The organism is Longivirga aurantiaca (assembly GCF_042660085.1).
In the GTDB taxonomy this organism is placed as follows: Bacteria; Actinomycetota; Actinomycetes; order S36-B12; family CAIYMF01; genus Longivirga; species Longivirga aurantiaca.
Window position 1 is genome coordinate 391018 of record NZ_JBHSTI010000008.1, and the last position, 222590, is coordinate 613607.

The window sequence follows — 222590 nt, forward strand, 5'->3', positions numbered from 1 at the left end:
GTACGAGTAGGCGACGGCCGCGACGCTGCGCGGCACGGGCGCCAGTGCCGCGACATCCGGGAAGCCGTGGCGGAACCAGGCCGGTGTGGCGGGGAGCACCTCCTCCAGCGCCGGGACGTCGCGGCGCGGACCGGGCGGCAGGGGCAGCGTGAGGCCGGGCGGCGGCGGTGCGCTGAGCACGAGGACGGCGTTCTCGCGGGTGAAGCGCTCGGTCGCCCACTGCTGGAGCGCAGCGCCGTCGACGGTGGCGGTGGCGAACTCGTCGAACGACCAGAGCCCCGGCCCAGCGGGCCCGAACCGCCAGGAGAGCAGTGCCGACGAGGTGCCGTAGCCGCGCTTGCCCGCCTCGGTGTCGAGCACGCGGACCTCGGTCTCGAGCCGGTCGACCGGGAGTGAGCTGAGCCCGGTGCAGACACCGGTGAGGAAGCGCGCGACCTCCTCCGGCTCTCCCGAGGTGTCGAACGTGGTGACCGACGTCCGCACCGATCCGTTCTGGTAGTGCGGCCTCTGGCCCAGCGGGAACAGCGTCAGGTGCTCGACGAGGTGCGTGATGCCGTTCGTCGGCAGCGTCTCGTCGGCCTTGCCGACGCGGAACGTGAGGGTCGCGCGCAGCGGTCCCGGCTCGTCGGCGTGCACCACCCAGACGTCGTCGACCTTGGTCCAGGACACGCGCGCGCCGGTACCGGCTTCCCCCGTCACACGGACATTGTCGACCGCGAGTGTTCGACCTTGAGGCAGCGACGCGCTCGATTGCCTAGCCTCGCGGCATGGCCACGTGGGAGGACGTCGAGCGGATCGCGCTGTCGCTGCCGCTCGTGCACGAGAAGGACGCAGGCACCGGCTTCGAGGGCTGGCGCGTCTGGAAGATCGAGGGTGCCTCGGGCAGGCAGGTCGTGTGGGAGCGGCCGATGCGGCCGTCCGACCTGAAGGTGCTCGGCGACGCTGCGCCGACGAAGGAGAGCATCGCCGTGCGCGTGCCCGACTTCGAGACCAAGGCGCAGCGGATCGCTGAGATCGCTGCGTGCTTCGACATCCCGCACTTCGCGACGTACACCGGCCTGCTCGTGATCCTCGAGGACGTCGACGTGGCCGACCTGCAGGAGCTCGTGGAGGAGTCGTGGCTCGTCGTCGCGCCCAAGCGCGCCGCCAGGCAATGGCTCATCGACAGGAACCCCACCAGCTGACGCTGATCAATCCGTTGCTTCCCGGGTGCCGAAGCAACGGATTGATCAGCGTGAGCGAGGTGGGTGGGGTGGCCACTCGGCCGTCGGGCCACCGATCGCCAGGCGCGACGGACTAGCCTTTCAGCATGACCGAGACGCCGCAGGACCCTGTCGAGGCAGCCCTGCGGCTCCGGGCGTCCGACGCCGACCGGGAGAAGGTGGCAGGCCTCCTGCGCGACGCGTACGCCGAGGGCAGGCTCTCACCGGTCGAGCACGAGGAGCGCCTCGCCGAGGTGTACGCGGCCACGACGTACGCCGAGCTCGTGCCGGTGCTGCACGACCTCCCTGTGCCTCCGGGGGTCCTGACGCTGCCCGGCATGTCGAACGCCGTGGCGCTCACGCAGCCGGCGCAGGTCGCCGTCCCGGGGACTGGCCGGGGGCTGTCGGTCGACCCGGCCCGCGCCGATCAGGCCCAGGGTGTCGCGATCGCCGTGTGGAGCGGGGTCGAGCGCCGCGGAGCCTGGGTGGTGCCCGAGACGCAGGTCTGCGTCGCCGTCATGGGCGGCATCGAGCTCGACCTGTCCGAGGCGGTGCTGACCGCGCGCGAGACCACGTTCACCGTCTTCGCGCTCATGGGCGGAGTGGAGGTCGTCGTGCCCGAGGGCGTCGCCGTGCGCATGGACGCCGTCGGCTTCATGGGGGGCACCGCCGGGCCCGCGGACATCGCCCCGCCGGGAGCGCCCAGCATCCGCATCACCGGTCTCGCGGTCATGGGCGGCATCGAGGTGAAGCGCCCGAAGAACAAGGGCGCCAAGGCGATCTCAGGATCCTGAGCCGGACACGTCGGCTCAGAGCCTGACCACGATCTTGCCCACGTGCTGCTGCGCGACGAGGCGTCGGAACGCGTCGGGAACGTCGTCCAGATCCACCACGCTGTCGATCACCGGCGCCACCGCGCCTGATTCAAGCAGCGGGCGCAGGTAGGCGAGGTCCCGGCGGTCGTTCGCCCGCCACATCGGCATGTGCACGCGCCGGTCGCCCAGCGCGCTCAGCACCGAGCCTGTGGTCACCGCGCTGAGCATCGGACGCTTCTGGCCGCCGAGCACCGAGCAGACGCCGCCGCCTGCGAGCGCCCGGTGGTAGTCGCGCGCGCGGCGGTGCGCGGAGATCTCGACGATCGCGTCGTAGGCCCCCGGCGTGCTCGTGAAGTCCTCGGTGGCGTAGTCGACGACGCGGTGCGCCCCGAGCGCGCGCAGGGCGTCGAGCTTCCACGCCGCGTCGACGGCGGAGACGTGCGCCCCGGCGGCCACGGCGATCTGGACGGCGAAGGTGCCGACACCGCCCCCGGCACCGTTCACAGCGATGCGCTGCCCCGGTGCGAGGGGCTGGGCGGCGCGAAGCCCCGTGACCGCGAGCCCGGCGGCCTGCGGCACGGCGGCTGCCTGCTCGAGCGAGAGGCCCGCGGGGACGGCGCTCCACGCCGACGCCGGGGCCACGGCGTACTCCGCGAATGCGCCGAAGCCGTGGGGCGACAGGTCGGCCATGACCTCGTCGCCGGGGTCGATGCCCACGACGTCGGGCGCGACGGCATCCACCACGCCGGCCACGTCGGAGCCGAGCACCCGGTGCCGCGGTCGGAACGGTGCGATGGCGCGGTTGAGGGGCTCGCCCCGGAGGAGGTCGCGGTCCCAGTCGTTGATCGAGCTCGCGACCACGCGCACCCGGACCTCGCCGGGGCCCACTCCCGGCTGCTCGACGTCCTCGACGCGGAGCTCGTCGGGCGTGCCGTAGCGGTCGTAGACGAGGGCGCGCATCACGCTGAGCAGAGTCTCGTCATGCGGTCAGTCTGGCCGAGGCGGCGACGGTCGGGTGCCGTTTCCCGGCACGCCCGCCGTACGGCGACGGCTCAGTGCGAGTCGAAGTCGACGCTGGCGTAGGTGCGGAGCTTGGCGAAGGAGTGCTCGCTCTTCACCTCGCGGATCGTCCCGCTCTTGCTGCGCATGACGATCGAGTGCGTGGTCGGGTTGCCGCCCTTGAAGCGCACACCGTCCATGAGCTCTCCGTCGGTGATGCCGGTCGCGACGAAGAAGACGTTGTCGCCCGTCACGAGGTCGTCGGCGTGCAGCACCCGGTCGAGGTCGTGGCCGGCGTCGAGCGCGCGGCGGCGCTCGGCGTCGTCCTTCGGCCAGAGCTTGCCCTGGATGGCGCCGCCCATGCACTTGATCGCGCAGGCGGTGATGATGCCCTCCGGCGTGCCGCCGATGCCGAGCAGCAGGTCGATGCCGGTGCCCTCGCGCGCGGCCATGATCGCGCCGGCGACGTCGCCGTCGGAGATGAACTTGATGCGGGCGCCCGCCTCGCGGACCTCGCGCACGATGCCCTCGTGGCGGGGGCGGTCGAGGATCACGACGGTGAGGTCCTCGACGCTCTCCGACTTGGCCCTGGCGACCTTCTTTAGGTTGTCGAGGATCGGTGCCTCGATGTCGACGACGTCGGCAGCGGCCGGCCCGGTGACGAGCTTCTCCATGTAGAACACGGCGGACGGGTCGTACATCGTGTGGCGCTCGGACACCGCGAGGACGGCGATCGCGTTGGGCATGCCCTTCGCACACAGCGTCGTGCCGTCGATCGGGTCGACGGCGACGTCGACCTCCGCGCCCGTGCCGTCGCCCACGGCCTCGCCGTTGAACAGCATCGGGGCTTCGTCCTTCTCGCCCTCGCCGATGACCACGACGCCCTGCATCGACACCGACTGCACGAGCGCGCGCATCGCGTTGACCGCGGCGCCGTCGGACCCGTTCTTGTCGCCGCGCCCGACCCAGCGGGCGGCGGCCATGGCCGCGGCCTCGGTCACGCGGACGAGCTCCAGGGCAAGGTTGCGGTCAGGAGCCTCCGGGCTCCGGTGGACGTCGCTCATCGCATGCGCTCCCGAGATCGTCGTGTGCCCCGACCCTAGCCGCGGCATGTCCCGGTCCGGTGAGGTACGCCGAGTGCATCCCGTCACGCGGCCCGGGAGTCCTACTGTCTGCACGTGACGCACTACCGGGTGAGCGAGGCGGCAGCGCTGCTGGGTGTCAGCGACGACACCGTGCGGCGGTGGATCGACGCCGGTCGGCTCCCGGCCGTCCGCGACCACGCGGGCCGGTGGCAGCTCGTCGGTCGCGACCTCGCCGAGGTCGCCCAGGCCGAGGCCGTGCCGCCGGAGGTGCCCGGCATGCCGGCGTCGTCGTCGGGCAACCGGATGGCCGGCATCGTGACGCGGGTGGACCGCGACGGGCTGCTCGCCCGGGTGGAGATCCAGGCGGGGCCGTTCCGCGTCGTGAGCGTGATGGCGGCCGAGGTGGTGGACGAGCTCGGGCTCGAGCCGGGCTCCTTGGCCGTGGCCTCGGTGCCGTCGACACATGTGACCGTCGAGGTGCCCCGCCGCGGTTCGCGCGGATGACGGCGTACCTGACAATGGTCACGTGAGCGAGCAGTCCGAGGCGGCGACGGCGCCCGAGGTGCCGGTGCGGCCGGAGCCGGCCGACGACCCTGCTGCGGTTGCCGCAGACCGTGAGGCGCGGCAGAAGAAGAGGCTGCGCCAGACCGTCCGCGACATGGTGCTCTCGATGCTCGTCGTGACGGGCGTGGTCGTGTTCCTCGTCGCGCCGTGGAACTGGCGTACGCCGGACCCGGTCAAGGAGGTCGACGCAGCGCCGGTGATCGCGGGGGCCCGCGAGGCGTTCGACTGGCCGGTGCTCGCGCCGCTCGACCTGCCGGCCACCTGGCGGGCGACGAGCGCCCGCGTCGAGACTGCCGACGACGGCCAGCCCGTGGTCGTGCTCGGATGGGTGAGCCCGGCCACGGAGTACGTCGGCCTGCAGCAGTCGCCGACGAAGATCACCGACTTCGTGCCCGATGTGACGCTCAAGGGCGTCCAGCAGGACGACGTCGTCCTCGGCACCCTGACCTGGACGCGCTACGTCAACGCCGACGAGACCAGGCGCTCGCTGGCGCGCACCGACGCCGGCATCACCTACGTCGTGACCGGCACCGGTCCGTGGGACGAGATCGAGGGCTTCACCCGGACCCTGCGCGCCGGCTGACCGCCGTACGGACTCGAGCTGCTGCCCGGAGTGGGGCTTTGAGGCGCGCCATCACCCCACCGTGGGCAGTAACTCGCGGCGTCAGCTCTCGGCGGGCGGGGGAGTGCGGGCGGCGTCGAGGCGGGCGCGCGCGGAGTCGAGCCAGGTCTGGCAGATCGTCGCGAGCTCCTCGCCGCGCTCCCAGAGCGCGAGCGACTCCTCCAGCGTGGTGCCGCCGGCCTCGAGCCGGCGCACGACGTCGGCCAGCTCGTCCCGGGCCTCTTCGAACGACGGCGTGCTCTCGGCTGCGGTCATGACGCGAGCCTAGGACGCCGGCTCGCGGCGGGCGCGCAGCTCGCCCTCGGCCACCCGCACCCGCAGCAGCGCGCCGGCCGCGACGTCGTCGGCCACGCGGATCACGGCACCGGCCTCGTCCTGGACGACGGCGTACCCGCGCTCGAGGGTCGCGGCGGGCGAGAGGGCCCGCACCCGTGCCCGCACGTGCGTGATGTCGTCTCCGGCCCGGTCGAGGCGGTGCCCGAGGACGAGGCGGCTGCGGTCGACCAGGGCCGCCACCTCGTCGCCGCGACGTGTGACGAGCACCGAGGGGTCGGCGAGGACCGGCCGGGCCCGCGCGGAGGCGAGCCAGGTGGACGCCGCCTGCAGCTGGCCGCGCACCGCGCGGTCGGCTCGCTCGCGCAGGTCGCGCACCCGCCGGGCCTCCTCGGCCATGTCGGGCACGATCCGCTTGGCGGCGTCGGTGGGGGTCGAGGCGCGCCAGTCGGCCACGAGGTCGAGCAGCGGGGAGTCCTTCTCGTGGCCGATCGCCGAGACGACCGGCGTGAGGCAGGCGGCGACCGTGCGGACGAGGCCCTCGTCGGAGAACGGAAGGAGGTCCTCGACCGAGCCGCCGCCGCGCGTGACCACGATGACGTCGACCTCGGGCATCGCGTCGAGCTCGCGCACCGCGGCCGTCACCTCGCTGACGGCCTTCACGCCCTGCACCGCCACCTCGCGGATCTCGAACACGACGCCGGGCCAGCGGCGTCGGGCGTTCTCGACGACGTCGCGCTCGGCGTCGCTGGCACGACCGCACACGAGCCCCACGCGGCGGGGCAGGAACGGCAGCGGCCGCTTGCGGTCGGCGGCGAACAGGCCCTCGGCCGCGAGGAGGTTCTTGCGCGCCTCGAGCTGGGCGAGCAGCTCGCCGAGGCCGACGGCGCGGATCTCGGCCGCGCGGAAGGCGAGCGTGCCGCGGGCGACGTAGTACTCCGGCTTGGCGTGCAGGATCACGCGCTGGCCCTCGGCGAGCGGCGGCACGCACGCGTCGAGCACGCGCGGCGTCGCGGTGACGGTGATCGAGACGTTGGCCTCGGTGTCGCGCAGGGTCAGGAAGGCCAGGCCCGCACCAGGACGCCGGGTGAGCTGGGCGACCTGGCCCTCGAGCCACACCGCGCCGAGGCGGGCGACGTAGCCCTCGAGCGCCATCGCGATCGTGCGGACGGCGGCCGGACGCTCCGGCGAGGTGTCGAGGGCCACAGGCGGAGCCTAGGCCGCCGCACCCACGGAGTCCGCGAGCGGCTGCGCGGGGAGGCCGCCCGCGCGGAGCCGACCTACGATGGGCGGGTGACCGACTCCACGAGCGCCCCGACGTCCGACGCCGCCCCCGCGCGCAAGGTGCTGCTCGCAGCCCCCCGCGGCTACTGCGCGGGTGTCGACCGCGCCGTGATCACGGTGGAGAAGGCGCTCGAGCTCTACGGCGCCCCGGTATACGTCCGCAAGGAGATCGTCCACAACAAGCACGTGGTCGAGACCCTGCAGGCGCGCGGCGCGGTCTTCGTCGAGGAGACCGAGGAGGTGCCCGAGGGCTCGATCGTGGTCTTCAGCGCACATGGCGTCGCGCCGTCGGTGCACGAGGAGGCCGCCCAGCGGAACCTGCGCACGATCGACGCCACCTGCCCCCTCGTGACGAAGGTGCACCAGGAGGCCCGCCGGTTCGCCGACGAGGGCTACCGCATCCTGCTCATCGGCCACGAGGGCCACGAGGAGGTCGTGGGCACGTCGGGCGAGGCGCCCGAGGCCATCACGATCGTCGATGGACCGTCGCACGCGGACGACGTCGAGATCGCCGAGGGCGAGAAGGTCGTCTGGCTGTCGCAGACGACCCTGTCGGTCGACGAGACGATCGAGACCGTCGACCGCCTGCGCGCACGGCTGCCGATCCTCATGGACCCCCCCAGCGACGACATCTGCTACGCCACGCAGAACCGTCAGGTCGCCGTGAAGGACATCGCGTCGCGCTGCGACGTCCTGGTCGTGGTCGGCTCGGGCAACTCGTCGAACTCCGTGCGCCTGGTCGAGGTCGGGCTGGACGCCGGCGCCGCTGCGGCGTACCGCGTCGATGCGGCGAGCGAGCTGCAGGAGTCGTGGTTCGACGGCGCCGGGACGATCGGCGTGACGAGCGGCGCCTCGGTGCCGGAGATCCTCGTGGACGGCGTGCTCGAGTGGCTGGCCGCGCGCGGCTACGGCGACGTCGAGGAGGTGCACTCCGCGGAGGAGCACCTGCAGTTCGCGCTGCCGCCGGAGCTGCGCCGCGACCTCAAGGCCGCCGGCAAGAGCTGACCGATCGAGCGCCGGCACTCTCGTTCACGGGAAGGCGTGTCCGGCCCGTGCGGGCTCGAGGCGGCGTGGCGCGTCAGGCGTGGGACGTCGTCGCGCGCCGACGGCGCACGATCACGATGACGAGGCAGATCAGCGTGGTGCCGACGATCCACGGAGCGTTCTGCGCCAGCGTCTTGAGGATCATGTAGCCCTCGCGCACCACGAGCGATCCCGCGGGGTCGAGGGTGAGCTGGCCGGCGGTGAGGGTCGCGGCGAGGAACGCGAGCGGCGGGATGATGGCCGCGGCCCAGATGTCGGCCGGGCGCACGAGCAGCGCGCAGTAGACCGACGAGACCAGCAGCGCGATCCCGGTGATGATGCCGAGGCTGTCGTTGATGAGGGCGTCGGCGAACCCGACGAGGATCGTGCCCAGCATCACCACGACGACGACGCCGCTCCAGGTGAGGCCGCTGCCGCCCTGGGTGGCGGGCTGCTTCTGCGGGCGGGCCCGGGCAGCGGCGGCTGCTGCCGCGGCCTGCTCGGCCTCGCGCGCGGCCAGGTAGTCGGGGTCGATCGCCGGGATCGCGTCCATCGTGGCCGGGCCTTCGGCGCCGGACGAGCGGTAGAGACGACCGGTGACCGCCGGTGCGGCGGTGGTCACGACGGCGGGGACGTCGTCCATGGGCTCGGGCTCGCGGACCGGCGCGCGGGTCGGCGGCGGCGTCCAGCGCTCCTCGGCCTGCGCCTCGAACCCGGCCACGCCCGCGGGCGCCACGGGGACGTCAGGCTCGTCCTGGGCGGGCTCGTCGTCGGCCTCGGTCGATGCGGGCACCTGGTCGCCCACCACGGCTGCGATCTCGCCGGTGGTGGCGGGCACGCCGTCGTACGACGGGTCATGGTCGGGATCCGCGGCAGGGGCTGCGGCAGCGGCGGGCGCGGACTCGCCGGGCTCGGGATCGTCGAACAGGTCGCCGAAGGACGGCACTGCCGCCTCGGGACGTCCGTTCTCCGTGCTCACGATGTCCAACCGTACGGGACGTCACCGCCTGCGCCCGTCACGGCGGGCCCGGTGCCGTCGTGCGCGTCGTGGTCGGCGTCGAGGAGGTCCTGGACGCCGGGCATTCGGCGGGGCCCGGCCACGAGCTCCGGGGTGAGCCAGTCGGCGCCGTCGTCGGGGTCGTCGTCGAGGTCGGGGAGGCCGGTGAGGATCGGCATCTCGGGCGGTTCGGGCAGCCCGGCGAGCCGGCCCTCGGCGGAGGCGACGAGCTCGGGGGCAGTGAGGGGTCGCGCGGCCTGGGTGACCGGCGCGGGGGTGGGCAGACCGCCGTCCTCGGAGTCGGCGACCACGCCGAGCGTCGCGAGCCGGCGCGCCGTGACGAGCACGCGGCCCTCGAGCGACCCGACCGTGTCGTTGTAGGCGCCGACGGCGGAGTCGAGCTGGCGGCCGAGCTTGGCCATGTGCTTGCCGACCGTCGCGATGCGCGAGTGCAGCTCGACGGCGAGGTCGTGCACCTCGCGGGCGTTGCGCGTCGCCGACTCCTGGCGCCAGGTGTGCGCCACCGTGCGCAGCAGCGCGAGCAGGGTGGTCGGCGTCGCGAGGACGACGTCCTTGTCGAACGCCCGCTGCAGGAGGTCGGGCCGCTCGTCCAGGGCGGCTGACAGCAGGGGCTCGGACGGCAGGAACAGGATCACGAACGCGGGGGAGTCGTAGCGGCGCCAGTACTCCTTCGACCCGAGGGCGTCGACGTGCTTGACGAGGTCGGCGGCATGGCGGGCGAGCAGGGTGCGGCGGGCAGTGTCGTCGTCGGACTCGACCGCCTCGAGGTACGACGCCAGCGGCACCTTGGAGTCGACGACGACGTCGCGGCCGTCCGACAGGTGCACGACGAGGTCGGCGCGCAGCAGCGCGCCGGCGTCGTCGCGGCTGCTCGCCTGCTCCTCGAAGTGGACGTGGGGCAGCAGCCCGGACGACTCGACGATCCGCCTCAGCTGCATCTCGCCCCACTGGCCGCGGACGTCGGACCGCCGCAGCGCTGCGGCGAGCCGTCCGGTCTGCTCGCTCACCGCCGTCGCACCGAGGGCGGTGGCCTCGACCTGGCGACGGAGGTCGGCGTGCGCCGCGATGCGCTCGCGCTCGGAGCGGGCGAGGTCGATGCGCACGTCGCGCAGCGTCTCGGCGATGGGGGTGACGAGGGCGTCGACGGCCGCGCGCTCGGCGGCCAGGGACGCGCCGGAGGTGTCGTCGCGCTGGGCACGGGCGACGGCGAGGGCCACGGCCGCGCCCAGGGCGACGCCGACGACCAGGGCAACGAGCAGGGGAAGAAGCTCGGTCATGCCCCGACCGTCCCACCCACCCCCGACAGTCCGCGGGTTTGCGATGACGGCCCACGTTGTTCGGCTCTAGTGGATGAAGGCGACCTTCATCCACTAGAGCCGTACACACCGTCCCATCATGTGGGTGCAGGTGCCGCGCGCTTGACGTTGACGTGGCGTCAACGTCTAGCGTCGTGGGCATGAGCTGGTCGATCGTCGAGGTGGCGCGTCATGCGGGGGTGTCCTCGCGCACCCTGCGGCACTACGACGACATCGGGCTCGTGCCGCCCGCGTACGTCGGCAGCAACGGCTACCGCTACTACGAGCGCGAGCAGCTGCACCGGCTGCAGGAGGTGCTCGTGCTGCGCGAGCTGGGCCTGCCGCTCGACGCCGTGGCGCGCGTGCTCGACGGCACGCGCGACCGCGCCGCCGTCCTGCGCGAGCACCGCGCCGCGCTCCTCGTCGAGCGCGACCGGATAGCGCGCCTCGCCGACACCGTCGGCCGCACCATCGCCGAGATCGAAGGAGACGACACCATGACCCCGCTCACCCCGGAGGAGCTCTTCGACGGCTTCGACGCCGAGAAGCAGAAGGAGTACGAGGCCGAGCTCGTCGAGCGCTACGGCCCGCAGGCGCAGGAGAAGATCGACGAGTCGTGGAAGCGGGTGGGCGCGATGGGCAAGGCCGACGCCGACCGCATCCAGGCCGAGCTCGCGCAGCGCGACCAGGACTACGCAGCTCTCTTCGACGCCGGCGTCGACCCTTCCGACCCGCGCGTCCAGGAGGTCACCGCGGGCCACTACCGCTGGGTGTGCGAGTTCTGGACACCGAACGCGGAGACCTTCGCCGGCCTCGGCGATCTCTACGTCGACAGCCCGGAGTTCAAGGCGCGTTACGACGCCGTGCGACCCGGCCTCGCCGAATACGTCCGCGACGCCATGGCCGTCTACGCCGTCGAGACGCTCGCCTGAGTCCCACCGCCCGGGCCGGATCGCGCCGGTTGGTCACGATCGAGTCAGCGAAGCCCATGCCGTCAGGGCGAGTGCCACGATCGGAGTGCGCACCGACGACTGGGGGATGCGATGTCGGCGACCGAGCTCGGCACGGCCACCGATCCAACGCCGGCGAAGCGGCCGCTCGTGTGGCCGTGGGCGATCCTGTCCGCGATCGTGGTTGGGCTCCTGCTGCCGATCGCGGTCGGACTGCTGGACCTGCCCCGGTCATGGGAGATCCCGGTGATGCTGGCGTGCGCCGCCGTCGGCTTCGCCGTCCCGTACCTCCTGGCGCCCTACCCCGCCCTCCGCATCCGCCTGCTCGGTGTTGCCGTGCTGGCGTCCGCGGTGTGGGCGGCCTGGGCCTATCGCACGAACATGCACCGGTGGCGGCCGGACCTCGGTGACGACTACCTGCTGCCCTGGGGCGTGAGCAACACCCCCGCGGAGGCCGTCGCCGTGCAGCCCATCGCAGTTGGCCTGTGCGTCGTGCTGGCCGTCGTCGCGCTCGTGCGGCTGGGCCGCGGGCGCATCGAGCGCACGGGCTGGTGGACCGCTGTGCTGGCGATGGCGCTCCTCGTCTGCTGCAGCGCTGCGCTGCAGGTCCTGCTCAACCGCGCGTACACCGCATAGCGCGAGTCAGCCGGCCAGCAGGGCGAGGGACTCGTCGGCCCAGGCGATGGCGGCCCGGGCTGAGTGCTGGCCCGCAAGGACGGTGACGAGCCGGTAGCGCGCGTCCGGGTCGGCGGCGGTCTCCGCCTCGAGCCCGTGCCGGATCGCGTCGAGCGCAGCCAGCTGCGCGACCGCGCGGGATCGCGCCTCGGTCAGGATCGCCCGGCACTCCTCGACGCCGAGGAGCCCGCCGAAGAACAGCCGCAGCAGCGTGCCGTTGCGCGGGGGAGCGGCGGTGATCGGCTCGCGGAGCAGGTCGACCAGCCGCTCCCGCCCGGACGGCGTGAGCCGGAACGTGCTGCCCGAGGTCTTGCCGTCCGCGTCCCGGACGATGAGCGCCTCCGACTCGAGCCGCGCGAGCGTCGGGTAGATCTGGCCGAAGCTCTCGCTCCAGAAGTGGCCGAGCGTCTCGGTGATCGCGGCGCGGACGGCGTACCCGGACATCGGCTGCACCGACAGCGCCCCCAGGACGGCGAGCTCGGTGGTCTGCTGCCTCGACATGAGCCCAACATATCTGATAGATATGTCCCATGGTCACCGACACGCTGAGCACCGCACCCACCACCCGCACCGGCACGTGGGGCACGGCCTTCGCCGTGTTCGCCTGCGGGGTCGGCCTCTTCCAGGTGGCCCTCGCGGTCGGCGCCCCGTGGGGAGCGGCCGCGTGGGGCGGCGCGAACGCAGGCGTGCTGCCCACCGGCTTCCGCGTCGCCAGCGGCGTCTCGGCGCTCCTGTGGGCCGGGGTCGCGGCGGCCGCCGCCAGCCGCCTGCTCGGGCCGGTGGGACGCCGGCGGCTTCTGCTGGGCTCCGCGGCGTACCTCACGCTGGGCATCGCAATGAACGCGGCGTCGCCGTCGGGCATCGAGCGGGCCGTGTGGGTGCCGGGGACAGCGCTCGGCGCAGGCCTGGCATGGATGGCCTGGCGGGAGGCGCGAACCCGCTGACGTGCCCGGGAATGAACCGAGGAGCTCCTCAGTTGCATCGGTGACACTCGCGATATATCGTTAGTGCATCGAGAACAGACATCTGAGGAGATGACCATGAAGTTCCGTACCCCGCGCCACCCGGCGCACCTGAAGTTCCACCACCCTGGCCAGCACCCCGACGGCGCCGGGGGCTTTCCGTTCCCCGGAGGCCCCGGCTTCGGCCCGGGCTTCGGGCCGCGCGGCGGCCAGCGAGGCGGAGGCCGTCGTGGCCCCGGCCGCGGCCGCGCCCCCCGCGGTGACGTCCGCGCCGCCGTCCTCGTGCTCCTCGCCGAGGAGCCGATGCACGGCTACCAGCTCATGCAGGCGATCTCCGACCGCTCAGGGGGCCGCTGGACGCCCAGCCCCGGCGCGATCTATCCCGCGATCGCGCAGCTCGAGGATGAGGGCCTCGTTCTCGTCACGGCCGACTCCGGCCGAAAGGTGGCCGCGCTGACCGACGCCGGCCGCGAGGCCGTCGCCGCGGCGGAGACCACCGACCCGTTCGGCTCGTTCGACGCCGAGCCCGCAGGTCCTGACCTGCGCGCCCTGGTCGAGGGCATCGCCGGCGCCACCCGTCAGGTCTTCCGCACCGGCAGCCCGGCGCAGATCGAGGCAGCGGCCGCGATCCTCGCCGACACCCGCCGCGCGCTGTACCTCCTGCTCGCCGACGGCCCCGAGGCCGCCGCCCAGGGCGAGCCCACGGATGGCTGAGGTCCTCACGGCCGGGGCGTCGGTCAGCACCGAGGCCCCGGCCCCCGACCGCACCCGTCACTGATCGGTGCGACCCACGAGCAGCCCCGCACCCGCCCGTCGCACCGCGCGACGATGCGGGGCGGGGCGCTCGCGTTCCAGGGCACCGGCGCCGTGGTCCGGAGGGACCCCGCGCGGCGCCTAGACTCTCGGCCCGTGGCTCTCACCATCGGAATCGTCGGACTCCCCAACGTCGGGAAGTCGACGCTCTTCAACGCGCTGACCAAGAACGACGTGCTCGCGGCGAACTACCCGTTCGCGACGATCGAGCCCAACGTCGGGGTGGTCGGCGTCCCCGACCCACGGCTCGCGATCCTCGCGGGCATCTTCGGGTCGGAGCGGATCCTGCCCGCCAGCGTCTCGTTCGTCGACATCGCCGGCATCGTCAAGGGCGCGAGCGAGGGTGCGGGTCTCGGCAACAAGTTCCTCGCCAACATCCGCGAGTGCGACGCCAACTGCCAGGTGATCCGCGTGTTCACCGACTCCGACGTCGTCCACGTCGAGGGTCGCGTCGACCCCAAGGACGACATCGAGATCATCAACACCGAGCTGATCCTCGCCGACCTGCAGACGGTCGAGAAGGCGCTCCCCCGTCTGGAGAAGGAGGCGCGGCTCAACAAGGACCGCGTCGAGCTCCTCGAGACGGCCAAGAAGGCGTACGACGCCCTGTCGGCAGGCACGACGATCTTCGCCTCGGGGCTCGACCGCGACGTGCTGCGTGAGCTCTTCCTGCTCACCGCCAAGCCCTTCCTCTACGTCTTCAACGTCGACTCGGACGAGCTCACGAACGAGCCGCTGAAGGCCGAGCTCCGCGCGCTCGTCGCGCCGGCCGAGGCCGTGTTCCTCGACGCGAAGACCGAGAGCGACCTCACCGAGCTCGACGACGAGGAGGCCCTCGAGCTCCTGCAGTCGATCGGCCTCGAGGAGTCGGGCCTCACCACGCTCGCCCGCGTCGCGTTCGACACCCTCGGTCTGCAGACCTACCTCACGGCCGGCCCCAAGGAGTCGCGCGCGTGGACCATCCGCAAGGGCGACACCGCGCCGCAGGCTGCGGGCGTCATCCACACGGACTTCCAGAAGGGCTTCATCAAGGCCGAGGTCATCTCGTTCGACGACCTCGTCGCCTGCGGCTCGGTGGCCGAGGCTCGCGCCAAGGGCAAGGCCCGCATGGAGGGCAAGGACTACGTCATGCACGACGGCGACGTCGTGGAGTTCCGCTTCAACGTCTGAGCAGCCCGGTCGCCCGCGGCGATGTCCGCATCGACGCGGATGCACACGGACGAATCGGGGCGCATGGCGGTGCCGGTCGCGAGGTAGTGCCAGGGTGGGAGAGGGCTGTCGCGAAGGGTGGAGTGCGATGAACAAGGGCGTGAAGGCACTGGTGGGGATCGCGATCGTCGGTGGAGCCGTGGTCGGCGGGTACTTCCTGGTGCAGGCGGTGCTGGCTAAGAAGTCGGCCGTCGACGACGCGGTCGCCGCGATGCAGACCCAGCTCGACGAGCTCGACCCGGTCAGCCGCGCGGCCGCGGTCGCAAGGATCACCACTGACGAGGCGAAGAGCCTCCGGCACGCCAAGGCCTAGCGCTGCCCGCTGCGCTCGTCACGCCGGAGGCTCGTCCTCCTCGCGCAGCGAGGGGACGGCGCTCGGCATCGGTCTCGCGCCGTGCTTGTCGGCGTAGAACGCGCGCACCCGGTCCATGTCGGCGCGGACGTCGCCGCTCGGGCGGAACGACGGGCCGAGGCCGCAGGTGCGGGTGGGCTGGTCGACGTACCCGAGGACGAGGGGGACGTCGGCGTCCTGCGCGATCCGGTAGAAGCCGGACTTCCAGTGTCCCTGCCCGCCCTGGGTGCCCTCGGGAGCGATGACGAGAGAGAGCGGCTGGCCGCTGCGCGCGCGCTCGGTGAGGTCGGCGACGAGCGTGCCGGGGTTGGCGCGGTCGACGGCGATCCCTCCCAGCGAGCGCAGCAGTCCGCCGAACGGCGCTCGGAAGATCGACTTCTTCGCCAGGAAGCCCGGCTTCAGGTCGCTCGCCCAGGCAACGCCGAGCATGAGGGGGAGGTCGAGCCACGACGTGTGCGGGTACGCGACGAAGACCGACACCGGCTCCTGCGGTGGCTCCTCGCCCACGAGCCTGTACCGAAGCACGCGGAGCACCCCGCGACCCACAGTCCTGCGCATGCGGCCACGTCCCCTCGTCTGTCGGTGACCGGGACGCTACGGCACGGTGGACGTCGCCGCAGCGCGAGCATGATCGCCGAACGGCTCCGAGGTGAGACGGACCGGCACCGCCCTTCACCCGAACGGACGGGCTTCGCGACCGGCGGGCCCTAGCATCGGTGCATCGCAGCAGGTCCGCGGTCGTCGAGAGGGCAGCACCATGAGCGATCACGAGGCGGCACCGCAGACGCGTGGCGTCACGGTCGAGCTGCTGGCGTCCATCGACCTCGCACCGGAGATCGCGGGGCTCGACGGTTTCGAGCTCCGGACGCGCAAGGTGACGATGGAGCCCGGAGCCGTCTTCGGCCCCGTTCACGATCATGTCGGTCGGCCCGGCACCGTCTACGTGCTGCAAGGGACGATCACCGACCACAGGGACGGCGTCGCGACCGAGTACGGGCCGGGGCTCGGCTGGCCCGAGGACCGGAACACGCTGCACTGGCTGGAGAACCGAGGCGACGTCACGGCGATCGAGATCTCCGTGGACGTCATCGCCCGTACGTCGCCGCCAGCACTGTCCGAGGCCGCGGCGCAGTCCTAGCATCGGCGTACCCGAGCCGGAGGTGCGCGATGGATGCGGAGAGCCTGGCCGAGAAGGCCATCCGCGAGGCGATCGAGCGCGGTGAGTTCGACAACCTGCCCGGTGCCGGCAAGCCGTTGAAGCTCAGCAACTCCGGCGACCCCGAGTGGTGGCTGAAGAACCTCGTCGAGCGCGAGGGCGACGTGCCGCTCGGAGGTGCGGTGTCGCTGCGCCGCGAGGCCGACAGCTTCCCCGAGTCGCTCGCCGACATGCCGCACGAGCAGGCGGTCCGCGCGGTGCTCGAGGACTTCAACGCGCGGGTGACGGACGACTGGCGGCGGCCGCAGGTAGGCAAGGGCATCCCCGTCGTGGCCCGCAAGGTCGATGTCGACGCGATGGTCGAGCGGTGGAAGGCCATGAAGCGCCGCTGACGAAGCCGCACCCCATGCTGCCGGGCCGGCGCGGATACGGTGGGCGCGTGTCCGATGCCGAGGTCGCCGGTGGCGTGAAGTCGGTGGCGTCCGCGCTCGACGTGCTCGACTGCTTCGTGTCGGACGAGGAGCTCGGCGTCTCGGAGGTCGCCCGCCGGCTCGGCGTCGCCAAGAGCACCGCGCACCGCCTGCTGACCACGCTCGTCTCGCGCGGCTTCGTCGAGCAGGACGCCGCGAGCGGCAAGTACCGCCTCGGCATCCACCTGTTCGAGCTCGGGCAGCTCGTGCTGCAGCGCAACGAGCTCCGACGCCGCTCGACGACGCTGCTCGAGGAGCTGCGCGAGCTCAGCGGCTGGACGGTGCACCTGTCGATCGCGCAGGGCGCCGACACGCTCTTCCTCGAGCGGCTCCCGACCCTGCGGGGGATGAAGGTCATGCGCGAGTTCCGACGGCGCTGGCCGCTGCACGCGACGTCGTCGGGCAAGGCCATCTGTGCCTACGACCCCGAGGCGGCGGCCGCCCGGATCGAGGCGGGCTTCCCGGCCTTCACCCCGCGCACGATCACGGGCGAGAGGGCGTTCGCGGCCGAGCTCGCGCGGGTGCGCTCCCGCGGGTACGCGACCTCGCGCGAGGAGCTGATGGACGACCTCGCGTCGGTGGCCGCACCGGTGCTCGACCTGCACGGTGTCGCGATCGCGGCGATCTCGATCACCGGCTCGGTCTCCGAGCTCGCGGATGCCCGCGACCGCCAGGTGCGGCTCGTCACGGCGGCGGCGAAGCGGCTCTCGCAGGTGATGCTCACGCCGGACGGCGCGGCGCCGCACTGACGAGCGTTCCTCATCGCGGAACAACGCTCCGCAGCCGCCCGCACGGCGTCATAGCGTGCGGAGCGTCCTGGTCCGGCGCGGGTCCCACCCGCTGCCGCACCGCTGCAACCGGCAGCCGCAGGGCGACGTCGAGAGGGATCACCGCCATGGAGTTCTACGGCCACATCATCGACGGCGTCGAGGTCGAGTCGCTCGACGGCGCCCGCATGGACAGCATCGACCCGTACACCCGCGAGCCGTGGGCGACCGTCGCGCTCGGCGGCCGCGCCGACGCCGCCCGCGCCGTCGCAGCCGCGCGGAAGGCCTTCGACGAGGGCCCGTGGCCGCGGATGGGCTATGAGAAGCGCCAGACGCTGATGCACCGCCTGGCCGACCTCATGCTCGAGAACGCCGAGGCGCTCGCCCTCGCCGACACCCGCGACATGGGCAAGCCCATCGCCCAGGCCCGCCACGACGTCGCGCGCTCGGCCTGGAACTTCCGGTTCTTCGCCGACCACGCCCGCCTCACCGCCGGCGAGAACTACCCGATGGACAGCGGCCACCACGCCTACAGCCGCTTCGGTCCGGCCGGCGTCGTCTCGGCCATCGCGCCGTGGAACTTCCCGCTGATGCTCGAGACGTGGAAGGTCGCGCCCGCCCTCGCGTGGGGCAACACCGTCGTCCTCAAGCCGGCCGAGGACACCCCGGTGTCGGCCGTCATCCTCGGCCGTCTCGCGATCGAGGCGGGCTTCCCGCCGGGCGTGCTCAACGTCGTGCAGGGCTATGGCCCCGACTCCGCGGGTGCCGAGCTCACCGAGAACGTCGACGTCGACCGCATCACCTTCACCGGCGAGTCCGGAACCGGTCGCATCATCGGCGGCGTCGCCGCGAAGCGCCTCTGCCCGGTGAGCCTCGAGCTGGGCGGCAAGGGCGCCAACATCGTGTTCGCCGACGCCGACCTCGACAACGCGGTCGACTGGTCGGTCCAGGCGATCTTCCGCAACGCCGGCCAGGTGTGCCTCGCCGGCAGCCGGCTCTACGTGCAGCGCGAGGTGTACGACGAGTTCCTCGAGCGCTTCGTCGCCGCCGCCGAGGCCATGCAGATCGGAGATCCCCAGGACGACGCGACGCAGTTCGGCCCCCTGGCGAGCGAGGAGCACTGGACGAAGGTCAGCGGCTACCTCGGCGGCATCGAGGCGGACGGCGGCAAGGTGCTGACCGGTGGCCACGGCGAGGGCTGGTTCGTGCGCCCGACGATCGTGGTCGATGCGCCTGCCGACGCGCGGGTCTGCACCGAGGAGATCTTCGGCCCGGTCGTCGTCGTGCACCCGTTCGACACCGAGGCCGAGGCGGTCCGTCTCGCGAACGACACCCGGTACGGCCTGAACGCCATGCTCTTCACCGAGAACCTGAGCCGCGCGCACCGCGTCTCCGAGGCGCTCAAGGCCGGCACCGTGTGGGTGAACTGCTTCTTCATCCGCGACCTGCGCGCGCCGTTCGGCGGTGTCGGCGACTCCGGGGTCGGCCGCGAGGGCGGTGCCTTCAGCCGTGAGTTCTTCACCGAGCCGAAGGCCGTGGTCATGCAGATCTCGCCCGACCGCGGGTAGCCGCCAGCACCTGTCCGGGCATGGCAGAGGGCGCGCAGCCGTCGGCTGCGCGCCCTCTGGCGCCGAGGTCCCGTTCGGTCTACGAGGCGCTCTGCAGCGCCGGGCTGTTCTCGGCGAGCAGGCGCTCGATCCACTCGAGCAGGTTCAGGTGGTCGAACGGCTTGTTGAGGTAGAGGCTCGCGCCCGTCGTCCAGCCGGCCCATGTGGTGTCGTCGTCGCCGGCCGCCGTGAGCAGCACGACGGGCACGTCGCGCAGCAGGGCGTCGGAGCGGACCCGTACCAGCACGTCGATGCCGCTCATACCCGGCATCATGATGTCGAGCAGCACGAGATCGGGCCGCTGCGCGGCCATGGCCACGAGTGCGGATGGGCCGTCCTCGGCCTCTGCCACGTCGTAGTCCTCGAGCTCGAGGACGTCCCGGAGCAGGGATCGCACCGAGAACTCGTCGTCGACGATCAGGATCCTGCGCATCATGACTCCTAGGCGGTGCGGGCGAACGGGACGGACGGTGCGGACGCTGGTGCAGCCGCCATGGCCGTGGCTTCGGTGCGCGGCAGGCGGACGGTGAAGGTCGCGCCCTGGCCGGGCTGCGAGATGACGGTGAGGCTGCCGCCCATGGCGATGGCGAGCTCGCGGGCGATGTAGAGCCCGAGGCCGCTGCCGCTGGTGCGCATCGTCATCGAGTCCTCGACGCGGTAGAACCGCTCGAAGACGCGCTCGACATCGCCGGCGACCAGGCCGCAGCCCTGGTCGGTCACGGTCACGACGGCGTGCGTGTCGCCGAACTCCGACTCCGGCACGCGGACGGTGATCGGCGTGCCCTCGGGCGAGTACTTCATCGCGTTGGAGAGCAGGTTCGACAGGATCTGCACCGAGCGCACGGAGTCGCACCAGACCGGCACGGCGGTCTCGGGCTGCTCGACCACGAGCCGGCTCGCAATCGCCGGGAACGACTGTGTCGCGGCGGACACGATCGTGCGGAGGTCGTGGCCCTGCGGCGCGGTGGCGAGCTTGGAGCCGAGGGTGCCCGAGGCGCGCGAGGCCATGAGCAGGTCCTCGACGAGCCGGCCGAGGTGGTCGGCGCGGTCGGCGATGAGCTCGTACGCCGAACGCCGCTTCTCCGGGGTCATCGCGTCTCCGCGCGCGAGGAGGAGCTGCGCGTATCCCTTGATGGGCGTGATCGGCGTACGCAGCTCGTGCGAGATCGTCGCGACGAAGTCGCTCTTGAGCCGGTCCGCGCGGGCCTGCGACGTGACGTCGTGGACGGTCAGGATCGCGACCGGCTCGCCGTCCGCGTTGGCGCGGGCACGGACCACGGCGACGGCGATGTCGCGGGTCTCGCCGTCCGGGCGGGTGATGGTGAACGGCCTCGGCTCGGCTTCGGCCTGGCCCTGGCCCATCACGATGCCGTCGACGACGGCGGTCGCGATCACGGACGTGAGAGCGGTGGGGGCGTCGGCCATCGGGCCCATGGCGACGGACTCGGTGACGCCGGTGATGCGCGCGAGGGCCGGGCTCCACAGCCGGACGCGACCGGTGCCGGTCAGCACGGCGATGCCGTCGGAGGCGTTCTCGACGACGGCCTTGAGCTTGCTCGTCTCCTCGACGAGGGCGGCGTGACGCTCGGCGCTGCGGACGGCGCTGCAGAGGGAGGCGGCGACGGTGGTGAGCACGGCCTCGTCGGTCGCCTTGAGCGCCCACGGGTGCTTGGCGCCCGGCGTGTCGCCGAGGAGCAGGGCGCCGCGACGGCCGTCGCCGAGCTCGAGGCCGACCGACACGGCCGAGCCCCAGCCGTCGGGGAGGCGGGAGACCGGCACCGGCACGACGCCCTCGGATGCCGGGAAGGTGGAGGTGAGGTCGTCGTCGGCCGGCAGCAGCACCTGCACCGCGCCGGCGCCGAACGCGGCGCGGATGGCGTCCGACGCGTCGGCGAGCAGCTCGGGCACCGGGCGCTCGGCGGTGAGGATGCCGGAGAGCGTGACGAGCCAGCGGTTGCGCTCGCGCTCCTCCGCGCGCTGCGAGGTGGAGCGGTACGCGTACCAGAGGGCCATGGCCGGGAGCAGGGTGAACGGCAGGAGCCAGACCGACACGGGGACGATCGCGACGGCGACCGCACCCACGCCGATCGATCCGATGGTCATGAGGACCGACAGGCCCCAGACGTCGGCCGTGAAGGCGCGGAAGCTGATCCCCTCGGCGGCCTTGAGCACGGTGGCCAGGAGGAGGGTGTTGACGATCGTGAAGACCGTCATGGCCACGACGAGTGCGACGACGCCGCGGAACGAGAAGCGGTCGGCGCCGCCGGTGATGGCGAGGTAGGTGGTGACGGCCGCCACGGTCGAGGTCGCGTACGAGCCGAGGTTGAAGGCGACCTTCTTCGCCGGGATGCGCAGGGCAAGCTGCACGAGCGCGAGGCCGACGAGCGGTGCCACGACCGCCCACGCCGGGTCCAGCACGAGGATGCCGGCGACCGTGACGATCTCGAAGAACGTCAGATCCTCCTTGCCGCCCCCGTGCATCAGCGGCACCGAGACGATCTCGGACACGGCCGCGGCGAGGGCGAACGCCATGATCGCGAGCGGGGCGTGCACGTCCGAGAACCCGGTCGGCTCTGCGAGCGCCGGGATGACGAGGGCGGCGAGCCCGAGGCTCACCGCTCCCGCGATGCACACGGCGCCCACGACCGCAGGCACGTCGAGCCTGCGGCCGAGGGCGGTCGTGTTCGACATGTCAGACGTCCCACGCGTCCACGGACCAGCGGTGCGCGGACCAGCCGTCCACCGACCAGCGGTGCGCGGACCAGCGGTGCGCCGACCAGGCGTAGTCGCTCCAGCGGTGCGCCGACCAGCGGTGCGCCGACCAGGCCTGCTCGTTCCACGCATCGGAGGCCCAGTCGTTCGAGCTCCAGCGGTGGGCGACCCAGGCGAACGCCAGCCAGTCCTCGGTGGACCAGCGGTGCGCGTCCCAGGCCTCGGTGGACCAGCGGTGCGCGTCCCAGGCCTCGCTCGACCAGCGGTGCGCGCTCCAGTCCGAGCCGGACCAGCGGTGCGCTGCCCAGTCGGCGAAGGACCAGCGGTGCGCTGCCCAGTCGTCGGAGGACCAGCGGTGGGCGACGAACGCGTCGGTGGCCCAGTCGCGGGACTTCCACGACTCGGTCGACCAGCGGTGCGCCAGCGCCTCGATCGCCGCGAACTCCTCCTCGTCGGCGCCGGCGTTGGCCGACACGAGCGAGAGGGAGAACGCGGTGGCTGCCCAGCGGCGGGTCTGCTCGGAGAGCGTCGCCCAGATCGCTGCCACTGCCTCGAGGTCGCCTGCGGCCCAGGCGTCGGAGAACTGCTGCCAGGCGGCGGCGTCGTCCGGGCTGGGCCCGTACGAGTCGTCGGCCAGCCTCGCGATCGAGCCCTTGACCGTGACGATCCTGGCCGTGGGCGCGGCGGCGAGTGCAGCAGCCAGGTCGAGGGCGCCGTCACCGGCACCGTCGGCCTTCCTCAGGTTCTTCGGGTCGTACGCGGTCTTCGTGAGCAGCTTCTTCACGGTGTCCGGGGTGAGCGCGGAGCGCGTCCCGATGAGCACTGCCGCCGCGCCGGCCGTGATGGCCTCGCTCATCGACGTGCCGCTACCGGTGAAGTAGCCGTCCCCGACGCGCGAGGCGGGGTTCTCGACGTCGGCCGTGCTGCCCGCGGCGCGGGTGGACACGAGCGAGACGCCGGGAGCGACGAGGTCGGGCTTGCTGGCCCCGAACTCGGTCCCGCGTGCGGAGAAGGTGGCGACGGTGTCGTTACCGCGTGCCGAGGTGCCGTGCTCGTCGAGAGCGCCCACGGTGATGAGCGTGGGGTCGGCGCCGGGGCTGGTGACGGTTCCGTCGGCCGGGCCGTCGTTCCCTGCGGAGACGACGACCGTGAGGCCCTTGGCCCACAGCCGGTCGAGGGCCCGCGAGAGCGGGTCGGCCGACGGCGGCAGCGGGTCGCCGGTCGAGAGCGCGAGGCTCACGACGCGGACGGACGGGTCGGCCTTCGCGGCGTCGGCCACGGCCTGCAGGCCCGCGAGCACGCGGGAGAGCGAGGTCGAGCCGTCCGAGGTGGCGACCTGGACGTCGAGGATGCGGGCGCTGGGCGCGACGCCGGTGTAGGTGCCGCCCGAGGACGACCCGTCACCTGCGACCAGACCAGCCATGAACGTGCCGTGGCCCAGGCCGTCGCCAGCAGCTCCGCCGCTGACGTTGACGTGGGTGAGGCGCCCCGCGAGGTCGGCGACATCGGCGACGCCGGTGTCCACGACCGCGACGGTCACGCCGGAGCCGGTCGCCGTGCTGGGTGCGCCGATCGTGGCGCGATGGGTCGCGCCCCTCACGTCGCTCGCAGCCGTGGCGGTCGGTGCACCGGTCGTCTGCATCGGGACGTCGGCGACACGCACGGCCCCGTCCGGCGGGGTGACCCCGGCGGGCAGGGAGACGAGCAGCGCGTCGGCGACGTCGTAGACCGCGAGGACCTCGCCACCACGAGAGGTGACCCAGGCCGCTGCGGCATCGGGGGAGAGCGCCGATCCCTGCACGGAGAGCAGGGTGGGGGCGCCCGTGGCGGTCACCGCACTGGTTGCGGGAGCGCCGAGGGCGAAGGTCATCGCAGATGCTGCGAGGACTGCGCCGAGAGCGAGGCCGGAACGCTGTCCGACCCGGCCACGCATGAGCCGAGCTGCGGTGGTGCCACCGGCGGTGCCGGTGATCGTCACCCGCGACGTGCTGGCCATGTCGGCCTCCTGACAGAGGAACCCAGGGATGTATCGGCACACCGGCAGCCGACATTCATACGCCGTTGGGGTGACTGGCGGCCGCTCACCGATTCGTGCTCAGGGGCCCGTTGAAGAAGGTCATCGAACGCGGGGGCATGCGGTGCGCACCGCCTTCCGGGTGAGAAGCGGTCGCCCGCGGGCACGTTCGGTGAGGCTGCCCTGGGTGCGCCCGCAGGCATCTGGCGCACCGCGCACGGTTGGATGGGCGCATGCCCGACGAGCTGCCCCCGTGCCCCGAGTGCTCCAGCGCGTACACCTACGCGATGGGGGCGCTGCTCGTATGCCCCGAGTGCGCGCACGAGTGGTCGCCGTCCGGCGGATCCGAGGACGGCGGCGGCCGGGTGATCCGGGACGCCGTCGGCAACGTGCTCGCCGACGGTGACGACGTCACGATCGTGAAGGACCTCAAGGTCAAGGGTGCCGGCGGCGGATCGATCAAGGTCGGCACCAAGGTGCGCGGCATCCGTCTGATCGACGGCGTCGGCGACCACGACATCGACGCGAAGGTCGACGGCTTCGGCCCCATGCAGCTGAAGTCGAGCGTCGTGAAGAAGGTCTGATCGGCCGCTGCCCGCACGCGATCGCTCTCCGGGGCCACGGCCGCGCACTGCGACGTGACGTGGGGCGTCCCGCCTTCACGGGCCGCCCAGCTGTTCCCGGCCTTGGGTGGAGGAAGACGTGCGCTGCGGCGTCGCTCGCCCGTCCTCGGATCGAGGTGGTGGCCATGAGCCACACGACGCGAACCGCTGGGCCCCGGCGTGAACAGGTACAGCTCGCCGTAGGCGCCGTGCTCCTCGGCGCCGGCGTCGTCCTCCTCCTGCTCGGTCGCACGACCGCGGCGGACGTGCTCCTCCTGCTCGCGACGGCGCAGGGCTTCGTGCTCTCGCTGGTCGCGACCGTCCGCGCCGTACGGCACCGCCAGCTGAGCGTCGACGTCATCGCGCTGCTCGCTCTCGTCGGGGCCCTGGCCGTGGGCGAGCACCTCGCAGCAGCCGTCGTCGCGCTCATGCTCGCCACCGGGCAGCTGCTCTGGCGATCCCCTGGCCGCCGGGTGAATGCGGGCGCCGTCACCCGCCGGCGGCCGGTCGGCGGACATACGACGCGAGAGGCCGCCCGGCGGGTGCGCCGGACGGCCTCTCGTCGTGGGGGGGGGTCAGCCGACCGGCACCGGCGGGATGGTCGAGAGGCCGGCGGCGAAGCGTGCCTCGCTGACCTCCTCGTCGACCATGCGCCCGTTGAGGTAGTCGTCGTACGCCGCGAGGTCGAAGTGCCCGTGGCCGCAGAGCGCGGTGAGGATGACGGTCTCCTCGCCGGTCTCCTTCGCCTTGAGCGCCTCGCGGATCGCGACGGCGAGCGCGTGCGTCGGCTCGGGCGCGGGGACGATGCCCTCGGTGCGTGCGAACTGCACGGCGGCCGAGAAGCACTCGGTCTGCGGGATCGCCTGGGCCTCCATCATCCCGAGCTCGTACACGTGCGAGATGAGCGGCGACATGCCGTGGTAGCGCAGGCCGCCCGCGTGGATCGGGTCCGGGATGAAGTCGTGCCCGAGGGTGTGCATCTTCATGAGCGGCGTCATGCCGGCGCTGTCGCCGAAGTCGTACGCGTAGACGCCGTGCGTGAGCGACGGGCAGGACGCCGGCTCTGCGGCGATGATCCTGGGCGAGATCCGGCCCGCGAGCTTCTCGCGCAGGAACGGGAACGACAGGCCGCCGAAGTTGGAGCCGCCGCCGGTGCAGCCGACGATGTGGGTCGGGGTGTCGCCCGCCTTCGCCATCTGCAGCAGCGCCTCCTCGCCGATGATCGTCTGGTGCAGGAGCACGTGGTTGAGCACGCTGCCGAGCGCGTAGCGGGTGTCGGGGTCCGACGCCGCCACCTCGACGGCCTCGGAGATCGCGATGCCGAGCGAGCCCGAGAAGTTCGCCGGGTCCTCGAGGAACTTGCGACCCGCCGCGGTGAGGTTGGAGGGGGAGCGGTGAACGGTGCCGCCGAACGCCTCGATCATGAGACGGCGGTAGGGCTTGCTGTCGTACGACGAGCCCACCTGCCACACCTCGCACTCGAGGCCGTAGAGCGCGGCCGCGAACGACAGCGCGGTGCCCCACTGCCCGGCGCCGGTCTCCGTCGTGAGCTTCTTCACGCCGGCCTTCTTGTTGTAGTAGGCCTGCGGCACCGCGGTGTTCGGCTTGTGCGAGCCGGCCGGCGAGACGCCCTCGTACTTGTAGTAGATGCGTGCGGGGGTGCCGAGCGCCTCCTCGAGCCGGTGCGCGCGGAAGAGCGGAGACGGCCTCCACTGGCGGTACACGTCGAGGACGCCGCCCGGGATCTCGACGTACCTGTCCTGCGTGACCTCTTGCATGATGAGGTCCATCGGGAACAGGGGCGCGAAGTCCTCCGGGCCTGCGGGCTGCAGCGTTCCGGGGTGCAGGGCCGGCGGCGGCGGGGTCGGCAGATCGGCCACGAGGTTGTACCAGGTGGTCGGCATCTCGTCCTCGTCGAGCGTGTACTTGTGCCGGCGCACCGTGTCGTCCATCGACCTCACCCATCCACGTGTGCGGGGCGCTGGTCGCCCCGCGGTGAGGCCGAACCTAGTGCGAGTCGCGCGAGTGCGCCCGGCGGTTCGACGAGGTGTCCCTGGCTGTTCCGTCGTGGGGCGGCAGCACGATCCGTGCGACGCCGGAGTCGAGGTCGACGGTGCTGCGCGGAGGGGCGGCGTCGCCGTCCTCGTCGCGCTTGATCTCCAGGAACTCGTCGTGCTCCCGCTTGTGCCGGGTGGAGGGAGCGAGCGCGAGGCCGAGCACGTCGAAGCCCGCCGCCGCGACCTTCGGTCGGCCCTTCTCCCCGGTCCGTGCGTTGCGGCGTCGGGTGGCGACGACGTCGACCACCGCGACGACAATCAGCAGCACGACCAGCGCAGGCAGGGTCATGGCCCAGAGGTTCCCCATCAGGTCGCCCCCAGCCGCGCGAGCACCTCGTGGATCTGGTGCGCGAGCTCGACGTCGAGCTGCGTCGTCCCGCCCTCGCTGTGCGTCGACAGCGTGATCCGCAGCGTGCGCCACCGGATATCGATGTCGGGGTGGTGGTCCATGTGCTCGGCGAGCTGGGCGATCTCGTCGACCCCACGGATCGCGGTGAGGAAGTCGGGCAGCTCGTAGTCGCGGTGGAGCGCCGCGCCGTCGCCCACCCACCCCGGCAGGGCGGTCAGCTGGCGCGCGATCTCCTCGTCGTCGAGCAGCCTGGCCATGCCTCCACGGTCGCACCCGGGGACGCCCGAGTCCACCGTCGATCGCGTCAGTCCGCGTCTGGCAGAGTCGCGGCATGGACGACGCCCCCACCCACGTGACGGCCGACGGACGACGGGTGGTCGTGGCCGCTGCGATCGAGAGCCGCGGGCGCCTGCTCGCCGCTCGGCGCTCGCGCCCGGAGTCGCTCGCGGGGGGATGGGAGCTGCCGGGCGGCAAGGTGGAGCCCGGGGAGGACCCGGCCCGCGCGCTCGTTCGCGAGCTGCTCGAGGAGCTCGGCGTCGACATCGAGGTGGTCGGCGCGGTGCACGGCCCGGACGGCGGCGACTGGCCGCTCGACGACCGGTCGGTCCTGCGCGTGCTGCGTGCGCGGATCGACCGGGGCGATCCCGAGGCCGGCGTCGCCCACGACGAGGTGCGCTGGCTCGCGCCGCGCGAGCTCGGCTCGGTTCCCTGGCTCGAGCCCGATGTGGCCCCGGCCGCAGCCGCTGCCCTGCGGATCGACACGTGGGTCGACTTCCCCGCCGGCGCGCTCGAGGGCGAGGGTGTCGTGGTGCGCTCGGACGTCCAGGAGGACGGACGCGTCGCGGTCGTCGTCGACCGGACTCCGTTCCACCCCCTCGACCACAGCTGGCCCGACCAGCCGGGCGACACCGGCCTCGTCGCGGGAGCCCACGTCGTCGACTCCGTCATGGGCGCGATCGACGACGAGGGCGCGCTGCTGCTCGGCGACGCGGTCGGCGTACGCAGGGGGGACCCGAGCCGCACGTGGGTGGTGGCGCACCTGCTGGGGGCCGGCTCGGTCGCGCCCGGCGCCGGCGACGTGGTGCCGCTCGCGGTGGACCCGGCCCGGCGGGCGGCGTACTCCCGCGGGCACTCGGCCTGCCACCTCGCGGCGCTGGCGCTCAACGAGGCCAGCGCCCGGTTCTGGACCAAGGAGCCGCCGCGGCGCGACTCGCGCGGCTTCCCGTTCCTGGACCAGATCGCGATCCAGGTGTCGCGGATCGAGCCCGACGCGGCGTACGACGCCTACCGGTGCGGCAAGTCGCTGCGCAAGGCCGGCTTCGACTCGGCGTCGTTCCTCGAGGCGCTGGACGACGTCGCGGGGGAGGCCCACGTGCTGCTCGACGCCTGGGTGGCCACCGGCGCGGTGAGCCGGCTCGAGACCGACGGCGACCCCACGCTGTCGGCCCGGCGGCGCTGGGTCTGTGACGTGCCCGGAGGCCCCGCGGTGATCCCCTGCGGCGGCACGCACGTGTCCGACCTCTCAGCGCTCGGCACGGTCCGTGTCTCGTACGCCCCCACCCCCGACGGCTTCGAGCAACGCACCGACGTCACCCGATAAGGACAGAGCCAGCCCTCCAGGGGCGTCTTCCGCCCTTGTCCCAGCGCGTCGTCGTCGACCATTGGCCGGAGCTCGGCTGGGAGTCTCCGGACAGAATCGGCCCCTCACGGGCGTGTTGTGCCCTGAGCGGGGGACGTCGGGCGGTCGGGGGAGGGGCGGTTCGCCGGTAGACTGGGCGCGATTCCCCGTCTTCGACCCCGAGGTCACCCATGCCCACGCCCGGCCCTGCCGTCCGCCACGACCTGCGCAACGTCGCGATCATCGCGCACGTCGACCACGGCAAGACCACGCTCGTCGACGCCATGCTCTGGCAGTCGGGTGCGTTCACCGCCCACCAGGCCGACGAGGGCTCCGTGAAGGAGCGGGTCATGGACTCCATGGACCTCGAGCGCGAGAAGGGCATCACGATCCTCGCGAAGAACACGACGGTCCGGTACGTCGGACCCGGTTCTCCCGAGGGCGGCGTGCTCATCAACATCATCGACACCCCCGGTCACGCCGACTTCGGCGGCGAGGTCGAGCGCGGCCTCGAGATGGTCGACGCCGTGCTCCTGCTCGTCGACGCGAGCGAGGGCCCGCTGCCGCAGACCCGCTTCGTCCTGCGCAAGGCGCTGCAGAAGAACCTCCCCGTGATCCTGGTCGTCAACAAGGTCGACCGTCCCGACGCCCGTATCGCCGAGGTCGTCGACGAGACGTACGAGCTGTTCTTCGACCTCGACGCCACGGCCGAGCAGATCGAGTTCCCGGTCGTGTACGCCAGCGCCAAGGCCGGTCGCGCCTCGCTCAACCGTCCCGAGGACGGCGGCATGCCGGACAGCGAGAACCTCATCCCGCTGTTCACCACGATCCTCGACACCGTGCCGGCACCGCACTACGACCCCGAGATGCCGCTGCAGGCGCACGTCACCAACCTCGACTCCTCGCCGTACCTCGGCCGTCTCGCCCTGTGCCGCATCCACAACGGCACGCTGAAGAAGGGCCAGCAGGTCGCGTGGGCGCGGCACGACGGCACCATCACCCGCGCCAAGATCGCCGAGCTCCTCATCACCCAGGCTCTCGAGCGCGTCCCCGCCGAGTCGGCCGGCCCCGGCGAGATCGTCGCCATCGCGGGCATCGAGGAGATCACGATCGGCGAGACCCTCACCGACGTCGACGACCCGCGCCCCCTGCCGCTCATCACGGTCGACGAGCCGTCGATCTCCATGACGATCGGTATCAACACCTCGCCCCTCGCCGGCCAGAGCGGCAACAAGCTCACCGCCCGCCTGGTGAAGAACCGCCTCGAGGCCGAGCTCATCGGCAACGTGTCGATCCGCATGGTGCCGACCGAGCGCCCCGACACCTGGGAGGTCCAGGGCCGTGGCGAGCTCCAGCTCGCGATCCTCGTGGAGATCATGCGGCGCGAGGGCTTCGAGCTCACCGTGGGCAAGCCGCAGGTCGTCACCAAGCTCGTAGACGGCAAGGTGCACGAGCCGATGGAGGCCCTCACGGTCGACATCCCCGAGGACTACCTCGGCGTCGTCACCCAGCTCATGGCCCTGCGCAAGGGCCGCATGGAGCAGATGGTCAACCACGGCACCGGCTGGGTCCGCATGGAGTATGTCGTGCCCGCACGCGGCCTCATCGGCTTCCGCACGGAGTTCCTGACCGAGACCCGCGGCACCGGCCTGCTGCACCACGTGTTCCACAAGTACGAGCCGTGGCACGGCGAGCTCCGCACCCGCCCGACCGGCTCGCTCGTGGCCGACCGCCGCGGCCCCACCACCGGGTTCGCCCTGGCCAACCTCCAGGAGCGCGGCACGCTGTTCGTGGGCCCGGGCACCGAGGTCTATGAGGGCATGATCGTCGGCGAGAACTCGCGCCAGGACGACATGGACGTCAACCCGACCAAGGAGAAGAAGCTGACGAACATGCGTCAGTCCTCCAGCGACGTCCTGGTGCCCCTGATCCCGCACAAGCAGATGTCGATGGAGCAGGCGCTCGAGTTCTGCCGCGAGGACGAGTGCATGGAGGTCACGCCGGCCACCGTGCGCATCCGCAAGGTCGTCCTCGACCAGACCGAGCGCGGCCGCTCGGCCGCCCGCGCCAAGAAGGGCTGACCGGCCGGCCAGCCGACCCGCCGCACCGAGGAGCCCGCGACGCGACGTCGCGGGCTCCTCGCGTTCCCGCACGCGCGCCGACCTGCGGCGATACGGTGACGCCCGTCACATCGAGACCCGATTCCGGCCGAATCGTCACAGTCAGGTGCCGCGGGTATGTCGGAATGGTCCCGATCCGCCCCCCCGCGGTCACGATCCGGTCACGGGGGTGAGCGTGGCTTCATCCGTCCGTTGGGATGACATAGGTTTCCCGAGGTCCCGGGGTTGGGGGCGAGCCGGTGACCCCGGCAATCGTCCGTACGCCGATCTCGGGAACGACAGGTCTTCCCGGAACCAGACAGGAAGGCAACAGGTTCTCCATGACCGTGCCTCTCGACACCGAGCGCCGCGACGACGACGCGCCGGCGATCGCTGAAGCGACGCCCGAGATCGCCGGGCGCTCCCTCGGTGCCATCGCGTGGGGCCGTCTGCGCCAGGACAAGGTCGCCCTCGTGGGCGCCGGCATGATCATCTTCTTCATCCTGGTCGCCATCTTCGCGCCGCTGCTGTGCCGCATCTTCGACGTCGACCCGTTCTCGACCAATACCGACCAGCTCGACGACCTCGGATTCCCGAAGGGCCCGTGGGCCGGCGCCTCCTGGGAGCACCCGCTCGGCGTGGAGCCCCGACTCGGTCGCGACATCTTCGCCCGCATCGTCTACGGCGCCCGCTACTCGCTGATCATCGCGCTGCTCGCCACCGTGCTGACGGTCGTCCTCGGCGTCGTGTTCGGCATCCTCGCCGGCTTCCGCGGCGGGTGGCTCGACACGTTCATCAGCCGCGGCATGGACATCCTGCTCGCCTTCCCGGTGCTGCTCTTCTCGATCGGCGCCCTGGTGATCGTGAGCCTCACCGACTGGTACCGAGACAGCGTGCCGGCCCAGGTCGCCTTCCTGACCTTCGTGATCGGCTTCTTCGGCTGGCCGTACATCGGCCGCATCATCCGCGGCCAGGTGCTCTCGCTGCGGGAGAAGGAGTTCGTGGACGCCGCGCGCAGCATCGGCGCGCCGACCCGTCGCATCCTGTTCAAGGAGCTCCTGCCGAACCTGCTCCCGATCATCCTCGTCTACGCGACGCTGATCATCCCGACCAACATCCTGGCCGAGGCGGCGCTCTCGTTCCTGGGCGTCGGGCTCCAGCCGCCGACCCCCACCTGGGGCCAGATGCTGTCGAGCTCGGTGAGCTCGTTCCAGCTCGTGCCGTTCTACATGGCGGTCCCCGGCATGGCGATCTTCCTGTGCGTCCTCGCGTTCAACCTCTTCGGAGACGGGCTGCGCGACGCGTTCGACCCCAAGGGCACCCAGTGACCTTGATCCGGGCGGTCTGACCGCCCACCACATACTTTCCCGGCGGGAGGCCGGGGAGCCCGAGACCGTCATCCGACGGCCCCGGTGACCACCCTGAGGAGAAGGTGGATCTGTTCATGGCGAACACTCGACGCGCGACTGCGATCGCAGCTGTCGGCGCTGCCGCCGCGCTCGCCCTCGCAGCATGCGGTGGCGGCAGCGGCGGTGGCACCACGAGCGCCCCGGCCGCCAGCGGCTTCAACGCGGCTGCGACCGGCGTTGTCAACCCGTCCGATGTGACCGGTGGCACCCTGAAGATGGGCGCGACGTCCGACTGCGACTCGTACGACCCGGCTCGTACCTACTACGCGTACTGCTGGGACATCCAGCGGCTCTTCACGCGCTCGCTCATGGGCTTCGCGCCCCTGCCGGGCGCCGCGGGCACCGCTGTCGTCCCCGACCTCGCGACGGCCGCCGGTGAGGCGAACGCCGACAAGACCGAGTGGAAGTACACGCTCAAGGACGGCGTGAAGTGGGAGGACGGCAGCGCCATCACGTCGAAGGACGTGAAGTACGCGGTGCAGCGTCTCTTCGCGACCGACGTGATCAACGGTGGTCCGTCGTCGTACTTCACCAGCCTGCTCGACGACGGCACCTACAAGGGCCCCTACGCGGACCCGAACGGCGACCTCCCGTCGGTCACCACGCCTGACGACAAGACGATCATCTTCAAGCTCAACAAGCCCTTTGCGGACTTCAACTTCCTGATGGCGCTGCCCACGGCCGCTCCCGTCCCGGCGTCGAAGGACACCAAGGCCGACTACGGCAAGAAGCCGTTCTCGTCCGGCCCCTACAAGATCGACTCGTTCGAGGCCGGCAAGAGCACGACCTGGTCGCGCAACACCAACTGGGACAAGGCGACCGACGAGATCCGCAAGGCCCTCGTCGACAAGGTCGAGCTCACGATCATCGGTGACGCTGCCGACCTCGACAAGCGCCTGCTCGCCGGTGACCTCGACCTTCAGGCCGACGGTGGAATCCTCCCCGAGAGCCGCGCCCTCGTCCTCGCGGACGAGACCAAGAAGGCCAACGCCGACAACCCGGTGACCGGCTTCACCCGCTACATCGCAGTGATGCAGACGGTCGAGCCGCTCACCAACAAGGCGTGCCGCGAGGCGATCTTCTACGCCTTCAACAAGGCCGACTACCGCAAGGTCCGCGGCGGCGACACCGGTGGCGACCTCGCCAACACGATGACGCCCCCGCTCGTGCCGGGCTTCGACGAGACGTTCAACCCGTACCCCTCGGGTCCGGACGGCACGGGTGACCTCGAGCAGGCCAAGGCCAAGCTCGCGGAGTGCGGTCAGGCTGACGGCTTCTCGATCAACCTCGCGTACGTGAACCAGGGTCTCGGCCCGGACCTGTTCGCCTCGGTCCAGCAGAACCTCGGCCGCGTGGGCATCAAGGTCGGCGGCGCCGCGAACGACGGTTCGTCGTACTACTCGACGTGGATCGGCTCGCCGAAGAACGTCATCGACCAGAAGATCGGTATCGCGATCGCTGGTTGGGGCGCTGACTTCCCGACCGCCTACGGCTTCTGGCAGTCCATCGCCAACGGCAACGCGATCCTCGACGAGGGCAACTCGAACTACCCGTCGCTGAACGACCCCAAGGTCAACGACCTGCTCGACCAGTTGACCAAGGAGGGCGACAAGGCCAAGGCCGACGACCTCGCCAAGCAGCTCGACCAGCAGGTCATGGCGAACGCGGTGTACCTGCCGGTTCAGTTCGACAAGACCTTCTACTACCGCAACCCCCGCCTCACCAACATCTACCTCAACGGTGGCGTGGGTAACTACTACGACTACGTCAACGTCGGCACCGGCGGCAAGTGACGAAGTCCTAGCTAGCTGATCGCTCCACTTCAACACGCGGGTGTGGCCGGCGGGAGACAATCCCGTCGGCCACACCCTGCGGAGGGCACATGTTCCGGTACATCGTCCGACGGCTCCTCGGGGCCGTGGTCGTCGTGTTCATCGTCAGCCTCGTGACGTTCTTCCTGTTCCAGCTGGGACCGAAGATCACGGGCTCGAGCCCCGCGTACCTGTACGCGGGCAAGAACCCGACGCCGGAGATCATCGCCCAGATCGAGAAGGGCCTCGGTCTCGACCAGCCCCTGCTCGTGCAGTACGGCCAGTTCGTCAAGGGCATCGTGGTGGGCCGTGAGTACTCCGACGGCACCGTCGACGGCGTCCGCCCCTGCCCTGCCCCGTGCTTCGGCTACTCGTTCCGCTACCAGACCCCGGTCTGGGACCTGATCAAGGACCGCTTCCCCGTTACGGCGTCGTTGGCCGTCGGGGCCGCCATCCTCTGGCTGATCTTCGGCCTGTCGGTCGGCATCCTGTCCGCCCTGAAGAAGGGCACGATCACAGACAGGGTCGCGATGATCATCGCGCTCGCCGGCGTCTCGCTACCCGTCTACTTCACCGGGCTCGTGCTGCTGTACGTGTTCGTGTACGGCCCGATCCGGTTCCTGCCACCACCGTCGTACAAACCTCTCACCGAGGATCCGGTGGCGTGGCTGCAGTCGCTGATCCTGCCGTGGGTCGCCCTGGCGTTCCTGTACGCGGCGCTCTACGCCCGGCTCACGCGCGCCAACATGCTCGACACCATGTCCGAGGACTACATCCGGACCGCGGTGTCCAAGGGCCTGTCGCGCCGGAAGGTGATCAGCAAGCACGCGCTGCGTGCGGCGCTCACGCCCATCATCACGATCTTCGGCCTGGACCTCGGAGCACTGCTCGGTGGAGCGATCCTGACCGAGAAGGTGTTCAGCCTCCCAGGGCTGGGGTACCTGTCGATCGACGCGATCCAGAAACAGGATCTGCCCGTCATCATGGGTGTCACGATCGTCGCTGCGCTGTTCATCGTCGTCGCCAACATCGTCGTCGACGTCCTCTACGGCGTGGTCGACCCACGCGTGCGCCTGAGCTGACCAAGGAATCACCGTGACCCTCATTGCCGACTCCGCGGCCTCGGCCCCCTCGGGCCCCCCGAAGCACTTCCTCGAGGTCCGCGACCTGCGTGTCGCGTGGCCGACCGACGACGGCCTCGTCCGGTCGGTCGACGGCCTGTCGTTCTCGGTCGAGCGCGGCAAGACCCTCGGCATCGTGGGCGAGTCCGGCTCGGGCAAGTCCGTGACGTCCCAGGCCATCCTCGGCCTGCAGAAGGGCACCCGCGCCCAGGTGTCCGGCGAGATCTGGCTCGACGGCGAGGAGCTCGTCGCCAAGGACGCCGACGAGATGCGGTCGCTGCGCGGCAACAAGGTCGCGATGATCTTCCAGGACCCGCTCTCCTCGCTGCACCCGTTCTACCGGGTCGGCGAGCAGATCGTGGAGGCCTACCAAGTCCACAACAACGTCAGCAAGGACGTCGCGCGCAAGCGGGCGATCGAGATGCTCGACCGGGTGGGCATCCCCAACCCCGACCGGCGCGTCGACGACTACCCGCACCAGTTCTCCGGCGGCATGCGCCAGCGCGCGATGATCGCGATGGCGCTCGTGAACGACCCTCAGCTGCTCATCGCCGACGAGCCCACCACGGCGCTCGACGTGACGGTCCAGGCCCAGATCCTCGACCTCATGCGCGACCTGCAGAAGGAGTACAACTCCGCGATCATGATCATCACGCACGACCTCGGCGTCGTCGCCGAGATCGCCGATGACGTGGTCGTGATGTACGGCGGTCGCTGTGTCGAGCAGGGCTCGGTGCGCGACGTCTTCTACCGCCCGGAGATGCCGTACACGTGGGGCCTGCTCGGCTCGATGCCGCGCCTCGACCGCGACCGCAAGGGCCGCCTCGACCCGATCCCGGGCAACCCGCCGTCACTCATCAACCTGCCGAAGGGCTGCGTCTTCGCGCCCCGCTGCAAGCACCGCGACAAGGTCGCCGGCACCGCCTGCGCCACCGATCGCCCGGATCTGATCGAGACCGCACCCGGGCATGCCGTCCGCTGCCACATCGACGCCGAGGAGCGGCGCCGGACCTGGATCGAGGACATCAAGCCCTCGCTCTAGCCGCCCGTCCCGCTCCCACGCCGTACGAATGGAGACACCGTGACCGTCGCACCGAGCACCGAGTCGAGCCAGGCCCCCGGCCTGCGCGACGACGCCCTGCTCCAGGTCAGGGACCTCAAGAAGCACTTCCCGATCACCCAGGGCATCGTCTTCCAGCGCCAGGTGGGCGCCGTGCAGGCCGTCGACGGCATCACCTTCGACGTCGCCGAGCGCGAGACCCTGGGTGTCGTCGGCGAGTCCGGCTGCGGCAAGTCGACCGCCGGCCGCACGATCACCAAGCTGATCGAGCCGACGTCCGGGTCGATCGTGTTCAACGGCCACGACATCACGAACTACTCGGTGTCGCAGATGCGCAACATCCGCAGCGACGTCCAGATGATCTTCCAGGACCCGTACTCGTCGCTGAACCCGCGCCACACGATCGGCACCATCGTCGGTGCGCCGTTCCGGGTGCAGGGCACGGTCACCGACAAGGAGATCAAGCCCAAGGTCCAGGAGCTCCTCGAGCGCGTCGGCCTCAACCCCGAGCACTACAACCGCTACCCGCACGAGTTCTCCGGCGGCCAGCGCCAGCGCATCGGCGTCGCGCGGGCCATCGCCCTGCGCCCCAAGCTCATCGTCTGCGACGAGCCGGTCTCGGCGCTCGACGTGTCGATCCAGGCGCAGGTCGTCAACCTGCTCGAGGACCTGCAGACCGACTTCGGCATCGCCTACATCTTCGTGGCGCACGACCTCTCCGTGGTCCGGCACATCGCCGACCGCGTCGCGGTGATGTACCTCGGCAAGATCATGGAGCTTGCCGACCGCGACGTGCTCTACTCGACGCCGCTGCACCCGTACACCCACGCGCTCATGTCGGCCGTGCCGATCCCGGACCCCGACAACCAGAACCGGCGCGAGCGGATCCTGCTCACCGGCGACCTGCCGAGCCCGATCAACCCGCCCTCGGGCTGCGTGTTCCACACCCGCTGCTACAAGGCGCAGGAGCGCTGCAAGCTCGAGGTGCCGGAGTTCCGCGAGCTCTCCCCGGGGCACGCCATCGCGTGCCACTTCCCGGAGGCCAAGCCGGTGTTCGTGCACAGCGACGAGGTCATCCGCGGGCCGCAGCCCGACGAGGAGTCGGTCGCCCCCGTCGACGGGAACGACGACCTCGTGCACCGCGCGCACGAGACCGGCCGCACCAACATCCGCTAGTCACGACGAAGGGCCCCGACCAGATGGTCGGGGCCCTTCGTGCACCTCGGCTCAGTCGACGCCGAGGGAGCGCTTCAGGAAGTCGAGCTCGAGCAGCAGCTTGTTCTCGGCGACCTCCTCCTGCGGCGTCATGTGCGTGACGCCGGACAGCGGCAGCACCTGGTGCGGGCGACCCGCGACCGTGAGCGCCCCGGACAGCGCGAGCGTGTGGGCGACCACCACGTTGTCGTCGGTGAGCCCGTGGATGATCATGAGCGGCCTGGAGAGCCCGGGTGCGAGCGTCATCAGGCTGCCGGCGTCGTACGGCGCGGGGTCGACGGCCGGGTTGCCGAGGTAGCGCTCGCTGTACGTCGTGTCGTAGAGCCGCATGTCGGTCACGGGCGCACCGGCGACGGCGGCATGGAACACGTCCGGCCGCTTGAGCACTGCGAGCGCCGACAGGTAGCCGCCGAACGACCACCCGCGGATTCCGACGCGCGTGGTGTCGACGTCGTCAGGCCAGCAGGCGGCTACGGCCTCGAGCGCCGTCACCTGGTCTGCCAGGACGACGTCGGTGAGGTCGTGGTGCACGGCGCGGTCCCAGGCGGGACCGCGCCCCGGGGTGCCGCGGCCGTCGGCGACGACGACGCAGAAGCCCTGGTCGGCGAGCCACTGGTCCTCCCCGAACGACAGGCCGGACGCGAGCACCTCGGCGTGGTGCGGGCCGCCGTACGGGCTGAGGACCACCGGGAGCCGGCGGGAGCCGGGCTCGTGGTCGCTCGGCCACAGGACGGCGGTGACGATCGCGAGGTCGCCCGCGGCGATGACCTCGACCTTCGGGGTCACGGCCGGTACCTCGGCATGGGTCGTGACGGGGATCGCGCGGCCGCCCGAGCGCACCTCGTACGTGGTCGCGGTCGAGTCGAGCGTGCGGCCGACGAGGAGGTCGGTGCCGCCCGACGTGCGCCCGGCCCACCAGGCCTGGCCGTCGGCCACGACCGAGAGGGTGCCGTCCCACGCCACCTTCACGAGCGAGGACGAGAGCGGGTCGGGCGCGGTGGCCACCAGCACGCCGTCCGCGTCTACGTCGACGACCCCGCGCACCTGCACTCCTGCCGGCGTGAGCCAGCCATCACCGAGGTGCAGCCGGTAAGTGTCGCTGGCGCGGTCCGGGCGCAGCGTCAGGAGGCGGCCGTCCGGCGTCCAGCGGAACGCGCCGGGGGAGGCGTCGACCCACTGCTCGTCCGTGATCTCCGCGACGGTCCGCGTCTCCCCGGTCGCGACGTCGACGGCGAGCACGGCGAACGTCCGCTGGTCGCGCGTGGAGACGACCACGAGCGGGTCGCCGTACGACGTCCACGAGACGTCGACGAGGTACTCGAACGCGGCAGAGTCCCACCGGACGTCCGCGGACGACCCGTCGAGCCGCACGACGGCCAGCGACACGAGCGCGTTGGGCGTGCCTGCCGCGGGGTAGCGGTGCGGCCGCGGGCGCTGGTCGGGGTGCAGCGGGTCGGCGATCCACCACTCGTTCACCGGTGTCTCGTCGACGCGCTCGACCAGCACGGCGTCGGACGAGGGCGACCACCAGAAGCCGCGCGAGCGGTCGAGCTCCTCGGCTGCGGCGAAGTCGGCGAGGCCGCAGGTCTCGAGGGCGTGCGCCGGCTCGGCGAGAGCACGGTCGTCGGACCCGTCGGAGCGCACGAGCCGCAGCGACCGACCGGATACGTAGGCGACGTGCGCGCCGTCGGGCGACAGCCTCGGGTCGATCACCGGGCCGGGCACGTCGAGGGCGTGGATGTCGCCGTCGTCGAGCGATCCGCCGTACAGGCCGCCGGACAGCGCGAAGACCGCGTGCGTGACGGCGTCGTCGGTCGAGTAGCCGACGATGCCGGCGTTGCCCTCGCGCATCCGCTCGCGGCGCGCACGCTCCTCCACCGACAGCTCCTCGGCCCCCGAGTGCAGCATGGTCGGGTCGGCAGCCAGCCGCTCGACGCCGCTCTCGACGTCGAGCACCCAGAGCCTGCCGACGACGTCGGTGCCGGACGCCGAGCGCACGAACACGACGCGGCGGCCGTCGGGGGACAGGGTGAACAGGCGCGGCGCCCCGGCGCTGAAGCGGTGGGTGCGGGCGCTGTGCCGGGGGAACGACGACGTTGTCATGGCGGGAGTCTTTCACCGCCGACGCGTGCGCACCGACGGGGTTAGGCTCACCTCTCGTGACCTCTCCCGCAGCTGACCACCGCATGCTCCTCGTGCACGCTCACCCCGACGACGAGACGATCGGCACCGGCGCCACGATGGCGAAGTACGTCGACGCCGGCGCCCACGTCGCCCTCGTCACATGCACCCTCGGCGAGGAGGGCGAGATTCTTCTCGAGGAGCACGCGCACCGAGCCGCCGACCGCGACGACAGCCTCGGCGAGCACCGCAGGATCGAGCTCGCCGACGCCATGACGGCGCTCGGGGTGACCGACCACCGGCAGCTCGGTGGCGACGGCAGGTACCGCGACTCCGGGATGATGGGTCTTCCGGACAACGACGACCCCACGTGCTTCTGGCAGGCCGACCTGCTCACCGCGGCGTCGGACCTCGTCGCGGTGATCCGCGAGGTGCGCCCGCAGGTGCTCGTCACGTACGACGACTTCGGTGGCTACGGCCACCCCGACCACATCCAGGCGCACCGCGTCGCGATGTACGGCGCGATGCTCGCCGCAGCGCCGTCGTTCCGGCCGGACCTCGGCGAGGCCTGGGACATCGCGAAGATCTACTGGACGGCGTTCCCGAAGTCGATCGTGCGCGCAGGCATCGAGGCGCTGCGGGCTTCGGGCGAGACCACCGGCTTCGCGGCCATGGACCCCGACGACATGCCCTTCGCGTGCGACGACGCCCTCGTCACGACCACGATCGACGCCGAGGACTGGCTCGACCGGAAGATGGCGGCGATGGCTGCCCACGCCACCCAGATCAGCCTCGAGGACGGCTTCTTCGCGCTCTCGAACAACCTGGGCTCGCGCGCGTTCGGCCGGGAGTACTTCCGCCTCGTGAAGGGCCAGACGGGCCCGCTCGACGAGTCCGGCCACGAGACCGACCTGTTCGCCGGCATCTAGGCCGGCGAGGCGTCGGACGGGGGAGCGATGCGGGTCGGACCGTGGATGGCGGTGCCGCTGGGTGCGCTGCTGCTGGCCGCCTGCGGCACGTCGGGATCGCCGACCCCCACGTTCACCCCCGGCGATCCCCTTCCGGAGTCGAAGTTCGTGCCCGGCCCGAACGCCTCGTACATGGGCCTGGTCCTCACCGGCGAGCTCGTGCTCGGGCCTGACGGCTGCCTCCGTCTGGATCCCGTGCCGGCGAGCATGGCCAGCGGCGTCACCGACATCCTCTGGCCGGTCGGCACGACCCTCCGCATGCTCCCGTCCGGCCAGGGCGAGGTCGTCTGGCCCGACGGCACCGTCGTCGCGACCACGGGGGAGCAGTTCAGCGCCTCGGGCGGCTTCACCTCGCACAGGGCCGAGCCGCCGTGCATCGGCGACGGCGGTGCCTTCCAGCTCGAGGCGGTCCTGGAGCCCTAGCAGCACGCGCCGTCCGACCGCCCCGTTGCGCGATCCGAGAACTCGCGCACACGCTGCGTAGTGCTTCGGCCGTCCGGGGTACTCCACCCGGGTGAGTACGACGCCCGGCGTGCAGCGGATCGGGCCCTCGTCGCTCACGATGGGTGCACGCCCCCGGCACCGGGGGCGGTGACAGACAGGGGTCGTGCAGATGGCACAGCGGCGGACCGACTCGGCGGCCATGCTCAACGAGGCCGGAACGGGGAGCTTGGCTGCCCGCGACGGCGACGTGGGGGAGTCCCGGGAGCGCTCGCGCCGTCGACGCCTCTGGGGCCTGTTCGCCCTGCTGCTGCTGCCCGCCGCCTACCTGTGGAGCCGGATCTCCGCCGGCGACCCCTTCGACATCCTCTCGATCACCCTGCCGCAGATCGACGCGATGGTGCTCATCCCGGCCCTCTTCTTCATCACGCTCATCGCGATCCTCGTGGGCTCGACCGTCGGTGCCGGCCGCTCCCCGCACGTCACCTACCGCCCCGAGCAGATCGACACGCGCCTCGACGACGTCATCGGCATCGACGGCGTGAAGGAGGACGTGGTCCGCTCTCTCAACCTGTTCCTCGCGCACAAGGCGTTCGCGAGCGAGATGGGCGGCACCCCGCGCCGCGGCCTGCTCTTCGAGGGCCAGCCCGGCACCGGCAAGACCTACCTGGCCAAGGCCATGGCCCGCGAGGCCGGCGTCCCCTTCCTCTTCGTGTCTGCGACGTCCTTCCAGTCGATGTACTACGGCGCCACCGCGCGCAAGATCCGCTCGTACTTCAAGGCGCTGCGCAAGGCCGCTCGCCAGGAGGGCGGGGCGATCGGCTTCATCGAGGAGATCGACGCCATCGCCATGGCCCGCGGCGGCCTGTCCATGACGCCGATGCCCATGACGCGCTCGAACGCGGCCCTGTGCTGCGGCGGACTCGACGGGCTCCCCGGCCAGTACGCCGGCGCCGCGCAGTCGCTCTCGGTCGTCTCCGCCGCCGCCGGCGGCGGTGGCGCTGTCGTCCGCAACGCCTCGATGACGAGCGAGGGCGTGGGCGGCGTCGTCAACGAGCTGCTCGTGCAGATGCAGTCCTTCGACGACCCGACCGGCTTCCAGAAGCTGCAGTCGTGGCTCGTCGACAAGGTCAACCTCTTCCTCCCGGCGAACCGTCAGATGAAGCGGCCCGTGCCGCCCGTCACCAACGTGCTCGTCATCGCGGCGACCAACCGGGCCGACAACCTCGACCCCGCGCTGCTGCGCCCGGGCCGCTTCGACCGCCGCCTCTCGTTCGAGGCGCCGGGCAAGGCCGGCCGGCGCGAGCTCATCGACTTCTTCCTCTCGCGCAAGTCGCACGTGGCCGAGCTCGACACCGAGGAGGTGCGCGACAGCCTCGCCTCGGTGACCCAGGGCTACACCCCGGTCATGATCGAGCACCTCTTCGACGAGGGTCTCGTCAACGCGCTGCGCCGCGGCGAGCAGGCGATGAACCGCCAGGACGTCGAGCGCGCCCGCCTCGTCGAGGAGGTGGGCATGGGCCAGCCCGTGGCCTACACCGAGCACGAGCAGCGCCTCATCGCCACGCACGAGGCCGGCCACGCCGTCGCCGCCTGGCTCACCGCGCCTCAGCGCCGCCTCGAGGTGCTGACGATCATCAAGCGCAAGGACGCCCTGGGCATGCTGGCCCACGGCGACGCCGAGGACGTGTTCACGCGCTCGCGCTCGGAGATGACCGCGCTGATCCAGATCGCGATGGGCGGGCAGGCCGCCGAGGAGCTGTTCTTCGACGACGTCAGCACCGGGCCGTCGGGCGACCTGCTCTACGCCACCAACGTGGCGGCCCAGATGATCGGTGCGGCCGGCATGACCGACACGCTCATCTCGTACGCCGCCATCCAGGGCTCCGCGCTGAGCGACTCCAACCTGGTGGGCAAGGTGCTGCAGGACGCCGAGGGCCGCGCCCGCGTCGAGAAGCTGCTGCAGGACCAGAAGGCGTACACCCGCGCGCTGCTGAACGAGAACCGGCACCTGGTCGAGGCGCTCCGCGACGCTCTGGTCGAGCGGCACGAGCTGATCGGCCGCGAGATCACCGACATCCTCGAGCAGGCCAACGCTGCGCGGGCCGAGTCCGTCGTCGACGTCCGGACCGGTGCGGCGCGACCGGAGGCCGCGGTTACGCTCGAGGGGTGAGCCACTCTCGGGAGAACGCCAGCACGATCGTGCTGATGGGCTTCCTCGGGGTGCTGCTCGGTCTCGTCGGGTCGGTCGTGTCGGCCGCACGCGTGCAGGTCGGGTCCGTGACCGTGCCGTGGGGCGCCCTCCTGGCTGCCCTCACGCTCGCCGTGGCCGTCCGCGCCGTCGTCTGGTCGAGCCGCACGCGGCTCCAGGGCGCTGTGCTCCTCGGAGGCTGGGTCGTGGCCACCAGCGTCGTGCTCCTCGTCTCGCCCGGCGGCGACGTCCTGCTGCCCGGCGTCCCGCGCAGCTACGTGTACCTCGGCAGCGCCTTCGTCCTCGGGCTGGCGGCGCTGGTCTGGCGCCTCCCGGAGGGCCACGGCGACCTCATCGAGAGCGAGGCCGCCCTGGTGCCGGGCGACAGTGGCGCTGTCCTGCCCTCCGGAGACCTGCCCGAGCCTTCAGGGGAGGGCCCGGACGTCCGATGACGGACGTGTGAGCCTTCATCCGCCCGGCGGGTCGCCGACCTGGTTCGACGACGACGTCGAGGACCTCGACGCGGTTGCGACGCTCGAGCACGTACTGGTCAGGCTCGGTGCCGGCCGCTACGCCGTCGCCGCCCGGCACGTGGTGGAGGTCGTGCCCGTCCCCGGGCTCACGCGGGTTCCCGCTGCCCCCTCCTGGCTCCTCGGGGTCGCCAACTGGCGCGGTCACGTGCTCCCTGTCGCCGACCTGCGCCCGCTCCTCGGGGTGGCGCCCACGCCTCTCGCCTCGAGCGCCCGTGTCGTGGTCATCCGGTCCGACGACGTCGAGGTGGGGTTCGTGGCCGACCAGGTGCTCGGGCTGCTCGACGTGCCCGAGGACCACGACCCGGCCCCCGTCACGCTGGCGGCCGAAGCCTCGGACCTCGTGGTCGGCCTTGCGGACGACGGCTCGGTGACGGGCCCGGTCGCTCTCCTGGACGCCTCCGCCGTGCTCGGGCTCGCCCGCGCGCACCCATCTCGACCCCGTTGACCCCTTCAGGTGACGCCGTGGGTGCCGACACACACGTAGGGACCCGTGGGGGGTCTCGCGCGGCGTAGTGCGGGAGCAGTCGTGGAGTTCAGCAAGCGCATCGCGGTGATCGCGGGCGTCGCCACCTGGGGGTGCGTCGTCCTCGGTCTGGTCGCGGCCTACCTGACGCTGCAGTTCGTGCCCGGGGCACCGGTCGACCTGGTGCAGACCTGGGCCTGGACGGCGTTCGGAGCGGCCCTCGCCGGCCTCACGTCGTACCTCGCCTGGCGCGCGCACCGGTCAGGTGCCGTCCTCGAGCAGTCCCTCAAGGTCGGCCGTGTCCTGCTGGTCGCGAACGTCGTCTACATCACCGGCCTGGCCTGTGCGAGCGGCGGCCTGCTCGGGTCGGCCTCGGTCCTCCTGGCCGTCAACGTGCTGTTCGCCTCGTTGCTGTTCTCGCGCTGGACCCTGCCCCTCTTCGCGCTCCTCCTCTCGGCGAGCATCGCCGTCACCGGCACGATCACCGGCACCTGGACCGGGTCGGCGCTGCCGCTCGGCCTCATCGCGCTCGTGGCGCTGCCGGCGATGACCCTCATCGGAGGCCAGCTCATCGAGGCCGTCCTCGCCTTCGGCAGCAAGTCCTCGCGCGAGCGCAGCGAGCTCTCGGCCCGTGTCGACGCGCTGACCTCGCAGCTCGAGCGCGCTGCGGCCGGCGACCTGTCCGCGCGCATCGACGTCGCCGCGATGGCCGACGTCGACGACTCCGAGGTCGACACCGTCGCGGTGCTCTCGACGTCGGTCAACGAGGCGCTCGAGAACCTCGCCACACTGGTCGAGCAGGTGCGCAGCGGCGGCGAGCAGATCGCCGCGAGCGCCACCGAGCTGCTCGCGAACGCCGAGGAGCACGCCGCCAGCGCCACCCAGCAGTCGTCGGCCGTGGCCGAGACCACCTCGACCATCGAGGAGCTCGCCGCCACAGCCGCCCAGATCGCCGAGACGGCCGAGGCCGTCGCCCGCTACGCCGCCGAGACGCTCCGGCACGCCGAGCAGGGCCGGCAGGCCGTCGCGGCCTCGGTGCACTCGATGGACCAGATCGCCGACCGCGTGGACTCGATCGCGACGCGGGCCCTGTCGCTCGGCGAGAAGAGCCAGGAGATCGGCCGCATCCTCGAGGTGATCGACGACCTCGCCGACCAGACCAACCTGCTCGCGCTCAACGCCGCCATCGAGGCGGCACGGGCGGGCGAGCACGGCCGTGGCTTCGCGGTCGTGGCGACCGAGGTGCGCAAGCTCGCCGAGCGCTCGCAGGAGTCAGCCGGCCAGATCCAGGCGATCGTCGCGCAGATCCAGACCGAGACCCACGCGACCATCCTCGCGACCGAGGACGGCAGCAAGGAGGTCCACGCCGGCGCCGAGCTCGCTCGCGATGTCGTCGAGGCCCTCGAGCGCATCTCGGGCATGGTCGACGAGACCACGACCGCGGCCAAGGAGATCTCGATCGCGACCCAGCAGCAGCGCTCGGCGTCCGACCAGGTCGTGGCCGCGATGACCCAGGTGTCGGACGTGTCGCGTCAGTACGCCGTCGGCTCCAAGCAGTCCGCCGCAGCGGCGGCCCAGCTCACGATGCTGTCGGCTGAGCTGCGCGAGTCGATCCAGCGCTTCCGGGTGGCGTGAGGCTCACCCATGGCCTGGTCCGACAACCCGGAGCTCGCGGCGAGCTTCCGTCACGAGGCGGCGGAGCGCTCCGCGTCGCTGCGTGACGGGCTGCTCGCGCTCGAGGGCTCCGCGCAGCCGCGCCAGGCGGCGACCGCGCTCATGCGCGACGCCCACACCCTCAAGGGTTCCGCGACGATGTTCGGCGCCGCCGAGGTCGTCGAGCTCGCCCACCGCGCCGAGGACCTCCTCGCCCGTGTGCGCGACGGCCGGGTGGCCGTGCGCCGCGATGTCATCGACCTGCTGCTGCTCGCGACCGAGCTGCTGTCCCGCTGGCGCCCGGGCGAGGAGTGGGCCGTGCCCGCCGACGTCCGCGCCGACACGCTCGTCTCGCTCGACGCCGCCATCTCGGGCCGGGAGTCGGTCGAGGTGCCGCGGCTGCCCGCCGAGCCGTCGCCCGTCGCGGCCGAGGCTCCCGACGCCGCAGCGGAGGAGCTGCCGTCGGCGCACGCAGGCGGTCGCCTCGGCGACCAGGTGAGGGTGCCGACCCGCCGCGTCCACGGGCTGCTCGACGTCGTCGGGGAGGCCGAGCTCGACGTGCGCCGGGTCGAGCGCCATACCCGCGAGCTGAGCGACCTCCTGTCCGAGCACCAGGTGCTGGTGAAGCAGCTGCGCGCCGCCCTGCTCGCGGGCGGCTCGGTCGGCGAGCTCGGCGACCGCGTCACCGCGATGGTGGGGGTCGGCGACCGCCTGCACGCCACCACCCGCGACCTGCGCTCCCGGACCGAGGACGCCGGCAACCGCCTCGCCCGCGTCCGCGACGGCGCGATGGGTCTCGCGATGGTGCCGGTACGCCGCGTGGCCGCCGCCTTCCCCGCGCTCGTCCGCGAGGTGGCGGGTGCCTCCGGCAAGGATGTCGAGCTGGTGCTCGACGGGGCGGACGTCGAGCTCGACGTCCGCGTGCTCGACGGCGTCGCCGACGCCCTGCGCCACCTCGTGACCAACGCCGTCGACCACGGGTGCGAGACGCCCGACGGCCGTGCCGCCGCCGGCAAGCCGCGACGGGCCATCGTCACCCTGGCCGCCCGCACGGCGGGCTCCTCCGCCGTGGTCGAGGTGGCCGACGACGGCGCCGGTGTCGACGACGACCTGCTCCGCGAGATCGCGGTCCGCCGCGGCTACCTTCCCGAGGGCACCACGGCGTCGGGGTCGGTGCTGCACCAGGTGCTGTTCGAACCCGGCTTCTCCACGCGCGAGGACGTCACGACCACGTCCGGCCGCGGCGTCGGCCTCGACGTGGTGCGCTCCGCGGTGCAGGAGCTCGGCGGCACGATCGAGGTCGTCAGCACGCTCGGCCTCGGCACCCGGTTCATCCTCACGCTCCCCGTCACCCTCGGTGTGGCCCGCTGCCTGCTCGTCCGCTGCGGCACCGAGCGGTACGCCGTCCCCCTCGCCGGAGTGGTCGAGACCCTGTCGCTCGGCGACGTGGCCGTGCACGACGTGGCCGGCTCGCTCGTGATCTCGCGCGAGGACTCGGGCGCGACGATGCCGCTCGCCGACCTCGGCGAGGTGCTCGGCGTCGTGGGGGCCCGATCGCCGCGCGCGGTCGTCGTCGCCCGTCTGACCGGTGAGTCGGTCGCGTGGGCGGTCGACGAGGTGGAGTCCGAGCGCGAGGTCGTCGTGAAGAGCCTCGGCGACTTCCTGGGCCGGGTCCCGGGAGCGGCCGGCGCCACGATCGACGACGACGGCTCGGTGCTCCTGCTCGTCGACCTCCGCGAGCTGGCGCTGCGCTGGACCGGCTCTGCCTCGCTCGGCGCCGGCGTGCCCGAGCCGCTCGCCACCGAGACCTCCGGCGCCGCACCGCGCGAGCGCGACACCGCCGAGGGCCAGGGCCGGGCCCGGGTGCTCGTCGTCGAGGACTCCCTCGGCGTGCGCGAGCTCCAGCGGTCGATCCTCGAGGGCGCCGGGTACGACGTCGTCACGGCGGTCGACGGCCTCGACGGCGCGGCTCGGCTGCAGGGCGGACCGGTCGACCTCGTGCTCTCGGACGTCGAGATGCCGGGCATGGACGGCTTCACCCTCACGCGCACCATCCGCAAGACCCGCGGCTGGGAGAACGTCCCCGTCGTGATCATGACCTCGCGCGGCGACGACGCCGACAAGCGCGCCGGGCTCGACGCCGGCGCGGACGCCTACCTGCTGAAGCGGGAGTTCGACCAGCGCGCGCTGGTCGACACCGTGCGTCGGCTCGTGGGCCGGTGAGACCCATGACGGGTGCAGAGGCAAGGACAGAGGCGCGTGCGGCAGGGACCGCACGCCTCCGGAGCGCGACGACGGAAGAGGCGACGACATGACGTACGGGAAGCCCACGGCAGTGGTGGCGGACGACAGCCCCACCCTGCGTCGGATCGTGACCGGCGTGCTGCAGGACGCCGGCTTCGAGGTCGTCCTTGCCGAGGACGGCGTCGAGGCGGTGCAGGCGGTCTTCCGCACGATGCCCGACGTCGTGATCCTCGACGTCCAGATGCCGCGCGTGTCCGGCTACGTGGCCGCGCGGGTGCTGAAGGACGACTGGCAGACGGCGGACCTGCCCGTGCTCTTCCTCACCTCCCTGAACGCCGCGAGCGACCGCTACTGGGGCGCTCGCGCGGGTGCCGAGCGGTTCCTCACCAAGGACTTCGAGGCGCCCGAGCTGGTCGAGGCCGTCCGTGGCGCGATCCTGACCGCGGAGCGGGCCCGGGGCGGGCGGCAGTCGATCAAGGCCGACCCGCTCGAGCTGACCGACGACGACGTGCTGGCGCGGGTCTGCGACCTGTTGGACCGCAAGCTGTTCGAGGCGTCGGTGACGCAGGACGTCACGACCATCGCGGCCGACGTGCACGGGTTCGAGGAGACCGTGGCCGCCGTGCTGTCGGCGATGGAGGCGATCGTCGACTGCGACCTCGCCGCCGTGCTGCTGCTCGACCCGCACCGCGAGGCCCCGGACGCGACGTACGTGTCGGTGGCACGTGAGGTGACCGACCAGCAGTACCTCGAGATGCTCGAGGCGATCGCCGGTGCGGCCGAGCAGGCGACCGGTGTGCCGACCGCCGCGCACGAGCTGCTGCCGATGATCGCCGACCCGCACGGCCGTCTCGGCGCCGCGGACGCGGACACCGTCGAGAACCCCGGTCTCGCGACGTTCCTGTCGATGCCGCTGCGTGCGGGCGGGCGGCTGCTCGGTGTGCTGGCCCTGTCGAGCTCGTCGCCGAACGCCTTCGGGGAGTCGGCGCTCACCACGCTGCGCCTCGTCGCGCCGCCTGCGGCCGTCGTGATCGACCACGCCCGCCTGTCCGGCGTACGGGTCTAGTCCGCCTCCCGCCGGGCTTCGACCCGCCCACAGGGTTAGGGTCGCCTTATGGGCGCTGCGGAGATCGGGATGGGAGCCGTCCGCGCGGCGGAGTTCCGCACGGTCATGAGCCGGTTCGCCACCGGTGTCACCGTGGTGACCTGCGTGCAGGAGGGGTTCGACCACGCGATGACGGCGAACGCGTTCGCCTCGGTGTCGCTCGACCCCGCGCTCGTGCTGGTCTGCGTGGAGGACGACTCCCGGTTCCACGAGGCCGTGCTCCATGCCGGGGCGTGGAACGTGAACGTGCTCGAGGAGGGCCAGCGCGGGCGCGCCTCCTGGTTCGCCACCAGCGGCCGGCCCCTCGTGGGGCAGTTCGACACGACCCCCACCCGGCGCTCCGCCGAGACGGGTGCGCTGCTCCTCGACGGCTGCCTCGCCACGCTCGAGTGCGTGACCGAGTCGGTGCACCGTGCCGGCGACCACGACATCCTCATCGGCCGAGTGCTGGGCATGGAGCTCGCCCGGCCCGAGGGGCGGCCGCTGCTCTACTTCGCGAGCTCCTACGGCACGCTCGGTGATCCCGCCGCGCGATGAGGCCTCCCGAGGCGCTCGTCCGCGTGCGCAGGGTGACGACCCGGTGACTCCGTACCGCAGTCCGGACGGAACCGTCCCGCTGGGCGGCGCGTCGCACGTAACGGACGACCGAGCACACCCTCCGAGCCTTTACCCTGGTACCACCCCGTCGCGTCCCCCGCGACCCTCCCGGACGCCGCGGTCCGCGGCTCGGTCGAGGTCGGGACGACGACGCCGACCCTCCTGGACTCACCTGTGACTGCCACGCCCGACACCACCTCGCCCGACCAGACCGCGCCGGACCCTGCGTCCCGCGGCTGGCAGCGACCCCTGTTGTGGGTGGGTATCGCGGTGCTGCTGCTCGGGGCGTTCTACGCCGCCCTGGTCGCCTCCAGCGGCGACGGCCTGCCCCGTGGGGCGAAGGTCCTCGGTGTGGACGTCGGCGGCCTCTCCGAGGCCGAGGCGGCCGCGAAGCTCGACGCCGAGCTCGGGCCGGCGGCGACCGACCCCGTCAACGCCACCATCGGCGAGGACTCGGTCAGCATCGTGCCCGCGGACGCCGGCCTCAGCTTCGACGCCGAGGCCACGGTCGACGGCTACGCCGGCCGTATCTGGAACCCCGTCACGCTGATCCTGCAGTTCACCGGCGGCCCGACGCTGGCGCCGGTCATCGGTGTCGACCAGGCCGCGCTCGAGGCCACGGTGAAGCAGCTCGCGATCGACAGCGACACCGCGCCGGTCGAGCCGAGCATCGAGGTGCGCGGGTCCGACGCCGTCCTCATCAACGGCATCAACGGCCGTGCGATGGACCAGCCGGCGGCCGTCCAGGCGCTGGCATCGGCGTACCTCGTGTCGACCCAGACCGTCGACCTCCCCGAGATCGAGACCACCCCGTCGGTGCCCCAGGACAAGGCCGACGCGGCGCTGGTCGTCGCGAAGGCTGCGATCTCCGGGCCCGTGACCGTGAAGGCCGGCAAGGTGACGGCGGACATCCCCGCCGAGGCGATCGGCCGCGCCCTCGCATTCACCCCGGAGAACGGCGAGCTGGTCGGCTCGCTCGACGGCGCGATCCTGCGCACCTCGATCGAGGACGACCTCGCGCCGGTCGAGAAGCCCGGCCGTGACGCCACCTGGGATGTCTCGAGCGGCAAGCCCGTCATCGTGCCGTCCAAGGTCGGCAGGGGCATCAACCCGGACGACCTCGCGGTCGCGGTCGCCGGTGTCATGGGCCAGACCTCCGCCGCAGCCCGCGTCGTGACGCCGGAGCTCGGGACGATCCAGCCGAAGCTCACCACCGAGCAGGCCGAGAAGCTCGGTGTGGTGGAGAAGCTGGGCTCGTTCACGCAGAACTTCCCGTACGCCGCCTACCGCGTGCAGAACATCGGCACCGCCGCCCGTTACATCAACGGGACCCTGCTCAAGCCCGGCGAGGTGTTCTCCCTGAACAAGATCATCAAGGAGCGCACGGTCGCCAACGGCTACACCAAGGGCTTCGTGATCGGCCCGGGCGGCGTGTTCAAGGAGGACCAGGGCGGCGGCGTCTCGGCGTCGGCCACCACGGCCTGGTCCGCGGCGTTCTACTCCGGTCTCGAGCGCGTCTACACCCAGGCGCACTCGATCTGGATCCCGCGCTACCGCGCGGGCCTCGAGGCCACGGTGGCCTGGGGCGCGTTCGATATGAAGTTCAGGAACGACACCAAGAACGGCGTCTTCATCACGACCGTGATGACGAACACCTCGATGACCATGACCCTCTGGGGCACCAAGGTCTACGACGACATCCGGGCCGTCTCGAGCGCGAAGCGCAACACCGTGCCGTTCGACACGCTGTACGACCCGTCGCCGACCTGCAACGCGCAGGGCGGCCAGGTCGGCTTCACGATCGACGTGTTCCGGGTCTTCATCAAGGACGGCAAGGAGGTCAAGCGGGAGAAGATCACCACCCGCTACCGCCCCTCGCCGACGGTCATCTGCGGCACCGACCCCAAGGACGAGCCGACCCCGTCGCCCTCGCCCTCGGGATCGAGCACGAAGTCCCCCTCGCCCAAGCCGTCGTCCACCAAGTCCCCGTCGCCGTCAGCGACCTGACGCCGCACCGCCCCTCCTCCGGGTGAGCGGGCTCCTGAGCGTCCCAGCGTCGCGCGCGCCTCGGAGGTGCCGACGTCGCGCGCTCAACGGTGACGCCAGGTATGCGCTCGCAGGCTCTTGCGTCATTGTCGTGCGCGGAGCGTGACCGTCCAGGAGACTGCGCAGACGGCTCGTGGGGGGATCCCCGGCCCCGTACACCGGAGGACTACGTGCCGCTCGCCTTCTCGCCGTCCTGGGACGGTTCGTTCGCACGACGCACCGGCGCCGTTGCTGCTGCCGGCCTGGCGCTCGCCACCCTGCCCGTGCTGGGAGCGGATGCCGCCACCGTGAACGAAGGCAGCCGCGATACGTCCTTCAGCAGCGACGCTGTGGCGGAGATCCCGCGGAGCTCGATCTCGTCCGCCGAGTTCGGCTCCGATGTGGACGTGCAGGCGGACGGTCGGGCGGTGGTGGTGGGGTCGGCGAGCACCACCAGCGGCCAGCGCGGCGTGGTGTACCGGCTGACGACCTCGGGCGCTCGCGACACGACGTTCTCCGGCGACGGGCGACTGCTCGTGTCGGCCGCTGGCGCGGCCCTCAACCTGACGGCCGTCGCGGTGATGGCTGATGGACGGATCGTCGTCGCGGGTCAGACGGTCGACGCCGACTCGGCGTTCGTGGTCGTGCGGTTGACCACCGACGGGGGGCTCGACAAGACGTTCGACACCGATGGCGTGGCCATCTTCAACCCGACGGCCCCAGGATCGGACGCGCCGATCGGTGTGGCGGTGCGTGCCGACGGGAGGGTGCTCGTCGCTGGCCGGACCCCGACCGGCGCGATCCTCGTGCGGTTCTCGAGCGCGGGCGTGCTCGACACCGGCTTCGCCAACGGGTTCACCTACGAGACCGTCACCAACCTCACCAACCCGCTCGGGATGACGGTCGACCCCTCGGGGCGCGCCGTGATCGTGGGCTCCGTCGGCACCCCCGCGGCCAACCAGGACGCGTCGATCGCTCGGTTCACCGCCGAGGGCGTGCTCGACACCACCTTCGACGTCGACGGCACCAGGGTCCTCGTCGCGTCCGTCGGTGCCGCCGACTCACTGTTCGGTGTGGGCATCGATCCGTTCGGCCGGATCGTCGCGGGTGGACGGGCCAGCATCGGAGGCGTGCGGCGCGTGCTGGGCGTGCGCCTCCTGGACTCGGGGGCCAACGACCCGTCCTGGGCAGGCGGCGCATTCGCCACGCCGGAGCTGCCTGTCGGCGCGGGCGCGCCTCCCATTGACGCGTTGGTCCAGTCCGTCGCCCTGACGCGCGACGGGCGGCCGCTGCTCTCGATCGAGGACGGCGGCCTCCGCGCGCTCGTCGTCCGCTTGACGTCCGCAGGCGCCCTCGACACGACCTTCGGGCAGACCGGTACAGACGGTCTCGCGTCCGCCTCCTTCCCGAACCCCGGGGGAGGCGTCCAGCCGCTGCTGGTCGAGGGGATGGATGTCGGGCGCGACGGTCGGATCACCGTCGCAGGAACGATCGACTACGCGGGGGCGGCAGGCACGCGGATGATGGCGGCCCGTCTGCTGGGTGACCGCACGCCGCCGTCCGCGGCGGCCATGGTGGCCGTGCCGACCATCAGCGTGCTGGGCACGCGGACCATCGGCTGGACCGCAGGTGACGACAACACCGGCGTGGCGTCGTACGACGTGCTCTACAGCGCGGCCACGGCGACGTCGGGTTCATTCGGTGCGCTCACCACCTGGAAGTCGCGGACGCCGTCGAAGACGGGCTCGTTCACCGGCGCGCCGGGGGTCACTTATTGCTTCAGGGCACGCGCGTACGACCGCGCAGCCAACGAGGGCGCCGCAGGTGGTCGCAGCTGCTTGGCGTTCCCGGTCGACGACCGCGCACTGACGCGTAGCGGCTCGTGGTCCGCCAGCACCAGCAGCGCCGACTACCGCGGCACCACCCTGCGCTCCACGACGCTCGGCTCGTCGCTCAGCCTCGCGGGGGCCGACTACCGCCGCCTGGCCCTGGTGGCCACCACCTGCGCCGCGTGTGGCTCGGTGAAGGTCTACCGCGGGAGCACGCTGCTCACGACGATCTCGTTGGTCTCGGCCACGACCAAGCACCGCGTGGTCATCCCCATCTCGGGCTCCTCGACGATCCGCTCGGGGACGATCACGGTGCGCCAGGCGTCGAGCGGCAAGGCCGTCATCATCGACGGACTCGTCGTCGCACTCCTCTGAGCCGGCTGCCGCTCGGGCGGCCATCGCAGGCCGGTCGGTGCCGCGCCTCCTTGCCCAGCGGGGCCCATGACTACGTCAGGGTGGCGTGGAAGCGCAGGCGGACGTAGTCGGCGGACCAGCCGTCCGGGGTGAGCAGGCCGAGCGTGCGGGCGTGGCCGTCGACGGCTGCCTCGAACTCGGCCCGGCGCTCGGCAGGGACGTCCTGCACGAGGCGTGCGCCGAACATCGCGGCCCAGCCGGCCGTGGTGACGCCGTCGGCGAGCGGTGTCGGTCGGTCGATCAGCGCGATGCTGCGCACGGTGAAGCCGTGGCGCTCGAGGCGCGCGGCCTGGTCGCCGGGCGAGGGGAAGGTCCAGCTGCTCGGCAGGTCCGGATCGAGGCCGACCGCGGCGCGCCCGGCGCGGATCGCCTCGGTCGTGCGCGCGACGTTCCTGAGGCCGCCCATCTCGACCGCGAGCCGCCCGCCGGGGCGCAGCACCTGCGCGATGCCGTCGATGACGTCGTCCTGGCGCGGCATCCAGTGCAGCGCCGCGTTCGACAGCACCGCGTCGAACGCCCCGCCCGAGGCCGCACGCAGCGCGTCGGAGTCCTGGGCGTCGACCTGCGCGAACCGCACCTCGGGATGCTCGGCCCGGGCGATCTCGAGCATCGCGGCGTCGCTGTCGACGCCCACCACGTCCGCTCCGAGGGCCGCGAGGGCCGCGGCCTGATGCCCTGTGCCGCACCCGATGTCGAGGATCCGCTCACCGGGCTGCGCGGCGAGGACGTCGAGGAGCACGTCGCCGTACGCCGTCACGAACGAGAAGTCGGAGTCGTACGCCGTCGCGTCCCACTGCTGCGCTGCCATGGAGCGATCCTGGCGCAGCGTCCGTCATTCGGGACAGATCGTTTCGAATGCTGAGACGAATCGGGACGCGACCCGGCGTCGGATGCCGCCTCAGTTGAGGCGGGCGCGGGCCTGGCGGGCGACGCGTCGGGCGTGCTCGGCCTCGAGCGGCATCGGGCCCTCGACGGTCTCGGCGTAGTCCTCGAGGACGCGCGACGCCTCGGCGTACCGGCCGACGCTGATGAGCGCCTCGCCGTGCTCGCGGCGCAGACCGAGGTCGTGGCGGGGGAGCAGCAGCGCGAGCTCGACCGCCCACAGCCGGTGCCAGGCGCGCTCGGGCGTGGTCGCCCAGGCGCGGATGTTGGTGAGGACACGGTCGAGGGTGTCGATGGGGTCGTGGGGCCGCAGGTGCTCGGGCTTCAGCGACCGGCCGGTGCGCTCGGCGATCGACCGCGCGGTGTCGTACGGCAGGAGCCGCCCGCCGGCGAACGGGTCGACGAGCACGCGGTTGCCGTCGGGGTCGCCGACGCCGACGACGAAGTGGCCGGGGAGCCCCACGCCGTACGCCGGGACGTCGACCCGACGGGCGACCTCGGTCCAGACGCTCGACAGCAGGATCGGCAGCCCGCGCCGGTGCCGCAGCACGTCGGTGAGCAGGCTCGACTCGAGCCGCGCGTAGTCGGCCGACTCGCCGGAGAAGCCTCCGAGGGCCGCGCGCAGGCGCTGGTCGTCACGGCCGTCGTCGGGCACGCTCTCGGCGAGCGAGTCGAGATCGGCGACGCCGTGGGCCAGCAGCGCCTCGAGCGTCTCGCCGGACACGTCGTCGGGCAGCGCCTCGGCCGAGATGAGCAGCAGCGCCAGGTCGAGGCGCACGTCGGCCGGGTCACCCGCAGCACCGCCGAGCCGGACGACGTCGGCGAAGCGCTCGCGCGAGGCAGCACTCATGTGCCGATCGTGACCCACGCCGCCCGGATCGGCACGTCACGGCCCCCGGCGTGTCCCACCCCGCACGCCGAGACTGATCGATCCGTTGCTTCCGGGCCCGAGAAACGACGGATCGATCAGTCTCAGCGGAGGGGCGTCAGCGGGAGGAGATCGGTCCGGGGGAGCGGTAGACGTACGTGTGGTGCAGCACGAGGCCGAGCCGCGCGTAGAGGGCGATCGCGGGCTCGTTGGCGGCCATCACCTGCAGGTACGTCGACGGCGCTCCTACGGCTGCCGCCCAGCGCCCGAGCTCGCCCATGACCGCGGTGCCCAGCCCGCGTCGGCGCGCGTGCTCGGCGACCGCCACGCTCGTGACGCCGGCCCAGCGCCCAGCGGGGGACGACGCCGTGCTCGCCCGGCCGGCGGCGAGGAGGCCGCCGTCGGTGCCGCGCAGCGCCACGAACACGCGCTCGGCGGGCGCGGCGAGGATCCGTGCCAGCCCCTCCGGGTCGAGGGAGGGCTCGACGAGGGCCAGCAGCTCCGGCGACGGGTCCGCCGAGAGCTCGGCCCCGACCCCGTCGGGCACCGGCCCGCAGGCAGCCACGAGGTCGGCGGTCGGCACCGTGCGCAGCGTCGTACGGCGGGCCGGCGTCCAGCCGAGGCGCTCGAGGTCGTCGTCCCAGAGGCTGGGCTCGGGCAGCTGCAGGATCGCCGGCAGGCTGCGCTCGGCGTACCAGGCCGACACGTGCGCCAGAGCGTCCTCGAGCGGTACCCCGGGGTCTCCGACCACCCGGACGGAGTTGGCGCGGCCGGTGAGGCCGCCCGAGGCGCGCAGCTCCCACTCTCCGAGGGAGGCCGTCTCGAACGGCGGCCAGCCCGCCTGCGCCACCCGCTGCATCGCGGTGGCCGACAGCTCGGGGGTCACGACCTTGGCCGCCACCACGTCCCGCGCGGCCACGGCGACGACCTCGCCCGTACGCCGCTCCACGCGCAGCACGCCGTCGGCCCAGGAGCGCAGGACGCCGACCACGTCGGTCAGCTGCGAGCCGTCGATGCGGTGCCGGACGGTGACGCGTCGGCCGACGTCGGAGGGGCTGATCCGGACGGCGAGGAGGGCCGCCGGGCGCCCGCCGGCCGTCCGGACCTGCTCGTCGCGGGACGACATGCTGCGACCCCTTCGTAGACATGGTTCGGTGGGTCGGGATACTAGGCGGCAGGCCCCGCCGCTACCGTGGCCAGCACCGTTCGTCGTCAGCACGTGGATCGGAAGGATCCGGAACACATGACCTACGTCATCGCGCAGCCCTGCGTCGACCTCAAGGACAAGGCGTGCGTCGAGGAGTGCCCCGTCGACTGCATCTACGAGGGCGACCGGATGCTCTACATCCACCCCGACGAGTGCGTCGACTGCGGCGCCTGTGAGCCCGTCTGCCCCGTGGAGGCGATCTTCTACGAGGACGACGTCCCGGCGCAGTGGAAGGACTACACCGCGGCCAACGCGGAGTTCTTCGACGACCTCGGCTCGCCCGGCGGCGCCGCCAAGCACGGCCTGATCGCCAAGGACGCCGCGATCGTCTCGGCGCTCGAGCCGCAGGAGCACGAGGGCCACTGAGCCCCGTTCCACCCCCTCGCACGTCCGACGCGCCGTCGCCCCCGCGGGTGACGGCGCGTCGTGCGTCCCCCGTCGTACGTGAGGATCCGCATGACCCGCCTGGCCGACCGGCTGCCCGACTTCCCGTGGGACAGGCTCGCGCCGTACGGCGAGGTCGCGCGCTCGCACCCCGGCGGCATCGTCAACCTGTCGGTGGGCACGCCGGTCGACCCGGTGCCGGCCGTCGTGCAGGAGGCCCTCGCCGCGGCCACCGACTGGCCCGGCTACCCCACCAACTGGGGCACCCCGGCGCTGCGCGACGCGATCTGCCGCTGGGCGGGCCGGACGCTGCACGCCGACCTCGACCACGCCAACGTGCTGCCGACCGTCGGCTCCAAGGAGCTCGTGTCGCTGCTGCCGCTGCTGCTCGGGTTGGGGGCCGACGACACCGTCGTGATCCCGGAGATCGCGTACCCGACGTACGACATCGGCGCCCGCATCTCGGGGAGCCGGATCGTGGTGTCGGACTCGACCCTCGCGCTCGGGCCGGAGCGCGTGTCGCTGGTGTGGCTCAACACGCCCAGCAACCCGACCGGCCGGGTGCTCGGCGTCGAGCATCTTGCGAAGGTCGTGGAGTGGGCGCGCTCGCGGGGCGCGGTCGTGGCGAGCGACGAGTGCTACTTCGAGCTCGGGTGGGACGCCGAGCCCGTGTCGATCCTCGACCCGCGTGTCAACGGCGGTTCGCTCGAGGGCGTGCTCGCCGTGCATTCGCTGTCGAAGCGGTCGAACCTCGCCGGCTACCGCGAGGGCTTCGTGCTCGGCGACCCGGCGATCGTGGGCTCGCTGCTCGAGGCTCGCAAGCACATGGGCCTCATGGTGCCGGGGCCGGTGCAGGACGCCTCGATCGCGGCGCTGGACGACGACGTCCACGTGGCCGAGCAGCGGGCCCGGTACGGCGCCCGGCGCCTGCGGCTTCGGCGCGCGCTGGAGTCGGCGGGGTTCACGATCGAGCACTCCGAGGCCGGCCTCTACCTCTGGTCGACGCGCGGCGAGAACTGCTGGGACACCGTCCGCTGGCTGTCCGAGCGGGGCATCCTGGTCGCGCCCGGCGAGTTCTACGGCGCCGCGGGGCACCTGTTCGTGCGCATCGCGCTCACCGAGACCGACGAGCGCATCGACGCCGCCGTCGAGCGGCTCGCGATCTAGCCGAGCCGGGTCGCCCGTCCGCCGTACGAGGCGTGTGCGCAGGGTCACGGAGACTCACGGGAGGGGGCTCCGTAGAGTGCGGGCAACGGACGCGCTCACGAGGCGCACCCGCTGACTCTCCCGACGTGCAGGAGGACCGATGTCCGACGTGACCCTCGCCTATCCGGGCGGCGAGCTGCCGCTCGCGCGGATCTCGGCGACCGACGGCAACGACGGCCTCGACATCTCGAAGCTGATGAGCACCACGGGTGCGGTCGCGCTCGACGGCGGGTTCCTCAACACCGCGTCGTGCTCGTCGGCCATCACGTTCATCGACGGCGACGAGGGGATCCTGCGCTACCGCGGCTACCCGATCGAGCAGCTCGCGGCGCAGTCGACGTTCTCCGAGGTGTCGTACCTGCTCATCTACGGCCACCTGCCCTCGGCCATCGAGCTCTCCGACTTCGAGAACAACGTGAAGCGGCACACGATGCTGCACGAGGACCTGCGCCGGTTCTTCGACGGCTTCCCGCGCGACGCGCACCCGATGCCGGTGCTGTCGTCGGCGGTGTCGGCGCTGTCGACGTTCTACCAGGACTCGCTCGACCCGTTCGACAAGGAGCAGGTCGAGATCTCCACGATCCGCCTGCTCGCCAAGGTGCCGACGATCGCGGCGTACGCCTACAAGAAGTCTGTGGGCCAGCCCTACCTGTACCCCGACAACAAGCTGTCGCTCAACGACAACTTCCTGCGCATGACCTTCGGCGTGCCGGCCGAGGACTACGAGGTCGACCCGGTCCTGGCCAAGGCCCTCGACCTGCTGCTGATCCTGCACGCGGATCACGAGCAGAACTGCTCGACGTCCACCGTGCGCCTCGTCGGCTCGTCGCACGCGAACCTGTTCGCCTCGGTGTCGGCCGGCATCAACGCGCTGTTCGGCCCGCTGCACGGCGGCGCCAACCAGGCGGTGCTCGAGATGCTGACGAATATCCACCGCAGCGGCGGCGGCGTGAACACCTTCATCCGCCAGGTGAAGAACCGCGAGGACGGCGTGAAGCTCATGGGTTTCGGGCACCGCGTGTACAAGAACTACGACCCGCGCGCGACGATCATCAAGAACGCCGCGCACGAGGTGTTCGAGACGCTCGGCATCAACGACCCGCTGCTCGACATCGCGCTGCGCCTCGAGGAGGTCGCGCTCGCCGACGACTTCTTCATCTCGCGCAAGCTCTACCCGAACGTCGACTTCTACACGGGCCTCATCTACAAGGCGATGGGCTTCCCGACGCGCATGTTCACCGTGATGTTCGCGCTCGGCCGCCTGCCGGGCTGGATCGCCCAGTGGCGCGAGATGATCGAGGACCCCACCACCAAGATCGGCCGCCCCCGTCAGGTCTACGTCGGCGAGCCCCAGCGCTCCTACATCCCCCTCGACGCCCGCTGACCTTCACGTGTGTGCCCTGAGGGTCGATCACGGCAGTTCAACCGCACTTCTTGACCCGAACTCGGTCGCGTTCGCGCGCCCTGCCGTGATGAGGGGGTACGCCGTACCCGTGTCGGGGCCGGCGTGACCGGGGGCAGCCTCACTGTCCCCCGGGCTCCAAGATCACGAGGAGGGGTCGTCGGGCGTGGTTCAACTGCCCTGATCGACCCAAGGGGCAGAAATGGTCAGTCGTTGGCGTGCAGGTGCTCGTTGAGGGAGCCCCAGGCGCCGGAGCGCTGCCGGGCCTCGAGCGCGCCGGTCACGCTGTTGCGCCAGAACTGCAGCCCGTGCGCGCCGGAGAGGTCCTTGCCCTTGGCCACCGTGCCGTCGGGCAGCGTGATCTTCGACCCGCCCGTGACGTAGCAGCCGGCCTCGACCACGCAGTCGTCGCCGAGCGAGATGCCGACTCCGGCGTTCGCGCCGACGAGGCAGCGCTCGCCGATCGTGACCACCTCCGTGCCGCCGCCGGACAGGGTGCCCATGATCGACGCGCCGCCGCCGACGTCCGACCCGTCGCCGACGACGACGCCCGCCGAGATGCGGCCCTCGACCATCGACGCGCCGAGCGTGCCGGCGTTGAAGTTCACGAACCCCTCGTGCATCACGGTGGTGCCGCTCGCGAGGTGCGCGCCGAGGCGCACGCGGTCGGCGTCGGCGATGCGGACGCCGGACGGCACGACGTAGTCGACCATCCGCGGGAACTTGTCGACGCCGAACACCGTGAGGTAGCCGCCGCCGCGGCGTACGGACACCTGCACCTGGTTCAGGCGGTCGATCGCCACCGGGCCGAGCGAGGTCCACGCGACGTTGGTGAGCAGCCCGAAGACGCCGTCGAGCGAGATCGTGCGCGGCTGCACCAGGCGGTGCGAGAGCAGGTGCAGGCGCAGCCATGCATCGGCCGCGTCGACCGGTGCGACCGACAGGTCGGCGATCGTGGTCGTCAGCGTGACCGTGCGGGTGCCGCGGACGTCGTCCACGCGCGTCACGTCGCCGAGCCCGGCCACGTCCGTCGGCGTCGCCGACAGCGCCGGGGCCGGGTACCAGACGTCGAGCAGCGTGTCGCCGGCGTAGGTCGCGAGGCCGACGGCGGAGGCGGGGGAGGAGAGCAGCGTCATGCGGGCCAACCTACCGAGCGGGCACGCGACCACGCGGCCACGCGGCCAGGCGTCGCCAGGCGTCGGCGTTCCGCGAGGAGCTGTGGACTGCACTGCGTCCGTGACGGGCGCGGTCCGTCCTCGGAGGGTGGAATCACGCCGGGCGGGCTGGTTCCTGCTGGTGTCGTTAGGCTCTGCGGGTGACCGATGGACCCGTGCTCGACCTGCACGCCGACCTCGCCGACCTGCTGCAGTCGCTGATCGACGTCCCGAGCGAGTCGCGCGAGGAGCAGGCGCTCGCGGACGCCGTCGAGCGGGCGCTGTCGGCCTACCCCCACCTGGTCCTGACCCGCGTCGGCCACACGATCGTGGCCCGCACCGACCTCGGCCGCGCCGAGCGCGTGGTGATCGGAGGCCACCTCGACACCGTGCCGGCCAACCACAACCTGCCGTCCGAGCGCCGCGACGTCGACGGCGAGGACCGCGTGTACGGACTCGGCGCGTGCGACATGAAGGGCGGCGTCGCCGTCGCCCTGCAGCTCGCCGCGACGCTCGCCGAGCCCACGCGCGACGTCACCTGGGTCTTCTACGAGGCCGAGGAGATCGACTCGCAGTTCAACGGCCTGCGCATCCTGGCCGAGTCGCACCCCGACCTGCTCGCGGGCGACTTCGCCGTCCTGATGGAGCCGAGCAACGCCGTGGTCGAGGCGGGCTGCCAGGGCACGATGCGCGCCGAGGTGCGCACCACGGGAACCCGCTCGCACAGCGCCCGCAGCTGGATGGGCCACAACGCGATCCACGATGCCGGCGACGTGCTGCGCCGCCTCGCGGCGTACGAGCCTCGGCAGGTCGAGATCGACGGCCTGGTCTACCGCGAGGGCCTCAACGCGGTCGGCATCAGCGGCGGCGTGGCGGGCAACGTCATCCCCGACGAGTGCGTCGTCGCGGTCAACTACCGCTTCGCGCCCACGCGTTCGAGCGCGGAGGCCGAGGCGCACGTGCGCGAGGTGTTCGCGGGGTACGACGTCGCCGTGATCGACACCGTCGACGGCGCCCTGCCCGGCCTCGCCCACCCGGCTGCCGCCGCGTTCGTGGCGGCTGTCGGCGGCGCGCCGAGCCCGAAGTTCGGATGGACCGACGTCGCCCGGTTCACCGCCCTCGGCGTCCCCGCGGTGAACTTCGGCCCGGGCGACCCGTCGATCGCGCACAGCCAGGGCGAGCACTGCCCGGTCGGGGACCTCGCGACCGTTGCGCGCGGCCTGCGCGCCTGGCTCACCGCCTAGCCGTACGCGGAAGGCGCGGGCTCTCCGAGTGGCGAGGCTCAGGGCGCGGTGACGAAGAGCGCGGCGTTGGCCCGCACGTTCTCCTGGTCGGTCCAGTACCCGGGGTCGGTCGAGACGAGCCGCCAGCCGGCCGTCGGCGAGGCCGACGACAGCGGCGGAAGGTACGCAGCGACCGTGACGGCTGGGTCCTGGCCCTCGATCGCCTTCACGTCGGCGGTGGTGTCCTGGAAGAGCAGGTCGGTGGCGAGGGTCTCGCCGAGGACGGCGTCCGCCACCTCGTAGTCGCTCACCCAGTAGTCGCGGCCGTCGTACCGGACGATCACCCCGGACTTCGAGCTGTCGATGCCCGGCGATCCGCTGCCGAACCATCCGCTCGAGACGCCGAGAGCCGCCACGACGCCCACGATGACGGCGACGAGCGCGCCCACGGTCCACCCGCGCTGCTTGGTCATGCCGCCACCCCACCCGAGTCGGTCCCCGCGGCGGTGTGACGCAGGCCTCACGCGCGCGGTTCCGTCGGTCCAGCCCGGGATGCCGCCCCGGCTGGGGGCGTGCGAGGCTCGCACCGTGAGCTTCAACCGGCGCAACCCCGACGACCCGCAGCCGAGGCCCTGGAACCCGTGGCTGCTCGGCGGCTGCATCGTCAGCGGCCTCGGGGCGTTCCTCCTGACCTTCCTGCTGCCGAACGAGCTCTTCGCGCCCGGCAACGAAGGCGTCGTCACGGTGACCGCGATGGTCTACATGGTCGGCTTCATCGCGCTCGTCGGCCTCTGCATCACCCTGGGCTACTGGGCCTCCCGGCAGCGCAACCGCCGCTAGGGCACGAGCCCGTCCACGAACTCCACGCTCGCGGCACTGATCTGCGCCCGGGCGTCGTCGTGGCTGATAGTGGGTGTCCCGTCACCGGGTTGCGGCCCGTAGTCGCCGAAGTACGCGTGCACGGCACCCTCGATCACGGTGAACGTCGCGGTCGGCGGCAGGTTCGCCCGCGACGCGTCGATGTCGGAGGGGGTCGCGAGCCCGTCGAGGCTCCCCGACACCGACAGCACCGACGAGCCGAGGGTGTCGCTCATGTCGGACGCGGGGTACGACGCGTAGAGCAGCAGCCCGGCCGCCACGCCGAGCCCGTCGGCGGTGCTCGACTCCGCCTCGATGGCGGCCACGGTGCCGCCGAGGGAGTGGCCGGCCACCACCCAGCGCTGCACCTCGGGGTACGCCGAGCGCGCCGAGTCGAAGGCGCCGAGCGCGAGGAACGCGATCGAGAGCGGCTGCTTCACGATCACGACCCGATGGCCCGCCTCGGCCAGGGGGCGCAGCACCGCGGCGTACGCCCGGGCCTCGACCTTCGCGCCGGGCTGGAACAGGACCCCGACCTCGTCGGAGCCCGAGACCGGCGTCAGCACGATGTCGGTCATCGACTCGGTCACGGTGACGGTCGCATCGCTCTGCAGGGCGGCCAGCGCCGGCTCGACCGCGCTGAACGGCCGCAGCCACCACATCGCGGCGACCCACAGGACGCCCAGCACGGGCGCGGCCACGCGGAGGAACCGCCGGAACCCACCTCGCTCGCGGGGTTCGCCGAGGGAGCGCACGAGGCTCACGACCGCGACGACGACCGTCAGCGCCAGGAGCACGGCGTACGCCGGGTGCCCGTGCACGACCGCCGGCCACGCCGTCAGGCACGCCCAGGCCACGACGGCGAGCGCCACCGCCGCCACACCCCGCGAGAACCAGACCATGTGCCCCTCACCCCCACCGCAGCCGTGTGCTGCGAGCCCGACGCTAGCGCCGCGTGCCGGCGCCGTACGCCCGGGCACGGCGCGAGGGGCGGCCCGCCGGAGCGGACCGACCCTCGGCGACCAGGTCGTGCACGTGGTGCTGGGCCCGGGTCAGGCCGCGGCGCCGCGCCGCAGCTGACCGGCCACGGCGACGGTGCGCTGGGCCAGGTGGTCGAGAGCGGCGAACTCCTCGTCGGCCGGGGCGGCAGCACCGTTGAACGAGACGTGCGAGACGCCGTAGGGGTTGCCGTCGTTGAACTTCACGGCCGGGTCGGTGTAGCCCGGGGGCACGATGATGCCGCCGAAGTGGTAGACCGAGTTGTAGAGCGCGAGCAGCGTCGTCTCCTGGCCTCCGCGCTTGGTGCCGGTCGAGACGAACCCGGCGTACACCTTGTTGGCGAGCTTGCCCTGGGCCCAGAGGCCGCCGAGGCTGTCGAGGTACTGCTTGAGCTGCGCGGCGAGGTTGCCGAAGCGGGTGGGCGTGCCGAAGAGCACGACGTCGGCCCAGTCGATGTCGTCGGCGGTCGCGACCGGGATGTCGGCGGTGGCGGCAGCGTGGGCGGCCCAGGCCTCGTTGGAGGCGATGGCCTCGGCGGGCGCGAGCTCGGCGACCTTGACCAGGCGCACCTCGGCGCCGGCCTTCTCCGCGGCCTGTGCGGCGCGGGCGGCCATGGTGTGCACCGATCCGGTGGACGAGTAGTAGATGACGGCGACCTTGACGGCGTCGGACATGGGGAGCCTCCAGAGCAGTTAGTTGAGCGTTCAACGTCTGCAAGTAGTTGAACACACAACAATTTGGTCTGCAACCCGGCGTCCGCTGATCGGGAGGGAGTTCACGCGGTGTTCACGGCGGGGCGACGCACGGACGGGCCCGGGGTGGCCCGCGGCGGCGCAGGACGGGTTAGCGTCCTCGGGTGAGCTTCCCCCTGCTGCCCGACGGCACCGCGCACCCGCCCACCCGCACCAAGGGCCCGGTGACCCTGCGCCGGTCGCAGGTGCCGCCGACGACGACCGACCAGCGCCTCCTCGACTCCCCCGGGGAGAGCGACTGGGTCCACACCGACCCGTGGCGAGTCCTGCGCATCCAGGCCGAGTTCGTCGAGGGCTTCGGCGCGCTCGCCGGGCTGGGTGCGGCGGTCAGCATCTTCGGCTCGGCGCGCACCAAGCCTGAGGACCCGGCGTACCAGCAGGCGCACGACGTCGCGGCCAAGCTGGTCGACGCCGGCTTCGCGGTGATCACGGGCGGCGGCCCGGGCGTCATGGAGGCGGCCAACAAGGGTGCGTACGACGCAGGCGGCACGTCGGTCGGGCTCGGCATCGAGCTGCCGTTCGAGCAGGGCATGAACGCGTACGTCGACCTCGGCGTGAACTTCCGCTACTTCTTCGCGCGCAAGACGATGTTCGTGAAGTACGCGCAGGCCTTCGTGGTGTTCCCCGGCGGCTTCGGCACCCTCGACGAGCTCTTCGAGTCGCTCACGCTCGTGCAGACGCGGAAGGTGACGTCGTTCCCCGTCGTCCTCGTGGGCACCAGCTACTGGGGCGGCCTGGTCGACTGGATCCGCGGCACGATGCTCGAGACCGGCCGGATCTCGCCGCAGGACTTCGACCTCGTCCACCTCACCGACGATCTCGACGAGGTGGTCCGCATCATCCTTGCCGCGCAAGAGGTCCATGGCCGCGCGGGCAACGGCGCCCATCACGTCGAGCCCCCTGTGGAGGCCTGAGATGCCCTCGGTCGCAGTGTTCTGCGCGTCCAGCGAAGACATCGACGAGCGGTACAAGGTGCTGGCCGCGGAGGTGGGCTTCGCGCTCGCCCGTCGCGGCTGGACCCTCGTCAGCGGCGGCGGCTCGGTGAGCTCGATGGGTGCCGTGGCGCGTGCTGCGCGCGCGGGCGGCGCGCACACCATCGGCATCATCCCCCGCGCACTGGTCGAGATGGAGGTCGCCGACCACGGCGCCGACGAGCTCGTCGTCACCGACGACATGCGTGAGCGCAAGGCCGAGATGGACCGTCGTGCCGACGCGTTCCTGACCCTGCCGGGCGGCATCGGCACGCTCGAGGAGCTGCTCGAGATCTGGGTCGCCCGCTCGCTGCGGATGCACGACAAGCCGATCGTCGTGCTCGACCCATGGCGCGACCTCCACCCGCTCGCCGAGCTCGTGAGCGGCCTCGTCGAGGCCGGCTTCGTGCGCGACGTCGCCGCCGCCCAGCTCGTGTGGACGTCGTCGGTCGACGAGGCGATGGCCGCGATCGAGGACGGCTGGGCCGAGGCGGGCAGCGTCGTGCACAGCGAGCCCACAGCGAACGAGTGGCTCGAAGCCGAGCCGTGACAGTCCCCGAGTTACTGCCCAAATGCTCGCTGAGCATGGTCGTTCAACGACCATGTGGGCAGTAACTCGCGTACCTCAGCGGAGGTAGGGGACGAGGGCCCAGCGGACCTGCATCCGGTACGCCGGATACTCGGGATAGGCCTCGGCGAGCCACTGCTCCTCGACCTGGCGCTTGAGGTCGAGCACGACCGCGAGCGCGGCGAACGGGATCAGCACGCAGGGCGAGGTCAGCAGCGCCCAGCCGAGCACGCCGCAGAGCACCGAGAGGTACATCGGGTGCCGGACGACGCCGTACACGCCGTCGGTGCGCAGGCGCCCGCCGTCGCGCGGCTGCGGCAGCGCGGTGAGCGAGGGCCCCAGCCCCACCGCGGCGAGCACGGCGACGACGACGCCCGCGGACAGGACGAGGATCCCGATGTAGCGCAGCCCGCCGGCCCAGGCCTCGCCCCAGCCGGACAGGTCCGTGAGGCCCAGCACGAGGGCGACACCGAGCAGCGCGAACTGCAGCGCCACCCAGCCGCCGCCGCGGCCGCCGAGCCGGGGCAGGCCGCTCACTGCGTGGATCCGTGGGTCATGGCCTCATCGTGCCGTGCCCGGACGCGCGTCGCCGCCCGGGTGGGGGCTCCGGGCGGTCACGCGCGGGCATCCGGCGACCGGATGCCCGTCGTCCGCGAGCTGCGCTCAGACGTCGTCGTCGTCGAGTCCCATGCCGGCCCCCATGCCGCCCCCCATGCCGGCCATGCCTGCGCCCATGCCGCCCATGCCGCCCATGCCCGCGCGGCCGCCGGCGACGCGGTCCTTGAGCTTCGCGAGGGCGTCGGGGGACAGCGCCCGCACGGTGTCGGCCGTGCCCGCCGAGGCGCGCACCAGGGCGGTGTCGCCGACCACCAGGTCGGTGCCGCTCACGGTGCTGCGGTCACGGCGTACGACGGTGGAGTCGCCGATGGCGTAGGTGGCCGTGAAGCCGTCCGAGCTCTTCACGGTGACCGAGGTGGCGGATGCGGCTGTGATCTCGCCGCGCTGCACGTCGACCACCTTCGTGCCGGTGTCGGTCTTCACGGTGAGGGACCCGTGCAGGACGTCGCGCATCATGCCGCGGCGCGCCTTCCCGGCGGCCGTGTCCGCCGTCGCCGCGGCCGCAGCCGTGCCCGACGGGACGGCTGCGGGGCCGAACGAGCCGGCGGATGCGACGCCGCTGAGGACGGTGGCGCCGATCGCCCCGGCGGTCACCCAGGCGACGGCGGTGGCGGCCTTGCGGGCGGTGGTGCTCATGGCGTGCTCCTGCGGGGCTGGAGGACCTCGCGTCCTCGACTGCCTCCACTGTGCGCCGCCCCCGTACGGCAGTCGTCCCAGGCGTGTTCGGGTCGTGTAAAGACCGTCAGCGGCGACGCGGCAGCATCCTCATCGGACGACCAGGGTCAGGCGAGGCCGCGGCGGGCTGCTGCCGGTGGGCGGTGGCCGGCGATCGAGGCGACCATGTCGAGGGTCTGGCGGGTGGCTGCGACGTCGTGCGCGCGGTAGACCTGCGCGCCGAGCCAGGCCGAGACGGACGTGGCCGCGAGGGTGCCGAGAAGCCGGTCGGACGGCGCCGCGATGTCGAGCGTCTCGCCCACGAAGTCCTTGCGCGACAAGGACACCAGCACGGGCCATCCCGTGGCGACCAGCTCGGGGATGCGCCGCGTCGCCTCCAGGGAGTGCCGCGTGCTCTTGCCGAAGTCGTGGCCCGGGTCGATGAGCACCGAGTCGTGCGGCACGCCGAGGGCCACAGCCCGCTCGGCCTCGCCGACCGTCCGGCGCACGACGTCGGCGACGACGTCGTCGTACTCGACGCGGTGCGGCCGCGTGCGCGGAGTCGCGCCGCCTGTGTGCGTGCAGACGAGGCCGAGGCCGAACTCGGCGGCCACGGCCGCGAGCTCGGGGTCGTGGCCGCCCCACGCGTCGTTCAGGAGGTCGGCGCCCTCGGCGGCCACCACGCGGCCCACCTCGGCACGCCAGGTGTCGACGCTGATCACGACGTCGTGGCGGGCGCGCACCGCCGCCACGAACGACGCAGTACGCCGGATCTCCTCGGCTGCGTCGACCTCGGCGCCAGGCCCGGCCTTCACGCCGCCGATGTCGACGATCCCGGCGCCCTCGTCGACCGCTCGGGCCACGGCGTCGAGCGCCGCCTTGTCGGTGAAGGTCGCTCCCTTGTCGTAGAACGAGTCGGGGGTCCTGTTCACGATCGCCATGACGACGGTCTCGCCGTCGGCGAAGACGTGGCTGCCGAGCCGCAGCGCCACCGCGCACCCCCTCCGACCGCGCCGTTCCGCAGGGTGCGGCAGGCGAGCCGGACCAGCGTGGCATGCTCGTCCCGGGCGCGCCCCCGCAGGGCGCGCCGACCGTCGAGCCGAGAGGCATGCACGTGACCGTCGTCTTCCTGCTGGTCGGCATCGCCGTGGTCACCGCCGTCGCGCTGCTCGCGGTCGGACGCCTCGGCGAGCTGCCCGAGGTGGAGCCCGACCGCGCACCCACGCTGCTTCCGGACACCCGCCTCGTCGAGAGCGACGACGTCGACAACGTCCGGTTCGCCGTCGGGCTGCGCGGCTATCGGATGGATGAGGTGGACGACGTCCTGGACCGCCTCGCCGCCGACATCGCCGAGCGCGACGCCCGCATCGCCGAGCTCGAGGGGCGTGGCGCCGGCGCCCCCGCTGCCGGTGCGGCGACGGCGACCGCCACGGGCACGGGCACCGCCTGGGCCGAGGCGAGCGCTGCGGATGCCGGTGCCGCCCCGAGCGCGGGCGCACCCGACGCCGGTCGCGGCGCACCCGAGGCATGACCCCGGTCGGCGACGCGGTCGTCGGCGACGACGGCCTCGCCCGCTGCCCCTGGGGCCTGTCGACCCCGGACTACGTGGCGTACCACGACACCGAGTGGGGCCGGCCCGTGCACGGCGACGTGGCGATCTTCGAGCGGATCACGCTCGAGGCGTTCCAGTCGGGCCTGGCGTGGATCACGATCCTGCGCAAGCGCGAGGGGTTCCGCAGCGCCTTCGCCGGCTTCGACCTCGCGGCGGTCGCGGCCTTCGGCCCTGACGACCGGGCCAGGCTCCTGGAGGACGCCGGGATCGTGCGCAACCGGGCCAAGGTCGACGCCACGCTCACGAACGCGCGCGCCACCCTCGCGCTCCTCGACGCGGACGGTGAGGGCGCGCTGGACCGGCTCGTGTGGTCCTTCGCCCCCGAACCGCGACCGAGGCCGCGGAGCCACTCCGAGGTGGCCCCCAGCACGCCGGAGTCGGTCGCGCTGGCCAAGGCCCTGAAGAAGCGCGGGTTCGTCTTCGTGGGCCCCACCACGATGTATGCCGCGATGCAGGCGATGGGCCTCGTCGACGACCACCTGCAGGGCTGCCACGTGCCCCCGGCGGCCGCTCGCTGAACCGCCCCGCCCCCCGCGGTTTGGGAGCACGGGTGGTGATCAGGGATAATGGGCGAGTTCGCCCAGGTCTTCAGCCAGGGCGTCCGCGGGCGCCGAACTCGGCGCCCCACCGCAGGTACGACGCGAAAAGGGGTGCAGCATGGCCGCCATGAAGCCGCGAACGGGCGATGGCCCGCTCGAGGTCACCAAGGAGGGTCGCGGCATCGTGATGCGCGTCCCGCTCGAGGGCGGCGGCCGTCTCGTCGTCGAGCTCACCCCCGACGAGGCGCGCGACCTCGGAGCCCAGCTCACGACCGTCGCCGGCTGACGCCGGCGACCACGACGACAAGGCCCGGCCCCCGCACGGGGGCCGGGCCTTCGTGCGGTCGGGTGCCTAGCGGCGTACGGCGGTGAGCAGGCCGTCGCCCACCGGGAGCAGGGCCACGACCCAGCGCTCGTCCTCGCGCAGCGCGGTGAGTACGCCACGGATCGCGATGGTGTCGGGATCGCGCTGCGCGGGGTCGGCCACCTTGTCGTGCCAGAGGCTGTTGTCGATCGCCATCACGCCGCCGGTGCGCAGGAGCCGGGCGGCCTCCTCGACGTAGTCGGCGTACTCCTGCTTGTCGCCGTCCACGAGCACGAGGTCGTAGGCGGCGTCCGCGAGGCGCGGGAGCACCTCGAGCGCGCGTCCGGTGATGAGCCGGGCGCGGGAGGCGGGGATCCCCTCGGCCGTGAAGGCCTCGCGGGCGTGGCGCTGGTGCTCCGCCTCGACATCGACGGACGTGAGCACGCCGTCCTCGCGCATCCCGCGCAGGAGCCAGAGCCCCGACACTCCGGTGCCGGTGCCGATCTCCACCACGTGCCGGGCGTCGATCAGGGCGGCCAGGAGGCGCAGCGTGGCACCCGCCCCGGCCAGGATCGGGACGCAGCCGACCTCCTCGGCCTTGGCGCGCGCCTCGGCGATCAGGTCGTCCTCGGCGACGTACGCCTCGGCGTAGTCCCAGCTGGCACGGTTCGCGGCGAGCGCGCGGGCGTCGGTGTCCACGCGGCGAGGCTATCGGCAGCAGGGCTCTGACGTGGGCGGGAACCCCGGAGGCGTCCGGTTCGTCCACGTGGGAGCGGCCCGGCCGGGCCGCGATTTCGCGCTGCGACGCAGAGGAAGGCACCATGGTGTCCACGACCGCTGGGGGCAGGGCCCACCTCGCCCTCGCGGACCGGTCGAGCGCGGAGGTGGTCGCCATGAGCGAGCCGACGGAGCAGACGGGGGCCGACCCCGTCGTGGGTCCGGACTGGGACGCGCCCTCCTGGGACGACGTCGTCCGCGACCACGGTGCCCGCGTCTACCGCCTCGCCTACCGCCTGACCGGCAACCAGCACGACGCCGAGGACCTGACGCAGGAGGTCTTCGTCCGCGTCTTCCGCTCGCTCTCGCAGTACACGCCGGGCAGCTTCGAGGGCTGGCTGCACCGCATCACCACCAACCTGTTCCTCGACCAGATGCGCCGCAAGGCCCGCATCCGCTTCGACGGCCTGCCCGACGACGCCGCCGACCGCATCCCCTCGCGCGAGATCGGCCCGCAGCAGCTGCTCGACGACCGCGCGTACGACGCCGACGTGCAGGACGCGCTCGACTCGCTCCACCCCGACTTCCGGGTCGCGGTCGTGCTCTGCGACGTCGAGGGCATGACGTACGAGGAGATCTCGGACCTGCTCGGCATCAAGCTGGGCACCGTCCGGTCGCGCATCCACCGCGGTCGCGCGGCGCTGCGGCAGGCGCTGGCCCACCGGACCCCCAAGACCGCCGTCCGCTTCCCGCTCGGCCACGACGCCGCGGGGGGCACCGCATGACCGTGCTCCCGGGCCTGCCAGGACGCCCCGGCGGCTGCCTCGGCGACCGCATCGCCGACCTCGCCGACGGGCGCCTCGCGCCGTCGGACGCCGAGACCGCCTTCGCCCACGTCGCGGTGTGCGACCGCTGCCGCGTCTCCCTCGACACCGCCCGTGCCGCGTCCGCGGCCCTCTCCGAGCCGGCCCCCGGCCCGAGCGAGGACCTCCTGGCTCGTCTGCTCGGCATCCCCGCGGCCGAGGAGGCCGCGGCGCGCCCGTTCGTGCCGCCGGTCGTCCCGGCGCAGGCGGGCACCCGGCCGAGCGGTTCCGCGGGCGTGCGGCCTTCCGCAGCGGGCTCCTCGAGCCGGCCCGCCACCCGGCGCCGCCGGGTCCGTGTCGCCGTGGGCTCGGCCGCCGGCGCTGCCGCCCTGGCCGTCGCCGCCGTCGTGGGCGGCACCCCCGCCGCCCTGGGCGGCCCGCAGGCACCCGCGTCCCAGTTCGCCCCCGTCGTGGACGCGCTCGCCGGCGAGCACTCGGCGTCGACGCAGCGCATGCCGTTCTCCGGCCCGCTCGTGATCACCGCGGCGTTCGACAGCGGGTCCGGCTCGTCCGTCCGTCCGTGAGCGCCCGGTCGTGAGCGCGCGCCTCCTCGTCGTCACCGGGGCAGCCGGTGTGGCGGTCCTCGCCCTGTGCTCGCTCGCCGCCCTCGGCGGGAGCCCCTCGCAGGCGTCGAGCGACGGGTGGGCCGGGTGGACCGGCGAGGTCGACACCGCGGCGGTGTCCGACAAGGACGCGATGACCCCCGACGACGCGGTCGCGGTGCGGCTGCTCGCCCGTTCGGCCGAGGCGGCGGGCTCGGTCGGCTACTCCGGACGGGTGACGGCCGAGGACAGCTCCGGCCTCGTCACCACCACGCTCGTGCACGCCCCTGGCTTGGGCACCGTCACCACGGTGGTGTCGGACTCCCTGCGGGAGCCGGTCTTCGCGCCCGATGGCCGCAGCGGCTCGTTCGCCGACGAGGGCCGCCAGCTCGACCTGCTGCGCATCAACTACCGGGTGCTGCGCCAGGCCGACCTCGACACAGGCATCGCCGGCCGCCCGGCCGAGGCCGTGGTCGCCGTCGGGTCCGACGGCGCGACGGCCGCCCGCTACTGGCTGGACGCCGAGACCGGGCTGCTGCTGCGCAAGGAGCTCGTCGACGCGGACGGAGCCGTGCGCGTGCGGTCCGGGTTCGACCAGCTGAGCCTCACGTTCGACCCGGCCGTGGTGGCCAAGGCCGAGACGTCGCAGGTCGCCGACGCCTGGGGCGCCGAGCTCGACGAGGCCGGGCTCCGTGCCGCACGGCTCGCCGGGTGCGACTGCCCCGACTCCCTGCCCGGGGGCCTCACCCTCGTGGAGACCAGGCGTGCGCCCGCCGGGGCGGTGGGCGCCGTCCCCGTGGTCCACCAGCTCTTCTCCGACGGGCTCGTGAGCGCGTCGCTGTTCACCCTGCAGGGCTCGCTCACCGAGGCCGACACCGAGGGCCTCCGCGCCCGCGGCTTCGCGCTCACCGACCTCGACGGGCTGTCGGCCTGGGTGCGCGGCGGCAAGTCCTCGGCGTCGAGCGCGACGGTCGTGTGGGAGTGCGACGACGACGTGCTCACCCTCGTCGCCGACGACGCCCTGCAGCCGCTCGCGGTCGCCCAGGCCGTGCTCTCGGCCCTGCCCCCGACGAGGCCGACCGAGGACGGCTCGTTCCTGGGCCGTGTCGCCCGCGGCTGGGACCGCCTGACCGGGGGAGGGGCGTGAGGCGCGGGGCTGTCATCGCGGCCGTCGTGGTCCTCGTGCTGCTGGGCGTCGCGGTCGGGGCGGACCGCGCGGCCGTGGCGGTGGCCGAGCGCACGGTGACCGAGCGCGTCGCCGCAGAGCTGCCCGGCGCGACCGACGTGACCACGTCGATCGAGGGCTTCCCGGCCCTGACCCAGGTGCTGCGCGGGTCGCTCGACCATGTGACCGTCACGGCGGCCGACGTGCCCACCGAGCAGGGCACCCTCGACTCCGTCGTGGTCGACCTGTACGGCGTGGCCACGTCGTCGCCGCGCACGGCGTCCTCGGTCGAGGCCACCGCGGTCGTGCCGCTGGCCGTCCTCGCCGAGCAGCTCGGCGACAGCTGGGAGCTGGCGGTCGAGGGCGACGCGCTGACCGCGTCGTTCACCGGCGCGGTGTCGGCCACGGCGACGGTGGTGCCCGTGGTGACCGACGGCCGCATCACGCTGGACCTGCAGAAGTTCTCGCTCCTCGGGCTGGAGGTGTCGGGTGACAACGTCCCCGACTTCGTCACCCAGGCGCTCAACGACATGGTCGGCTCGGTCGGAGACCTGCCGTTCGGCCTGACGCCCACCGAGGTCACCGTGATCCCGACGGGCGTGCAGGTGCGGGCCGCGGGCACCGCCGTAGCGCTGGAGTGACCGGCATCACCCCCCGGCGGTCGCCCGATCGGCAACCGCGCCCGAGTTCGCGCCGTCCCTAGGACGACGGCATGCTGGGAAGCCGACGGCCTCTCAGGACGTTCACAGGTTGCTCGCAGGTCGCACAACGGAGAGAGACACACGATGGATGCACGCCCCGACGAGCGCGCAGGAGAACCCATGAGCGACGAACGACCCCAGGACATCCCCGAGCCCGACGGCGGCTCGGTCGCCGTCCACGACGGCCAGCCCGACGCGCACGACACCGTGGTCGTCCCGGTGCTCGACGCCGACACGCAGGACACCACCGTGCTCGCGGCACAGGACACCACCGTGTTCGCGGCGCCCGACCCGGCGGCCCGCGTCGACGGCCCGCCCGGGTACGCCGCCGGCACCCCCGTGCCCGGCTTCGAGCCGCCCCTCCTCGGTGCGCCCGAGGCCTGGGACGCGCCGCCGGCCGCCCCCGTCAAGCAGCGCACCGGCGGTGCCGGCCGCATCGTCGCGATCGCCGTCGCCTCGGGCCTGCTCGCCGGCGCCGTCGGTGGCGTGGGCGCGTACACGATCGCCGAGAACCGCTCCGGCGGATCGCTGACGTCGTCGGGCGCGACCATCCCGCAGACCGACGCCGATCTCTCCGCGCGGCCCAGCGGGTCGATCGCGGCGGTCGCGGCCGCGGTCCTCCCGACGGTCGTGCAGATCGAGGAGCGCAACGGCACCGGAGGCGGCACCGGCTCGGGCTTCATCATCCGCGCCGACGGGTACATCCTCACCAACAACCACGTGGTCGAGGGCGCTGCCGACGGCGGCACGCTGACCGTGCGCTTCCAGGACGGCACCACCGTTCCGGCGAAGATCGTCGGCCGCGACACGTCGTACGACCTTGCCGTCATCAAGGTGGACAGGACCGGCCTGCCGGTGGCCACGCTCGGCAACTCCGACGGCATCGTGGTCGGCGACTCGACCATCGCGGTCGGCTCGCCCCTCGGGCTCGAGGGCACCGTCACCGCCGGCATCGTCAGCGCGCTCAACCGTCCCGTGACGGCGGGCGGCTCGGGCGAGAACTCGTTCATCAACGCGATCCAGACCGACGCCGCGATCAACCCCGGCAACTCGGGTGGCCCGCTGCTCGACGCCGAGGGCAAGGTCATCGGCGTCAACTCGGCCATCGCGTCGCTGTCGGACGGCAGCGGCCAGGCGGGCTCGATCGGGCTCGGCTTCGCCATCCCGATCAACCAGGCCCAGCGCGTGGCCGAGGAGATCATCTCGGACGGAAGCTCGAGCCACCCGATCATCGGCGTGCAGGTCGACAGCCGGTACACCGGAGAGGGCGCCCAGGTCTCGGAGGTCACCGCCGGTGGTCCCGCCGAGGCTGCCGGTGTCACGAGCGGCGACATCATCGTCGACGTCAACGGCCGCGCGGTCTCGGACTCGACCGAGCTCATCGTCGCGATCCGCACCTACGCGCCGGGCGAGACCATCACCCTCGGCATCAAGGACGGCGACAGCGTCCGGACCGTCGAGGTCACGCTCGGATCGGACAGCTCGACCGGCTGATCCCGCGAGGCACTGCACGTCGTACCCTGGGGGCGCCGACCGCGAGGTCGGCGCCCCCAGGCGCGTCAGGAAGGCGGTGAGCACGTGTTCTTCGACATCGGGACGGGCGAGTTCCTGTTCATCGCGCTCGTCGCCGTGCTCATCCTCGGGCCTGACAAGCTGCCGAAGGCCATCGCCAGCATGGTGCAGTGGGCGCGCGTGCTGCGCACCCAGGCGATGAACGCCCGGCGCGAGATCGTGGCCGCGGCCGATCTCGATCCCACCATCACCGACGACCTCAAGCAGTCGGTGAAGGACCTGGCCGACCTGCACCCGCGCCGGCTCGCGGCCTCGATCCTCAGCGACCCCGAGCCCGAGCCGAGCGGCCCCGCAGGTCCTGCCGCACCGGCCCGCGGCGCGACGGGCAGCTCCACCGCCGCACCTGCTGCAGCGTTCGACCCCGACGCCACCTGAGCGTCGACGCCGACCGGCACGAGCGGGTGGTGATCACTGCTCCGTCCGGGCCATGTGCGTCCCGTCAGCGGTGTGCCACGGTGCCGAGCAGGACGTCAGAGCCGACGGGGGTCGGCCCGTCCCGCTGGACGTATCAGGGAGCCGGTCCCGACCTCCTCCGGGTGAGGCCGCGCGCAGCGCGCGTCCCCGGCTGCCCGACGCGCAGTGCGTCCGGAGCCACGACCCGAGGGGGTTCGGATGACCGACTACTGGCGCGAGGCCCGCGATGCGCGCACCGACGACCCGAACCGTCCCGGTTTCCGCATCTCGCACGTGGAGACAGACGACGGCGGGTTCCTGTTCGTACCCGACGAGCTGCTGGTGAGCGGAGCGGCCGCTGACCTTCTGCCGGTCCTGCAGGGTCCCGAGTACATCGAGCTCACCGACACGTCGCCGGGCCTGTCCGCCACCACCGTGCGGTGGTTCTCGTACGGTGGCCCGGTCCCCTTGCTGGACCACGTCGCGGCTCTTCAGGCCGATGCCCGCGGCGCGGCCCCGGCAGCCGGAGTGGATCCGGACGCCTGCCGGGTCACCCCGCACTACGTCATGTCGGGCGAGCCGTGGATCTACAAAGGTGGCCCCTTCGACCAGGTCCGTCCGGCCGAGCCGTGGTCGTCCGGACCCCTGCCGGTGCCTCTCTCCGCCCCGCATGTGGCCGTGCTCGACACCGGCATCCCCATCGAGACGCCGGGCGGGGGCATGGCTCGCCTCCGCGTGGACCCGGAGGAGGACGTGGATCGCCTGTGGCCGCCCGGGCAGGACGGGCCGTCGTTCGGCGCGGAGGCAGGGCACGGCGCGTTCATCGCCGGACTCGTCAACCGGATGACCAGCAGTCAGGCCGGCATCGTCGCGCTCCGCGTGCTGGACACCGACGGCTACGGGACCGAAGTCATGGTGGTCGACGGGTTGCACCGTCTCCGTGCCGCACATCCCACGATCGGTGTCATCAACCTCTCGCTCGGCACCCGGACCGATGGCCTCGCGCCGATCGGCCTCACGGAGGCGATCGAGGCGTGGCCCACCTCCACCGTCTTCGTGGCAGCCGCGGGCAACTGCGGTGTCACCGACCTGCCGTACTGGCCCGCTGCCATCGGTCGGGTCGTGGCGGTGGCGGCCATCGGGTGGAACGGCGGCTCACCCGAGCCGGCGCCGTTCAGCAACACCGGTGACTGGGTCGACCTCTGCACCGACGGCGTGAGCGTCCTCAGCATCCACTCCTTCGGGCGGGTGCCGATCGACAGCGCTTCCTTCGACCTGATCGAGGGGTGGGTGCGCTGGAGCGGCACGTCGTTCGCCGCTCCCATCGTGGCCGCCGAGATCGCGCGCCGCATGGTCGAGCGGAACATAGGGGCGGGCGCCGCCCTGCGGAGCCTCCTGGCCGACCTGCCTGACGCCTCGGCAGTGTCGCCCGCTCTGCGCGGATTCGGTCGTCTCTACGACCCCAGGCAGTCGGTGGGGATCGACCCGACGTCGCCGTGAGTCCTGCACCCGGGACGTGCCTAGGCGCCCACTGCGACGAATGTGCCCGCGACCACCCCGGCGGCGGGCTCCTCGGCACCCAGTGATCCCCTCACGCGCTGCAGGGCTTCGTCCGGGGCGTGCCCCTGCGCCAGTTCCCGGTGCAGGCTCGTCATCACCAGGGCGGTGAGCCCGTCGGGCACGGCTACAGGAGAGGCCACGACCGTCCGGGCTCCGACGCCGAGCGCGATCGCGGCGAGCCCGAGCACCTCCTCGCCGGCGACCGCGGCCCCGGCGGCGGCGCTGCACGCCGAGAGCACCACCACCGACGGCGCGCGCACCCAGGATGCGATGTCGTAGCCGCAGAGCGGACCGTCCGCAAGCGTCAGGGACGAGAAGAGCGGGTTGTCCCGGCGCAGAAGCCCGTGGGCCGCCAGGTGGAGGACGTCGACCTCCCGGGCGGCACGGCTGACGGCCGCGGTCGTGGCGTCCGCCGCGAGCGTCGCCGTCGCCTGCCGGTGGAGGCGGCTGACGGAAGTGCACTCGGCCTCCGCCGCGGGGAGGCCCGGACCGGCCAGTGCGGCCACCTTCCTGATCCGTTGCGGACCCACGTTCCGGGCGCGGTGCCACGAGGTCGCCGACGGCGCGATGGTCAGGTCAGCGCCGGCGATCGATGGCGCGATGGACCACGGGACGCCACCCAACGCGGAACCTGGGCAGATGGTGACCTTTCTGGCGCCTGCCACGGCTGCGAGCGGGGCGAGGATGAGCGAGTCCAGGCGTCGGACCAGGCGATGCAGCTCGACCGCCTGATCGAGCGCGGGCCGTGACGGCGACGCCCGCACCACGCGCCTGAGGGCGAAGGCGATCGACCGCTCGAGCCCGAGGACTTCGGCTGCTGCGCCCAGCCTGTGCGCCCCCGTCCCGTTCCGCGTGGTGGTGGTCGCGTGGATCTCCCCTTTCCAGCTGAAGAACTGCACGAAGACACCATCGCCGACGGCGGAGCGGGCCACCTCGGCGCCGATGACGTCGTGGTCTCCGTCCGCCGCTGCACGGCGGCGGGTCAGGCGGCGGACCTCACGTTCCGCAGCACGCACCGGGGAGGGGGACAGGCGGTCCCCGGCCGCTCGGGCCTCGGCCTCTTCGCTCTTGGCCCAGCGCCATCGCGTGAGTGCTGCGGCGACCTCGGGGTCGGGAGCCGGGCGCGCGGCGGGGTGGCGCAGCACGGCAGACCGGCCTCGTTCCACCCAGTCGAAGGCCTGCTCGGCGCAGCCCGCGTCGAGGGCCCGGCCGAGGCCCAGCTCCACGATGCGCCCGGACCGCGCGGCTGCGCCAGCGACGAGATCGACCGACCCCAGCGCAGCGTGAGCGTCGTCAGCCAGCGACCAGGCGCGGAGCAGCTGCCGCTGGGCTCTGCCGGTGTCGCCTGCCCAGCCGGCCCGCAGCGAGCGTGCGAGTGCCACCGTCGAGCGCCGTTCCCAGTCGCCGGCCGCCGGGCGACGTGACTCGACAGGCTCGAGCAGCTGCAGGGCGTCGGCGGGAGAGCGTGCGTGCATCGCCATCGCCGCGGACACGCGGAGATCGTCGGACTCGCGCGGCCAGTGGTTCTCCTCGAGCATCGCCACCAGTCGTTCGATCGACCGGGTCGTCGGCGCGGAACGGGATCGCCGCAGCTGCGCCGACATCGCCACGTACTCGGCCATGGCCGTCCACTCGGGCCGGCCCTGGCGCCGTACCAGCCGGCGGGCCTCCTGGGCGGCGGCGACGACCGCGTCCAGGTCGGGCTCGCGATCCGACAGCAGGGCCGACGCGAGACTCAGCCAGCTCTCTGCCTCCAAGGCATTCCAGCCTCGGGACTGCAGCAGCGCTATGGCGCGTCGAGCGTCGGCGACGGCCTCGGCAGACAGACCCGCACGAGTGAGCACCTCGGCGCGCCCGGCCCAGTACTCGGGGCGGTCGAGATCCCCCCACTCCTCTGCGGAGGCGTCCAGGTTCCGGAGCGCCTGCGGTACGTCGCCTGCCATGCCGTACAGGTATCCGATGTTGTAGAGCACGTCGGCCGCATCGTTCCTCCGCCCTTCGGCGAGGAAGATCTCGCGGGCTCCTGTGAAGTCTGCGACTGCCCGGGCCGTCTCGCCGCGGGTCGCGAGCAGGATGCCCCGGTTGTTGAGCAGGCGGCTCTCCCACACCGTGTCGCGCGCACGGCGCACGGCCGGCAATGCCACGGCGTACTCGGCCAGCGCGTCGTCACCGTGGCCGGACCGCTGCAGCGACATGGCCCGGATGATCCGCAGCCGGTACGTCGTCTCCCCTCGAGAGTCCCGCAGCGCTCGCGTCGTGAGCGCCACGGCCTGGCCCATCCGGCCGCGCTCCATGAGGACGTACGCGAGGCTCATCCGTGCTTCAGCCCCGACGTCCGGCCGCTCGTGCCGGTCGGCGATGCGCACCGCTCGGCGCATCCGGCCCTCTGCCGTCTCGATCTCGCTCAGCTCCCGGAGCGCCAGCCCGGCCGCGCGATGGGCGGTGACGACGGCGCGGATTCCTTCTGCCGCAAGCGGTCTCGGGATCGCGGCGACGACGGCGTCTGCCACGGCGAGCGCAGCACGCGGGTCGCGGCCTACCTCGTCCAAGGCGTGCTCGGCCCGGGCGACGACGTCATCGACGGCGTCGACGGCGCCCTCGGTCATCGCGATCTAGACCGTGATCCAAGCGGTCGTGACGCGACCGCCGTCAGGCCTGGTCAGCTCGAGCCGGAGCGGACCGCCGGTCGGCAGCTCGAGGTCGAAGTGCCCGTCCTCGAGAACGACGGTGAGGCGGTGACCAGTCAGGACGACGACGACCTCGCCGGCTGCACCGACCGCGACGCCGTGGATCCGGACGCGACCGGTCACGGGGTCGGTGTCGACGTCGAGCTCGATCGTGATGTCGCCGCAGACGAAGGAGAGCATGCGCACGTCCGCGACCAGCGCCCGCGTGAGCACCGCTGGCTCGTCGACCCACGAGTCGGCCACGAGCTCGGCCAGCTCGGAGTCGAGGCTTCGCAAGGCGAACAGGGACTTCGCGTCGGCGATCACATGCTCGGGAACGGCGTCGGCCTCCGACGTGACGTCGCGCAGCCGGGACTCGAAGGCGTCCTCGGACGTGGTCATGACTCACCCCCGGTCGACAGTGCTGCGTCGGTCACATCGACCACGTCGTCGGGGTCGAGCGCGCCGCTCTGCAGGGCCAGTGTGCGCAGCTTGGCGAGGCAGCGTGCGCGAGTCGGCCCGATCGAGCCGATCGGCATGTCGAGTGCATCGGCGATCTCGGCGTACGCCGGCGGTGGGTCCGCGACGAGGACGCGCAGCAACCGGCGGCACGGATCGGGGAGCTCGTCGAACACCTGCCAGAGCGCGGCATCGCGCTCGGCCACGAGCATCGCCGACTCGACGGGTGCGCGCTGATCGGGCACCCGGTCCAGCCACTCGTCGGCCGGCACCGGTGGTTCGCGGTGGGAACGCTTGAGCACGAGGAGGCACTCGCGTCGCGCCACGACCGCGAGCCAGCCTCCGAGTCGCTCGGGCTCCTGGATCCGGTCGAGGTTCTCCAGCAGCCGCAGCCAGGTGGTCTGGACGATGTCGGCGCAGTCGGTCGCGGAGAGGCGGTGAGTCCGTGCCGTGGCCCACAGCAGGCCGGTGAACCGGTCGACGAGGGAGTCCCAGGCGACGGAGTCGCCCGCCGCCGCTGCCGCGAGCAGCGGCGCGACGGGTTCGTCGTAGGCGCTGGAGACCATGGCCCCTCCCTGATCGGAGTATCGCGCTCGAACTGCGTGCAGGCCAGGGGATTCACGTCGAGATGGGCCGGGACGCATCTCGTCCCGGCCCATCTGCCGACCCCCGAGTGGATCAGTCGAGGGCCACCTGTTGCGGTGATCAGCCTGTGGCGTGGGCGCCGAAGTAGTGGCGCTCGATGGCCTCGGCCCAGGAGGGGTCGTCGTACGGCGGGACGAAGCGGTCGTTCCACACCGTGCGCTCGCCGCCCGAGGGCTGGGCCTGGTAGCCGTTCGACCGCGGCACCTGCGAGTCCAGCACGCTGGAGTAGCCGGTCGTGCCGGTGAACGCGTACGAGCGGTGGAGTCCGCCGACCTGCTGGCCGATGACGCTGGTCGGCACGACGGCAGCCGCAGCGACGGTCCCCGCGTAGTTGCCCTGCGTCTTGGCGAGCCGGTCGAGCCGCGCCTCGGACTTCAGCCGCGCGGCGATGCCGGCGCGCTCCGCGACGTCCAGGCCGCCGGACCTGGACCGGGCGAGCGCGGCGCGCTGCTGCGCCTCGAGCGCGTCGGGGCCGCCGGCCCGCGGCGCGGACGACACCGCAGGGGTGCTCGTCGTCGCCGTGAACGACAACCGGGGGACGACGACTGCGGACACTGCGACCAGCGTGACGACGCCGATGCCGACGAGCAGCGGGGTCTTGCCGAGCGACGACGGCGTGGCGGTCGGGGTGGCGGTGATCGTGGACATGGTGGTTCCTCTCGGGGGTTGTACGCGGTGCGGGGTGAGGTCCTGCCGGAGCGGGACCGGGGGCCGATCAGGCGAAGGCGGGCCGAGCCCGGCGCAGGAGCTCGAGCCAGCCGACGAGGCGCACGGGGGGCCGCCACGCCGGCAGCTGGCCGGGCTCGGTGGACAGGCGGGCCAGAAGGGCATCCGGGCGAGCCTCGGGCCGGGGAAGGGGGTTCGGGCCGGCTGTGCTGCTCATGGCTGCTCCTCTGGTCTGCACCGGCTCGGTGGAGCCGGACACCTGGGAAGAGCGGCAGACGGGCGTCCTGATACACCCCACGGCGATCGGCACGGGGCAGTGGGTGGCGCCGCATAGCCTGGGCGGCACCTTGACTGGGCGAGGAGGCTCGATGGCTGACGCTGACGACGTGCGCCGCATCGCGCTCGGCCTCGCAGGTGTCGAGGAGATCGACAGCGCAGGGTTCGACTTCCGCGTGGGAGGCAAGGGCTTCGTGTGGTCCTACCCCGATCGCGAGGGCGGGCGCCGCGTGATCCGCACCGACGTCGCCGTCCTCTACGTCGGCGACGAGGCCGAGAAGCAGGCGCTGCTGCTCGGGGAGCCGGGCATCTTCTTCACCGCCCCGGGGTACGACGGCTGGGCAGTCGTGATGTGCCGGCTCGAGAAGGTCGGCGTACGTCGTCTGCGCGAGCTCGTCACCGATGCGTGGCGGATGCGGGCGCCGGAGCTCGACGCGCGCTAGCTCAGCCGAGCAGCGGTGGCCTGCGTGGGAGGTCGGCCTCGAACACCTCGAGCAGCCATTCGGGCATGGCGTCGCCGTACTCCCGCCACGCGGGCTCGTCGACGTTCGTCAGGGCCTGCCGGTACGACAGCGACCGCGTCAACGGCCCCACCCGCTGCGCCAGCGAGACGAGGCGCCGCAGCGTGGGCCGGTCGTGCAAGTCGGTCCACGCGTCGGTGTAGGCGTCGACGACGAGCCCGAAGGCGGGGTCGTCCGGCGCGAGCTTGTGGTGGAAGGCGATCGAGTTCAGCGTCGCGAGCATCGTGCCGAACGGGTGGCCGACGCAGGAGTCGCCCCAGTCGATGATCACCGGGCCGCGCGCGAGGATGTTCGAGTCGTGCAGGTCGTCGTGCTGCAGGGTCGGCGCGATGCCCGAAGCCTCGAGCTCGGCACAGGCCTCGGCGTACGCCGGCAGCACGGCGCGCAGCCGCGCGGCGTCCTCCCGGCTGAGCGCTGCGGGCGCCCGCTCGGCCTCGAGGACGGCGATGGTCTGCTCGAGCAGCCGCGGCATGCGGGTGGGCCGCAGGTCGCCGACCCCGAGCGCCACGATCGCGTCGACGTGGGGCTCGGTCAGGCGCTGCAGATGGGCGTAGAGCGCGAGGTGGTCGGCCATGCGCTCGGGCGGCGTCGTGCCTCCGTACGCCACGCGGGAGACCTCGCCGCCGTCGGGCAGCAGGACCAGGCCACGATCGAGGTCGTGGGCGAGCGGGCGCGGCACGTGCGGGAGGTCGAGCTCGGCCAGCAGCACGAGCAGGGGCACCTCGAACAGCGCGCCGTCGCCCGGAGCCTTGAGCCACACGGGATCGGCGTCGGTCTCGAGCCGTAGCGCGGTCGACCACGGCCGCGCGTGCGGCTGGGTCCATGCGCGCAGCGTGAGGCCGTGCGGCGCCAGCGCTCGAGCTCCCCACTCGAGGGTGTCCTCGAGCCATTCCGTGCTGGCCCAGCGGCCGGGGGTGGGGGCCTTCACCCCGTCATGCTGCCCGAGGTCAGAGCCTGCCCGCAGGGGTGATTCCGAGCGACATCCCGGCGAGACCGCGGGCGCGCGTGCCGAGGCGGGTCGCGACCTCGGTGAGGACGGTCGAGGCCGGGGCGTCGGGGTCGGACGCGACGAGCGGCGTGCCGTTGTCGCCGCCCTCGCGCAGGCGCACGTCGAACGGCACCCGTCCGAGCAGCGGCACGTCGGTGCCGAGCTCACGCGTGAGGGTCTCGGACACCATCTGCCCGCCGCCGGAGCCGAAGAGGTCCATCGGCTCACCGCAGTGCGGGCAGGGGAAGGACGACATGTTCTCGACGACGCCGGCGAGGCGCTGCTTGGTCTGCTGCGCGAGCATGCCCGCGCGGATCGCCACCTCGGCCGCCGCGGTCTGCGGCGTCGTCACGACGACGAGCTCGGCCTGGGGCAGCAGCTGCGCGGTGGAGATGGCGACGTCGCCGGTGCCCGGGGGCAGGTCGAGCAGCAGGACGTCGAGGTCGCCCCACCACACGTCGGCGAGGAACTGCTGCAGCGCGCGGTGCAGCATCGGGCCGCGGAACGCGACGGGTTGCGAGACGCCACCGGGCTTGAACGCCAGCATCGAGATCACGCGGACGCCGTACGCCTGCGGCGGCATGATCATGCCCTCGACCATCGTCGGCGGCTCGGTCGCGCCGAGCAGGCGCGGGATCGAGTGGCCGTAGATGTCGGCGTCGACGAGGCCGACGGACAGGCCCTGCATCGCCATCGCGACCGCCAGGTTGGCGGTGACCGACGACTTGCCGACGCCGCCCTTGCCCGAGGCGACGGCGTACATGCGGGTGAGGTTGCCGGGCTTGGTGAACACGATCTCGCGCTCGTCATGGCCGACGAGCGAGGCCCGCAGCTCCTTGCGCTGCTCCTCGTTCATCACGTCGAGCTCGACCTCGACGGCGCTGACCCCGGGGACGGCGCCGACGGCCTCGACCACGCGCGAGGTGATGGTGTCGCGCATCGGGCAGCCGGAGACGGTGAGCCAGACGGCCACACGCGCGACGCCGTCGACGACCTCGCGCGACTTCACCATCTTGAGATCGGTGATCGGGCGGCGGATCTCGGGGTCCTCGACCGTCGCGAGGGCAGCATCGATCAGGTCGAGCAACGTCTGGGACATGCCCTGATGCTACGTGCGGTGCCGATGCCCGGCAGAACCGCCTCCGCCCTGGACGGACGCGAGTTACTGCCCAAATGCACGTTGAGCTCGGCCGCTCAGCGTGCATTTGGGCAGTAACTCGGAGGGCTAGGCGGAGTGGTCGGGGTCGTCGGGGACGGCGCGGACGATCTCCTCGAGCGTGGTGCCGCCGCGGCGGGCGAGCTCGACGGCCTGCTCGCGCATCGACCGGGTGCCGGCGAGCCGGGCGGCCCGGCGGATCGAGGACTCGTCACCGCCCTCGAGCAGGGCGCGGCGCACCTCGGGGCCGACCTCGAGCGTCTCGAGCACGGCGGTACGGCCGCGGTAGCCGGTGCCGCCGCAGGCGAGGCAGCCGACGGTCTCGAGCCAGCCGCCGACCGGGTCGGACACCCAGAGCGTGGCGAGCAGGAACGGGTCGGGGTCGTGCCGCACCGCGCACTCGGGGCACGGCACGCGCACGAGCCTCTGCGAGAGCACGAGGGCGAGGGACGACGTCAGCAGGTAGCCCGGCACGCCCATGTCGAGCAGGCGCGTCACGGCCGACGCCGAGTCGAGCGTGTGCAGCGTCGAGAGCACCAGGTGGCCGGTGAGGGCCGCGCGTACGGCGAGCTCCGCGGTCTCGCGGTCTCGGATCTCCCCGACGAGCACGACATCGGGGTCCTGGCGCAGGGCCGCGCGCAGCCCGCGTCCGAACGTCATACCGGTGCGTTCGTCGATGTGCACCTGGGTCACGCCGGGCAGCTCGATCTCGACCGGGTCCTCGAGGGTGATCACGTTGCGACTGGAATCCACGCCCTCGGAGAGCGCGGCATAGAGCGTGTTGGTCTTTCCCGAGCCGGTCGGACCGGTGATGAGCACGAGCCCCTGCGGACGGTGGACCACGTCGAGCAGCAGCCGCTGCTGCTCACCGGTGAGCCCGAGCGCGTCGAGCCTGGGCAGGCGGTGCGACGCCGGGAGCAGCCGCACCACGACCGTCTCGCCATGCATGCTCGGCAGCGTCGAGACGCGCAGGTCGACCCGCTCACCCTCCACGCGCGTGAGGGCACGGCCGTCCTGCGGGAGCCGGCGTTCGATCACGTCGAGGTCGGCGATGATCTTGAATCGCGCAGTGATCGCGCTGCTGCCGGTCCGTGGCAGCAGGAACGTCTCGCGCAGCACGCCGTCCACACGCATGCGCACGCGCACGCCGTCGCGCGACGGCTCCACGTGCAGGTCGCTGGCGCCCGCGCGCACGGCGTCGGCGAGCAGGCGGTCGACGAGGCGGATCGTGGCGGCGTCGGTGGCGGGGTCCGCGTCGTCGACAGGTACGTCGACCGGGGTCACCTCGTGCAGGAAGTCGGCGACGAGGGTGGTGTCGACCTGCTGGCTCCACACGATCGCCAGCGCCTCGCGGATGCGGCTCTCGGGGGCCACGTGAGCGTCGATGCCGGTCACTCCGGTGAGAGCGCGCACGTCGTCGAGGGCGACGACGTCGACCGGGTCTGCGACCGCGACCGCGAGCCGCGTGCCGCGCCGGGCGAAGGCCACGACGGCGTGCCGCTCGGCCAGGGCCCGGGGGATGAGGCGGGCGACGGCGGAGTCGACGTTGCCCGGGTCGAGGTCGATGAGGGGCAGGACGTGCTGCACGGCGAGCGCACGGGCGAGGTCGGACTCGTCGACGAGCCCGAGCTCGCGGACGACCCGGCCGAGCCGCCTGGTGCCGCCCGAGGCGAGGCGCGACTCGAGGGCGGCCGCGACCTGGTGGTGGTCGAGCAGCCCGAGCTGCACGAGCACGTCGCCGAGGCGCGGGCGCCCGACGGGCTCCTCGCCGGTCACGATCGGGTGGACGCTCACGAGGGAGACATCGGCAGTTCTGCGCGGATGTTGAGCGTCCGAGCGGGGGTTCCGCGGCCGGGTCAGGCGTCGGTGTCGTCTGCGTCGTCCTCGGCCGTGGCCTTGGCCTTCTTCGCCTTCGCCTTGGTCTTCGCCGCCCGCTCGTCGAGGTCGTCGAGCAGGTCGCGGAGCTCGCTGCGGATGTAGTCGCGGGTGGCGACCTCGCCGAGGGCGACCCGCAGCGACGCGACCTCGCGCATGAGGTACTCGGTGTCGGCGATGAGGCGGTCGGTGCGCGCCCGGTCGTCCTGGTACTGCACGCGGTCGCGGTCGGCCTGGCGGTTCTGCGCGAGCAGGATGAGGGGAGCGGCGTACGACGCCTGCAGCGACAGCAGCAGCGTGAGGCCGATGAACTGCCACTCGTCGAAGCGCAGCTCCTTCGGCCCGAAGGTGTTCCAGAGGACCCAGGCGATGATGAACCCGGTCATGTAGCCGATGAAGCGCCACGACCCGAGGAACCGCGCGATGCGCTCGGACAGGCGGCCGACGCGCTCCGGGTCGACGGACGGGCGCAGCGTGACGCCGCGCTCGGTCGGCTGGTCGAGGCGGGGCCCCCGACGCTCGTCACGGTCACGCGCCATGGGTCACCTCCTCCTCGTCGTCCGTCGCGGCGTCCGGGTCGTTGTCGGCGTCGCGCCAGTTCTCGGGGAGCATGTGGTCGATGACGTCGTCGACCGTGATCGCGCCCAGCAGGTGGTCGTTCTCGTCGACCACGGGGATCGCCACGAGGTTGTACGTGGCGAAGTAGCGCGTCACCTGAGACAGGGGCGCATCCGGGCCGATGGGCTCGAGGGCGTCGTCGAGGACGGCCGAGACGAGGCTCGACGGCGGCTCGCGCAGCAGGCGCTGGAAGTGCGCGACGCCGAGGTACTTGCCGGTCGGCGTCTCGAACGGCGCGCGCACGACGTACACCTGGGCAGCCAGGGCGGGGGACAGGTCCTGGTCGCGGATGCGGGCGAGCGCCTCGGCCACCGTGGAGTCGGGCGGCAGGATCACCGGCTCCGGCGTCATCATGCCGCCGGCGGTGTAGTCGTCGTAGCTGAGCAGGCGGCGCAGGTCCTCGGCGTCCTCCGGCTCGACGAGCGACAGGATCGCCTCGGCGGTCTCCGGCGGGAGCTCGGAGAGGAGGTCGGCGGCGTCGGCCGGGTCCATCTCCTCGAGGACGTCGGCGGCGCGCTCGCCCTCGAGGGCCGCGACGATCTCGACGCGGTCGTCCTCGGGCAGCTCCTCGAGGACGTCGGCGAGCTTCTCGTCGTCGAGGGCGGCGGCGAGCTCGAACCGGCGCTTGGGCGTGAGCTCCTGCAGCACGTTGGCGAGGTCGGCAGCGCGCAGCTTCTCGACCGTGGCCAGCAGGCTGACCACGCCCTGCTCGGGGTCGGGGAGGGTGAGGCCCGACAGGGCGCTCCACTCGACGACGACCGTCTCGCCACGACGTCGGAAGCCGCTGCCGCCCTTGCGGACGAAGATCTTCTCGACCGACCAGTCGCGGGTGCGCTCCTGGCGGATGCCGACGTCCTGCACCGTGACCTGCTCGCCGGTCTCGAGCAGGGTCACGCGCTTGTCGAACAGTTCGGAGAGGACGAGGGTCTCGCCGGCGCGCTGCTCGAAGCGGCGCATGTTGAGCAGGCCGGTGGTGACGACCGCGCCCTCGGTCACGTTGGTCACGCGCGTCATGGGGCAGAAGATCCGGCGGCGGGGCTGCACCTCCACCACGAGGCCGAGCACGCGGGGGGCGTTGCTCCCGTGCCGGAGCGCGACGACGATGTCGCGCACCTTGCCGACCTGGTCTCCGCGGGGGTCGAAGACGGCGATGCCGGCGAGGCGGGCGATGTAGACCCTCGTCGGCGCTCCGCTCATGAGCGCAGCGTATCGGCCTGGTCAGGCACATCCCGACGGGAAACGCTGTGCCGTCCGCAGGCGCGGCAATGCTGTTGACGCGGGAGCCGGATGCGGGTGTGGTGGATCCCGAGCTCCTTCCGGAGCGTGCCGGGAGGAGGGATCGTGGACGACCCCGCCCGTCTCGAGGAGACGGACGACGTGGAGGTCGACCCGCCGGTGGGCGGCGCGGTCCCTTCGGGCGACGACCCTCCGCCGAACTGGGTGCGCGACGCGACGCTGTTCCTGGCCGGGCAGACGGCGTCGCTCTTCGGGTCGTCGCTGGTGCAGTACGCGATCATGTGGCACCTGACCCTGACGACGCAGTCCGGGCTCGTCCTCATGGGCGCGACCATCGCCGGCTTCCTTCCGCAAGCGGTGGTGTCGGTGTTCGCCGGGGTGTGGGCAGACCGGCACAACCGCAAGCTGATCGTGATGGGTGCGGACGCGGTCATCGCCCTGACCACCCTGGGCCTCGTCGTGCTGCTGCTGCGCGGCGTCGAGGACCTGTGGCTGATCTTCCTGACGCTCGCGATCCGCTCGGTCGGCGCCGGCGTGCAGACCCCTGCCGTGAGCGCGCTCATCCCGCAGATCGTGCCCGCGGCCAGCCTCATGCGGGTCAACGGCATCAACACCAGCATCCAGTCGGGGTCGATGCTGCTCTCGCCGGCGGTGGCGGCCTGGCTGTACGCCTCCTTCGACCTCGTCGCCGTGCTCATGGTCGACGTCGTGACGGCGCTGATCGGCATCGGACTGGTGCTGCTCGTCCCCGTCCCGGCGATCGCCCGGAGCGCCGTGGCCATGGGCTACCTGGACGACCTCAAGGCGGGGCTGGGCTACGTCAGGACCCACACGCTCGTGCGCCGGGTGCTCGTCTTCTACGCGATCATCTTCGTGCTCGTCGTCCCGCCGTCGTACCTGACGCCGCTGCTGGTGGTGCGAACGTTCGGCGACGAGGTCTGGAAGCTCACGGCGAACGAGCTCGCGTTCAGCATCGGGATGGTCGTGGGCGGCGCCTTCCTCGCGTGGTGGGGCGGCACACGCGACCGCATCGCGATGCTCGTCGGCGCCTCGATCGGGGTGGGCGTGCTGAGCATCGCCCTCGGCCTCGCCCCGTACCTCTGGATCTTCCTCGTGTTCATGTTCCTGGTCGGTGTGTGCATCCCGTTCTTCTGGACCACCTCGACCACGCTGCTGCAGGAGACGGTCGAGAACGACTTCCAGGGCCGGGTCTTCGGCCTGCTCGGGATCGTGATGGCGCTCGCGATGCCGTTCGGCATGCTGGTCTTCGGGCCGCTCAGCGACGTGGTGAGCGTCCAGGCGCTCCTGGTCGGCGGAGGCGTGCTGACGATCCTCGTGGGGATCGTCGTGGCCACCCGCAGCCCCGTCTCGGAGGAGTCGCACGCGGCGAGTGCGTGAGCCCGGGCGGTCGTGCCGGCCGACGTCCGGTTGGATGTGCGCATGACCGAGGCCGGCGAGGTGCGCGCGAACGCCGTGTCCCGGCCGCCGGGCACCGACATCGCGCTCATGGCGGTCGCGGTCACGGCCATCTCGACGTCCGGCCCGATCATCGCCGCGATGGCGGCCCCGGCCCTCGCCATCGCCTTCTGGCGCGGCGTCTTCGGCGGCGGTCTCACCCTGCTGTGGGCCCTCGTGCGGCAGCGGGCGGAGCTGTTCGCCCTCAGCGGCAGCTCGCGGCGGTGGACCGTGATCGCGGGGCTGCTCCTGGGTGCGCACTTCGCGACCTGGGTGCCGAGCCTGCGCTTCACCTCGGTGGCGGCGTCCACCGCCCTGGTGGCGACGCAGCCCGTGTGGGCGGCGCTCATGGCCCGGGCGCAGGGTGCCCACGTCGCGCGGCAGGCCTGGGTGGGCATCGGGGTCTCGCTGCTCGGCATCCTCGTGCTCACGGGCATCGACTTCTCGATCAACCCCATGGCCCTCGTGGGCGACCTTCTCGCCCTCGCCGGCGCCGTGCTGGCCGCGGCCTACGTCACGGCAGGGGAGAAGGCACGCCAGACGGTCTCGACGCCCGTCTACACCGGCGTCGCCTACGTGGTCTCGTCGCTGGCGATCCTGCCGCTGTGCCTGCTCCTGGGTGCGTCGCTCACCGGCTACTCCGCCCGCGACTGGTGGCTCCTCGTGGCGCTCACGGCCGGTGCCCAGCTGCTCGGCCACACGCTCATCAACCGGGTGCTCAAGACCACCTCGGCCACCGTGACCAGCCTGGCGATCCTGTTCGAGATGCCGGGTGCCACCCTCATCGCGGCTGTCTGGCTCGGACAGGTGCCGCCGCTCGCGATCCTGCCCGCGCTCGTCCTGCTCTTCGCAGGCCTCGTGCTGGTGATCCGCTCGGGCGACCGGCGGGTGCTCTCCGAGTCGCCCCCGGTCTGAGTTACCGATCACTCACCCCCGTCGCGCGCGGAGGTACATATCGCTCGTAGCGTGGCCTCCATGAGCTACCCCGCCCGCGTTCTGCGATCCCGCCGTTCGAACCTGGCCGTGCCCGGTTCCTCGCCGAAGATGCTGGAGAAGGCCAAGGGCCTGCCGGCAGACCAGGTGTTCATGGACATCGAGGACGCGGTCGCACCCCTCGCGAAGCCTGATGCCCGCAAGAACATCGTCGCCGCTCTCAACGAGGGCGGGTACGACGGCAAGGTGCGCACGGTCCGCGTGAACGACTGGACGACGCACTGGACCTACCGCGACGTCGTCGAGGTGGTCGAGAACGCCGGCCAGAACCTCGACTGCATCATGCTGCCCAAGGTGCAGACGGCCGAGCAGGTCGTCGCGCTGGACCTGCTGCTGACGCAGATCGAGAAGACGATGGGCTTCGAGGTCGGCCGGATCGGCATCGAGGCGCAGATCGAGAACGCGCTGGGCCTCACCAACGTCAACGCGATCGCCGCCGCCAGCCAGCGCGTCGAGACGATCATCTTCGGCCCGGCCGACTTCATGGCCTCGATCAACATGAAGTCGCTGGTGGTCGGCGAGCAGCCGCAGGGCTACGACGTCGGCGACGCCTACCACTACATCCTCATGCAGATCCTCATGGCGGCCCGGGCGTACGACAAGCTCGCGATCGACGGGCCGTACCTGCAGATCAAGGACGTCGAGGGCTACAAGCGCGTCGCGGGCCGTTCCGCTGCGCTGGGCTTCGACGGCAAGTGGGTGCTGCACCCCGGCCAGGTCGACGCCGCCAACGAGGTCTACTCGCCGCGGCAGGAGGACTACGACCACGCCGAGCTGATCCTCGACGCGTACGACTACTACACCTCCGCCGAGGGCGGCGCCCGCGGAGCGGTGATGCTCGGCGACGAGATGATCGACGAGGCCAGCCGCAAGATGGCGCTGGTGATCTCGGCCAAGGGGCGCGCGGCCGGCATGGCCCGCACGCAGTCGTTCGAAGCACCGGAGGCGTGAGATGGCCCGCCTGGCCCAGACCGAGGACCTGACCGAGATCCAGTCGGAGATCCTGACCGCTGTCCGCGAGTTCGTGGACAAGGAGATCATCCCGGTCGCGCAGGAGCTCGAGCACGCCGACGAGTACCCGTCGGCCATCGTCGAGCAGATGAAGGAGATGGGGATCTTCGGGCTGATGATCCCCGAGGAGTACGGCGGCCTCGGCGAGAGCCTGCTGACCTACGCGCTGTGCGTCGAGGAGATCGCGCGCGGCTGGATGTCGGTCAGCGGCATCATCAACACGCACTTCATCGTCGCCTACATGGTGATGCAGCACGGCACCGAGGAGCAGAAGGCGCACTACCTGCCGCGGATGGCGACGGGCGAGGTGCGGGGCTCGTTCTCGATGTCGGAGCCGCACTGCGGCAGCGACGTCGCGGCGATCCGCTCCAAGGCGGTGCGCGACGGCGACGAGTTCGTCCTCACCGGCCAGAAGATGTGGCTGACCAACGGCGGCTCCTCCACGCTGACCGCGGTGCTGGTGCGCACCGACGGCGAGGCCGAGGAGGGCTCGAGCGTCTACAAGAAGATGACGACGTTCCTGGTCGAGAAGCCCGCCGGCTTCGGCGAGGTCCGCCCCGGGCTCACCATCCCCGGGAAGATCGACAAGATGGGCTACAAGGGCGTCGACACCACCGAGCTCGTCATGGACGGCCTGCGCCTGCCCGAGACCGCGATCCTGGGCGGCGCACCGGGCCGCGGCTTCTACCAGATGATGGACGGCGTCGAGGTGGGCCGCGTCAACGTGGCGGCCCGCGGCTGCGGCATCGCGATCCGCGCGTTCGAGCTCGGCATCGACTACGCCCAGCAGCGCCAGACGTTCGGCAAGCAGATCGCCGACCACCAGGCCGTGCTGTTCCGCCTCGCCGACATGGCCGTCAAGGTCGAGGCCGCGCACAAGATGATGGTCGCCGCCGCCCGCAAGAAGGACTCGGGCGAGCGCAACGACCTCGAGGCCGGCATGGCGAAGTACCTCGCGTCCGAGACGGCCAAGGAGGTCGTGGAGGACTCGTTCCGCATCCACGGCGGCTACGGCTACGCCAAGGAGTACGAGATCGAGCGCCTCTACCGCGAGGCCCCGATGCTGCTCATCGGCGAGGGCACCGCGGACATCCAGCGCATGATCATCGGACGCCGCCTCCTCGAGGACTACAGGCGCGCCTAGCCCCTGCACGCTCGCTTCTGGGGCCCCGGGCCGCCGACGGTTCGGGGGCCGTGGCAGTTCCTTCCGGGAAGTAGGGTCGGACCATGAGCAGAACCTCGAGGGACCCGATCGGCGCCGACGTCACCAAGCGCCCTGTGCTGGCGTCGTACGACGATTACCTCGACGCGCAGAAGGCCGTCGACACGTTGTCCGACAAGGGCTTCCCGGTGCAGAACGTGGCGATCGTGGGCGTCGACGTGCGGATCGTCGAGGCGGTGCTGGGGCGCATGTCGTGGGGCAAGGCGGCGACGTCTGGCCTGTTCTCGGGAGCCTGGTTCGGCGGACTCATCGGCCTGTTCATCGCGCTGTTCGGCACCGCCAACGGCGAGGTGCTGCCGCTGTTCGGCCTCGGCGTCCTGTACGGCGCCGCCGCGGGCATCGTCTTCGGCATGGTGTCGTACGCGTTCACCGGCGGGAAGCGCGACTTCGTCTCGCGCCAGCAGCTGCAGGCGCAGCGGTACGACGTCCTCTGCGAGCAGGCGGTGCTCGGCGAGGCGCGCAAGGTCCTGGGGCTCGGCGTCACCTGGCCGCCGCCGCTGCCCGCCGACCAGCCTGCCGACCAGCCTGCCGCGAGCGACGAGCAGGCGTGATCCGGGCGGGCCGGTGACCAGCGATCCCGCAGGGTTCGAGGGCCGCAGCGGCCTCGCCGCGCAGTTCGCCCGGCAGGCGCGCGACTGCGCCGACATCGGCTCCGGCGTGTATGCGGACATCTGCCGCTCCGCGTCGTTGGAGCTCGCGTCGGGCGGACCACTGGCCGCGCTGCTCCAGCCCTGGTCCGACGCGCGCGACGGCGACCTCATCCCCCTGCGGGTGCTCGCAGCTGCGCACCGGCTCGTGCTCGAGCGGGAGGCGCCCGCCCTCGCGCTGTGGTTCCCGTCCGTCGGGGGGACGGCCCCGGTCGACGGGGCAGGCCGCGGCTCCTGCTACGAGGCCTGGCAGGAGGCGTTGCGGGACAACGCATCCCGCCTTCCTGTGCTGCTCTCCTCGCCGCCCCAGACGAACGAGCCCGCCCGCTCTGCGGCGTTCACGGGAGCGTTCTCGATCGTGTCGGAGGCGTATCGGCTCCCGCTCCACGTGCACGAGGTAGGCGCCTCCGCCGGCCTCAACCTGCTGGCCGACCGGGTGCGGATCACGTGGCTCGGCGGCGCGCGGGGGCCGCAGGGCTCGCCGCTCGTTCTCGAGGACGTATGGACCGGCGACCCGCTTCCCCCGGACGTCGCGCCCGACATCGTGGCGCGGGTGGCCGTCGACCTCGCGCCCGTCGACGTCACCACGACCGAGGGGCGCCTGCACCTGACGTCGTTCGTGTGGCCCGACCAGACCGAGCGGTTCGAGCGGCTGCGCGCGGCGTACGAGCTCGCGGCCACCGTGCCCGTCGAGCTCGTGCGGGCCGACGTCGTCGACCACCTGCGGTCGCTCGAGCCCGTGCCCGGCCGGGTGCTCGTCGTCGCGCACTCGACGACATGGATCTACCTCGACGAGCCCGCGCGCGCCGCCGCCGAGGTCGCATTCCAGCAGCTCGCCTCCCATGCCGGGCCCGAGGCGCCGGTGGTGCACCTGTCGCGCGAGCCGCACGCCCTCGACGAGCGGGCCGGTCTCGACTTCGACCTCATCCTCCGCTGCTGGCCTGCGCCGCTCCACGGTCCGCTCGCAGCCTTCCCTGCGGGCACGTCGCTGCTGGTCGGGTGCACGAGCGCCCACGGCCTCCCGGTGCGCTGGCAGCCTCCGACCGAGACGGCGATCACCGCCCTCTGACCGCAGCGGGTCAGGGGACGAGACCCCAGGTGCGGAGAGCGGTGAGGACCCCGGGGGCCATGAGGCCGTCGGTGTCGAGGGCTACGACCTCGGCGACGTCGAACCAGCGGGCGTCGGCCGCATCGTCGCCCGCCACCGCCTCCGGCTGCGCTCCGTCGTCGTGCCGAGGCGCGCAGAGGTAGTCGGCGATCACGTAGATGCCGCCGGACGGCGCATCGCGCTCGACCGTGCCGACGAGCCTCCCCACCGCCACGCGGACCCCGGTCTCCTCGAGCACCTCGCGGGCGCAGCCCTCCTCGGGGCTCTCGCCGTCCTCGAGCCGTCCGCCGGGGATCGACCACAGCCCGAGGCTCGGCTGCTGGCCGCGCTGCACGAGGAGCAGCTTCCCGGCGTCGACGACGATCCCGCCGACACAGGGGATGCGCGGTGTCTCGTGGCTCACGAGCACCAGTCTGGCGGTTGACTCCGGGCGCCGTCGGGGCCACCGTGCTCGGCAGAAGGCCGTCGGCGCCCGGGCCGCGGCCGCGCGGAAGAGGCTGCTGATGCCCGAACCCGTGTGCGTGCGCTGCGGCGGCCCCGTGGGGCTCACGGTCGACGTGCCCGCCTGGCACTGCCCGACCCACGGCGAGGTCGAACCTCTGCACGCGCCCCTGCCGGCCGAGCACTACCACCTGCGCGACGTCGCGTCCTCGTCCGCTGTGCCCGTGTGGATCCCGCTGCCGCTGCCCGTCGGCTGGGCGGTGTCCGGCGTACGGCGTACCGGCGGCACGGGCCCGGCGCGAGCCGTCGCGGTCTCGTACACCGGCCCCGGGCTCGCCGCACGCACCGCCGAGATGGTGATCGTGGCGGAGGAGCCCGGCGTGGGACTCGGCGCGCAGTACGCCGGCATCGTCGGCACCGACCCCGGCCCGGAGATCACCGGCCTGCCGCGCGACACGGCGGTGACGGCGGGCGGGCATCCGACCTCGCTCTGGTCGCTGCCGGTGTCGGACCGGTCGGCGTACGTCGGCGAGGCAGCCGGCTGCTGGCTCTGGATCATCACCTGGCCCGTGACCGAGTGGATGGTCGTGCACGACGGCCTGGCGCTGCACGACCTGCGGGTCGTGGACATCCGCACCCGCCTCGGCGAGGTGCCCGTCAGCGCGCTCACCCCGCGCCTGTCCCTCGACCCCCCTCGCTGACACTGATCGATCCGTCTTACCGGCACCGGGAAGCGACGGATCGATCGGTGCGAGCGAGACGGGTGACCGTAGGGTGTGCGCGTGTCGTCGTGGTTGGACCTCAAGCTCCTGGCCTCGGTCTACCTCACGCTGTTCGTGATCATGGACCCGCCGGGCATCATCCCGATCTTCCTGGCGCTCACCGCGCGCCGCGGCAAGGCGGCGATGGCCAAGCTCGCCGCGCAGGCGGCGCTCACCTCGTTCGCGGTCATCACGGCGTTCGCGCTCTTCGGCGAGCGGATCCTCGCGTTCCTCGGGATCTCGCTCCCGGCGCTGCAGGCGTCCGGCGGGCTGCTGCTGCTGATCGTCGCCCTCGAGCTGCTCACCGGGAAGACTGACGAGCCCACCGAGGTCGACGACGTCAACGTGGCGATGGTGCCGCTCGGTACGCCGTTGCTCGCCGGCCCCGGTGCGATCGTGGCCACGATCCTGTTCGTGCGGCAGTCCGACACCACTGCCGAGATCACCGCGCTGGTGCTCGGCATCGTCGCGATCCACGTGACCATCTACCTCGTGATGCGCTACTCGGTGTTCCTCGCGAACATCCTCAAGCCCACCGGGATCCTGGTGCTCACGCGCATCGCCGGCCTGCTGCTGGCCGCCATCGCGGTCGAGCTCGTCGCCGCCGGCGTCTTCGGCTTCATCGACGCCAACGCCGCATGAGCGACGACGGCGCCCTCACCTTCGACGGCATGCCCACGCGGCTGTGGTCGTGCACGCCGACCAAGCTCGACACCTGGCTCTCCTGCCCGCGCCGGTTCCGGTTCGCGTACCTGGACCGCAGGCCCAAGGGCCTGCCGTGGGCGCACAACAGCGTCGGCTCGTCGGTGCACAACGCGCTCCGCGACTGGTGGCTGCTGCCCGTGGAGCGGCGTACGCCGGGGGCTGCCACCGACCTCGTGACGCGCAACTTCCTGACCGACGGGTTCCGCGACGACGCGCAGATCCGCGAGTGGCGCGAGCGCGCCGCCGCGATGACGTCGTCGTACGTCGCCCACCTCGACCCGGACGACGAGCCCGCCGGGGTCGAGCGCACGGTGTCGACCACGACGCACGGCATGGCGCTGTCGGGCCGGGTCGACCGCATCGACCGCCGCGCGAGCGACGACGGCGCCGACGAGCTCGTCATCGTCGACTACAAGACCGGACGCCGTCCGCTCACCGACGACGACGCGCGCTCGTCGCTCGCGCTGGCGGTCTACGTCGTCGCGGCGAGCCGCACGCTGCGCCGACGCTCGCGCCGGGTCGAGCTGCACCACCTGCCCACGGGAACCGTTGCGGCGCACGACCACACGCCGGAGTCGATCGAGCGGCACCTGACGCGGGCGGGCGACATCGCAGCCGAGGCCAGCACCGCCGAGACCGTCTGGAAGGACCGGCTCGCGTCCCGCGCCGAGGACGCCGCGGCCGGCGACGCCGACGCGGTCGAGGCGATCGACGCGCACTTCCCGCCGAGCCCCGGGCCGTCGTGCTCGTGGTGCGACTACCGCCGCTGGTGCCCGAGCGGCCGCGACGCGTCGTCCGAGATCGCGCCCTGGTCGGGGCTCGCCGACTCGGCCTAGCGCTGGCGGCGCTGTCGAGCGGCACGCCGAGGTGTCACCGCCCCGGCCGGGGCCTCCTGCCGCTGGGCGGTTGCGGGCGCCGTCCGCCACCACGCGACGACGAGCCGGAGGGCCCAGGCACGAGGCGCCGCAGTGACTCCGGGAGCTCGCGCCAGTCGTCCGGCTCGAGCCACACGTGCTCGACCGTGCTGGCCCACACCCGGTCGGTGCGGCAGCGCTCGGCGATGAGGTCGGCGTAGTCCTCGGGGTGGTCGCTCAGCAGGTCCTCGATCGGGCCGGCGGCGACGTAGACGCGGTGCGCGTGGTCGGCGTCGGGATCGTGGAGCATCTCGTCCAGCACCTCGATCGGGAGGCTGCCGTCGAGCACCGCACGGTTGACCGTCTCCCACGCCCACCAGTGGTCGGTGTCGGCACGACGGCGGTCGTTCGCACTGCCCCGGCTGAGCTCGTCGAACATGCGGTAGGACCACACGACCTCGTCCACCTGCTCGGCACTCCACATCACGGGTCGATCCTTCCCGACGGAGCCGTGCGTGGCGAGAGCCGCCCCGAGGTGCCGTGACGGAGGCCTGCCCGGAAGATGGGCGCGTCGGGGTGAGGGTCATCCCGGCGCAGGAGGCCACGGCATGGGTGTGTTCACAGAGCAGGAGACCGACTACCTGCGCTCGCAGCGGATGGCCCGGATCGCGACGGCGTCGGCCACGGGTGCGCCCGACGTCGCCGCCGTCACGTTCGGGCTCGACGGCGACACGATCGTCACGGGGGGCTTCGACATCTCGCGGACGGTGCGCTACCGGTTCCTGCTCGCCAACCCGCGCGCGGTCCTGGTCGTGGATGACCTCGCCACGGTCGATCCGTGGGCGCCGCGTGGCGTGAAGGTGCGTGGTGCCGCGGTGATCGAGGACCGCGACGGTCGCCAGCAGATCCGCATCACGCCCGAGGTCATCTGGACGTGGGGCCTCGATCAGGAAGGGCCGAGCCGCTTCCTCGGGGTGCAGCGCCGGGACGCCTGACATCGCCGCCCGCGAGCGCGATGAGACGCGTCAGCGAGCGATGTCGGACAGCTCGGTGAGGAGCGCGTCGAGCGCATCGGCCGTGGCGCGCGGTGCCTCGGCCGCGGGGGAGTGGCCGGTGTCGGGCACGACGACGACGCGCGCGCCGACGGCCGAGGCGACGCGCTCCTGCTCGTCGGTGCTCCAGGCGTCGTCGTCCGGCCCGTACACCACGGCCACCTGCAGGTGACCGTCGCGGGCGAGCGCCGCGAGCTCGTCGGTGCGGTCGGGCGTTCCGAGCAGGATGCCGGCGGCCGCGCGCAGCTGGTACGGATTCGTCGCGAGGAAGCGCTCGCGCAGGAATGCCGCGACCTCCGGCGGCGGTGCCGGGACACCGGCCTCGCGGTCCTGCGACTCGCGTACGTCGAAGATCACCGACAGCGGGACGTGCGGCAGCGCGGCGTGCAGCGCGCCGAGGCCCTCGTGGTGCTGCGGCGGGAGCTGCGACGGCCCGGAGCAGAGCAGCGTGAGCGACCGGAAGGGGGCACCGCCGGAGGTGAGCACGGCCTCGCGGGAGACGAGCCCGCCGAAGGAGTGCCCCACCAGGTGCACGGGCTCGCCGATCCCGTCGACCACCTCGAGCAGGTCTCGGGCGAGCGAGGCCAGGGAGTAGGCCGCCTCGTCGTCGGGCCCGGCCGACTCGTGCTGCCCGCGCTGGTCGAACGTGACGACGGCCCACCCATGGTGGGCGAGGGGCTCCAGGACCGCGACGAAGTCCTCCTTCGAGCCGGTGAACCCGGGGACCAGGACGACGGTCCCGCGGTGCTTGGTTCCCTCCTCCGGCTCGATCCGCCAGCCGGCCAGGGGGCCGCGGGACGTCGTGAGCGTCACACGGCGGGCGTTGGGCGGCAGGTCGAGGAACGGCGGGGTGCTCACAAGCGGCAGACTACGGTCCGACAGCGGGGCTGCGGAGTGCCGGTCGGCTCATGCGCCGCCGAGCGCGCGCCGTACGACGGAGGGAGGGGTCATGACACGCACCGTCGCGGTGGCGAGCCAGAAGGGCGGCGTCGGGAAGACGACGACCGTGGCCTCGCTCGGCGTCGCGCTCTCCGACCTCGGCGACGAGGTGCTGCTGGTGGACCTCGACCCGCAGGCCTGCCTGACGTTCTCCCTCGGCATCGACCCCGAGGACCTCACGCTCTCGATCCACGACGTGCTCGCCGGCTCGGTGCGGGCCCGCGAGGTGGTCACCGCCACCGAGGACGGCGTCGACCTGCTGCCCGCCTCGATCGAGCTCGCCCGCACCGAGGCCACGCTGCTCACCAGCGGACGGCGCGAGCACACGCTCGACGACGCGCTCGCCGAGCTGCGCGGCCACTACGACTGGATCCTGCTCGACTGCCCGCCGACCCTCGGCATCCTCACCGTCAACGCGCTCACCGCAGCCGATGACGTGATCGTGCCGCTGCAGTGCGAGACCCTCGCGCACCGGGGCGTGGGCCAGCTCGTCGAGACCGTCCGCGACGTCATGCGCACCACGAACCCGCGGCTGCGCATCAGCGGCATCCTCCCGACGATGTACGACGGCCGCACGGGCCACGCCCGCGCCGTGCTCGCCGACGTCGTCGAGCGGTACGACGTACCCGTGCTCGAACCCCCCGTGCCGCGCTCGGTGCGCTTCGCCGAGGCGCCCGCGATCGGTCGGTCGGTGCTCGCGACCTCGCCGCACCTGCGCGGCTCCGACGCCTACCGCGTGCACGCCGCCCGCATGCACGCCGAGCTCACCCGCTCGTGATGGGAAGGATTGTTCGGCTCTATGGGATGAAGGCGACCATCATCCAATAGAGCCGTACAAACCGTCCCTTCATCAAGACCGTGGGTGCGCTCAGAGAAGTACGAAGGCCCCACCCGTGAGGGTGGGGCCTTCGTCGTACGGGTGGTGACTACTCGGCTGCGGCAGCCTCGGTGGATGCGCCCTCGGGCGAGCCGCCCTCGGACTTGCCGCGACCGCGGCCGCCCCGGCGACGGCGACGGCGCGGGGCGCCGCCCTCGGCACCGCCGTCGGAGTCGCTCGCCTCGGAGGCCGGAGCCCCTTCGCTGCTCGCCGGCGTGACGGCCTTCTCGGCCGAGGGCGTGCCGGCCGTGCCCTCGGTGGACGAGCCCCCGCCGCGGGTGCGGCTCCGCTGGCGCGGCTCGCGACGCGCGCGCGGCTCGGCGGCAGCGCCCTCGCCCTCGGCAGCGCCTTCGCCCTCGGGGCTCGGGTCGCGGTCGGCCCTGGGCCGGTCGTTGCGGTCCGAGCGGCCCTTGCCGTCTCGGCTGCCGTCGCGCCCGCTCTTGCCGTGCTTGTCGTCGCGTCCCTTGGGGCCCGACTTGTTGCGGCGGCCGGCGGACGCGCCGGTCTCGCCGAGGTCCTCGATCACCTCGGCGTCGAGGCCCTCGCGGGTGCGCGCCGACTTCGGCAGGCGGCCCTTGGTGCCCTCGGGGATGCCGAGGCCGGTGTAGAGGTGCGGGCTCGACGAGTAGGTCTCGATGGGCTCCTCGAACGGGAGGCCGAGCGCCTGGGCGATCATCTTCCAGCGGTGCAGGTCGTCCCAGTCGACCATCGTGATCGCGACGCCGGAGTTGCCCGCCCGACCGGTGCGGCCGATGCGGTGGAGGTACATCTTCTCGTCCTCCGGGCACTCCCAGTTGATCACGTGGGTGACGTCGGCGACGTCGATACCTCGGGCCGCGACATCGGTGGCGACGAGGACGTCGACCTTGCCGTTGCGGAACGCGCGCAGCGCCTGCTCGCGGGCGCCCTGGCCGAGGTCACCGTGCACGGCGGCAGCGGCGAAGCCGCGCTCGACGAGGTCGTCGGCCACGCGCTGCGCGTTGCGCTTGGTGCGGCAGAAGATCATCGTGAGGCCGCGTCCGTCGGCCTGCAGGATGCGGCCGAGCAGCTCGGGCTTGTCGAGGTTGTGGGCGCGCCACACGTGCTGCTCGATCGCGTCGACGGTGGAGTTCTCGTCGTCCGGGTTGATCGCGCGGATGTGCGTGGGCTGGCTCATGTAGCGGCGGGCCAGGGCGATGATCGAGCCCGGCATCGTGGCCGAGAACAGCATCGTCTGGCGCACCGGCGAGACCTGGGCGACGAGGCGCTCGACGTCGGGCAGGAAGCCCATGTCGAGCATCTCGTCGGCCTCGTCGAGGACGAGCGTCTTCACCTGGCCGAGCTTGAGGTGGCCCTGCTTCATGAGGTCGATGAGACGGCCGGGGGTGCCGACGACGACCTCGATGCCCTTCTCGAGCGCCTCGACCTGCGGCTCGTACGAGCGACCGCCGTAGACGCAGAGCACGCGGACGCCGCGCATGCGGCCCGCCTTCTGCAGGTCGCTGGCGACCTGGATGCCGAGCTCGCGGGTGGGGACGATGACGAGGGCCTGGGGGCGGCCCTTGACCTTGTCGTCCTGCTCGTCGAAGCCCTCGTCGGCCGGGGCGATGAGGCGCTGCAGCGCCGGGATGCCGAAGCCGAGGGTCTTGCCGGTTCCGGTCTTCGCCTGGCCGATGATGTCGGTGCCGGCGAGGGCCATCGGGAGCGTGAGCTCCTGGATGGGGAAGGCGGTGATGATGCCGTCGGCCGCGAGGGCCTCGACGGTCGCGGGGTGGACGCCGAGCTCGGCGAAGGTCTTGGGCTCGGCAGGGGCGTGGGCCTCGACGTCCGCAGGGGCGTCCGGCTCGATGCTGCTCATGGTCATGCGGTGGCGGTCTCCGTGATCGGGCCGCGGCGGGGCACAGGTCGCACGGTCGCGACGCGCGCCCGGCGAGTGCACGGTCCCGCGGGTCGGCAGCGTGCGCGCGACGCCTCACGGGACCCTGCCGCACGCTCCTCGAGGACGAGGAGGCCGTCGGCGGGCTGGTCACGGATGGAGTGATGGCAACGGCCGTGACCGGAAAGGACGCCTCAGTCTACCGCTCGGAGCACCGCAACCCGACCTCCGCGTGGCGGCTGGGCCCGCGAGGCGGCCCGGAGCCGCGTACGCTCCGCCCGTGAGCGACGAGAACCTGCACCTGGTCGGCGACGACGAGCACCCCGCGACGCCCGCGTCGGCGCTCGTGGACGACCCGCAGTACCGGGCCGGAGTGGTCGATCTCCTCGGGGTGCTCGCGTACACCGAGCTCGTGGCGTTCGAGCGCCTGGCGGCCGACGCCGCGCTCGCGCCGTCCATCTCGGACGAGGCCGCGCTGGCGTTCATGGCGACCGCCGAGATCCGGCACTTCACCCGGCTCGTCGAGCGGCTCTCGGACCTCGGGGTCGACCCGTGGGAGGCGATGGCGCCGTTCCAGGAGCCGCTCGCGGAGTTCCACGCGCAGACCGCACCCAGCGACTGGCTCGAGAGCCTCGTCAAGGCGTACGTCGGGGACGGGATCGCCACCGACTTCTACCGCGAGGTCGCCTCGCTGCTCGACGACGACTCGCGCTCGCTCGTGCTCGAGGTGTGCAGCGACACGGGCCACGCGAACTTCGCGGTGGCCACGGTGCGGGCGGCGATCGTGGCCGACCCGCGGCTGTCCGGCCGCCTCGCGCTCTGGGGACGCCGACTGGTCGGCGAGGCCATGCAGCAGGCCCAGCGCGTGGCCGCGGAGCGCGACGGCCTCTCGTCGCTGCTCGTCGGCGACGTCGATCGCGCGGGTTTCGGCCTCTCCGGACTGGGCGAGATGTTCAACCGCCTCACCGAGGCCCACACCCAGCGGATGGCCACGCTGGGGCTGCAGGCCTGACCCGCCAGGGGTCAGTTGTTGCCGAAGCCGATGCGGCCGCGCTCGGTGGCGCCGATCTCGGCGTAGGCGATCTTGTCGCCGGGCACGACCACGGTCTTGCCCTTCTCGTCCGAGAGGGTCAGCGGGGTGCCCTTGTCGATCGCGGCGGACACGAGGGCCACGACCTCCTCCTGCGTCTGCGCGCTCTCGAGCACGACCTCGCGGGCGGCCTGCTGCACGCCGATCTTGACCTCCACCGCGGAGCCTCCTGGCTAGTTCGAGCATGAGTGCTTGCCGCGACCCTAACCGGGCGGGGGCGGTCGCTGCTTCCCCAGGGTGCCCGCGTACGCCGTGGGCGTAGAAGACCGGCGTCAGGCCGGGGGGTGCGACAGGGGGAAGTTCGAGATGCCGCGCCAGCCGAGGCTGCCGACCAGGCGTGCTGCCTCGGACTTCGGGATGCGGCCGGTCTCGCGGAGCCAGTGCCGCGCCGCGGTCTGCGCCATCCCGGTGAGTCCGGCGGCGAGCAGCATGGCCTCGGCCGCGGTGAGGCCGGTGTCCTCGGCGATCACGCGCGAGAGGGCCTCCGCGCACGAGTCGTTGACACGGTCGACCCGGGCCCGCACGGCCGCCTCGTTGGTGAGGTCGGACTCGAAGATGAGGCGGAACGCGCCGCCCGGGTCGTCGACGAAGTCGAAGTACGCCGCGACCGTCGCCGACACGCGGAGCTTGTTGTCGGTCGTGGAGGCCAGCGCGGCGTCCAGCGCGGCGAGGAGCGCGTCGGACGACTGGTCGAGCAGGGCGAGGTAGAGCTCGAGCTTGCCGGGGAAGTGCTGGTAGAGCACCGGCTTGCTGACCCCTGCGGCCTCGGCGATGTCGTCCATCGCGGCCGCGTGGTAGCCCTGGGCGACGAACACCTCGCGCGCGGCCTCGAGGAGCTGCGCCCGGCGCTCGCGACGCGGCAGGCGCTGACCACGGGACGAGGCTCGACCGTCCGACACGACTGACATGCGGGGGATCCTACCGATCGGTAATCCCCCCGGGGGGTTTCCCTCGCACGTGCTGCGCCGCAGAGCCGCTGCCGGTCCGGCGACCGGGGCCCGGTCGCGGCAGGCGTGCGCGCTGTGACACGGGGTCAGAACTGGCTCAGGGTGGCGCACCCACCGCGCAACAATGCCGCTGCGTCCCTACGGTGAAGGACGTGCACAAGGAGGCCCGCGACGTCGCCCCGGCCCGTGCGGTCGAAGAGGCGCTCCGTGTCCTGCCCGGGGTGCTCGAGGCCTCGGTCTCGGTCGGGCTCGCGGACGACCAGGGCACGGAGGTGCACCTCGTCCTCGGCGACGACGGCGACCAGGCAGCGGTCGCCCACGCCGTCCACCGCATGCTGCAGCTCCAGTACGGCGTCGGGCTCGACCACGACGGCGTCGAGCTCGTGATGGACGTGACCGATGCAGCGGTCGCCCAGCCGCCCGGAGAGCCAGCCGGCGGCGCGGTGGGGGGCGCCTCGGCCGACGTGCTCGACCTCGGGGTCGAGATCGACGGCCTGCTCGCCCAGCTCGACCGCCGGTCCGGCCGGTCGTTCGAGGCGGACGTGCTCTCCGCTGCCGTGCGCCACCCGGCCGGTGCGACCCCCGTGCCCGAGCCGCGCGCCGCAGACCGGGCCACGGACGAGGGCGCCGAGGTGCGGCTCTCCGTCACGCGGCTGTCGATCGTCGTCGACCGCCAGCGCGCCCATGCCGCCGTGACCCTCCGAGGGCCCGCTGGCGAGGTGCGCGGCACCGCCGACGCCGCCAGCGCCGACTCCGCGGTGCTCGAGGCGGTCGCGCTCGCCACGCTGCGGGCCCTCGCGAGCCTGCGTATCTGCGGCGACGAGTTCGGCGTGATCGCGGTGTCGACCCCGCACGTGGGCGACGTCGACGTCGCCGTCGTGCAGGTCGAGTGCCGCCGCCACCTCGGCACCGACCGCCTCACCGGCGCCTCGGAGGTGCGTGACGACGTCCATCGCGCGGTGATCCGCGCGACGCTCGACGCCGTGAACCGCCGCCTGCGCCTGCTCACCCTGGCCCCCTGAAGGGCGTGCGCGGCCCGGTCCGCCGTGAGTCGCCGTCCGCGGTTGCCTACGCTCGGACCATGACCGGGATGTCGCAGGAACTGCCGCGCACCGCCGACGACCTCCTCGCCGCGATGCTGCCGCCGTGGCCGCGGCGGGACGTGGTGCTCAGCAACGGGACCTTCTCCGTGCGAGAGGCGCCGCCGCTCGACCCGTCGACCGCGGAGCCGGCGCTGTTCGTGCACGGCCTCGGTGGCAGCGCCACCAACTGGACCGACCTCATGGCTCTCCTGCGCGATCGGCTCGATGGTGTCGCGGTGGAGCTGCCCGGCTTCGGATGGTCGCCGCCGCCGCGCGACGGCGACTGGACGCCGAAGCGCAGCGCCGAGTCGCTCGCCGAGCTCATCGAGGTGCGCTTCGAGGGTCGCCCCGTCCACCTCTTCGGCAACTCGATGGGCGGGGCCGTCGCGGTGCAGCTCGCGGCCCGCCGCCCCGACCTCGTGCGCACGCTGACCCTCATCAGCCCGGCGCTCCCGAAGACCGGCGTGCGCCGCTCCAACGCGCACCTGCCCGTCATCGCGGTGCCGGGCATCGGCACCCGGCTGATGAACCGCTACCTCCAGCTCGAACCGCACCGCCGCGCCCGCGCGACCGTCGACGTCTGCTTCGCCGACCCCAGCTCGGTGCCCGAGACACGGATGCTGGAGGCGGTCGCGGAGGTCAAGCGGCGCGACCAGCTGCCCTACGTCGCCGACGCGTTCCTGCAGTCGCTGAGGGGCCTCCTCGCGACGTACCTCGACCGCAGCCCCGAGAAGCCGTGGAAGCTGGCCGAGACGATCACCTGCCCGACGCTGCTGGTGTACGGCCGGCGCGACAAGCTGGTCGACCCGATCCACGCGCACACCAAGGCGTTCCCCGACGTCCGCGTGGTGGTGCTGCCGCACGCCGGCCACGTCTCCCAGATCGAGCAGCCCGTCCTCGTCATGGAGGCCTTCCGCCACCTGCTCTAGCCCGGTGGAGGTTCGCGATGAAGGGGGCCTTCGTTGCTAAGAGCGCGACAAAGTCGGCCTTCATCGCAGACGTCGTCCCCGGGGAGGGTGTGTCCGGGCGGGTGTCCCGGGCGCGTGGCGCAGGCCGGGAGGTGGGGAGTTCGGTCTAGACCATTTCCGGGTCATCGGCGGGAGGGGCCGGTACCGTTTGGCCCGTGACTGAGCCGGTGTCCCGCGCCCTGCCCGCCCGTGCCCGCATCGTCGTCATCGGGGGAGGCGTCGGCGGCAGCTCGGTGGCCTACCACCTCGCCCTGGCCGGCGAGCGCGACGTCGTCGTGCTCGACCGCCACGAGCTCACGAGCGGGTCGACGTTCCACTCGGCCGGGCTCGTGGGCCAGCTGAGGTCGGACCCGACGCTGACGGCGATGAACCGCTACAGCGTCGAGCTCTACCGCTCGCTGCAGGCCGGTGACAACCCGCCAGGCTGGGTCGAGTGCGGCTCGATCCGGCTCGCGTCGTCGAAGGAGCGGTGGGAGGAGATCTCGCGGCAGGCCGGATGGGCGGCGACGTCGGGCCTCGAGCTCCAGCAGATCTCGGCGTCCGAGGCGCAGGAGCTGTTCCCGCTCATGGTCACCGACGGGGTCGTGGGCGCGGCGTACCTGCCGACCGACGGCCAGGTCGACCCTTCCCAGCTCACCTACTCGCTCGCGGCCGGTGCCCGTGCGATGGGCGTGCAGTTCCACACGCACACAAGGGTTCTCGGCATCGACACCGAGGGGGCGGGTCTGCGCAGGCGCGTGACGCGCGTGCGCACGGACAAGGGCGACGTCGAGTGCGAGCTCGTCGTCGACTGCGGCGGCATGTTCGCCGCCGAGATCGCACGCATGGTCGGCGTACGCGTGCCGATCGTGCCGATGAGCCACCAGTACGTCGTGACCGAGGCGATGTTCGAGCACCGCGAGACGCCGCTGCCGTCGCTGCGCGACCCGGATCTGCTCGTCTACTACCGCCAGGAGGTCGACGGCCTGGTCATGGGCGGGTACGAGCGCCAGTCGCTCCCGTGGACCGCGTCGGCCTCCTCGTACGACCGCATCCCGGCCGACTTCAACGGCCGGCTGCTGAGCCCCGACCACGACCGCTTCGTCGAGATCAGCGAGAACGCCGTGGTGCGCGTGCCCTCCATCGCCGACGTCGGCATCCGCTCGTTCATCAACGGGCCGGAGGCGTTCACGCCCGACAACGAGTTCTGCCTGGGGCCGACCGACGTCGGCGGCTTCTTCGTCGCGGCCGGCTTCTGCGCGCACGGCATCGCCGGGGCGGGCGGCATCGGCAAGGTCATGGCCGAGTGGGTGCTCGAGGGCGCGCCGCCGATGGACCTCTGGCACATGGATGTACGCCGGTTCGGCCAGTCGTACCGCTCGCCGTCGTACACCCTCGCCCGCACGGTCGAGAACTACGAGAGCTACTACGACATCCGCTACCCCGCTCACGAGCGGACCGCGGGCCGGCCGTTGCGCACGTCGCCGGCGTACTCCTGGCACGCCGCCCACGGGGCGTCGTTCGGCGAGAAGTCCGGCTGGGAGCGCGTGAACCACTACGACCCGAACGCCGTCGACGCCGACGAGCAGTGGCGTCCCGACGGCTGGGCCGGGCGGCACTGGTCGCCCGCGGTCGTGGCCGAGCACCGCGCGACGCGCGAGGGCGTCGTGATGTTCGACGAGACGTCGTTCGCCAAGATCGAGGTCAGCGGCCCCGACGCCGCGCGCCTGCTGCAGTGGGTCTGCGACAACGACGTCGCACGCGGCCCGGGCACGGTCACCTACACGCAGGCTCTCAACGCCAGCGGCGGCATCGAGTGCGACTTCACCGTGACGCAGCTCGACGCGCAGGTGTTCCTGATCGTCACCGGTACGGCGTTCGCGAACCACGACGCCGCCTGGATCCGGACGCAGGCACGGCATCTGGAGGCCGATGTCCGGATCACCGACGTCACCGGGGCCTGGGCCTGCTTCGGGATCTGGGGGCCGAAGACGCGCGAGGTGCTCGCTGCCCTCACGCCGCAGAGCCTGGAGAACGACGACTTCCCGTTCCTCGCCATGCGCGAGACGACCGTCGGCGACGTGCCCGTGCGGATGGTTCGGGTGACGTTCGTGGGCGAGCTGGGGTGGGAGCTGTACTGCCCCGCGGAGTACGGCGCGAACCTCTGGCGCACCGTGTGGGAGGCCGGGGGGTCGCACGGGATCGTGGCGGGCGGCTACCGCGCGATCGACTCGCTGCGGCTCGAGAAGGGCTACCGGGTCTGGGGCGCCGACATCGATCCCGCGCACTCGCCGTACGAGGCCGGTCTCGGCTTCTGCGTGCGGCTCGGCAAGGAGGGCGGGTTCCTCGGGCGCGACGCGCTCGTCGCGCAGAAGGAGGCCGGCGTGACGCAGCGCCTCGCCTGCCTCGTGCTCGACGGCACCAAGGCGGTGGCGCTCGGCAACGAGCCCGTGCGCCTGCCGGACGGCGACGTGCTCGGGCGCATCACGAGCGGCGGCCTGGGCTACTCCCTCGGGGCCTCGATCGCGTTCGTCTACCTGCCCGTGGGGCGCGACGGCGGCACCGACCTCACGGCCGACGGCACGCGCCTGCAGGTCGGCATCTTCGGGGAGTGGGTCGGCGCAACCGTCCGCACCGACCCGCTCTACGACCCCCGCAGCGAGCGAGTCCGCGCCTGACCGGTCAGGTGAGGGCGCGCAGGGTGGTGGGGGCGTCGGGCGTACGGCGGACGAGGAACGAGACGCGGTCGGGGCGGAACAGATCGCGCGCGTGCTCGACCGCGACGCCGTCGGCGTCGCGGGCGGTGCGCTCGACCAGCATGAGCGGTGTGCCCACCTCGACACCGAGCGCCGCGGCGCTGTCGAGGTCGGCGAGCGTGGGGGAGAGGTGCTCGTCGGCCGACACCGGCGGGCGGCCGTAGCGGCTGCGCAGCACGCCGTACATCGACCCGGAGAGCGAGTGGTCGGTGAGGCCGGGGAACAGCCGGGCGGGGAACCACGAGCACTCCAGCGCAAGCGGTACGCCGTTCGCGGAGCGCACGCGCACGACCTCGTACGCCTGCGCGCGTGCGGCCAGGCCGAGCGACGCCGCGACCCCGGCCGCGGGGACCAGCCGACGAGCGGTGAGGACCCGGGCGCCCGCCCTTCGCCCCGCACGTCGTACCTGGTCGGTGAGACCGGACAGGCGGGTGAGGTCGACCTCGACGCGGGGCTCGGCGATGAATGCGCCGCCCGCGCGTCCGGCGACACGGACGAGCTCGCCGGAGGTCTCGAGCTCGGCAAGGGCCTGGCGCAGGGTCATCCGGCTCACGCCGAGGATGCCGGCGAGATCGCGCTCACCCGGGAGCCGGCGTCCGGGAAGGAGGTCGCCGCGCGAGATCGCCGCGCGCAGCCACGCGGCGATCTGCACGTGCATCGGCTCGGAGGAGCCGCGGTCGATCACCAGCGGCGCCAGCGGCAGGTCGGTGGTCATGGTCCCCCCGGACGGACGTGTGTGCCGAGAGAGGGCGGCAGCCGCTGCGGCTGCCGCCCTCTCCTTCTGGTGCAGTGACTAGGCCTTGTCCTCGGGGTGGTGCTTCTGGTGCTCACCCGTCAGGTAGCCGTCGTGGTGGTGCTCGAGCGCGATCTCGTCAGCCGAGGTCACACCCTCGGGCAGGTCGATCGTGTTCTTCGGGCCGGTGAACCACTTCTTGGCCGAGAGGTGCCAGCCGATCCACAGCGCCAGGAGCGATCCGAACAGCAGGATCGGCGCGTAGTTGACGAACTTCCACTCGAAGGCCTCGTTGCCCGGAGTGCCTGCCGGGGTGACCGGGAGGATGAAGTAGATCGAGATGATGACGATCTCGAGCACCGCGATCGGTGCCATCCACTTCCACTTGTTCCCGAGGTTCCACGCGCCCTGCTTGAACTTGTCGCCCATCCGCCACCTCAGGAAGATCGGGATGGCGAAGGCGACGTACAGGCCGATGACCGCGACCGATACGACGGCGTAGAACGCCGTCGGCACGATGATCGGGGCGTCCGGGGTGCCGATGTTGACCTCGATGAGAGCCGGCAGCGTGATGAGGACGGCGACGATCGAGGAGATGATGACCGCGTTGACGGGCACCTTGTTCTTCGACAGCGTCGCCCACCGCGAGGCTCCGGGGACCGCGCCGTCGCGGCTGAACGCGAAGAGCATGCGGGACGTGCTGGTCATGCAGGCGACGGAGCAGAAGAACTGCCCGATCGCCGCGATGAAGAGCACGGTGCCGGCCCACTGGCTGCTGAGGGCCTGGTTGAAGATGACCGCCACACCGCCACCGCCAGCCGTGACCGCGTCGATGTCCTGGACGGCGAACACGAAGGCGAGGAGCAGCACGTAGCCGCCGATCGCGGAGTAGAAGATCGAGCGCCAGATGCCCTTGGCGGCGCCGTCTGCGGCGCCCTGGGTCTCCTCCGAGAGGTGGGCCGAGGCGTCGAACCCGGTGATCGTGTACTGGGTCAGCAGGAAGCCGAGCGGGAGGACGTAGAACCAGAAGAGCAGGCCGTCCGTCTCGCCGCCGTTGAGGCCGCCGGAGTTGTTGACGCGGGTCGTGAAGACCTCGTTGACGGACAGGTGCGAGTCCGGCAGGAAGATGAGGATCAGGACGACGACCGCGGCACCGACGACGTGCCACCAGACGGACACGTTGTTGATGAGCGCGAGCAGCTGGCTCGACAGCGCGTTGACGACGCCGACGAGCAGAAGGACGACCAGGAACATGATGAACACGCGCTGCAGCGAGTAGCCCGCTGCCCACGACTCGCTCACCGTGCTCAGCGCGAGGTCGATGAAGGTGGCGCAGCCGTAGGCGACCGACGCGATGACCGCGATGAGGCCGATCAGGTTGAGCCAGCCCGTGTAGTAGCCGGCCTTGGGTCCGCCGAGCTTGGCCGCCCACCAGTAGATGCCGCCCGAGGTCGGGTAGGCCGACACCAGCTCCGACATGCAGAAGCCGATGATGAGGATGAAGGCCGAGATGACCGGCCAGCCCCAGGAGATGGCGATGGGGCCACCGTTGTTCCACGCGACGCCGAACGTCGTGAAGCAGCCCGCCAGGATCGAGATGATCGAGAACGAGATGGCGAAGTTGCTGAACCCTGACCAGGTGCGGTTGAGCTCCTGCTTGTAGCCCAGTTCGGCGAGAAGCTTCTCGTCGTCGGTGAGCTTCGATGTATCAGTCACGCGTCCCCTCCTTCGGGAACCCCTGTTGTCGGTCGTCGGCGGCGCCGTGACCTTGTTCGGAGTGTGTCCTTCGTGCGCTACGGGTGTGCCGCGACACGCGCAAGACGGTGTCGCGGGTCTGCTGGTCTGTCCGGTGGTTGCTCCGTCAGGCGGAGGTACGCACCTCCTCCAGCAGGCGGCCGAAGTCCGGTCCGTCGAACTCCTCCACCGCCCTGTCGTACTTCTCCATCCCCCACGCCCAGAAGTCGAAGTCCAGGTCGCTCGTGCCGTCCTGGATCGAGGCCCACAGCATCCAGCCGTACTTGCTCATGAGCCCCCACAGGCGCGCCCGGGCCGTCAGCGCGCGGGAGGGCTCTCCGACGTACGCCGTCACCAGCCGCTCGAGGTCGTCCGGGGTGCCGGTCGCCTCGCTCCAGAGGTTGCCCACCTCGAAGAACGGGTCGTTGTTGCCGGAGTACTCGTAGTCGATGAGCCACACCCGGTCACCGGTGTCGATGACGTTGGCGGCGAGCAGGTCGTTGTTGCACGGCACCGTCGGCACCGGTCGCACGGCGAGGGCGTCGGCGATCGCCGACGCGTGGTCGGCGAAGTCGAGGTAGCGGTCGGGGAGGCGGAAGCCGCGCTCCTGGCAGAGGGCGAGGTACTGCGGCTGCAGGCGGAGCATGTCGAAGTCGTTCGCGAACCGCGGCCCGGCGTGCAGCATGCGCAGCGCCTCGGCCGCACGCGGTGCGTTCTGCGGCTCCAGGACGTCGGACGGTGACCAGGTCGACCCGTCGACGAAGCGGACGACGAGCACACTGACCTCTGGCGCGAACGCGATCACGTCGGGTGCCGCGCCCGACGCGGCCGCGGCCACGCTGTTGGCGTGCTCGGCGTCCCGGTCGATCGCCAGCAGGGCGCTCTCGGGGGAGGAGAGGCGGGCCACGAACACACCCTCGGGCGTGGTGACCTTCAGGTTGCGGTTGGTGAGGCCGCCGGACAGGTCGGACACCTCCGTGCGGGAGGCGAGCGCGGGCACGGCGTCGAGGCGCGCGAGCATCGCCTCGGTCACCGTGTCGGGCCCGGCGTCGGGCACGGATTCCTCCTCGGGGTCGACCGCTCGTGAGCAGCGGTCGTGTGCGTATCCACCGACGACGCTCGACGCTGAGACTCCGGGGTGGACGGGTCCGGAGCGTAGACCCGGCACGGCGACGTCCGGGGGGTTTTCGGTCTAGACCGATCCAGGTCGGCGTTTCGGGTTCCCGGCAGGCCCCGGACGCGGCAGGGTAGGCACACCCCGTCCAGGAGGACCACGCATGAGCACCAGCAGCTCGGGCGCCGCCGGCGCACCGCTCTCCCTCGACCAGCTCAAGGCCGAGGTGGCCGACGGCCGCATCGACACCGTCATCGTCGGGATCACCGACATGCAGGGCCGCCTTCAGGGCAAGCGCGTGCATGCGCCGTACTTCGTCGAGTACGTGCTCCCGCACGGCACCGAGGGCTGCAACTACCTGCTCGCCGTCGACGTCGACATGAACACCGTCGAGGGCTACGCGATGTCGAGCTGGACGTCGGGCTACGGCGACTTCGTCATGGCGCACGACCTGGCGACCCTGCGCCGTGTGCCGTGGCACCCCGCGACCGCGATGGTGCAGGCCGACGTCCACTGGCTCGACGGGCGCGAGGTGGCGGCGTCGCCGCGCCAGGTGCTCAAGCGCCAGCTCGCCCGCCTGGCCGACGCCGGCATGGGCGCCTTCGTGGGCACCGAGCTCGAGTTCATCCTGTTCAACGACACGTACGAGGACGCATGGGCCCGCGGCTACCGCGACATGCACCCGTCGAACCAGTACAACGTCGACTACTCCATCATCGGCACGTCGCGCGTCGAGCCGCTGCTGCGCCGCATCCGTCTGGCGATGGCCGAGGCCGGGCTGCAGGTCGAGAGCGCCAAGGGCGAGTGCAACTTCGGCCAGCACGAGATCGCGTTCCTCTACGAGGACGCGCTCACCACGTGCGACAACCACGTCGTCTACAAGACGGCGGCGAAGGAGATCGCGGCCCAGGAGGGCTACGCCCTCACGTTCATGGCGAAGTACAACGAGCGCGAGGGCAACTCCTGCCACATCCACCTGTCGTTCCGCGGCCTCGACGGCTCGCTCGTGATGTCGGACGAGTCCGACACCGAGCACGGGATGTCCGACGTCGGTCGCTCGTTCATCGCAGGTCAGGCGGCGCACCTGCGCGAGCTGTCGCTGCTCTACGCGCCCAACATCAACTCGTACAAGCGCTTCTCGGCAGGCTCGTTCGCACCGACCTCGATCGAGTGGGGTCGCGACAACCGCACCTGCGCGCTGCGCCTCGTCGGCCGCAAGGCCGGCCTCCGCCTCGAGAACCGCATCCCGGGCGGCGATGTGAATCCGTACCTCGCCGTCGCCGCGATGATCGCCGCCGGCCTCGACGGGATCGAGAAGGGCCTCGAGCTGAAGCCGGAGTTCACCGGCAACGCGTACGAGTCCGGCGGCGCGAAGGCGCCGACCTCGCTCGGTGAGGCCGTCGGTCTCTGGTCCGGCTCGGAGTGGGTGGCGGAGACCTTCGGCGAGGACGTGCAGGAGCACTACGCCAACATGGGCCGCATCGAGCTCGACGCGTTCGGCCGTGCCATCACCGACTGGGAGCGCTACCGCGGCTTCGAGCGCCTCTAGCCGCCGCCCACGATCACGACCCCGCCCATGATCACGACTACGGGTCACCGAGAGCAGTTGAACTGCACTCTTTGACCCTGAGGGATGATCAAGGCAGTTGAACTGCACTCATTGACCCGTACTGCTGATCTTGAAAGGGGCGTTGGTCCCGGTGACCGCTCTGCACGACGTCATCAGTCCTGTCACCGAGGAGGTCGTGGCCTCGGTGCCGTCGCTCTCCCTCGAGGAGACCGACGCCGCCATCGCGCGCAGCCGTCGCGCCTTCGAGACCTGGCGGCAGGTGAGCCCCGGCGACCGGGCCCGGCTGCTGCGCCGCTTCTCGGCCGTCGTCGACGACCACCTCGAGGAGCTCGCGCAGCTCGAGGTGCGCAACTCCGGTCACACGATCGGCAACGCGCGCTGGGAGGCGGGCAACGTCCGCGACGTGCTCGCCTACTACTCGGGAGCGCCCGAGCGCCTCCTCGGCCACCAGATCCCCGTCGCCGGTGGTGTCGACATCACGTTCCACGAGCCGCTGGGCGTCGTCGGCGTGATCGTGCCGTGGAACTTCCCGATGCCGATCGCGGGCTGGGGCTTCGCGCCGGCGCTGGCAGCGGGCAACACGGTGGTGCTCAAGCCGGCCGAGCTCACGCCCCTCACGGCGATGCGCATCGGAGAGCTCGCCCTCGAGGCAGGCCTGCCCGAGGACGTGTTCCAGATCCTCACGGGCAAGGGCTCCGTCGTGGGCGAGCGGTTCGTGACCCACCCCGACGTCGCCAAGGTGGTGTTCACCGGCTCGACCGAGGTCGGCATCCGGGTCGCCGAGGGCTGCGCCCGTCAGGTGAAGCCGGTGACCCTCGAGCTCGGCGGCAAGAGCGCGAACGTCATCTTCGCGGACGCCGACCTCGCCAAGGCTGCCGCGTCCGCGCCGTACGGCGTCTTCGACAACGCCGGCCAGGACTGCTGCGCGCGCTCGCGGATCCTGGTGCAGCGCTCGGTGCTCGACGAGTTCCTCGCCCTCCTCGAGCCCGCCGTCCTCGGTGTGCGCGTGGAGGACCCGAGCCTCGACACCTCCGAGATGGGCCCGCTCATCAGCCGCGGCCATCACGCCAGCGTCTCGGCGTACATCACGGACTCGACCAACGTCGTGATCCGCGGGACGGTGCCGGACGGCCCGGGCTTCTGGTTCCCGCCGACCGTGGTCGTCCCCGACTCGCACGACGACCCGCTCATGCAGGAGGAGACGTTCGGGCCGATCGTCGCGGTGCTGCCGTTCGACGACGAGGCCGACGCGATCCGCCTCGCGAACGACTCTCCGTACGGGCTCTCGGGCTCGATCTACACGCGCGACCTCGGACGCGCGATGCGCGTCAGCCGCGGCATCGAGAGCGGCAACCTCTCGGTCAACTCGCACTCGTCGGTCCGCTACTGGACGCCCTTCGGCGGGTTCAAGAAGTCGGGCCTCGGTCGCGAGCTCGGACCGGACGCGCTCCACGCGTTCACCGAGGTCAAGAACGTGTTCATCTCAACGGAAGGCTGACCCATCGTGGACAGGTACACCGATCGCGTCGTCGTCATCACGGGCGGCGGCAGCGGCATCGGCAAGGCGACTGCGCAGCGCGTGGCCTCCGAGGGCGCGAAGGTCGTCGTGGTCGACATGAACCTCGACTCCGCCGGTGCTGTGGCCGAGGAGGTGGGCGGCCTCGCCGTGCAGGCCGACGTCACCGACGCCGACGACGTCGCGCGCATGTTCCGGACCGCGCACGAGACGTACGGCTCGATCGACGTCTCGTTCCACAATGCCGGCATCTCGCCGCCCGACGACGACTCGATCCTCGTCACCGGCATCGAGGCCTGGGACCGCGTGCAGAAGGTGAACCTGACCTCGGTCTACCTGTGCTGCAAGGAGGTCATCCCCTACATGCAGGCACAGGGCAAGGGCTCGATCATCAACACCGCGTCGTTCGTCGCCACCATGGGTGCGGCGACCTCGCAGATCTCGTACACGGCGTCCAAGGGCGGCGTGCTCGCGATGAGCCGCGAGCTCGGCGTCCAGTTCGCCCGCGAGGGCATCCGCGTCAACGCGCTCAGCCCGGGGCCGGTCAACACCCCTCTGCTCGTCGAGCTCTTCGCCAAGGACCCCGAGCGCGCTGCGCGGCGTCTCGTGCACATCCCGTTCGGCCGGTTCGCCGAGCCGTCCGAGATCGCGGCGGCCGTCGCGTTCCTCGGCAGTGACGACTCGTCGTTCATCACCGCGAGCAACTTCCTCGTCGACGGCGGCATCTCGGGTGCCTACGTGACTCCGCTCTAGACCGTCACGCCCGGTCAGTGACCGGCTGGGCCCCCGCTGGCGAGGAGGCGAAGCCGACGAGCCAGTGGGGGAGTGACGCCGCCGTAGGCCATCGCGACCGATGCGCCCCGGACTTCCTCATACGGAGCCCGGGGCGCATCCCTGTCCGGGCGGCTTCCTACAGTGGTCGTCATGGCACAGATCGAGCTCGACCCGCGCTGGACGATCACCGGGCACCTCAACGGCGGCTACCTCGCAGCCGTCTGCGGGCAGGCCGCGTCCGAGGCGCTGGACGGCGCGACGCCGCTGACGATCAGCACCCACTACCTGGCCGCCGCGCGCGGCGGCGGACCGGCCGACGTCGAGGTCGACGTGCTGCGCCGCGGTCGCCTGTCGACGGCGCGGGTGCGGCTCAGCCGCGAGGGCACGCTGCTGCTCGAGTCGCTCGTGACCGCCGGGACACCGGCTCCGGACCTGCGCTCGCTCGAGCACGCCGAGGCACCGATCGTCCCCGGATGGGACGACTGCGTCGACTCCGGTGCCTCGGAGTTCGCGGCGCAGCCGGGCATGGACGTGCTGAGGCACGTCGAGCTGCGGCTCGATCCTGCCCAGGGGCAAGCGATCGCGGGCGGTCCGGCCCTCGAGCGGGCCGTCGTCCACGGGCACATCGCCTATCGCGACGGCAGCCCCGCCGACACGTTCCTCGTCGCGGCGGCCTGGGACCTCCTGCCGCCGACCCCGTGGTTCGTCCACTTCTGGAACCAGCTGCCCACCGTCGCCGCGCAGGTCGTGCTCTACCCGGGCGAGCTCGTCGGCCCGCTGGTGCTCGAGGCGCGCTGCGAGACCATCCGCGACGGGATCGCCGACGAGACCGCACGGATCTGGGACGCCAACGGCCAGCTGGTGGCCAGCTCCCGCCAGACCGCCGTCGTCATTCCCGCCTGACCCGTGCGCTCGCACTGACCGAACCGTCGCTACCCGGCCTGGGAAGCGACGGAACGATCAGTCTCAGCGGGTGGGTGTCAGGAGGGGGTGGCGGCGCGGACGAGGGCGTCGAAGAGGCGGCTGTCGTCCATCTGCTCGGGGTGCCACTGCACGCCCAGCACGAACGGCGCGGACGGATCCTCGAGCGTCTCGATGGTGCCGTCCTCGGCGTACCCCGTGACGGTGAGCGAGCCGGCGTCGGCCACCGCCTGATGGTGGCTCGAGTTCACGACCGCCTCGGTGGCGTCGAGGATCGCGGCGACGAGCGAACCCGGCGCGAACGACGCCTTGTGCTCGCTGTAGGCGCCGAGCTGCTCTCGGTGGACGCTGCCGAACCCGGCGGACGGCAGGTCCTGGATGAGAGAGCCGCCGCTGTCGACGGCCATCATCTGCATGCCTCGGCAGATGCCGAGGACCGGCAGCGCGCGCTCCCGCGCCGACCGGTAGATCGCGCGCTCGGTGGCGTCGCGGTCGATCCGGGGGATGTCGGAGGTCTCGTGCGGCGCCGCCGCGTAGTACGCCGGGTCGATGTCGGGACCGCCGGCGATGACCACCGCGTCGAGCCGCGCGACCGCGGCGTCGACGCTGGCTGCGTCCCACACGGGGGGAAGGACCACGACCGCTGCGCCGGAGCGCTCGAGCTTGTCGATGTACGCGCGGTGCAGGACGACCGCGGGCACGTCCCACGCCCCCCAGCGCGCCTGCTCGCCGTAGCCGCTTATCCCGATCACCGGTCGCATGGCGGACATGATCCCCGATCGGTGCGTGCGCCGTCCGCAAGCGATCGGCCATGTCGCGCAGGGATCCGCGCAATCGTCGGCCGGCCTTGCCGGTCGCGGCGACGGGTCAGACGACGAGCCGGCCGTCGTGCAGCGCGGTCTCGCGGTCGCACGCCGCGACCACCTCGGGGTCGTGCGTGGCCACGAGGACGACCGCCCCGCGGTCGGCGGCGTCGCGCAGGAGCGCGAGGATGCGCAGCTTGGTCCCGCCGTCCTGCTGCGACGTGGGCTCGTCGGCGAGGACGACGTCGGGCTCCGTCACGAGGGCCCGTGCGACGGCGACGCGCTGGCGCTGGCCGCCGGACAGCTCCTCGACCGAGCGCTCGGCGAGGTCGCCCAGGCCGACCGACACCAGCGCCTCCAGGGCGCGTGAACGCACGTCGGCGGCGGGCACGTCGAGCGCCTGCAGCGCGACCTCGACGTTCTCGGCCGCCGTCAGCACCGACACGAGCCCGTATCCCTGCAGCACCAGGCCGAGGCGGGCGTCGAGGCCGTCGAGCACCGGGCGGCCGTCCACGAGCGCGCGGCCGGCCGACGGGACGGCGAGGCCCGCGAGCAGTGCGAGCAGGCTCGACTTGCCGCTCCCGGACGGGCCCGTGACGGCGAGCATCTCGCCGGCCTCCGCTCTCACCGAGACGTCGTCGAGCACGACGCGCCCGGCGGGCTCGTAGCGCAGCGACTCGGCCGACACGATCCGGGTCATCGGCCCCCCTCGGTCTCGTCCTCGCGCACGAGCTCGACGCCGTCGGGCCGGCGTACGACGCGGACCCGCGATCCTGGCGGGAGCATGCGCAGAACGTCGTCCGGGAGCTGCACCCGGCCGTCGAGGTCGACGTCGACGTGCTGCTGCCAGTGCTGCGTCTCGTCGTCGGCGCGGCCCTGGGTGATGGTGATGGTGCGGCCGAGCCGCTCGGCCACCTCGGGGTCGTGCGTCACCACGACGACCGTCGTGCCGAACTGCCGGCCCACCGCCGCGATGAGCTCGACGACGGCGTCGCGGTTGGCCTTGTCGAGCTGCGAGGTCGGCTCGTCGACGAGCAGCAGCCCGGGCGACGTCGCCATGCCCATCGCGACGGCGAGCCGCTGCTGCTCGCCGCCGGAGAACCCGCCGACCGCACGGCCGGCGAGGTGCGTGAGCCCGAGGGCGTGCAGGAGCACCGCGGGCGTCGGGAGCGAGGCGCGGCGGAAACCGCGAACGCCCCGCTGGGCGAACCGCACGTTGTCCTCGGCCGTGCCGTACGGCAGCAGGTTGCGCGAGGGGTCCTGCACGACGACGCCGAGCCTGTGCGCGCGCAGCATGAGCAGCTCGCGCTCGGACATCGCCGTCATCTCGTCGCCGCCGACCCACACCTGGCCGGACGTCGGCGCGAGCAGCCCCGCGATCACCGCGAGGAGCGTGGACTTGCCGGAGCCCGACGGGCCGAGCACGGCGATCGTCTCGCCGGCGCGGACTGTGAGCGTGACGTCCTGCAGCGCGACCGTGTCGCCGGTCGGCGTGCTGTAGACGTGCCCGACGCGCTCGCAGTGCAGCGACAGGCCGGTCTCGAGCGTGGTCGTCGTCATGCCGCCACCTCCCGCAGCCGCTCGGGCACAGCCTGGCGCAGCAGCGCGATGCCGCCGACGACGGCGGTCAGCAGCAGCAGTGCAGCGGTGACGACGGTGAAGAGGAGCACCGCAGCCGTCTGGATGTCGACGGTCAGCGGCAGCAGCGTGGCCGAGGACGTCTGCGGCAGCAGCGGCAGCGCGAGGCGCGCGACCACGAGGCCGACCGGCACGCCGACGGCGAGGCCCGTGCCCAGAAGCAGCGCCTGCTCGAGCACGCACCCGCGCAGCAGGGACCGGCGAGGTACGCCGACCGCGCGCAGCGCGGCCAGCTCGTACGACCGGCGGCGCCCCGTGACCGCGACGCTGATCGCGAGCGCGCCCGCTGCGAGCAGGGATCCGACCACAGCGCAGACGAGCAGCAGCCTCAGGGCGAGCGCCGGCCCCTCGCGGTCGAGCTGGTCGAGGCGCTCGGCCTGGGTCCGGACGCCGTCGACCGTGATGCCGGCGGCGGTGAGCCGCTCGATCGCGTCGGGCGGGGCGTCGGGCCCCAGCCACACGGCCCAGTTCGCGTCGTCGGCGAGCTGCTGCGCGGACCGCGTCAGCGCCTGCAGCCCGGTGATGGATCCGCGGCTGCCGACGAACGGGAGGATCGTGTTCGCCCCCGCCGAGACGGCCTGCACGTCGCGGCCGTTTCCGTCGACGAACCGCAGCTCGGCGCCGGTGGGCGCGATCGTCTCGGCCGTCACGAGCGGGAGGGGGGACGGCACCTCGGCGTACTGGAGCCACGGCGACACGTAGGCGGGCAGCTCGGCGGTGTACCGCAGGCCGGAGCCGGCGAAGGCGAGCGTGCCCGTTGGATCGCCGGTGTACGCCGTGACCCGCCAGGTGCCGGGCGTGCCGAAGCCGGCGTCGAGGTCCTGCCAGCTCGAGCCGTCACCCTGCTGCACCGAGACGATGGTGAGGTCGAGGGACGACGTGGCGGCGTCGCGCGCGCGGTCGAGGGCGATGCCGTTGAGCGTGCACTTCTGCTCGTCGCACGGCACCTCGACCTCGTAGTCGTGGGTGCCCTCGCGCAGCGGCGAGCTCAGCGTGAAGGTCGGCACGTCGGTGGTGCCGCGATAGGCGACCAGCACCTTGGTGGAGGCGCTCTGCACCGGCCCGGACGTGATCCGCACGCGCACGCGGGTGCCGGTGATCGCGACCGGGTCGGGCAGGACGGGCGAGATGAGCGCGGCGGCGTCGGCTGCCGAGATGGGGCCGTACTCGTCCGACCACGCGGCCACGGCCGCGAGGCGTTCGGGCTGCACCGCCAGCAGGCGCCCGGACAGGCCGCCGGAGGGGATCCAGTCGGCCACCGCCATGGCCCAGCGGCCCTCGGGGTCGGCCTGCTCCACGGCCTGCACGAGGTCGCGCTGCGGGTCGAGCTGGACGGCCACCGAGGTCCGCGCACCGACGTCCGCGCCCGCGCGCACCTCACGGCCCGCGGCGGCCGCGGCCGAGGCGTCGACGGCGAACGTCGCGAGGCCGAGCGTGACGGCGAGCAGCGCCGCGAGCCGCAGCCCGGCGGGGCGGCGTACGGCCTGGCGCGAGCCGAGGAACAGCCCGAGGCGCGAGGAGGCGCGCGTGCCCCGGACGAGCGCGCCGAGGACGGGCCGGGCCAGGCGCACCAGGAGCAGCCCGGCGGCGATGACGAGCAGGCCGGGGGCGAGCCAGCCCAGGGCGGCTGAGGCGCTGCTCTCGTCGGACGGCGATCGGGTGGCCAGGACGACGAACCCGCCGAGGGCCACGATCGCGAGCACGACGTCGACGACGACCCCGCGTCGGCTGCCACCGGACTCGGTGGTCTGGGACCACTGCTCGAGGACGGGGCGGGTGAACATGCGCCGCGAGGCGAGGACCGCGGCGGCGAGACCGCCGAGGAACGCGAGGCCCACCGCCATCAGCGTGCCGGGCGTGATGACGACGGGCACGTCGGCTGCCAGCACGGCCTTGGCGAGCACGGTGACGAACCCGTACGCGAGGAGAAGGCCGATCGGTGCGGCGAGCAGCAGGAGCACGATCGGCTCCCGCAGCGCGACCGCTGCCACTGCGCGAGGCGGGAGGCCGCGCAGCTTCGCCAGCGCGACCTCGCTGCCGCGCGCCTCGCTCGTGTCGGTGACGACCAGGTAGAGCAGGAGCCAGGCGAGCAGTGCGAGCTGCGCGGTCACGATGCCGGCGGCGAGGGCCGTGGTGGCGCGCTCCGCCTCGAAGGCGTCGAGCACCGAGAGGACGTTGGTCGTCGGCTTCGGGCCGTCGCTCTCCGGGCCGAGGTAGCCCTCCACCGCCGTGCGCAGTGCGGGCACGTCCGCGACCCGCAGCTCCCGCGGCTCGGACAGGATCAGGTCGGCGGCGATGGTGCCGGGGGTCGGGTGCACGAGCGTGGGGAAGAGGTCCTTCGACACGAACACCGAGTCGACGGTGTTCGGGCCGTCGCCGTTCGGGTAGAACGAGAAGTAGATGCGTCCGGCCCAGAAGGGGTCGGCCGTGGAGGCGGGCCGGTAGGTGCCCACGACGGTGACCACGGCCGGGGTGGTCGCGATGTCGGAGCCGGTCGCGGTGTTGTCGTACTGACGCAGCTCGTCGAGCGTGACCTTTGTGCCCACCACCCACCCGACCGACTCCGCCGCGCGCGCGCTGACGACCGCCTCGTTCGTGCCGTCGCCGCACCGGCCGTCGACGATCACGAGGTGGTCGCACACGCCGTCGCGCCAGACAGCCTTGGTCTTGGCGGCGAGACCCTCGGCCGGGGTGCCCGTGGTCTCGACGACGGTCTCCGCCACCGGCGGGCCGTAGCCCGGCACGGTGCCGCGCTCGTTCTGCGAGTCGACCACGACCGAGACCGACGCAGGGTAGGAGACGTCGGTCTTCAGGTAGAAGGCGATCGTGGTGTCGGCGGTGTCCGCCTGGATGAGGCGGTCCTGCAGCACCGACTCGGCGGCGGCAGCGGAGAACAGCGGGCCGAGCGCCGCGGCCGCAACGGTGAGTGCTCCCGCGACCAGCACGACGAGGGAGCCACCGCGCCGCCACCGGAACGCGCGCAGCGCGAGCCGCAGCTGGTTCACGCGCCCCCTTCCGCATCGACCGGCACCGGTGCCGGTGCGGTCTCCGACCCTAACCGCAGCCCCGGCCGGATCCCGACGCCGTTACCGGACGGTGCCCGTGGGCCGCCGGCCGGTGCGCAGGGCGGTGGGCAGCACGAGCCACATGATCAGTGCGCCGCCGGCCGTGATCCCCGCGAACCAGGCGGCGACGCTCCCGCCCGCCGCCACCCACGCCGCGAGGGTGACCGAGCCGGTCACCGCGAAGGCGAGCGCGACCATGCCCACGAGGGTCAGGACGTGCGTCGCCCGCACGAGCCGCGGCTTCTGGCCGCGGCCGAAGAGGAACCGGTGGATCACGATCGGTGCCATGAGGCAGAGCATCGCGACGGTGCTGGCGGCGATGCTGACGAGGTAGAGGTCCTTCTGCGACGCCGACAGCGACCCGAACGGCTGCGTGAACGCGATGGTCAGCTGGAACCCGAGCAGCAGCTGCACGCCGGTCTGCGCGACGCGCATCTCCTGCAGCTGCTCGCCGTAGTTGCGGTCGGCCCGTTCGGCTTCGGTCTCGTCGCGCGTCGGCGTGGACCTGCGGTGGTCGTCGAGTCGCGCGTCGTCCATCGAGCCGCCTCCGGTCACGTGTGCCCGCCCCGTACCCGGAAGCCGGCGCGCCGAAACGACTCCGCCGTACCCACTTGGCCAGGAGCGTGGCTCCGCAGGAAATCGCGCTTTCGCCCGAGGCCACGGCGGTATCACACTGAGGTCTGTGAGGTCTGTGCGCGCCTCGGCTCCGCCGAGGCTGGGAGGCGTGCGGCGGATGGGAGGGCCCGGGCCACGCCAGCGGACGCCAGCCGGCGTCGATCGCTGTCACGGGGGGTCGCTCGCGGAGGAGCTGGGTCATGAAGGACCTTCGATGCCTGTTCGGGATGCATGACAACAACGTCCGGACCAACGACCTGGGCGACCGGTACCTCGTCTGCTCGAGGTGCAGCAAGGAGACCTACCCCAACGGCATCGCGGGCGGCGGCATCGTTCCGTACTGATCCCGCCCAGCCGCCATGGACGGCACACTGGCCGCGTGACCCACCTGCTGCGCCTCGTCGAGGTGACCTCCGGCGTGTGGGTGGCCCAGTCGCGTCGCTACGCCACCAACTCCACCGTGCTGCTCGACGGGCACGGCGGTGCCCTCGTCATCGACCCGTCATGGGACCCGGACGAGCTGGCCGCGATCCCGGCCGACCTCGCGTCCCTGGGTGTCCGGTGCGTCGCGGGCCTGTCGACCCACGTGCACTACGACCACGTGATGTGGCACCCGGACCTCGGCGACGTGCCGCGCTGGGCGACACCGGGCACCATCGCGATGGTCGACGCCGATCGCGACGGAGTCGTGGCACCGCTGCGCGGCGACCTGCCCGACGACCTGGTCGACCTGGCTGCTCGTGACCTCCGCCCCATCGACGGGGAGCTGCTGGAGTGGACCGGACCGACGGCAGTCGTGCACGTCCACCATGCGCACGCGCCGCATCACCTGGCGCTCGAGCTGCCGGACCTCGGACTGCTCGTGGCTGGAGACATGCTCAGCGACATCGAGCTGCCCATGCCCGACAAGGACGACACGGACCTCGCGAACTACCTCGGTGGGTTGGAGCGCCTGCGCGGTTCGGTGTCGCGCTCGCACCTGCTGGTCCCCGGCCACGGCTCTGTGAGCAGCCGTCCGATGGAGCGCTACGACGCCGATGCCCGCTACCTCGACGCCGTCGTGCGCCTCGGCGCCAGCGACGACACGCGCATCGCGGACATGGCCGATCTCCACGCAGCGAACCTCGAGAGAGCGGCGAACAGGATGCGTACCCGCGGGTAATAACGGGTGTCTCGTGCGCCACAATGTAGTTGAAGGCAGGATATCTGAGCGCCACAGGTTCACTCTTCTCTTGAGAGCGCTCGGAAGAACTCCCGGCCCTCACCCAGAAGGTCCGGTCGGGAGGGCGCCCTCACAGGGCAACGGCCCGACGACCTCGGGACCGTGACTGCAGGGGAGTTCCCATGTCCGCCACGATCGAGCGGCCAAGCGTCGAGGCCGCAGACCAGATCACCAGCACGTCCGCACAGAAGTGGGCCGCTGTCGTCCGAATCCTCCTGGGCTTCACCTTCCTGTGGGCCTTCCTGGACAAGGCGTTCGGCCTGGGCTACGCCACCGAGAAGGCGTGGCTGTTCGGCGCCGGAGAGGGCAGCCCGACCACTGGGTTCCTGAAGTTCGGCGTCAACCCTGAGGGCCCGATGGCCAGCTTCTTCAACGGGCTCGCGCCGAGCTCGCCGGCAGGGTTCATGAACTGGCTGTTCATGCTCGCGCTGCTCGGTGCAGGCGTCGGCCTCATCCTCGGCCTGGCCATGCGCATCACCAGCATCGGCTCCGCCATCCTGCTCATGAGCATGTGGCTCGCGCTCGCACCGTGGGCGAAGATCACGCTCGAGGACGGGACCATCGAGGCCTCGAACAACCCGATCGTCGACGACCACATCATCTACTCCGCGACGCTGATCCTGCTCATGCTGGTCGGCGCCGGTCGCTACTGGGGTCTGGGCCGCTGGTGGGAGAGCCACACCCCGACCTGGCTGCACTGATCGGCTGAGGGCGCAGCGCCCTCGACACCGAAGCACCGCCCCGGACGCCGCCTTCGCAGCGCCGGGGCGGTCGCCTGTCTGCCCGGGGGTGGTCGGCGCCTCCCCCTCCCAGGCAGCCGTCGGTGGTGACACGCACACGTCCGAGGACGACGTCGCTGAGTTCAAGTGCCGCCGTTGCGGGGAGTGACGCCGCTCGTCGTCCTCGTCGGGTAGTGCCGTTCACCCTCAGGGGTGCGCCGTCCACTGCTCCCTTCTCGCTCCATGCTGGATGTGCCGGACGACCGGGGGCTCCTGCGCCGCCGACGTGCACGGGGTCCCGCCGATGGACTGGACCGCGTTCCGGTCGACCCCGGCGTTCGGCTACCTGATCGTCGGGCTCGTGATCCTGTACGCGGGGGCCCGGGAGGTCGCCCCGGGCGACCTGCCCTCCATCGCCCTGGCACTCGAGCTCGCGACCACCGTGTGCACCCGCGGTGTGGATCTGGTCATCGGCCCGGTCCTGCCGTCCGCGTTGACCGCCGCCGGCCTCACACTGCCATCCGGTGTCGAGCACCGCGACGGCGACGATGATCTGGAGACGTGGACCGGCGCAGCCATCAGCCCCGGCGACTTCCTGGTGGTCCCCTTCGACGGCACCTCCATCGGTGCCGCCGCCGACCGGGTCGACCGCTCGCTGCGATCGCTGCTCGCCGTCAACCACAACCCCGAGACCGCGGCTGCCCTGGCCCTGAGTCCCATGAACCTGCCCGTGGGCCGGTCGCTGGGTGCCTGACCAGGCTGAACCCGGTCACTGGCTCTCGGGCACCGCACAGGTCGTACCGCCCGCCGGGCAGAGCCGGGTGCCGCCGACGACGAGACGCACGACCAGGTCCTCGAGGCCGAAGCCCGCGTCGTTGAGGGCGACGCGGAGGCTGTCGACCTCCACCTCGGGCGGCGGACCGAGCGCCGTGACGATGATCTGGCGGTTCACGACCTGCACCGTGGTGACCTGCCACCCGGCCTTGTCGGCCCACTTCTGCGCGATGGGGGTGGCGTCGCGCTGGGCGAGCTGGTCGTAGGCGACGTTGAGCGAGCCGATGCCGAGCGGCACCAGCACCACCACGATGAGGGCGCAGATCACGGCGATGGTCCCCTTGCCGAGCCCGCCGTGGACCTGTCCGGACTGCTTGGCGATCTCGCGCACCTTGTAGAGCACCAGCACGATCGTGCCCGTCGCGATGATCGCGGCGACGTTGGTGCCGAACAGCAGCAGCGCCTGCGCGGCGTCGGTCAAACGGCCGACCTGCAGGAGCAGCCCCACGACCGCGAGCGGCGGCACGAGCGAGATCGCGATCGCGACACCGGGTAGCGCGTCGCTGATGTCGCGGCGTACAAGGGCGAACGCACCGACGGTGCCTGTCGCGAGCGCCGCCATGAGGTCGATGAGGCGCGGGCTGATGCGCCCGGCCACCTGCGAGTTGGTGCGGTAGTCGTCGACGTTGAACCCGATCGCGCCGATCAGCCAGGCCAGCGCGACCACCACGAGGGCGCCCCCGACGACGTAGGCGACGCTGCGCAGGAGCGCAGGGCGGTCGCCCAGGACCGTGGCCAGCGCGATGCCGAGGATCGGCGTCATGAGCGGCGCCACGATCATGGCGCCGATGACCGATGCCGTGCTGTCGGCGATCACGCCTGCCGTAGCGATGATGGTCGCGAGGACGAGCAGCACCCAGAACTTGCTGGCTGACGGGCTCTTCCACGACTTCTCGATGAACAGCGCATCGGTCATGCGTGTGACGTCGTCAGCCCTCACCGGTGTCGGCATGGTCGTCCCTCCCAGGTCGTCGGCGCCCATGCTCCCGCCCCGGGGTGCGTTCGTGGTGGTGAAACTCGCTGCGGGGAGCGACTTTCGTCATCCAGATCAGGTCGTGGCCCGGTGCGTGTCAACCTCGGAGCGGCTCGGACGTCCTATCCCTGACGTTCGAGCCGGAAGGGGCTGCCATGAGAGGCGCCGACGAGTCGTGGGGGTCCGCCGACCTCCCGCGTTCGCCGCGCGCGGCGGTCGCTGCGCTGTTCCACGTGCACTACCGACGACTCGTCGGGCTCGCCGGCCTCATGGTCGACGACCGGGAGACGGCGGAGGAGGTCGTCCAGGACGCCTTCGAGCAGCTCTACCGACGGTGGGGGACCCTGCGGGACCCGCAGGCCGCCGTCGCCTATCTCAACAGGAGCGTCGTGAACGGTGCCCGCTCGCGGGTCCGTCGGCGGTTCACCGAACGCTCCTTCACCCTGCCCGACGCGGGCACCGTCGACTCCGCCGAGAGCGCCGGAGTCGACAACCGCAGGCGCGACGACCTGATGGAGGCGGTGCGGGACCTCCCGCAGCGCCAGCGCGAGGTCATCGTCCTGCGCTACTACCTCGACCTCTCCGAGGAGCAGATCGCTGTGTGGCTCGGCGTCTCGACCGGCTCGGTGAAGAAGCACGCCCACCGGGCAACCGCCGCCCTGCAGAAGCGGATGGAGGCATGGGCATGAACCTGTTCGAGTCCACGCTCGTCACCGCGCTGCGCGATGAAGCCCGGGAGACTGCGATGAACACAGACCTCAACGAAGGACGCGACATCCTCGAGAGCCGCCTCGACGACGTCGACCGCGGCCGGCGTCGGTGGATGGTGGCGGGCGGCGCCCTCGCCGCCACGGCCGCCGTCGCCGCGATCGCCTACCTCGCCGTCGGCCGCCCCGTCGCCGCCCCGGAGCCCGCCGATCCGACGCCGATCCCCTCGCCGACGGCGTCGGAGACGTTCCGCAGCAGCGAGTTCGCCTTCCCGTTCACCGCTCGACCGCCCCTGTGGGTCGCCGAGGCTCTGGACGAACCGACGTCGGAGAACCTGCGCCACGTGACGTGGAACCGGTGCGAGGGCGACGTCTGCATCGGGCTGACGTTCCTGTCGCTGTCGGTCCTGGATCCCTTCGGCCTGGAGGAGCGGACCGACACCGCGATGCCGGGCTACGACGCATACCTCGACTATCTCGACTCCCTGGTCGCGAGCAGCAAGGCCACGATCTCCGATCGCATCGATCGGACCATCGACGGCCGGCCCGCGACCGTCATGACCGTCATGCCGCTGTCCGACGTGCCCGACGGCGTCGGCTGCGAGGCGGGCGACGGCACCACAGACGACTGCTGGGACTTCCTCGAAGGGGTCGCCACTCGGATGGCCGTCGTCGACGTCGGCTCCTCGAACCCGCTGGTGATCCTCACGCGCACTCCGCCGTCGAACTCCGATGCTGCGGCGTGGATCGCGCAGTTCGACCCGATGCTCGACTCCGTGACCCTCGACTTCGCGACGGTCAACCCGATGGTCGGCGTATGGACGACCTCGTTCTCGGGTGAGGACGTGACGCAGGTGCTCGCTGCCGCCGGGTTGGAGGCATCGACGGAGCAGGTGCTGCAGGAGATCGGGGACTCCGGCCAGCCGCTCACCTGGGAGCTGTGGATCGACCCGACGTGGTACCGCCTCTACTCCGTGGCCTCCGACGGCACCCGCGCGCTGGTGGACGTGCACACCTACGTCCGCGACGGCGGACGCGTGACCGGTACCACCACCGGCTCGCCGCCGCTGGTCACCCTGAGCACGGTCTCGGTGCAGGGCGATGAGCTGACCTGGGCGACCGTCTCGAGCACGGAGAACAGCGACCGTGCGGCGCCTCCGGAGGAAGCCATGCACCTCGCCCTCTACTCGACCTCGACGTGGGTGCGATCGTCGACCTGACCACCTCGAGGACGACCGGGGCCTGCTGCGACGTCGCAGCGGGCCCGTGGTCGTCCTGCCCGGGTCCGCCCGCGGTAGCAGGGCGCCGCGACCCGGGTGCCGGCCGGTCGGGTCAGCTGCTGACGAGGGGGTCGGCGTCGAGGGTGGCCGCGACCGCGGCGACGACGGCGGCGATGCGCAGCGCGTCGTTCACGGCCTCGCGGGTGACGCCGGCGCTGCGCGCCCCGGCTTCGTGCTCACCGATGCACGCCTCGCAGCCGTGGATCGCCGCCACCACCACGGAGCAGAGCTCGACGTCGGCCCTCGGCGTGGTCGGCGCGATCGTGGCGGACGACCGCAGGCCCGCCCGCAGGTCGTCGTACGCGCCGTGCAGGAAGTGGCGGGCGCGGAAGTAGACGGCGTGCCCGGCCATCACCGAGGCGACGGCGAGGGCGGAGTCGGCCAGCTCGCGGGGCAGCCGGGCGCGGGCCTCGCCGGCGAGCGCCGGGCTGGCGCTGGGGGAGCGCACCGCGGCCGCGGCCGCGAGGACGCAGCCCCAGTGCTGCTGCGGGGTCAGGTGCGCGCCGGGCGCCACCACGACGGCGGCGAGGTTGCGGGACGTGTCGGCTGCGTACGCCGGCAGCCACGTGGCGAGCTCGGCGAGGCTTCGGGGCGCGTCGTCCACAGGACCACTGTGGCCCTCCGGGCGCCGTCCCACCAGCACCGACGTCGCCCTGGTGGCCCTGTCCAGCAGCTGGACGCCCGTCCCGAGTGCTGGACCCCGATGACGGGAACAGATCGCCCCGTGGCACCGTTGACGTGCGCAGACACCGGGGAGCCGGTGTGCCCGAGCTCTGAGGAGAACGTCCGTGTCCCTGCCGCCGCTGGTCGAGCCTGCCGACGCACTCACCGTCGACGAGGTCCGCCGCTACAGCCGCCACATCATCATCCCCGACGTCGGGATGGCGGGTCAGAAGCGTCTGAAGAACGCCAAGGTCCTGTGCGTCGGTGCGGGCGGCCTCGGCAGCCCCGCGCTGCTGTACCTGGCCGCAGCCGGCGTCGGCACGCTCGGCATCGTGGAGTTCGACACCGTCGACGAGTCGAACCTGCAGCGCCAGATCATCCACGGCCAGAGCGACATCGGTCGATCCAAGGCGGAGTCGGCGCGCGACTCGGTGCTCGAGGTCAACCCCTACGTGAACGTGATCCTCCACGACACGCGCCTCGACAACGACAACGTGCTCGACATCTTCAGCGGCTACGACCTCATCGTCGACGGCACCGACAACTTCGCGACGCGCTACATGGTCAACGACGCAGCGGTGCTGCTCGGGAAGCCCTACGTCTGGGGCTCGATCTACCGCTTCGAGGGCCAGGTCTCGGTCTTCTGGGACGAGTACGGCCCGAACTACCGCGACCTCTACCCCGAGCCCCCGCCGCCCGGCATGGTGCCGTCGTGCGCCGAGGGCGGCGTGCTCGGCGTCCTCTGCGCGTCGATCGGCTCCGTCATGGTCACCGAGGCGATCAAGCTGATCACCGGCATCGGCGACACCCTGCTGGGCCGCCTGATGATCTACGACGCCCTCGAGATGTCGTACCGCACGGTGAAGATCCGCAAGGACCCGAACGCCACCCCGATCACGGGTCTCATCGACTACGACGCGTTCTGCGGCACGATCTCCGAGGCCGCGGCCGATGCTGCGGTGGGCTCGACGATCTCGGTCAAGCAGCTCGACGAGATGCTCGCCGAGCGTGAGCGCGGCGAACGCGACTTCGTGCTGATCGACGTCCGCGAGCAGAACGAGTGGGAGATCGTGAGCATCCCGGGCGCGGTGCTCATCCCCAAGGGCGATTTCCTGAACGGCAAGGCCCTGGAGCAGCTGCCCAGCGACAAGCAGATCGTGCTGCACTGCAAGGTGGGCGGCCGTTCGGCGGAAGCCCTCGCGGTCGTGAAGGGCGCGGGCTTCTCCGACGCCATCCACGTCGGCGGCGGCATCGTCGCGTGGGTCAACCAGCTCCACCCCGAGCTGCCCGTCTACTGACGCCCGCCCACCCGCTGTACGCACGACGAGGCCCCGACCGGATCCCGGTCGGGGCCTCGTCGTTCGCGATGAAGGCTGGTCCCCCGCAGGGTGAGAATGGCCGAAGGCCTCACCCGGTAGGGGACTTCATCCGGTAGAGCCGAGCAGTTCCGGCCTTCATGAAGTTGGGGACTGGGTCAGCTCGCCGGTGCCGGGGCGTCCGAGAAGCCGACGCGGTTGTGCGTGCCGTCGCAGAACGGCTTGGTGGCCGAGTGCCCGCAGCGGCAGAGGTACGCCACCCGGCCCACCTCGCGCAGCACCGTGCCGTCGGCCGCGCACACGCTGACCGCTCCGCGGATCTCGTACGGGCCGTTCTCCGTCGCCGTGACGACGACGGCCGCCGCCGGCTCAGCGGGGGCCGTCGGCACCTCGGGTGCCGGCGACGGCAGGAGCAGCTCGCCCTTCGGCGCGGGCTCGACGTCGGTCCGCGTGTAGCGCAGCGCGCCGCTCGGGCATGTGTCGATCGCGGCGGCGAGCGCAGCGGCATCGGCGGCATCGGCGTCGATCCACGGCTTCTCCCGCGGCCGGAAGACCTGCGGGAGGGTGCGCGCGCACACGCCGGAATGGATGCAGATGTCGCTGTCCCAGTGGATCGTGAGGCCTGCGGTCGGGTAGTCGCGTCTGGTCACGAGCCGATGGTCCACCCACCGGGTCCCGAGCGCGCGTCGGGGCACCGACGCGCGCCTTTCCGGCGCAGTGCACGCTGCTCATGAATGCCGGAGTTGTTCGGCTCTATGGGATGAAGTCCCCTACCGGGTGAGGCCTTCGGCCCTTCTCACCCGGCGGGGGCCCAGCCTTCATCGCAGACCCGGGGGGGCTAGAGGGAGCCGACGCGCTGGAGCCAGTTGAAGGACCAGTAGCCGGGGAGGGTCGGCAGCCAGAAGGTGAGCAGCCGGAACAGCAGCGTGGCCGACACCGCGACGCCGGAGTCGACGCCGGCGGCGGTGAGGCCGAAGACGTACGCCGCCTCCACGGCACCGAGGCCGCCCGGCGTCGGAGCCGCCTGGCCGAGGGTCGACCCCGCGAGGTAAACCAGCGCGATCGCCGCGTAGTTCATGGGGCCGGAGTCGAACGCCTCGACGCAGGCGATCATGCAGAGGGCGAACGCCGCGTTGAGCAGCAGGATGCCGCCCATGCCCTCGACGATCTTCCACGGCTGCTGGGTCAGCGTGACCAGGCGGGGACCGACCTCGTTGAAGATCGGCCGCACGCGGTCGACGAGGATCTTGCGCACCGGCCCGAACATCAGCAGCAGCGCCAGGATCAGAACGACGCCGACGACTGCCCAGATCGCCCAGGCGGGCGGCTGCAGCTCGATCGAGCTGTTGGTGCCCGCCAGGATTCCGACGATGAACAGCATCGCGATGTGCAGGACGAAGGCGAACACCTGGGATACGCCGACGCTCGCCGCTGCGAGCGCGGGGTGCAGCCCTGACCGCTGCAGGTAGCGCACGTTCACCGCGACCGCGCCGACCGTGGGCGGCGAGACGAGCGTGGCGAACGCCGCCGCGAGCTGGGCGGCGAACGTCCGCACGTGCGAGAGCTGCTCGGGCACGAAGCCCGACAGGGACAGGGACGCACCGACGAAGGTCAGGAACGACAGGACGAGCGCGACGAGCGCCCACCGGAGGTCGGCCTGGCGCACGAGCCCGACGAGGTCGACCTGGGCCAGCTGGCTCAGCAGGACGTAGCCGGCGATGGTGCCCGCCACGATCGTGAGCAGCGTGCGCGGCGTGATGCGGCGCAGCTCGATGGGCGGAGTCTCCGCCGCGGACGGCCTCAGCGCCACGAGCTCCTCGCGCACCAGGCCGAGCAGCTTCTTGTTCTTGCGCACGCGGCGTCGGGTGTCGCTGGAGAGCGCCACGATCTGCAGTGCCGGGAGCGCCCGCAGGATCTTCTCCTCGCCGAACACCCGCGCCCCTGCCGCCACGGCCCGGGCCGGGTCGGTCATGAGCGCCGCGGTCGCGAGGATCTCGGCGAGGTCGATGCGCTCGGCGAGGTCGCCGGCCGCGATCGTGCCGTGCTGCAGGCCCGCGAGCCACACCTGGCCCTCGCGCGGCCGGATGATCTGCTCGGCGGAGAGCGCCCGATGCGCGATGCGGTCGCGGTGCAGCCGCTGCACCGCCGTGAACGCGGCGTCGAGGTCAGCGTCGGTCAGCACGCCGGGGCCGATCTCGGCCCACGTCGTGCCCGGGATCTGGTCGTACGCGAGCAGGGTGGAGTCGGGCCCGACCTCGCTCGCGAGGCGCAGCGCGGGCACCGGTGCCCCGGCCGCCGTGCCGGCGTAGGTCATGAGGGCCGCGTGCTCGAGCTGGGCGCGCATCGAGAAGCCGCCGGGCGAGCCGGGGTCGGTGCGCAGCCTGAGGTTGCGCCAGGCCGCGGCGCCGACGCCCGCGCCCTCGAGGTCGCGGTCGAAGACGACGACGCGCAGGGGGCTGCCGCTGCGCGTGTACGCCGAGTACTGGCGACCGCGCGCGGTGTGGCGGTCGGCCCGCAGGAGGGTGAGGGGCAGGCCGGCCCGGTCGAGGACGTCGGCCACCTGGATCCCGCTCGGGCGGGTGGTGGGCGTGCCCAGCGCGTAGCGGGCACCGAGCCCCACGGCCCAGCCGAGCAGCAGCGACAGCCCGATCACCACGACGGTGGACGATCCGTTCGTGATCGGGCCGACGGACACCGCGACCACCGTGATGACGGCGAACACGCCCCAGCGACCGCGGCCGAGCAGGCGCGCCACGGTGATGAACGCGACGAGCCCGACGATGAGCGGGTTGAGCACGAACACCCGCGAGGGCTCGTCCGTGCCGGTGAGCGCCAGGAGCAGCTTGCTCGAGCCCCACAGCGCGACCAGGGCGGCGATGAGCACGGCGAGGGCGGTGGCCACCACCATCGCGCCGATCGCCTCGACCAGCTGGCGGCCGCGCTTGCGGACGAGCAGGTCGATGGCGGCGGCGATCGGGAGGCCGAGCAGGCCCAGCGCGCCGATGACGTTGAGCGCGAGCAGCAGGAACGACGGCAGCCGCCCGCTCACCTGCGTGACGTCCTCCTCGATGCCCGTGCTGGTGGCGCTGAGGAAGTAGGCCACGGCCACGAGCACGGCCATGCCGAGGATCGCGAGGCTGAGACGGATCACGTCGGCCGGGCGGCGGACGCGCCGTGGGATCACGCCGTCCTCGATCACGAGGGTGCCGTGGCTGTCGTCGTCGAAGGTCCGCTCGAGCGGGTAGTCCGGCAGCGACTGGTCCCGGGACGTGGTCACGGGCGCCTCGGGACGGCCGTCGACGGGGTCGACGGACGGACGCGGCTCGACGGACACGCGACTGATCGTCGCATCCCCCGGAGGTCGAGGTGCACAGGCGGGCAGGATGGCGGGCGTGACGTCGCCCGCTCGGACCCGCCCGCGCGCGGATCCCGACACCGCGGCGGGCCTGCCCACGCCGTACGCCGAGGCCGTGCTCGACCTCGTCTCGCGCATCCCCCCGGGCCGGGTGATGGCGTACGGCGACGTCGCCGCGGCCCTGCAGCGCGGCGGCGGGCCCCGGCAGGTCGGCACGGTCATGGCCCGCTTCGGCTCGGGCGTGCCGTGGCACCGGGTCGTGCGCGCGGACGGCTCCCCGGCGGTCGGCCACGAGGCCGAGGCCCTGCGACGCCACCGGCGCGAGGGCACCCCGCTGCGGGGCACCCGCATCGACATGGCCCGGGCGCGCTGGGCGCCCGAGATGTCGCACCCGGGTGATGGGATCGGGGAGTGACCAGCACCTCCGCCGACGCCGTGCACGCGTCGGACATCCCGAAGCTGGTCCTCGACCGGACGCCGCCGCTCTCGGCCGCGGCGCCCGCGCTCGACGCCGAGCAGCGCCGGGTCGTGGCGCACCGGGAGGGCCCGCTCCTCGTGCTCGCCGGCCCCGGCACGGGCAAGACCACGACCCTGGTCGAGGCGATGGTCGCGCGGTTGCAGGGACCGACCGCGGTGCGCGCCGACCAGGTGCTCGGCCTCACGTTCGGCCGCCGCGCCGCCGGGGAGTGGCGCGAGCGCGTCACCGCCCGCCTCGGTGGCGGGGTCGTCCCCACCGTCACCACGTTCCACTCGTTCGCCTACGCGCTCGTGCGCCAGGCGGCCGACCCCGAGGCCTTCGCCGAGCCCCTGCGCCTGCTGTCCGGCCCCGAGCAGGAGGCGCGCCTGCGCGAGCTGCTCACGGGTGCCGTCTCGGACGGGCGCCTCGCCTGGCCCGCCGACCTCGCCGCCGCGCTCGGCACGCGCGGCCTCGCGTCCGAGGTGCGCGCCGTCGTGGCGAAGGCCCGCGCCCTCGGCCTCGACCCCTGGGACCTCGAGGCGCTGGCCGCCCACGCGGGCAGCGTCGGCCCGGCGTGGAAGGCGGTCGGAGAGTTCCTCGGCGACTACCTCGACGTGCTCGACGCCGAGGGGGTCACCGACTACACCGAGGTCGTCCACCGGGCCGGGCTGCTCGCGCACGACCCGGACGTGCAGGCCCGGCTGCGGGCGCAGTACTCCGTGGTGCTGGTCGACGAGTTCCAGGACACCGACCCCGCGCAGGTGCGGCTGCTGCAGGGGCTCGTCGGGCCCTCGACGTCGTTCGTGGTGGTGGGCGATCCCGACCAGAGCATCTACGCGTTCCGAGGCGCCGACATCGGCGGGATCCTCGGCTTCCGCGAGACCTTCCGAGCCCCCGACGGGTCCGACGCCCCCGTCATCGTGCTCCGCCGCACCCGCCGCTTCGGGCCGGTGCTGCGCGCGGCCGCCGGGCGGGTGCTGCGCACCACCTCGCTCGCCCCGCTGCCCGCCACGATCGTCTACGACCACCGGCACCCGGTCAGCGAGGCACCGGCGTACGGCGAGGGCTCGCTCGAGGTGCGCACCTACGACTCCGAGCACGCCGAGGCCGCGCACGTCGCCGACCGGCTCCGTCGCGAGCACCTCGAGCGCGGCGTGCCCTGGTCGGACATGGCGGTGCTTGTGCGCAGCGGGCGTCGCTCGATCCCCACGCTGCGACGGGCGCTGCTCTCCGCCGGCGTCCCGGTCGAGGTGGCGTCCGACGAGGTGCCGCTGCACGACGAGCCCGCCCTCGCGCCGCTCCTCACCCTGCTGCGGGTGGCGGTCGACCTCGGTCAGCCGCAGGGCCCGCCCGATGCCGGGGCGGTCGACGACGACACGGTCCACACGCTGCTGCTCTCCCCTCTCGGCGACGCCGATCCGGCCGACGTCCGGCGGCTCGGCGGCGTGCTGCGCCGGCTCGCGCGCGAGGAAGACCCCGACCAGCGGCCCGCACCGTCGGGCGAGCTGCTGCGCCGTCTGCTCGTCGACCTCGTGGCCGATCCCGCGACCGTCCTGCCCGTGCAGCAGTCGGCGGCGGGCAGGGACGCCCGCGCGCGGCACGCGCAGGAGTGCGTGGTCCGTGTCGCCCGGCTCCTGCACGCGGCACGCGAGGTCATGGCGAGGCGGGGGAGCACCGAGGAGGTGCTCTGGACCGTCTGGTCCGGCTCGAACGGCCGGGGCGGGTCGGGATGGCCACGGCGCCTCGAGCAGGCGGCCCTGCGCGGGGGCGACGGCGGTCGCCGTGCCGACTCCGACCTCGACGCGGTCCTCGGGCTCTTCGCCGCGGCCGAGCGGGCCGAGGACCGGTTCGGCGGACGCCGCGGCGTCGCCAACTTCCTGGCCGAGCTCGACTCGCAGGTGATCCCGGCCGACAGCCTCGCCGAACGCGGCATCCGCGGGCCTGCCGTCCGGCTGCTCACCGCGCACCGTGCGAAGGGCCTGCAGTGGCGGCTCGTCGTGGTGCCGGGCGTGCAGGAGGGCGTGTGGCCCGATCTCCGTCGTCGGGGCTCGCTCCTGCAGGCCGACCGCCTCGAGCGCACGGGCCTCGGCGAGGCCGCGCCCCCCGCGGCCCTGCTGGCCGAGGAGCGGCGGCTCTTCTACGTCGCCTGCACGCGGGCGCAGGAGTCGCTGGTCGTCTCGGCCGTGCGGTCGAGCCACGACGACGGCCCCCAGCCGTCGCGCCTGCTCGCCGAGCTCGCCGGCGGCGAGGACTCGGTGGCCCACGTCATCGGTCGCCCGGCGCGGCCGCTGTCGGTGAGCGGGCTCGTCGCACAGCTGCGCGCGACGGCGGTCGACAGCGCGCTGCCGGCCACGTTGCGGGCAGCGGCCACCCGCCGGCTCGCGGCCCTGGCCTCGGCCGCCGACGACGACGGCCGCCCGCTGGTTCCGGCCGCCCACCCCGACCGCTGGTGGGGCCTGCTCGACCCGACCGAGTCGTCGGAGCCGGTCCGTGAGGCCGACGCTCCGGTCGCGCTGTCCGGCAGCCAGCTCTCGACCCTCGGGAAGTGCCCGCTGCAGTGGTTCCTCGGGCACGAGACCCACGCCGAGGTGGCGCGCACGACCGCGCTCGGGTTCGGGTCGGTGGTGCACACGCTCGCCGACGCCGTCGCGCGCGGCGAGCTGCCGCCGGACCTCGCCGTGCTCGAGACCGAGGTCGACCGGATCTGGTCCGCGCTGGGGTTCGAGGCCACCTGGCAGAGCGAGGGCGAGCGGGTCGAGGCGAGCGAGGCGCTGCGCCGGTTCCTCGACTGGCACGACGGCAGGGACGACCGCACCTTCGTGGCGAGCGAGCACGAGTTCGACCTGCAGCTGCCCGTCGGCGAGCACGGCGTCCGGGTGCGCGGATCGTTCGACCGGGTCGAGGTCGACGCCGACGGCGCCGTGCACGTGGCCGACCTCAAGACCCAGCGCAACCCCGAGACCGGAGACGCCCTCGCCGAGCACATCCAGCTCGGCGTCTACCAGCTCGCGGTGCAGCGCGGCGCGCTCGACTCGCTGCCGGCCGACGTCCGCGAGCGCGCCGGTCTCCCGGCGCCCGGTGAGTCCGTCCACGTCGCCGGGGCCGAGCTCGTGCTGCTGCGCGTCGAGCGCAAGCGCACCGGGATGCCGGCGGTGCAGGAGCAGGCGCCGATCGGCGACGGGCCGTCGTGGGTCGACGAGGCGGTCGAGTCGGCCGAGCAGCGGGTGCGCGCCGAGCTGTTCGTGGCGCGCCCCGGCAGCCACTGCTCGATGTGCGACTTCCGCCGTGCCTGCCCCGCGGTCGACGAAGGCCGGGAGGTGCTGCCGTGAGCAACGTCCCGGTGCGCCCGCGCACCGCCGTCGACGGCTTCGGCGTCCGCGAGCTGAAGGCGCTGCTCGGCGTCCCGTTCAGCGACGAGCAGATCGCGGCGATCACCGCGCCGCTGTCGCCGTACGTCGTCGTGGCGGGCGCCGGCTCGGGCAAGACCACGGTGATGACGGCACGCGTGGTCTGGCTCGTGGCGACTGGCCAGGTGCGCGCCGACCAGGTGCTCGGCCTCACCTTCACGAACAAGGCCGCGAGCGAGCTCGCCTCCCGTGTCCGGGACGCTGTGCGCGAGCTCGCGCAGCAGGAGTCCGGCGACCTGCCTCCGGGCGAGGAGGTCGACCTCGGCGAGCCCGTGATCGCCACCTACCACTCGTTCGCGGGCCGGCTGCTGTCCGAGCACGGGCTGCGCATCGGGGTCGAGCCGCAGGCGCGGCTGCTCGGCGAGGCGGCGTCGTACCAGCTCGCCCACCGCGTCGTGGTGCGCACCCGGCGCGACCTCGTGCCGCTCGGCAAGGGCGTCGGCGGCGTGGTCGGCGACCTGCGGGCGCTCGACGGCGAGCTCGCCGAGCACTGCGTGGAGCTCGCCGAGCTCCGGGCCTGGGACGAGCGGTTCGTCGCCGAGGTCGAGGGCCAGGTCAAGATCATGGCGGGTGCCCGCGACGCCGCTGCGGTGTCGCGCAAACGGATCGAGCTCGCGCACCTCGTCGAGGAGTACCGCGCCGAGCGCCGCCGGCTCGACGTCGTGGACTTCTCCGACCAGATGCGCTTCGGTGCGCGCCTCGCCGAGGACTGCCCGGAGGTCGGGGCGGCGCTGCGCGAGCAGTTCGCCGTGGTCCTGCTCGACGAGTACCAGGACACGTCCGTCGCGCAGCGGCGACTGCTCACCGGGCTGTTCGGCGGCGGTCACCCGGTGACTGCGGTCGGCGACCCGCTCCAGGCCATCTACGGCTGGCGCGGTGCGAGCGTCGCCAACATCGACGACTTCCCCGTGCACTTCGCGCCGGCATCGGGCGGTCGGGCGCCCGTGCTGCCGCTCGCGGAGAACCGGCGCTCGGGCAGCAACGTGCTCGACTCCGCCAACCTCGTGGCCGCCGACCTGCGGGCGCTGCACCCCGAGGTCGCGGCGCTCGTGGCGGCCGACCCCGGCAAGCCGCCGGGCGCGGTGCGGCTCGCCCTGCACCAGACGTACGCCGAGGAGATCGACTGGCTCGCCGACCAGGTGGTCGGCGAGATCGCGGCGGGCACGGCACCGGGCGACGTGGCGCTGCTGGTGCGCGTCGGGTCCGACCTGCCGCCGGTGATGGCGGCGCTGGCCGACCGTGGCGTGCCGTTCGAGGTGCGCGGCGTCGACGGCCTCCTCGCGGTGCCCGAGGTGGCGGAGGTGCTCGCCGTCCTCGACGTGCTGCACGACTCGACCGCCAACCCCGCCCTCGTGCGGCTGCTGGCCGGCCCGCGCTGGCGCATCGGCCCGCGCGACCTCGCGCTGCTCGGCCGCCGCGCCCGCCAGCTCACCGGTGGACGGGCATGGGGCGAGGCACGCGACCTCCAGCAGCAGCTCGACGACTCCGTGGGCGGCACCGATCCGGCCGACGTCGTGTCGCTGCTCGACGCGCTCGACGACCCGGGCGACCTGCCGTACGGCAACGACGCGCGGCGCCGGTTCGCCGCACTGTCCGGCGAGATCCGCGCGCTGCGCCGGCACGTCGGCGACCCGCTGCCCGACCTGGTCCACCGAGTCGTCACGACGACCGGGCTCGACATCGAGCTCGCCGCATCGCCCGAGCTCGTGGTGCTGCGTAGGGCCGAGGCGCTGGCGTCGTTCGTCGACCTCGTGGCGGCGTTCCAGGACGCCGAGGGCGCGTCGTCGGTCACGGCGTTCCTGTCGTGGCTGCGCCTCGCCGAGCGCTTCGACAAGGTGCCCGAGCTCGAGCGCACGCCGTCCCGCGACGCCGTGCAGCTCATGACCGTCCACAAGGCCAAGGGCCTCGAGTGGCCGGTCGTCGTGCTGCCGTCGGTGACGGTCGGCGTGTTCCCCAGCGCGCGGGGCCGGTCGCGCTGGCCGGAGAGCGCCAAGACGCTGCCGTACCCGTTGCGCGGCGACTCCGCAGCCCTGCCCCGTCTCGACGGGCTGACCAAGAAGGACTTCGACGCGTTCGTCGACTCCTGCCGGGCCGGGGACGAGCTCGAGGAACGACGGCTGGCCTACGTCGCGCTGACGCGTGCCAAGCGCCTGCTCGTCGCCTCGTCGTCGTGGTGGGGGCCGCGGCAGAAGAAGGTCCGCGGGCCGTCGCCGTACCTCGACCTGCTGCGCGAGGCGGCCCTCGACGGCGCGGGCGAGGTGGCCGTGTGGGCCGAGCGCCCCGACGACGACGAGTCCAACCCGGTGCTCGACGAGGTGGTCGAGGTGCCCTGGCCGGTCGTGCCGGACGCCGCTGCTCTCGCGGCGCGGCGCGCGGCCGCGACCTCCGTGCTCGACGGGCTCGGCACCGACATCTCAGCGCTCATGCGCGAGCACGTCGACCTCGCCGTGGTCGAGGGCGTCTCGCCGCTGCTCGGGCTCGATGCCGCCGACCTCGGCACCGTCGTCGGCTGGGACGACGACATCGCGCTGCTGCTCGAGGAGCGACGCTCCGAGCGATCGGCCACGCGGGTGGTGCCGGTGCCGTCGTCGCTCTCGACGTCGGACCTCGTGCGGCTCGCGGCCGATCCCGACTCCTTCGCACGGCGCCTCGCTCGCCCCGTGCCGGCCGCGCCGGCGCAGTCCGCCCGCCGCGGCACGCGCTTCCACGCCTGGGTCGAGGCCCACTACGGCGTGCAGCCGCTCCTCGAGCCCGACGACCTGCCGGGAGCGGCGGACGGCCTCGACGACGACTCCGACGAGGCCCTCGACGCCATGCGTGCGGCGTTCCTCGCGAGCCCGTGGGCCTCCCGGACGCCGGTTGGGATCGAGGTCGGGTTCTCGCTCGTCCTCGGTGGCCGTGTCGTCCCGGGCCGCATCGACGCGGTCTTCTCCGAGACGGCGGCCGACGGTGTGACGCGCTACGAGGTCGTCGACTGGAAGACCTCGCGCCGTCAGAGCGCCGACCCGCTGCAGCTCGCGGTCTACCGCGTCGCCTATGCCGAGCTGCTCGGCGTACCGCTCGAGCGGGTCGACGCCGCGTTCGTCTACGTGCGCGACGGCTCGGTCGTGCGGCCGGAGGGTCTGCCCGACCGTTCTGGCCTCGAGGTGCTGCTCGCCGGCTGACCTGCCGCCCACCGCCGTGCGGCCTGCCTCAGCGTCCCGCGTGCCTCGCGTGGCTACGGTGAGCGTGCACGATCGGCGCGGACGGGCAGGGAGGACCACGTGACCAGCGAGCCCGTCGGCGCGCTCGGCCCGAGCGACCCGACGCCCGAGGACGTCGACGCCCTGGTCGGCAGCCCGCCGCGCAGTCTCGGCCGTCGCCTGCTCTCGGGGCTGCTGACCTACGGCGTGGTGGCGCTCGCGCTCTGGTACCTCGTGAAGCAGCTGAGGAGCGAGGGCGGCATCGGCGATGCCCTCGCGCTCATCACACCGGCGCAGGTCGCGCTCATGTGCGTGCTGGGCGTGGTCAACCTCGCCACCAACTGGCCCCCGATCGTCATCGCCCTGCCCGGCCTGCGCGTCCGCGAGGCGGCCGTCACCAACACGGCGTCGGCGGCGCTCTCGAACACCGTGCCGGAGGGCGGCGCCGTCGCGACCGCGCTCAACGTCGCGATGCTGCGCTCGTGGGGCTTCACCATCCGCGACATCACCTCCGAGATCCTCGTGACGGGCACCTGGTCGCAGCTGACGAAGTACGTGCTGCTCTCGATCACGCTCGGGGTCGTGGTGATCCAGGGGACCGCTCCGGACGGCGCCGGCGTGTGGGCGCTCGTGCTCGTCGTGCTCGTGGCGATCGCCGTCGTCCTGCTGCTGCTCGTCCTGCGCAGCGAGCGGTTCGCCGTGCGGCTGGGGCGCTTCGTCGACTCGTTCCTCACCCGCGTGACCTCGTGGGTGCGGCACCCCTCGCATACGCGCTTCGCCGACGACGTGCCGCGCTTCCGCACCGGCATGGTCGGGCTCCTGCGCGTGTGCTGGGGACGCCTCACCGTGGCGATGGTCGTGTCGCTGCTGACCGCCGGCTCGATCCTCTACATCGCCTGCGTCATGCAGGGTCTCGGGGGCACCGTCACGTGGGCTCTCGCGATGACGGCGTACGGCCTTGCGACGTTCGCGTCGCTCCTGGTGCCCACGCCGGGGGGTCTGGGCGTCGCCGAGGTCGTCCTGACGTCGGTGCTGGCGTGGGCGGCGCCGGAGTCGGCGCAGGCCGCGGTGCTCGCCGCGGTCCTGCTGTACCGCCTCGCGACGTTCCTCGTCCCGATCCCGATCGGACTCGTGACCTACCTCTACTGGCGCACGTCCACCGCCTGGCGCGTCGACGTCGACTCCAAGCCCGTCGATCTCTCCGCCCGCTGAGGCGATTCGCCCGTGTCGTCCCGACCTCCCGGCCCTGGGGTCTAGAGGTCGAGGTCGACCGTGACTGCGGCGTGGTCGCTGACCGGGAGGGGATGCACTTGCGCGGTGGCGCTGCCGATCTGGGACGGCGTGAGGCCGTCGGCGAGCACGTGGTCGAGCTGCACGCGCGGCTTCATGACGGGGTACGTCTTCGCGCGGGCGAGCGGCGTCCAGCCGGTGATGCGCGCGGGCATGCCTCCGGGGAGGTTGAAGTCGCCGAGCAGCACGAGCGGGCGGGGCAGGCCCGCGAGCCACCGGCGCAGCGCGCGCAGCTGGCGGACGTTGTATCCGGGCACGAACGACAGGTGCGCGGTGACGACGGTGAAGGGTCCCCGGGCGCCTTCGACGACCGCTGCGACGGCGGCCCGGGGCTCGTCGGCCACGCGGATGAACTGCGGCCGCGGCTCGGCCGGGATCATGACCGGCAGGCTCCAGGGGGCCGGGTCGAACCGCGTGCTGCGCCACTCGAGCACGGGCAGCCGCGAGACGAGGCCGACGCCGTACAACGGGCCGATCGAGATCACGGTGCCGGGCGGACCGGGGTCGAGGTCGCTCGCGCGGCGGCGCAGGTCGGGATCGGGGAGGTGGGCGTTGCTCGCCCGCTCGTGCGTCTCGTCGGCCTCGGCCCAGCCGGGGAGTCCCGGCGTACCTGCGACAGACGGCGCGAAGCGCCACTGCTCGGCACCGATGGCCTCGGCCACCGAGCGCACCTGGTGCACGCCGCCGCTGCGCGGCTGGTCGACGTCGACCTCCTGCAGCCCGATCACGTCGGCGTCGAGCAAGCGGACCGCGTCGCGCAGCTGCCGGTCGTCGGCGACGGTGAGGCCGGTGGGCCGGCCGGCGTCATCGAGGTCGGGCGCGGCCATACCGCCGAGCACCGGCACGCCGTGCAGCAGGTTGTACGTCGCGAGCCGGACCATGTCCGAACGCTAAGCGCCCCAGCGCCGTACCGCGAACCGCACTCATCAGCCCAAGGGGTCAAGGAGTGCAGCTCAACTGCCGTGATCGACCCTAGGGGCGGAGAAGTGGGGCGGGTCAGTGCTCGAGGGCGACCTCTTCGACGGGCTTGGGGCGCTCGCCGGAGCGCTTGCGCATCCACTCGCGGGCGGGCTCCTCGACGATCCTCCACATGAGCCAGGCGACGACGACCGCGCCGACGAACAGCACGATGGTCGCCAGCGCGTAGAGCACGCCGCTGTCGATCCCCATCCTCGTGAGCACCGCGCGCCAGAGGCCGTACCAGACCGTGTGCGTCATGTAGAGCGAGAACGAGATGAAGCCGCCGAGCACGAGGCGGTCGGTGGCGAGGAAGCGGGAGAGGCCGCGGCGGCTGAGCGCGAGGACGCCGATCCACACGATGAGCAGCGGCACCAGCAGCAGGTGCCACTTCGGCGGCAGGTCGGCGACGTTCGGGGTGTCCTCGAAGCCCTCGCCGCCCCACTGCAGGCCGGGGATCCGACCGAGGACGACGGATGCCGCGACGATCACGATCGGCAGCGCCACCGACAGCGTGGTGGCCAGGCGCTCGACGCGCGGACGCGGGCCGTCCTCCGTCGCCGTCCAGAACCGCAGCACGACCACGTAGGTCAGCGCCCCGGCCGTGAACTCGGTGAGGATGCGGATCGTCGAGCCCCAGTCCGAGATGTAGTAGGGGTCGCCCTGGTAGGCGACGCCGTACCAGAGCAGCGGCACGAGGACGACGACCCAGGCCAGCGCGATCCAGCGCGTCGCGAGCCGCTGGTGGAAGCGGAAGAACACGAGCACGAGCAGCGGGAACAGCAGGTACGCGAGCCACTCCATCGACAGCGACCACGCCGGGAAGTTCCATCCGCGCTGCGGGTCGCCGCCCCACTCGTGGATCAGCAGCACCTGCTTCAGGTAGTCGACGACGTTGAACCAGTCGCGGTCGACGCTCTCGCCGGCCACCTTCGCCTGCAGGAACACCGCGAGGCCCGCGACGTTGAGCATCACGAAGTGCACGGGGTAGATGCGCGCGAGCCGCAGCCACAGGAAGTGGCGGGACGCCGGCCACGTGATCCGCGGCCCGAGCTTGGTGAGGTAGGTGTGCGTGAGGATGAAGCCCGACAGCGCGAAGAACAGGTCGACGCCCAGGCGCCCCACCCGCACGAACTCGTGCAGCACGGGCACGAGCAGCCCGAGCGTCGCGAGCGGCACCTGGAAGTGGTAGAGCATCACCCACGCCGCAGCCACGAACCGCACGCCCGTGAGCTGGCCGATGAAGCCCTTCATACCCGTCCCTCTGTACGCCGCAACCGTCGCGGGAATCCTCGCACGCGGCCCTCTGCCACCGACGAATCCGCGCCGGACGCGGGTCCTCGCGCACGCACCGGTGGGCGCGGCCGTAGGGTCGGGCGGGTGAGCGACCCGCAGCCCGATCCCGCCGTCCGCCAGCACGTGCTCGAGCATCGGCAGGCGCTCGTCGACGCGCTCCTCGAGTGGCTGCGCATCCCCAGCATCAGCGCCGATCCCGACCACGCCGACGACGTCTCGCGCAGCGCCGACTGGTTCGTGCAGCGCCTGCTTGCTGCCGGGTTCCCCGAGGTCGAGGTGTGGTCCACCCCGGGCCTCCCGACGGTGTACGCCGAGTGGCCGAGCGACGACCCCGACGCGCCGACCGTCGTGGTCTACGGGCACCACGACGTGCAGCCCGTCGACCCGATCGAGCTGTGGGACTCCGCGCCGTTCGAGCCGTTCGTGCGGGCCACGGCGTACGGCGAGGAGCTCGTCGGCCGCGGTGCGATCGACGACAAGGGGCAGATGGTCTACCACCTGTTCGGGCTCGCGGCGCACCTCGCGGCCACCGGCCGTACGAGCCCTGCCGTCACGCTCAAGGTGATCGTCGAGGGCGAGGAGGAGTCGGGCTCGACGCACTTCCGCCAGCTGCTCCTCGACAACCGCGAGCGGCTCCGCTGCGACGTCGTGGTGGTGAGCGACAGCGGCGTGTACGACCGCAGCACGATCTCGGTCGTCACCGGCATGCGCGGCATGATCGAGTGCCAGCTCGACCTGCGCGGGCCGGCGGGCGACGTGCACTCCGGCTCGTTCGGCGGCGCGATCCCGAACCCGGCAACGGTCGCGGCCCGCCTCGTGGCGGCCCTTCATGACGCCGACCACCGCGTGACGCTCCCCGGCTACTACGACGGCGTCGTGCCTCTCACCGACCGGGAGCGCGAGCTCATCGCCGCGCTCCCGTTCGACGAGTCCCGGTGGCTCGAGGGAGCCCGCTCGAGCGGGACCGACGGCGAGGCCGGCTACTCCACGCTCGAGCGGGTCTGGGCGCGACCGACCGCTGAGGTCAACGGGATCTGGGGCGGCTACACGGGCCCCGGGGGCAAGACGATCGTGCCGAGCGAGGCGCATGTGAAGCTGTCGTTCCGTCTGGTCGCCGGCCAGCGCAACGAGGACGTGATGACGGCGATGGAGGCCTGGCTCGACGACAGGCGGGCCGACGGCGCGGTGCCGGCCGGCATCGACGTCACCGCGACGTTCCCGCGGATCGGTGTGCGCCCGTGCCTCACCCCGCTCGACCACCCCGCCCTGCAGAGCGTCACGCGCGCGATGGCCCGCGCGTTCGAGACCGAGGTGCTCTACACCCGCGAGGGCGGCAGCGGCCCGGAGGCAGACCTCGCCGACGTTCTCGAGGCGCCGGTCGTCTTCCTCGGCGTCGGGCTCCCCGACGACCGCATCCACGCGCCGAACGAGAAGGCCGACATCGAGTTCCTCCTCAAGGGGGCCGAGGCGGTCGCCTATCTCTGGGACGACCTCGCCACCACCTGGGAGCGCTGAACTCGTTGCCGGACAAGGGATTGCTCGACTCACTGGCGCTCGCGCGCGGTTCCATCGACCGTGCGGCCGAGCGGCGCGAGGACGAGGCCTGGCTGGCGGCAGCCTGGGCCGACCAGTCGTCCCGCGTGCTCGTCATCCACCACGGCCGGGCCCCAGCGGTCATCGACCCCGACGGTGCAGGGGCGCCCGGGACCGTGGCCCTGCACTACGTGCCGTCGCTGGAGGCGCCGGACGGCGGGATCCGCGTGCTGCTCGCCGTCGTCGACGACGTCACCTACTTCGGGCTGCTCCTCGACGTCGCGGAGGATGCGCCGCCCGAGCATCCCGGCACCAGATGGCTGGGGCTCCGTGAGATCGGCGCCGCGCTGGGCGACGTCGACGCCGGGGTGATGGTCGCGGCCGTCGCGCTGGCCAACTGGCACGCGACGCACCCGCGCTGCCCGCGCTGCGGGGTGCCGACGCTGCCGACCCAGGCCGGCTGGTCGCGCACCTGCCCGGACGACGAGAGCCAGCACTTCCCGCGCAGCGACCCCGCGGTGATCGTGCTCGTGCGCGACGCCGACGACCGGGCACTGCTGGGTCGCCGCATCGACTGGCCCGTCAGCTTCTTCTCGACCCTCGCGGGCTTCGTCGAGGCGGGGGAGTCCGCCGAGGCGGCGGTGCTGCGCGAGCTGTCCGAGGAGGCCGGCGTCGACATCGACCCCGGCGCCCTGGACTACCTCGGCTCGCAGCCGTGGCCGTTCCCCTCGAGCCTCATGCTCGGCTACCACGCGCGGCTGGCACCCGGGTCGCGCGTCGCGATCCCCGACGGGGTCGAGATCGAGGAGGTGCGGTGGTTCACCCGCGAGGAGATGCATGCGGCCTGCGAGAGCGGCGAGCTGCGCATCCCGCCCGCGGTGTCCATCGCCCGCAGGCTCATCGAGGCCTGGTACGGCGGCGAGCTGCCGGGAGCCTGGTCCCGTCCATGACCGAGGGACGACGTCGGCCCCCGACCGCAGCGGCTGCGATCGGGGGCCGATGACGTACGCCGTGCGTCAGCCCATGGGCAGGCGCTGGGTGACGCGGTACTGGTTGCCGGTGGGGTCGCGGAAGCCGAAGTCGATGCCGTACGGCTGCTGGTTCGGCTTGTCGATGGTCTCGACGCCGTTCGCGACGAGCGCGTCGTACACCGCCAGTGCGTCGTCGACGGTGAAGAACACGGCCGTGGCGAAGCCCTTGGCCGCGATGTCCTCCACCTGCGCCTTGGTCGCCTCGTCCATGACGGGCGGCCCAGGGATGGCCATGAGCACCATGGCGGTTCCGTCCTGGCCCTTCGGCCCGACGGTGAGCCACCGGAAGTTGCCGAGCTCGGCGACGGTGACGTCCTCCTTGATCTCGAAGCCGACCTTGTCGGTCCAGAAGGAGGCCGCCTCGTCCTGGTCGCGGACCCAGATCTGGGTGGTGGAGAGCGTGAGCATGGGCTGACCTTCCGTCGTCGTCGTGGTGCCCCGAACCTAGGGCGCGTCAGGACGCCCGGTCTTCTCCGTTCGTGCTGCCCTTCACGGGCCTGCCGTACGCGCGGAGCATGCACCCCGGGATCGTGATCAGCTCGGCGGCAGGTGGGAACGACGCGCGGTAGGCGGTGGGGGACTTGCCGTACGCAGTGGTGAAGCTCGTGGTGAACGAGCCGACGCTCGTGAGCCCGACGCGCATGCAGATGTCGGCCACGGACCAGTCGGTGCTGCGCAGGAGCGTCGCCGCGCGCTCGAGACGGCGCGTGAGCAGATAGGAGTACGGCGACTCGCCGAACGCGCGCTTGAACTCGCGGCTGAAGTGGGCGCGCGACAGATGCGCGGCCGCCGCGAGGTCGTCGACCGTGAGCGGCTCGGAGTACCGCTGGTCGGCGAGGTCGCGCGCCCGCGTGAGGTGGCGGACCGGCGCGGTCGCGGGGGTGGACGGCACCGGCCCAGCGTAGGCACCGGGACCGACGAGCGGGAGCGCCGGCGCCGGCGTCTGCCAGGACACCGCGGCGGTTGCCGCCCTAGCGTGGTGCTGTCCGCAGCGGAGTGCCGTGGGGCGCCCGCGACGCGGGCGGAGGCGGTCATGAGCGGCTCCATCACGCCGACGGCGCCTGCCCCGTACGAGCAGGGGCCGTCGGTCGGCACCACACCTTCAGCAGCCCCGCGCCACCGCGGTCGCCGGGCCCTGGTCGTCCTCGCAGCCACCCTCGCCGTGCTGCTGGGGATCTTCTACCTCGGGGGAGGCTGGTACTTCTCCAGCCAGATCGAGTCGGGTGCGCTCGCGAGCACACCGGGTCCGATGGCCCCGTCGTACAACCTGACCGTGACGGTGGTCGAGCCGGGCTCGGTCACCTACCGGTCCTCCGGCGACCTCTCGCCGTCCTTCGAGCAGGCCTCGAGCTATGCGCTGCTCTGGGAGGGCGGCTGGGCGCACGTCGGTCCGCCGACGGACGTCGTCGACGGCGCGGTCACGCGCCCGATGAGCGACGTCACCGGTACGCCGCCCGAGGCGGGCACCCCGGCCGCGCTCGAGCGCGACTGGTACATCGGCGACCCCCAGACGGCGCTCGGCTATGCGTTCGAGGACGTCGTGGTGACGAGCGTCCACGGCCAGCTCCCCGCGTGGTACGTGCCGGCGGCAGAGGCGTCCACCTGGACAGCCGTGATGGTGCACGGACGCGACGGGTTCCGCCGCGAGACCCTCCGGGCGGCCGAGATCGCGCACAAGGCCGGGTACAACGTGCTCGCCATCACCTATCTCGGCGACTACGGGAACATGCCGTACGCCGACGGTCATCTCGGCTTCGGCACCACCGAGTGGCCGGACGTCGAGGCCGCTGTGCAGTGGGCCGTCGCGCGCGGCACGACGGACGTGGTCCTGGTGGGCAACTCCATGGGTACCACCGTCATCTCCGCCTTCCTGCGCGAGTCCGAACGCGCGTCGCTGGTTCGCGGCATGGTGCTCGACTCGGCGGCGATCGACCTGGCGCAGACGGTCGAGGCCGGTGCGGCCCAGGTGTCGCTGCCGGTCCTCGGTGCTCCACCGTCGAGCCTCGTCGCGGTCGCGGAGTGGTTCGCGCAGCTCAGGTTCGGCGTGGACTGGGACTACCTCGACTACGCCGACGACGCGATGTGGGACACGGTTCCGACGCTCGCGCTGCACGGGTCGGAGGATCCGACCGTCACCGTTCAGGTGAGTCGCGACTTCGCCGCCATGCACCCGGAAACCGTTCAGTACGAGGAGTTCCCGGGCGCTCAGCACGTGGAGTCGTGGAACACCGATCGTGCGCGCTACGAAGCCGTGCTGTCCGCGTTCCTCACGGAGGTCCGGACCGGCTGACTGGTCCTCCGACGCGCAGGCGCTGCCGGGCCGGCCAGCAGGACTGCTGCCGGCCCGACCGCGCCGTCCGGGGGCACGAGGACCGGGACCGGCGAGCGGGTGGGCTAGCCTCGCGGCGTCATGGATGCCGTCCTCGTCGCTGCTGCCGTCGTCACCCCTGAGCGCGTGCTGCGCCCCGGGTGGGTGCGCGTCGTCGGCGACCGCATCGATGGCGTGGGGGAGGGACCGCCGCTCGGCGGGGGCGTGACCGACCTCGGCGACTCGATCCTCGTCGCAGGCCTGGTCGACGTGCACTGCCACGGTGGCGGCGGGGAGTCGTTCGGCGCTGACGCCGAGGCCTCGGCCGGTGCGGCCGCAGCGCACCTGGCGCACGGCACGACCTCGGTGGTCGCCTCCCTCGTGAGCGGTCCGCAGGACCGCATGCTGCGCGAGATCGCCTCTCTCGCAAGCCTTGTCGAGGACGGAGTGATAGCGGGCGTGCACCTCGAGGGGCCGTGGCTCTCGCACGCGCAGTGCGGCGCCCACGACCCGTCGCAGCTGCGCGCACCCTCTCCTGGCGAGGTGCGGGCGCTCCTCGCCAACCCCGTCGTGCGGATGGTGACGCTCGCCCCCGAGCTCGACGGCGCGCTCGACGCCGTGCGCGCGATCGTCGACGCGGGCGCCGTCGCGGCCCTGGGTCACACCGATGCGGACCTCGCGACCACCAGGGCCGCCATCGCGGCAGGCGCGCGTCAGGCGACGCACCTGTTCAACGCCATGCGGCCGCTCCGGCATCGCGACCCCGGCCCGGTGCTCGCGCTGCTGGAGGACGACCGCGTGGCGCTCGAGCTGGTGCGCGACGGCGTCCACCTCGACCCCGACCTGTGCGCATGGCTCGACTCCACGGTGGCGCCGCACCGGCTCGTGGCGGTGACCGACGCGATGGCCGCGGCTGCGGGCGACGGCGGCCGGTACGTGCTCGGCAGCCTCGACGTCGATGTGATCGACGGGGTGGCACGCGTCGCCGGCACGGACACGATCGCCGGCAGCACGGCGACCGCCGACGCGCTCTTCCGTTCCGTCGCGGGTCCGTCGTACGACGACGCATCGCTGCAGCGCGCGGGACTGCAGACCGCGACGAACCCGGCCCGGGCGCTCGGGCTCGACGACGTGGGCGCGCTCGCCGCCGGGCTGCGCGCCGACCTCGTGGCGCTCGACCCGGAGGCCCTCCGGGTGCGCGGCGTGCTGCGCGCGGGGGCCTGGGCGACGGCCCCCGGGATGCGCTGAGCGCCGTCCATCACGAGTCGGTAAACCCGGGCGCCGGGCCTTGACGAGAGTTGGTTAGTAAACTTTACTAACCGCCATGTCCACCCGCTCCCCGCGTCGTCTTCAGCACGACAGCGCCGTTCTCCCCGCCGACGGGCGGCGGCAGAACCTGTCGCTGGTGCTCCAGGCGCTCTACACCGGGGGCGCGATGAGCAGGGCCGACCTCGCCCGTCGGCTGCAGCTCACCAAGGTGACCGTCTCGGACCTCGTCTCGGTGCTCCTCGAGCGCGGGCAGGCCGTCGAGCTCGGCCAGTCCGACACCGTGCGCCCGGGCAAGCCGGCCACCCTCGTCGACGTCAACCGCACGGGTCTGCAGGTGGTCGGCGTCGACCTGACCGCGCACGAGGTGCTGCGCGCAGCGGTGCTCGACCTCGACGGCAACGTCCTGCACCGCAGCGAGCGGCCGCTCACCGGCCGGGCCGCGGGGGCCGACGTCCTCGCCGACGTCCTCGCCCTCGTCGCCGACGCCGTGGCCCTCGCGACCGAGACCGTCCTCGGCATCGGCGTGGGCACGCCCGGAGTCGTCGGCCCGGACGGCGATGTGCTCACCGCCCCCAACCTCGGCTGGACCGACGTCCCGCTGCGCGCGCTCCTCGCCGAGGCGACCGGCCTGCCTGTGCTCGTGTGCAACGACGCCGATGCCGCGGTGCACGCCGAGCACACCCTCGGCGACGGCGGCGACGACCTGATCCTCGTGCGCATCGGCCTCGGCGTCGGCTGCGGCCTCATCGTCGACGGCCAGCGGGTGCGCGGCGCGCACTTCGCAGCCGGAGAGATCGGGCACGTGACCGTCGGCACCGACGGCGGCGAGACCTGCGGCTGCGGCAACGTCGGCTGCCTCGAGACCTGGATCTCCGCTCCGCGGCTGCAGAAGGCGATCGCCGACAGCGCCACGGACTCCGACGGTGCGCTTCGGTCGGCGGGCGAACGCCTCGCGATCGCGCTCGCACCGGTCGTGGCCGCGCTCGACCTCTCCGAGGTCGTGCTCGCCGGCCCCCATGAACTTGTCGACGGCCCGCTGCTCCGAGCCGTGGACGAGACCCTGCGCAGCCGGATGCTCGCGCGCAACGCCTCGGCACTCGAGGTGCGCGTCGCGACGCAGCCGGAGGACATCGTCCTGCGCGGGGCTGCAGTGCTGGTCCTCTGGGACCAGTGGGGGGTGGCCTGAATCCACCGAGCAGCAAGGACTCGAACCAGCCTGGCCGTCACGGCGGCCCATCCCACCGAATGGATGACCACGTCATGAAGAAGCTCCTCGGCCTCGCGGCAGCCACTGCCGTCGCGGCCCTCGCGCTCACTGCCTGCAGCAGCGGCAGCGGTGACGCGGGCACCAGCGCATCTCCGTCCGCACCTGCCTCGAGCGCCGACAACTCCAGCCGCAGCATCACCCTGTGGCTGGCGGGCGGCGACACCCCGGACGAGCTCCGGACCTACCTCAAGGACACGTTCAAGGCGAAGACGGGCGCCACGCTCGCCATCGAGGAGCAGTCGTGGGGCGACCTGCTGACCAAGCTCACCACCGCGCTCCCTGACGCGGAGAACACCCCCGACGTCGTCGAGCTCGGCAACACCCAGGCCCCGACGTTTACCAACGTGGGCGCCTTCGCCGACGTGAGCGACATGTACGAGGAGCTGGGCGGCGCCAAGCTGCTGCAGTCCTTCGTCGAGGCCGGCAGCGTCGACGGCAAGCAGTACGCACTGCCGTACTACTTCGGCTCGCGCTACATGTTCGTGCGCAAGGACGTCTGGAAGGAGGCCGGCGTCGAGACGCCGACCACCTTGGACGAGTTCAACTCCGCCGTCGCGGCCATCGCGGCGGACAACCCCCGCGACATCAAGAACTTCTCGGGTTTCTTCATCGGCGGCCAGGACTGGCGCAACGGCATCTCGTGGATCTTCGCCAACGGCGGCGACCTCGCCAAGAAGGTCGACGGCCAGTGGCAGTCGACCCTCGCCGACGCCAACAGCCTCAAGGGTCTCGCGCAGCTCCAGGCGATCTACAGGACGGCGTCGAACGCTCCCGCGGACGCCAAGGACCAGTCGCCGTGGCTTTACATCAACGACACGGACGCCATCACCGACGCCAACGGCGAGGTGACCGGCAAGACCTCTCTCGCCGCCGCCACGATCATGGCCCCGGGCTGGGCGCACTGGTCGATCGGCGACCTCAAGAAGGTCGACGGCAAGGACACGCGCGAGTGGAACCCGGAGAAGTTCGGGACGATGGTGCTGCCGGGCAACGACGGCAAGCCCGCCCCGGTCTTCGCCGGCGGCTCGAACATCGGCATCTCGGCCACGAGCAAGAACCAGGACCTGGCCCGCGAGCTCATGCGGATCATCTTCTCGGCCGAGTACCAGCAGAAGCTGGGCGGTGCGGGCCTCGGCCCGGCCAACAGCGACTACGTCAGCGCGCTCGGTGACGACGAGTTCGCCCAGGCCCTCATCGCCTCGGCGTCCAACTCCAAGCTCACCCCTGCCGCTCCGGGTTGGGCCGCGGTCGAGTCCGCGCAGCTCATGGAGGAGTTCTTCGGCAAGGTCCGCGACGCGTCCGACCTCGCGGCCCTCGCCGCGGAGTACGACGCCAAGATCACGCCGCTCCTCAACCAGCAGTGACGTCGTCCACGGCGGCCGGGGCCCCGGCCCCGGCCGCCGTGGCACGCCACGACCAGCTCGACCCGGCGCCCGACCCGGCGCCCCGCAACCGCCAGAAGCCGATCAGGAGAAGGAGGAACGACCGCATGGCCACCAGCCGATCCGACCGACGCGCGCCGCTCCTGCTGGTGCTCCCGACGATGCTCATCCTCCTGCTCGCGCTCGGCTACCCGATCGCCTGGCAGCTCGTCACGAGCCTGCAGAAGTACGGCCTGCGCCAGCAGTTCGGGCAGCCGCCCGAGTGGGTCTGGCTCGAGAACTACCGCACCCTCGTCAGCGACCCGACGCTCTGGGCGGTCGTGGCCCGCTCGCTGGTGTTCTGCGTCGTCGTCGCCTTCCTGACCGTGGCGATCGGCGGGCTCCTCGCGCTGCTCATGCAGCGGGTCGGGGGCTTCGCGCGGATCGTCCTGCAGGTGTCGCTGCTGCTCGCCTGGGCGATGCCCGTCGTGGCCGCGATGACCGTCTGGATCTGGATCGTCGACTGGCGCCGGGGCCTGCTCAACTGGCTCCTCGTACGCGTCGGCTTCGAGGGCGCCGACCAGCACAACTGGCTGGCGGAGCCGATCTCGTTCTTCGTGGTGGCCGGCGTCATCGTGGTCTGGATGAGCGTGCCGTTCGTGGCCCTCAGCATCTACGCCGGCCTCACCCAGGTCTCGACCGAGGTGCTCGAGGCCGCCCAGCTCGACGGGGCGTCGTGGTGGCAGCGTCTGCGCTACGTGATCGCGCCGCTCATCGCGCCCGTGATCTCCATCGTCCTTCTGCTGCAGTTGATCTGGGACCTGCGCGTCTTCACTCAGATCAAGATGCTGCAGGACGCGGGCGGCCTCGCCAACGAGACGAACCTGCTCGGAACGTTCATCTACCAGCTCGGCACGGGCAAGGGCGACTTCGGGATGTCGAGCGCCGTCAGCGTCGTGATGCTCCTGCTCACGGTCGCCCTCAGCTGGTACTACGTCCGCTCGCTCATGAAGGAGGAGGCGGCATGACCGCGCGCCGGATCCGGTCGGGCCTGTGGTCGGGCCTCGCGGTCGTGATCGCGCTGGCCTGGGCCTTCCCCGTCTACTGGATGGTCAACTCCTCGCTGCTGCCGAACGTGCGGCTGCAGTCGACCAACCCCTCGTTCCTCCCGATCGGCGGGTCGCTCGACAACTTCACCGCGGTGTTCTCCGACCCGCGCTTCGGTCGTGCGCTGGCGACGTCGCTCGCCGTCACCTTGATCGCCGTCGTGGCCGCCATCGCGATCGCCTTCCTCGGGGCGCTGGCCGTGAGCAGGTTCCGCTTCCGCGGACGCATCTCGTTCGTGCTCGCGCTGCTGCTCATCCAGATGCTCCCGGCCGAGGGCCTGTTCATCGCGCAGTACAAGATGATGTCGTCGGTCGGGCAGCTCAACAGCGTCATCGGCCTGTCGGTCCTCTACGCGGCGGCCGTCATCCCGTTCACGATCTGGATGCTGCGCGGCTTCGTCGCGGGAGTCCCGATCGAGCTCGAGGAGGCGGCGATGGTCGACGGCCTGTCGCGCACGCGGGCCTTCCTCCGGATCACCTTCCCGCTGCTCGCGCCCGGGCTCGTCGCGTCCGCGGTCTACGCGTTCCTGCAGGCATGGAACGAGTTCACCGTCGCGCTCGTGGTGATGACCGAGGAGCAGTCCCGCACGCTCCCGCTCTGGCTGCGCGGCTTCGTGCAGGCGAGCGCCACCCGCGAGACCGACTGGGGGCAGGTGATGGCGGCGTCCGCCCTCGTCGCGGTGCCCGTGATCATCTTCTTCATGATCGTGCAGGGCCGCATGAGCAGCGGCCTCGTCGGCGGGGCGGTGAAAGGCTAGATGTCCGACCAGCCCGACGTGCGCCGCCTCGTGCTGCGCACCCTCATGCCCGGGTTCGCCGGCACCGTCGTGCCCGTGTGGCTCGACGCCGCTCTGCGTGACGGCCTCGGCTCCGTGTGCCTCTACGGCTCCAACGTCGTCGATGTCGAGCAGCTCACCGGCCTCTGCGCCGACCTGCGGTCGCGGTCGCCGCAGGTGGTCCTCGCCACCGACGAGGAGGGCGGCGACGTCACGCGCCTGCACTACCGCACCGGTTCGCCGTACGTCGGCAACGGCGTCCTCGGCCGGCTCGACGACCTCGACGCCACCCGCGCCCAGGCCGCGTGGATCGCGCGCGACCTGCGCGGCGTCGGGATCCAGCTCGACCTCGGCCCGGTGGTCGACGTCAACTCCTCCGACGACAACCCGGTGATCGGCAGCCGCAGCTTCGGCGCGGACCCCGACCTCGTCGCGCGGCACTCGGCCGCGTGGGTGGAGGCGCTGCAGGCCGGCGGGGTCGCCGCGTGCGCCAAGCACTTCCCGGGGCATGGCGACACCACCGCCGACTCGCACCATGCTCTGCCGGTCGTCGACGTCGACGCGGACCTCCTGCGCCGGCGCGAGCTGGCACCGTTCGCCGCCGTCGTCCAGGCAGGCGCAGCCAGCGTGATGACGGCGGCGATCATGGTGCCGTCTGTCGACGCCGTGAACGCGGGCACGTTCTCCGCCGCGCTGCTGCAGGGCGTGCTGCGCGACGAGCTCGGCTTCGACGGCGTCATCGTGACCGACGCCCTCGACATGGCGGGAGCCTCGGCCGAGACGGGCATCCCCGAGGCCGCCGTGCGCGCGCTGGTCGCCGGGTGCGACCTGCTGTGCCTCGGCTCGGACACCGACCCGGCCCTGTTCGCGGAGATCGTCGAGCACGTGGTGGCCGCCCTCGCGTCGGGCCGGCTGCCGCTGGCGCGCGTGGCAGAGGCGGCCGCGCGGGTCGAGCGCCTCGCGATCGGCGTCGCCGGATCACCCGAGGCGCGGCCGTCGGACGTCGGTCTCGACGCGACCCCGGCGTTCGCCCTCACCGACCGCGCTCGTACGTGGCTCGAGGGGGACGGCGATGTCGCGATCGTGCAGGTCTCCAGCCCCAGCAACCTCGCCGTCGGCCAGGTGCCGTGGGGCCCGGCTGCCCTCGGTGTCGCGGTCGCGGAGGACGCGGCGGCCGGTGCGACGCGGGTGGCCGTGGTCGGTCGCGACCTCGCATCCGACCACCCTGCCTGGGCATGCGCCGACAGGCTCCGCTCGGCCGGGGCCGACGTGCTCGTCGTGGAGTCCGGCTGGCCGCGCAGCGGTGCGCGCGCCGACGTCGTCACGTGGGGCGGGTCGCCCGCGGTGGCCCGCCACCTCGTCGCCCTGCTGACGGGGGCCCGGTCATGAGGCTCGGCGTCGACATCGGCGGCACGAAGACCGCAGCCGTGGTGCTCGGGGACGACGGCGAGGTGCTGACGACGGCGACGGCGCCATCGGGCCGGGGCGCGGTCGACGTCGTCGCGCAGGCAACGCGCATCGCCCGGCTCGCCATGGCCGAGGTCGGCGGCCCGGGCGCGATCACGGCGGCGGGCGCGTGCATCCCCGGCCTCGTCGACCCCGCCGCGGGCACCGTGCGGCACGCGGTCAACCTCGAGGTCGAGCACCTCGACCTCGCGCGCGATCTCGGTGCCGCGCTGGGGCTCGTGGTGTCGGTGGAGAACGACGTCAAGTCCGCCGCCCTCGGTGCCCACCACCTCAGCGGGCTCGGTGCGGCCCGGACCCTCGCCTACCTCAACCTGGGCACCGGCCTCGCCGCCGCTGTCGTCCATGCGGGCGAGGTCGTGCGCGGCGTCGACGGCGTGGCAGGCGAGATCGGCCACCTGCCGTTCGGCGGCGACGTCGTCTGCGCGTGCGGCCAGACCGGCTGCCTCGAGACGACGGCGTCGGGCACCGCGCTCCTGCGCATGTGGCCCGAGGCCGCTGCGCACGACTGGGACCTCGTCGGCGCTGCCGCGCGGGGCGACTCCGCCGCGGTGCTCGCTGCCGCGTCGCTGTGCGGCGGCGTCGCGCTCGCCGTGCAGGTGCTCGTGCTCGCATCGGGTGCGCAGAGCGTCGTGATGAGCGGCGGCCTCACGGCGATGGGGGAGCCGCTGCTCGAGGCGATCCGTGCCGAGCTGCGCATCCGTGCCGCCAGCTCGCCGTTCCTCGGGTCGCTCGCGCTGGCAGAACGCGTGTCGTTCCTCCCAGCGGGCGTTCCCGTGGCCGCCATCGGGGCGGCCCGGCTGACGACGCCCGAGGTCGAGACCGCGACAGGGGGTGCGGCGTGGAGGTCCTGATCGTCCCGACTCCCGACGACGTGGCCGACCTCGCCGCGAGCGTCGTGGTCGACGCGCTGCCGACGTCGCGCCCGCCCGTCCTCGGCCTCGCCACCGGGTCGTCGCCGCTCGGGCTCTACCGCCGGCTCGGCGAGGCGGCGGCCGCCGGGCATCTGCGGGTGCAGGACGCGTCCGGGGTGGCGCTCGACGAGTACGTCGGCCTCGCGGGCGGCCACCCGGAGTCGTACCGGACGGTGCTCGAACGGGAGGTGTGCGACGTCGTGGGGCTCGACCGCGCCCGGCTCTTCGTGCCGGACGGCACGGGCGCGGACCTCGAGGCGCTCATCGCCGCGGCCCGTCGGCACGAGGAGCGCATCGTGGCCCTCGGCGGCGTCGACGTGCAGATCCTCGGGATCGGCGCCAACGGCCACCTCGGCTTCAACGAGCCCGGGTCGGCGCTGTCCTCGCGCACCCGCGTGAAGCGGCTGTCGGACCGCACCCGCGCCGACAACGCGCGCTTCTTCGCCTCGCCCGAGGACGTACCCACGCACTGCATCACGCAGGGGCTCGGCACGATCCTGTCGGCGCGCAGCCTGGTGCTGGTGGCCACGGGTGCGGCCAAGGCCACGGCGGTGGCGGCGGCGCTGGAGGGCCCGCTGACCGCGTCGTGCCCGGCGTCGGTCCTGCAGTGGCACGCGGATGCGGTCGTCGTCCTCGACGAGGACGCGGCGGCGATGCTCGCGAACCGGGCGTACTACGACGCCTCGGCGGCGGGCCTCCGGCTCCCGGGCTGACACGCCCGGGCAGAACAGAGCGGGGGCCCGGGGAGCAGCCCGGACCCCCGCTCTGTCGTTCCTGAGGTCTTCGAGTCACTGCCCGACGTGGGGTTATGCAGCCTCGCAAAGCCCCGCTTCGGGCAGTAACTCGCGGAAGGACCGGATGTGGCGTCAGGCGGAGAGGGCCTCGAGCTTGGCCTTGACCTGGCCGATGCTGGGGTTGGTCTCGGCGGAGCCGTCGGCGAACAGCAGCGTGGGGACGGTCTGGTTGCCGCCGTTCACGCCCTCGACGAACGCCGCGGCGCTCGGGTCCTGCTCGATGTCGACCTCGACGTACTCGATGCCCTCGCGACCCATCTGGGCCTTGAGCCGCTGGCAGTAGCCGCACCAGGGGGTGCTGTACATCGTGACGGCCATCGTCGGTCCGCTCCTTCTCGCGTGCGTGCGTGGTGGTCGCCGGTTCAACCGCACTACCCGGCCCAGTGTTCCCGAGCCGGCCGAGTCCCGCGCGCGGGAGGCTGCGGACCCGTGACCGCGTGGTCGGCGTCGTCGGGGGCGGGTGCGAGGATCGACCGGTGAGCGGCCTCCTGCCCGGCCTCGACGCCGGCGTGCCCGTCGTCGGCAGCGCCGACGCCGTGCTCGCCGCGCTCGACCCCGAGCAGCGCGAGGTCGCGCTCTCGCTGTCCGGCCCGGTGGTGGTACTCGCGGGCGCGGGCACCGGCAAGACCCGGGCGATCACGCACCGGATCGCGCACGGCGTGCTCACCGGCCGGCACGACCCGCGCCGGACGCTGGCCGTCACGTTCACCGCACGCGCCGCGGGGGAGATGCGCCATCGGCTCGCCCAGCTGGGGGTCGAGGGCGTGCAGGCGCGCACGTTCCACTCCGCGGCCCTGCGCCAGCTGCGCTACTTCTGGCCCCGAGTGGTCGGGGGCGGCGCGCCGGAGATCCTGCCGAGCAAGGCCCGCATCCTCGGCCCCGTGCTGCGTCGGAGCGGGTGGAACGACCCCACCCTCGCGCGCGACGTCGCCGCCGAGATCGAGTGGGCCAAGGCCAGCCAGGTGGTGGCCGCCGACTACCCCGCCGCCGCGCTGCGGGCCCGGCGCGAGCCGCCGGGGTCGCTGAGCCTCGACGACGTCGCGACGCTCTACGCGGCCTACGACGAGCGCAAGACCGCCGACGGCTTCATCGACTTCGAGGACGTCCTGCTCCTCACCGTCGGGATGCTCGACACCCGCCTCGACATCGCCGAGGAGGTGCGCTCGCAGTACCGCTGGTTCACCGTCGACGAGTACCAGGACGTCAACCCCCTTCAGCAGCGCCTGCTCGACCTCTGGCTCGGCGACCGCGACGAGCTGTGCGTCGTCGGCGACGCGAGCCAGACGATCTACACGTTCACCGGCGCGAGCTCGTCGTACCTCCTGGACTTCCGCACCCGCTTCCCGCACGCCACCGAGGTCAAGCTGGTGCGGTCGTACCGCTCCACGCCCCAGGTGGTGTCGCTCGCCAACCGCGTGCTCGCCAGCGCCACCGGTGCCGAGGCGCGGCTGCGGCTCGAGCTGCGCGCGATGCGCACCGACGGCCCCGAGCCGCGGATCACGTCGTACGACGATGAGCCCGCGGAGGCCGCCGGGCTGGCGGCAGCGGTGAAGAAGCTGGTCGCCGCCGGCACCCCCGCGCGCGAGATCGCGGTCCTGTACCGCATCAACGCGCAGTCGGAGGTGTTCGAGGAGGCGCTGGCCGAGGCGGGCATCCCCTACGTGCTGCGCGGCGAGTCGGCGTTCTTCGAGCGCGGCGAGGTGCGCGAGGCGCTGACCCGGCTGCGGGGCGCGGCCCGCGGTGGGGAGGGCTCCGGCGACCTCGGGTCCGACGTTCGCTCGGTGCTCTCGGCGATGAACTGGTCGCAGGAGCCGCCGAGCGGCCAGGGCGCGGTCCGTGACCGCTGGGAGAACCTCCTGCGCCTGGTCACGCTCGCCGACGACCTCGCCACCGCCAACCCGGACGCCACGCTGACCGAGCTCGTCGCCGACCTCGACCAGCGCGCCACCGTCCAGGCCGCCCCGACGGCGGACGGCGTCACGCTGTCCACCGTGCACGCGGCCAAGGGGCTCGAGTGGGACGCCGTCTTCGTCGTCGGGCTCGTGCAGGGCACGTTCCCCATCCAGCACGCCGACACCCCGGCGCGGGTGGAGGAGGAGCGGCGCCTGTTCTACGTGGCCTGCACCCGTGCCCGCACCCACCTCGCCCTGTCGTGGGCCCGCAGCCGCACCGGGCGCGGGCGGCGCGACCGGTCGCAGTTCCTCGACACCGTGTTCGGCGCCGAGCCGGCCGACCGGGGCGGCTCGGGAGGCGTCGTGCGCGGCAGCGGCACCCGCACACGGGAGAAGCACTCCAAGCAGCCCAACGTCTGCCGCGTGTGCGGCAAGGCCCTGGTGTCGGGGCCGGAGTCGGCGCGCGGACGCTGCGCCACCTGCCCGTCGTCGTACGACGAGGCACTCTTCGAGCGGCTCAAGGCCTGGCGCAAGGACGAGTCGAGCCGCCAGTCGGTCCCGGCGTACGTCGTGTTCACCGACGCCACGCTCGAGCAGGTCGCCACCCTCCTTCCGGGTGACACCCGGGCCCTGCTGGCCGTCCCGGGGGTCGGCGCCCGCAAGCTCGAGGCGTACGGCGAGGCCGTGCTGGCGCTGGTGCGGGGCGAAACGCCAACGACCGCAGGCGATCCGGACGATCCGGCCTGAGCCGTCGTCGTCCGGCGGAGGGCCGCTCCCGCCGCACGATTCGTGCCGTGTTTCCCGGCCGTTGGTCACGAATTCGTCGCGACACGCGACATCTGGCAGAAAACCTCGTTGCGCTGGCAGAGAACTTCCTCGTAGCCTCATGCACCTACGCGCGGAGTCGCTGCGCCCACGACGAAGGAGGTGGCCCCGATGATCGAGTACATGAACTCGCTGGTGGCCGCTCTCGTCGTGCTGCCTGCGCTCGCCGTCCTGTTCGCCGCCGCATGGCGTCGTGACGTCGCGCCCACCAGCGCTATCGCCGTCCGTTCGCGCGCCCACGTCCCGGCCACCGGTGCCTTCGGCACCGCTGTCGATGGCTACGCCACGAAGTTCGGCCCGCAGTCTCGAGGATCCAGCTGGTGAGACCCCTCACCACCAGGCACCTCGAGGCCGCGGATCCCGACACCGGGAACCGCGGCCTTCGTGTTTGCCCGGGCACTCCCTCACCCGGACGAGCGCACCACCCCGCCGGCACAACCCCCGCCGGAGGGCGCACCACCCGCACCACCCCTGCCCAGCACGACACCGGATACCGCGGAGACCCCGCGGCGGATGAAGGAGGTGACCGCGCGATGAGCATGACCTTCGACCTCACCACTGCCCTCGGAACGGCAGCCGGGTTCGACGTCAGCACGCCGTGCCGGTCGTACGACCCGGACCTGTGGTTCGCCGAGCGACCCGACGACGTCGCGCTCGCCCAGGAGCTGTGCGGAGACTGCGCCCTGCGCGCGGCCTGCCTCGCAGGTGCCTTGGAGCGGCGCGAGCCGTGGGGCGTCTGGGGTGGAGAGCTGTTCGAGCACGGACGTGTCGTGGCGCGCAAGCGTCGCCCCGGCCGCCCGCGCAAGGACGACGCCCTCCGTCGCCGTGCCGCCGAGGACGCGCTCGCCGCGCGTCTGGCCGAGATCTCCACGGAGCTCACGACCGACGGCGGCCTCGATGCGGACCTCGTGGACGAGCTCTTCGAGGGCTGCGCCGTCCCGGCGCAGCGCGGAGGTGCCGCCGCATGACCGTTCGTACGCAGCCCGACCGCACCGGTCCGGGCTCCCTCCCCGCCACCAGCCCGGTGGCGGACCCCGTCATCCCCGCGTCGTCCCTGACGGCGCGGACCTCGAAGCTGGAGACAGACATGCATCACATCCCCGAGCAGATGGCACGTTCCCATCTGGCCTCCCGTCAGGCAGAGGCCGAGGCGTCGCGCGTCCGTCGCGTCGCCCTGGCCCACCGCCGGGCGGCGGCGGCCGAGCGTCGCGCCCGGCTCGCCCGCGAGGCTGCCGTGCTGGCCTCGCACCAGGCGGCCATCGCCTCTGCCCACTAGTCGGGCAGGGACGTGCACGTGGCAGGGAGGGCCCCCTGCCGGCAGGAGCCGCGGCTCCGCCGGCGGGGGGCCTTCGCCATGTCGTGCCAGCGTCGGCATCCCGAGCCCGGGTGGGGCAGGATCGAGGGGTGACGCACCTCGATCGCACGGCGCTCGACGCGGCGGTGTCCGCGCTCACCGACCCGGCCCTTGCCGGCTTCGTGGCGGTGGTGGCGTGGCCCGACCCGGACGCCGGCCGCGATCCCGCCGGGCGGCCATGGGCGGTCCTGGTCGCAGACGCCCACGGCTCGGCGCGGCTCGACGACGAGCACCCGGAGGGTGTCGTGGTCGCCGGCCGGCACCCGCTGCCGAGCACTGACCCGATGGCGTTCCTGCCCTACGAGCTCGAGGTGGCCGACCCCTCTCCCGACCACGACCGCAACGCCTACCCGCTGCCGTGGCTGCGGCTCGCCTCGTTCTTCACCGAGCAGCGCAGCCCCGACCTCGCGGTGGTGCACGCCGCCGGGCACTGGTTCCCCGAGCAGGGCGGTCACCGCGGCGAGCACGGGTCGCTCGACGTGATCCAGTCGCGGGCGCCGTTCGTGCTCTCGGGCGCCGGCGTCGTACGCCACGGCCTGATCGAGGAGCACGCGCGCCTGGTCGACGTGATGCCCACGCTGGCGCACGCCGCCGGGGTGCCTGCCTCGGCGCTGGCGGGGCTCGACGGCGTACCGCGCACCGACCTCGTGGAGCCCGGTGCCGCGCACGTGATCGGCCTGCTGTGGGACGGCGGTCACGTGGGCTCGCTGATCGACCTCGCGCTGCGGGGCGAGCTGCCGAACGTCGCGCGTCTGCTGCGGCGGGGGTGCGCCCTGACCGGCGGCGCGGTCGCGGAGTTCCCGAGCCTCACCCTCGTCAACCACACGTCGATGCTCACCGGGGTGGGTCCTGGCCGGCACGGCGTGGTGGGCAACGTGTACTGGGACAGGCACCACGGGCGCAGGGTCGTGCCGAACGACGCAGCGACGTGGCACAAGACCTCCGAGCTCTACCGCGAGGGCGTCACGACGCTCTTCGAGGCGGTGCTCGCGCACCGGCCGGACGTGCGGACCGCCAGCGTCAACGAGATGACCGAGCGCGGCGCCTGGGCCTCGACCTTCGGCCTGGTGCGTGCCGCGCTGTCGGCCGGCGAGTCGGCCGATCCCGGCGAGGCCGGCAGCGCCGAGTCGCGCGACTTCCTCACGACCGTGCGCGCGCTGCTGCCGGACCCGTACGCCTCGGACCTCGTCACGCACGTGCGGTGCGAGGAGGACGACGACTACGCGTTCTACTCCGCGATCGACCTGCTCGGCCTCTCCACGATGGTGGGGCTGTTCTCGGCGTCCGACCCGGCGGAGCTCCCGGCGGTCGCCTGGTGGTCGCAGTACACGACCGACGCGGCGCACCACGCGGGCGGTCCGCGGTCGGGCATCGCGACCGAGGGGCTGAAGGACTGCGACCAGCGGCTCGGTGTCTTCCTCGACCACCTCGAGCAGCGCGGCCTGCTCGACGACTGCCTGTTCCTGCTGACCGCCGACCACGGCTTCGAGACCGCGCGGGACGACGTACGCGGCGAGTGGGGGTCGGCGCTGCACGCGGCGCTCGACCCGCTCGGAGTGCCGTTCCGCGACGAGGGCCCCGGCTTCGTCTACCTCGGCGTCCACCCCGACTGACCCGACTTGGTAGTGGGATGTCGCGCTCCGGTGCGAGATTCCACTAACGGATCGTCGGGCGGCGTGGCGTCCTGCGGTGCGCGGGCCGCGGGAGGACCATCGCACTCGTGACGGTGCTGGTGTGCGCCCGCTGCGGGCAGTCCCTGGACTCCGAGGCCGACGAGCAGAGCGGCATGGTCGCGCTCGCCTGGGTGCACTCGCACGAGCGGGGGCGCGACCTCTTCTACTGCCCGTCCTGCTCGCGTGACAACCTGCGCTCGATCGAGGGGAAGCTCGACGCCGAGTTCTGGTGAGAAGAGCCTCGTGAGCAGAGCCTGGTGAGCAGAGCCCGGTGAGCGCGCGGCCTCAGCGCATCGACGCGCGGTACGCCGCCGGCGGCATGCCGCAGTCGCGTACGAACCGCTCGTAGAGGCGGCTCGTCGAGCCGAAGCCCGCGCGCACGGCGATCTCCGACGTCGTGGCGTCGGTGGAGATGAGCAGCCGCTGGGCCTCGGCCACGCGGCACTGCGCGAGGTACTCGCCGATGCTCACGCCCGTGCCGCGCCGGAAGACCGCCGCAGCGGTGCTCGGGTGCAGGTGGACCGCGGCCGCGACGTCGTGCACGCGGACGGTGTCGCGGAAGTGCGTCGCGACGTACGACGCCATCACGGTGGCCGGTGCGTCGTCGGCACCGGCGGGTGCGCTCGGGTGGGCGGTCGCCGCCGCGCGCAGCAGCGCTGCCTGCACCTCCAGCGCCGCGGCGCGGGTGCGCACCGAGCTCGCGCCGATGTCGGCCTGCCAACGGGTCATCGACGGCTCGAGGAGTTCCGGCGCCTCGAAGGTCGAGAGCCGCCCGCGCAGGAGGTCGCTCGTGAACGACGCGGGCAGCGACCACGCGAGCGCGTCGGTGAGCGGCACGGTGAGCCAGGCGACCGCGACGCCGTCGTCGTGGTCGGCGACGCGGTGCGGGAGGCCCGCCCAGAAGACCGCGCACTCGTGGTCGCCGAGCTCGTGGCGCCCGGCAGCGTGCTCGAGCACCGCCGAACCTCCGAGGGGCAGGATGAGCTCGACGTCGTCGTGCCGGTGCGCCCTCGACATCGCCGGCACGGCCGAGAGCCCGCAGGCGAGGCCGAACACCTCGTGCAGCGGCGTCACCGTAGCTCCCGCCTCGCGAGGATCCGGGAAGGATCTGCATCCATGGGGGAAGTATGCCCGGATCCGAGTGCCCTAGCGTTCGGGGTATGACGACGTCCGCGACCCACGCGCCCGACCCTGTCCGCGACCGCTGGCTGCTCACGCCGGAGCAGGTCGAGCAGTTCGACCGCGACGGATACCTGCTGCTGAAGAACCGCGTCGAGCCCGACCTGCTGCGCCGGCTGCAGGACGCGTCCGAGCGTTGGATCGCCGACGGCGCAGGGCGCGAGGACGCGGGCCCGAGCGACTGGCTCTTCGCGAACCGGCCGTCGGGCAAGGTCATGTGGCGCGTCGACTACATCCACGACAAGGGTGAGCCGGCATCGCTGGAGCTGCTCGGATCGCCCGCCGTCCTCGGCATCGCCGAGAGCCTGGCCGGGCCGGACTTCGTGCCGACGTACGAGTCGCTCGTGGTGAAGAAGGCAGGCGACGGGGCGCCGGTGCCGTGGCACCAGGACGCCGTGCACGCACGCCGTCACCGGCTCTTCAACGTGGACGTCTACCTCGACCGTTCGCAGGCCGGTGCCGGTGCGCTGCACGTGATCCCGGGCTCGCAGAAGGAGCGCACCGACGCGTGCTCGCTCGCCGAGACCTACGGCTACGAGCTGCCCGGAGCTATCCAGGTCGAGATGGAGCCCGGCGACGTGCTCGTGCACGACGACATGGTGGTGCACGGTTCGCCGCCGTCGGCGAGCGACGCCCAGCGGCGGACGATCTACTTCGAGTTCCGTGCCGCCCAGTCCATCCTCGAGGACGGGCCCTGGACGCCGGAGTGGATGGACGCGCGGCTCCGTCTGGTGCCTCTCGCGCTGGCCGAGCGCGCGCGGTGGTCGGACGAGGCGTTCGCGTGGCGCATCAGCCCCGACCTCCGACCCGTCGTGTCGGACGACGTCGAGGCCGAGCTGCGCGTGGTGCACACCGCGCACACGCCGGGGGAGTGGTGCAGCGCGGGCTGAGCGCCTACGCCGTACCTTCGCCGACGACGTCCGGCGGGCCGGGCTCGCGATGTCCCGACCGCTCGGCACCCACGCCCGCCACCACCACGAGCGCCACGCCGACGACCTGGACCAGGCCCGGGATCTGCGCGAGCAGCACTGCGCCCACGAGCGTGGCGATCCCCGGCTCGAGCGCCATGAGCGTGCCGAACGCCGCCGTGGTGAGCCGCCGCAGCGCCTGCAGCTCGAGCGCGAACGGCAGGATCGGCAGGAGCACGGCGAGTGCGACGGCGATGCCGAGCACCTGCCAGGTGAGGCCGCCGACCGCCTGCGGCACGCCGACGAACGCCGCGACCACGGCGGCCACCGGCATCGTGATCGCCAGCCCCTGCATCCCGCTGAAGCGGTCGCCGACCTGCTGGGTGAGCACGATGTACGCCGCCCACCCGACGCCTGCGAGCGCGGCGTACAGGACGCCGAGCGGGTCGACGGTGCCCGTCCAGGGCTCGGTCAGGAGGACGACGCCCGCGAACGCCAGCAGCGGCCAGAGCAGGCCGCGTCGGTCGCGGCTGCGGACGACCGCCACGCCGAGGGGGCCGAGGAACTCGATCGCGACGACCGTGCCGAGCGGGATGCGGTCGAGGGCGAGGACGAAGAAGACGGTCATGACGCCGGTCATCACGCCGAGGGCGACCGGTGTCCGGAGCTCGCGCGCGGTGAGGCCCGCGAGGCTCGGCCGGGCGATGGCGAGGAAGAAGACCGCCGCGACCGTGAGCCGCAGCCACACCGTGCCGACGGGCCCGATCGCGGGGAAGAGGTGGGTCGAGAGAGCGGCGCCGATCTGCACCGACATCATCGCGCCGACCGCAAGGGTCCAGGCAGGAACGCGGTCGGTCACGAGGGCGATCCAACCACCCTGGTAGGACGGCGTCCGACGAGGACGATCAGCTGGCGAAGCTGGGGAGCCAGCGTTCGAGCTCGCCGCGCATCGGCACGGTGGCGTCCATCTGGCTGAGCACGCCGATGCCGCCCAGCCAGGTGCGGTGCATGAGCATGTACGTCGGCGGCAGGTTGATCTTGAAGCCGATCGAGAAGTCGGGGTTGCGCGGGTCGTTGAGCCGGTTGAAGTGCCCGCGCATCCAGTCGCGCGAGAAGTGGAACTCCTCGTGCTGGGCGGGCTCGGCGAACGGCAGGAGGGCGTTGAGGAACTGCTCGGTGTCGACCGTGATGTCGGGCTTCAGGAACCCCTCGGCACGCAGGCCCGCGACCGTGGCCTCGGAGTCTCCGAGCATGGCGAGCCTGAGCAGCGAGCCCATCGCCTCGGGCGGGCCGTCGGGCATCTTCGAGACGGCACCGAAGTCGAGGACGCCGAGCCGGCCGTCGCCGAGCACGCGGTAGTTGCCGGGGTGGGGGTCGGCGTGGAGCAGCCCGGCGCGGGTCGGCCCGCTCATGAGGAACCGCAGGTAGAGCGTGCCGTAGTGGTCGCGCTCCTCCTGGGTGCCGTCGGAGATCACCTTCGCGAGCGAGTAGCCGTCGAGCCACTCGGACACCACGACGGTCGGTGCAGCGGCGAGCACGTGGGGGACGACGAAGTCCTCGTCGTCCTCGTACGCCGCGGCGAACTGGCGCTGGCTCTGCGACTCGTGGAGGTAGTCGAGCTCCTCGGCCGCGCGGTCCTTCAGCTCGGCGATCAGCGGCTTGATGTCCATGCCGGGCGACATCGACGCGAACATGCGCGCCATCCGCGCGACCTGGTTGAGGTCGCTCATCAGGGCCTTGCCGGCGCCGGGGTACTGGATCTTCACGGCGACCTCGCGGCCGTCGCGCCACACCGCCTTGTGCACCTGGCCGATCGACGCCGCAGCCGTGGGCATGTCGTCGAACGACTCGAAGCGGTCGCGCCAGTCGTCGCCGAGGGCCTCGACCAGCTGGCGGTGGACGGTGTCGGCCGGCATCGGTGGGGCGGCGTCCTGGAGCTTGGTGAGAGTGGCGCGGTAGGGCCCGAGCAGCTCCTCCGGCAGCGCGACCTCGGCGATGCTCATCGCCTGGCCGAACTTCATCGCGCCGCCCTTGAGCTCGCCGAGGGTCTTGAAGACCTGCTCGGCCGTGCGCTGCTGAACCTCGAGGGCCACGGCCTCCGCGGACGCACCGCCCACGCGCTTGCCGACGCCGAGGGCCGTCCGCCCGGCATAGCCGAGCGGCAGGGCGGCGAGGCGCGCACCTCGGGTGATGGCGCGGCGCGGGAGGTCGGTCACGCGTCCATTGTGGTGCCGACCCCCGCCCACCCGCACCCGCAGGCGGGGTGGCGGACCACCGGACGGCACGTGGCGAGCAGGTCGGGTGCCGCCAGCTCGACCTGGGCGTCGAGGCTGGCCGGTCGCGCGGCCGACCCGTGGTCGACCACCTGCAGCACGTGCGCGACGGCGACCGCGGCAGCCGCGGATGCTGCGATCCCCAGGGACGCATGGGATCTCGGGTGATGCAGCCGCAGCTGGTCGACGAGCGCCGGCCACGCGGGATCGGCGTCGCGGTGGCGGTGGTCGAGGCACCAGAGGCACGGAGAGGAACCCGGGAGCACGAACGGCCCAACGAGGGCGGTCGATCCGGCGACGGCGACGGCGAGGTGCGGCACGCCGTCCGCCAGGAGGTCGTCGGCGAGCTCGGGATCGGTCCACGGGAGGTCGGCGTCCGCTGACGAGCACACGACGACCGCTGAGGGGCGGGTGCCCCGGACCGAGGCGGACGTCGGGCGCGCGCCCTGGCTGCGGACGGCGGCCCCAACCTGCTCGCGCCACATCACCTCGGGCTCGTGCGGGCCCGAGGGGGTGAGGTCGACCACCGTCGCGGGTCGGTCGCCGGCCTCGACCACGACCGTGCCGACCCCCGCCGCGGCCAGCCCGACCGCGATCTGCGCGGCGGCGCGGTCGTCGCCGCGCACGACGACGGTGGACCGGCCCCGGCGGGCGAGCACCCGCAGGGCGCCGGCGCTGCCGTGCGCGTGCGCCAGGGCCGCGAGGTCGTCGGCGTACCTCTGCTGCTTGTGCGCGGCCACGAGGCCCGGCGCCGCGGGCTCGTCGGCGAGGAGGCCGCGCTCGTGCAGCTGCTCGAGCAGACCCGCGAGCTCAGGGTGCGCGCCGACGAGGTCGGCGGTGGTGCGCGTGCCGTCGAGGTGCAGCAGCGCCGTGCCGGCGTCGTCGGTGAGCCGGTCGACGACGACGGCTGTGCGCCGGTCGAGGCCGATCTGGACGCGGTCGCGCGCGCGGCGCAGGAACGGCAGGCCCGGGCGCGGGCGCGGCAGGTAGCGGCTCATGCCCGCACCCTCGCCCTACGGCCCTGTGCACCGTCGCGGCCGTCCCCAGCCCCGATGCGCTACGCGCGGTGCGCGGTCACGGTGAAGGCCGACTGTGTTGCGTTCTTAGCAACGAAGGCCCCCTTCATCGCAAACCTCAGCCGCAAACGCTCAGGCCAGGCGGCAGTGGGCGAGGGCGGCGAGGGTGAGGGCACGGGCGGTGGCGAGCATGTCGTCCGTGGTCACCTGCTCGTCGGGGGCGTGCGCGTGCCGCGCGTCGCCGGGGCCGTACTGCAGCACGGGCATGTGCGGCGCGAGCAGGCGCAGGTCGCTGCCGTAGGGGCCGCCGTACACCTCCTGCACGCGCGCGGACGGCGAGGACGTGCGGTGCGCGCCCTGCACCAGGTCGGTGAGCTCACGGCAGTCCGAGAGCCCGGGGGCGAACTGCCCGCCCCACCACTCGACCCGCACCGGGTGCTCGCGCAGGAACGGGTCGGCGGCGCACAGCGCGGCCACGGCCGCCTCGAGCGCGGCGCGGGCGGCCTCGGGCGTCTCCTCGAGCGCGACGCCGAGCCGCCCCTCGGCCACGAGCAGGTCGGGAACGGTCGAGGCCCAGTCGCCCGCCTGCACCGTGCCGATCGACAGCGGGTAGGCGAGGCGCCAGCGCTGCATGAGCGGGTGGACCACCTCGTTGCGGCTCGTCTCGAGGTCGGTGAGCGCGTGGAAGACCGAGATGAACTTCTCGATCGCGCTGACCCCCTCGGTACGCCGCGACGCGTGCACGGCGCGGCCCGGCACCTTCAGGCGGAAGGTCAGCGCCCCGCCGTTGGCCGGAACGATGTCCATGTCGGTCGGCTCGGGGATCACGCACGCGTCGGCGCGAACGCCGCGGCGCAGGAGCTCGAACGTGCCGAGCCCGCCGTCCTCCTCGCCCACCACCGGCGCGAACAGGAGATCGCCCGCGAGCCGCACGCCGGCCGCGCGCAGCGCGCGCAGCGCCACCACGGACGCCACGACGCCGGCCTTCATGTCGCACGCGCCGCGACCGTGCAGCACCTCGACGCCGTCGCGGTCGACGCGGCGCAGCGTGAAGGGGTCGGCGTCCCACTGGTCGAGGTCGCCTGGGGGCACGACGTCGGTGTGCCCGTCGATGAGCAGGCTCGGCCCGCCGCCCGCGCCGCGGATGGTGCCGAGCACGCCCACGGCCGCGCGCCGCTCGACCTCCTGGCCCGGGAACGCGGGGTCCGAGGTGACGGCGTCGAGGTCGATGTCCCAGACCTCGACGTCCAGGCCGGCGTCGCGCAGGAGGTCGGCCATGACGTGCTGGATCTCGACCTCGGCCGGGCTGCCGCCGATGCTCGGGATGCCGACGAGGTGCCCGAGCAGGCCGACGGCGTCCTCGCGCTGGGCGTCCACGGCCGCGAGCACGGTGGCGACGGCGGTGCTGTCGTCGGGGACGAGTCCGGGGGAGGTCGGCGCGGTCATGTCGAGCACCCTAGGGATGCGCCGCGGGCGAGGGGACCCGAGGGGGGCATCGCGCTCCCGATGTACGGCGTCGGCAGGGGCTGCGCACGACGAAGCCCCCGACCGCAGGCGGTCGGGGGCTTCGCGTGGACGAACGGTGGCCGTCAGGCCTTGCCGAGGATCCGGTTGACCTTGGTGTTGCAGACGGGGCAGATGCCCTGCGCCATGCGACGGCCGTTCTTCTCGACGACGACGCCGGTGAACTCGCGCTTCTCCTTGCACTTCACGCAGTACGCCTCGCCGGTGTAGCTCTCGTCAGCCATGGGGGTCCTCCTCCTGGTGTGGGTACGTGCCTAGGGCCGGGCGCCGTTCTCCCGCGAGCGGGGCGGTGTTCGGTGCCGGTCCGCAGCACGGGCCACCGGGGTGGCCTGGGCGTCACCGACCCTACGCGGCTTCACCGTCCGACTCGCGCAGGCGCGCGTGGTTCGCGACGTGAGTAAAGGGACGATATATGACAAATCACACCATATAGCCGCACCGAGAACGCCTCGGACCACCCGACGGCGGCGTCGTGCGGCGGTGCGGGGCTGAGCGCGGGGCGGCCCCGCGGACGGCGCCGACGGTGGCCGCTCACCCCGTCAGCGACCCCGCAGCGGCCAGCAGGAGCCCGACCGCGAGCAGCGCCAGCACCAGCACGAGGCGGAACAGCGCCCTGCCCGAGCCGCGCACGAGCACGACGGCGGAGGCCGCGCCTGCCATCCCCGCGACGACGGCCGTGAGCAGCCCGCCGAGCCCGAGGTTGGCGAGCAGCAGCCCGACAGCGGCCGCGACGCAGCCGAGCGCGGCGACCGCCGAGGCCCTCGGGCCGATGCGTGCCACGAGCCCGCCGGCGCCCACCCGCAGGTCGCTCTCGACGTCCGGCACAGCGTTCGCAAGACCAGCCCCGACCCCCAGCAGGGCGGCTGCGGCGGTGAGCCACGCGGCGGGCGCCGTCGGCGGCGTGAGCCCGTAGGTGACGAACGCGGGGATCAGGCCGAAGGACACGGCGTACGGCAGCGGCGAGAGCACGGTCGGCTTCAGCCAGAGGTCGTAGCACCACGCCGAGGCGACGGCGAGCACGTGCGCGGTGCCGCCGACAGGGCCGGCGGCTGCGTACGAGAGAGCGGTGGTGGCCGCGAGCGCGAGCGCTGCCGCGACCCACAGCGCCGGCGCGCTGATGTCACCGCGGACCACCGGCTTCTCGGTGCGGCCCGCGCGCAGGTCGCGGTCGGCGTCGCGGGCGTCGTTGCACCAGCCGACGGAGAGCTGACCGGAGAGGACGGCGGCCGCCACCAGGGCGACGCCGACGGCGTCCCGTCCGGCGGCGAGCGCGAGGCCGGCGACCACGGCGGTGACCGCGGCGGTCGGCAGCGGGTGGCTCGCGTCGAGCAGTGCGCGCGCCGAGCGGCCGTTCACGGTCGCGCCGCACCGGGGGTCATCGCGGCAGTCTGACGCCTTCTCGACGGCACGGGGACGACGAGAGCCCCCGGGTCTCGCAGCCGCTGTCCGCCTTCCCCTTGCGGACACCGGCCCGTTCTCCCGGGGGCCCTGTCGAAGGAGGAACCTAGGTGTCCGCGCGAACGCTGGTCAACGTCGCGGTGAACCTCCCTGTGGACGCAGCTGTGCACTGGCTGGGGACATCACGGCGCGGCGCTGTGGACCACAGGTGGACGAGCCTGGGGACGGCGCCGTGGATGATCACGACACGCCGGGGCTGACCTGCACCGACGCAATCCCCTGCCTGTGGGGGAAAAGTTCTTGGTCGGTGGACGTGTCTGGCCGGTCACGCAGGCTGCCCTGACGGCCGTGCGATGACGGGCGCGTGAACGACGTACGCCGGGTCGGCGGTGCGCGCGACGCGGTGTCGGCGGGGCGTCGTACTGTCGTCGCGATGAGCCAGCACGTGGTCGAGATCCCGGGTCTGCCGCCCGACGTCGAGGTGCGCCGCAGCACCCGGCGGCGGCGCAGCGTCACGGCCTACCGCGAGGACGGCCGCACGATCGTGGTCGTGCCGCACCGGATGTCGCGCGCGGACATCAAGCCGTACGTCGAGGAGCTCGTCGGCAAGCTCGTCGCGCGCGAGAAGAGGTCGGCGCGCTCGGACGACCAGCTCATGGCCCGCGCGCGGCTGCTCTCGCGCCGCCACCTCGACGGCCGCGCCGTGCCCACCTCGGTGCGGTTCGTCTCCAACCAGAGGAAGCGCTGGGGCTCCTGCACGCCGCTCGACGGCTCGATCCGGCTGTCCGACCGCCTGCACTCGATGCCCGAGCACGTCGTCGACTACGTGCTCCTGCACGAGCTCGTGCACCTGCTGGTCTCCGACCACGGCCCCGACTTCGAGGCCTGGATGGCCCGCTACCCGCGGCTCGTCGAGTCGCGCGCGTTCCTCGCCGGCGTCGACCACGCGACCGGGCTGGGCCTGCGTGCCGAGCCCGACGAGGACGACGCCGCCGACGCCGCCGGCGGTGCGCCGAGCGAGATCGACGTCCGTGACCCTGCGGCACCCGCTGCGGCCGCGCCTGCCCCTGCGCCGCGCCGTCGGCGCACCCAGGTCAGCCTCGACACCACCGAGCCGCTCTTTGACCGCGCCGTCCACCTCCCACCCACCCGCTCATACTGATCAACCGTTGCTTCCCAGCCGGGAGACGACGGATCGATCAGTCTCAGCTGGGGGGGTGGGTCAGGGGAGGGCGAGGGCTGCGGCGACGAGGCGGCGCAGGGCGTCGTCGGTGAGGTCGGGCAGCGCGTCGACGTCGAACCACGCGAGGTCCAGCGACTCCTCGCTCATCACGTGGACGGCGTCCCGCGGCGCGACGGCGACGTACTGCACGTCGAGGTGGTCGCTGCCGCCGTGGCAGGTGACGCGGTGCCGGTCGAGGCGCACCGGGGACGCACCGACGGCAAGACCGGCGATGCCGCTCTCCTCGAGCGCCTCGCGGGCGGCGGCGTCGCGCAGGGTCGCGTCGGCGGGCTCGAGGTGGCCGCCCATCTGCAGCCAGAGCCCGACCTTCGGGTGCAGCGTGAGCAGCACGCGGGTGCGGTCGGGCGAGATCACGAGCGCGGACGCCGTGATGTGCCCGGGCACGCACGCGCGGAAGACCGCGTCGTCGTGCTCGTCGACGAAGGCCACGTAGCGGTCGCGCAGCGCCGCCTGGGCGTCGTCCGGCGCCGCCCAGCCCGTGAGCACGGACCGGACGTCGGCCTGCAGGCTCACGCCGGAGGAGCGGCGTCGTCGCCGGACTGCGGGTCGTCGACCGAGGGCAGCTCGTCGAGGCCGGACAGGTCGAGCGGCTTGCTGCGCTCGACGAAGGCCTCGATCGCCTCGTCGCCGTCGAGGTCCTCGGCGTGCGGGAGCAGGTCGGGGTGGCCCCAGAGGTCGTCGCGGCCCTCGGCGCCGCGCGCCTCGTGCACGGCCGCCCAGAGCTGGGCGGCCTCGCGCAGACGCCGCGGCCGCATCTCGAGGCCGACCAGGGTCTCGAACGTGCGCTCGGCCGGGCCGCCCGTGGCGCGACGGCGACGCATCGCCTCGCGCAGCCGGTCGGCCGACGGCAGGCGCGCGCCGGCGGCCTCGGACACGACGATGTCGACCCAGCCCTCGACGAGCGCGAGCAGCGTCTCGAGCCGCGCGAGCGCGGCCTTCTGCTCCGGGGTGTCCTCGGGCACGAACACGCCGGACGCGATCGCCTCCTGAAGGCTCTCGGGGTTCGAGGGGTCGACGCCGCGCGCGGCCTCCTCGATCTTCGACTGGTCGATGTGGATGCCGGTGGCGTACGCCTCGACCGCGGCGGTCATCTGCGAGCGCAGCCACGGCACGTGCGCGAAGAGCCGCTGGGCGGCCGACTCGCGCAGGGCGACGTACAGGCGCACCTCGTCCGCGGGGACGCCGAGGCCCTCGCCGAACGCCGCGACGTTGCGCGGCAGCAGGAACGAGCGGCCGTCGTCGGTGAGCGGGATGCCGACATCGGCCGCGCCGAGCACCTCGCCGGACAGCGTGCCGATGGCCTGGCCCAGCTGCGAGCCGAACATGTACGCGCCCATCTGCTTGGCCATGCCCATGAGCGGGCCGGCCATCTGGGCGAGCTCGGGCGGGAGCCCCTCGGGCAGGCCCGACTGCGGCAGCATCGCCTGCATCGACTCGTTGGCGCGTGCGGCCACCGGCTCGACGATGCGCCGCCACGACGGCAGCGTGGACTCGATCCACTCGCTGCGGCTCCAGGCGCCGCCGCCGGACGACGTGGCCGGGAACGAGGTGACGGGGTCGAGCCACAGCGAGGCGAGGTCGAGCGCCTGCTCGACCTCGCGGCGCTCGGTGGCGTTGACCGAGGGGTCGCCCTCGGCCATCACGAGCTGGCGGGCGCCGTCACGGGCGAGCTCCCAGTTGACCGGGCCAGCGTCCGGGCCGCCGCCCTGCGACATCATCCGGCCGAGCTGCTGGAGCGCCTCGCCGAGCTGGCTCATGTCGAAGCCGCCGGGGCCGCCGGCACCGAAGCCGAGCGGACCGGAGCCTCCGCTGCCGCCGTCGCGCCCGTCGTCGTCACCGGGCGGGGTGAAGCCGAAAGGCAGGTTGCCGCTCATCGGGCTGCTCCTGCCGGGACGCGCTGGGGCAGGATGGGGGTCGGCGAGGCGTTCATGCCGACCACGGTAACTTCGAGGGGGAGACCGGTGACTGCTGCGCAGGGCAACGGCCCTACGCCTTCCGCGAACGGGCGGAAGAGTTCCCGCTCGCGCAAGGTGGGCCGCGCGGTCGCCGTCACGGGCGCCGCGGGCGCCATCGGCACCGTGCTGCTGCGGGCGCTGGCCGATGCCCCCGAGGTCGGCAAGGTGCTCGCGTACGACGTGCGGCGCGGAGCGTCCGAGGGCGTCCTGTGGCGCGTCGGCGACGTACGCGACCCGGTGCTGGCCCAGCGGCTCGCCGGCATGGACTCCGTGATCCACCTCGCGGTCGACTGGTCGCTCGACGCCGCGCCCTCGGCGCGGTCGGCGCTCAACGTGCGCGGCACGCAGACCGTGGTCACGGCCGCCGCTGCGGCGGGCGTGAAGCGGGTGGTGATCGTGACGAGCGCGTCGGTGTACGGCGCCCTGCCCGACAACGCCGTCCCCCTCGCCGAGGACGCGCCGCTGCTGGCAGTGCCCGAGGGGATCGTGGCCGACCTGCTCGAGATGGAGCGCGTGGCCGAGGACGCCCGGCGCGTGCACCCCGGTCTCGAGGTGGTCGTCGTACGGCCGGCGGCCCTCGTAGGGCCCGGCGTCGACACTCTGGTGACGCGGCACTTCTCGGCGCCCCGGCTGCTGTCGATCAAGGACACCTCGCCGGCGTGGCAGTTCTGCCACGTGGAGGACCTCGCCTCGGCGCTCGTGGTCGCAGCCGTGGCCGACGTGCCGCCGGTCCTCACCGCGGGCAGCGACGGCTACCTCGACCAGCGCCGCATCGAGGAGATCTCGGGCATGAAGCGGGTCGAGGTGCCTGCCGCGCTCGCGCTGGCCACGGCCGAGCGGCTGCACCGGGTCGGCGTCACGCCCGCCCCGGCGAGCGAGCTCGCGTACGCGATGCACCCGCTGGTCGTCTCGAGCGCGGGGCTGCGTGCTCTCGGCTGGCGCCCCACGCACACGAACGAGGCCAACCTCGAGGCCGTGCTCGCCGAGGTGCGCGGGGCCACCGCCATCGCCGGACGGCGGATCGGCAAGCGCGACGCCGCCGTCGCGGGAGCGTCCGCGGCGGGCGCCACGGTCGCGGTGCTCGGTGCTGCGGCCTTCGTGCGCGCCGCCCGCCGTGCTCGCGGCCGCTGACCCTCTCGCGTGCTCAGCGGGCCCGAGCGGGTGGTGGCCGACGCGGGCGGTCCGGGGGGCGACGTAGGCTTACCCGCATGGAGGTCCTCGGCTGGCTGCTGATCCCGCTCGCGGGTCTGCTGATCGGCGTCGTCTGGATGATCTGGCGCAGCCGCGACCCCAAGCCCGTCGACGCCCACCAGGGCATGGACGACCTCGCCCGCTTCCGGCAGGCGATGGAGAAGCCGATGCCGCCGCTGCGGCGCGACGCGAACGGCGCCCCCGTCGCCGCCGACGACCTGCCGCCGACGGCTGACGGCACCTCGCGGTGAACCTCGCGCGCCGGCAGACGGCGTGGCGGGCAGGGGCCGTGGTCCTCGCGGTCGCTCTGTCCCTCGTCGTGGCCTTCGTGCCGATGCCGTACCTCGAGCTGTCGCCGGGGCCGACGTACAACACCATCGGCGAGGTCGACGGCACGCCGCTCATCGAGATCTCCGGCACCCGGACCTATCCCACGTCGGGGCACCTCGACCTCACCACGGTGAGCGAGCGCGGCGGGCCCGAGAGCGGTGTGCTCACGATGCGCCTGCTCACGGGCTGGGCCGACCCCGACACCAAGGTGCTGCCGCGCGAGGTCTTCTACCCGGACGACCTCGGCGACATCGACGTCGGCGCAGAGAACGAGCGCGCCTTCTCCGACAGCACAGCGCTCGCGATCGCCGCTGCGCTCAACCACCTCGACCTGCCCGTGCGCGAGGTGACGATCGTGGCCTCGGTGATCACGGGGTCGCCGTCCGACGGGAAGCTCGAGCCGGGCGACGAGATCGTGTCGGTCGACGGCGCGAGGGTCTCCGAGCCCGTCGACGTCACCGCGGCGATGACCGGCGTCACCCCCGGCGACACGGTGACCGTCATCGTGAGGCGCGGGGCGGACGAGAAGACCGAGGACGTCGACGTGGTGACCGGGACCAACCCGCAGGACTCCTCGCGGGCGTTCCTCGGCATCTCGATCGGCATCACCTACCAGGCGACGTTCGACATCGACATCACGCTCGATAGCGTCGGCGGCCCGAGCGCGGGCCTCATGCTCAGCCTCGGCATCGTCGACCTCCTGACGCCGGGCTCGCTCGTCGACGGACGGTTCGTCGCCGGCACCGGCACGATCGAGCCCGACGGCACCGTGGGCCCGATCGGTGGGATCGCGCAGAAGCTGGCCGGTGCGCGTGACTCGGGCGCGACGTTCTTCCTCGTACCGGCCGACAACTGCGCCGAGGCCCTGGCGGCCGGTGTGCCGAGCGGCCTGACGATCGCGAGGGTCGCGACCCTCGACGAGGCCGTCGCGCAGGTCGACGCCTACCGCGAGGGCACCCCCCTCACGCCCTGCACGCCCTGAGGCGGCGCGGGCGGCCGCTCAGCGGAAGGTGGCGAGGAGGGCGTCGGCGAGACGGGGCACGAGCTGCTCGCCGACGAGCACCTGGTCGTCGGCGTCGTGCGACCGCAGCCGCAGCGCGCACATCCGCCCGCCCCCGCGCGTGACGACGACGGCCATCCGCACGTCCTGGCGCTCGGGGTGCTCGGCCACGACCGAGGCCAGCCCGGCCTGGTCGTCCGGCAGCGAGTCCTCGGCGGACGGCGGCAGCATGACGCGCTCGAGCACGAGGGCGGCCCCCTGCACCTCGTCGGGCCACGCGGTCGTGGCGAGCACCTCGTCGAGCGGCTTGCTGTGGTCGAGGTGGTCCTGCTCGATGGGGGTGAGCGACGTCGGGTCCGCCGCCGCCTCGCCGAGCGCGGAGGCCAGGGCGGGCTCGAGCGCCACGAGCTCGCTGGTGCGGGCGAGCGCGAAGATGCGCGGGTTCTGGTCCCACCCGAGGTCGGCCACGTGCTTCTCGATCTCCCGCACGAGCTCCACCAGCCGCATCGCCGCGGCGGCGGCCGCCAGCGCCTCGGGGTCGGCGGGGACGCCGGGAACCGTCACGGTCGCCTGATCGTCGTCGGGGAGGGGGGAGTGGTCGTCGCTCGTCACGCCGCGATTGTGCCCCCTCCACCCGATCAGACCCACCTCCGGTCCGCCGACGTCGTACGTCGCGGACCCTCACGGAAGGCCACGTGATGAGCCGCCACGTAGGGTGCGACTCGTGAGCTACGAGAATCCCCCTGGTGACGGCGGCCGCGGTCCGCGCCTCGTCGTCGCCGAGCCCGCAGGCCGGCGCAGCCGCACCCTGATCACCACCCTCGTGATCCTGGGGGTGCTGCTCCTGGCGTTCGTCATCCTGACGGGCTTCTGGACCGACCTCCTGTGGTACCAGTCGGTGGACGCCCAGAGCGTCTTCTCGACCACGCTCATGACGCGCGTGGGGCTCCTGATCGTGTTCGGCCTGCTCATGGCGGCGATCGTCGGGCTCAACATGTGGCTGGCGTACCGCTTCCGGCCGGTGTTCCCGACCATGTCGCCGGAGCAGGCGAGCCTCGAGCGCTACCGCCAGGCCCTCGCTCCCGTACGCCGGTTCCTCTTCATCGCGGTGCCGGGGTTCCTCGGCCTGCTCGCCGGCGTCAGCGCGTCGGCGGAGTGGCAGACCTGGCTCGAGTGGCGCAACGCGACCGACTTCGGCCAGACCGACCCGCAGTTCGGCCTCGACATCTCGTTCTACGTCTTCACGCTGCCGTTCCTGCGGTTCGTGCTCGGATTCCTGACCGCGGCGATCGTGCTCGCGTTCCTCGCGTCGCTCGTCGTGCACTACCTCTACAGCGGCATCAGGCTGCAGCCGGCGGACGACCGCTTCAGCCGCGCCGCACAGGTGCACCTCGGGATCCTGGCCGGCGTGTTCGTGCTGCTGCGCGGCGTGGGCTTCTGGCTCGACCGGTACGAGCTCTCCCTCTCGACCGACGACTTCGTGCCCGGCATCACCTACAAGGATGTCAACGCGCTCCTGCCGGGGCTCACGATCCTCGCGATCATCTCGGTGGTCTGCGCGCTCCTGTTCTTCGCCAGCGCGTTCCGGGACGGGTTCACGCTCGCCGTCACCGGCTTCGTGCTGCTGCTCGGCTCGTCGATCATCATCGGCTCGGTCTACCCGGCGTTCGTGCAGAACTTCCAGGTGAAGCCGACCGAGCTCGACCGCGAGCGGCCGTACATCCAGCGCAACATCGACGCCACGAGGGCTTCGTACGGCCTCGACAAGGTGGTCGTGACGCCCTACGCGGCGACCGACGCCCCTAGCGAGGCTGCCATCGAGGCGAGCAAGGGCACGATCGACAACATCCGCCTGCTCGACCCGGCCATCGTGTCGCCGACGTTCAACAAGCTGCAGGGCATCCGGTCGAACTACCGCTTCCCCGACTCGCTCGACGTCGACCGCTACGAGATCAACGACGAGCGCCGCGGCGCGATCATCGCCGTCCGCGAGCTCTACCTCGCCGGCCTGCCCGACTCGCAGCGCAACTGGGCGAACAACCACATCTTCTACACGCACGGCTTCGGCGTGGTCGCGGCGTACGACAACACCGCCAACGCCGGTGGCTCGCCGGCGTTCTTCGAGAGCGACCTGCCGCCTGTGGGCGAGCTCGACGTGAAGCAGCCCCGCATCTACTACGGCGAGTACGCCCCGGACTACTCGATCGTCGGTGCGCCCGAGGGCTCGGCGCCGCGCGAGCTCGACTACCCGGACGACAACGCGCCGGACGGTCAGGCGGTCTACACCTACACCGGTGCGGGCGGCATCCCGATCGGCAACCCGCTCAACAAGGTGCTGTTCGCCGCGAAGTACCAGGACACCAACATCCTGCTCTCGGACCTCGTCAACGAGGAGTCCAAGATCCTCGAGGTGCGCGACCCCCGCGACCGCGTGGAGAAGGTCGCGCCGTGGCTGACGGTCGACGGCGACCCGTACCCGGTCGTGGCCGACGGCCGCGTGCTCTGGATGGTCGACGCGTACACGACGACCAACCGCTACCCGAACGCGTCGAGCACCTCGCTCGGCGACGCGACGACCGACGCGCTGTCGCAGCGCGCCTCGAACCTCACCACCCAGCCGCGGACGCAGATCAACTACATCCGCAACGCGGTCAAGGCCACGGTCGACGCCTACGACGGCACCGTCACCCTCTACGAGTGGGACACCACCGACCCGCTGCTCAAGACGTGGATGAAGGTCTTCCCCAACCAGGTGAAGCCCCGCGCGTCGATGCCGCAGGCGGTGCTCGACCACGTGCGCTACCCCGAGGACATCTTCAAGGTGCAGCGCCTGATCTTCGCGCGCTACCACGTGACCGCACCGGACGTGTTCTTCAGCGGCCAGGACTTCTGGAACGTGCCGAACGATCCGACGCGCACCACCACGTCGGTCGCGCAGCCGCCCTACTACCTGCAGGTGCAGCTGCCCGGGTCGCCGGCGCCGGTGTTCTCGCTGACGACGACGTACGCCCCGCAGCGGCGCGACACCCTCGCCGCCTTCATGGGCGTCAACTCCGAGCCTGGCCCCGACTACGGCACGATCCGCGTGCTGCAGCTGCCGAGCCAGACGACCATCCCTGGCCCGAAACAGGTGCAGAACAACTTCGAGTCCGATCCCACGGTGGCCTCGCAGCTCTCGCTGCTGCGCCGCGGTGGCTCGGACGTCGACCTCGGCAACCTGCTGACGCTGCCGGTCGCCGGCGGCGTGCTGTACGTCGAACCCGTCTACGTGCGGGCGACGTCCGGCGAGGGCTTCCCGCTCCTGCAGAAGGTGCTCGTCGGCTACGGCAGCAAGGTGGCCATGCGCGACACGCTGCAGCAGGCGCTCAGCGACGTGTTCGACGGAGTCCCCGTGACGCCGCCGGACAACGGCAACGGCAACGGGACGCCCACTCCGACACCGACCCCGACACCGGGGGAGGGCACGGCCGAGCAGCGGCTCGCGCAGGCCATCTCGGACGCCCAGGTGGCGTACGCGGCCGGCCAGGAGGCGCTCAAGGTGCAGGACTGGGTGGCCTACGGCCAGGCCCAGGCCGACCTGCAGACCGCCCTGGACGCCGCTGCTGCCGCATCGCTCGAGCTCGGCATCACCACGCCGGTGACGCCGTCGCCCGACGCGACGCCGTCCGCGACACCGAGCCCCGGCGCCTCCGCCTGACGTGCGTCCGCCCGGCCTCCCCGCACGGATTTGGAGGAGGCCGGGCGGCTCACGTATGGTGAGGTCACAGCAATCGGGGCAACCCGATCACCGCGGGGTGGAGCAGCTCGGTAGCTCGCTGGGCTCATAACCCAGAGGTCGCAGGTTCAAATCCTGCCCCCGCTACTTCGCAAGACCGAAGGCCCTGACCCTCACGGTCAGGGCCTTCGTCGTACGCGGGGCCTTCGGTCTTGCCCCCAGCGGGGGCAGGATTTGGGAGGAGCGCCGCAGGCGACTGCCGTCCGGCGCGAAGCGCCGCCCTTGCAGGTGCCTGCCCCACCACGACGGATCCTGCCCCCGCTACGCAGACCGAAGGCCCGGACCATACGGGTCCGGGCCTTCGACGAGTTCGCGGGCTCTCGTGGCGGAGGGAGCCCGCGATCAGCGCCGCTCACGCCGGGCCGCTGCGCTGTGCTGCTGCGACGCGATGTCAGTGCCGTAGTGCTCGAGGGCCTGCGCCATGTCGCGCACGCGCTGGTTGCGGCCGTCGACGCCGTCGATCTGGGCTGCCAGGAAGTAGCCGTCGAAGAGGGCGACGCCGAGGCCGGCAAGGCGGTCTCCGATGATCCCGGCCACCTCGGGGCCTTCCGCCTCGAACGCCATGGCGATGAACTCGCGCATCCGTGCGTTGGCCTCGCTCCGGACGCGGTCCAGCACCTGCGCGACGTCGGGGTCGCGGTTGGTGATGAGCAGCGTCAGGAAGAGCCGGAGGAACTCCTCGTGCTCGTCGATGTTGTCGGCGATGTGCGTGAGGTACGCCTGGAGCCTGCTGCCGGCCTTGCCCCGCACCCGGATGGCGCCGGTGGAGTCGAAGAACCGGCGGGCTCCACGCTCCATGACGGCCGCGGCGATGGCTGCCTTGGAGTCGAACTGCCAGTAAATGGAGCTCTTCTGGAGACCCGACTCCTTGATGATCGCGGAGATGCTGGCGCCCTCGTAGCCGTACTCGGACATGACGCGGGATGCAGCGTCAAGGATCTCCTCGCGCGCGCGCTGGCCTTGGGCGTTTCGACGGATACCGGTGCCGGACACCCCGCTCTTCATGCGGCGATCGTAGGGCAGCCGGGATCTTGACATGCCGTCGAGGGCGGCTAGGGTGTGATGAAACTAACTGGACCGGTCGGTACAGTACGAGCGGGAGGGCAACCCGATGAATGTCGGCTCATTCGACGCTGACGTCGCGATCGTCGGTTACGGGCCCTCCGGGGTCGTGGCCGCCAGCATGCTCGGCAAGGCCGGCGTGCCCACCGTGGTGCTCGAGCGGGACGTGGACCTGTACTCACGCGCTCGCGCGGTCACCGTCAACGACTGGACGCTGCGGATCTTCCAGGAACTCGGGATCGCCGAGCGGGTGAAGGCCGACATGGACGAGATGCCGGCGGTCAGCTGGAAGACGTACGAGGGCCGCCTCGTCTTCCGACTGGTGCAGAAGCCCGATGTCCTCGGCCACCCGACCGCGATGATGATCTACCAGCCGGAGATGGAGGCGGTGATCCGCGAGAACGCCTCGCGGCACGGGTCGCTGAACGTTCGCTTCGGCCACACCTTCACCGGCCTTGAGCAGGACGAGCACGGCGTCACGCTCCGTGCGACGGACCCAGAGGGAGCTCCGTACACCCTGCGGGTTCGCTACGTGATCGGCGCGGACGGCGGCTCCAGCCCAGCCCGAGAGGCGCTCGGCGCCACCATGGTGGGCACGACGCGGCCGCGGCGCTGGCTAGTGATCGACGGCGAGGTTCTGCGGCCCTGGCCGGGCTGCGACGAGCTGACGTTCTGGTCGGACCCGGTGCGCCCCGTCGTCGACATCCCCCTGGCCAAGGGCAACCACCGCTGGGAGATCCCGCTGGCTCCTGGCGAGTCGGACGACGACTACGCATCCGAGGAAGCGGTATGGGCGCGGCTGCGCGCGCTCGGCGTCACGACGGACCAGGTGCGGATCAAGGGATATGCGTTCTACAGCCATCATCTGCGCCACCTCGAGGGCTGGCGTCGCGACCGGGTCGTGCTCATCGGCGACGCCGCCCACCTCATGCCGCCGTGGGCGGGACAGGGGATGCAGTCGGGCATCCGCGATGCGCACAACGTCGCGTGGAAGCTGGCCGTCATCTGCGCCGGTCACGCCGGGCCGGACCTGCTCGACACCGTGGAGAGCGAGCGCTGGCCGCACGTGTCGCTCCTGACCGAGATGTCGGTCCGGCTCGGGATGTTCATCGAGGCCGACAACCGCGCCCTTGTCGCTGTGCGCAACACCGTCGCACCCCGGGCGAGGCACCTGCCGTTCTGGAACCGCATCCTGCAGCCCAGCAACGCCACCAACCGATTCGAGACGGGCTGGCTCACCGGCACCCCGGGGCGGCGCAACGCGCTTGGCCGGATGATCCCGCAGCCCACGGTGTTCGACCGGCAGGGCCGGCAGCACCTGCTCGACGACCTCGTCGGCAGCGGCTTCGTCGTCTTCGGCCTGGACTGCGACCCCCGGAGCCGGATGACCGCTGCTCAGGTGCGGGACTGGGAGCGACTCGGTGCCTCGTTCCGGACGGTCCGGCGCTCCTTCAGCACCACCGACGAGGCCGACGACGTCATCGACGCGAGAGGCGTCCTCGTCGACTGGCTGGAGCGTCACCGCACGAAGGTCGTGGTCGTCCGGCCCGACCGCTTCGTCGCCGCCACGGACCTCACCGGCCTCGGCGTCCCCTCCGACCGGGGCAACCTCGGCCCCACCCGGCGCTCCGACGGCAGTACCGGCCGGACCGCGCCCACCGCCTCGGCCACCCACTGATGGGAGCAGCATGACCACCACCCGCGCAGCCGCCACCGCCGCGACGATCTCGACCACCGACGTGGCGGTCGGGGAGTGGAGGATCCGCACCCACCTCGCCGGCGATCCCGCCGACCCCGCGATCCTGTGGCTCCACGGCTCCGGCCCCGGAGTGAGCGCCCTGTCGAACTGGCAGACGCTCATCACCACGATGCCCGGCTATCGGCACATCGCGCCGGACGTCCTCGGCTTCGGCAACTCCTCGCACCCCGAGGACCTGCCGCTCGGCGTGGCCGGGTCCGCGTCGATGCGCGCCGCAGCCATGGAGGGGCTGCTCGACGCACTGGGCGTGACGAGGGCGCATCTCGTCGGGAACTCGATGGGCGGGATGATCGCGCTTCTCATGCTGAAGAGCCGGCCCGAGCGGTTCGACCGCGTCATTCTGATGGGCAGCGGCGGTGCACCGATGACGCCGACGCCCGACCTCATCGCCATGATCACCTACTACAACGATCCCGGCGACGACTCCATGCGGGATCTCATCGGCCGCTTCGTGTTCGACACCGGCCTGTTCGGCGACGAGCTTGGCGCGATCGCAGCCGACAGGGCCGCCGTCGCAGGGCGTGGCGACGTCCGGCGGTCGCACCTGCGCACCTTCTCCCCGGACGGGCCGCCCTTGGTCTTCGCCGAGGAGGAGCTAGGGGGCATCCCGCACGAGGTGCTGCTCGTGCACGGGCGCGAGGACCGCATCATCCCCAAGCATGCGTCGTTCTACCTGGCAGACGCGCTCCCCAACGCACAGCTGCACGTCTTGCCCCACGCGGGCCACTGGGTGCAGATCGAGCAGACCGAACGGTTCCGGGCACTTGCCCAACAGTTCCTCGCAGGCACCGCAGACGGGGGTGCGGCATGAGCGACGTCTTCGGCCGGGTGCACCTCGGCTACCTCGTCGTCGAGACAGCGCGGATGACCGACTGGCGCCGTTTCGGCGCCGACGCCGTCGGCCTGCACGTCGACAGCATGAGCCCCGACGTCATGCGCTTCCGCCTCGACGACCACGAGTGCCGATTCCTGCTCCAGCGGGGTCCCGCCGAGGACGTCACCGCCATCGGCTGGCAGGTCGACGACCACGAGACGTTCGACGACATCCTCGCCAGGGTCACCTCGCGCGGCCTCCCGGTATCGGAGGGGACGCCCGAGGAGTGCGCGCTGCGCGGCGTCGAGCGGCTCTGGCGCTTCGCCGGACCCAAGGGCGTGCACACCGAGATCTACACGACGCCGCTCACGACGACCAGGCCGCTGGTCATGACGAACAAGGCGTTCGTGACCGGCGAGAGCGGCATGGGCCACCTCGCGATCGTGTCCAAGGACGTCCTCGGCATGCACGGGTACTACTCGACGCTGTTCGACGCACGGCTGTCCGACTTCATCCTCGAGCGCATCGGGCCCATGAATCTGCGCATCCGGTTCCTTCGGGTGAACGAGCGCCACCACTCGATCGCCGTCGCCGGCGTGCGGCAGTGGGCGGTCAACCCGATCCGTACCCGCATTCAGCACGTCAACATCCAGGTCGCCGAGCTCGACGACATGGTCGCCGCCTATGAGCGGGTCACCGCCGAGGGGTTCCGCATGATGTGGTCCGTCGGTCAGCACCCCAACGACCGCGAGCTCTCGTTCTACTGCCGGACTCCGTCGGGCTTCGAGCTCGAGGTGGGCTGGAACCCCCTCGTGGTCACCCCCGATCTCGAGGTCGCCTGGGAGCCCACCACCTACCAGGGCATCTCGCTCTGGGGCCACACGCCCATCGGCGAGGACATCGTCCACAAGATGGGCATGGTCAGCCAGGCCCTGCGCTCGACGCGCGAGCACGAGATCGCCGTCCCCGAGCTGTGCGACCGGCAGTCCGTGCCCGCCTAGCCCCGACGGGTCCTGAACCGCGGCCCGCGGCGAAGCCACAGCGCCTTCCTCGTCGACTTCAGGAGGAGACGTGATCGCCACCAGCCCGCTTCCCGACGTCGAGATCCCAGAGATCGGGCTGACCGATTTCGTTCTGGCGAGGGCCCCCCTGCTGGCGGACAAGCCGGCGCTGATCGACGGCCCGTCCGGACGCGTCATCACCTACGGCGAGCTGGAGAGCGGCATCCGCTCGCTCGCAGCCGGCCTCGTGGAGCGGGGGTTCGGCCGTGGCAGCGTGCTGGCTCTGATGGCTCCCAACGTCCCCGAGTTCGGCGTCGTGTTCCACGCCGCTGCATACGCAGGCGGGACCGTCACGACCATCAGCCCGACGTACACGGCTGAGGAAACGAGGTCCCACCTGCGGGATTCCCGAGCAACGGTGCTGGTCGCTGCCTTCCCCTACCTCGAGACGGCATCGGCGGCGGCCGAGGGCACCCACGTCACGTCGGTCTACGCGCTGGGTGATGGGGGAGGGGCGGAGCCGATCGCCTCGTTGTCGAGCAGCCCGCTCCAGAAGCACGCCGTGGTGCAGCCGGACGACGTCGTCGCGCTTCCCTACTCATCCGGCACCACCGGCCGGAACAAGAGGGTGATGCTCACCCACCGCAATCTGGTCGCCAACATCGCCCAGGTGGCGGCTGCGGCCCAGGTGCGCGAGGACGAGGCCTTCATGGCGGTCCTTCCGTTCTTCCACATCTACGGCATGCAGGTGCTCATGAACACCGGCCTGCGCGCGGGCGCCACCATCGTGACCATGCCGCGCTTCGACCTCGAGCATCTCCTGGCGCTTCACTCCCGGTACCGCGTCACCCGCTCGTTCGTCGCCCCGCCGATCGTCGTGGCCCTGGCCAAGTACCCGTCCGTCGCACACTACGACCTCTCGGCTCTCGAGCAGGTGCTCTCGGGCGCGGCGCCGTTGTCGGCCGACCTCGCCCGCGAGGCTGCGGCCAGGATCGGCTGCGAGGTCGTCCAGGGCTACGGGATGACGGAGCTGTCTCCGGTCTCGCACGTGACGGCGCCCGGCGACTTCAGGCCCGGTTCGGTGGGTGTGACGGTCTCGAACACCGAGTGCAGGGTGATCGACGTGGCCACCGGCGCACCCCTCGGGCTGGGCCAGGACGGCGAGACCTGCGTCCGCGGTCCGCAGGTGATGCTCGGCTACCTCGGCAACCCGGAGGCGACGGTGGGCATCCTGGACACGGACGGATGGCTGCACACCGGCAACATCGGCCACGTCGATGCCGACGGTCACCTCTACATCGTCGACCGGCTCAAGGAGCTCATCAAGTACAACGGGTTCCAGGTGCCGCCGGCCGAACTGGAGGCCGTGCTCAGGAGCCCCAACATCCACGTCTGAGCTCCAAGTGCGGCCTCGGCAGCTGCATCACGACCACTGTCGGATGCGGCATCGACTGTCGACAGACTGCGCTCTGCCTCGGCGCGATCGAAGAGCGTCTCCGCCCATCTGGGTAGCGAAAAGGGCTTGACATGTACTCCATCTGTCGACAGTCTTTCGCTCGCGCACTCAACTGTCGACAGTTTGGGAGGTCCTCATGGAGCGCTCGGCGCGTGAAACCGCGGCACCGATCATCCCGCTGACGTCCAGCGCGATCGGCGGCCGCGAGGATGCCCCCGCTGACGATCGTGGCCCCAGCCGCATCGAGTGGGTGCACGACAAGCTGCGTGACCGCATCCTCACCGGAAACCTCGCGCCTGGAACGGTCGTCTCCCAGGCCGCTCTGGCGCGCGAGCTCGGCCTGTCGCGCGCCCCAATCCGCGAGGCGCTGCGCCGGCTCGAGGGCGAGGGCCTCGTGGAGTCCCGGCACAACCAGAGGGTCCAGATCGCTGATCTGTCGATCAGCGACATGGAGGAGATCTACGCCTCCCGCATCGCCATCGAGACGCTCGCGGTTCGCTTCACGGTCCCACGCCTGACGAAGGACGACGTGGCCGAGATGAAGCACGCATGGACGGCGATGCGCGAGAGCGCCGAGAAGCAGGACCGCAGCCGTTGGTCGGTCGAGCACACGCGCTTCCACATGGTGGCCCTGTCCCCGGTCGGACCCCGACTGACCGCGCAGATCGCCCAGCTCGATGACCACGCAGGTCGCTACCGAGCCCTCTACATGACGCAGGTCAACGCCTCGTGGGACTCCATTCTCACGCAGGACGCGGCGATCATCGACGCGGTCGAGAGCAGCGACCTGGACGCCGTCGTCGACCGCTGGGCGCGGCACGTCGCGAGCACGGTGCTGTCGACCATCGCCGTGGTCGACCCCACGCACGACGCACGACTGGTCCGGGCAGCCCTGCAGAACTCGCTGTCGGCCCCGAGCCGCGACACCGCCGGCAGCCACACGGCTGCCCGCCCTGGCGCATCGGAGGCCTGAAGTGTTCGGCCCGGGCTGGAGCCTCTCGCCGCGCGCCTACCGCGTGGTGCGGGAGCGAATCAGCATCCCCGTCTCCGGCGGCGTGGATCTCGCCGCAACGGTGTTCAGGCCGGACGACGACGGGCAGTTCCCCGTGATACTCGGCGTCCACGCCTACGACGGGGCGATGCAGTCGACGCCGTCCATGCCGCAGGCGTTGCAGGGTGCCAACGCGCAGGCGGAGGCCGGCGACCCGCGCTTCTACGCGCGCCGCGGCTACGTCCACGTGATCGTGAACGCCCGGGGGACAGGCGGTTCGGGCGGCACCTACCAGCACTACGGCCCGCGCGACGTGGACGACGTCGTCGAGGTCATAGCCTGGCTCGCTCGTCAGCGCTGGTCGACAGGGCGCGTGGGCATGTTCGGGATGTCGTACTTCTCCGTGGCGGCCAAGCAGGTGGCGGCGCGCAACCCCGAGGCGCTCAAGGCTGTGTTCGCGCCCTACGGCTACACCGACTTCTACCGCGACAAGTTCTTCCACGGCGGGATCCTCGCCCGATCGTTCGTGACGTCGTGGAGCAGCCACCTGGCCGGAGTGCGGGTCGAGGGCTGGTCGCGACGCAATCTCGGCGATGGCGAGTTCGGCCGCAGGCTCGAGGAGCTCCGTGCCGACGCGGACATCATGGCCGTCGCCCAGCTCGCGGCGGCCATCGCAGCGCCCGACGAGGGCCCGAATCCGCTCATCGTCGACGTGCTCTTGAACCCGCTCGACGGACCGTACTGGGCAGAGCGCAACCCCGACCTCTCGGCCGTGCAGGTACCCATCGTCCTCGGCGGCTGCTGGGGGATGTACGGCCTGCACCTGCCGGGCGAGTTCCGGGCCTGGGAGCGGATCACCGCGCCGAAGAAGCTGTTCGTCGGCCCGCCGATCTACGTCGACCGGCCGGTCTACCAGTACGCGCAGGAGTCGCTGCGCTGGTTCGATCACTGGCTCAAGGACAACGACACCGGCTACCTCGACGAGGCGCCGATCCAGCTGTTCCTCCCCGGGTCGGACGGGGAGTGGATCGAGGCCGAGCAGTGGCCGCTCCCTCAGACGCGCTGGCAATCGTTCTACCTGCACCGCGACGGCCTGCTCTCCGAGCACGAGCACTGGCCGCACGAGGGCGCGACGAGCTACGAGGACAACACGTTCAACAAGCGCGGGGCCATCACCTTCACGACGCCACCGCTGGTCGAGCGCACGACGATCCTCGGCCACGCCACCCTCACGCTGCACGCGGCCACGACGGACGACGAGCTGCTCGTGTTCGCGAGCATGTGGCTCGTCGACGCCGACGGCAGCCGCTCAATGCTCACCCGCGGCTGGCTGCGCGGGTCGATGCGCACGGTGAACCGCGAGCTGTCCAAGCCTTGGCTCGTCCACCACGACTTCACCGACCGCAAGCCCCTCGAGCCCGACACCATCCACGAGCTCGAGCTCAACATCGCTCCCACCGCGATCGTCCTCCATCCCGGCCAGCGGCTCGAGCTGCAGATCAGCTCATCGGACGAGGACGACGCAGGGACGTTCATGGACTTGATCTCGCAGGGGCACTTGCTTCGGCAGAGCCCCTCGTGGATCAGCGTCTACCACGACGAGGACCACCCCTCGACGCTGCGGCTCCCGGTGATCGAGGGCAACCGCATCGGCACCTACCTCTCGGGCGGCGTCCCGGCCCGGCCCAGCGCCGGACCTGTCCGGAGCAGCACGAACGAATGGTGACCCCGACCCCTCGACCGTCCGGCCCACCCCAGGAGGACCAACGATGATCACGCCGTGGCTGTTCGACATCTTCAACTACCCCTTCGACGCCTCCCCCGGCAGCTTCGACGCCAAGGCACTGCAGGACCTCTACGACTGGCACCTCGAGTCGTGGGAGGTCGCCGAGCAGGCCGGTTTCGAGGGCCTGTTCTTCAGCGAGCACCACTTCACGCCGTACTCGGTCAGCCCGTCGCCCAACCTGCTCATCGCGGCGGCGGCCCAGCGGACGACGAAGATGCGTCTCGGCGTGATGGGCAACATCGTGCCGCTGCACAACCCCCGGCGCCTCGCCGAGGAGTACGCGATGCTCGACTACCTCAGCCACGGCCGGCTCGAGATCGGCATCGGCCGCGGCGTGGACGAGAAGGAGTTCGGCCGCGAGGGCATCCCGATGGCGGAGACCCGTCCCCGATTCGAGGAGGGCTTGCGCCTCATCGAGAGCATGCTCTACAACCCGGTGTTCACCCATGAGGGCACCTACGCCACCTACGAGCCCACGACGATGTGGCCGCCGCCCCTCGACCGCGACCGCCGCCGCATGTGGATCACGGCGCTCAGCCCGCAGACCATCCAGTGGTGCGGCACGAACGGCTACAACATCGCGACCGCCTTCCAGCCGACGGCGCAGCTGCGCGCTGTGAACGACGCCTACAAGGAGGCGGCGAAGGCGGCCGGCCAGCCTCACGGGCCGGACTCCACGATGATCCTGCGCAACGTCTACGTCGGCGAGACCGACGAGGAGGCGCGCCGCATCGCCGAGCCCGCGCTCAACCGCATGTTCGGCCTCTACAAGGAGGCCGTCATGTTCCAGGACCTCGACCACATCCCGGACGGCTACGACAGCCAGTTCTACGAGTCGTTCTTCCGCCCCTTCGCCGGCGACGGCCCCGTGTACTGGGACGCGCTCATCGACCTCGGCATCTTCGTGGTCGGATCGCCTGACACCGTACGCGAGTCGCTGATCAAGCAGGCGCAGGAGCTCGGCACCAGCAACATCCTCATGTGGGCGTCGTTCGGCTCGCTCACCAAGGAGGAAACCATCAGCTCCTACCGGCTCCTCGGCGAGCATGTGATCCCGGCCCTCCGCGAGGCCGAGGTCGTCTGAGCCGCGACGCCGGGCCGTCCTTCCTGAGGGCCCGGCACGCAGGCACCCGCCACCGGCTGCGACGGCTTCGCCCGTCGCAGCCGGTGGGCCCCGGCACACCTCTGCCCAGGAGAGCCCATGTCCCTCCCCACCCTTGCCCGCCCGACGGAGACGACGGTGCCCAGCCCCCGGCCCGAGCCCACCCCGCACGCGCTGGGCCCTGACGATTTCCGCGACGCGTTCCGGCACCACCCCGGCGGCGTCGCCCTGGTGACCGCGCTCGGGGAGCACGCGCCGGCAGCGCTCACGGCCACCTCGCTGACGTCGATCAGCGCCGACCCCGCGGTGCTCGCCTTCTCGGTGTCGCACGCGTCGTCGGCGGCGCCGACGATCCTGGCCGCGGGCACCGTCGTCGTGCACCTGCTCGATGCCTCGACCGTGCACCTGGCCAAGCTGGGCGCGACCAGCGGCATCGACCGGTTCGCCGACACGTCGCTCTGGACCACCCTGCCCACGGGCGAGCCGGTCTTCCGGGGCACCCGCTGGCTGCGCGCCCGCGTCCTCGACCGTGTCGACGCCGGCGCCGCGACCCTCGTCCTCGCCGAGCCCCTGGAGTGCGACCTCGGGTCCGACGACGTCGGGGAGGGCTGCGTCCGCGAGGGCCTCGTCTACCTCAACCGCACCTGGCACCGCCTCGGCGACGCCAGCCGGCTGGACTGAGGGCGGCATGAAGGTCGCAGCTCTCGACGGCCGCCTCACGATCAGCGTCGACGACCGATGGGTCGACGTCGCCGACGCCAGCCATGGCCGATTCTCCCCCGATCCCATGGGCGCCTACGAGCGCTGGGACGAGCTGCTTGCATGGTCGACGTCGGCCGAGGCGTCGTCCGGCCCCACCGCCGTGGGTTCGCCCGGCGTGCCGGTCCCACGGCCCCGGCAGATGTTCGCGATCGGGCTCAACTACCGCGAGCACGCGGCCGAGTCGGGCTTCGACATCCCCGAGCACCCGGTGGTCTTCGGCAAGTTCCAGTCGTCGCTCACCGGTCAGGGGGCCACCGTGAGGCTGCCCAGCGACGGCGTCGACTGGGAGGTCGAGCTCGTCGTCGTCATCGGGCACGAGGCGCACCAGGTAGCGCCGGAGAAGGCCTGGGACCACGTCGCCGGCCTCACCATCGGGCAGGACCTGTCGTGGCGGGCCGTGCAGACTCGCGGCCCTGCGCCGCAGTTCTCGATCGGCAAGTCCTACCCCGGCTTCAGCCCGGTGGGGCCTTGGGTGGTCACTTCCGACGAGCTCGACGACCGCGACGACCTGCGCATCTCGTGCAGTCTCGACGGCGAGGTGCTGCAGGACGGCCGGACCTCTGACCTCATCTTCCCCGTGGCCGACCTCGTCAGCAGGCTCTCCTCCTCCCTCACGCTCTACCCCGGCGACCTCATCTTCACCGGCACCCCCTCCGGCGTGGGCATCGGCCGCGATCCGCGCCGCTTCCTCGTGCCCGGGACCCTCGTCAGCTCCATCGAGGGGCTCGGAGAGCTCTCGATCAGCCTCGTCTGAATGGATTCGCCATGGCACTGCACCGCCTCAGCTCGTTCACCTTCGAGGTACCCGACCCTGATGCCGTGGTGGCCTACTACGTCGAGTTCGGCCTCACCGACAACGGCGACGGCTCGATGTCGACCACCGACGGAGGCCGCCAGCTCCATGTGCGGCAGGGCAATCGACGCCGCATCAGCGAGCTCGTGGTCGGCGCCGACGACGAGGACGACCTCGGCCGCGTGGCGGCGTCCCTGGCGGCCCAAGGGTTCGGCGTGCAGACGTACGAGGGCGCGGTGCGGTCGATCGAGCCGGTGACCGGCACGGTCGTCAGCGTGGTCGTCGAGCCGCTGGCGGAACAGCCAGCACGCACACCGCCGGGCTACAACGGCCCGGGGGAGGTGGTTCGCACCAACTCCCGGGCCGACGGCGCCTCCAGCGTCGAGCGCGTCACGCCGCGACGCCTCGGGCATGTGGTTCTCGGCACCACCGATGCCGAGACCACGCAGCGGTTCTTCGTGGAGGGCGTGGGTTTCAAGGTGAGCGACCGCGCCGGTGTAGGCGCGTTCCTGCGCTGCAGCACCGACCACCACAACCTACTCGTGATGGGGTCCCCGGCCGTCTACCCCCACCACACGTCGTGGCAGGTCGACGACGTCGACCAGATCGGCCGCGGTGCGATGGACATGCTGGAGGGCCACCCCGAGCGGCACGTGTGGGGCCTCGGGCGCCACTACGCCGGCTCGAACTTCTTCTGGTACCTGAAGGACCCGGCGGGCACATTCAGCGAGTACTACTCAGACATGGACTGCATCGTCGACGACAGTCTCTGGAGCCCCGAGTCCGTCGAGGGGGCGAGGGGGCTGTTCCGATGGGGACCGCCGCCGCCCGCGTCCTTCCTCGACCCCGAGGACATCGCCGCCCACATCGTCGGAGCCCACGCACGGTAGCCAGTCTGCGGCCTTGCCGACGCGTCTCTCCGTCGACCGACTGTCGCACAGCCTGGTTGGCCACCTTGACCTGGCCTATGGCGACCTGACATGGGCTTCCCCGACGAATCACGACCCTCGACCCGGCTCGAAGTGCGGGCAGGTGGTGCCCAGACCGGCCTGACCTGCAGGAACACGTGGGTGCATGACGCCCAGACTCTGGGCACGCAAGGTCCCCCCGCTACTCCCAGGTGACGACCGAGGTACTGGTTTCCACTGACAGAGGGTCCGCCCGGATTCGTCCGGGCGGACCCTCTGCGTTGTGCGGACCGGATCACGGCCACCGGGGTCGGTTCGGGGCATGCGAAGAGGCCCGCCACATGCGTGTGGTGGGCCTCCGGTCGTTCGTGGGCAGGGCTTCGCCTGCTCCTTGCTGGTGCGTCGCCTTCGCCGTCGCGTTCGGGCTGCTGTCGAGGACGGCGCTCATGCGGCCGGCGCCCGCGCCGGCGGGCTCGCGGTCACTCGGCGGACTCGGCCCTTCGCGGGCAGCGGCATGCGGGAGCTGCAGGCCACGGCGGCGGCCGCGTCGAGCTTGCGGGTCCGGTCGCGGTTGGCCCGCCACGCCTGGACGGCGGCGAGGTTGAGGGCCGCGACGACGAACGAGACCATGACGGACACCTTCGCCCGGGAATTTGCGGCTGCGCTGAGTGCTTCGCGGGGGAGGTCTCAAGGCAGGGGGGAGGAGCACGGGCCCGGCCGAACCGCACAGAACACCGCTCTGCACGTCGGTTTCGCGACTCAGGGACCCACGCCGGGGGCGATGGCTCAGGTCGGGGAACCCGGGGACGTCGACATATCGGGCGGTGCCACCGGATTGACGCCACGGACGAGCTGGAAGCCGCCATCGAGGACAGACACAGAGACGTCGGCGAAGCCGGCTGCCTCCACGAGCCGCTGTGCGTCAGCGTCGCTCCACTGCCACTGGCCCCAAGCGTCGGGGCTGCCCGACTCGGTGGCAGAGCCCCAGTAGGTCGGCTTGCTGTCGCCCAGGGTGAGCACGACGCGTCCGCCAGGGCGAAGCACGCGGCGCATCTCCCGCAGCGCTGCAGCCGGGTCGGGGATGAACTTCACGGTGTTGAGGGAGGTGACGACGCTGAAGCGGTGGTCTTCCCACGGCAGACGCAGGGCGTCGCCGCGGACGATCTGTGCCGACCCGTTCGCGATGCGGTCGGCCAAGCGTCGTCGTGCCATCGTGACCTGGATCTCGGACGCGTCCAGGCCCGCGACGTACTGCACGTGGCGGGCGTGCTCGGCGAGCAGCGTCGCTGAGCCGCAGCCCACGTCGAGCAGGTCGTCGTCGGGGCGGAGCCTGAGCTCGGCGGACATGGCCCGGTAGTACGGCCTCGCCAACGTGACCAGCAGTCGCGCACCCACCCAGCCCAGCGGACCGCTCGGCTTGCCGAACAACGCCCGCAAGATCCACCTGCGCACGGCCATCGTCAGCTTCGCCTCCGATCCGAGTCGAACGTGCCTCCTGCCTGCGTTGCTCAGCTTCCGACGAGGTCGCGGCGGTGGAAGGCCCACAGGCCGATGACAAGGAGGGCGATGCCGATCACGCTCATCACGATCCCGGCGGTGGCGGCCCAGGGCGCCATCGGAACCCAAGCGAGGTGGGTGAAGGGTGAGAGGTTGAGGACCCAGGCGGGCCAGTTCAGGGCAGGGCCGAGCAGGCTGAGGACGTACAGGACCGCCGTCAGCGTCACCGGGACCACGGTGGTCGCGCGGGGCAGCAGACCGAAGCACGCGACGGTCAGGCCGCCGATGAGCAGGACGACGGGCAGGGTGTTGAGCACGGACTTCATCGCGTCCAGCAGGGTGATTCCGCTGGCGCCGGAGGCGACGACGCCGAGCCAGACACCGCCGCCGCTGACCGCGAGCAGGAGCAGGGCGCCAGCGAGGGCGAGCGCGGTGTGGCCGGCGAGCCAGCGCAGCCGGGAGACCGGGCGGGCCAGGATGGCCTCGGCGCGGCCCGACTCCTCCTCGGCCCGGGCGGACCCGATCCGCCAGGCGACCTGCAGCCCGACAGCGACGCCGAACATCGAGCCGATCATGGCGAGGAACCCGAGGGTGGTCAGTGCGGCGTCGAGACCGAAGGATGCGAGCAGCTGCTGGTAGGACTGGTCACCGGCGAGCCACTCGATCATGGTGCCGATCAGGGCGCCCATCACGGTGGCGAACACGCCCAGACCGACGCTCCAGCCAAGGAGCACGGCACGGTTGCTGCGCCACGCGAACGCCGTCGGTCCGCCGAGGTAGCGCAGGTGCGCGACCCGTCCCGCCTCGCGGGACAGGAGTGCCCCACCGGCGTCCCGGCGGGCCCGGAGCAGCATCGCCGCCACCGCGAGCAGGATCGGCACGACGACGAGCGGGACGAGCGCGCGAAGGTCGGGGTCGCCGTAGGGCTCGAGCTGGTCGAGCCAGCCGAGCGGGGTGAACCAGCGGACCCACGAGCGGACGTCGGTGCTGTTGCCGACCATCCGCAGCACGTAGGCGATCGCGAGGACGCCGGCAGCCAGCGCGGCTGCGCGGCGGCGGACGTCGACGAGTTGCGACGTGATCGCCGCCGTGGCGACGAACGTCGCGGTGACTCCGGCCAGGGCGAGTCCGAGCAGTACCGACCCGACGAGCCCGGTCCCGCTGAGGGCCATAGTGACGGCGATCACGGCACCGAACAGGACGGCCAGAGCGCCAAGGACGGACAGGACGACGGTGGTCGCGGTGGAGGCCCGGACCGGACCGGCGAGCAGCAGGTCTGTGCGCTCGAGGTCCTCCTCGCCGCGCAGCAGCCGGGTAGTGGTCAGGATGGCCCACAGCGCGAGGATCAGCTGGATGACCCAGCCGCCGTCCCACACCGCGAAGCCGCCCGGGGTGTCCAGGGCGACCGGGACGCCCTGCATCATGCGCACCGCCGGGTTGTCCTCGAACATCTGGAACTGCACCGGCGAGACGCCGTTCGGGTAGGCAGTGCGGTAGCTCACGACCTCCAACGCCATGTACGCGATGCCGGACGCGACCAGGACAAGGGCGGAACGGCGGGTCTGGCGGCCGGCGAGCCCGGCGATGGCGCGCCGTGGTCGGGCAGGCAGCGCGGCTGTCCGGGTCGTGCCGTGACGCGAGCCGGCGGACAGGTGCCGGTGCCCGGTATCGGTCTGGGCGTGCGCCGTGGCGGTCATGGCTGGTCGCCTCCCACCGGCCGCGGCGCGGATGCTCCGTGCGCGGCGGCGACCGCGTCGCGCTGCGGGGCGCTGGTCTCGTAATAGGTGAGGAAGATCTGCTCCAGCGTCGGGGCATGGCTCTGCAGCCGGGTGATCCCAGCCGTACCGAGTCGAGTCAGCACATTCCCAGGCGCGCCGGTCACCGTGACCCGGACCCCGCCGTCCATCGGCTCGACGCCGAGGATGCCGTCGAGGTCATCGAGTCGCGGCACAGGTCCGTCCAGGGATGCCTCGAGCACGGTGGCGGTCAGCCGGCGGAGCTCGGCAAGCGCTGCGACCTCCACCAGCACCCCATCGCGCAGGATGGCCACCCGCCCGCAGACGTCTTCCACTTCGTCGAGCAGGTGCGAGGACAGGAACACCGTCTGCCCGGCGGCGGCTGCCTCGCGCGCGAGTGCCTGGAACTCCGCCTCCATCAACGGGTCGAGCCCGACGGTCGGCTCGTCGAGCAGCAGGATGTCCGGGCGGGTCATGAAGGCTGCGACGAGCGCGATCTTCTGCCGGTTGCCCTTCGAGTACGACCGGGCGCGCCGGCTCGGGTCGACGTCCAGGCGCTCGATCAGCTCGTCGCGCAGGCGGCTGTCGACGTTGCCCGACAGGTTCCCGAGCAGGGCGAGGATCTCGGCGCCGGTCAGGTTCGGCCACAGCGACACGTCGCCCGGCACATAGCCGACAGAGGCGTGCGCGCGTTCGACGTCGGACACCGAGATGCCCGACAGCCACGCCTCGCCGCGGGTGGGCCGGAGCAGGCCGAGCAGGAGCTTGATGGTCGTTGACTTGCCGGCCCCGTTGGGGCCGAGGAAGCCGAAGATCTCACCCGGAGAGACCTCCAGGTCCAGCCCGTCGAGGGCAATGACCTTGCCGAAGTGCTTGGTGAGTCCGACCGTGCGGATCGCTGCGGTTGCCATGATGCGCCTCCCGGGCGCGTGGCACGACGGGACCATCGACCCCGCGCTCGCACCTCCAGGGTAGACAGCATGCGGTGCTGAGTCCGCACGAGCCGTCACGCGGCCGCACCCGACAGTGCGGCCGCGTCGCTGCACCACCCGGCCAGGGTCGCCGCCATCGCCCCAGCCAGCGTGCCCGGGTTCGTCGTCGCCCAGGTGGCGGGCGCGGTGCTCGCCGTCCTCGCGACGGTCGTGCTCTGGCCGCGGCACTCCCCGGCCGGGGCGGTCGCCATCGACGTCCACGAGGAGACCCGCTGACCGCCTCAGCCGAGGTCCATGGCTGCCCGCACGACAGGCGAACGGCCGCCGCGACCGAGGAGACTGAAGGGAACCCGTGAAGGCGCAGTACACGTGGAGGTGCCGGGCATGACCGAGTCGAGGACGCCGGCCGTTGTTGCTCCCGACCCGGAGGGCCGCGTGGTCGCCCGCATGTCCCGGGTCGACCGGATGCTGCCGCTGTGGATCGCACTGGCGATGGCCGTGGGGCTGCTGCTGGGTCGGCTGATCCCGACGCTGAACGAGGCGCTGGACACCGTCAAGATCGGTCAGACGTCGCTGCCGATCGCGCTGGGCCTGCTGCTGATGATGTATCCGGTCCTGGCCAAGGTCCGCTACGACGAGATCGGCCTGGTCACCGCCGACAAGCGGATGATCACGACCTCGCTGCTGCTCAACTGGGTGCTCGGCCCGCTGGTGATGTTCGCGCTCGCCTGGATCTTCCTGGCCGACTACCCCGCCTACCGAACCGGCGTCATCCTCGTCGGGCTCGCGCGGTGCATCGCGATGGTGCTGCTGTGGAACGACCTGGCCTGCGGCGACCGGGAGATGGCCGCCGTCCTGGTCGCGCTCAACGCAGTCTTCCAGGTGCTCACGTACGCCGCGCTCGGCTACTTCTACCTCGAGGTGCTGCCCGGCTGGCTCGGCCTGGACCAGGCCAGCCTGGACGTGTCGATATGGGGCATCGCGAAGATCGTGCTGATCTTCCTCGGCATCCCGCTCGCCGCCGGCTACCTCACCCGCTGGTGGGGTGAGCGCACCAAGGGCCGGGAGTGGTACGAGGACGTCTTCCTGCCCAGGATCGGCCCGGTCGCGCTGTACGGCCTTCTGTTCACCGTCGTCGTGCTGTTCGCCCTGCAGGGCAACACGATCACCTCCGAACCGCTCACCGTGGCCCGCATCGCGCTGCCGCTGCTCGGCTACTTCTTCATCATGTGGTTCCTCGGCTTCGGGCTCGGCCGGTGGATGTCACTGACCTACGAGCGCACCACCACGATGGCGTTCACCGCGTCCAGCAACGACTTCGAGCTCGCCATCGCCGTCGCGATCGGCGTGTTCGGCGTCACCTCCGGCCAGGCCCTCGCCGGCGTCGTCGGGCCCCTCATCGAGGTCCCCGTCCTGCTCGGCCTCGTCTACGTCGCCCTGTGGTTGCGCCGCCGGCTGACCTGGCCACCACCCCGCACCGGCGCCCCCGACCGCACCCGCAGTTCAGCTGAGAGGAGCTGATCGCGATGACCAGCACCGGGACCACGCCTGCTGCCCCACCGTCGTCGTCCCCGGCACCATCCCCCAGTAGATCCCGACCCGGACCGGTGACGGTCCGGGTCCATCGACCCGCCACGAACGAGAGGTCACCACATGCCCGCCATCCGCGTCTTCGAGCCCGCCCTGTGCTGCAACACCGGCGTCTGCGGCCCTGAGTTGGACCAGGCCCTGGTCGACTTCACCGCCGACCTGTCCCACCTCCAGGCCCGCGGCGTCGACATCGCACGGCACAACCTGGCCAACGACCCGACGGCGTTCGCGACCAACGACACGGTGCGCTCGTTCCTTCAGGTCGCGGGGTCCGAGGGCCTGCCGCTGACCCTCGTCGACGGCGTCACCGTCGCGACCGGCAGCTATCCGAGCCGAGACCAGCTGCTCAAGTTCGCCGGCGTCACCGCAGCCCAGCCGGTCGTGCCGGCCGGTGCAACCGCGTTGGGCGTGCTCCACGCGCCGACCGCCACCGACGCCGGGTGCGGCTGCGGGCCGGAAGGCTGCAGCTGATCGTGATGCGCTACCTCACCGACCCGCCGCGGTTCCTGTTCTTCACCGGCAAGGGCGGCGTCGGCAAGACCTCGCTCGCCTGCGCCACCGCCGTCCACCTCGCCGAGTCCGGGCAACGGGTGCTGCTCGTCAGCACCGACCCGGCGTCCAACGTCGGTCAGGTCCTCGGCGTCACCATCGGCAACACGATCACGCCCATCACGGCGGTGCCCCGCCTGTCCGCGCTCGAGATCGACCCAGAGGCTGCGGCCGACGCGTACCGCGAGCGGATCGTGGGCCCGGTCCGCGGGCTGCTGCCGGAGAAGGAGATCGCCTCGATCACCGAGCAGCTCTCCGGCTCGTGCACCACCGAGGTCGCCTCGTTCAACGAGTTCACCGACCTCCTCGCCGACCCGGTCCTGAGCGCCGGCTACGACCACGTCCTGTTCGACACCGCCCCCACCGGCCACACGATCCGGCTGCTCCAGCTCCCCGGTTCCTGGACCGACTTCCTCGAGTCCGGCAAGGGCGACGCGTCCTGCCTGGGCCCGCTCGCCGGGCTGGACAAGCAGCGGGCCACCTACGCCGCCGCCGTCGCCGCACTCCAGGACCCGGCACGGACCCGCCTCGTCCTGGTCACCCGGGCGCAGGCCTCCGCGCTCGCCGAGGTCGACCGGACCTTCCACGAGCTCGACCAGATCGGCATCCACGCCGCCCAGCTCGTCGTCAACGGCGTCCTGCCGAAGGCTGCAGGCGACGAGCCGCTCGCGGTCGCCGTCCGGCAACGTGAGACGGACGCGCTCGCCGCGATGCCGGAGCACGTCGCCGTCCTGCCCCGCGACGTCATCGAGCTCAAGGCCGACAACATGATGGGCCTGCCGGCGCTGCGGACCCTCCTGAGCGACGCCCCCGCACCGGTAGCGGTGATGGACCTGGTCCCCCACGTGGACCTGTCCGGGCACTCACTGGGCGGCCTCGTCGACCAGATCGAGGTGGACGGTCACGGCGTCGTGCTGTGCATGGGCAAGGGCGGCGTCGGCAAGACCACCATCGCCACCGCCGTGGCCGTCGCGCTGGCGCACCGCGGGCACGACGTCCACCTCGCCACCACCGACCCGGCCGCGCACCTCGACGAGACCTTGCGCGGCACTGTCGAGCGCATCACGGTCTCCCGCATCGACCCGGCCCAGGCCACCGCGGAGTACCGCGACCGGATCATGAGCACCCGCGGTAAGACCCTCGACGACGCCGGGCGCGCCAACCTCGCCGAGGACCTGCTCTCCCCGTGCACTGAGGAGGTCGCGGTCTTCCAGCAGTTCTCCCGCCTCGTCCTCGGAGCCAGCCGGAAGTTCGTGGTCATCGACACCGCCCCGACCGGTCACACCCTGCTGCTCCTGGACGCGGCCGGGTCGTACCACCGTGACGTCGCCCGCCAGATGGGCGGGACGATGCACTTCCGGACCCCGCTGATGGTCCTGCAGGACCCGACCCAGACGAAGGTCGTCCTGGTCACCCTGCCCGAGCCGACCCCGGTGATCGAGGCGCGGGTGCTTCAGGACGACCTCGAGCGCGCCGGGATCAGCCCGTGGGCGTGGGTCGTCAACGACTCCCTCGCCGCCGCCCACCCGGTGTCTCCATTCCTGCAGCGGCGGGCCGCCGCCGAGCTGAGCCAGATCGCCGAGGTCGAGGCGCTGTCCGCGAGGGTCGCGATCGTTCCGCTGCTGGCCGACGAGCCGGTCGGCGAGGCCCGCCTGGCCGACCTCACCCGTGACCTGCGCCTGCTCACCACCTAGCGGGCGGGTCGCGCACCCCGCGATGTCGGAGAGGCACCTGTCGGGCGGGACCGCACCCAGGGCCTCGGCTCGCCGATGGGGGAGACGACAGGACACCAGGGGCCTGCGGCAGCACCCTGGCTGCGTGAGAACTGTCATCGGTGCGGAGACGGCGGCACTGCCGCGCTGCAGCCGACCCGAGCACGAGCAGTGGCTCGTGTGGAAGGACGGGTTCACGGGCAAGCAGCCGTCCCGCCGTCAGCGGTTCCGCTGCGTGAACCCAGACGACCACACGGACGCCCACCGGTCACGACCCCCGGTGCTGGGTGTCGCGGCGCACGAGCACCGCTACCTGGGCTGCCAGATGCTGGTCCCGACCCACGCGGGCCCGGTCGTCCCGGAGGGCTACCACTGCCTCGGGAAGGTCATCGCCTCCGCCCTGGTGGACATCGCCAAGGGTCAGACGTACTCGGCGGCGTCACGTTCGGCGCGTGCCGCCCTCGCGGTGGCCGGCGGTGCCCAGCAGGTCGGTCGAGAGTTCTCGACGCACGGGCAGCTCGCGGCGGACTGGACCGAGGTGTTCACCGACGTCGTCGTGGAGCGCCCGACCCAGTGGCCGTCGGTCGTGATGCTCGACGCGACGAAGTTCTGGCGCCTGCACCCCGGCGGCAAGAAGGATGCGTTCACGCTCCTGTTCGCGTACGGCTACGACGCCCTCGAGGGCCCGGTCCCGGAGCCAGACCCGTGGATGACACCGTCACCCAAGCCCGTGGCGAACGGCCGGATGCTGCGCATCGGGCTCGCCCCAACCGAGAGCATCAAGACGTGGACGGACTTCCTCTTCGAACTGCCCGGGACGCCGCTGTGAGTCGTGGCTGACGGGTCCGACGCCATCCGCACCGCCACCGGGAACCGCTGGCACGACGACATCACCTTCGTGCGCTGCGTCTACCACTGGCGCAAGAACCTCGTGGCCCATCTGCTCCCCGACCTGGTCAAGCTCACCGGCCACGAGAAGGCCAGCAAGTCCGTCGAGAACCACGTCCTGCACGCCATGGCGAAGGCCGCGTTCGGCAGCGTGGACGCGTGGACCCCCTTCAGCGACGAGGCCGAGATGCTCCCGCGGATGTCCCTGACCCGCGCCTGGATCGCGACGTTCGAGGACGGCATCCTCGCCCAGCTCCACGATGTGCCCGAGCGCTAGAGACCGATGTCCATCGGCCCGCTCGAGCAGGTCATCGCGCAGACCCGCCTACAGCTGGCCGGCCGCGTCCAGGGCCTGCGCAACGGGCCGCGGACACGCCTCCTGCTGGACCTCCGGACGGCCGGGGTGAACAACCAGGCCAACCCAGACCTGTGGGCCGACAAGATCACCGACCATCTGACGCGCTACGGACGGCGCCCGGCCCGGAACCAGCGAGATGTCGCCGGGCTCCAGTTGTTCGACCGGCGACCAGAGGGTCCCGATCGGCCACCCGTGACCGACACAGCGGTGCCAACCTAACGAGACGGGCGCTGGAACTGCAGGACGCCCACCCCGGTCTGGGGTGGGTGCCGAACGGCCAGTGTCAAGGCCGAGGGTCCCAGGGGGCACGCGCCGAGCCCACTGGCGCGCGGCACTCGAGCGACGTGCCGGTTGCCCGAATCGGATTCGGGCGCTTTAGGCACCGCTGACGTTCCGTCCCGACTACTTTGGGGCGGCGTTGTTGTCCACGTACTTGCCGGCGTAGACGGACATGAACTGGTTGTCGTTGCCGACCGACTTCACACAGACAAACTCGTCGCCGTTCTTGTTGACCTGGTCCCAGCGAAGCTGCACGTGGGCCACGTCATAGATCCCATCGGCCAGCCCTGCCTGCACCTCCGGCGTCGCCATGATGTCGGCGAACGTGGCCGGCTCCCCGTAGGGAGGGGAACAACTACCGGGCGCCGACGACGCACTGACTGGCGAGGTCAGCAGCCCCATCAGGAGCGCCGTTCCGCACACCACGAACATGGTCCTGCGCATGATGGGCCTCCCGCCCGGAGCGGCGCTCAGCCCGAAGTGGGACGTAGCCCGACTCCACGTAGTCCAGGGTAGAAGCGCTTGGCCCACCGTTGCCTGGCGTGATGCACGGCGTCGGGTGGGGACACATCTCAGAGCGCGACTCACTCCGCCCCCGCAGTCGCTTCCCCTCCCGGCCCGGCGCGGCTGCTCCTGGCCACGGCCAGGTAGACGAAGGCGACCGGGCCGCCGTTCTTCAGCGACGTAGCCATCTCCTGCCGAACCTGGCGGGCTACCCGAGACAGGCCGAAACCCCACCAAGTCCGTCTCCCCCATCGGCGAGCCAAGACAGGGGTACGTATGCCATAGGCACGCGGAACTGCGGGTCGATGCCGTCGACCATGCGCCGCTGACGGCGCACCATCGGTGCTGCAGCGGCCGCCGCTGCCACCACCGCCGCAGACACCACGACCGCTCGGACGATCCTGCTCATCGCCATCCCTTCCTCGACCCACGGGCCTGGTGGTCTGCGTCCGCAGGACGATAGGCGCCCTCCGGCCGTTCCGGGGCCGGGTCAGGCGTCGAGACCCTCGACGAAGGCCGCGAGCTCGGCTGCGTCGACCCTCGAGACCTCGGCGCCGGAGGGGAAGCTGCCGCTCGCGACGTCGGCGCGGAACTCGGTCAGCGCGCGCACCCGCTCGGCGTCGATCTGGCGCTGCAGCGCCGCGAGGTCGGCGTACGCGCGGGCGTGACGGGGCCTGCGCTCGCCCTCGCCGCAGATGTCGTCCTGGAACAGGAACTGCACGTCGGCGTGCGGTCCTGACCCGAGCGAGATCGTCGCAAGCCCGGTGCGCACGTTGATCTCGCGCATCACCTCGGCGGGGATCAGCTCGCACTCCACCGCGAAGGCGCCGGCCTCCTCGAGCGCCTGGAACTTCTGCCACAGCGCGAGCGCCTCGGGAGCGGTCTTGCCCACGGCCCGGACGCCGCCGTAGAGCGTGGACTTCTTCGGGATGAAGCCGAGGTGGCCCATGACGGGGATGTCCTCGTGGGCGAGGCGCCGCACGCTGTCGAGGCCGCGCGCGGTGATCACGGCATCGGCGCCGGCGCCGAGTGCCTTCAAGGCGTCGCGCAGGATGTCGTCCTCGGTGACGGCGCCGGCGAAGTCGATCGCCGCGGTGAGGAACACCTGCTCGGCGCCTGCGCGCACCGCGGGCACGGCCTCGGCCAGGCACACCACCATCTCGATGCCCGCCGCCTGGGCCGCAGCAGCCTCCGCCGAGGTGCCTGCGGTGACCTGCGCGAGGTGCCGGCCCGACGCCTTCAGGCCCACGATGTCGGCGACCGTCACCGTGCGGGTGGCCTCGCGGCCGGTGTAGTCGAGGATGCGCGGCATCGGTGCTCCTATCGGGATCGGAGCGTCAACCTACAACTCCCGCCAGGCGGGTGACGTGCGGTCAGCCGCGCGAGACCCGGCCGCGCAGCGCCATGAACGCGAGCGTGTGGCTCACGGCCGCGACCGCGAGGATCGCGGCGGTGCCCTGCAGCAGCGGCGTGAGCTCCCAGCCGCCCGTGATCAGCGACCGCAGCGCTGCGAGCACGTACGTCACGGGGTTGTACGTCGCGACCGTCGACAGCCAGCCGGTCAGCGCCTCTTGCGGCAGGAACGCCGTGGTGAGGAAGGCGAACGGGAAGAACAGCAGGAAGCTCGAGTTCACCGCCGCCGGGTTGCCGGTCTTGAGCGCGATGGCGTACGGGAAGCCGGTGAACGCGAGGCCCCACATGCCCGCGAGCAGCAGGAACACGAGCATGCCGACGATGCCGGTGGCGAAGCTGACTCCCACGATGGCACCGAGGATGAGGACCGGGATCGACAGCGCGATGACCAGCGTGAAGTCGGCGACCATCAGCCCGAGCAGCAGCGCCGGGCGGCTCATCGGAGTGAGCAGGAGCCGGTCGAAGTAGCCGTCGTTGATGTCGGTCACGAGAGCACTCGCGCGAGATACCCCGGTGACGGCGAAGATGATCGCGACCGGCAGCTGGAACGCCTTGAAGTCGGTGATGCCCGCGGCCTCGGCCACGCCCGACAGCGATCCGACGTTCACCACGAAGAAGAAGACCGGGATGATCAGCGCGGGGATGATCGCCTCGGGCTCGCGCGGGATCTGGCGCAGTGCCCGGATCGCCACCGACGTGAGGTCGCGCGCGAAGCCTGCGTGCCGTGCGATCACGTCGTCCGCGTGCGGGTCCGGTCGTGTGGCTGCCACCTGGGAGCTCATGACTCCACCTCCGCCTGCTCGTCGCCGTCGGTTCCGGACTCGCGGTCCGCGAGGCGCGCACCCGTCACCGACAGGAACACGTCGTCCAAGGTGGGTGTGCGCAGCGACAGCTCACGGACGCGCAGCCCTCCGCCCGCACCGGCGAGCGCGATGGCCACGGGGCTGATCGCCTCGGGGCCGTTGCTGACCGCGGCCGTCACCTCGTTGCCGTTCACGTCGACGCGCTCGACCCCGGCGACGGGGAGGAGCGCCGTCCGCGCGATCTCCGGGTCGCCGTCGACCACCGCGATGACGAGGTCGGTGCCGATCGACCGCTTGAGCTCGTCCGGCGTCCCCTCGGCCACGATCCGGCCGTGGTCGATGATGCCGACGCGGTCGGCCAGCTCGTCGGCTTCCTCGAGGTACTGCGTGGTGAGGAAGACCGTCATGCCCAGCTCGGTGTTGAGGCGGCGCACCTCGTCCCACACCCGCGCGCGGCTGGTGGGGTCGAGGCCGGTCGTCGGTTCGTCGAGGAAGAGCACGCGCGGGTTGTGCACGAGCGCGAGCGCGAGGTCGAGGCGGCGCTTCATGCCGCCGGAGTACGTCGAGACGCGGTCCTCGAGCGCCGAGCCGATGTCGATGAGCTCGCGCAGGTCGGCGAGCCGCCGCTCGGTGTCGGCCTTCGACAGGCCGTAGAAGCGGCCCTGCAGCCGCAGCATCTCCAGGCCGGTCTGCTTGGGGTCGAGAGCAGCCTCCTGCAGCGCGACGCCGATGCGCAGCCGCACCTTGTCGGCGTCGGTCTCCACGTCGTAGCCCGCGACGGTCGCCCTGCCTCCCGTGGGGGAGATGAGCGTGCACAGCACGCGGGTGACCGTCGACTTGCCGGCGCCGTTCGGCCCGAGGAAGCCGTAGATCTCCCCGCGGGCGACGGACAGGTCGACCCCGTCGACGGCCAGCGTCGTGCCGAAGGAGCGTTTGAGGCCCTGGGCCTGGATCTCGGGTTCGGTCATAGTGCGCCGAGCCTAGGGGCGACCTGCGAGAAGCGAATCTTGAAGGACCTCGCGATCACGCAGGGAAGGCGGCCAGCCACGCCTCGCGCACGGCCGGGTCCACGGAGTCGACGTACTCCTGCTCGGGCCGGGCGCCCAGCGCGCCGTTCACCGCGGAGAACGCGAGCCGCAGCGCGATGAAGAGCGTGAGGTTGAGGATCTGCCTCTCGTCGAAGCCCGCCTCGATCAGCGGGCCGAGGTCGGCGGCCGTGGCCGACTGCGGATCGCGGGCGACCGTCAGCGCCCATGCCGAAAGCGCTCGTCCGCGCTGATCGAGGAGGTCGTCCGACCCGGAGAGCACCGAGGCGGCCAGCGCCGGCGTCGTCTCCTTCGCCAGCTTGTCGCCCCAGGCGAGCGGGCAGTAGGTGTCGCCGCTCTCGCCGGCGGCGACCACGGTCGCGATGCCCCGGTCGGTCACCGACAGGCCCGCGCCGCGCGCGCTGCCGATGACGAGCTCGAACAGCCGGTCGTGCAACGCAGGGTCGTGCATCCAGAGCTGCGTCGCGTGGGTGAGGAACCCCAACGATGTGAGGTCGTCGTCGGCGAGCACCTGCGCCTCGGGCGAGGCCGGAGCCTCCGGCAGCAGCAGCGAGGCGTGCACGGCCGGACGATGCGCGGTGAGGCCGACGCACGCGATCTCCGCGCGCAGCGGCAGACCCTCGCGCAGCTGCTCGGTGGCGGCCTCGACGCAGCGCCGGTGGAACTCCTCCTCGCCGACCTGCTGGATCGCCTCGTACGCCGGGCCCGTCGAGGCGAGCATCCGCGCGAACGTCTCGGGGTCCGGGAACTCCCACGCGAAGGGCACCTCGTGACGCCGTACGCCGACGAAGCCCGCCTCGGCAAGGACGGCCTCGCCCACGTCGGGACGCCCGAGCGACTTCATCCGCGCCTGGGCCTCGACCTTCTCCGGCGCGGCCAGGGTGAACGGCAGCAGCGCCCACAGGCCGGGCGACGCCTTGACGTGGCCCCAGGTGGTGACGGCGATGCGGCCGCCCGGACGCAGCACGCGGCAGGCCTCGACGAGCGCCTCCGGCGTCGTGGCCCACAGGCCGCGGAAGCTCGTGACGACGTCGAAGGACGCGTCGTCCCACGGCAGCGCAGCCATGTCGCCGACGCGGATGTCGCCGTCGGGCACGCGGTCGCGCGCGATCGCCGTGAGGCGCGGCGATGCATCGACCCCCGCCACCGTCGCGCCGCGCGCGCGAGCGAGTTCCAGCGCGAGTCCGGATCCGCAGGCGATGTCGAGCAGGCGATCGCCCGCGCCGACGTCGAGGTGCTGGTGCATCGCGACGTACTCGCGCGACGCGGCCGGCTCGAGCAGGGTGGCGAAGTCGACAGCGCGCCGGCCCCAGCCCTCGTCGACGGTGAGCCACTGGTCGGTCATCGGGATCCCTCGGTCAGCCCGTGGTCGGTCGCGTAGGTCGCTGCTGCGACGCGCGATCCGACGTCCAGGGCGGCGTAGATGTTGGCGATGTGCCGGTGCACCGTGTGCTCGCTCAGGTGGAGCTGGCGAGCGATCTCGGCGTTGCTGAGGCCGGCGGCGAGGAGTCGCAGCACCTCGGTCTGCCGCTCTGTCAGGGGCCCGTCGGCGGGCGTGCTCCTCAGCGGCCCGAGGATGGCCATGGCGGCGCGCTGCTGCTCGTCGGCGCGCACGTCGTCGGTCCGGCGCAGCGCGGCGGCGAGCTGCAGCCGAGCGTCGGCCTCATCGAACGGCCGCCCGGCGAGATGGAAGCGGCGTACGGCGTCCTCCCACTTCTCGATCGCGGCGTCGTCGTCGGCGAGACGCGCCTCGGAGGAGTCTGCGTGCGCGGCGAGCGCGACGGTGCCGACGCGGTCGGCGATGCGGCGCAGCTCGGCGGCCGCCTGCTGCGCCTCGGCGAGGTTGCCCGCCGCGATGCCCGCGGCCACCGCGACGTCGAGGGCGCCGACCCGCTCCAGAAGCTCGTCGCCGCGCATCGATCGGAGGAGCTCGGCGATGGTCGACCATGCACGCGCCGCATCGCCCTGGTCGAGCCGCAGCCGGGCGAGGCTTGTGACGGCCGCAGGCAGGTAGCCGGCCTGGGCCAGGAGCGCCTCGGCCTCGATGAGCCGGCCCTGCCTACGACGCACCTCGCCGAGCTGGGCGACGGCGTCGAGCCGGCTCATCCGCTGCGATCGCTCGAGCCGGGACATCACATCGACCAGCGTCGACTCGGCGCCGGCGGAGTCTCCGCTCGCCAGCTGCACCGTGGCGTACTGCGTTCGGCAGACGGCGAACAGCGGGGCCAGCTCGTGCCGGACGCAGATGTCCTCGACGCGGGCGCACCAGTCACCGGCGCGCGCGAGGTCGTGCGTCTCCTGGCAGGCGCTGATGAGCCAGCAGCAGATCTTGCCCATCCACATGAGGCTCTCGACGTCGCCAGCTGTCGCCGCGGCGGCGGCCGAGTCGAGCGCAGCCATGCCGGGCACGACATCGCCGCAGCGCACGTGCGCCAGCCCCTCGAGGGCCTGCCCGACGATGGCGAGGTCGTCGTCACCGGTCGCCCGGCCCACGGCCGAGGCCCGTGCTGCTGCGTCGAGCGCGGCGGCCGAGTCGTGGTCGACGTTGAGCGCCACCTCGGCCTGCCTCACGGCGAGCCAGCCCGCCTCGGGCACGTCCGTCGCCCCTGCTAGGAGGTCGGCGGCCCGCGCGAGCCACCCGCGCCCGACTGCGACCCCTCTGCCGAACAGCATGGAGTCGTAGCCGAGCGAGGCGGCTGCCCGGGCGGCGCCCCTGTCGTCGCCCGTGGCACGGAAGCTGCGGTACGCCGCCTCACGGGCCTCGAGGCAGGTCCCGGCGTCGTCGAGCCACCACGCCGCCTCCGCGATCCCCTCGAATCCCTCGGGATCGCCGGTCATGGCCGCGAGCACCGTGAACCGGTCGACGGCCTCCGCCCACCGGCCGGCCTTCAGCGCTGCGCGCGCCTCCTCGCGGTCGTCGGTGGCGGTCATCGGGCCAGCGTGTCGGTCCAGGGTGAGCACGGCAACTGTCAGACGCCTGCGCCGGCGGCGAGCGCATGCACGTCGGCCGTCGTGAGCGCGTTGCCAGCGATGCCCCAGTCACCGCTCTGCACCTCGCGGATGACGCACCAGGTGACCGGGCGCATGTTCTCGCCCTCGATTCTCACCATCGCGTCGGTGAGCGTCGTGATGATCTGGTTCTTCTGCTCGGGCGTGAACACGTCCTTGATGACGTTGACCTCGATGAGCGGCATGCGAGCCTCCTGGCGTCGGGTTCACGGTCCCTGCGACCGTGCCGCCAGTCTTCGGGGCCGCACACCGTCGCCGCATCGACGGTGGAGGCCAACGTGGTCCAGCAGGCCATGGCCCGTCCGGGCCATGGTCCGTTCCCTGAAGCTCGACGGCTGCGCGCCCAGGCCGGTCGAACGGGTGAGGGCGGGGGCTGGAAGCTTCGCGACCGGGGTCAGGCTGGCACGGCGGTACGGCGGACTCCGATGACGAGCAGGTAGCCGACCATCCACAGCTCGCCGAGAGCCGCCGGGAACGTCAGGGCGTCGCCCAGAGCGCCTGCCGAGGGCGCGGCGTAGGTGACGAACGCGTTCAGGATGTAGCCCACGCCGCTGACGATCAGCAGCCACCCGAGCGCGGCCGGCATCCATCCGGAGCGGCGGGCCAACCAGCCCATGGGGATGAGCCAGAGACCGAAGAAGAGCGCCCCGACGCCCCACAGGTTCCCGCTGAGGAGGTACAGGAGCTGTGTGGTCGCGGCCTCGGTCTCCGGGCTGTCGAGGGCGCCGCCGGCGACGTCGATGGCGGTGGCCAGTGCGGCGGCGCTGCCGAGGAGCGCGACGGCGTTGACGGTGCCGAAGACCGCGATGGCGCCCGCGGCGAAGGAGTTGACCGAGCGGAACAGCCGGAAGAACCACAGCGCGCACAGCACCTGGGTGAGCACGAGCCCCAGCTCGAGGACCACGCCGAGTCGGGCGAGGCCCGGGTTCTCGACGAGGTTGGCCAGGGTGGCGGCCGGGTCGCCGTCCACGAAGAGCTGGGTGCGTACGAACAGGAAGCCGAGGCCGCCCGTGATGGCGACGCCCAGGTAGAGCAGGCCGGTCGCGCGGGCCGTGCGCACCAGGTCGGCGCGGGCCGCATCGTGCTGGGGGACGGCGGGTGCCGCGGTCGTGGTCATGGGAGAGCCTCCGATCGACGTGTGCCTTACGTTGTAAGGCATCCTTACACGGTAAGGTGGTCGCTGTCCAGGAGGAGGTCCGATGACCGCGGAGGCAGTACGAGGCACGCTCAGCCGCGAGCGCGTGCTGGCGACGGCGATGACCGTGGCCGACGCCGACGGGCTCGCCGCCGTGACCATGCGGCGGGTGGCGTCCGAGCTCGGGGTGGAGGCGATGTCGCTCTACCACCACGTACCGAGCAAGGAGCAGCTCCTCGACGGCCTGGCCGACGCCCTCATCGTCGAGATCGCCGCCGCGGCGCCCGAGCGCGACCCGTCCGCGGACTGGCGGACGTCGCTGCGCCACCGGTGCCTGGCGGCGCGCGAGGTCGTCGTGCAGCACCGGTGGGGTCCCGAGCTCATCGGATCGCGCACCCAGGTGCCGATCAGCCTGGTGGTCCACTTCGAGGCGGTCCTCGCGACCATGGTGGACGGCGGCCTCAGCTACCACCTCGCGCACCGCGGCCTGCACGCCCTCGGAAGCATGGTCCTGGGCTACTCGCAGGAGCTCTTCGCCGTGCCGCAGGGAGACGCCGACCCTGGCGCCGAGGTCGAGGCGCAGATGGCTGCGATGGCGGACTCCTTCCCCCACCTCACGGCGATGGTCGCCTCCGAGCTCCACGACAACTCCGAGGACCCGTTGGGCTGGTGCGACAGCAACGCGGAGTTCGAGTTCACGCTCGACCTGATCCTCGACGGCCTCGCCCGCCATCACGACCCGCACGCCTAGCCCTCAGACCCGCACGCGGACGGCTGCCCGGGAGCAGGAACCCGCCGATCCGAGTACGTTCCCATCATGACCACCTCCGTGGGCGCGACCGAACGACCGACCGGCGACGAGATCCCCGAGGCCAGGTTCACGCGGCTGCGGCGCTACAACCTGTTCATGGGCGTGCTGCACGCGCTCCAGGCGGTGGCCGTGATCGCCCTCGCGACGGCGTTCGCCCTGCCGGTGACCGCAGCCTTCATGACGGGGCCGCCGGGATCCGCGCCGGCGGAGCCCGCGACGCTCTTCAACGTCAGCATCGCCTGGGGCTGCGCGATCTTCCTCCTGCTCTCGGCAGCGGCGCACTTCGTCATCGCCTCGCCCCAGGTCTTCCCGTGGTACCGCGCCAACCTGCGCCTCAGCCGCAACTACGCGCGCTGGATCGAGTACTCGCTGAGCTCGTCGGTGATGATCGTGCTCATCGCGCTGATCACCGGCATCAGCGACGTCGCCGCTCTCGTCGCGCTGTTCGGCGTCAACGTCTCGATGATCCTGTTCGGCCTGCTGCAGGAGAAGTACGAGAAGCCCGGCGGCGGGATGCTCCCGTTCTGGCTCGGCTGCATCGCCGGCATCACGCCGTGGATCGCGATCGGCATCTACCTCGTGAGCCCGGGAAACGCCGCCAGCCCGCCCGGATTCGTGTACGGGATCTTCGTGTCGCTGTTCGTCTTCTTCAACTGCTTCGCCCTCAACCAGTGGCTGCAGTACCGCCAGGTGGGCAAGTGGCGCGACTACCTCTACGGCGAGACCGTCTACATCACCCTGAGCCTCGTGGCGAAGTCGCTGCTGGCCTGGCAGGTCTTCGCCGGCACCCTCGTCCCGCCGAACTGACTCGGCACCAGCACGATCAGGCGCGCAGCACCTTCTCCATCGGTCGGCCCTTGGCGAGCTCGTCGACGAGCTTGTCGAGGTAGCGGATCTGGCGCATGAGCGGGTCCTCGACCTCCTGCACCTTCACCCCGCACACGCTCCCCGTGATGAGGGAGGCGTTCGGGTTCAGGTGCGCCGCGGCGAAGAAGTCCTCGAACGTCGTACCGGCCTCGAGGTGCCGCTGCAGGGTCGGCTCGTCGAACCCCGTGAGCCACGTGATCACCTGGTCGAGCTCGTCCTGCGAGCGACCCTTGCTCTCCACCTTGGTGATGTAGTGGGGGTAGACCGAGGCGACGCTCGTCGTGAAGATCCGGTGCATCCCGCGATGCTAGGCACACCGGCCGATCGCCGGACGGCGGTTCCCGCCGGCCCCGTGGTTGCCGGCTGCACCGGTCAAGTCCCGGGGGGTGCCGTGCCGAAGGAGAAGGGGTAGTACGGCGATCGCGGCGTCCGGCCGCGCGCCGACCGCGAAGGGCCCCAGCGCATGAGCACCGACACCACGCAGCGCGTCGAGGAGATCCTCCGACCCGTCCTCGGCGACCAGGGCGTCGTCGGCTGGCTCAACCGCCCCCGCCATCAGCTCGGCAACCGCACGCCGCGGCAGCTCCTCGTCGACGGCGACGACGACGACAGAGTGCTCGAGATGGCGCTGCGCCTGTCCCGCACCGCCTGACGCAGGTCAGTCGAGCAGCGACGACGCGTCGTCCGGCGCATCGGCGGCGACGGCGAACAGCGCGTCCTCCGGCACGATGTCGAGTGCTGCGATGTTGGTCGCGCGCAGCACGACCGGCGCCTGCACCCCCGCGGCGTAGGACTGGAACCAGCGCGCCGCGCAGACGGCCCAGCGGTCGCCCGGCTTCAGGCCGGGGAAGCCGTACTGCGGTGCCGGCGTGGAGAGATCGTTGCCGGTCTGCTTCTGGTGCTCGAGGAACTCGGCCGTGACGACCGTGCACACCGTGTGCGAGCCGACGTCCTCGGGCCCGGTGGTCGTGTATCCGTCGCGGTAGAAGCCGGTGATCGGCTCGAGGGAGCAGACCTCGAGGGGCTCGCCGTGCACGTTCGCCTGCAGCTCCATGCGCCCACCCTAGGACGACCCACAGCAGGGGGCACGGCCCGCTGACCGGCGGACAGGATTGGCCTCGGCCGGTTCCTCACGTACGTTGGACGCGTGAGCCAGCCGAGCGGTCGACGCGCAGCCTTCGGGGCCGCGCTCCTCGGCGTGCTGCTCCTGCTGGTGTCCGGAGTCGCAGGCGCCCTGCCCCAGTCGGTCGCCACCGCTCCCGTGGCCGCCTCATCCTCGGCGCCGTCGCTCGAGGCCTCGACGTCGCAGCTCGGTCATGCCGCGCTGCGCACGTCGCACGCCTCGGTGACCGGTGCCATCGGCGCCGATCGCAGCGCGGTGGGCAAGGGCTCGTCCTCTGCCGTTCCCGTCACCCTGCTCCTCCTGGCGCTCGCGTGCCTGGCCATCGCCGTACGCCGTGCCCGGACGCCGATGTCGTCCGCGCCCGTGCGTGCGCGCGGCTCACGCGCCCCGCCGACGCTCGCGTCCTGCTGACGCCAGCGCGCTGACGCCGTAGCTGCGTCCGTCACGTCTCCTCGCGGTCCGTCGACCGCCCCTCCGCCCTTCCACGTCGCCGCCCTGGTGCGGCACGTGCCGGCGACGTCCCCGACGTCGCGCCTTCCCGGGAGAAGCCATGCACATCCCCGTCGCCGACCGACCGCTCTCCGTGCGCGATCTCCGCGCCGTGCGCCAGCGCCTCGTGTCGATGCACGCGCATCTCGACGAGCAGATGGACCGCGCCACCACGGCGCTCGACCTGCTGCGAACGACCGCCGACGTCGCCGACCCAGAGGTGCAGCCGCCGCTGATGTCGGCCCTGCGGCTCCTCGACGTCGCCGAGCGTGAGGCGTCCGATGTGATCCACGCGCTGACCCGCCTCGCGGACGGCCGCTACGGGCGCTGCGACGTGTGCGGCGTTCAGATCCCGGTCGAGGTGCTGCTCGACCGCCCCCTCGCGCGGACGTGCGGACGATGAGCGGTGCGGGTGCTCCGGCCTCGGAGCGCAGGGCCCTCCTGCTGCGAGCGCTGGCGGCCGCGGCCGTCATCGCCGGCGCCGTGTTCTTCGCCCTCTCCAGCCCGGTGCGGCTCGGGCTCGACCTGCGCGGCGGCACCCAGATCGTGCTCGAGACGCGCGACACCGGCGAGGTGGTGGCCGACGCGGAGTCGACCGACCGCGTCGTCGAGGTGCTGCGCAAGCGGGTGGACGCGCTCGGCGTGTCCGAGCCGACCCTCGCCCGCTCGGGCGAGCGACGGATCATCGTCGAGCTGCCCGGCGTCCTCGACCCCCGCGAGGCGGCCGAGACGATCGGCCGCACCGCCCAGCTCACCATCCACCCGGTCGAGGGCGAGGCCGCGGGTGCGACGCCCGAGCCGGGCGGCTCGACCGTCCTGGCGGACGAGTCCGGCCAGCTTCTGCGGCTCGGGCCGCCCGCCCTCACCGGCGACCTCATCGCCGACGCCACGGCGGGCACCGACCCTTCGCGCGGTGCCAGCTGGTTCGTGACCCTCGGGTTCACCGGCGAGGGCGTCAGCAGCTGGCGGGACGTCACTGCTGCCGCCGCGTGCGCGGCGCCCGGTGAGTCATCGCGTCGGGTCGCGATCGTCCTCGACGACGCCATCATCTCCTCGCCGCAGGTCGACCCGTCGATCACGTGCGGTGTCGGGATCCCCGGCGGTGGCACGGAGATCACGGGCACGTTCACCGTGGCGGAGGCGCAGGAGCTCGCAGCCCTGGTCCGCGGAGGTTCGCTGCCCCTGGACGTCGAGGTGGTCGAGCAGCGGACGGTCGGCCCCACCCTCGGCGCCGCCGCGATCGAGGCCTCGGTGCAGGCAGCGCTGATCGGCCTCGCGTTCACCGCCCTCTTCATCAGCATCGTCTACCGGCTCGTCGGCATCGCCGCGAGCATCGCGCTTGCTGCCTACAGCCTCATCGCGTACTCGCTGCTCGTGGCGATCGGCGCGACGCTGACGCTGCCTGGCCTCGCCGGCTTCGTGCTCGCGATCGGGCTGGCGATCGATGCCAACGTGCTCGTCTTCGAACGAGCGCGGGAGGCGTACGCCGAGGGACGCGTACGCGGCGTGAGCGAGGAGGGAGCGCTGCGGCGCGCGCTCAAGGACGGCTTCGCCAAGGCCTGGAGCGCGATCATCGACTCGAACGTCACCACGCTCCTGGCGGCTGCGCTGCTGTTCTTCCTCGCCTCGGGTCCGGTGAAGGGGTTCGGCGTCACCCTCGGCATCGGTGTGCTCGCCTCGATGGTGTCGGCGCTGGTCATCGCCCGCGTGCTCGCCGAATGGCTCGTCCGCCGTCGCTGGGTGGCGAGTCACCCCCGGGTCTCGGGCATCACCGGCAACGGCCGGCTGCGGGCCTGGCTCTCGGAGAAGGGCCCGGACCTCATGCGGCGCAGCCGGTTGTGGCTCGCGGTGTCCGGTGCCCTCGTCGTGGTCGCGCTCGCAGGCGTCGCGGTACGCGGGCTCAACCTGGGCGTGGAGTTCACCGGCGGCCGTCTCCTGGAGTACTCCACGAGCCGCGAGGTCGACGTCGACGAGGCGCGCGACCTTCTCGCCGCTCAGGGTCTGCCGCGCGCCGTCGTCGCGACGTCGCAGGAGCAGGGCGGGGTCGAGCGCATCACCGTGCGCACCGACCCGATCGACAACGACCAGGCCCAGGCCGTTCAGGACGCCCTCGGCACGATCGGCGGCGACGTCGAGAAGGTGAGGGACGAGCTCGTCGGCCCGACCATCGGCGACGAGCTCCGGCTGAAGGCGCTCATCGCGCTCGGCATCGCGCTCCTGGCGCAGATGGCCTACCTCGCCTACCGGTTCCGCTGGGCTTTCGGCGGCGCGGCGGTCCTGGCCCTGCTGCACGACGTGATCCTCGTGATCGGTGTGTTCGCGTGGACGGGGAAGTCGGTCGACGGCGTGTTCGTCGCGGCGCTGCTCACGATCGTCGGGCTCTCGGTCAACGACACCGTCGTGGTGTTCGACCGCATCCGAGAACGGCTGCGGGAGAGCCCGGACCAGCCGCTGGCAAAGCTCGCGAACACGGCTGTGCTGCAGACGGTGCCGCGCACGATCAACACCGGTATCGGCGCGATGGCGATCCTCGCCGCGCTCGTGCTGCTCGGCGGGGACTCGCTGGCCGACTTCGCCCTCGCCCTGCTGCTCGGCCTGGTGATCGGAACCCTGTCGTCGGTCTTCACGGCCACCCCGCTGCTGCTCGCACTCTCCGGGAGGGCGCAGCGCAGGTCGGGCGGGGGATCGGGCTCCCCCTCGGCCTCGCGTCGTCCGCCGGTGATCGATCCCTACGCCGGGGTGCCGTCGGGCAGGTGACCTCGGCGCCCTGCCTGGAAGGACTCACGCACCCCTCGTGCCTACGGTGGTGTGGGGACCGGTTGACCCGCTCGTCAACGGGCGCTACGAGGGAGGGCAGGACGCCATGCAGATCTCGGACAAGGTCTTCGTGGTCACTGGTGCCGGCAACGGCATCGGCCGTGAGGTGACGCTCGAGCTCATCAGGCGCGGTGCCAGCGTGGCAGCCGTCGACGTGAGCGAGATCGGCCTGGCGGAGACGGTCGCACTCGCACGGACACCGGCCAGCCGGCTGAGCACCCACACGCTGAGCGTGTCCGACCGTGCGGCCGTGGAGGCGCTCCCCGAGCAGGTCGTCGCCGTCCACGGACAGGTCGACGGCCTCCTCAGCATCGCCGGCATCATCCAGCGGTTCGTGCGCCTGGAGGAGCTCTCGATCGAGGAGATCGAGAAGGTCATGGCGGTCAACTTCTGGGGCACGCTCTACCTCGACAAGGCGTTCATCCCCTACCTGAAGAGGCGCCCCCAGGCGGCGCTGCTCAACGTCTCGAGCATGGGTGGGCTCGTCCCCGTGCCCGGTCAAGGCGCCTACGGCGCGAGCAAGGGTGCGGTGAAGCTGCTGACCGAGACCCTGTACGCCGAGCTGCAGGGCACCAGCGTCGCGGTCACGGTCGTGTACCCGGGAGGCGTCGCGACCAACATCACCGGCAACTCCGGGGTCGAGGTGCCGAACATGGACAAGGTGATGGCCAGCGGCACGCCCCCGAAGACCACGGCGGTGCACGACGCCGCCCGCCAGATCGTCGTGGCACTGGCCGCAGGGAAGCCGCGCCTGCTGATCGGCAGCGACGCCAAGACGCTCGACCGGCTCTCGCGGGTGAACCCCACCAAGGCGATCACGACCGTGGCGAAGCAGATGCAGAAGCTCCTGGGGGTCTGAGCCTCGGGCGCGTGCCGACGCGCGCCGCGGGGAGCGCGGATCGGCACGAGGTTCCGCCGCCGGCGTGCGTGGAGTCGAGGCACCATGGGCGCATGGCCGAACCCTTCGCTCGCGCGTACTTCCACGGCACGCGTGCCGACCTGTCCGCGGGAGACCTGATCGAGCCCGGCCGCGCGTCGAACTTCGGCTCTCGGCGTACGGCGAACCACGTGTACGCGACCGGCACGTTCGACGCGGCCGTCTGGGGTGCCGAGCTCGCGGCCGGCGACGGCCCCGGGCGCATCTACGTGGTCGAGGCGGTCGGGGAGCTCGAGGACGATCCCAACCTCACCGATCAGCGGTTCCCCGGCAACCCCACGCAGTCGTTCCGCTCGCGCGAACCGCTCCGGGTCCTCGGCGAGATCGTGGGCTGGGAGGGCCATCCGCCCGAGGTGCTGCAGACGATGCGCGACCACCTCGAGACGCTCGCCGCCGACGGCGTCGAGGCCATGGACGACTGATCGAAGCGCCGCGGAGCAGCAGCGCCGCGGCTCCTCCTCCGTCCCTTCGCCCATGTTCCTGCCCGGTGGGTCGACCTCGCGCGTGCCGAGGCTGCCAGGATCGGGGTATGAGCGATCCGCGTGCCGGCCACCTGCCCACCTCCGCCGACCTGGTCGACGTCGCCCAGCTGGTGACGGCGTACTTCACGGTGCACCCCGACCCCGAGGACCCGGGCCAGCGGGTGTCGTTCGGCACGAGCGGGCACCGCGGGTCGTCGCTCACGGCCAGCTTCAACGAGGACCACATCCTCGCCACGACGCAGGCGATCTGCGAGTACCGCACGGCGCAGGGGAGCGACGGCCCGCTGTTCCTCGGTGCCGACACCCACGCCCTCTCCGAGCCCGCCACCGTCAGCGCCCTCGAGGTGCTGCTCGCCAACGGCGTGCATGTGCTCGTCGACTCGCGCGGCGGATACACGCCCACACCGTCGGTCTCGCGCGCGATCCTCGTGGCCAACGCCCGCGGGGCCAGGGCCGACGGCATCTGCGTGACGCCGTCGCACAACCCGCCGGCCGACGGCGGCTTCAAGTACAACCCGCCGGACGGCGGCCCCGCGGGCACCGACATCACCGGATGGGTCCAGGACCGGGCGAACGACCTGCTGCGGGCGGGCCTCGCTGGCGTGAAGCGCGTGTCGCTCGCGACCCACAAGCCGGGCTACTACGACTTCCTCGACGCGTACGTCGGCGAGCTCGGCGACGTGGTCGACCTTGAGGCGATCGCCCGCGCGGGCGTGCGCATCGGCGCGGATCCGCTCGGCGGCGCGAGCGTGGGCTACTGGGGCGCGATCGGTGAGCGCTACGGCCTCGACCTCACCGTCGTGAACCCGGACGTCGACCAGACGTTCCGCTTCATGACGCTCGACTGGGACGGCAAGATCCGCATGGACTGCTCGTCGCCGTCGGCGATGGCCAGCCTCATCGCCAAGCAGCACGAGTTCGACATCGCGACGGGCAACGACACCGACTCCGACCGCCACGGCATCGTGACGCCGGACGGCGGGCTCATGAACCCCAACCACTTCCTGGCCGTCGCGATCCACTACCTCTACGCGCACCGCGACGGGTGGTCGCCCGATGCGGCCGTCGGCAAGACGCTCGTGAGCTCGTCGATGATCGACCGCGTCGTCGCGGGCCTCGGCCGTCGTCTGCTCGAGGTGCCGGTGGGCTTCAAGTGGTTCGTGCCGGGCCTTCTCGACGGGTCGGTCGCGTTCGGCGGCGAGGAGAGCGCCGGCGCGAGCTTCCTGAAGCGCGACGGCTCGGTGTGGACCACCGACAAGGACGGCATCATCCTCGCCCTGCTCGCCTCGGAGATCCAGGCGGTCACGGGCTCGTCGCCGTCGCAGCTCTACCGCGGGCTCACCGAGCAGTACGGCGAGCCGGCGTACGCACGCATCGACTCGCCGGCCACCCGCGAGCAGAAGGCCATCCTCGGGAGGCTGTCGCCGCAGCAGGTCACCGCCACGACGCTGGCGGGGGAGCCGATCACCGCCACGCTCACGACGGCGCCGGGCAACGGCGCACCGCTCGGTGGCCTCAAGGTGCAGACCGAGAACGCGTGGTTCGCCGCCCGGCCGTCCGGCACCGAGGACGTCTACAAGCTCTACGCCGAGTCGTTCAAGGGCCCCGACCACCTCGCCGACGTCCAGGAGGAGGCGCGCGCGGTGATCGCCACGGCGCTCGCCGGCTGACGCGGCGTACGACACACGGGGTTGGGCGGGCGCCGGGGGAGCGGGCGCGCCAGGATGGGCGCATGACCAACCCGATCCTGGCCTGGGGCCCCCTCGTCGTGTTCTTCGTCGCCGCCGCGGCGGGCTCCCTCCTCGGCTACCTGCAGTTCCTCGCCCTCTAGCCGCCCCGCGGTCAACGGCGTGACCGGGCCCGACGACGACTGGCAGGCGCGGCGCCGCGAGGCGGCGGACGCGCAGGCCGAGCGTGCGGCGCGCAACCGCGCCGTCGAGGAGGCCAAGGCCCGTGAGCTCGTCGCCGGCTTCGTCGCGCAGGCGCGATGTCGCAGCCTCGCCACCCAGCCGTTGCGCGTGCGCGCGGGCGACTCGCGCGACACGTACGCGACCTCCCTGGTCGGCTGGTACCTGCGTCGAGACGGCTCGCTGGCCATCGCGGAGGACGGCGAGATGTACGTGCTCACCGCGCCGAAGAGCCTGCGCGCCCGGCTCTCGGGCGTGACGCTGACGCCCGACGAGCCGCGGCTGCAGGCGGGGATCGGCGGCAGGGACGGCGAGTCGGTCGCGCTCGCCACCCTGCTCGAGCTCCGGCTCGCAGCCGGTGACGACTGGCCGATCACCCGCTGACCGCGCGGGGCAGGGAATCTGCCCCCGGTTCGGT

General features: G+C 72.3%; 216 protein-coding genes and 1 tRNA gene (1 of these 217 running past the window's edge). 132 read left to right on the forward strand and 85 right to left on the reverse strand.

Features of this window, described 5'->3' with window-relative positions; translation table 11 throughout:
* On the reverse strand, positions 1 to 669 hold the 5' portion of the coding sequence (locus ACFQGU_RS05775) for an insulinase family protein (RefSeq protein ID WP_386764617.1). 1008 nt of this gene lie to the left of the window's left edge; 669 of the gene's 1677 nt are visible here — the first part of the coding sequence; the start codon lies at positions 667 to 669; its stop codon lies beyond the left edge, outside the window.
* A gap of 98 nt (positions 670 to 767) precedes the next feature.
* Between ACFQGU_RS05775 and ACFQGU_RS05780 the strand changes: the two genes are divergently transcribed.
* Both ACFQGU_RS05780 and ACFQGU_RS05785 read left to right on the forward strand, forming a co-directional pair.
* On the forward strand, positions 768 to 1184 hold the full coding sequence (locus ACFQGU_RS05780; RefSeq protein ID WP_386764619.1) for an MmcQ/YjbR family DNA-binding protein: 417 nt from the start codon (positions 768 to 770) through the stop codon (positions 1182 to 1184).
* Positions 1185 to 1309: 125 nt separating this feature from the next.
* A complete protein-coding gene (locus ACFQGU_RS05785) occupies positions 1310 to 1996 on the forward strand; it encodes a DUF1707 SHOCT-like domain-containing protein (protein ID WP_386764621.1) in 687 nt (228 codons plus the stop codon).
* A gap of 15 nt (positions 1997 to 2011) precedes the next feature.
* On the opposite strand, the gene ACFQGU_RS05790 is transcribed toward ACFQGU_RS05785, so the two are convergent.
* Positions 2012 to 2977 carry an NAD(P)-dependent alcohol dehydrogenase gene (locus ACFQGU_RS05790; protein WP_386768174.1) on the reverse strand — a complete coding sequence of 322 codons (966 nt, stop codon included), beginning with the start codon at positions 2975 to 2977 and terminating at the stop codon, positions 2012 to 2014.
* A gap of 92 nt (positions 2978 to 3069) precedes the next feature.
* Entirely contained in the window at positions 3070 to 4080 is a 1011-nt protein-coding gene (gene glpX, locus ACFQGU_RS05795; protein WP_386764623.1) for a class II fructose-bisphosphatase, read from the reverse strand.
* A 114-nt stretch (positions 4081 to 4194) separates the two neighbouring features.
* On the opposite strand from glpX, the gene ACFQGU_RS05800 reads away from it, so the two are divergent.
* Positions 4195 to 4605 (forward strand): TOBE domain-containing protein, encoded by a 411-nt coding sequence (locus ACFQGU_RS05800; RefSeq protein WP_386764625.1) that lies wholly within the window; start codon positions 4195 to 4197, stop codon positions 4603 to 4605.
* A 22-nt stretch (positions 4606 to 4627) separates the two neighbouring features.
* Positions 4628 to 5248, forward strand: coding sequence for a DUF4245 domain-containing protein (locus tag ACFQGU_RS05805; protein ID WP_386764627.1), 621 nt, complete (start codon positions 4628 to 4630; stop codon positions 5246 to 5248).
* A gap of 81 nt (positions 5249 to 5329) precedes the next feature.
* Here the strand turns inward: ACFQGU_RS05805 and ACFQGU_RS05810 are convergent, their stop codons facing one another.
* Together ACFQGU_RS05810 and xseA are read right to left on the reverse strand one after the other, a co-directional pair.
* Entirely contained in the window at positions 5330 to 5542 is a 213-nt protein-coding gene (locus tag ACFQGU_RS05810) for an exodeoxyribonuclease VII small subunit (RefSeq protein ID WP_386764629.1), read from the reverse strand.
* Between the two features lie 9 nt (positions 5543 to 5551).
* Complete coding sequence (gene xseA, locus ACFQGU_RS05815) at positions 5552 to 6766, reverse strand: exodeoxyribonuclease VII large subunit (protein WP_386764630.1); 1215 nt, start codon at positions 6764 to 6766, stop codon at positions 5552 to 5554.
* A gap of 87 nt (positions 6767 to 6853) precedes the next feature.
* Here xseA and ACFQGU_RS05820 point away from each other — a divergent pair, with 87 nt between their 5' ends.
* A complete protein-coding gene (locus tag ACFQGU_RS05820) occupies positions 6854 to 7849 on the forward strand; it encodes a 4-hydroxy-3-methylbut-2-enyl diphosphate reductase (RefSeq protein ID WP_386764632.1) in 996 nt (331 codons plus the stop codon).
* Positions 7850 to 7922: 73 nt separating this feature from the next.
* Here the strand turns inward: ACFQGU_RS05820 and ACFQGU_RS05825 are convergent, their stop codons facing one another.
* Positions 7923 to 8846 (reverse strand): DUF6542 domain-containing protein, encoded by a 924-nt coding sequence (locus tag ACFQGU_RS05825; RefSeq protein ID WP_386764633.1) that lies wholly within the window; start codon positions 8844 to 8846, stop codon positions 7923 to 7925.
* Entirely contained in the window at positions 8843 to 10162 is a 1320-nt protein-coding gene (locus ACFQGU_RS05830) for a DNA recombination protein RmuC (protein WP_386764635.1), read from the reverse strand. The genes ACFQGU_RS05825 and ACFQGU_RS05830 overlap by 4 nt, the downstream gene beginning before the upstream one ends.
* A 179-nt stretch (positions 10163 to 10341) precedes the next feature.
* Between ACFQGU_RS05830 and ACFQGU_RS05835 the strand changes: the two genes are divergently transcribed.
* Both ACFQGU_RS05835 and ACFQGU_RS05840 read left to right on the forward strand, forming a co-directional pair.
* A complete protein-coding gene (locus ACFQGU_RS05835; protein WP_386764637.1) occupies positions 10342 to 11112 on the forward strand; it encodes a MerR family transcriptional regulator in 771 nt (256 codons plus the stop codon).
* A 111-nt stretch (positions 11113 to 11223) separates the two neighbouring features.
* Complete coding sequence (locus ACFQGU_RS05840) at positions 11224 to 11766, forward strand: hypothetical protein (RefSeq protein ID WP_386764639.1); 543 nt, start codon at positions 11224 to 11226, stop codon at positions 11764 to 11766.
* A 6-nt stretch (positions 11767 to 11772) separates the two neighbouring features.
* Here ACFQGU_RS05840 and ACFQGU_RS05845 read toward each other — a convergent pair whose 3' ends face one another.
* Positions 11773 to 12306, reverse strand: coding sequence for a helix-turn-helix transcriptional regulator (locus ACFQGU_RS05845; RefSeq protein ID WP_386764640.1), 534 nt, complete (start codon positions 12304 to 12306; stop codon positions 11773 to 11775).
* A 29-nt stretch (positions 12307 to 12335) separates the two neighbouring features.
* On the opposite strand from ACFQGU_RS05845, the gene ACFQGU_RS05850 reads away from it, so the two are divergent.
* The 4 genes from ACFQGU_RS05850 to ACFQGU_RS05865 all read left to right on the forward strand — a co-directional run bounded on the left by ACFQGU_RS05850 (position 12336) and on the right by ACFQGU_RS05865 (position 15102).
* A complete protein-coding gene (locus ACFQGU_RS05850; protein ID WP_386764642.1) occupies positions 12336 to 12749 on the forward strand; it encodes a hypothetical protein in 414 nt (137 codons plus the stop codon).
* A gap of 96 nt (positions 12750 to 12845) precedes the next feature.
* On the forward strand, positions 12846 to 13481 hold the full coding sequence (locus ACFQGU_RS05855) for a PadR family transcriptional regulator (protein ID WP_386764644.1): 636 nt from the start codon (positions 12846 to 12848) through the stop codon (positions 13479 to 13481).
* A 195-nt stretch (positions 13482 to 13676) separates the two neighbouring features.
* Entirely contained in the window at positions 13677 to 14750 is a 1074-nt protein-coding gene (gene ychF, locus ACFQGU_RS05860; protein WP_386764646.1) for a redox-regulated ATPase YchF, read from the forward strand.
* Positions 14751 to 14877: 127 nt separating this feature from the next.
* On the forward strand, positions 14878 to 15102 hold the full coding sequence (locus tag ACFQGU_RS05865) for a hypothetical protein (RefSeq protein ID WP_386764648.1): 225 nt from the start codon (positions 14878 to 14880) through the stop codon (positions 15100 to 15102).
* Positions 15103 to 15120: 18 nt separating this feature from the next.
* On the opposite strand, the gene ACFQGU_RS05870 is transcribed toward ACFQGU_RS05865, so the two are convergent.
* Entirely contained in the window at positions 15121 to 15699 is a 579-nt protein-coding gene (locus ACFQGU_RS05870; protein ID WP_386764650.1) for a 1-acyl-sn-glycerol-3-phosphate acyltransferase, read from the reverse strand.
* Between the two features lie 199 nt (positions 15700 to 15898).
* Here ACFQGU_RS05870 and ACFQGU_RS05875 point away from each other — a divergent pair, with 199 nt between their 5' ends.
* The 4 genes from ACFQGU_RS05875 to ACFQGU_RS05890 all read left to right on the forward strand — a co-directional run bounded on the left by ACFQGU_RS05875 (position 15899) and on the right by ACFQGU_RS05890 (position 19102).
* Positions 15899 to 16279: a cupin domain-containing protein gene (locus tag ACFQGU_RS05875; RefSeq protein WP_386764652.1), complete on the forward strand. Its 381-nt coding sequence runs from the start codon at positions 15899 to 15901 to the stop codon at positions 16277 to 16279.
* 29 nt (positions 16280 to 16308) lie between these two features.
* Positions 16309 to 16689, forward strand: coding sequence for a DnaJ family domain-containing protein (locus tag ACFQGU_RS05880; RefSeq protein WP_386764654.1), 381 nt, complete (start codon positions 16309 to 16311; stop codon positions 16687 to 16689).
* Positions 16690 to 16736: 47 nt separating this feature from the next.
* Positions 16737 to 17516 carry an IclR family transcriptional regulator gene (locus ACFQGU_RS05885; RefSeq protein WP_386764656.1) on the forward strand — a complete coding sequence of 260 codons (780 nt, stop codon included), beginning with the start codon at positions 16737 to 16739 and terminating at the stop codon, positions 17514 to 17516.
* 146 nt (positions 17517 to 17662) lie between these two features.
* The gene (locus tag ACFQGU_RS05890; protein ID WP_386764658.1) at positions 17663 to 19102 is read left to right on the forward strand and encodes an aldehyde dehydrogenase; all 1440 of its coding nucleotides are present in this window, start codon (positions 17663 to 17665) and stop codon (positions 19100 to 19102) included.
* A gap of 79 nt (positions 19103 to 19181) precedes the next feature.
* On the opposite strand, the gene ACFQGU_RS05895 is transcribed toward ACFQGU_RS05890, so the two are convergent.
* Genes ACFQGU_RS05895 through ACFQGU_RS05905 form a run of 3 tightly spaced genes read right to left on the reverse strand, consistent with a single transcriptional unit; the run spans position 19182 to position 23849 of the window.
* Complete coding sequence (locus ACFQGU_RS05895; RefSeq protein ID WP_386764660.1) at positions 19182 to 19574, reverse strand: response regulator; 393 nt, start codon at positions 19572 to 19574, stop codon at positions 19182 to 19184.
* A gap of 8 nt (positions 19575 to 19582) precedes the next feature.
* Positions 19583 to 21832, reverse strand: a complete 2250-nt coding sequence (locus ACFQGU_RS05900; protein ID WP_386764662.1) for an ATP-binding protein — start codon at positions 21830 to 21832, stop codon at positions 19583 to 19585.
* 1 nt (position 21833) lies between these two features.
* Positions 21834 to 23849, reverse strand: a complete 2016-nt coding sequence (locus ACFQGU_RS05905; protein ID WP_386764664.1) for a S8 family serine peptidase — start codon at positions 23847 to 23849, stop codon at positions 21834 to 21836.
* Positions 23850 to 24100: 251 nt separating this feature from the next.
* Between ACFQGU_RS05905 and ACFQGU_RS05910 the strand changes: the two genes are divergently transcribed.
* A complete protein-coding gene (locus ACFQGU_RS05910) occupies positions 24101 to 24451 on the forward strand; it encodes a zinc ribbon domain-containing protein YjdM (protein ID WP_386764666.1) in 351 nt (116 codons plus the stop codon).
* A 593-nt stretch (positions 24452 to 25044) separates the two neighbouring features.
* Here the strand turns inward: ACFQGU_RS05910 and ACFQGU_RS05915 are convergent.
* The 3 genes from ACFQGU_RS05915 to ACFQGU_RS05925 are packed head-to-tail and all read right to left on the reverse strand — an operon-like array spanning position 25045 to position 27132.
* Positions 25045 to 26421, reverse strand: coding sequence for a TrpB-like pyridoxal phosphate-dependent enzyme (locus tag ACFQGU_RS05915; protein WP_386764667.1), 1377 nt, complete (start codon positions 26419 to 26421; stop codon positions 25045 to 25047).
* Between the two features lie 55 nt (positions 26422 to 26476).
* A complete protein-coding gene (locus ACFQGU_RS05920) occupies positions 26477 to 26815 on the reverse strand; it encodes a DUF6191 domain-containing protein (protein ID WP_386764669.1) in 339 nt (112 codons plus the stop codon).
* A gap of 17 nt (positions 26816 to 26832) precedes the next feature.
* Entirely contained in the window at positions 26833 to 27132 is a 300-nt protein-coding gene (locus ACFQGU_RS05925) for a 4a-hydroxytetrahydrobiopterin dehydratase (protein WP_386764671.1), read from the reverse strand.
* A gap of 74 nt (positions 27133 to 27206) precedes the next feature.
* Between ACFQGU_RS05925 and ACFQGU_RS05930 the strand changes: the two genes are divergently transcribed.
* The 7 genes from ACFQGU_RS05930 to ACFQGU_RS05960 all read left to right on the forward strand — a co-directional run bounded on the left by ACFQGU_RS05930 (position 27207) and on the right by ACFQGU_RS05960 (position 37169).
* On the forward strand, positions 27207 to 28475 hold the full coding sequence (locus tag ACFQGU_RS05930) for an NUDIX domain-containing protein (protein ID WP_386764673.1): 1269 nt from the start codon (positions 27207 to 27209) through the stop codon (positions 28473 to 28475).
* A 209-nt stretch (positions 28476 to 28684) separates the two neighbouring features.
* Positions 28685 to 30574, forward strand: coding sequence for a translational GTPase TypA (typA, locus tag ACFQGU_RS05935; RefSeq protein WP_386764675.1), 1890 nt, complete (start codon positions 28685 to 28687; stop codon positions 30572 to 30574).
* A gap of 359 nt (positions 30575 to 30933) precedes the next feature.
* Entirely contained in the window at positions 30934 to 31920 is a 987-nt protein-coding gene (locus ACFQGU_RS05940; RefSeq protein WP_386764677.1) for an ABC transporter permease, read from the forward strand.
* 116 nt (positions 31921 to 32036) lie between these two features.
* Positions 32037 to 33794, forward strand: a complete 1758-nt coding sequence (locus tag ACFQGU_RS05945) for an ABC transporter substrate-binding protein (RefSeq protein ID WP_386764679.1) — start codon at positions 32037 to 32039, stop codon at positions 33792 to 33794.
* Between the two features lie 89 nt (positions 33795 to 33883).
* Positions 33884 to 34894 carry an ABC transporter permease gene (locus ACFQGU_RS05950; protein WP_386764681.1) on the forward strand — a complete coding sequence of 337 codons (1011 nt, stop codon included), beginning with the start codon at positions 33884 to 33886 and terminating at the stop codon, positions 34892 to 34894.
* Positions 34895 to 34907: 13 nt separating this feature from the next.
* Entirely contained in the window at positions 34908 to 35975 is a 1068-nt protein-coding gene (locus ACFQGU_RS05955; protein ID WP_386764683.1) for an ABC transporter ATP-binding protein, read from the forward strand.
* A 39-nt stretch (positions 35976 to 36014) separates the two neighbouring features.
* Positions 36015 to 37169 carry an ABC transporter ATP-binding protein gene (locus ACFQGU_RS05960; RefSeq protein WP_386764685.1) on the forward strand — a complete coding sequence of 385 codons (1155 nt, stop codon included), beginning with the start codon at positions 36015 to 36017 and terminating at the stop codon, positions 37167 to 37169.
* Between the two features lie 51 nt (positions 37170 to 37220).
* Here ACFQGU_RS05960 and ACFQGU_RS05965 read toward each other — a convergent pair whose 3' ends face one another.
* Positions 37221 to 39311, reverse strand: a complete 2091-nt coding sequence (locus ACFQGU_RS05965) for a S9 family peptidase (protein WP_386764687.1) — start codon at positions 39309 to 39311, stop codon at positions 37221 to 37223.
* Between the two features lie 83 nt (positions 39312 to 39394).
* On the opposite strand from ACFQGU_RS05965, the gene mshB reads away from it, so the two are divergent.
* The 11 genes from mshB to ACFQGU_RS06020 all read left to right on the forward strand — a co-directional run bounded on the left by mshB (position 39395) and on the right by ACFQGU_RS06020 (position 53753).
* The gene (gene mshB / locus ACFQGU_RS05970) at positions 39395 to 40258 is read left to right on the forward strand and encodes an N-acetyl-1-D-myo-inositol-2-amino-2-deoxy-alpha-D-glucopyranoside deacetylase (protein WP_386768176.1); all 864 of its coding nucleotides are present in this window, start codon (positions 39395 to 39397) and stop codon (positions 40256 to 40258) included.
* A gap of 27 nt (positions 40259 to 40285) precedes the next feature.
* On the forward strand, positions 40286 to 40720 hold the full coding sequence (locus tag ACFQGU_RS05975) for a hypothetical protein (protein ID WP_386764689.1): 435 nt from the start codon (positions 40286 to 40288) through the stop codon (positions 40718 to 40720).
* Positions 40721 to 40910: 190 nt separating this feature from the next.
* Positions 40911 to 42911, forward strand: coding sequence for an AAA family ATPase (locus ACFQGU_RS05980; RefSeq protein ID WP_386764691.1), 2001 nt, complete (start codon positions 40911 to 40913; stop codon positions 42909 to 42911).
* A complete protein-coding gene (locus ACFQGU_RS05985; protein WP_386764693.1) occupies positions 42908 to 43381 on the forward strand; it encodes a hypothetical protein in 474 nt (157 codons plus the stop codon). The genes ACFQGU_RS05980 and ACFQGU_RS05985 overlap by 4 nt, the downstream gene beginning before the upstream one ends.
* Positions 43382 to 43388: 7 nt before the next feature.
* On the forward strand, positions 43389 to 43907 hold the full coding sequence (locus tag ACFQGU_RS05990) for a chemotaxis protein CheW (protein WP_386764695.1): 519 nt from the start codon (positions 43389 to 43391) through the stop codon (positions 43905 to 43907).
* 81 nt (positions 43908 to 43988) lie between these two features.
* On the forward strand, positions 43989 to 45560 hold the full coding sequence (locus ACFQGU_RS05995; protein ID WP_386764697.1) for a methyl-accepting chemotaxis protein: 1572 nt from the start codon (positions 43989 to 43991) through the stop codon (positions 45558 to 45560).
* Between the two features lie 9 nt (positions 45561 to 45569).
* The gene (locus ACFQGU_RS06000) at positions 45570 to 47801 is read left to right on the forward strand and encodes a hybrid sensor histidine kinase/response regulator (RefSeq protein WP_386764699.1); all 2232 of its coding nucleotides are present in this window, start codon (positions 45570 to 45572) and stop codon (positions 47799 to 47801) included.
* Positions 47802 to 47889: 88 nt separating this feature from the next.
* Positions 47890 to 48888, forward strand: coding sequence for a response regulator (locus ACFQGU_RS06005; RefSeq protein ID WP_386764701.1), 999 nt, complete (start codon positions 47890 to 47892; stop codon positions 48886 to 48888).
* A gap of 48 nt (positions 48889 to 48936) precedes the next feature.
* Positions 48937 to 49464, forward strand: coding sequence for a flavin reductase family protein (locus ACFQGU_RS06010; RefSeq protein ID WP_386764703.1), 528 nt, complete (start codon positions 48937 to 48939; stop codon positions 49462 to 49464).
* A gap of 234 nt (positions 49465 to 49698) precedes the next feature.
* Positions 49699 to 51531, forward strand: a complete 1833-nt coding sequence (locus tag ACFQGU_RS06015) for a VanW family protein (protein WP_386764705.1) — start codon at positions 49699 to 49701, stop codon at positions 51529 to 51531.
* A 209-nt stretch (positions 51532 to 51740) separates the two neighbouring features.
* Positions 51741 to 53753, forward strand: a complete 2013-nt coding sequence (locus ACFQGU_RS06020) for a hypothetical protein (RefSeq protein WP_386764707.1) — start codon at positions 51741 to 51743, stop codon at positions 53751 to 53753.
* A gap of 70 nt (positions 53754 to 53823) precedes the next feature.
* Here the strand turns inward: ACFQGU_RS06020 and ACFQGU_RS06025 are convergent, their stop codons facing one another.
* From ACFQGU_RS06025 to ACFQGU_RS06035, 3 genes are all read right to left on the reverse strand, one after another.
* Positions 53824 to 54600, reverse strand: coding sequence for a class I SAM-dependent methyltransferase (locus tag ACFQGU_RS06025; protein WP_386764709.1), 777 nt, complete (start codon positions 54598 to 54600; stop codon positions 53824 to 53826).
* Positions 54601 to 54690: 90 nt separating this feature from the next.
* Positions 54691 to 55524: a transglutaminase family protein gene (locus ACFQGU_RS06030; protein WP_386764711.1), complete on the reverse strand. Its 834-nt coding sequence runs from the start codon at positions 55522 to 55524 to the stop codon at positions 54691 to 54693.
* Positions 55525 to 55660: 136 nt separating this feature from the next.
* On the reverse strand, positions 55661 to 56668 hold the full coding sequence (locus ACFQGU_RS06035; RefSeq protein ID WP_386764712.1) for a GNAT family N-acetyltransferase: 1008 nt from the start codon (positions 56666 to 56668) through the stop codon (positions 55661 to 55663).
* Positions 56669 to 56785: 117 nt separating this feature from the next.
* On the opposite strand from ACFQGU_RS06035, the gene fdxA reads away from it, so the two are divergent.
* From fdxA to ACFQGU_RS06050, 3 genes are all read left to right on the forward strand, one after another.
* Positions 56786 to 57115, forward strand: coding sequence for a ferredoxin (gene fdxA, locus ACFQGU_RS06040; RefSeq protein ID WP_386764714.1), 330 nt, complete (start codon positions 56786 to 56788; stop codon positions 57113 to 57115).
* A gap of 90 nt (positions 57116 to 57205) precedes the next feature.
* Positions 57206 to 58300 carry a succinyldiaminopimelate transaminase gene (gene dapC, locus ACFQGU_RS06045; protein WP_386764716.1) on the forward strand — a complete coding sequence of 365 codons (1095 nt, stop codon included), beginning with the start codon at positions 57206 to 57208 and terminating at the stop codon, positions 58298 to 58300.
* 139 nt (positions 58301 to 58439) lie between these two features.
* Entirely contained in the window at positions 58440 to 59723 is a 1284-nt protein-coding gene (locus ACFQGU_RS06050) for a citrate synthase (protein WP_386764718.1), read from the forward strand.
* A gap of 224 nt (positions 59724 to 59947) precedes the next feature.
* Here ACFQGU_RS06050 and dapD read toward each other — a convergent pair whose 3' ends face one another.
* Positions 59948 to 60877 (reverse strand): 2,3,4,5-tetrahydropyridine-2,6-dicarboxylate N-succinyltransferase, encoded by a 930-nt coding sequence (dapD, locus tag ACFQGU_RS06055; RefSeq protein WP_386764720.1) that lies wholly within the window; start codon positions 60875 to 60877, stop codon positions 59948 to 59950.
* A 179-nt stretch (positions 60878 to 61056) separates the two neighbouring features.
* Here dapD and dapE point away from each other — a divergent pair, with 179 nt between their 5' ends.
* Entirely contained in the window at positions 61057 to 62139 is a 1083-nt protein-coding gene (gene dapE / locus ACFQGU_RS06060; RefSeq protein WP_386764722.1) for a succinyl-diaminopimelate desuccinylase, read from the forward strand.
* A gap of 38 nt (positions 62140 to 62177) precedes the next feature.
* Here dapE and ACFQGU_RS06065 read toward each other — a convergent pair whose 3' ends face one another.
* A complete protein-coding gene (locus ACFQGU_RS06065) occupies positions 62178 to 62591 on the reverse strand; it encodes a hypothetical protein (RefSeq protein ID WP_386764724.1) in 414 nt (137 codons plus the stop codon).
* A gap of 115 nt (positions 62592 to 62706) precedes the next feature.
* On the opposite strand from ACFQGU_RS06065, the gene ACFQGU_RS06070 reads away from it, so the two are divergent.
* Positions 62707 to 62958: a hypothetical protein gene (locus ACFQGU_RS06070; RefSeq protein WP_386764726.1), complete on the forward strand. Its 252-nt coding sequence runs from the start codon at positions 62707 to 62709 to the stop codon at positions 62956 to 62958.
* Here ACFQGU_RS06070 and ACFQGU_RS06075 read toward each other — a convergent pair.
* On the reverse strand, positions 62955 to 63878 hold the full coding sequence (locus ACFQGU_RS06075) for an alpha/beta hydrolase (RefSeq protein WP_386764728.1): 924 nt from the start codon (positions 63876 to 63878) through the stop codon (positions 62955 to 62957). The genes ACFQGU_RS06070 and ACFQGU_RS06075 overlap by 4 nt on opposite strands.
* A 150-nt stretch (positions 63879 to 64028) precedes the next feature.
* A complete protein-coding gene (wrbA, locus tag ACFQGU_RS06080; protein ID WP_386764730.1) occupies positions 64029 to 64649 on the reverse strand; it encodes an NAD(P)H:quinone oxidoreductase in 621 nt (206 codons plus the stop codon).
* A gap of 182 nt (positions 64650 to 64831) precedes the next feature.
* On the opposite strand from wrbA, the gene ACFQGU_RS06085 reads away from it, so the two are divergent.
* Positions 64832 to 65641, forward strand: coding sequence for an LOG family protein (locus tag ACFQGU_RS06085; protein ID WP_386764732.1), 810 nt, complete (start codon positions 64832 to 64834; stop codon positions 65639 to 65641).
* A gap of 1 nt (position 65642) precedes the next feature.
* Complete coding sequence (locus ACFQGU_RS06090) at positions 65643 to 66248, forward strand: LOG family protein (RefSeq protein WP_386764734.1); 606 nt, start codon at positions 65643 to 65645, stop codon at positions 66246 to 66248.
* 75 nt (positions 66249 to 66323) lie between these two features.
* On the opposite strand, the gene ACFQGU_RS06095 is transcribed toward ACFQGU_RS06090, so the two are convergent.
* The 3 genes from ACFQGU_RS06095 to folP form a co-directional block, all read right to left on the reverse strand.
* A complete protein-coding gene (locus ACFQGU_RS06095) occupies positions 66324 to 66803 on the reverse strand; it encodes a methyltransferase family protein (RefSeq protein ID WP_386764736.1) in 480 nt (159 codons plus the stop codon).
* A gap of 126 nt (positions 66804 to 66929) precedes the next feature.
* Positions 66930 to 67520 carry a hypothetical protein gene (locus tag ACFQGU_RS06100; RefSeq protein ID WP_386764738.1) on the reverse strand — a complete coding sequence of 197 codons (591 nt, stop codon included), beginning with the start codon at positions 67518 to 67520 and terminating at the stop codon, positions 66930 to 66932.
* Positions 67521 to 67666: 146 nt separating this feature from the next.
* On the reverse strand, positions 67667 to 68479 hold the full coding sequence (folP, locus tag ACFQGU_RS06105; protein WP_386768178.1) for a dihydropteroate synthase: 813 nt from the start codon (positions 68477 to 68479) through the stop codon (positions 67667 to 67669).
* Positions 68480 to 68652: 173 nt separating this feature from the next.
* On the opposite strand from folP, the gene ACFQGU_RS06110 reads away from it, so the two are divergent.
* The 3 genes from ACFQGU_RS06110 (at position 68653) to ACFQGU_RS06120 (ending at position 69975) form a co-directional block, all read left to right on the forward strand.
* Positions 68653 to 69069, forward strand: a complete 417-nt coding sequence (locus ACFQGU_RS06110; protein WP_386764740.1) for a DivIVA domain-containing protein — start codon at positions 68653 to 68655, stop codon at positions 69067 to 69069.
* A complete protein-coding gene (locus ACFQGU_RS06115; protein ID WP_386764742.1) occupies positions 69066 to 69668 on the forward strand; it encodes a DNA-3-methyladenine glycosylase I in 603 nt (200 codons plus the stop codon). The genes ACFQGU_RS06110 and ACFQGU_RS06115 overlap by 4 nt, the downstream gene beginning before the upstream one ends.
* Before the next feature lie 139 nt (positions 69669 to 69807).
* Complete coding sequence (locus ACFQGU_RS06120; RefSeq protein WP_386764744.1) at positions 69808 to 69975, forward strand: DUF3117 domain-containing protein; 168 nt, start codon at positions 69808 to 69810, stop codon at positions 69973 to 69975.
* A gap of 66 nt (positions 69976 to 70041) precedes the next feature.
* On the opposite strand, the gene ACFQGU_RS06125 is transcribed toward ACFQGU_RS06120, so the two are convergent.
* Positions 70042 to 70692 carry an O-methyltransferase gene (locus tag ACFQGU_RS06125; RefSeq protein ID WP_386764747.1) on the reverse strand — a complete coding sequence of 217 codons (651 nt, stop codon included), beginning with the start codon at positions 70690 to 70692 and terminating at the stop codon, positions 70042 to 70044.
* Positions 70693 to 70814: 122 nt separating this feature from the next.
* Between ACFQGU_RS06125 and sigE the strand changes: the two genes are divergently transcribed.
* The 7 genes from sigE (at position 70815) to ACFQGU_RS06160 (ending at position 77446) form a co-directional block, all read left to right on the forward strand.
* Positions 70815 to 71495, forward strand: a complete 681-nt coding sequence (gene sigE / locus ACFQGU_RS06130) for an RNA polymerase sigma factor SigE (protein WP_386764749.1) — start codon at positions 70815 to 70817, stop codon at positions 71493 to 71495.
* Positions 71492 to 72097 (forward strand): zf-HC2 domain-containing protein, encoded by a 606-nt coding sequence (locus ACFQGU_RS06135; protein WP_386764751.1) that lies wholly within the window; start codon positions 71492 to 71494, stop codon positions 72095 to 72097. Before sigE ends, ACFQGU_RS06135 begins: the two co-directional genes overlap by 4 nt.
* 10 nt (positions 72098 to 72107) lie before the next feature.
* A complete protein-coding gene (locus ACFQGU_RS06140; RefSeq protein ID WP_386764753.1) occupies positions 72108 to 73262 on the forward strand; it encodes a sigma-E factor regulatory protein RseB domain-containing protein in 1155 nt (384 codons plus the stop codon).
* Positions 73259 to 73921: an LmeA family phospholipid-binding protein gene (locus ACFQGU_RS06145; RefSeq protein ID WP_386764755.1), complete on the forward strand. Its 663-nt coding sequence runs from the start codon at positions 73259 to 73261 to the stop codon at positions 73919 to 73921. Before ACFQGU_RS06140 ends, ACFQGU_RS06145 begins: the two co-directional genes overlap by 4 nt.
* A 180-nt stretch (positions 73922 to 74101) precedes the next feature.
* On the forward strand, positions 74102 to 75475 hold the full coding sequence (locus tag ACFQGU_RS06150; RefSeq protein ID WP_386764757.1) for a S1C family serine protease: 1374 nt from the start codon (positions 74102 to 74104) through the stop codon (positions 75473 to 75475).
* Positions 75476 to 75559: 84 nt separating this feature from the next.
* Positions 75560 to 75928 (forward strand): hypothetical protein, encoded by a 369-nt coding sequence (locus tag ACFQGU_RS06155; RefSeq protein ID WP_386764759.1) that lies wholly within the window; start codon positions 75560 to 75562, stop codon positions 75926 to 75928.
* Between the two features lie 237 nt (positions 75929 to 76165).
* Complete coding sequence (locus ACFQGU_RS06160) at positions 76166 to 77446, forward strand: S8 family peptidase (protein WP_386764761.1); 1281 nt, start codon at positions 76166 to 76168, stop codon at positions 77444 to 77446.
* Positions 77447 to 77466: 20 nt separating this feature from the next.
* Here ACFQGU_RS06160 and ACFQGU_RS06165 read toward each other — a convergent pair whose 3' ends face one another.
* The 5 genes from ACFQGU_RS06165 to ACFQGU_RS06185 all read right to left on the reverse strand — a co-directional run bounded on the left by ACFQGU_RS06165 (position 77467) and on the right by ACFQGU_RS06185 (position 82159).
* Positions 77467 to 80112, reverse strand: a complete 2646-nt coding sequence (locus ACFQGU_RS06165; RefSeq protein WP_386764763.1) for a CHAT domain-containing protein — start codon at positions 80110 to 80112, stop codon at positions 77467 to 77469.
* A gap of 6 nt (positions 80113 to 80118) precedes the next feature.
* On the reverse strand, positions 80119 to 80574 hold the full coding sequence (locus ACFQGU_RS06170; RefSeq protein ID WP_386764764.1) for a hypothetical protein: 456 nt from the start codon (positions 80572 to 80574) through the stop codon (positions 80119 to 80121).
* Positions 80571 to 81197 carry an RNA polymerase sigma factor gene (locus ACFQGU_RS06175; RefSeq protein WP_386764766.1) on the reverse strand — a complete coding sequence of 209 codons (627 nt, stop codon included), beginning with the start codon at positions 81195 to 81197 and terminating at the stop codon, positions 80571 to 80573. Before ACFQGU_RS06175 ends, ACFQGU_RS06170 begins: the two co-directional genes overlap by 4 nt.
* Before the next feature lie 139 nt (positions 81198 to 81336).
* Positions 81337 to 81924, reverse strand: coding sequence for a hypothetical protein (locus ACFQGU_RS06180; RefSeq protein WP_386764768.1), 588 nt, complete (start codon positions 81922 to 81924; stop codon positions 81337 to 81339).
* Between the two features lie 67 nt (positions 81925 to 81991).
* Positions 81992 to 82159 carry a hypothetical protein gene (locus ACFQGU_RS06185; protein WP_386764770.1) on the reverse strand — a complete coding sequence of 56 codons (168 nt, stop codon included), beginning with the start codon at positions 82157 to 82159 and terminating at the stop codon, positions 81992 to 81994.
* Positions 82160 to 82310: 151 nt separating this feature from the next.
* On the opposite strand from ACFQGU_RS06185, the gene ACFQGU_RS06190 reads away from it, so the two are divergent.
* Positions 82311 to 82661: an MmcQ/YjbR family DNA-binding protein gene (locus ACFQGU_RS06190; RefSeq protein ID WP_386764772.1), complete on the forward strand. Its 351-nt coding sequence runs from the start codon at positions 82311 to 82313 to the stop codon at positions 82659 to 82661.
* 1 nt (position 82662) lies between these two features.
* Here ACFQGU_RS06190 and ACFQGU_RS06195 read toward each other — a convergent pair whose 3' ends face one another.
* The 5 genes from ACFQGU_RS06195 to ACFQGU_RS06215 form a co-directional block, all read right to left on the reverse strand.
* Complete coding sequence (locus ACFQGU_RS06195) at positions 82663 to 83667, reverse strand: phosphotransferase (protein WP_386764774.1); 1005 nt, start codon at positions 83665 to 83667, stop codon at positions 82663 to 82665.
* A 19-nt stretch (positions 83668 to 83686) separates the two neighbouring features.
* Entirely contained in the window at positions 83687 to 84826 is a 1140-nt protein-coding gene (locus tag ACFQGU_RS06200) for an Mrp/NBP35 family ATP-binding protein (RefSeq protein ID WP_386764776.1), read from the reverse strand.
* 126 nt (positions 84827 to 84952) lie between these two features.
* Entirely contained in the window at positions 84953 to 86677 is a 1725-nt protein-coding gene (locus tag ACFQGU_RS06205) for a GspE/PulE family protein (RefSeq protein WP_386764778.1), read from the reverse strand.
* Positions 86678 to 86739: 62 nt separating this feature from the next.
* Complete coding sequence (locus ACFQGU_RS06210; protein WP_386764780.1) at positions 86740 to 87297, reverse strand: DUF1003 domain-containing protein; 558 nt, start codon at positions 87295 to 87297, stop codon at positions 86740 to 86742.
* Positions 87287 to 88573, reverse strand: coding sequence for a magnesium transporter MgtE N-terminal domain-containing protein (locus ACFQGU_RS06215; protein ID WP_386764782.1), 1287 nt, complete (start codon positions 88571 to 88573; stop codon positions 87287 to 87289). The genes ACFQGU_RS06210 and ACFQGU_RS06215 overlap by 11 nt, the downstream gene beginning before the upstream one ends.
* Positions 88574 to 88717: 144 nt before the next feature.
* Between ACFQGU_RS06215 and ACFQGU_RS06220 the strand changes: the two genes are divergently transcribed.
* From ACFQGU_RS06220 to ACFQGU_RS06245, 6 genes are all read left to right on the forward strand, one after another.
* Complete coding sequence (locus ACFQGU_RS06220) at positions 88718 to 90010, forward strand: MFS transporter (protein ID WP_386764784.1); 1293 nt, start codon at positions 88718 to 88720, stop codon at positions 90008 to 90010.
* Between the two features lie 42 nt (positions 90011 to 90052).
* A complete protein-coding gene (locus ACFQGU_RS06225; protein WP_386764786.1) occupies positions 90053 to 90982 on the forward strand; it encodes a DMT family transporter in 930 nt (309 codons plus the stop codon).
* Positions 90983 to 91042: 60 nt separating this feature from the next.
* Complete coding sequence (locus ACFQGU_RS06230; protein WP_386764788.1) at positions 91043 to 92011, forward strand: HpcH/HpaI aldolase/citrate lyase family protein; 969 nt, start codon at positions 91043 to 91045, stop codon at positions 92009 to 92011.
* Between the two features lies 1 nt (position 92012).
* The gene (locus tag ACFQGU_RS06235) at positions 92013 to 93215 is read left to right on the forward strand and encodes an acyl-CoA dehydrogenase family protein (RefSeq protein ID WP_386764789.1); all 1203 of its coding nucleotides are present in this window, start codon (positions 92013 to 92015) and stop codon (positions 93213 to 93215) included.
* 83 nt (positions 93216 to 93298) lie between these two features.
* On the forward strand, positions 93299 to 93844 hold the full coding sequence (locus ACFQGU_RS06240) for a general stress protein (RefSeq protein ID WP_386764791.1): 546 nt from the start codon (positions 93299 to 93301) through the stop codon (positions 93842 to 93844).
* A gap of 13 nt (positions 93845 to 93857) precedes the next feature.
* Positions 93858 to 95009, forward strand: a complete 1152-nt coding sequence (locus ACFQGU_RS06245) for a DUF2332 domain-containing protein (RefSeq protein WP_386764793.1) — start codon at positions 93858 to 93860, stop codon at positions 95007 to 95009.
* 10 nt (positions 95010 to 95019) lie between these two features.
* On the opposite strand, the gene ACFQGU_RS06250 is transcribed toward ACFQGU_RS06245, so the two are convergent.
* Positions 95020 to 95451: an NUDIX domain-containing protein gene (locus tag ACFQGU_RS06250; protein ID WP_386764795.1), complete on the reverse strand. Its 432-nt coding sequence runs from the start codon at positions 95449 to 95451 to the stop codon at positions 95020 to 95022.
* A 100-nt stretch (positions 95452 to 95551) separates the two neighbouring features.
* On the opposite strand from ACFQGU_RS06250, the gene ACFQGU_RS06255 reads away from it, so the two are divergent.
* The 3 genes from ACFQGU_RS06255 (at position 95552) to ACFQGU_RS06265 (ending at position 97791) form a co-directional block, all read left to right on the forward strand.
* Positions 95552 to 96190 carry a DUF6758 family protein gene (locus ACFQGU_RS06255; RefSeq protein ID WP_386764797.1) on the forward strand — a complete coding sequence of 213 codons (639 nt, stop codon included), beginning with the start codon at positions 95552 to 95554 and terminating at the stop codon, positions 96188 to 96190.
* A gap of 75 nt (positions 96191 to 96265) precedes the next feature.
* Positions 96266 to 96892, forward strand: a complete 627-nt coding sequence (locus ACFQGU_RS06260) for a MarC family protein (RefSeq protein WP_386764799.1) — start codon at positions 96266 to 96268, stop codon at positions 96890 to 96892.
* Positions 96889 to 97791 carry a RecB family exonuclease gene (locus ACFQGU_RS06265; protein ID WP_386764801.1) on the forward strand — a complete coding sequence of 301 codons (903 nt, stop codon included), beginning with the start codon at positions 96889 to 96891 and terminating at the stop codon, positions 97789 to 97791. The genes ACFQGU_RS06260 and ACFQGU_RS06265 overlap by 4 nt, the downstream gene beginning before the upstream one ends.
* A gap of 34 nt (positions 97792 to 97825) precedes the next feature.
* Here ACFQGU_RS06265 and ACFQGU_RS06270 read toward each other — a convergent pair whose 3' ends face one another.
* A complete protein-coding gene (locus tag ACFQGU_RS06270; RefSeq protein ID WP_386768180.1) occupies positions 97826 to 98293 on the reverse strand; it encodes a DUF6869 domain-containing protein in 468 nt (155 codons plus the stop codon).
* 124 nt (positions 98294 to 98417) lie between these two features.
* Here ACFQGU_RS06270 and ACFQGU_RS06275 point away from each other — a divergent pair, with 124 nt between their 5' ends.
* Complete coding sequence (locus tag ACFQGU_RS06275) at positions 98418 to 98804, forward strand: PPOX class F420-dependent oxidoreductase (protein ID WP_386764805.1); 387 nt, start codon at positions 98418 to 98420, stop codon at positions 98802 to 98804.
* 30 nt (positions 98805 to 98834) lie between these two features.
* On the opposite strand, the gene ACFQGU_RS06280 is transcribed toward ACFQGU_RS06275, so the two are convergent.
* Complete coding sequence (locus ACFQGU_RS06280) at positions 98835 to 99719, reverse strand: alpha/beta fold hydrolase (RefSeq protein ID WP_386764807.1); 885 nt, start codon at positions 99717 to 99719, stop codon at positions 98835 to 98837.
* A 91-nt stretch (positions 99720 to 99810) separates the two neighbouring features.
* Between ACFQGU_RS06280 and ACFQGU_RS06285 the strand changes: the two genes are divergently transcribed.
* Positions 99811 to 100578, forward strand: coding sequence for a ParA family protein (locus tag ACFQGU_RS06285; protein WP_386764809.1), 768 nt, complete (start codon positions 99811 to 99813; stop codon positions 100576 to 100578).
* Between the two features lie 148 nt (positions 100579 to 100726).
* Here the strand turns inward: ACFQGU_RS06285 and ACFQGU_RS06290 are convergent, their stop codons facing one another.
* Entirely contained in the window at positions 100727 to 102514 is a 1788-nt protein-coding gene (locus ACFQGU_RS06290; protein ID WP_386764811.1) for a DEAD/DEAH box helicase, read from the reverse strand.
* 313 nt (positions 102515 to 102827) lie between these two features.
* Between ACFQGU_RS06290 and ACFQGU_RS06295 the strand changes: the two genes are divergently transcribed.
* Entirely contained in the window at positions 102828 to 103544 is a 717-nt protein-coding gene (locus ACFQGU_RS06295; protein ID WP_386768182.1) for a ferritin-like fold-containing protein, read from the forward strand.
* 11 nt (positions 103545 to 103555) lie between these two features.
* On the opposite strand, the gene ACFQGU_RS06300 is transcribed toward ACFQGU_RS06295, so the two are convergent.
* The gene (locus ACFQGU_RS06300; protein WP_386764813.1) at positions 103556 to 103780 is read right to left on the reverse strand and encodes a DUF3107 domain-containing protein; all 225 of its coding nucleotides are present in this window, start codon (positions 103778 to 103780) and stop codon (positions 103556 to 103558) included.
* Positions 103781 to 103894: 114 nt separating this feature from the next.
* Positions 103895 to 104530 carry a TetR/AcrR family transcriptional regulator gene (locus tag ACFQGU_RS06305; RefSeq protein ID WP_386764815.1) on the reverse strand — a complete coding sequence of 212 codons (636 nt, stop codon included), beginning with the start codon at positions 104528 to 104530 and terminating at the stop codon, positions 103895 to 103897.
* 191 nt (positions 104531 to 104721) lie between these two features.
* Between ACFQGU_RS06305 and ACFQGU_RS06310 the strand changes: the two genes are divergently transcribed.
* The 3 genes from ACFQGU_RS06310 to ACFQGU_RS06320 all read left to right on the forward strand — a co-directional run bounded on the left by ACFQGU_RS06310 (position 104722) and on the right by ACFQGU_RS06320 (position 109276).
* Positions 104722 to 105591 carry a hypothetical protein gene (locus ACFQGU_RS06310; protein WP_386764817.1) on the forward strand — a complete coding sequence of 290 codons (870 nt, stop codon included), beginning with the start codon at positions 104722 to 104724 and terminating at the stop codon, positions 105589 to 105591.
* 59 nt (positions 105592 to 105650) lie between these two features.
* A complete protein-coding gene (locus ACFQGU_RS06315; RefSeq protein WP_386764819.1) occupies positions 105651 to 106580 on the forward strand; it encodes an alpha/beta fold hydrolase in 930 nt (309 codons plus the stop codon).
* Between the two features lie 194 nt (positions 106581 to 106774).
* Positions 106775 to 109276 (forward strand): GcvT family protein, encoded by a 2502-nt coding sequence (locus ACFQGU_RS06320; protein WP_386764821.1) that lies wholly within the window; start codon positions 106775 to 106777, stop codon positions 109274 to 109276.
* Between the two features lie 4 nt (positions 109277 to 109280).
* Here ACFQGU_RS06320 and ACFQGU_RS06325 read toward each other — a convergent pair whose 3' ends face one another.
* From ACFQGU_RS06325 to ACFQGU_RS06335, 3 genes are all read right to left on the reverse strand, one after another.
* Positions 109281 to 110069, reverse strand: a complete 789-nt coding sequence (locus ACFQGU_RS06325) for a GntR family transcriptional regulator (protein WP_386764823.1) — start codon at positions 110067 to 110069, stop codon at positions 109281 to 109283.
* 78 nt (positions 110070 to 110147) lie between these two features.
* A complete protein-coding gene (locus tag ACFQGU_RS06330) occupies positions 110148 to 111803 on the reverse strand; it encodes an amino acid permease (protein ID WP_386764825.1) in 1656 nt (551 codons plus the stop codon).
* Between the two features lie 145 nt (positions 111804 to 111948).
* Positions 111949 to 112878, reverse strand: a complete 930-nt coding sequence (locus ACFQGU_RS06335) for a phosphotransferase (RefSeq protein WP_386764827.1) — start codon at positions 112876 to 112878, stop codon at positions 111949 to 111951.
* A 220-nt stretch (positions 112879 to 113098) separates the two neighbouring features.
* On the opposite strand from ACFQGU_RS06335, the gene ACFQGU_RS06340 reads away from it, so the two are divergent.
* The 4 genes from ACFQGU_RS06340 to ACFQGU_RS06355 all read left to right on the forward strand — a co-directional run bounded on the left by ACFQGU_RS06340 (position 113099) and on the right by ACFQGU_RS06355 (position 117698).
* Positions 113099 to 114484, forward strand: coding sequence for a glutamine synthetase family protein (locus tag ACFQGU_RS06340; protein WP_386764829.1), 1386 nt, complete (start codon positions 113099 to 113101; stop codon positions 114482 to 114484).
* A 151-nt stretch (positions 114485 to 114635) separates the two neighbouring features.
* Positions 114636 to 116003, forward strand: a complete 1368-nt coding sequence (locus ACFQGU_RS06345; protein WP_386764831.1) for an aldehyde dehydrogenase family protein — start codon at positions 114636 to 114638, stop codon at positions 116001 to 116003.
* A gap of 6 nt (positions 116004 to 116009) precedes the next feature.
* Positions 116010 to 116774 (forward strand): 3-oxoacyl-ACP reductase, encoded by a 765-nt coding sequence (locus ACFQGU_RS06350; RefSeq protein ID WP_386764833.1) that lies wholly within the window; start codon positions 116010 to 116012, stop codon positions 116772 to 116774.
* 171 nt (positions 116775 to 116945) lie between these two features.
* Positions 116946 to 117698, forward strand: a complete 753-nt coding sequence (locus ACFQGU_RS06355; protein WP_386764835.1) for a thioesterase family protein — start codon at positions 116946 to 116948, stop codon at positions 117696 to 117698.
* A 77-nt stretch (positions 117699 to 117775) separates the two neighbouring features.
* On the opposite strand, the gene ACFQGU_RS06360 is transcribed toward ACFQGU_RS06355, so the two are convergent.
* The 5 genes from ACFQGU_RS06360 to ACFQGU_RS06380 form a co-directional block, all read right to left on the reverse strand.
* The gene (locus tag ACFQGU_RS06360) at positions 117776 to 118477 is read right to left on the reverse strand and encodes a gamma-glutamyl-gamma-aminobutyrate hydrolase family protein (RefSeq protein ID WP_386764837.1); all 702 of its coding nucleotides are present in this window, start codon (positions 118475 to 118477) and stop codon (positions 117776 to 117778) included.
* 106 nt (positions 118478 to 118583) lie between these two features.
* Positions 118584 to 119219, reverse strand: coding sequence for an ABC transporter ATP-binding protein (locus ACFQGU_RS06365; protein WP_386764839.1), 636 nt, complete (start codon positions 119217 to 119219; stop codon positions 118584 to 118586).
* Positions 119216 to 120079, reverse strand: coding sequence for an ABC transporter ATP-binding protein (locus tag ACFQGU_RS06370; protein ID WP_386764841.1), 864 nt, complete (start codon positions 120077 to 120079; stop codon positions 119216 to 119218). The genes ACFQGU_RS06365 and ACFQGU_RS06370 overlap by 4 nt, the downstream gene beginning before the upstream one ends.
* Positions 120076 to 123162, reverse strand: coding sequence for an FtsX-like permease family protein (locus ACFQGU_RS06375; RefSeq protein ID WP_386764843.1), 3087 nt, complete (start codon positions 123160 to 123162; stop codon positions 120076 to 120078). The genes ACFQGU_RS06370 and ACFQGU_RS06375 overlap by 4 nt, the downstream gene beginning before the upstream one ends.
* A gap of 81 nt (positions 123163 to 123243) precedes the next feature.
* Complete coding sequence (locus tag ACFQGU_RS06380; protein WP_386764845.1) at positions 123244 to 123759, reverse strand: DUF6328 family protein; 516 nt, start codon at positions 123757 to 123759, stop codon at positions 123244 to 123246.
* A gap of 278 nt (positions 123760 to 124037) precedes the next feature.
* On the opposite strand from ACFQGU_RS06380, the gene ACFQGU_RS06385 reads away from it, so the two are divergent.
* From ACFQGU_RS06385 to ACFQGU_RS06400, 4 genes are all read left to right on the forward strand, one after another.
* On the forward strand, positions 124038 to 124181 hold the full coding sequence (locus ACFQGU_RS06385; RefSeq protein ID WP_386764847.1) for a hypothetical protein: 144 nt from the start codon (positions 124038 to 124040) through the stop codon (positions 124179 to 124181).
* 35 nt (positions 124182 to 124216) lie between these two features.
* The gene (locus tag ACFQGU_RS06390) at positions 124217 to 124999 is read left to right on the forward strand and encodes an MBL fold metallo-hydrolase (protein WP_386764849.1); all 783 of its coding nucleotides are present in this window, start codon (positions 124217 to 124219) and stop codon (positions 124997 to 124999) included.
* Positions 125000 to 125181: 182 nt separating this feature from the next.
* Positions 125182 to 125760 (forward strand): hypothetical protein, encoded by a 579-nt coding sequence (locus ACFQGU_RS06395; protein WP_386764851.1) that lies wholly within the window; start codon positions 125182 to 125184, stop codon positions 125758 to 125760.
* A gap of 322 nt (positions 125761 to 126082) precedes the next feature.
* Positions 126083 to 126532, forward strand: coding sequence for a hypothetical protein (locus ACFQGU_RS06400; protein WP_386764853.1), 450 nt, complete (start codon positions 126083 to 126085; stop codon positions 126530 to 126532).
* Positions 126533 to 126547: 15 nt separating this feature from the next.
* Here ACFQGU_RS06400 and ACFQGU_RS06405 read toward each other — a convergent pair whose 3' ends face one another.
* Complete coding sequence (locus ACFQGU_RS06405; RefSeq protein ID WP_386764855.1) at positions 126548 to 127528, reverse strand: DUF389 domain-containing protein; 981 nt, start codon at positions 127526 to 127528, stop codon at positions 126548 to 126550.
* Positions 127529 to 127740: 212 nt separating this feature from the next.
* Between ACFQGU_RS06405 and ACFQGU_RS06410 the strand changes: the two genes are divergently transcribed.
* Both ACFQGU_RS06410 and ACFQGU_RS06415 read left to right on the forward strand, forming a co-directional pair.
* Complete coding sequence (locus ACFQGU_RS06410; protein WP_386764857.1) at positions 127741 to 128274, forward strand: SigE family RNA polymerase sigma factor; 534 nt, start codon at positions 127741 to 127743, stop codon at positions 128272 to 128274.
* A complete protein-coding gene (locus ACFQGU_RS06415) occupies positions 128265 to 129512 on the forward strand; it encodes a hypothetical protein (protein WP_386764859.1) in 1248 nt (415 codons plus the stop codon). Before ACFQGU_RS06410 ends, ACFQGU_RS06415 begins: the two co-directional genes overlap by 10 nt.
* 112 nt (positions 129513 to 129624) lie before the next feature.
* Here the strand turns inward: ACFQGU_RS06415 and ACFQGU_RS06420 are convergent, their stop codons facing one another.
* The gene (locus ACFQGU_RS06420; protein WP_386764861.1) at positions 129625 to 130176 is read right to left on the reverse strand and encodes a carboxymuconolactone decarboxylase family protein; all 552 of its coding nucleotides are present in this window, start codon (positions 130174 to 130176) and stop codon (positions 129625 to 129627) included.
* Positions 130177 to 130360: 184 nt separating this feature from the next.
* On the opposite strand from ACFQGU_RS06420, the gene moeZ reads away from it, so the two are divergent.
* Positions 130361 to 131533 (forward strand): adenylyltransferase/sulfurtransferase MoeZ, encoded by a 1173-nt coding sequence (gene moeZ, locus ACFQGU_RS06425; RefSeq protein ID WP_386764863.1) that lies wholly within the window; start codon positions 130361 to 130363, stop codon positions 131531 to 131533.
* 176 nt (positions 131534 to 131709) lie between these two features.
* Here moeZ and ACFQGU_RS06430 read toward each other — a convergent pair whose 3' ends face one another.
* Positions 131710 to 132201 carry a (4Fe-4S)-binding protein gene (locus ACFQGU_RS06430; protein WP_386764865.1) on the reverse strand — a complete coding sequence of 164 codons (492 nt, stop codon included), beginning with the start codon at positions 132199 to 132201 and terminating at the stop codon, positions 131710 to 131712.
* Between the two features lie 188 nt (positions 132202 to 132389).
* Entirely contained in the window at positions 132390 to 134885 is a 2496-nt protein-coding gene (locus ACFQGU_RS06435; RefSeq protein WP_386764867.1) for a lysylphosphatidylglycerol synthase domain-containing protein, read from the reverse strand.
* Between the two features lie 49 nt (positions 134886 to 134934).
* On the opposite strand from ACFQGU_RS06435, the gene ACFQGU_RS06440 reads away from it, so the two are divergent.
* From ACFQGU_RS06440 to ACFQGU_RS06455, 4 genes are all read left to right on the forward strand, one after another.
* Positions 134935 to 135321: an MGMT family protein gene (locus ACFQGU_RS06440; RefSeq protein WP_386764869.1), complete on the forward strand. Its 387-nt coding sequence runs from the start codon at positions 134935 to 134937 to the stop codon at positions 135319 to 135321.
* Complete coding sequence (locus ACFQGU_RS06445; RefSeq protein WP_386764871.1) at positions 135318 to 138692, forward strand: ATP-dependent helicase; 3375 nt, start codon at positions 135318 to 135320, stop codon at positions 138690 to 138692. Before ACFQGU_RS06440 ends, ACFQGU_RS06445 begins: the two co-directional genes overlap by 4 nt.
* The gene (locus tag ACFQGU_RS06450) at positions 138689 to 141934 is read left to right on the forward strand and encodes a UvrD-helicase domain-containing protein (protein ID WP_386764872.1); all 3246 of its coding nucleotides are present in this window, start codon (positions 138689 to 138691) and stop codon (positions 141932 to 141934) included. Before ACFQGU_RS06445 ends, ACFQGU_RS06450 begins: the two co-directional genes overlap by 4 nt.
* Before the next feature lie 99 nt (positions 141935 to 142033).
* Positions 142034 to 143164, forward strand: a complete 1131-nt coding sequence (locus ACFQGU_RS06455; protein WP_386764874.1) for a lysylphosphatidylglycerol synthase transmembrane domain-containing protein — start codon at positions 142034 to 142036, stop codon at positions 143162 to 143164.
* A gap of 41 nt (positions 143165 to 143205) precedes the next feature.
* Here the strand turns inward: ACFQGU_RS06455 and ACFQGU_RS06460 are convergent, their stop codons facing one another.
* Both ACFQGU_RS06460 and ACFQGU_RS06465 read right to left on the reverse strand, forming a co-directional pair.
* Positions 143206 to 144123 (reverse strand): endonuclease/exonuclease/phosphatase family protein, encoded by a 918-nt coding sequence (locus ACFQGU_RS06460; RefSeq protein ID WP_386764875.1) that lies wholly within the window; start codon positions 144121 to 144123, stop codon positions 143206 to 143208.
* 115 nt (positions 144124 to 144238) lie between these two features.
* The gene (locus ACFQGU_RS06465; protein WP_386764877.1) at positions 144239 to 145453 is read right to left on the reverse strand and encodes an acyltransferase family protein; all 1215 of its coding nucleotides are present in this window, start codon (positions 145451 to 145453) and stop codon (positions 144239 to 144241) included.
* A 126-nt stretch (positions 145454 to 145579) separates the two neighbouring features.
* Between ACFQGU_RS06465 and ACFQGU_RS06470 the strand changes: the two genes are divergently transcribed.
* Positions 145580 to 147010: a M20/M25/M40 family metallo-hydrolase gene (locus ACFQGU_RS06470; RefSeq protein ID WP_386764879.1), complete on the forward strand. Its 1431-nt coding sequence runs from the start codon at positions 145580 to 145582 to the stop codon at positions 147008 to 147010.
* Positions 147011 to 147030: 20 nt separating this feature from the next.
* Complete coding sequence (gene nudC / locus ACFQGU_RS06475) at positions 147031 to 147978, forward strand: NAD(+) diphosphatase (protein WP_386764880.1); 948 nt, start codon at positions 147031 to 147033, stop codon at positions 147976 to 147978.
* 66 nt (positions 147979 to 148044) lie between these two features.
* Here nudC and ACFQGU_RS06480 read toward each other — a convergent pair whose 3' ends face one another.
* Both ACFQGU_RS06480 and ACFQGU_RS06485 read right to left on the reverse strand, forming a co-directional pair.
* Entirely contained in the window at positions 148045 to 148467 is a 423-nt protein-coding gene (locus tag ACFQGU_RS06480; RefSeq protein ID WP_386764882.1) for a VOC family protein, read from the reverse strand.
* A 46-nt stretch (positions 148468 to 148513) separates the two neighbouring features.
* Complete coding sequence (locus ACFQGU_RS06485; RefSeq protein ID WP_386764883.1) at positions 148514 to 148951, reverse strand: helix-turn-helix domain-containing protein; 438 nt, start codon at positions 148949 to 148951, stop codon at positions 148514 to 148516.
* Between the two features lie 141 nt (positions 148952 to 149092).
* Between ACFQGU_RS06485 and ACFQGU_RS06490 the strand changes: the two genes are divergently transcribed.
* The 9 genes from ACFQGU_RS06490 to ACFQGU_RS06530 all read left to right on the forward strand — a co-directional run bounded on the left by ACFQGU_RS06490 (position 149093) and on the right by ACFQGU_RS06530 (position 159237).
* Entirely contained in the window at positions 149093 to 150349 is a 1257-nt protein-coding gene (locus ACFQGU_RS06490; RefSeq protein WP_386764885.1) for an alpha/beta hydrolase, read from the forward strand.
* A gap of 120 nt (positions 150350 to 150469) precedes the next feature.
* Positions 150470 to 151615 carry an N-acetylglucosamine-6-phosphate deacetylase gene (locus tag ACFQGU_RS06495; RefSeq protein WP_386764887.1) on the forward strand — a complete coding sequence of 382 codons (1146 nt, stop codon included), beginning with the start codon at positions 150470 to 150472 and terminating at the stop codon, positions 151613 to 151615.
* Between the two features lie 76 nt (positions 151616 to 151691).
* Complete coding sequence (locus ACFQGU_RS06500) at positions 151692 to 152822, forward strand: ROK family transcriptional regulator (protein ID WP_386764890.1); 1131 nt, start codon at positions 151692 to 151694, stop codon at positions 152820 to 152822.
* 74 nt (positions 152823 to 152896) lie between these two features.
* A complete protein-coding gene (locus tag ACFQGU_RS06505) occupies positions 152897 to 154267 on the forward strand; it encodes an extracellular solute-binding protein (RefSeq protein WP_386764892.1) in 1371 nt (456 codons plus the stop codon).
* 125 nt (positions 154268 to 154392) lie between these two features.
* Entirely contained in the window at positions 154393 to 155292 is a 900-nt protein-coding gene (locus tag ACFQGU_RS06510; protein WP_386764894.1) for a carbohydrate ABC transporter permease, read from the forward strand.
* The gene (locus ACFQGU_RS06515) at positions 155289 to 156128 is read left to right on the forward strand and encodes a carbohydrate ABC transporter permease (protein WP_386764896.1); all 840 of its coding nucleotides are present in this window, start codon (positions 155289 to 155291) and stop codon (positions 156126 to 156128) included. The genes ACFQGU_RS06510 and ACFQGU_RS06515 overlap by 4 nt, the downstream gene beginning before the upstream one ends.
* On the forward strand, positions 156129 to 157535 hold the full coding sequence (locus ACFQGU_RS06520; protein WP_386764898.1) for a glycoside hydrolase family 3 protein: 1407 nt from the start codon (positions 156129 to 156131) through the stop codon (positions 157533 to 157535). It abuts the gene before it with no gap.
* Positions 157532 to 158464 carry an ROK family protein gene (locus tag ACFQGU_RS06525; protein ID WP_386764900.1) on the forward strand — a complete coding sequence of 311 codons (933 nt, stop codon included), beginning with the start codon at positions 157532 to 157534 and terminating at the stop codon, positions 158462 to 158464. Before ACFQGU_RS06520 ends, ACFQGU_RS06525 begins: the two co-directional genes overlap by 4 nt.
* Positions 158452 to 159237: a glucosamine-6-phosphate deaminase gene (locus ACFQGU_RS06530; protein ID WP_386764902.1), complete on the forward strand. Its 786-nt coding sequence runs from the start codon at positions 158452 to 158454 to the stop codon at positions 159235 to 159237. Before ACFQGU_RS06525 ends, ACFQGU_RS06530 begins: the two co-directional genes overlap by 13 nt.
* 153 nt (positions 159238 to 159390) lie before the next feature.
* Here the strand turns inward: ACFQGU_RS06530 and ACFQGU_RS06535 are convergent, their stop codons facing one another.
* A complete protein-coding gene (locus ACFQGU_RS06535; protein ID WP_386764904.1) occupies positions 159391 to 159636 on the reverse strand; it encodes a mycoredoxin in 246 nt (81 codons plus the stop codon).
* A gap of 158 nt (positions 159637 to 159794) precedes the next feature.
* Between ACFQGU_RS06535 and ACFQGU_RS06540 the strand changes: the two genes are divergently transcribed.
* From ACFQGU_RS06540 to ACFQGU_RS06565, 6 genes are all read left to right on the forward strand, one after another.
* Positions 159795 to 161957 (forward strand): ATP-dependent DNA helicase UvrD2, encoded by a 2163-nt coding sequence (locus ACFQGU_RS06540; RefSeq protein ID WP_386764906.1) that lies wholly within the window; start codon positions 159795 to 159797, stop codon positions 161955 to 161957.
* 189 nt (positions 161958 to 162146) lie between these two features.
* Entirely contained in the window at positions 162147 to 162359 is a 213-nt protein-coding gene (locus ACFQGU_RS06545; RefSeq protein WP_386764908.1) for a hypothetical protein, read from the forward strand.
* 209 nt (positions 162360 to 162568) lie between these two features.
* Complete coding sequence (locus tag ACFQGU_RS06550; RefSeq protein WP_386764910.1) at positions 162569 to 163003, forward strand: WhiB family transcriptional regulator; 435 nt, start codon at positions 162569 to 162571, stop codon at positions 163001 to 163003.
* Positions 163000 to 163311, forward strand: a complete 312-nt coding sequence (locus ACFQGU_RS06555; RefSeq protein WP_386764912.1) for a hypothetical protein — start codon at positions 163000 to 163002, stop codon at positions 163309 to 163311. The genes ACFQGU_RS06550 and ACFQGU_RS06555 overlap by 4 nt, the downstream gene beginning before the upstream one ends.
* 128 nt (positions 163312 to 163439) lie before the next feature.
* A complete protein-coding gene (locus ACFQGU_RS06560; RefSeq protein WP_386764914.1) occupies positions 163440 to 165002 on the forward strand; it encodes an alkaline phosphatase family protein in 1563 nt (520 codons plus the stop codon).
* A gap of 107 nt (positions 165003 to 165109) precedes the next feature.
* Positions 165110 to 165295 (forward strand): hypothetical protein, encoded by a 186-nt coding sequence (locus ACFQGU_RS06565; protein WP_386764917.1) that lies wholly within the window; start codon positions 165110 to 165112, stop codon positions 165293 to 165295.
* 52 nt (positions 165296 to 165347) lie between these two features.
* Here the strand turns inward: ACFQGU_RS06565 and ACFQGU_RS06570 are convergent, their stop codons facing one another.
* Positions 165348 to 166136: a helix-turn-helix domain-containing protein gene (locus tag ACFQGU_RS06570; protein ID WP_386764919.1), complete on the reverse strand. Its 789-nt coding sequence runs from the start codon at positions 166134 to 166136 to the stop codon at positions 165348 to 165350.
* Between the two features lie 86 nt (positions 166137 to 166222).
* On the opposite strand from ACFQGU_RS06570, the gene ACFQGU_RS06575 reads away from it, so the two are divergent.
* A complete protein-coding gene (locus ACFQGU_RS06575) occupies positions 166223 to 167131 on the forward strand; it encodes a phytanoyl-CoA dioxygenase family protein (RefSeq protein ID WP_386764921.1) in 909 nt (302 codons plus the stop codon).
* Between the two features lie 4 nt (positions 167132 to 167135).
* Here the strand turns inward: ACFQGU_RS06575 and ACFQGU_RS06580 are convergent, their stop codons facing one another.
* From ACFQGU_RS06580 to ACFQGU_RS06605, 6 genes are all read right to left on the reverse strand, one after another.
* Positions 167136 to 168008 (reverse strand): EamA family transporter, encoded by an 873-nt coding sequence (locus ACFQGU_RS06580; RefSeq protein WP_386764923.1) that lies wholly within the window; start codon positions 168006 to 168008, stop codon positions 167136 to 167138.
* Between the two features lie 46 nt (positions 168009 to 168054).
* Positions 168055 to 169365, reverse strand: coding sequence for an ABC1 kinase family protein (locus ACFQGU_RS06585; RefSeq protein WP_386764925.1), 1311 nt, complete (start codon positions 169363 to 169365; stop codon positions 168055 to 168057).
* Positions 169362 to 170420, reverse strand: a complete 1059-nt coding sequence (locus ACFQGU_RS06590) for a TOMM precursor leader peptide-binding protein (RefSeq protein WP_386764927.1) — start codon at positions 170418 to 170420, stop codon at positions 169362 to 169364. The genes ACFQGU_RS06585 and ACFQGU_RS06590 overlap by 4 nt, the downstream gene beginning before the upstream one ends.
* 150 nt (positions 170421 to 170570) lie before the next feature.
* Positions 170571 to 171884, reverse strand: coding sequence for an ArgE/DapE family deacylase (locus ACFQGU_RS06595; RefSeq protein WP_386764929.1), 1314 nt, complete (start codon positions 171882 to 171884; stop codon positions 170571 to 170573).
* A 143-nt stretch (positions 171885 to 172027) separates the two neighbouring features.
* Entirely contained in the window at positions 172028 to 172186 is a 159-nt protein-coding gene (locus ACFQGU_RS06600) for a DUF5679 domain-containing protein (RefSeq protein ID WP_386764931.1), read from the reverse strand.
* Between the two features lie 307 nt (positions 172187 to 172493).
* Entirely contained in the window at positions 172494 to 173318 is an 825-nt protein-coding gene (locus tag ACFQGU_RS06605) for a UbiA family prenyltransferase (protein WP_386764933.1), read from the reverse strand.
* Positions 173319 to 173724: 406 nt separating this feature from the next.
* On the opposite strand from ACFQGU_RS06605, the gene ACFQGU_RS06610 reads away from it, so the two are divergent.
* Positions 173725 to 174522: a SprT-like domain-containing protein gene (locus ACFQGU_RS06610; protein ID WP_386764935.1), complete on the forward strand. Its 798-nt coding sequence runs from the start codon at positions 173725 to 173727 to the stop codon at positions 174520 to 174522.
* Positions 174523 to 174582: 60 nt separating this feature from the next.
* Here ACFQGU_RS06610 and ACFQGU_RS06615 read toward each other — a convergent pair whose 3' ends face one another.
* Both ACFQGU_RS06615 and ACFQGU_RS06620 read right to left on the reverse strand, forming a co-directional pair.
* Positions 174583 to 175116 carry an NUDIX hydrolase gene (locus ACFQGU_RS06615; protein WP_386764937.1) on the reverse strand — a complete coding sequence of 178 codons (534 nt, stop codon included), beginning with the start codon at positions 175114 to 175116 and terminating at the stop codon, positions 174583 to 174585.
* Complete coding sequence (locus ACFQGU_RS06620; protein WP_386764939.1) at positions 175113 to 176477, reverse strand: zinc-dependent metalloprotease; 1365 nt, start codon at positions 176475 to 176477, stop codon at positions 175113 to 175115. Before ACFQGU_RS06620 ends, ACFQGU_RS06615 begins: the two co-directional genes overlap by 4 nt.
* A gap of 54 nt (positions 176478 to 176531) precedes the next feature.
* On the opposite strand from ACFQGU_RS06620, the gene ACFQGU_RS06625 reads away from it, so the two are divergent.
* From ACFQGU_RS06625 to ACFQGU_RS06635, 3 genes are all read left to right on the forward strand, one after another.
* Positions 176532 to 177689: an NAD-dependent epimerase/dehydratase family protein gene (locus ACFQGU_RS06625; protein WP_386764941.1), complete on the forward strand. Its 1158-nt coding sequence runs from the start codon at positions 176532 to 176534 to the stop codon at positions 177687 to 177689.
* A 77-nt stretch (positions 177690 to 177766) separates the two neighbouring features.
* Entirely contained in the window at positions 177767 to 178000 is a 234-nt protein-coding gene (locus ACFQGU_RS06630) for a hypothetical protein (RefSeq protein ID WP_386764943.1), read from the forward strand.
* Positions 177997 to 179061, forward strand: a complete 1065-nt coding sequence (locus ACFQGU_RS06635; RefSeq protein WP_386764945.1) for a YlbL family protein — start codon at positions 177997 to 177999, stop codon at positions 179059 to 179061. The genes ACFQGU_RS06630 and ACFQGU_RS06635 overlap by 4 nt, the downstream gene beginning before the upstream one ends.
* Before the next feature lie 18 nt (positions 179062 to 179079).
* Here ACFQGU_RS06635 and ACFQGU_RS06640 read toward each other — a convergent pair whose 3' ends face one another.
* Positions 179080 to 179691 carry a PPA1309 family protein gene (locus tag ACFQGU_RS06640; protein WP_386764947.1) on the reverse strand — a complete coding sequence of 204 codons (612 nt, stop codon included), beginning with the start codon at positions 179689 to 179691 and terminating at the stop codon, positions 179080 to 179082.
* Positions 179692 to 179803: 112 nt separating this feature from the next.
* On the opposite strand from ACFQGU_RS06640, the gene ACFQGU_RS06645 reads away from it, so the two are divergent.
* Positions 179804 to 182776, forward strand: coding sequence for a UPF0182 family membrane protein (locus tag ACFQGU_RS06645; RefSeq protein WP_386764949.1), 2973 nt, complete (start codon positions 179804 to 179806; stop codon positions 182774 to 182776).
* Between the two features lie 91 nt (positions 182777 to 182867).
* A tRNA-Met gene (locus ACFQGU_RS06650) sits at positions 182868 to 182941 on the forward strand.
* Positions 182942 to 183196: 255 nt separating this feature from the next.
* Here the strand turns inward: ACFQGU_RS06650 and ACFQGU_RS06655 are convergent.
* Entirely contained in the window at positions 183197 to 183859 is a 663-nt protein-coding gene (locus ACFQGU_RS06655) for a TetR/AcrR family transcriptional regulator (protein WP_386764951.1), read from the reverse strand.
* 106 nt (positions 183860 to 183965) lie between these two features.
* On the opposite strand from ACFQGU_RS06655, the gene ACFQGU_RS06660 reads away from it, so the two are divergent.
* The 10 genes from ACFQGU_RS06660 to ACFQGU_RS06705 all read left to right on the forward strand — a co-directional run bounded on the left by ACFQGU_RS06660 (position 183966) and on the right by ACFQGU_RS06705 (position 195270).
* A complete protein-coding gene (locus ACFQGU_RS06660; RefSeq protein ID WP_386764952.1) occupies positions 183966 to 185594 on the forward strand; it encodes a bifunctional 3-(3-hydroxy-phenyl)propionate/3-hydroxycinnamic acid hydroxylase in 1629 nt (542 codons plus the stop codon).
* A 10-nt stretch (positions 185595 to 185604) separates the two neighbouring features.
* Positions 185605 to 186486 carry an alpha/beta fold hydrolase gene (locus ACFQGU_RS06665; protein WP_386764954.1) on the forward strand — a complete coding sequence of 294 codons (882 nt, stop codon included), beginning with the start codon at positions 185605 to 185607 and terminating at the stop codon, positions 186484 to 186486.
* Positions 186483 to 187490, forward strand: coding sequence for a VOC family protein (locus ACFQGU_RS06670; RefSeq protein WP_386764956.1), 1008 nt, complete (start codon positions 186483 to 186485; stop codon positions 187488 to 187490). The genes ACFQGU_RS06665 and ACFQGU_RS06670 overlap by 4 nt, the downstream gene beginning before the upstream one ends.
* A 70-nt stretch (positions 187491 to 187560) precedes the next feature.
* On the forward strand, positions 187561 to 188886 hold the full coding sequence (locus ACFQGU_RS06675) for an AMP-binding protein (protein ID WP_386764958.1): 1326 nt from the start codon (positions 187561 to 187563) through the stop codon (positions 188884 to 188886).
* A gap of 196 nt (positions 188887 to 189082) precedes the next feature.
* Positions 189083 to 189919, forward strand: coding sequence for a GntR family transcriptional regulator (locus ACFQGU_RS06680; protein WP_386764960.1), 837 nt, complete (start codon positions 189083 to 189085; stop codon positions 189917 to 189919).
* Between the two features lies 1 nt (position 189920).
* Positions 189921 to 191663, forward strand: a complete 1743-nt coding sequence (locus tag ACFQGU_RS06685; protein ID WP_386764962.1) for a CocE/NonD family hydrolase — start codon at positions 189921 to 189923, stop codon at positions 191661 to 191663.
* 43 nt (positions 191664 to 191706) lie between these two features.
* Positions 191707 to 192807: an LLM class flavin-dependent oxidoreductase gene (locus ACFQGU_RS06690; protein WP_386764963.1), complete on the forward strand. Its 1101-nt coding sequence runs from the start codon at positions 191707 to 191709 to the stop codon at positions 192805 to 192807.
* A 117-nt stretch (positions 192808 to 192924) separates the two neighbouring features.
* Positions 192925 to 193506: a flavin reductase family protein gene (locus tag ACFQGU_RS06695; protein WP_386764965.1), complete on the forward strand. Its 582-nt coding sequence runs from the start codon at positions 192925 to 192927 to the stop codon at positions 193504 to 193506.
* A gap of 7 nt (positions 193507 to 193513) precedes the next feature.
* Entirely contained in the window at positions 193514 to 194341 is an 828-nt protein-coding gene (locus ACFQGU_RS06700) for a fumarylacetoacetate hydrolase family protein (RefSeq protein WP_386764967.1), read from the forward strand.
* Between the two features lie 11 nt (positions 194342 to 194352).
* Positions 194353 to 195270 (forward strand): VOC family protein, encoded by a 918-nt coding sequence (locus ACFQGU_RS06705; RefSeq protein WP_386764969.1) that lies wholly within the window; start codon positions 194353 to 194355, stop codon positions 195268 to 195270.
* Positions 195271 to 195732: 462 nt separating this feature from the next.
* Here the strand turns inward: ACFQGU_RS06705 and ACFQGU_RS06710 are convergent, their stop codons facing one another.
* The 4 genes from ACFQGU_RS06710 to ACFQGU_RS06725 all read right to left on the reverse strand — a co-directional run bounded on the left by ACFQGU_RS06710 (position 195733) and on the right by ACFQGU_RS06725 (position 199432).
* Entirely contained in the window at positions 195733 to 195918 is a 186-nt protein-coding gene (locus ACFQGU_RS06710) for a hypothetical protein (RefSeq protein WP_386764971.1), read from the reverse strand.
* Positions 195919 to 196074: 156 nt separating this feature from the next.
* Entirely contained in the window at positions 196075 to 196740 is a 666-nt protein-coding gene (locus tag ACFQGU_RS06715; RefSeq protein WP_386764973.1) for a class I SAM-dependent methyltransferase, read from the reverse strand.
* Between the two features lie 56 nt (positions 196741 to 196796).
* Positions 196797 to 198482, reverse strand: a complete 1686-nt coding sequence (locus ACFQGU_RS06720) for an ABC transporter permease (protein ID WP_386764975.1) — start codon at positions 198480 to 198482, stop codon at positions 196797 to 196799.
* Positions 198479 to 199432: an ABC transporter ATP-binding protein gene (locus ACFQGU_RS06725; protein ID WP_386764977.1), complete on the reverse strand. Its 954-nt coding sequence runs from the start codon at positions 199430 to 199432 to the stop codon at positions 198479 to 198481. Before ACFQGU_RS06725 ends, ACFQGU_RS06720 begins: the two co-directional genes overlap by 4 nt.
* A gap of 171 nt (positions 199433 to 199603) precedes the next feature.
* Here ACFQGU_RS06725 and ACFQGU_RS06730 point away from each other — a divergent pair, with 171 nt between their 5' ends.
* The 6 genes from ACFQGU_RS06730 to ACFQGU_RS06755 all read left to right on the forward strand — a co-directional run bounded on the left by ACFQGU_RS06730 (position 199604) and on the right by ACFQGU_RS06755 (position 204469).
* Entirely contained in the window at positions 199604 to 199729 is a 126-nt protein-coding gene (locus ACFQGU_RS06730; protein WP_386764979.1) for a hypothetical protein, read from the forward strand.
* A gap of 108 nt (positions 199730 to 199837) precedes the next feature.
* Positions 199838 to 200974: an ACR3 family arsenite efflux transporter gene (gene arsB, locus ACFQGU_RS06735; protein WP_386764981.1), complete on the forward strand. Its 1137-nt coding sequence runs from the start codon at positions 199838 to 199840 to the stop codon at positions 200972 to 200974.
* Between the two features lie 132 nt (positions 200975 to 201106).
* Positions 201107 to 201514: an arsenite efflux transporter metallochaperone ArsD gene (gene arsD, locus ACFQGU_RS06740; protein ID WP_386764983.1), complete on the forward strand. Its 408-nt coding sequence runs from the start codon at positions 201107 to 201109 to the stop codon at positions 201512 to 201514.
* A 5-nt stretch (positions 201515 to 201519) separates the two neighbouring features.
* On the forward strand, positions 201520 to 203286 hold the full coding sequence (gene arsA / locus ACFQGU_RS06745; RefSeq protein WP_386768184.1) for an arsenical pump-driving ATPase: 1767 nt from the start codon (positions 201520 to 201522) through the stop codon (positions 203284 to 203286).
* A 124-nt stretch (positions 203287 to 203410) separates the two neighbouring features.
* On the forward strand, positions 203411 to 204133 hold the full coding sequence (locus ACFQGU_RS06750; RefSeq protein ID WP_386764985.1) for a hypothetical protein: 723 nt from the start codon (positions 203411 to 203413) through the stop codon (positions 204131 to 204133).
* A gap of 3 nt (positions 204134 to 204136) precedes the next feature.
* Complete coding sequence (locus tag ACFQGU_RS06755; protein ID WP_386764987.1) at positions 204137 to 204469, forward strand: hypothetical protein; 333 nt, start codon at positions 204137 to 204139, stop codon at positions 204467 to 204469.
* Between the two features lie 483 nt (positions 204470 to 204952).
* Here the strand turns inward: ACFQGU_RS06755 and ACFQGU_RS06760 are convergent, their stop codons facing one another.
* From ACFQGU_RS06760 to ACFQGU_RS06795, 8 genes are all read right to left on the reverse strand, one after another.
* Positions 204953 to 205273: a hypothetical protein gene (locus tag ACFQGU_RS06760; RefSeq protein WP_386764989.1), complete on the reverse strand. Its 321-nt coding sequence runs from the start codon at positions 205271 to 205273 to the stop codon at positions 204953 to 204955.
* A gap of 550 nt (positions 205274 to 205823) precedes the next feature.
* Positions 205824 to 206645: a 3-methyl-2-oxobutanoate hydroxymethyltransferase gene (locus ACFQGU_RS06765; RefSeq protein WP_386764991.1), complete on the reverse strand. Its 822-nt coding sequence runs from the start codon at positions 206643 to 206645 to the stop codon at positions 205824 to 205826.
* Between the two features lie 61 nt (positions 206646 to 206706).
* Complete coding sequence (locus tag ACFQGU_RS06770; protein WP_386764993.1) at positions 206707 to 207528, reverse strand: ABC transporter permease; 822 nt, start codon at positions 207526 to 207528, stop codon at positions 206707 to 206709.
* Positions 207525 to 208517 (reverse strand): ATP-binding cassette domain-containing protein, encoded by a 993-nt coding sequence (locus tag ACFQGU_RS06775; RefSeq protein WP_386764995.1) that lies wholly within the window; start codon positions 208515 to 208517, stop codon positions 207525 to 207527. Before ACFQGU_RS06775 ends, ACFQGU_RS06770 begins: the two co-directional genes overlap by 4 nt.
* A 55-nt stretch (positions 208518 to 208572) precedes the next feature.
* Entirely contained in the window at positions 208573 to 209940 is a 1368-nt protein-coding gene (locus ACFQGU_RS06780; RefSeq protein ID WP_386764997.1) for a methyltransferase domain-containing protein, read from the reverse strand.
* Positions 209937 to 211526 carry a LuxR C-terminal-related transcriptional regulator gene (locus ACFQGU_RS06785; protein ID WP_386764999.1) on the reverse strand — a complete coding sequence of 530 codons (1590 nt, stop codon included), beginning with the start codon at positions 211524 to 211526 and terminating at the stop codon, positions 209937 to 209939. The genes ACFQGU_RS06780 and ACFQGU_RS06785 overlap by 4 nt, the downstream gene beginning before the upstream one ends.
* Before the next feature lie 38 nt (positions 211527 to 211564).
* Positions 211565 to 211789 carry a tautomerase family protein gene (locus ACFQGU_RS06790; protein WP_386765001.1) on the reverse strand — a complete coding sequence of 75 codons (225 nt, stop codon included), beginning with the start codon at positions 211787 to 211789 and terminating at the stop codon, positions 211565 to 211567.
* Positions 211790 to 211998: 209 nt separating this feature from the next.
* On the reverse strand, positions 211999 to 212721 hold the full coding sequence (locus ACFQGU_RS06795) for a DUF4386 domain-containing protein (RefSeq protein WP_386765003.1): 723 nt from the start codon (positions 212719 to 212721) through the stop codon (positions 211999 to 212001).
* Between the two features lie 82 nt (positions 212722 to 212803).
* On the opposite strand from ACFQGU_RS06795, the gene ACFQGU_RS06800 reads away from it, so the two are divergent.
* Both ACFQGU_RS06800 and heR read left to right on the forward strand, forming a co-directional pair.
* The gene (locus ACFQGU_RS06800; RefSeq protein ID WP_386765005.1) at positions 212804 to 213490 is read left to right on the forward strand and encodes a TetR/AcrR family transcriptional regulator; all 687 of its coding nucleotides are present in this window, start codon (positions 212804 to 212806) and stop codon (positions 213488 to 213490) included.
* 66 nt (positions 213491 to 213556) lie between these two features.
* Positions 213557 to 214357 carry a heliorhodopsin HeR gene (gene heR, locus ACFQGU_RS06805; RefSeq protein WP_386765007.1) on the forward strand — a complete coding sequence of 267 codons (801 nt, stop codon included), beginning with the start codon at positions 213557 to 213559 and terminating at the stop codon, positions 214355 to 214357.
* A gap of 16 nt (positions 214358 to 214373) precedes the next feature.
* Here heR and ACFQGU_RS06810 read toward each other — a convergent pair whose 3' ends face one another.
* Positions 214374 to 214715, reverse strand: a complete 342-nt coding sequence (locus ACFQGU_RS06810; protein WP_386765009.1) for a DUF2200 domain-containing protein — start codon at positions 214713 to 214715, stop codon at positions 214374 to 214376.
* A gap of 165 nt (positions 214716 to 214880) precedes the next feature.
* Here ACFQGU_RS06810 and ACFQGU_RS06815 point away from each other — a divergent pair, with 165 nt between their 5' ends.
* Positions 214881 to 215069: a hypothetical protein gene (locus ACFQGU_RS06815; protein WP_386765011.1), complete on the forward strand. Its 189-nt coding sequence runs from the start codon at positions 214881 to 214883 to the stop codon at positions 215067 to 215069.
* A gap of 6 nt (positions 215070 to 215075) precedes the next feature.
* Here the strand turns inward: ACFQGU_RS06815 and ACFQGU_RS06820 are convergent, their stop codons facing one another.
* Complete coding sequence (locus ACFQGU_RS06820) at positions 215076 to 215471, reverse strand: DUF2237 family protein (protein WP_386765013.1); 396 nt, start codon at positions 215469 to 215471, stop codon at positions 215076 to 215078.
* A 93-nt stretch (positions 215472 to 215564) separates the two neighbouring features.
* On the opposite strand from ACFQGU_RS06820, the gene ACFQGU_RS06825 reads away from it, so the two are divergent.
* The 7 genes from ACFQGU_RS06825 to ACFQGU_RS06855 all read left to right on the forward strand — a co-directional run bounded on the left by ACFQGU_RS06825 (position 215565) and on the right by ACFQGU_RS06855 (position 222556).
* A complete protein-coding gene (locus tag ACFQGU_RS06825; protein WP_386765015.1) occupies positions 215565 to 215951 on the forward strand; it encodes a hypothetical protein in 387 nt (128 codons plus the stop codon).
* A 139-nt stretch (positions 215952 to 216090) separates the two neighbouring features.
* Entirely contained in the window at positions 216091 to 216432 is a 342-nt protein-coding gene (locus ACFQGU_RS06830) for a TraR/DksA family transcriptional regulator (protein ID WP_386765017.1), read from the forward strand.
* Positions 216429 to 218786: a protein translocase subunit SecD gene (gene secD / locus ACFQGU_RS06835; RefSeq protein WP_386765019.1), complete on the forward strand. Its 2358-nt coding sequence runs from the start codon at positions 216429 to 216431 to the stop codon at positions 218784 to 218786. Before ACFQGU_RS06830 ends, secD begins: the two co-directional genes overlap by 4 nt.
* A gap of 37 nt (positions 218787 to 218823) precedes the next feature.
* On the forward strand, positions 218824 to 219705 hold the full coding sequence (locus ACFQGU_RS06840; RefSeq protein ID WP_386765021.1) for an SDR family NAD(P)-dependent oxidoreductase: 882 nt from the start codon (positions 218824 to 218826) through the stop codon (positions 219703 to 219705).
* Positions 219706 to 219797: 92 nt separating this feature from the next.
* Positions 219798 to 220205, forward strand: a complete 408-nt coding sequence (gene arr, locus ACFQGU_RS06845) for an NAD(+)--rifampin ADP-ribosyltransferase (protein ID WP_386765023.1) — start codon at positions 219798 to 219800, stop codon at positions 220203 to 220205.
* A 107-nt stretch (positions 220206 to 220312) separates the two neighbouring features.
* Positions 220313 to 221935, forward strand: coding sequence for a phosphoglucomutase (alpha-D-glucose-1,6-bisphosphate-dependent) (gene pgm / locus ACFQGU_RS06850; protein WP_386765025.1), 1623 nt, complete (start codon positions 220313 to 220315; stop codon positions 221933 to 221935).
* Positions 221936 to 222115: 180 nt separating this feature from the next.
* Positions 222116 to 222556 (forward strand): hypothetical protein, encoded by a 441-nt coding sequence (locus tag ACFQGU_RS06855; protein ID WP_386765027.1) that lies wholly within the window; start codon positions 222116 to 222118, stop codon positions 222554 to 222556.
* Positions 222557 to 222590 lie beyond the last annotated feature (34 nt).

Excerpts from the sequence above, each read along its gene's own strand:
- ACFQGU_RS05780 (WP_386764619.1), top strand. The coding sequence starts at position 768 with ATGGCCACGTGGGAGGACGTCGAGCGGATCGCGCTGTCGCTGCCGCTC.
- ACFQGU_RS05785 (WP_386764621.1), top strand. The coding sequence starts at position 1,310 with ATGACCGAGACGCCGCAGGACCCTGTCGAGGCAGCCCTGCGGCTCCGG.
- ACFQGU_RS05790 (WP_386768174.1), bottom strand. The coding sequence starts at position 2,977 with ATGCGCGCCCTCGTCTACGACCGCTACGGCACGCCCGACGAGCTCCGC.
- glpX (WP_386764623.1), bottom strand. The coding sequence starts at position 4,080 with ATGAGCGACGTCCACCGGAGCCCGGAGGCTCCTGACCGCAACCTTGCC.
- ACFQGU_RS05810 (WP_386764629.1), bottom strand. The coding sequence starts at position 5,542 with ATGACCGCAGCCGAGAGCACGCCGTCGTTCGAAGAGGCCCGGGACGAG.
- ACFQGU_RS05830 (WP_386764635.1), bottom strand. The coding sequence starts at position 10,162 with ATGACCGAGCTTCTTCCCCTGCTCGTTGCCCTGGTCGTCGGCGTCGCC.
- ACFQGU_RS05835 (WP_386764637.1), top strand. The coding sequence starts at position 10,342 with ATGAGCTGGTCGATCGTCGAGGTGGCGCGTCATGCGGGGGTGTCCTCG.
- ACFQGU_RS05840 (WP_386764639.1), top strand. The coding sequence starts at position 11,224 with ATGTCGGCGACCGAGCTCGGCACGGCCACCGATCCAACGCCGGCGAAG.
- ACFQGU_RS05845 (WP_386764640.1), bottom strand. The coding sequence starts at position 12,306 with ATGTCGAGGCAGCAGACCACCGAGCTCGCCGTCCTGGGGGCGCTGTCG.
- ACFQGU_RS05850 (WP_386764642.1), top strand. The coding sequence starts at position 12,336 with ATGGTCACCGACACGCTGAGCACCGCACCCACCACCCGCACCGGCACG.
- ACFQGU_RS05855 (WP_386764644.1), top strand. The coding sequence starts at position 12,846 with ATGAAGTTCCGTACCCCGCGCCACCCGGCGCACCTGAAGTTCCACCAC.
- ACFQGU_RS05865 (WP_386764648.1), top strand. The coding sequence starts at position 14,878 with ATGAACAAGGGCGTGAAGGCACTGGTGGGGATCGCGATCGTCGGTGGA.
- ACFQGU_RS05870 (WP_386764650.1), bottom strand. The coding sequence starts at position 15,699 with ATGCGCAGGACTGTGGGTCGCGGGGTGCTCCGCGTGCTTCGGTACAGG.
- ACFQGU_RS05875 (WP_386764652.1), top strand. The coding sequence starts at position 15,899 with ATGAGCGATCACGAGGCGGCACCGCAGACGCGTGGCGTCACGGTCGAG.
- ACFQGU_RS05880 (WP_386764654.1), top strand. The coding sequence starts at position 16,309 with ATGGATGCGGAGAGCCTGGCCGAGAAGGCCATCCGCGAGGCGATCGAG.
- ACFQGU_RS05890 (WP_386764658.1), top strand. The coding sequence starts at position 17,663 with ATGGAGTTCTACGGCCACATCATCGACGGCGTCGAGGTCGAGTCGCTC.
- ACFQGU_RS05895 (WP_386764660.1), bottom strand. The coding sequence starts at position 19,574 with ATGCGCAGGATCCTGATCGTCGACGACGAGTTCTCGGTGCGATCCCTG.
- ACFQGU_RS05900 (WP_386764662.1), bottom strand. The coding sequence starts at position 21,832 with ATGTCGAACACGACCGCCCTCGGCCGCAGGCTCGACGTGCCTGCGGTC.
- ACFQGU_RS05905 (WP_386764664.1), bottom strand. The coding sequence starts at position 23,849 with ATGGCCAGCACGTCGCGGGTGACGATCACCGGCACCGCCGGTGGCACC.
- ACFQGU_RS05910 (WP_386764666.1), top strand. The coding sequence starts at position 24,101 with ATGCCCGACGAGCTGCCCCCGTGCCCCGAGTGCTCCAGCGCGTACACC.
- ACFQGU_RS05915 (WP_386764667.1), bottom strand. The coding sequence starts at position 26,421 with ATGGACGACACGGTGCGCCGGCACAAGTACACGCTCGACGAGGACGAG.
- ACFQGU_RS05920 (WP_386764669.1), bottom strand. The coding sequence starts at position 26,815 with ATGACCCTGCCTGCGCTGGTCGTGCTGCTGATTGTCGTCGCGGTGGTC.
- ACFQGU_RS05925 (WP_386764671.1), bottom strand. The coding sequence starts at position 27,132 with ATGGCCAGGCTGCTCGACGACGAGGAGATCGCGCGCCAGCTGACCGCC.
- ACFQGU_RS05930 (WP_386764673.1), top strand. The coding sequence starts at position 27,207 with ATGGACGACGCCCCCACCCACGTGACGGCCGACGGACGACGGGTGGTC.
- typA (WP_386764675.1), top strand. The coding sequence starts at position 28,685 with ATGCCCACGCCCGGCCCTGCCGTCCGCCACGACCTGCGCAACGTCGCG.
- ACFQGU_RS05940 (WP_386764677.1), top strand. The coding sequence starts at position 30,934 with ATGACCGTGCCTCTCGACACCGAGCGCCGCGACGACGACGCGCCGGCG.
- ACFQGU_RS05945 (WP_386764679.1), top strand. The coding sequence starts at position 32,037 with ATGGCGAACACTCGACGCGCGACTGCGATCGCAGCTGTCGGCGCTGCC.
- ACFQGU_RS05950 (WP_386764681.1), top strand. The coding sequence starts at position 33,884 with ATGTTCCGGTACATCGTCCGACGGCTCCTCGGGGCCGTGGTCGTCGTG.
- ACFQGU_RS05965 (WP_386764687.1), bottom strand. The coding sequence starts at position 39,311 with ATGACAACGTCGTCGTTCCCCCGGCACAGCGCCCGCACCCACCGCTTC.
- mshB (WP_386768176.1), top strand. The coding sequence starts at position 39,395 with ATGCTCCTCGTGCACGCTCACCCCGACGACGAGACGATCGGCACCGGC.
- ACFQGU_RS05975 (WP_386764689.1), top strand. The coding sequence starts at position 40,286 with ATGCGGGTCGGACCGTGGATGGCGGTGCCGCTGGGTGCGCTGCTGCTG.
- ACFQGU_RS05980 (WP_386764691.1), top strand. The coding sequence starts at position 40,911 with ATGGCACAGCGGCGGACCGACTCGGCGGCCATGCTCAACGAGGCCGGA.
- ACFQGU_RS06000 (WP_386764699.1), top strand. The coding sequence starts at position 45,570 with ATGGCCTGGTCCGACAACCCGGAGCTCGCGGCGAGCTTCCGTCACGAG.
- ACFQGU_RS06005 (WP_386764701.1), top strand. The coding sequence starts at position 47,890 with ATGACGTACGGGAAGCCCACGGCAGTGGTGGCGGACGACAGCCCCACC.
- ACFQGU_RS06010 (WP_386764703.1), top strand. The coding sequence starts at position 48,937 with ATGGGCGCTGCGGAGATCGGGATGGGAGCCGTCCGCGCGGCGGAGTTC.
- ACFQGU_RS06025 (WP_386764709.1), bottom strand. The coding sequence starts at position 54,600 with ATGGCAGCGCAGCAGTGGGACGCGACGGCGTACGACTCCGACTTCTCG.
- ACFQGU_RS06030 (WP_386764711.1), bottom strand. The coding sequence starts at position 55,524 with ATGAGTGCTGCCTCGCGCGAGCGCTTCGCCGACGTCGTCCGGCTCGGC.
- ACFQGU_RS06035 (WP_386764712.1), bottom strand. The coding sequence starts at position 56,668 with ATGTCGTCCCGCGACGAGCAGGTCCGGACGGCCGGCGGGCGCCCGGCG.
- fdxA (WP_386764714.1), top strand. The coding sequence starts at position 56,786 with ATGACCTACGTCATCGCGCAGCCCTGCGTCGACCTCAAGGACAAGGCG.
- dapC (WP_386764716.1), top strand. The coding sequence starts at position 57,206 with ATGACCCGCCTGGCCGACCGGCTGCCCGACTTCCCGTGGGACAGGCTC.
- ACFQGU_RS06050 (WP_386764718.1), top strand. The coding sequence starts at position 58,440 with ATGTCCGACGTGACCCTCGCCTATCCGGGCGGCGAGCTGCCGCTCGCG.
- dapD (WP_386764720.1), bottom strand. The coding sequence starts at position 60,877 with ATGACGCTGCTCTCCTCCCCCGCCTCCGCCGTCGGCCTCGCGACCTAC.
- ACFQGU_RS06065 (WP_386764724.1), bottom strand. The coding sequence starts at position 62,591 with ATGACCAAGCAGCGCGGGTGGACCGTGGGCGCGCTCGTCGCCGTCATC.
- ACFQGU_RS06075 (WP_386764728.1), bottom strand. The coding sequence starts at position 63,878 with ATGGTCTGGTTCTCGCGGGGTGTGGCGGCGGTGGCGCTCGCCGTCGTG.
- wrbA (WP_386764730.1), bottom strand. The coding sequence starts at position 64,649 with ATGTCCGACGCCGTCAAGGTCGCCGTCATCTACTACTCGTCCACCGGA.
- ACFQGU_RS06090 (WP_386764734.1), top strand. The coding sequence starts at position 65,643 with ATGCCCTCGGTCGCAGTGTTCTGCGCGTCCAGCGAAGACATCGACGAG.
- ACFQGU_RS06100 (WP_386764738.1), bottom strand. The coding sequence starts at position 67,520 with ATGAGCACCACCGCCCGCAAGGCCGCCACCGCCGTCGCCTGGGTGACC.
- folP (WP_386768178.1), bottom strand. The coding sequence starts at position 68,479 with ATGGCGATCGTGAACAGGACCCCCGACTCGTTCTACGACAAGGGAGCG.
- ACFQGU_RS06115 (WP_386764742.1), top strand. The coding sequence starts at position 69,066 with ATGACCCCGGTCGGCGACGCGGTCGTCGGCGACGACGGCCTCGCCCGC.
- ACFQGU_RS06120 (WP_386764744.1), top strand. The coding sequence starts at position 69,808 with ATGGCCGCCATGAAGCCGCGAACGGGCGATGGCCCGCTCGAGGTCACC.
- sigE (WP_386764749.1), top strand. The coding sequence starts at position 70,815 with ATGGTGTCCACGACCGCTGGGGGCAGGGCCCACCTCGCCCTCGCGGAC.
- ACFQGU_RS06135 (WP_386764751.1), top strand. The coding sequence starts at position 71,492 with ATGACCGTGCTCCCGGGCCTGCCAGGACGCCCCGGCGGCTGCCTCGGC.
- ACFQGU_RS06150 (WP_386764757.1), top strand. The coding sequence starts at position 74,102 with ATGAGCGACGAACGACCCCAGGACATCCCCGAGCCCGACGGCGGCTCG.
- ACFQGU_RS06160 (WP_386764761.1), top strand. The coding sequence starts at position 76,166 with ATGACCGACTACTGGCGCGAGGCCCGCGATGCGCGCACCGACGACCCG.
- ACFQGU_RS06165 (WP_386764763.1), bottom strand. The coding sequence starts at position 80,112 with ATGACCGAGGGCGCCGTCGACGCCGTCGATGACGTCGTCGCCCGGGCC.
- ACFQGU_RS06170 (WP_386764764.1), bottom strand. The coding sequence starts at position 80,574 with ATGACCACGTCCGAGGACGCCTTCGAGTCCCGGCTGCGCGACGTCACG.
- ACFQGU_RS06175 (WP_386764766.1), bottom strand. The coding sequence starts at position 81,197 with ATGGTCTCCAGCGCCTACGACGAACCCGTCGCGCCGCTGCTCGCGGCA.
- ACFQGU_RS06180 (WP_386764768.1), bottom strand. The coding sequence starts at position 81,924 with ATGTCCACGATCACCGCCACCCCGACCGCCACGCCGTCGTCGCTCGGC.
- ACFQGU_RS06185 (WP_386764770.1), bottom strand. The coding sequence starts at position 82,159 with ATGAGCAGCACAGCCGGCCCGAACCCCCTTCCCCGGCCCGAGGCTCGC.
- ACFQGU_RS06190 (WP_386764772.1), top strand. The coding sequence starts at position 82,311 with ATGGCTGACGCTGACGACGTGCGCCGCATCGCGCTCGGCCTCGCAGGT.
- ACFQGU_RS06200 (WP_386764776.1), bottom strand. The coding sequence starts at position 84,826 with ATGTCCCAGACGTTGCTCGACCTGATCGATGCTGCCCTCGCGACGGTC.
- ACFQGU_RS06210 (WP_386764780.1), bottom strand. The coding sequence starts at position 87,297 with ATGGCGCGTGACCGTGACGAGCGTCGGGGGCCCCGCCTCGACCAGCCG.
- ACFQGU_RS06215 (WP_386764782.1), bottom strand. The coding sequence starts at position 88,573 with ATGAGCGGAGCGCCGACGAGGGTCTACATCGCCCGCCTCGCCGGCATC.
- ACFQGU_RS06225 (WP_386764786.1), top strand. The coding sequence starts at position 90,053 with ATGACCGAGGCCGGCGAGGTGCGCGCGAACGCCGTGTCCCGGCCGCCG.
- ACFQGU_RS06230 (WP_386764788.1), top strand. The coding sequence starts at position 91,043 with ATGAGCTACCCCGCCCGCGTTCTGCGATCCCGCCGTTCGAACCTGGCC.
- ACFQGU_RS06235 (WP_386764789.1), top strand. The coding sequence starts at position 92,013 with ATGGCCCGCCTGGCCCAGACCGAGGACCTGACCGAGATCCAGTCGGAG.
- ACFQGU_RS06240 (WP_386764791.1), top strand. The coding sequence starts at position 93,299 with ATGAGCAGAACCTCGAGGGACCCGATCGGCGCCGACGTCACCAAGCGC.
- ACFQGU_RS06255 (WP_386764797.1), top strand. The coding sequence starts at position 95,552 with ATGCCCGAACCCGTGTGCGTGCGCTGCGGCGGCCCCGTGGGGCTCACG.
- ACFQGU_RS06265 (WP_386764801.1), top strand. The coding sequence starts at position 96,889 with ATGAGCGACGACGGCGCCCTCACCTTCGACGGCATGCCCACGCGGCTG.
- ACFQGU_RS06270 (WP_386768180.1), bottom strand. The coding sequence starts at position 98,293 with ATGTGGAGTGCCGAGCAGGTGGACGAGGTCGTGTGGTCCTACCGCATG.
- ACFQGU_RS06275 (WP_386764805.1), top strand. The coding sequence starts at position 98,418 with ATGGGTGTGTTCACAGAGCAGGAGACCGACTACCTGCGCTCGCAGCGG.
- ACFQGU_RS06285 (WP_386764809.1), top strand. The coding sequence starts at position 99,811 with ATGACACGCACCGTCGCGGTGGCGAGCCAGAAGGGCGGCGTCGGGAAG.
- ACFQGU_RS06290 (WP_386764811.1), bottom strand. The coding sequence starts at position 102,514 with ATGAGCAGCATCGAGCCGGACGCCCCTGCGGACGTCGAGGCCCACGCC.
- ACFQGU_RS06305 (WP_386764815.1), bottom strand. The coding sequence starts at position 104,530 with ATGTCAGTCGTGTCGGACGGTCGAGCCTCGTCCCGTGGTCAGCGCCTG.
- ACFQGU_RS06315 (WP_386764819.1), top strand. The coding sequence starts at position 105,651 with ATGACCGGGATGTCGCAGGAACTGCCGCGCACCGCCGACGACCTCCTC.
- ACFQGU_RS06325 (WP_386764823.1), bottom strand. The coding sequence starts at position 110,069 with ATGACCACCGACCTGCCGCTGGCGCCGCTGGTGATCGACCGCGGCTCC.
- ACFQGU_RS06340 (WP_386764829.1), top strand. The coding sequence starts at position 113,099 with ATGAGCACCAGCAGCTCGGGCGCCGCCGGCGCACCGCTCTCCCTCGAC.
- ACFQGU_RS06355 (WP_386764835.1), top strand. The coding sequence starts at position 116,946 with ATGGCACAGATCGAGCTCGACCCGCGCTGGACGATCACCGGGCACCTC.
- ACFQGU_RS06360 (WP_386764837.1), bottom strand. The coding sequence starts at position 118,477 with ATGCGACCGGTGATCGGGATAAGCGGCTACGGCGAGCAGGCGCGCTGG.
- ACFQGU_RS06365 (WP_386764839.1), bottom strand. The coding sequence starts at position 119,219 with ATGACCCGGATCGTGTCGGCCGAGTCGCTGCGCTACGAGCCCGCCGGG.
- ACFQGU_RS06370 (WP_386764841.1), bottom strand. The coding sequence starts at position 120,079 with ATGACGACGACCACGCTCGAGACCGGCCTGTCGCTGCACTGCGAGCGC.
- ACFQGU_RS06380 (WP_386764845.1), bottom strand. The coding sequence starts at position 123,759 with ATGGACGACGCGCGACTCGACGACCACCGCAGGTCCACGCCGACGCGC.
- ACFQGU_RS06385 (WP_386764847.1), top strand. The coding sequence starts at position 124,038 with ATGAAGGACCTTCGATGCCTGTTCGGGATGCATGACAACAACGTCCGG.
- ACFQGU_RS06395 (WP_386764851.1), top strand. The coding sequence starts at position 125,182 with ATGTCCGCCACGATCGAGCGGCCAAGCGTCGAGGCCGCAGACCAGATC.
- ACFQGU_RS06400 (WP_386764853.1), top strand. The coding sequence starts at position 126,083 with ATGGACTGGACCGCGTTCCGGTCGACCCCGGCGTTCGGCTACCTGATC.
- ACFQGU_RS06405 (WP_386764855.1), bottom strand. The coding sequence starts at position 127,528 with ATGACCGATGCGCTGTTCATCGAGAAGTCGTGGAAGAGCCCGTCAGCC.
- ACFQGU_RS06410 (WP_386764857.1), top strand. The coding sequence starts at position 127,741 with ATGAGAGGCGCCGACGAGTCGTGGGGGTCCGCCGACCTCCCGCGTTCG.
- ACFQGU_RS06415 (WP_386764859.1), top strand. The coding sequence starts at position 128,265 with ATGGGCATGAACCTGTTCGAGTCCACGCTCGTCACCGCGCTGCGCGAT.
- ACFQGU_RS06440 (WP_386764869.1), top strand. The coding sequence starts at position 134,935 with ATGGCGGGCGTGACGTCGCCCGCTCGGACCCGCCCGCGCGCGGATCCC.
- ACFQGU_RS06460 (WP_386764875.1), bottom strand. The coding sequence starts at position 144,123 with ATGGTCCGGCTCGCGACGTACAACCTGCTGCACGGCGTGCCGGTGCTC.
- ACFQGU_RS06465 (WP_386764877.1), bottom strand. The coding sequence starts at position 145,453 with ATGAAGGGCTTCATCGGCCAGCTCACGGGCGTGCGGTTCGTGGCTGCG.
- ACFQGU_RS06480 (WP_386764882.1), bottom strand. The coding sequence starts at position 148,467 with ATGCTCACGCTCTCCACCACCCAGATCTGGGTCCGCGACCAGGACGAG.
- ACFQGU_RS06490 (WP_386764885.1), top strand. The coding sequence starts at position 149,093 with ATGAGCGGCTCCATCACGCCGACGGCGCCTGCCCCGTACGAGCAGGGG.
- ACFQGU_RS06495 (WP_386764887.1), top strand. The coding sequence starts at position 150,470 with ATGGATGCCGTCCTCGTCGCTGCTGCCGTCGTCACCCCTGAGCGCGTG.
- ACFQGU_RS06500 (WP_386764890.1), top strand. The coding sequence starts at position 151,692 with ATGTCCACCCGCTCCCCGCGTCGTCTTCAGCACGACAGCGCCGTTCTC.
- ACFQGU_RS06505 (WP_386764892.1), top strand. The coding sequence starts at position 152,897 with ATGAAGAAGCTCCTCGGCCTCGCGGCAGCCACTGCCGTCGCGGCCCTC.
- ACFQGU_RS06510 (WP_386764894.1), top strand. The coding sequence starts at position 154,393 with ATGGCCACCAGCCGATCCGACCGACGCGCGCCGCTCCTGCTGGTGCTC.
- ACFQGU_RS06515 (WP_386764896.1), top strand. The coding sequence starts at position 155,289 with ATGACCGCGCGCCGGATCCGGTCGGGCCTGTGGTCGGGCCTCGCGGTC.
- ACFQGU_RS06520 (WP_386764898.1), top strand. The coding sequence starts at position 156,129 with ATGTCCGACCAGCCCGACGTGCGCCGCCTCGTGCTGCGCACCCTCATG.
- ACFQGU_RS06525 (WP_386764900.1), top strand. The coding sequence starts at position 157,532 with ATGAGGCTCGGCGTCGACATCGGCGGCACGAAGACCGCAGCCGTGGTG.
- ACFQGU_RS06535 (WP_386764904.1), bottom strand. The coding sequence starts at position 159,636 with ATGGCCGTCACGATGTACAGCACCCCCTGGTGCGGCTACTGCCAGCGG.
- ACFQGU_RS06545 (WP_386764908.1), top strand. The coding sequence starts at position 162,147 with ATGATCGAGTACATGAACTCGCTGGTGGCCGCTCTCGTCGTGCTGCCT.
- ACFQGU_RS06550 (WP_386764910.1), top strand. The coding sequence starts at position 162,569 with ATGAGCATGACCTTCGACCTCACCACTGCCCTCGGAACGGCAGCCGGG.
- ACFQGU_RS06555 (WP_386764912.1), top strand. The coding sequence starts at position 163,000 with ATGACCGTTCGTACGCAGCCCGACCGCACCGGTCCGGGCTCCCTCCCC.
- ACFQGU_RS06575 (WP_386764921.1), top strand. The coding sequence starts at position 166,223 with ATGACGACGTCCGCGACCCACGCGCCCGACCCTGTCCGCGACCGCTGG.
- ACFQGU_RS06590 (WP_386764927.1), bottom strand. The coding sequence starts at position 170,420 with ATGAGCCGCTACCTGCCGCGCCCGCGCCCGGGCCTGCCGTTCCTGCGC.
- ACFQGU_RS06595 (WP_386764929.1), bottom strand. The coding sequence starts at position 171,884 with ATGACCGCGCCGACCTCCCCCGGACTCGTCCCCGACGACAGCACCGCC.
- ACFQGU_RS06600 (WP_386764931.1), bottom strand. The coding sequence starts at position 172,186 with ATGGCTGACGAGAGCTACACCGGCGAGGCGTACTGCGTGAAGTGCAAG.
- ACFQGU_RS06620 (WP_386764939.1), bottom strand. The coding sequence starts at position 176,477 with ATGAGCGGCAACCTGCCTTTCGGCTTCACCCCGCCCGGTGACGACGAC.
- ACFQGU_RS06625 (WP_386764941.1), top strand. The coding sequence starts at position 176,532 with ATGCCGACCACGGTAACTTCGAGGGGGAGACCGGTGACTGCTGCGCAG.
- ACFQGU_RS06630 (WP_386764943.1), top strand. The coding sequence starts at position 177,767 with ATGGAGGTCCTCGGCTGGCTGCTGATCCCGCTCGCGGGTCTGCTGATC.
- ACFQGU_RS06655 (WP_386764951.1), bottom strand. The coding sequence starts at position 183,859 with ATGAAGAGCGGGGTGTCCGGCACCGGTATCCGTCGAAACGCCCAAGGC.
- ACFQGU_RS06660 (WP_386764952.1), top strand. The coding sequence starts at position 183,966 with ATGAATGTCGGCTCATTCGACGCTGACGTCGCGATCGTCGGTTACGGG.
- ACFQGU_RS06665 (WP_386764954.1), top strand. The coding sequence starts at position 185,605 with ATGACCACCACCCGCGCAGCCGCCACCGCCGCGACGATCTCGACCACC.
- ACFQGU_RS06670 (WP_386764956.1), top strand. The coding sequence starts at position 186,483 with ATGAGCGACGTCTTCGGCCGGGTGCACCTCGGCTACCTCGTCGTCGAG.
- ACFQGU_RS06680 (WP_386764960.1), top strand. The coding sequence starts at position 189,083 with ATGGAGCGCTCGGCGCGTGAAACCGCGGCACCGATCATCCCGCTGACG.
- ACFQGU_RS06690 (WP_386764963.1), top strand. The coding sequence starts at position 191,707 with ATGATCACGCCGTGGCTGTTCGACATCTTCAACTACCCCTTCGACGCC.
- ACFQGU_RS06695 (WP_386764965.1), top strand. The coding sequence starts at position 192,925 with ATGTCCCTCCCCACCCTTGCCCGCCCGACGGAGACGACGGTGCCCAGC.
- ACFQGU_RS06700 (WP_386764967.1), top strand. The coding sequence starts at position 193,514 with ATGAAGGTCGCAGCTCTCGACGGCCGCCTCACGATCAGCGTCGACGAC.
- ACFQGU_RS06705 (WP_386764969.1), top strand. The coding sequence starts at position 194,353 with ATGGCACTGCACCGCCTCAGCTCGTTCACCTTCGAGGTACCCGACCCT.
- ACFQGU_RS06710 (WP_386764971.1), bottom strand. The coding sequence starts at position 195,918 with ATGGTCTCGTTCGTCGTCGCGGCCCTCAACCTCGCCGCCGTCCAGGCG.
- ACFQGU_RS06720 (WP_386764975.1), bottom strand. The coding sequence starts at position 198,482 with ATGACCGCCACGGCGCACGCCCAGACCGATACCGGGCACCGGCACCTG.
- ACFQGU_RS06725 (WP_386764977.1), bottom strand. The coding sequence starts at position 199,432 with ATGGCAACCGCAGCGATCCGCACGGTCGGACTCACCAAGCACTTCGGC.
- arsB (WP_386764981.1), top strand. The coding sequence starts at position 199,838 with ATGACCGAGTCGAGGACGCCGGCCGTTGTTGCTCCCGACCCGGAGGGC.
- arsD (WP_386764983.1), top strand. The coding sequence starts at position 201,107 with ATGCCCGCCATCCGCGTCTTCGAGCCCGCCCTGTGCTGCAACACCGGC.
- arsA (WP_386768184.1), top strand. The coding sequence starts at position 201,520 with ATGCGCTACCTCACCGACCCGCCGCGGTTCCTGTTCTTCACCGGCAAG.
- ACFQGU_RS06760 (WP_386764989.1), bottom strand. The coding sequence starts at position 205,273 with ATGCGCAGGACCATGTTCGTGGTGTGCGGAACGGCGCTCCTGATGGGG.
- ACFQGU_RS06765 (WP_386764991.1), bottom strand. The coding sequence starts at position 206,645 with ATGCCGCGCATCCTCGACTACACCGGCCGCGAGGCCACCCGCACGGTG.
- ACFQGU_RS06770 (WP_386764993.1), bottom strand. The coding sequence starts at position 207,528 with ATGAGCTCCCAGGTGGCAGCCACACGACCGGACCCGCACGCGGACGAC.
- ACFQGU_RS06775 (WP_386764995.1), bottom strand. The coding sequence starts at position 208,517 with ATGACCGAACCCGAGATCCAGGCCCAGGGCCTCAAACGCTCCTTCGGC.
- ACFQGU_RS06780 (WP_386764997.1), bottom strand. The coding sequence starts at position 209,940 with ATGACCGACCAGTGGCTCACCGTCGACGAGGGCTGGGGCCGGCGCGCT.
- ACFQGU_RS06785 (WP_386764999.1), bottom strand. The coding sequence starts at position 211,526 with ATGACCGCCACCGACGACCGCGAGGAGGCGCGCGCAGCGCTGAAGGCC.
- ACFQGU_RS06790 (WP_386765001.1), bottom strand. The coding sequence starts at position 211,789 with ATGCCGCTCATCGAGGTCAACGTCATCAAGGACGTGTTCACGCCCGAG.
- ACFQGU_RS06795 (WP_386765003.1), bottom strand. The coding sequence starts at position 212,721 with ATGACCACGACCGCGGCACCCGCCGTCCCCCAGCACGATGCGGCCCGC.
- ACFQGU_RS06800 (WP_386765005.1), top strand. The coding sequence starts at position 212,804 with ATGACCGCGGAGGCAGTACGAGGCACGCTCAGCCGCGAGCGCGTGCTG.
- heR (WP_386765007.1), top strand. The coding sequence starts at position 213,557 with ATGACCACCTCCGTGGGCGCGACCGAACGACCGACCGGCGACGAGATC.
- ACFQGU_RS06810 (WP_386765009.1), bottom strand. The coding sequence starts at position 214,715 with ATGCACCGGATCTTCACGACGAGCGTCGCCTCGGTCTACCCCCACTAC.
- ACFQGU_RS06815 (WP_386765011.1), top strand. The coding sequence starts at position 214,881 with ATGAGCACCGACACCACGCAGCGCGTCGAGGAGATCCTCCGACCCGTC.
- ACFQGU_RS06820 (WP_386765013.1), bottom strand. The coding sequence starts at position 215,471 with ATGGAGCTGCAGGCGAACGTGCACGGCGAGCCCCTCGAGGTCTGCTCC.
- ACFQGU_RS06830 (WP_386765017.1), top strand. The coding sequence starts at position 216,091 with ATGCACATCCCCGTCGCCGACCGACCGCTCTCCGTGCGCGATCTCCGC.
- secD (WP_386765019.1), top strand. The coding sequence starts at position 216,429 with ATGAGCGGTGCGGGTGCTCCGGCCTCGGAGCGCAGGGCCCTCCTGCTG.
- arr (WP_386765023.1), top strand. The coding sequence starts at position 219,798 with ATGGCCGAACCCTTCGCTCGCGCGTACTTCCACGGCACGCGTGCCGAC.
- pgm (WP_386765025.1), top strand. The coding sequence starts at position 220,313 with ATGAGCGATCCGCGTGCCGGCCACCTGCCCACCTCCGCCGACCTGGTC.